This window comes from Methylophaga sp. SB9B, from assembly GCF_004832235.1.
GTDB lineage: Bacteria > Pseudomonadota > Gammaproteobacteria > Nitrosococcales > Methylophagaceae > Methylophaga > Methylophaga muralis.
The window spans coordinates 26,518-257,203 of sequence record NZ_SSXS01000002.1 but is presented as its reverse complement, the minus strand read 5'-3'; the positions used below and the strand labels follow the sequence as shown (position 1 = coordinate 257,203).

Genomic DNA, 230,686 nt, shown 5'->3' with positions numbered 1-230,686 from the left:
TGCTTAAGATTTAATCAAACCATACCAGCACAGACACTGCGCTGACAATTAAGGGAACTAATATGTTACAGACTCTACGGGTAGTTCGATGTGTGGTGCTGTCTCAGGCTCGGTCGCAAAAACTATTGATTCCAGTATCAAACTCAGTGACGCCTGCATTGGAACGCCTGATGCTAAAAAGATTGAACACATCTGCTCAGTTGTAAGAGGGTTAAAACCGATTCGTAGTTGACGTGCATCATCAATAGGCAGTACTTGCTCCTCATGCAACAAGGTGCGAGCACGAAATAAAAGGTTCAAATCGTTACTAAGGATCAGTAAATGAATTTTTGATTGGAGCGGTCTCTGTCTAGTCAATTCCGCCCTATCTACTCTAGTAGGTATTTTTTGCCAAATGGAGCTTTCAATAAGCCATGGCCAAATCACTAAGGCTTTCTCTTGAAGAATACTTTGTTGAAGAGTGATAACTAAAGAGGCATCAACTTCTAGCTTTTTGTTTAGATGATGTTGTAAGACCAGCAGATCAGAATCGATGCTCATAATGTTTCAGCCTGTGAGTAAAAGATCATGTGAATGAGTTAAACCATTATTTTGCCGAGTTTTTGACGGACGATTTAGTGGCTCACAATAATATTCACAGACTTTACTCCTGCTCATCTCGCTGCGGCAAGCGTTGGGGATATGCTTGCCGAGCGAGAAGGCCATTGAGAGTTTATTTAGCTGTCTTGTTCTAGCCCAATCGTTACCGGTGTTTCACCTGTTTTAATTGGTGGGGTGTAGTTAATCATCATTACGATACCGCTAACTGGTGAGGTTAACTCGGCAACAATATTGCCAAAATAATCTCTGACATCACCGACGATGGTGCCCTCTTCAATGACACTGCCAATTTCAACTCGGGGGGTGAACAAACCATCGGCCGGGCTGGCAACGTATTTGAGTTTGTCGTAGATAACCGGGTTGGGGTGTGGGGTGGGTTTTCCGGGCAGCATTTCCAGAAAATACAGGGCATTTCGCGACAGCGTTAGCGTGTCTTCAACTGATTCTTCATCACGTTGGCCAAGGTGACCAATTTCAGTGGTTAGGCCCGGTTTGCCACGGGTCATGGCGGTATTCGGATAGGAAATGGAATTAGCCGGATCGCGTGGGCGTTCGCCATACATCACGATATGTTGCATGCCGATGGCTTTGGCAAATGCAAAGGTCAGATCATCCAGCTCTTTATTATCAACAAACGGTGAATAAACGTGTGGCAATAATTCCTGATTCCAGCTACCGGAGTGCATATCTATCAGAAAGTCCATGCGGCTGATAAATTCACGGGTGAAAAACTCGGCCAGTTGCTCGGTTGGTGTGCCATTTTTATCACCGGGGAACTCGCGATTGAGATTTTTATTATCTAAAGGGTGTAACGCAACCCGGCGTCCATGAAAGCCGGGCAAGTTGGCCAGATGCACCAGAATCAAGGTTCCCTTTAACTGTTTGGCATCAACTTCATCACGTAAACGTTGCAACGCCAACACGGCTGGAAACTCATCCCCATGAACTCCGGCGGTCAGTAATAAAACAGGGCCTGGTTGGGTCCCATGAATGACGGTAACAGGCACTTCAATATCATTTTCTTTGGCCATATAGGAATTGGATTGCCCAGCTTCAGTGAGCACGTTAGCTAATTCAAAGGGTGCCTGAGCAAATGCAGTGCTGCTTGTTAAAAACCAGACCACCAACATCCATCGTTCTATAAAGAAATGGCTTCTCTTGTTATTTTTCATGTTTATTCAAATTTCCTAAAGTTTGAAAGTCTTTGGCTTTACAGCACAACTTAGATTTATAGCATTGTTGTCAATAGGCCCAATGGTCTTTGTCCAGCTGACATTTGTGAAATGGTGACTGGCAGTTTGTAAGTCATTTTCTATTTTGAATTAAATCACTACTCACTATACAATGTGAATCTTAATTATTATCATTTAGCATCAAACTATATTTGCACCCCGCTTTGCTCAATCCAGGTGGTGCATTTTTGTTTTATAGACAGGTCCGATTTCATGCCGAATTTTTCATCTCCCGCCTGGCCGATTGCCAGCCGAATTTTTGCCAGTCTGGTCGGTGGCTATCTGTTCACCTGGGGCTTGATTGCCATCACCATTGCCGCGTTGATTCCATTGGGTATTGAATTTCATGATGTTGAAATGGGCATGCTGATGCTGGGGCTGCTGATCTATTTAAGTTTGTTTTTGTGGGGCATGGCCACCGATAAATTAATTTGGCTGTGGCTGATTCTGTTTGGGGGTGGGGTGACAATGACCGTGCTGGCCAGTGTTTTACAACAGTCATTTTTACAAGGAATTTAAACCATGTTCAGTAGCTTTCGACAGTCTATGGCCTGGCTGCATACCTGGTTTGGCCTGACTCTGGGTTTTATTCTGATGGTGGTGTTCTTTTTTGGCAGCCTGTCAGTATTTGATCGTGAAATTGATCGCTGGTCGATTCCGGAAAGCCGCTTTGAACCACAGGTAATGCCATCATTTGATGAGATGTTGTTACCGATTCTACGTTCGGTTGAACCGGAGGTGCAGGACTACAATACCAATATGCCGCTGCTGCATGATTTGAGTCAGGGGCCAATGACACCTCGCACCGAATTACCAGCTGATGAATTCTGGGCTTACACCACACATCGTGATCCGGTTTTAATAATGGGGGTCGGCTTTCTGGTGCCGCAGCCACTCGACCCTGAAGGTCATAATCATATTCATGGCAATATCACCATTGATCCACGCACTGGTAAAGCGTTCCCCGATGATCAGCTGAAAATCGGCAGCAAGTTTTTCTATCCCATGCATTACAGCCTGAACTGGAACTGGAATCGAATCGGGATTTATATCGTCGGCATTGCAGCATTTATTATGATGGCGGCCCTGGTCAGTGGCGTGATTATTCATCGCAAGCGTTTCCGTGAGTTCTTCACTTTCCGCCCCAACAAACAAACCCAACGCAGTGTACTGGATTTGCACAATCTCACGGGTATGGTTGCATTGCCGTTTCATTTCTTTTTTACCTTTACTGGCTTACTGATTTTTGCCAGTTTTTACTTTTTCCCGGTAACCCACACTCAGCTTGAACCGTTACATGATTATCATGAAATGGTTGAGGCAAGTGAAACAGGTCTGCCGCACAAGCGTGCTGGTGTTCCAACTGAAATCGCGTCTGTTGATGCGATGGTGGCTAAGGCCAAACAGCGCTGGGCTGAGAAAGATATGGCTGGCGAAGTTGGCTTTTTGAAAATCACTCATGTTGATGATGCCAACAGCTTTGTCAGTATTTATCGGGCTGGCAGTGATCGGGTGGCGTTGGTGGGTGAAGGTATGCATTTCAATGCCAGCACTGGCGAGTTAATTCGTGAAGAACCGCCCCGCTCTGCAGTATCTGAAATCAATGAGTTTCTGACTGGTCTGCATTTACAGCATTTTGAACATTGGCTGTTGCGTTGGTTATATGTGTTTGGTGGGCTGGTTGGGGCAATCTGTATTGCTACTGGCTTTATCTTCTTTGTCGAGAAACGTAAACGTCAACACACATTACAAGGCAGCTCAGGCAGTCAGGTGGTCGATGCACTTGCCGTAACCACCGTGACAGGTATGTTGGTGGCCACCGTGAGCATGCTGGTAGCAAACCGGTTATTACCTGCTGAAATGGTTGGTAAAGGTTATTGGGAACAGGTGGTGTTCTGGGGAAGCTGGAGTGTGATGTTATTGCATGCATTCTGGCGCAGTTCTGCAGTTCGCCATATGCACATTTCACCAGCATGGCGTGAACAAAGCATTTTATTTGCTGTGCTTGCTATCGCTGCCGTGATTCTCAACTGGATTACGACCGGTGATCATCTGCTGAAAACAATGTTCAATTACTGGCCGGTTGCAGGTGTAGATTTAACCTTGTTGGTCAGCAGTGGCATCGCTATTTATACCGCTATATACCTGAAAAAGCGTGAGAATGTGGCGGTAAATAAAGCCATTGAATTTTCAGCCCAGAAACTGGAGGCTAGCCGTGGTTGAAGTCGTTTGTTGGATAGCCGCCATTTTCACCACCATGATGGGCATGGCGAGTCTTTCTCTTAGTCTGCCAAATCACTGGCGTCAGGTGACTGGTATCGAAACCAGTCAGCCCACGCCATCCCAGCAAAATGCTTTGCGTATCTTCGGTTATCTCAGTCTGCTTGTATCGTTAGTGCTTTGTCTGGCAGCTGATCATCCAACCATGGCCGTTTTAGTATGGGTAATGCTCTTGGCATTAGCGGCCAAAGGCGTCGCCATGATTCTGACATGGCGTGAGCATTGGCTGAAGCCGTTGTTGTTGATGTTCAGCCGAACCGGGCTCAATTAAGCCATCGGCTTAATCAACGTTTTCACGATTTTTCTCAAACAGATTGGTTTTACAGTAATGAATGACAATTATTGATAAACCAAGCAAGAGAATCGCTACGGTAATGCCCAGAATCCGCCAGGTATCAATGTTTTTCATATCCAAGATTAGATAGCGTGCCAGCGCAACAATCGCGATATACAAGGGAAATTTGATGGGTAACTCACCTGACTGGTAATAAACTGCCACCATGGTGAGCACTTCAAGATAGATAAACAGCAGTAATAAATCCGTCAGCAGTACGGTGCCATTTTCAAACATGAAATTGATTTCGATAACCACGGCAACCAGCGTGGCGATGGCAACAACGATCAACCCTGTATCCTGAGCAATTGCCAGACTGTGATTAACTAAATCTTTAAGCTTCTTTGCCATGAACTAACCCCAATAGATTTTGCAAAGTGGATAGTATCAGTTTTGAGAAAATGCACTTGTCTGGAATTCCAAATATTTACGTTTAATGCTGGACTAAGAGACAAGCTGTTTGGCTAGTGTCGAACCTGCCAATTCGATAATAATTGCCAACCATGGATTTCACTACCCAACTCGGTGAGCCATTGGCCAATTATCTGATTGGAATTATGCCGGACACTATAGGCCATTGGATGATGCACAAATTCGAGATCATAATCTTGTCGATAAATCTTTGAGTCTTGATTTTGAAGGTAAATGGTTTCGAGTTTGTACTGTAGAGCATCAACTGCAGAAGCTTCAGCTTCAAGTGGCACGGCCTTTATCACCGAAATCCTCACTTGTTTGTAAACATTTTCCAGTGTCGCCGGACCCGAAAGTTGTTTACGGCCTAGTGCGGCTTTGGTGGGAGCAAACACGGCTCGCAACCCAGACCAAAAACTGGTTTTTCCTTCAGCATAGTATCGCCAATCGCCATAAGAATAACGTGCCAGATTGCCATGTTTATCTTCAATGACCAGACTGGAATGCTGACCGTGGTCGAGTACAAATACAGCTCGTGGCGTTTCGGGAGTGGTTGGTGGTGTAATCCGGCCAGAACAGCCGCTTAATATCAGTGAAATACAAACCAGTAATATCAGCCAACCCGTTCTGATAGAAGTTATTTTCATAACATTATTTAATTTTGCTGATTCCAAAACAACGCAGCAGACAACGTTCGTAAAAAGATTCAGGCAGGCCACGTTTCATACGGAACAGAAAATATTTTTCAAACGCGATTTTTGCCATTTGCACCCAGCGGCCTTTTTTCATCCAGGCCAAATTACGGGGTGGAATTTGCGGCAACGCGACAAACGCGGCACCGGTGTGACCCATATCGGCCAGACAAACGGCATTTAAACTGGCTCGGGTTTCAATTGGTCGATCTTCAATGGCAGCCTGAATATTGGCAACGGCTGCTTTGGCCATGCTTTCAATCATATAGCCGGTTTTAGGCACGCCAACCGGTAAAGCTGTCGCTTCAACTGGCGGTATGGCGACACAAACACCGACACCATAAATATTTGGGTAAGCAGGATTACGCTGGAATTCATCAACTTTGAGAAAGCCGCGAGGATTGACCAAGTCATCACCAAGATTGGCAACACACTCGACTCCTTTAAACGCTGGGATCATCATGCTGTAATCAAAAGCCAGTTGATGCGTCTTGACGGTCTCGGCATTATCGTCCACCTGCTCGACCAGCATTTTGCCTTTGCTGATGGATTTGACCCGGGCATTAGTGATCCACTTGATATCATTTTTGCGAAACTCGGATTCAAACAGCCCTTTTGAATCGCCTACCCCACCTAAGCCCATATGGCCAATATAAGGTTCGGGCGTGACAAATGTCATCGGCACCCGATCCCGCACTTTAGCCTTGCGTAATGCCCGATTCATAATAAAGGCAAATTCATAGGCCGGACCAAAACAGGAAGCACCCTGTACTGCACCAACGACAATCGGCCCGGGATTTTTCAATAAATCACGCCATGCCTGATAACTATCTTCGGCATGACCTACTGTGCAGATAGAATGAGTGTGAGCTTGTGGTCCAAAACCTTCGATTTCATCAAAAGCCAATTTGGCCCCAGTGGCGATAATCAGATAATCGTAATTGAGAATCGTGTTATCGCCCAATAAAACCTGATTGGTTTCCGGTTTGATTTTGCTGGCACCGGAATCGTAGAAATCAATATTTTTACTGGATAAAACAGAGGCCAATTCAAAGCTGATATCAGCACGTTTTCGCCAGCCCACGGCTACCCAGGGATTACTGGGCACAAAGTGAAAGATTGGGGTATTTGAAACCACACTGATATGGTGCGTTTTGTCGAGAGCTGCCCGGCATTCATAAGCAGCGGGTAGACCGCCGGTACTCGCACCGATAATGACAATATGCGCCATGATTATTCCTGGTTAATGCAATGTGTCTGAATCATTCTGAATATTCAGCGGATCACTAAACAAACCTGCCACATCCACCGGATCAAACTGATAATGTGTATTGCAGAACTCACAGGCCAACTCAACCATTCCGCGTTCGGCAATAATCTCTTCAGCTTCCTGTCGCCCAAGTAGCTTGATGGTGTCAGCCACTCGTTGACGTGAACAGGTACAGGCAAATTCCAATACGGTTGTGCTCAAAAGTCTCACCATTTCTTCATGAAATAAACGATATAACAACGAGACTGCATCCAGGTTCAGCAGTTCATCATTAGTAACCGTTTCGGCAAGAAAATTGATTCGATTCCAGTTTTCATCGTGTTGTTCTGGATCTTGTTCGGGCAATTGTTGCAACATTAAACGCCGGCGGTGTGTTCATCCGTGGCTAACCAGATACGGGTTTTTAATTGCTCAGACTGAGCGAAATACATTTCCAGCATTTCAGCAATGGTTTCGCCTTGCACGCTGACGATGCCTTGATAAGGCTGTTTAGCTTCAACATTTTCAATAGTTATTGCCAGATTACCCTCGCCTAGCAATTCTTGCATAGTGGCATCATCGGCAATTTCGCCATTCCAGTTTGCCAGACCTCTTAAGGTGTGGTCACTGGTGCATTCAACCATTAATAAAGAAACCGGCCCGTTGGAACGACATTGCAATACCAAACGGCCAGACATTTTCACCGTCTCGGCCAATAACGCTGCTGCAGAGAGCATTTGTCCCAATAGAGATGCGACCGCGGGGGGATATTCGCGTTGAACCTTAACGGTCTGCCAGGTTTCTTTCAGCTGTACCCATTCACCGCGAATGGCTGCATTATCGAAAATAAAACGTTGTAAATGATCTGCCTGAATGGCGTCTTCTTGCATGATGATTCCTCATACTGCTTTTAAGCAGGAGATAATGTGGCAATTGAAATGCCAGACGATAAGCGGCATTTTAACGTATCTGTAATCAAGTGGGGTTTAAGCTTGTGAAGTTCAAGCCATAAACTTTCAGCTGCTTTTAGCAGCTAAAAATTCCCGCAGGGCTGCGGGCAAATGCGCTTGAATATTTTCACTGATTTGCTGCTCATGTTTTTGCCACAACACACCCAGATAAATCAGTCCGAGACCGATAGCCGTCAGTGCAATCGGAAACAACAGACTGTCCTTGAACACCACATTGGCCAGATGCCCAAGATAAAACGCCGAGCCCAGTGCACCAAATATCACAAATACCCGGCGGGCAATGACTACGCCGACACCAATCATTAATAAATTGATTGTGAAATAAATGAACTTCGACAGTTCACTATCCGAGTATTGGGAAGTCATGCCGCCCCAGAAGGCGATCACACCAAACAAATACAACCAGAACGCATAATCGCCCGATTTGTAGCCCCGCATATCTACCCAGAACGCAAACAGTGTAATCGCCAGACCAAAATACATCGACACCAATGCACGCAGTTCATAGTTGGCATAGCCACCCACAATCATTGCGGCGATATCCATCGACAAATACCACAACGTCACTGCAATCGGCATCAATAAAAATGGATAACGGTAGCGATAAAAAATCATTGCCCCCACAGCCAGAGTGCCCAGCTCCATAAACAGCCAATGCCACTGAATATAACGATGATAATCGCGATAAACACTATCATCAGGCCACCAGCCCATTGCCTGCTGCAAACCATAAATTGCCAAGGGTGTCAGTGCTACCACAAAGGTCGCACAAATCCCGGCAGGAATGGCCAAACCTTTTGTTTCAAAATGATTCGCCAGCTTTAGTCCAACACCGGCATAAGCCAGACTGATAAAAAAGATCCCCCAACCACCAAAGCTTTCCCAGCCCAGGGTCATAAACAAGGTCATAGCACCAATGGCAATCAAGCCACCCATGTAATAAAGCACATGGGTAAAGTCAAAACTGGGGCCGGTTGTCGGTTGAGATTTGAAGAAATCGAATAGCTTATCCGCTTGATCCTGCGAGATAAGATCTTGCTTCACTGCCAAATCAAGCTGTTTTTTTGTGATGTTCATCTGCGCTATCCCTCGCGATGGTTATTGTATTTATATCGAGGAGTTAGATTGTGATTTGCTGGAGTTTATTTATCAAGTGAAAGGGAATTCGAAGTAAACCAATGTGACGCTGTATATGGCTCAGGAAGAGTTGAAATTGGATGGTTGGGTTTCATGCTTCAACCCAACCTACCATGGGCAAATGTGCTCTGGATCCAAGATTTTGGGGTTACGATTAACTGGTCAAGATAATAAAGAGAATAAAATTGTCCATGACTCCGGCAAATGGAGTCATGGACTGGTTTTTAATTAAGCGCGTTGCAATAGCATTGCGTTAAGTTTTTTCACGAAGCTGGCAGGATCTTCCAGTTGTCCACCTTCGGCCAATAAGGCCTGGTCAAACAAGATGGATGTCCAGTCACCGAATTGTTCATCGTTCTGTTCGTCTTTCAGTTTGGCGACCATTGGATGTTCCGGATTGAGTTCCAGAATCGGCTTGCTGGCTGAAACCTGTTGGCCTGCAGCTTTAAGCATACGTTCCAGATTACCGCTCATATCGTAATTGTCCGCCACCAGACAGGCTGGGGAATCGGTCAGTCGATGTGTAATACGTACATCTTTTACTTTGTCGTCCAGCGTTTTCTTGACGCGCTCAATCAGATCTTCGAAGTTTTTCTCAACTTCTTCGTGCGCTTTTTTCTCTGCTTCGTCTTCCAGCTCACCCAGATCCAAATCGCCTTTGGCTACTGATTGCAGATGTTTACCATCAAAGTCAGTCAGTGAGTTGACCAGCCATTCATCGACGCGGTCAGTAAGTAGCAGGACTTCAATGCCTTTCTTACGGAACACTTCCAGATGCGGGCTGTTCTTCGCAGCCGCAAAGCTCTCGGCAGTGATGTAATAGATTTTGTCCTGCTTGTCTTTCATCCGGCTGACATAGTCTTCCAGTGAAACAGTTTGATCAGCATTCCCGGTTTCGGTGCTGGCAAAGCGCAGTAGTTTGGCCAACGCTTCTTTGTTGGCAAAGTCTTCGCCCGGACCTTCTTTGATGACCTGACCAAATTCTTTCCAGAACTCAGCATATTGTTCAGGTTCGTTGTTAGCCATTTTGTTCAGTTCAGAGATGATTTTCTTTACTGAAGCAGCACGGATGGTATCAATGACTTTACTGCTTTGCAGAATTTCACGCGATACGTTTAATGGCAGATCGTTGGTATCAATCACCCCGCGAATAAAGCGCAGGTAACGTGGCATCAGCTGTTCGCTGTCTTCCATGATGAATACACGTTTCACATACAGCTTAATGCCATGCATGCGATCGCGATCCCACAGATCAAATGGCGCTTTAGAAGGGATATACAGCAGAGATGTGTATTCGGTATTACCTTCGACTTTGTTGTGGCTCCAGGTCAATGGATCCTGGAAGTCATGAGCGATTTGTTTATAAAATTCTTTGTATTGTTCTTCAGTAATGTCGTTTTTAGACAGTGTCCATAATGCAGTGGCTTTGTTGACTGTCTCGTCTTCGATGATGCTTTCATCGATTTTGCCTTCTTCGTCAGGCACTGGCTCTTTTTGCATGACGATTGGCATATTGATGTGATCCGAGTATTTACGGATGACATTACGCAGACGCCAGCTATTTAAAAATTCATCTTCACCTTCACGCAGATGCAGGGTGACTTCAGTACCGCGAGTAGCTTTTTCAATGGTTTCAATATTGAACTCGCCTTCACCAGCCGATTCCCATAACACGCCATGCTCTTTGGTGGTGCCGGCACGACGGGTTTTCAGCGTGACTTTATCGGCTACGATAAATGCTGAATAAAAGCCCACACCGAATTGACCGATAAGTTGTGAATCTTTGGCTTGATCGCCAGTTAACTGACCAAAAAATGCTTTAGTGCCACTGCGTGCAATCGTACCGATATTGTCGATAACTTCCTGACGGGTCATGCCAATACCGTTATCACTAATGGTGATGGTACGGGCATCTTTATCAAAGGTGACACGGATATTCAGATCACCATCTTCTTCGTATAACGCATCATCTGAGAGCGCTTCAAAACGCAATTTGTCAGCGGCATCGGCCGCGTTAGAAATCAGCTCACGCAGAAAAATTTCTTTGTTGCTGTACAGCGAATGAATCATCAAATTAAGAAGTTGTTTAACTTCTGTCTGGAAACCCATGGTTTCTTTATGTGCATCAACGCCCATTTCTGTATTGCCTCCATCTGGCTGTTTTAACGATAGCTCACAGATGGGGTCATGCTGATAAATATCAATAGTGTTGTGCCATAAAAAAACTATAAATCTTTAAAATCAACTATTTGTAACAATTTCAGGTTAGATTCATCTTTGTCGTGTTAGCCTGTTCCCGGCCATGATGCCCACCCAATTCCAAAAAAAATGAAAAGGATAGACAGCATGCGTAAATTAACTTTGAGCCTTTTATTGGCGTTTAGCCTGACCGCTCATGCCGAAGAAAATAAAATAGATCTTGAAGAGCAATCTGTGCTCGGTCATCAAGAAATCGTTACGTTATTTCCCGGTGAAATCAAAACCAATGCACGTATTGATACCGGTGCAGCGACAAATTCCATGTATGCCATCGACACTAAAGTGTTTGAGGAAAATGGTGAAAAACAGATTCGTTTTAAATTCGTTGATCACGAAGACAATGAACATGAAATCACTCGTCCATTGGTTGATACGGTCACCGTAACTCAAGCCAGTGGTGAACAAACTCGCTATGTGGTCGAAATGGGTTTGTGTGTTGGTGATTATTATGAAGAAACGCGTTTTACACTGGCTGATCGCAGCAATATGACCTTCCCAATTTTGGTAGGCCGTAACTTTTTAGAAAATTCATTACTAGTCAGTTCAGCTGAAAAAATGATCGCTTCACCAGAATGTGAAGTAAAACTGGCTAAGAAAGATCCGGAAGAACTTCCCGTTGTACAACACTGATCAGCTGTAACTTTAGTATAAGAGCCACATTAGAAAGCGCTGCTCGTCTTTGAGCAGGCGTTTTTTTTTGATTTAACGGGATAGTTTTAACCTCAATAATATTTCCTTCACAAAAGAGATGTTATGGTATGGCTTTAGCTAATTTTCAGAGATGGAATGTCAAAACAATCACTTAGAATCCTGACTTACAACCTGCATAAAGGCTTTAATACCGGCAATCGGCAGTTCATCCTGCATGAAATGCGTGAAGCATTACGCGAAGCCGATGCAGATATTATGTTGTTGCAGGAAATTCAAGGTGAACATACTGGTCATGAGCTGAAGCAGCAGCTTTGGCCTGGTCCGCATTGTGATTTTATTGCTGAAGATATCTGGCCACATTTTGCCTATGCCAAAAATGCGGTGTACAGCGTCGGCCATCACGGCAACGCCATTCTCAGCAAATATGCTTTGCAAAGTTGGGAAAATATTAATGTTTCACCCTACACCTGGGCCAGCCGCAGTTTGTTACACGGCGTCATCCATATCCCCGATACCCAACAAGAACTGCATATTGTCTGTCTGCATCTTGGCCTGACAGGAACCGAACGCAAACGTCAGTTACAAACGTTATGTGAGCGTATTGATGAGCATGTACCGCACGGTGTACCACTTATAGTTGCCGGTGATTTTAATGACTGGAACGGCCAGGCAGAAAAACATTTCACTCAACGATTAGATTTGAAAGAAGCCTTTCGTACCTTGCATAAAACCCATGCACGAACCTGGCCTTCGTGGATGCCGATTTTCAAGATGGATCGTATTTACTATCGCGGGCTTGAACCAACGTCTTGTGAGTGTCCGCCCCACTCTTCTTGGAAAACGCTTTCTGATCACGCGCCATTGATTGCTGCCTTTGAGTTTTAGAACCCGTTTATTTAACGAAACCTGCTGAAATACTTCAGCGCTCCGCTAACTTCAATAAAGGAAATGATTATGTTGAAAACATTATCCACCGTAATGCTTGCGACGTTTATGTCTACCAGCTTTGCTAACGACGAAAGCCAAATGCATGGTGCATGGAAACTGGTGTCTTATGAAGTCGAAGTGCAGGAAACGGGAGAAATGTTTCATCCTATGGGTAAGAAGCCCACTGGCTATGTGGTGTTTACCCCTGAACAACGGGTTTGGTTTGTGTTAACCGGTGAAGGTCGTAAACCAGCGAAAACCGTTGAAGATAAAGCAGCTTTATTAGATACCATTATTTCGTACACTGGCGGATATCGAATTGAAGACAACATGTGGATTACCAGCGTGGAAGTCGCCTGGAACCCAGAATGGGTCGATACAGAACAAGCGCGTGAATTCAAAATTGATGGTGAACGTCTGCAAGTTTTCACCCCATGGCGAGTGATGCCAAATTGGCCGGAAAAAGACATGACCCGCAGTATCGTGACTTTTGAACGCTCAGAGTAGGAAATAAACTCAAATTGAATTAAAGTGCGCGGCATATAAGTTAAAGGAGTAAATATGCCTGACATCGTGGTCATGTTTTTTCTACTGGGTTTAGTGGGTGGACTGGTTAAGTCTGATTTGGCTATTCCTAAAGCAGCTTACGATGTTTTAAGTCTGTTATTGATGCTGACTATCGGCCTCAAAGGCGGTATGGCATTACATGGCAATATGGGTTGGAGTCTGCTACCTGAGCTAATGTCAGTGGCATTATTAGGCTTTTTAATCCCGCTAATTCTATTTCCGCTATTGTGGAAAGTGGTTCGATTGAATTTGGCTGATAGTGCCAGTTTCGCTGCCCACTACGGTTCAGTCAGCGCCGGTACTTTTGCTGTGGCACTGGCCTACGCCGAAAGCAATGAAATGCTGGTTGGCGGTCAGGTAACTCTTTACTTGGTACTACTGGAATTACCCGCAATTGTTATCGGCTTGATGTTATATCGGCATTTTAGTGGAGTAAAAAATGCCGCATCGGGTGGCATGATGAGTATCTTGCACGAGTCATTAACTAACCGAGGCGTGATTCTGCTGGTTGGCGGGGTGTTAATTGGTTGGATGTACGGTCCACGGCAAGGTGCCGGAGTTACCGACTTATACACCGGTGCATTTATGGGTGTGCTCGCTTTATTCCTGTTAGAGATGGGTATTGTTGCTGCCGAAGCATTAAGTAAATTATCTCGCGATAAAATTCCAGTGGTGATATTTGCCATTGTTGCGCCGACCGTGTTGGCGTTAGCCGGATTATTTACCGGTAAATTGCTGGGGCTACCGGACGGTTCGGTATTAATCCTGGCAAGTTTAACCGCCAGTGCTTCCTATATCGCAGCACCGGTTGCAGTTCGATCAGCTATTCCACAAGCCGATATTGGCTTAGCCATGTTGGCGGCTTTGGGGCTGACCTTCCCATTTAATGTGATTGTCGGTATTCCGCTGTATCACAGCCTGATTGGTTAATCAGTGGCTTTTATTTCTAACCAATTGGATGGAACCCTGACAGACGAACTCAGTCGCACTAATAACCTAGCCTGAAACATGGAGTTATTAATGTCTGTATTTCGTCAACTATCACTTTTTGGTTTGCTCAGTTTATTGCTTCTTTCTACTGTACGAGCTGACTCCAACTCCACAATCGCCATTGACTCTGCAAGGTTATTTGATGGTGAACAAGTCATTGAACAGGCCCGAATGGTGATTGAAAATGACACTATTGTGGCTGTTGGCTCACAACAAGAAATTGCTATTCCCGCTCAAGCTCGTCATCTCACCTATGCAAATCGTTTCATCATGCCTGGTTTGATTGCAGCACATTCTCATGTCGGAACCGTTTCAGGATTAGAACATGGCGGTGACTTCTACAGTCGCGAAACTGTGATGCGTGATCTAGCCCAGTTTCAACGATATGGTGTGGTTGCCGTTAATGCATTAGGGCTTAATCGTCCGTTATTCCATGAGTTACGAAATGAAATGCGTGGCAGCCATCATCGAGGTGCTGATTTATATGGTGCTGGTGCCGGGGTAGGAGCTGTTGATGGTGCACCACCAGAAGATCGAATGGGTTTAACGGAAGATCAGGCAGAACGTCCAGCCACTCTCGCAGCAGCACGTTTAGCCGTCAGACAAATGCATGATGCAGGTATTGATATGGTGAAAGTCTGGGTCGATGGAATGGGAGGTGACGTTCCCACCATGCCAGCCGAAATTTATCAGGCAGCTTTTGAAGAAGCACAGTCTCTGGGACTGCCATCCGCCGCCCATATTCATTATCTGGATGATGCCAAAGGCGTGGTGGCTGCAGGTGTGAATGTTGTTGCTCACGGGGTACGTGATACCGATGTGGATCAGGAATTTATTGATTTGATGCTGGCTGGAGATGTCTGGTATGTACCCACTATCAATATCAACGAAGCAGAATATATCTATGCTCAACATCCTGAATGGCTGCATGATCCATTTTTTACTGACAGCCTGAGTCCAGAACTGCAGCAGCAATTGAGTGACGATTCCTGGCGTGAAGCAGTCTTGGCGAAAAGTGAAAAAAACCGTCAGTCGGTTAACTACAACATTAAAAACCTGACAAAACTGCACAATGCCGGAGTCAAAATTGCTTTGGGTACGGATTCCGGAGCAACGGCCTTGAGGATTCCTGGATTTGCTGAGCACCGTGAACTGGAATTGATGGTGCAGGCAGGCATGTCACCCACCGCTGTTTTACAGGCCGCGACAGCTAATGCAGCAGCGATGATGCAATTGCCTAATCGGGGGCGATTGGCTGCCGGTTATCAAGCTGACTTTCTGGTTCTGTCCGCCGATCCGACCTTTAATATTCTTGCCAGCAGACAGATTGTCGAAGTCTGGCGTTACGGAATTCAACAAGAAAAATTCTGAAGCTGATAACTTCGGTTCAACTATTGCATAGTTTTGCTGAAGGTTGATATCACGCTACTGAAATTTATTAGGTTTGATCGCTCAGATTACGATACAGCGCCAGTCTCTTAGGGTTGGCGTATTTCTTAACAACGCTTAATCTGGTTTCATCATGCTTTATTGTGGTGCGATTAAACCATTGCAGGTCGTCATTTAGACTCATTTCGGAGTTATTAAACAGATAAAACTAATTGTTTGAGCATTGAAGGAGCAATGGATGCATTCGTTAGCACTGCTAAAACCTATTCAATCAATATTGTTTAGCGTGGCGCTATTGTTGCTGGGCAATGGATTGATTAGTACCCTGCTCACTTTACGTGGCACCAGTGAAGGATTTTCCAGTGCCGTCATGGGCATGATCATGTCGGCCTATTTTGTCGGATTTATCTGTGGTACCTGGGTAAGCGGTCGTTTAATCCGCCGGATGGGCCATATCCGCACTTTTGCTTTCTGCGCCTCGGTCTGCGCCACCACCACACTCTTGCACGTACTCTTTATCGATCAGTGGGCCTGGATGGGCTTTCGTTTCTTTTATGGTTTGGCTTACATCACCTTAATGACAGTGATTGAAAGCTGGCTCAATAGCCAAGCTGCCAGCCATGAGCGTGGAAAGATCTTCGCGTTTTACATGGTGGTTAACTTAGGTGCGCTTGCCATTGCTCAACAAATGCTCAATCTTGATTCACCGGAAGGCTTTTTGTTATTTGCCTTGGTATCCATTCTAGTCAGTTGGGCGATTTTGCCTTTGACATTGACCCGTCGTAACCAACCGAATATTGCGACAGAAAGACCTAAAAGCAGTCTAAAAAGCTTATTGAAAATTGCTCCATTAGCAGTTGCCGGAGCAGCCTTGTCCGGGTTGGCAATGGGCGCTTTCTGGTCCATGACACCGATTTATGCCACACAACTCGGTTATGACATCAGCGGCATCGCGATGATCATGAGCTTAACCATTATCGGTGGTGCTGTTTTGCAGATCCCCATTGGTCGCTATTCCGATAAACATGATCGCCCCAAAGTTATGACCTGGGTGGTCATGCTGGCTGCTGCCATATCGATAATAATGATCATCGTGCCCACGCAAAAACTGCTGCTCAGTATGTTTTTTATTTGGGGCGGCCTGGCGTTTTCCATTTATCCATTATCCGTTGCCCAGTTAATCGATCAGCTGCATCCGGATGAAATCGTTTCGGGTTCCTCCGATATGCTGGTACTGCATGGTGCGGGCTGTGCGTTTGCTCCAGTGCTATCCGGTTCATTAATGACCGTACTGGGGCCGCATGGATTACCAATCTATATTGGTTTGGTATTGTTATTACTTGGTGGCTACACCATTTACCGTCGGCGTCGTGTGGTCGATCTGGTGAGTGGTCAAAACGCCCATTTTGAACCAATGGTACAAACCAGTGCTCAAGCATTGAATATGATGTTTGATCAACAACAACGTGATTTGTTTGATGATCCGAGTTTTTACGGGGAAGAAGAACAAAACCGCATTATCAATGCCTTGCGGCAAAGTGGTTCTTAAATACTAACGTTTTTCTAGACATTCACTTTAATAAACGTGATCCTTGCCAGGCTGAAAGCTCTGCCGGCTTGAACTCAATATTTAGGCTGGCAAAAGCTTTGCTATCACTTGATCACGGAAGCAAAATGGAACATCACCACCCTCACCATCACGAAGTCGCTAACTATAACCGCGCTTTTGCCATCGGTATCAGCTTAAATGTGGTGTTTGTCATTGTTGAAGCCAGCTATGGCATTTTAGCTGGTTCGATGGCGCTATTAGCGGATGCCGGACATAACTTAAGTGATGTGGTGAGTTTGATACTCGCATGGGGTGCCAGCATTCTGGCGAAAAAAGCCGCCACAGCGAAACGCACTTATGGTTTTCGCAAAGCCACTGTGATGGCGGCCCTAATAAGCTCCATCATGTTGTTTATTGCTTTAGGCGCTATCGCCTGGGAATCGATCAATAGAATGTTAAATCCCCAGCCGGTTGAAGGCATGACCGTAATTGTTGTTGCCAGCATCGGTGTAGTAATCAACACCATCACTGCGCTGTTGTTTTTTAAGGGTCAAAAACAGGATTTAAATATTCGCGGTGCCTTTCTACATATGGCTGCCGATGCGGCTGTATCGCTAGGGGTTGTAATTGCCGGATTGTTTATTCTGTTCAAAGGTTGGTTATGGATTGACCCACTCGTCAGCCTGTTGATTGTGGCGATTATTTTGGTGGGTACCTGGCGCTTATTTCGTGAATCGTTCAATTATGCAATGGACGCTGTACCGGAAAATATTGATCTGCAAAAAATTCAGCAGTATTTACTGGATTTGGAACAGGTCGACTCACTGCATGATTTACATGTCTGGCCATTAAGCACCAGTGAAACGGCATTAACCGCGCATTTAGTGGTGAAAAATAATCCATTGGACAACGCATTTTTAGCCCAACTGCAACATGATCTGCATGATCATTTTGATATTGAGCATGTAACAATTCAGCTGGAATCCATTGAGCAAGCCAGTTTATGTTTGCTCGGTAGCAACAATGAGTGTCATCGTTAAGCCATTTAATCAAAGATGATTTACCCTTCCTCACTCACAGCAACTCTGTTATGGTGCCTCACTTATCACTGACTGGCGCTAAGTAATCAAGATGCATGGAAAGTTAATTAAGTGGAAAGATGACAGAGGTTTTGGCTTTATCCTCTGCGAGCATAATCAACAGGAAGTCTTTGTACATATTTCCGCCTTTCCAAGCGGCAGCCCGCGCCCCAAAGTCGGTGAAATGCTGGATTTTGAAATTGAAACCACAAAAGATGGTAAAACCCGAGCCATAAATATCATTCGTGCAGATTCAAAAACTAAGGCTTCGCCAATGAAGCTCAGTAAAACACCTGGTAAAACCACCAAATCAATCAGTATCATAATCGCATTGATAGTGGTTGTTTTGATTGCGGTAAGCGTTTCTCAAACATTCAGCTTCTAACACGCTCTTTTAGAGCGCACATCAAAATAGCCATAGGCAGCGACCACCAGAAAACAGGCTGCAGGAACAATATAGGAAATCGCCGTATTAAATACGTCGATCAACGCTCCCTGAAACAACGGCATAATCGCACCGCCGAGAATCGCCATCACCAGTCCAGCCGCACCAAATTTGGTATCTTCGCCCAAGCCTTTTAATGCCACTCCGTAGATAGTCGGGAACATCAGCGACAAACAGGCCGAAATAGAAACGATGGCCCAAACTCCGGAAATAGTTGGACTCAACATGGCAAATAAACATAAAGCGCTGCCAGTTAAGGCGAGTATGGTCATCAACACCGTTGGCCGGACATAGCCCATCAACCAGGTCATCGCAAAACGGGACACCAAAAACACCAGCAAACTGTATTGCAAATAAATACTGGCATCGGCTGCGGTACCGCCCATCGCCTGCTGCACATACTGAATGGTGAAGGTCCAGACGCAGACTTGTGCCGCTACATTAAAAAATTGAGCAATAACGCCAAATCGGTAATGGGTATTGGCCATCAAGCGTTTAAATATCTGTGCGAAATGTAATTCACCGATGCTCGACACCACCGCTTCACGTGGTTTTGGCACTTTGGAAAACAAAATCATCAGCCAAATCAACAACAAAGCCGCCGCCATGCTCACATAAGGCAACATCACGGCTTTAAGTTCCGCGGCTTGTACCAGCTTTAATTCTTCAACCGTCATTAACGCCCGATCAGCAGCTTCGGCAATATGCAAATTGGGCAGGATTAATGTAGCGGCTAGAAAAACGCCTAGATTAGTCCCAACCGGATTAAAGGCTTGCGCCAGATTGAGTCTGCGTGTGGCATTTTCTAATGGGCCCATCGCCATCACAAAGGGATTGGCCGAAGTTTCCAGAATCGATAATCCAGAGGCCAGAATAAATAACGCCGCGAGAAAATAATGATAATTCATTGCCAGACTGGCAGGATAAAACGCTAAGGCACCGATTACCGCCAACCCTAAACCGCATAAAACACCAGTTTTATAGGAATATCGGCGGTTAATAAAAGCGGCGGGTATTGCCAGACAAAAGTATGCCCCGTAATAAGCAAATTGCACTAAGGCAGATTGCAAGGTGCTCATGGCAAAGATTTGACTGAACACTTTGACCAATGGATCGGTCATATTCGCTGCCACACCCCAGGCAGCAAAACAGGTGATCAATAAAATAAACACCAGTCGCATTTCTGGGTAGACAAAGGGCTTTTTGACCGACATAACGTTCAGGCTCCGTACTGCTCGCAGGCTTTTTACCTGAGTGTAACAGTAATTTAATGGAACCCGAGATAGCTGAGATTATTTACTTATCGCCAAATAACGCTACAAAATCACCTGAGAATTTGCCTGCCATTTTTTGATCGCTATATAAACTGGCCACCACACTTATCCGTGCTTTGCCTTTGCGTCGTAATGTGGTGAGAAATGTCGGCCAATCCTCTTCATCTACCAATACCGCAGTGGCCGTAAACTCTTGCGTCATGGGTTTCAGATAAGCCATTTCATTGCGTTGAATCACCAAACGCGAGGCTATCCCCTCTTCTGCCAAACGGGTATGCAATAACGACCAGGCCGACAAAATAGCTAATGTCGAAGCACTGCCACCAAATACCGTTTCCTGATGATTAATATTGGGGGCTAATGGTGCAGCCAAAGTTAGTGTCTGCTGATTTATATCCAGCACTGACACCTGCATTGCAGCTGACAATGGGATATGTTGGTGCAGATACCGTTGTAATTGTTGAGTTTTGCTCATAACAGTCATTAGTTTTTAAGCTCATGTTGTGCAGTATGTAAATACTGCAGCACTGCATTCATTAGTTGATTAATAGCGTGATAATTGTGTACATCAACTGACAGAATCTCAGTCGCAGATTGCACGTAGAGTGCTGGTTGTAGCTCATCAGCACAGTGTTCAACCAGAGCTTGAACAGAGTCCGGTGTTGTTTCCAGATGAAACTGCAGACCGATCACGGAGTTTCCCAACTGAAAAGCCTGGTTTCGACAACCATAACTTTCGGCGATCCGTTCAGCGCCTTCGGGTAAATCAAAGGTTTCACCATGCCAGTGAAATACGCTGGCTGTTTCAGGAAACTGGAATGCCAATGCATTATTGTTTGACACTGCTTGAATCGGCCACCAGCCGATTTCTTTTTCTTTATTTGGATATACTCTGCCGCCCATGGCATTTGCGATCAACTGGGCTCCTAAACAAATTCCCAGTAGCGGTTTACCAGTCGCTATAAATTGCTGAATAAACTGCTTCTCTGCTGCCAGCCAAGGATATTGAGCTTCGTCGTTGACACTCATTGGTCCGCCCATCACTACCAGAAAATCCACAGCCCCAACTTCAGGCAAATCAGTTTGCTGATAAAACTGCGTTGAACTTATCTGATAACCATTACTTTTTAACCAGACATCAATACTGCCCAGCCCTTCAAAGGCAACATGCTGAAAATAATGTGCTTGCATCATTTATCCTGACTTATTTTGCTTATCGCGTAATGATATCCGTCTAATATTTAAGCATTGTGAATTTTAATAGTCTAACAGGTGATTTTTTACCAGCAATCAGTGGGAGCATTTCCTCGGCGTGGTAAAAAGTGATACGGTAAAAACCATCCTGACCAACGAAAAATAGTCAGCGAAAGTTATTCTGCTGATGGTACAGGCCTATCATTCAATGGAGGACAGACAATGACTCAGTACGTTTCTTCACCCCAATTTAGACTGAAATTGATTTTACCACTGATTTTTGGCCTAACCCTTACGGCTTGTGCACCAGAACCTGAGGTACATGCCGCTCAAATCAGCGAAGACGAAATTCAAAACTTATTTGAACGTTGGAATCAGTCACTGCAAACCGGTGACCCGGCAGCGGTTACTGCCAATTACGCTTCTAACGCTGTGTTATTGCCAACGGTTTCCAATAAGGTTCGTACTAATCACACTGAAATTGAAGACTATTTCGTGCATTTTCTGGAACTGAGTCCGTATGGCCGCATCGACGAAAGACATATCGCAGTAAATGATGGCATCGCGATAGATACCGGGATCTATACTTTTGATGTCACTAAAGATGGTGAACAAAAGCAGGTTCAGGCGCGTTATAACTTTGTCTACGAACGTCAGAATGATGGTGAATGGCTGATCGTCAATCATCACTCATCTGCGATGCCTGAAGTCATCGTCGATGAGCCAGAGTTGTTAGAAGACATGCTGATTGAGGGATAATGAGGCGAAATTTGCTGCCTGATGTTGTTCTACAAGACATTCAGGCATACTTTGTGGGTAACAATAAAAACAACATCTACAGCGAGGAAATAAAATGACAATTGCACTCACGCCCCTGATTTCATTGATTGCCGGTATTCTGATTTTGCTGGTACCACGATTACTGAACTATATCGTAGCCATTTATCTAATCATTATCGGTTTGGTTGGCATCTTTGGCGGTAATTTAAACTTTACCCCCTGATCCACCAGTAAAACTGACAAAAAAGAAGGCGGTGTTCCAATAGGAACCCGCCTTTTTTATTACCAAATAATCAGATAGCCACAGTGTAACCGCTTAGAAAATGAGGTTAATCATCGCGTCTGCTGATAATTTCACCTTCGATGATATTGCTCTCATTTTGCGATTGCTGTTTTTGCTGTCGATGAAATTGCTGATGTTGCTGACCAGCTTCAGTTGCTTTTCGCATTTGTCTGCGTGCCCGATACAACATCAAGGGGATAAGGATCCAGCTTAACAACACTACAAACACCAGCAGTGTCAGAGTCAGCATCATCACTAGCCCTAAAATAATCCAGGCAAAAATCCGCTGCAGTAAACCTGCTGATTGCAGCTGCCTGAATTGTTGTTGCCAAGCTTGAGTTTGCTGGCGAAAAGCATCTGAACGAAACATAGAACCTCTTTTTTCAAGCTTTTAAAGCGCTTGTTTGAATAACCTAAAGCCAGTAGCAAAACCTAATGGCACAAAGTACTTATGGATTGAGATAGTCACCCGAGGTGATAAGTTTCAATCCTGTTGTTGGCCGATTATAAAGATAAACCCATGCGTTAAGCTGACCACCATCGGCAAGTGTAATATTTTGCCGGCTGCGAACGTATTCGTGCGGTTCGCAAAAGCTGGCAGAACATTCTTCATAATCATCCAGCTCAGCTAACAGCAGTTCATTATTTTTGATCAGATAAAGCTCACCGATAACTTGCTGCCGTGAGTCATCGCTTAAAATTACACCCGGATAATGACTGACTTGATACAAGCTGCCTTGCAATCGGCCCAACGCAATAAACTCACAATATCGATGCAGCAAATCATGACGGGCGGTGTCTTTACGTAAGGTGCCATAAACAAATAGATAGTCTTCAGTCATACTCTCAGGGCTGTGAAATAGATAAATTGCTTGTTACATTCTACGTGGTGAATTATCTCAACTAAATATGAATTCAGACTTAACAGCTCATCATTACATCGGACGTTTCGCTCCCTCACCCACCGGACCATTGCATTTTGGTTCTCTGGTGACCGCTACTGCCAGCTTTCTGGATGCTCGTTCAAATGGTGGCAAATGGCTGGTGCGGATGGAAGATCTGGATAAACCACGAGAAGTCGTGGGTGCTGCAAAGGATATTCTCGATACCCTAGAGAGCTTTGGTTTTCATTGGGATGATGAAGTACTGTTTCAAAGCCAGCGCACTCAGCTTTATCAAAACACACTGGAGCAGTTGCAATCATTAAATCTGGCTTATACCTGCGGCTGTAGTCGAAAGGAAATTAATGCCAGTGCTGTTTTGGGAATTGACGGTCCGGTGTATCCGGGGTTTTGTCGACAGGGATTAGCTACTGGAAAACGAGCACGAACCTGGCGGCTTAGGGTTAATGATCAACCGATATCGTTTGAGGATTTGATTCAGGGTGAACAATCGCAGCTCTTATCACAGCAGGTAGGGGATTTTGTGATCCGTCGTGGGGATGGTTTATTTGCCTATCAGTTAGCAGTGGTTGTCGATGATGCTTTGCAAGGTATAACACATATTGTTCGAGGAGCCGATCTGCTGGATTCAACCCCAAGACAACTGTTTTTGCAGCAGCAACTGGGTTTCACCACTCCGGCCTATGCTCATGTTCCAATCGCGACCAATCTGCAAGGTGAAAAACTCAGCAAACAAACTCGCGCTCAACCCGTCAAGCTACGAGATAGCGGCGTTGTATTATGTCGAGTATTACGATTTCTTGGTCTGCAGCCACCGATAGAACTGGCACATGTTCCACTTGATGAATTATGGAAGTGGGCAATACAGCATTGGCAGGTGCAAAACGTACCCAAACTACGCCGACAAGTCACGTTGATTCCGACAGCAAGCGATATTGAGCGACATTTAGGTCTATGAGCGACTTTATTGCCTGCGCAATTCACTGCTATTTTTAGTTTTTGTTACCCTCGACTTTTTATTCATTCTGCAGCTGTACATTAAATAAGATACAAGTCGCATTGATACATTATTTTTCTGCTGTGTTTTTACGGCTTTTCTTGCACAGTCGGCCGCTGTCGACTATGCTCACAGGCAACTTTTCCCACTCTTAGTTGACTGAAGTCACAGCTAAAGAATGACAAATTCACGTTTTTTATAATGGAATTGTCAGCTCGGTTGTGAGCTGAATTCAGGAGATATTGGATACGATGTTATTTGCCGTTTTATCAGGCTTTATTTTGGCAATGTTTACGCCGCTGCTGCAGCCTGTTGCCCAGAATAAAACTGGCTGGATTTTGGCGATATTGCCCCTATCCTTGACGCTGTACTTTGCCAGCTTTGTCCCTGCGGTAAGTCAGGGTGAGGTTATCTATCAAGAGTGGCAATGGCTGCCGGGGATGGACATCAATCTGAGCTTTATGCTCGATGGCTTGTCTTTACTTTTTGCGTTGCTGATTAGTTTTATCGGCATATTCATTTTCATCTACGCTGGCAGCTATCTACACGGGCACAAATCAATAGCTCGCTTTTTTGTCATTATGCTGGCCTTTATGGCGTCAATGCTGGGTTTGGTGCTTTCCGATAATCTGATCAGCCTGTTTGTGTTCTGGGAATTAACCAGCATTACCTCGTATCTGCTGATTGGCTTTGATCACGAAGACGAATCAGCACGCCGTTCAGCATTACAAGGTTTGTTTGTTGCCGTCGGCGGTGGTTTGGCTCTGATGGCCGGGCTGATTATGCTGGCCACTGTCGGTGGCAGTTATCAGCTTTCAGAGATATTAACAGCGTCTGACAGCGTGCTGGAAAGTTCGCTGGCCGTTGGCATGATTATCTGTATTTTACTGGGTACATTTACCAAGTCTGCACAATTCCCCTTTCATTTCTGGTTGCCCAATGCGATGGCGGCACCTACACCGGTATCGGCATATCTGCATTCAGCAACCATGGTCAAAGCCGGGATTTATTTAATGGCACGGCTGAACCCGGCCTTTACCGAGCATGCATTGTGGACAGTTTCACTCAGCCTGTTTGGGGCTATCACTATGTTTGTCGGGGCTTACCTGGCCTACAGCGCGACCGATATCAAGAAAGTGTTGGCTTATTCCACGGTAATGGCGCTGGGCACGTTAACCATGTTGCTCGGTATAGGCACCGAATATGCGTTGATTGCTTTTACCTGTTTCCTGCTGGCCCACTCGTTATACAAGGCAGCACTGTTTATGCTGGCAGGCGCGATTGATCACGAGATTGGCACTAAAGATTTAACCTTGATGGGCGGTTTGCGAAGCAAAATGCCACGTACTGCAGTGATTACTGCTATCGCTGCATTATCGCTTGCCGGGATGCCGCCATTATTTGGTTTTATCGCCAAAGAAGCCATGTTTGAGGCGGTACTTGGCAATGATAGCTATCAAGCATTGATACTCATATTAGCCCTGGCTGCAGCAATGCTGGTAATGGCTATTGCAGCAGTGGTTGCTATCAAACCTTTTTATGGGGAATTACGTTCTACCCCGAAAAAACCTCATGAAGCGCCTTTGGCAATGTTGATTGGCCCGGCGATTCTGGCGGTATTGTCGCTTATGTTTGGTTTGCTGCCGTGGGTTCCCCAAAACTCCATTCTGAGCGCGACTGTCAATGCGGTGTCAGTGACTCCAGCCAGTTTTTCATTGGCCTTATGGCATGGTTTTAATCTGCCATTGCTGTTGTCGGTTATTGCCTTAATTGGCGGTATTTTACTGTTTGTGTTTTGGCAAAAAACACGGCCAGCCATAGGGCATTTAACAACACAAGCCAGTCGTTTCGGACCGGAAGCTGGCTATTTCAGCATGATGAATGGCATCACCTATATCGCCAGTTGGCAAACCAGGCTACTGCAAAATGGCAAGCTGGGTAATTACATGATTGTGATGATCCTGACCACAGTCATTCTGGTCGGTTACACCTTGTTGAGTCAGTATGGGTTGAACGTGTATCTCAATGTAGAAGGCATCGCTTTTTACGAATTTTTCATTGTGTTATTGATGCTGCTCGCCACCATATATGCCATTTCAACCCGTTCACGCTTAGGAGCAGTAGCTAGTATGGGTGTGCTGGGCTTTACCGTGGCTTTAGTGTTTATACATTTCAGTGCCCCGGATTTAGGTATTACTCAGGTGCTGGTAGAAACGCTTACCGTAATTTTGCTGGTATTGGTGCTATTCAAATTGCCGGGCTTCTCCCGTTATTCAAGTCGCTACGAAGTAATTCGTGATGCCAGCGTGGCGGTGTTGATGGGTGTGTTAATGACCTTACTGACACTGGCTGCAATTGACGTACAGTTTTTTGAAACCATTTCAGGATTCTTTGTTGAATCCAGTTACCCGCTGGCTAAAGGTCGCAATATCGTCAATGTGATTCTGGTCGATTTTCGGGCACTGGATACGCTGGGTGAAATATTTGTGCTGGCCATTGCCGCCTTGGGGGTTTTCTCGATGCTCAAACTGCGTGCTGAGGAAAAATAATGGACGATAACAAACCCAAAATAATGACATTCAATACACTGATCCTGCATACGGCGGCGTTATTTTTATTGCCATTGCAGTTAATTTTTTCAGTGTTTTTATTATTACGCGGCCATGATGAACCAGGTGGTGGCTTTATTGCTGGACTGGTCGCTTCAGGGGCATTTGTGTTGTATCTGTTTGCCCATGGTGTGGCCTCGACCCGTGAAATTATGCGGGTGGAACCGCGCGATTTGCTGGCATTAGGTTTGTTGCTGGGTTTATCCGCGATGTTTCCGGGCATGCTCAATGGCGAAGCTTTTCTTACTGCGCAATGGTGGGAATTTTCACTGGGCGATACCCAAGTCAAATTATCGACTGTGTTGATATTCGATATCGGTGTTTATTTTGCGGTATTGGGGACGATTCTGACCATCGTGATGTCACTGACGGAGTCTGAAGAGTGAACAATAAACTGAATTTTCAACAGGAGGTTTCAGCATGGAATCGCTGATGGCCTATGTGATCGGCATTCTGTTTGCTGCGGCGATTTATATGATGCTGCGGCGTTCAATTGTAAAACTGGTTATTGGTTTAATCATTCTTAGCAATGCTGCCAACTTATTGATTTTTGCCGTTTCCGGTATGACCCGTGGCGCCCCGCCATTAATACCCGAAGGTGCAGCAGCACCGCTGGGAATCATTGCCGATCCTTTGCCTCAGGCATTGATCTTGACCGCCATTGTTATTGCCTTTGGGGTATTGGCCTTTGCCGTGGTTTTAATTCACCGCGCCTATGAAGTGGTAGGCAATGATGATCTGGACCAAATGAAGGACACTGACACTTGAGCCCGGAAGTAGTATTACCAATAATTATCCCGTTATTTGCCGGAGCGCTGACATTAGCCTTTTGGCGCTCCACGTTTTATCAACGTTGGATCAGTCTATTTGCAACTTTCGCTTTGCTTGGCGCAGGTGTCTGGTTATTAGAAAGTACCCGTGAAGCGGGCTTTGTGGTGATGCAGATGGGCGGTTGGGCAGCCCCGTTTGGCATCACTATCGTGGCTGATTTACTTAGCGCCATTATGATCGTGTTAACCGGCATTATCGGCGTGGCAATCGCTATTTATTCAATGGCCGACACACCGGATAAACATCAAAAGTTCGGCTATTTCCCGTTAATGCATTTGCTGCTGGCCGGTGTTTCCGGTTCATTTTTGGCGGGTGATATTTTCAATCTGTTTGTCTGGTTTGAGGTGATGTTGCTGGCCTCCTTCGCCCTGTTGACCTTGGGCGGTGAACGATCCCAGATGGAAGGGGCAATTAAATACGTCACACTGAATCTGTTTTCATCTGCGATATTCCTCTCCGCCATCGGTTTGTTATACGGCATGGTAGGCACGCTCAACATGGCGGATATTGGTGACAAACTGAGCCAGGTTGAACATACCGGCATGGTCAATGTTTTGGCGATGATGTTTTTGATTTCGTTTGGTATTAAAGCCGCCGCATTCCCGTTATTTTTCTGGTTGCCTGCGTCATATCACACGCCTTTAGTTGGGGTATCAGCCTTATTTGCTGGCCTGCTGACCAAGGTCGGTGTATATGCTTTATATCGAATTTTTACCCTGATATTTATTGGTGATACCGAATTTACCCATACCATTTTGTTATGGATTGCCGTGCTCACCATGTTAACCGGTGTTTTGGGTGCGGCAGCCCAATTCGAATTCCGCCGTATTCTGTCGTTTCATATTGTCAGCCAGATTGGCTATATGTTGCTGGGACTGGCGTTATTCACCCCGTTAGCCATTATCGGCGGGGTGTTTTACATCATGCATCACATCATTGTGAAGACTAATCTGTTCCTGATAAGTGGTGTGGTGTATCGACTGCTGGGCAGTTATGACTTGAAAAAGCTGGGCGGGGTTTATAAACATCGTCCGGGACTGGCCATTTTATTTCTGGTCCCTGCCCTGTCGCTTGCCGGGCTACCACCGTTATCAGGTTTTTTCGCCAAGTTTCTGGTGATCCGCGCTGGCCTGGAAGTGGAAGCCTGGGTGGCAACAGCTATTGCCTTACTGGTCGGCCTGCTGACTTTATATTCAATGATTAAAATCTGGGCGGAAGTGTTCTGGAAAAAACTTCCGGAAGGTATTGATGACTCACGATTGACGGGCAAGAAAACCGACAAACAGCTTTGGGTGATGTTGATACCGGTGGTCGGCTTAACTGTATGCACGTTGTATATTGGCCTTAACGGTGAGCCCATTTATCAATTAGCCAGTGAGGCAGCCGATCAGTTGCTCAATCCTGCAGGTTACATTGAAGCGGTGTTAGGAGAGAGACCATGATTGGGTTTTTCTTAAATATTGTATTAGCTCTTTGCTGGGTGGCGTTGACGGGGAGTTTTGGCGGTCTGAATTTTATCTTCGGTTTTGCGTTGGGCTACATAGTGCTCGCCATCGTACAACATCAGTTACCTTCAATGAGTGGCTATGCTCAACGGCTGCCACTGTTATTACGTTTTTCCGGTTTCTTTATCAAAGAACTGGTCAAAGCTAACTACAAAGTCGGTTTTGATATTTTGACTCCGCCGTGGCATATGCAGCCAGGTGTAATCGCTTTTCCACTGGAAGCTAAATCGGATTTTGAAATCACCATGGTGGCAAACTTTATTTCATTAACTCCGGGGACATTAACGCTGGATATTTCGGATGATCGTCGCGTGCTGTTTATTCATGCGATGTTTTTGCAAGATGAAAAAGCGTTGTTAACCGAACTCCATGAAGTCGAACGGCGTTTGCTGGAAATTTTGCGCTGAGGAGCCTTATGTGAATACGTTTGTGATTAATCTCGTTTATCTGATGTTATCTACTGCATTACTACTCAGCTTCGTCAGAATGGCCAAAGGCCCTTCGTTGCCTGATCGTGTTGTGGCACTGGAGCTTATTGCTTCTATCGTCGCCGGTATTGTCGGTGTGCATGCCATTGATACCGGTGTCAGTAGTTTTCTTGATGTGGCCATCGTTTTGGCGTTAACAGCATTTTTGGCGGCCATTGGTTTTGCTCGCTTTCTGGAACGTGGAGGCCCACGTGATGACTGATTTATTTGTCGGTTTTTTTCTGATTTTTGGTGCAGCGTTAATGCTGCTCGCCGCTATCGGTATTATCCGTTTGCCTGACTTACCGACACGGATGCATGCCACTACAAAATCCGGCGCTTTGGGAACAAGCTTGATTATGATTGGTGTGGCAGTTTATTTTGCCGACATTACTGTTGTTACCAGGGTGATTGCCATTATTGCGTTTATTATTCTCACCGCACCGGTAGCGGCACATGTAATTGGACGGGCGGGATATTTTGTTGGTGTGCCGTTATGGGAAGGCACGGTAAAAGACGATCTGCAAAAAAACTATGATCCTGAGACCCATTCACTGAGCAGCGGTTTGGAAAAGCCGGCTCCAAGCAAAAAATCGGCAAAACCAAATAAACGTCAAAAATAACTTTCTTCTGCTGGATATAACTGCATGACACCACTGCGGCCTTTAGCATCGCCAAGCAGCCAGATTTGTTCAAAAGGATGCGCCTGAGGTAGGACAATCTGCTGCCGATGCTTCTCAAAATCGCTTTGTTGCCATAATGAATTCATATTGCGTAACACCAGCCATACTCTCTGAGTATGGTAGTTTTTCTGTGCTTTACTACTGAGCACAGCATTGAGCGCTGCAATTAAACGACTATTGACGGGTAATTGGGTCAGGCGATGTAAAGCCGCCAACATTTTTTCATCTGCTTCTCTGCCCAAAATCAGCTTAGCCTCAGCTTCACTGCCATAAATATGCGCGATTTCCAAATCCAGTTTGCTGTCATTGAGATAACAGGAAACATCAGGTTTGCGAGGCAGGTTATGCCAGATATGCCGCATCGGCGTGCCAAACTGCTTTTCATAAAGTCGCATAAACAGTTTTGCCGCTTCATGCTCTAAATGTATTTTTTCCTGGGTACTGTTGTGCAGCGGAATGATTTCAGAATCGCTCACTTGGTATCTATTTTCGGCTCAGGTAACAGTGGTGGCGTGCTATCCATGTATGTCAGATAACTGTGCCAGATTTGATGGGTGCGTAATTGTGTCATGCGAATAGAACAACCCAGGCCCATGATGCTGCGTATGGTGCCGTCACGCCAAATATCGTAAATTGAGCTACATTGGTCCAAACGATAGACCAGCCAGCTTTGCTGGGCCTTTTCAATAGATTCCACGATTAATTCATTCTCTTTGTATCGGGCCAGGGCTTCTGCAAGGTAATGCTGTAACTCCACCTCATGCTGCTCCAGTTGCTCTGCCAGGCAAACTCCTATTTCATAGGTATTGTTGGCATCCGGACATTTATCAGCAGCCATCAGTTGGCTCGACACAAATAACAGAAAAAAACCAATTGCTCTCATAACCATTCCCAAAGACACGTTTTACAAGGGTTAAAGTTAACTATTTGTTTTATAAAGTTCCGCCTGTCATTGAAACAACTTTATAAAACGTCATAACAGTTAAGCTTGTAGTTCTTCTTGAATACAAATATTACGGCCTTGTTTTTTTGCCTTGAACATGGCGGTATCGGCGCGTTTAAACACATCTTCGGTATTATCGCCTTTATGAAAAGTGGCGATACCTGCGGAAACGCTAATCGGCACAGGTTTGCCATCGTATAAAAATCGGGTACTGCCAATTTCTTCGCGAATTTTATTGGCCAACACCATAGTTTCAGTTAACGCGGTACCCGGAAAAATCCCGACAAATTCCTCACCACCAAACCGGGCAACAAAATCAATTTCACGAGTCGAAGTCGATAAAATCTCAGCAATACGAATTAATATCTTATCTCCTGCCAAATGCCCGAGGCTGTCATTAATTTGTTTGAAACTATCGATATCCCACACCACTAAACTCAATGGTTGTTTGTAACGCTGCCAACGAATGTATTCGGTTTCTAACGCATCCATCAGCGCCTGCCGATTGCCAATACCGGTTAACGGATCTTTGCGCACCATTTCATGTGCTTTGCGAATACCATCTTGCAAAGATTTGGTTTCATTTTCCAGTTCCTGTAAACGGTCAGTCAGTTTTTTGATTTCCAGTTGTGATTGTAAATAGCGACTCTGATCGATGTTTCGATATTCATCTACAGCGCCAGATAATGCGGACAATCTCTCCCGAATTATTGATTTGAGTTCTCTGGGTTCGCTGGTGACATCAATCTGCTTACGAATATCATCCAAACCAGCATCAACACGTTCACCGATCATCTGGCGCTGGTTAAATGCTTCTGCATCATCTTTTACGGTAATCCGCAACAGATCGTCCAGCTCATTAATGCGCTCACTTAAGGTAGAGAGAAAAGCTCGGTATTCGAGCTGTTGCAGCTGTGCCTGAGCACCCAATGAATTAATCAAATTCACGAGTGCATCAATGACTTGCGGTAAGTTCTTTTTATTGGTTTGAGACTGCAGTTGGTCGCGTATTGCCCGCAGCTGTTCATTGAACATCTCTGGTAATTGCAGGTTATCAATAAGACCACATAACAACTGTGATACTTCAGTATTTAGTTTGCTCAACCCCAGTTTCTGCAAAATGCCTGAACGAGGTTTGTCAGTATTAACCAGAGGGACTAACTTATTGGAAAACATATCTTCCAGTAAATTTATAAACTCAGGTAACAACTCACGGGCTTGTTCATTGGAAGCATCTTTCAATTGGATCAGCAAATTGTCTACTCCCGGCTGTGAATCAGCCGGAATGCTCAGCGATAACAGAAGATGGCGTAATAACTCGGAAGCATCCGTTCCCTGCGGCCTTTCATCCATTATGCTGATATATTGCTGAATTTTTTCCAGAATATCGCTGATCCGCTCAGCATCTTTTTTACTGCGTAATTCCTGTCGAAGCGAATGTAAGTGTTTGTCTAAAGCGGGATCAATACCTTCTGAAACCAATGCAAGCCGTCCAAGACTGCGTTCCAGAATTTGTATGTAGACGGTTTGATTCTCGTCGCGTGCAAGCAGCTCAAGATACTTTTGCTTCCATTGCTCAAGTTTATTTTCCAGTTCTTCTGCTGCCATTGTTCAACCTTCTTTAAGGCAAATTAGACTTACTTCTACTATGGATACTACAACAGCTACGAAGGAATCTGAACTCAAAAATTAAGTGTGGTGTGATACAAATCCAAAATGCTTAATCAAAGATTTTGTAATGTGAAATAGTCTAATTTCGAGAACATTAATAAACCTCAATTAGTACAACGTGTTATCGAATATTCAATATTTAGTGAATATGTTTTACACGCTGCAACCTTAGGGCATTTAACACGACAGAGATAGAGCTAAATGCCATTGCTGCTCCAGCCAGCCAGGGTGCCAACAAACCTGCGGCCGCAATTGGAATGCCCAGAGAGTTGTAAGCAAAAGCCCAAAACAGATTCTGCCGGATATTGCGAACCGTCAGATGACTTAATTGAATGGCATCAACTACGGCATTCAAATCGGCTCGCATCAACGCAATATCCGCCGTTTCAATAGCCACATCGCTGCCACTGCCCATAGCAACTCCAATATCCGCCTCTGCTAAAGCTGGAGCATCATTAATACCATCACCCACCATTGCCACTACCTGGCCTTGCTGGCGTAACTCGCGGATCTTATCGGCTTTGTGTTCGGGCAACACCTCGGCAATGACCTTATCAATGCCTAACTCATTGGCGATTGCCTGGGCAGTAATATGATTATCTCCAGTCAACATAATGACTTGCAGCCCACGTTTTTTTAATGCGCTAACGGCTGATTTTGCTGTATCTCGAATCGTATCAGCTACCGCCAGCAGACCAATGACCTTTTGATCGACTGCAATCAATATGGCCGTTTTGCCCTGCTGTTCCAGGCTTTGTTGCTGCGCTAACCAGTCACCAACTTCAATCTGATAATCTTGCATCAATTTTTTGGTGCCAATCACAATCTGAGAGCTTTTTCCTGCTAATTCGGTACTTGCCACCACGCCATGACCACTGAGTGATTGAAAATTCTCAATATCGGTTATTGGGTTGTCGGATTGCTGCAGTCCGTTAACGATGGCTTGGGCCAGTGGATGCTCTGATTTGGCTTCAATTGCACTAACCACACTGGCAATAAAGGATTGATCAACATTCTCTGCCACCACAAAATCGGTTAACGCTGGTTTACCTTGAGTCAACGTACCAGTCTTATCAAACACCACCGTGGTCAGTGACTGTGTCAGTTCAAGCGTATCAGCCTGTTTAAACAATATGCCCGCCTCTGCAGCCCGACCTGAACCCGCCATGATAGAGGTAGGCGTGGCCAAACCCAGTGCACAGGGACAGGCAATCACCAATACGGCCACCATGGTTTCCAATGCTTTTCCAATATCACCAGGGCTAAACCAGAACCACCATAGTATAAAAGTAGTGATGGCAATCGCCACCACGACTGGCACAAAAATGCCCGAGACTTTATCTGCCAGACGTTGGATAGGCGCTTTAGAACCCTGAGCCTGCTCTACGACTCGGACAATTCGAGCTAATGCAGCCTCTTCGCCCAGGTGAGTTGCACGAACCCGCAGAAAACCATTTTTGTTAAAGGTAGCGCCAACCACTTTGTCGTTCAGGCTTTTTTCTACCGGCATGCTTTCGCCGGTCAGCATGGATTCATCGACAGCAGATTGGCCTTCAATGATCACACCATCCACCGGAATCTGCTGACCAGGTTTAATCTGCACAATATCGCCGTGTTGCAGCTCTTTAACCGAAACCAATTCGGTCTGACCGTCAGCAAATTCACGTAGTGCCTGCTGTGGCTGCAGCTTTAACAGTTTTTTGATTGCGTCAGATGTATGGCCTTTGGCGCGTGCCTCAAACCATTTACCCAGCAGAATCAAGGTAATTAATACCGCGCTGGTTTCAAAATAAAGGCCATCATGTGCTGCCATCGCACCAAATTTAAAGGTCAGCCATACACTGTAAAAATAGGCAGCTGAAGTGCCCAATGCCACCAGCACATCCATATTGGCACTACGATTTTTTAACGCGAAATAACTACCGCGATAAAACTGCCAGCCAATAATAAACTGCACTGGCGTGGCTAATGCCATTTGAAACCAGGCATTCATCAACAAATCTGGAACTGGTATACCGCTGGTCCAGTTGAAATGGCCGACCATGCTGTAAAGCAAAGGCAACGACAGTATCGCTGCAGCGATAAACTTATAAAACTGCTTTTGCTGTAATTGCTGGTTGGTATCTGTTTGAGGCTGTTCGATATCAATCAAAACCGCAGCATAACCGGCTTTTTCGACCACTTTTACTAGACTTGCTGCATCCAGATTGTCACCGCGAAGAGTGGCTTTTTCATTAGCATAGTTCACCTGAACCGATTTAACCGATGGTGTTTTTTTTAATGCTTTTTCAATGGTGTTGGCACAGGCGGCGCAGCGCATTCCACTAAGTTGCAGTTGAACAATTTGCTGAGCCATTTTATGTCCTGTTTATTAATTTCAGTGAGCCACTCATCTATAGATTGGGGCACAACTGTTCAACCACAAGCTTACAAAGGCCATACCCACAAAATTACTGGTAAGGCTGTCAAAATCACCAAAATGGATAAAGGCAAACCCAGCTTCCAATAATCATTAAAACTATAACCGCCCGGCTCCATCACCAAAGTATTTGATTGATGGGCAATCGGTGTGAGAAACGCACATGAAGCGCCAATGGCCACTGCCATCAGTAACGGATCAGCCGAAACATCCATGCCACTGGCAACACTGATCGCAATCGGGGCCGCCAATATCGCCGCGGCAGCATTGTTGATGATGTTAGACAATAACATTGTCGCGATCATCAGAATCACCACGGTCATCGCAGGAGGCGAAGACTCTGCCATATTGAGCAGCAAATTAGCGATTAATTCCGAACCGCCGGTCGCCTCTAAGGCCTGACCTACCGGCAACATCGCGGCCAACAACACAATCACTGGTAAATCGAGACTTTTGTACAATTTAGCCACGGGTAATAAACCAGCAAAAAACATTGCCACTACACCGGTGACCATTGCCGTTGCAGTAGAAACTGCATCAAACATGATAAGTCCTATCACCGCGATAAAGATTGCTGAAGCGATAGCGACTTTACGTGGCTGCCCCAACTGTAAACCTCTTGAAGCCAATGGCAGACAGCCCAACTCACTCATTACTGACTTGAGTACATCATCGCTACCTTGCATCAACAGAATGTCGCCGGCGACAAAACGGATTTTATGTAATCGTTGTTTAAGCTGATGGCCGCGGCGTGCCACAGCAAGAATATTGATTCCATAACGCTGGCGAATCGACAGGCTGCTTAGGGTATTACCAACCAAAATCGAGTCATGTGCCAGAATGGCTTCAACGACATCCAAATCCTGAGGTTTTTTCGGTTTTTCTGCTTCCTCATCCTGCTCGGTTTGCTGATCGGTTTTATCCCCTGCCAGTTTTAACTTCGTTACATCGGTCAGCGCTTTCAAACTATCAGAATCGGCTTCAATCAACAGTACATCATCTTGATGCAAAACTTTATACATTGATGGCGTGTTGAAGTGGTCATCACCACGCAGTAAAGCCACAACGGTTATATCAGCTTCGTCTTCGACAGCCGAAACCAGATCCATCAAACTTCGGCCCTTATAGTCGGAATCCTCAGGCACATTTAATTCAGTAAGATAACTGCTGATTTCAAATAACTCATCGCCACTGTTTGAAGCCTGACGTTGTGGTGTAAGAAAACGGCCTAAACACACCAGAAAAATCACACCAACCACAGTAATCGCTATGCCAACCGGTAAAAAGTCAAACATGCCAAATGCCGGCAAATCTGTTTGAGTACGATAACTGGCAATAATGATATTCGGCGGAGTACCGATTAATGTTAGACAACCACCGAGTAATGAACCAAAAGCTAACGGCATCAGAAACATTGATGGCGAATGACCGCTCTGCCGAGACATCCAGATTGCCACAGGCATTAATAAAGCTAAGGCGCCAACGTTATTCATAAAGCCTGAACAAATCGCTACGGTCACCGTCAGCGCGGCCATTTGCAAAGTAGGATTATCTCCGGCTTTGGTCAGCTGGCGAGCGATAGCATCGACCACTCCGGCGTTGACCAGTGCTTGTCCGATAATTAATACCGCCGCTACCGTTATTACTGCTGGATGGCCTAGTCCTGAAAACGCTTCATCGGCAGGAATCAAACCAGTTAAGGCAACGGTTAATAACGCTAATACAGCGACGATGTCATAACGCAATTTATCCCAGATAAATAAACCAAGTGTTGCCGCTAGCACAGCAAAAATAATCATTTGATCAGTGGTCATAACATCCCTTTTTTGGCAGGCAATATAGCAGTTTGTCTTGGACGAAGCTTTAGTCAGGGTTAATCCACAGAATTAATGCTTATGCGCTGAACATGCTGGCTAGCATCTGCTAGACTCAATGCGATATTTCTGATTAATCACGGAGCAAGTATGGCCCACGAAGAGCTGCATCTGAATTTACGTAATCTCACTTTGGAGGATTACGACCAGCTCAAAAATCTGATGGACACTGTCTATGACGATATTGGTGGCGCCTGGCCCAAACCGACCATTGAAGCTTTGATTAACCAATTCCAGGATGGACAGATTTGCATCGAAGATTCAGGCGAGTTAATTGCCGTCGCATTAACTGTTATGGTCAGTTATGAACGGTTCAGCAACCCGCATACCTACGATGATTTGATTCTGAGTAACGATAAAATCTGGCATAACCCGCATGGTGACTCCTTATACGGATTGGATGTATTCATTCATCCGGAATACCGCGGTTACCGTTTAGGTCGTCGCTTGTATGAAGCTCGCAAAGAACTGTGTCGCTCAATGAATCTACGGGCCATTCTGGCTGGTGGTCGTATCCCCAATTACCATAAATACGCAGACAAGTTTTCACCTGCTGAATACATTGAACAGGTATCGCGTAAAGAGATTTATGATCCCATTCTGACTTTCCAGCTCTCCAATGATTTTCAGGTGATGCGGCTGATGCATAAATATCTGCCGGAAGACGAAAAATCATTAGGTCACGCCACATTGCTGGATTGGAACAATATTCTTTACACACCGCCATCTTCGGTATTAAACGTTCGTAAAACCCAGGTGAGACTTGGCGCTGTGCAATGGCAGATGCGTGAATTTACTTCCGTTGAAGAAGTACTGAAACAGGTCGAATATTTTGTTGATGCCTTATCCGATTACAAAAGTGATTTTGCTTTATTTCCCGAATTCTTTAATGCACCGTTAATGGGATTGACCGATCAGGTTGATCAGACTCGAGCCATTCGATTCTTAGCCAGCTATACCCAACAATTCCGTGATGCCATGTCCGATATGGCAGTCAGTTACAACATCAATATCATCACCGGTTCAATGCCGTTATTGGAAAATGACCGAGTCTATAACGTCTCGTATCTGTGCCATCGCGATGGTCGGGTTGAAGAACAACGCAAAATCCATATTACCCCGCATGAACGACGCGACTGGGTCATTGAAGGTGGCAACAAATTTCAGGTGTTTGAAACCGATGCCGGCCGCGTTGCCATCATGATTTGTTATGACATTGAATTTCCAGAATTAGGTCGTATTGCTGCCGATCAAGAAGTGGATATTATTTTCGTGCCCTTCTGGACCGATACCAAAAACAGTTATTTACGGGTACGCCATTGTGCACAGGCTCGCGCGATTGAAAACGAATGTTATGTCGCCATCACTGGCAGTGTGGGTAACCTGCCAAAAGTTGAAAACCTGGATGTGCAATATGCTCAATCGTCGGTGTTTTCGCCTTCCGACTTTGCCTTCCCGCATGATGCAATCATGGCCGAGACTACACCCAACAGCGAAATGATCATGTTCTCTGATCTGGATTTAGACAAACTCAAACTGGTGCGTAGTGAAGGTGCGGTCACCAATCTGAAAGATCGCCGTGCTGATCTCTACGAACTATTCATCAAAAATACCGACTAGCGTTTGTTCATCTCGCACCCAAGTTATTTCTTGGGTGCGATAAAGATGGTTTGATAGGTAATTTCCGACTCAGGCCCGTCAATCACATCAACATTGAATATAAGTGGGCTGATACCGGCTTGCAGCTTATCTTCAGGCACTTTAACCAATGCTGTGATGGTTAATACTTTAGCCGGTTCAATAACATAGCTTTCATGAATACCATGCAGGTTCGCCCCGTCCAGACCTTCAATCCGATATTGCACTTCGATGGGCACATTTTCTTTATTAAGTAATTTCAGCGTATAACGATTCTGAATCGAGCCATCACTCAAACGTACAAATAGCGGCTGACGATCCGGACTGACACTGAAATCCGTTGCAGACAGTGATAAAAAGCCATAAACAATACCTGCCAGAGAGGCCAACAGGATCAGCGTGTAGATAATCACTCGAGGACGTTTATACAGCGCTTGCGGTTTGCTATGACCTTGCAACTCAGCGTATGAAGCGTAACGAATCAAGCCGCGCGGGCTCATTGATTTTATCCATTACCGAATCACAGGCATCAATGCACAAACCACAAGTGATACAACCTTCCTGTTGGCCTTTACGGATATCAATACCGGTCGGGCAGACATTGACGCAAAGTTTGCAATCAATACAACTGCCTTTACTCGGATCGGTCTGACCTTTTTTAAGTTTACCGCGAGGCTCACCACGCTCGGCATCATAGGCCGGCAAAATCGTATTCTGGTCATACATAACACCTTGCAATCGTGCATACGGACATAGCCAGAAACACACCTGCTCACGCATAAACCCGGCAAATACATAGGTAAACGTAGTAAAGATTGCCATCGCTATCCACACTGCGATATGTGCCTGGAGCGTAAATACATCACCCCACAATTCAAATGCATCGGTGAACCAGGCAGAAAATGTCAGCCCGGTCAGTAAGGCAATCGCCATCCACAGACTATGTTTAGTGAATTTTTTCAAAACTTTACCGATCGACCAGGGCGCTTGTTTGAAACGTAATTGTTTTTGGGGCGTGTCACCCTCAAATTTGGTTTCGATCCAGGTATAGATATCGGTCCATACCGTCTGGAAACAAAAGTAACCACAAAATACCCGTCCAGCCACACTGGTTACTGCCGCCAGCAGAATGGCGAAAAACAATAAGGTGAGCGACAGCATCCAGATATCCTGCGGGAAGATAGTCAGTTCAAAAAAATGAAACTGACGATTGGGGATATCCAGCAAGACTGCTTGGTCGCCATTCCAGCGAATGTATGGCACCAGAAAATAGATCAGCCATACAGACATGCCAAACCATTTCAGGTTACGAAAACGGCCAGACATCCGTTTGGCGACAATTTTCTCGCCACCGGCATTCACATCCCAGTCGGCCATTTCTTCGTAGATATCGCCATTTTTTTCCATAAAGTGAATAGGTTGTTCAATCATGATTTTTCTCACTTCCCGGTTAGATGATGTGATGAGAGGTAGTGGCAGGCTGAATCAATAAGCCACGTAAAATGCTTAACGCCTGAGAGAGCGTTGCATGATCAGGGGTCAACCCGAGTGATAATCGAACTGCCTGACGTTGCCGATCACTAAAACCAAAACTGTTACAGGCCACCACGGAAACACCCAATACCGTCGCTTGTTCGGCAAATGCATTGGCCTGCCAGCAACTGGGTAATTGCAGCCAGATATGGTGGCCTGCTTCGTTACTGGAAAAATCCATTCCGGCCAATAGTTGTTTGGCAATCTGCTGGCGCTGCTGGTTTTCTTCGCGGATGGCTTCAGAGAAACGATTTATCCGGCCATCATGAATCCAGCGTGACACTAAAGCAGCCATCAACGGTGAAGCCATGACACTGATGGCTCGTAAAACATTGGCCAATCCAAGTGCATGAGAATTGCTCGGGGCAATGACATAGGCGAGGCGTAATGCAGGAGTAATACATTTGGATAAAGTGCGTATATACCAGGTGCGATCTGCCGCTAAATCAAATAGTGCTGTTTCAGGGTTTTCCAGCAATGGTGAATACGGATCATCTTCGATAATAATAATGTCGTATTCATGAGCAATAGCGATAATTTGCTGGCGTCTGGTTAACGACATGGTGGCCGTAGTCGGGTTATCCATTGTCGGTACCAGATAAATCGCTTTGATTGGATATTGTCGGCATGCTTGTTCAAAAGCATCAGGCAACACCCCTTCTTCATCCATGCTTAACGGTTGTAAAGACAGCTGAAGTTGTTCTGCCGCCGACTTCAAGCCGGGATAAACAAATTCACCACAGGCAATAATATCGCCAGCTTGAGCCATAGATTGCAGAATGGCATACAACGCGGCTTGAGCGCCCCCGGTAATCAAGGTGCGTTCTGTGGTCACGTTGTTGATTGATTGTGCCAACCAGCCAGCAGCAGCACTTCGGTCATGCGGGTTACCGGCACTGTCCTGATAATGCAATTGCAATATGCGATCAGCCCCTGAAATAAGCTGGGCAATGCCTTGTGGAATATGCTGCTGTAAACCGGCAGCCTCGGGTTGAGGGGGATTATTCATGCTCAAATCGAGTAATGGTCGAGCAGTTGAAATATGTGAAATGAGTTTGCTTTCGACATGATGCCGCACAAAACTGCCACGTCCGGTAGTGGCATCAATTAAGCCTCGACGTCTTGCTTCATTAAAAGCACGGGTGACGGTGGTTAAATCAACATTCAACGCTTCCGCCACGGCACGTTGCGGCGGTAAACGATCGCCAGCTTTAACATAACCGGAATAGATATCGGCTTCCAAGGCTTCTACGATGCCAAGATATTTGGTTTTGGCATCCGTTTCGATTCGAGCTTTCCACGAGCGCATAGGTAAATCCCTATTAACATTTAGCCTACACGCTAGGCACTTTCCCAGACAAAAACAAACTTATTTGCATACAAAATTATTAAGTGTATGGATATAAATCCGTTTAGTTATAAATTGTATGGCTTCAATGCCCATTTGAGGGATTAAGCTTGTTAAAGGCCATACAATTTTTTACAACAAACTGGCTGGGATACCAGGCTGTTGATGCAGAGTTGCGCAACAACCAGTAACTCTAAAAATAGAGATTTAGAGGTTTTTGTGTGACAGACGGACTTTGGAGATAATCTTTTGCCATTGGTCTACTGGAGCAGGTTTACCAAAATAATAGCCTTGATAAACATGGCAACCAAATTTTTCCAGTAAAGCTGCCTGCTCTGCGGTTTCCACCCCTTCAGCAATCACGGCTAAATCCAGACTTTGTCCCAGAGCAATAATAGTACTGACAATCGCTTCATCGTTTACGTCGGTCAATACATCATGGACAAACGACTGGTCTATTTTCAGTTTATTTAATGGCAGAAGCTTTAAGTAGCTCAGCGAAGCGTAACCGGTACCAAAATCATCCAAGGCAAAGCGCAAGCCACGCTGACGTAGTGCATTCATCCGCTCGATAGTGTGATCAATATCCTCAATCAATAAGCTCTCGGTGATTTCAAGTTCTAAATGATTGGGATTGACGCCCAGCTCTATTAAACAGCTGTCGATATGATCGATAAATTGCAAATGGCGGAATTGTCTGGGGCTGATATTGACCGAGAGTGTCAGGTTTTCCATGCCTGGGATAGTTGACCAGTCTGCGAGGATCTGACAGGCTTTTCTTAACACCCAGGCCCCCAGCGGGATTATCAAACCGCTGGACTCTGCTATCGGAATAAAGTCAGCCGGTGAAATAAAACCTTCCACCGGATCATTCCAGCGTAATAAGGCTTCCATCCCGACATATTGTTGGTCGCTACTGATTTGTGGTTGTACATACAATTCAAGTTGCTGATGAGAAATAGCTTCCCTCAATTTGCGTTCCAATTCACTACGCCGCTTAACTTCTTTCTGCATGGTCGGATCAAAAAATTTCAGACTGTTACGACCTGAAGCCTTGGCTCGATATAACGCCATGTCGGCATCTTGCAGTAAGCGTTCAACATCACCTTCTGCATCAGAAAATAAAGCGATGCCAACACTTGCCGAGGCAATGTATTGAGTCTGATCCAAGCTAAATGGCAAAACAAAATCCTGCAGGATTTCTTCAGCAAACTGATGAGCGATAACTTCGACCTCATGCCGAAGTAAGCCCATATTGGGTTTGACGATGACAAACTCGTCAGATCCCAGTCTGGCAGCTAAATCCTGAGGTTCGAGCCGTGATTGAAGACGTTTGGAAACCGCCTGCAGCAATAAGTCGCCGGCATGATGCCCCAAAGTATCGTTTAAAGTTTTAAAGGCATCCAGATCGACAATCAGCAAAGCACCTTCCCGGTGATTTTGATTGTCTTCTACCAGAGCGTCCTCCAGAAACTCCATTAATAACCGACGATTGGCAAGGCCAGTCAATGAGTCGTATAAAGCCAGTTTCCGCAGCTGTTTCTGGATCAACAGGTAATCGGTAATATCGGTAGAGATACCGCATAAGGCGTAGACAGTGCCATCTTCCTGTCGCAAGGGTAGTTTGACAGACAGAAAGGTTTGCGGATTTTCCGATCCGAGCACAGTATTGATTTCTTCTTCAACAATTCGCTCGCCTTTTTCAATAACTCTCAGGTCATGTTGACGTAGCGTTTTACAGGTTTCTTTATCAAACAATATGGCGTCGGTTTGACCCAAAATGTCTTTTTCTTCCAAGCCAATCAGCTTGCATACATTCTGGTTGACGTATTGGTAATTTAATTGAAGATCTTTGATATAAATGTGCGCATCAACGCTATCCAGGATGACGCTCAGATTCTGTTGAGACTGCCGTAAAGAAATCGTTTTTTCATGGACGCGCCGCCGCATCAATAAGGAAAATACCACGGCACTTACAAAGCCCAAAAGTAACGCTATTAATAACCACCATAATTCTTTTGGAATAACGGTTTTGACTGCCGGGCTGTTCCATTTTTGTAAAACCGAAAAATACGGCGAATTGGCTTCTTTTTGCCATTTTTGCAAGTAGTTATCCAGTGTCTCCAATACGTCGCCATGTTGGCCTTTGGGCGTCGCAAAATATAAACGACTTGGCTGAAAAATAATGGGGGTCGCTCTTAAGTTCAGTTCGGCAGCTTTAAGCTCGCTGATAAAATTATTGGCAGTAACGGCATCAGCAATACCATTCATTAAGGCTGCAAAAGCAGCTTGCTGTGTATCGACCAGCACAAAGGTGACATCAATATTAAAACTTTCAGCAAGTTGATTAAGATAATCGTATTGAATCGAGCCTTTCAGTAACGCCAAACGCTTTCCATCCAGTTCCAGCAAGCTAGTCAGGTTACTTTCACGACTAACATAGATCTGTGACCAACTGAGCAATGCCGGGGTAGTATGAAAGTCATATAAATCTGTACGGGCTATCGTCGTGGCGACATCCGGTAATAAATCAATCTCACCATTAGCGAGCAGTTGCAGACAGTCACTCCAATAACAAGGTACTACAATCAACTGCCAGTTTTCTTGATCCGCAATTATCTGCAGAATATCTCCCAAAATGCCACTCACTTCCCCATCAGAATTATTCAACAGTTTAGGTGGATTTTCGTATACCCCAACTCGTAAAGTCGTTGGTTCAGCCAGCACTTTTCCGCTGCTTAACAATGCTAATAACAGCACTGTTAACGAGCTTAAATTGAGTAGTCTGGCTTTGGGAATCATTGATTGCGACAGTCGTCATCAGAGAATTACAGTTATAACAGATTTACCCCGCTCTCATTGGCAAATATCGACTATCAGTTATCAGTAATAGGCCAATGCATCATCGGAAAATATTGAGGGCCTTGATCGGTTGATACCGATTTCATTAATACCAGCTCTTGAACTCTAAAACGTACTGGAGCGATAGGTATCGAGACGGCTTCACGAGCTTTACGCGCCAGAGTGATATGTGGCTGATAAGGTCTTAAATCTACGTCAATTTGAGCGTCGCTGGCGATCTGTTGCAGATTGTTCACCAGATTAAATAACTCGGCACCTGGTGCTCGGCTTGTCAGACAGTAGATCTTTGGTTCTGCCCAATAAGATAGATGATCAAATTGCATATGTATTAACGGGCAACTTAATGATTCGGTGTTGGTTAATAAAGCGTTGATTTGTTGTTGATTGAGTTGACCGAGAAATAACAGCGTTTGGTGTAAGTTGGCCGTAGTTTGTAACTTCAGAGATTGATCTTCAGGCAGACGTTTCATGATGTGTTGAATTTGCATACGCGAATTCAAATCTGGCGACAAGGCAAAAAAATACCGGCCTGGGGTTAACTCAATGTTTTGTTGTAGATTCATCTAAATCAGAGTCCGCCATTACAATCTGATTACGACCATTATTCTTAGCAAGATACAATGCGTCGTCAGCACGTTTAATCGTATCACCGATAGTTTCACCTTGCCTATACTCACTTAGACCAAAACTGGCAGTAATTTGGCGATCCACCGAGAACCCCATCGTTTGCACTTGAAGTCGCAAGTGTTCAGCCAACTGAAAAGCACCATTTTTCGAGGTTTGAGAACAAATGATTAAAAACTCCTCGCCCCCCCAGCGGCCTACTAAATCATTTTCACGCACCATCGACTGGAGTAATACGGCAAATTCTTTGATCACGTTATCGCCCACATCATGACCATACTTATCATTTATGTCTTTAAAAAAATCCAAATCTAACAAGATTAGCGAAAAAGTCTGTAGCGTTTGACTGGCAAGATCCATTTCAACATTGAAGCGTTGATGTAAGGCATAACGATTGGCGAGGCCGGTTAGGTGATCATATTGTGAAATGTGTTCAAGCCGCGTATTCAGTTGCCGTAACTTACGATTATGGTGATGAATTTTAGTATAGCGATAAATCAATACCATCATTATCAGCACTACGGCACTAAATAAGAGCCAGAATAAAGCCTTATCATCAGGTTGCTTGTAGTCTAATGATAACCAGTTTTTCAATACTCGCTGACGTTCCAGATCCGTAGTGTCCGCAATAACCTTGTTAAAAATTTCGAGCAATTGTGGTTCCCGGACGCTTACTCCTACGGACATCGCATATTGTATATCCAGTACGCCACTGATTTTCAGGTGTGATATACCCCAACGTAACATTTGGAAATTAATCGTCGGCACGGTATCAATGAACCCATAAACTTGCCCAGTTTCGACCAGTTTGAGACCCTCTCTTGACGACGTGACTGCCTCTATTTTGATATCGGGGTAACGATCACGCAGCATTTCAATGCCGGCATAGCCCTCCACCATCACAAAATCGCGATCCAGAACCTGTTCAAATTTCACTACAAATTCATGATCGGGCTGAGTAGCAATCGCCAATGGATAAAAAATATAAGGTGTGGTGACATTTAACCAATCACGACGACTTGGCACATCCATGGCGCTGGAGAGAATATCGCACTCTCCATTTCTTATTAATTGCAAAGACTGTTGCCAACTGTTGCTGTGAACCAGTTCAATTGGTGTAGTGATTTTTTCGGACCATAAAGCATAAAAATCCGACATGATGCCAGTAAATTCATGATTTTCATCAATACCTTCATAAGGCAACCAGTCAGGATCAGTACACAGTTTAATGAATTGTTTTTCAGCGAGAAAGTCTTGCTCAGCTTGACTTAACAGCACTTCAGCGCTAACAGAGTGTGTCGCCAAAAATCCCACTAATATTAGCGTGCGGAAGAAAGTTCGATTTACCATCCTTGGTTTCATTGCCGTTGTTAGCCCGACTTAATCAATCATGATCCCGGATAAACACCCAATCATTTTTTTGACTCATTTCTTCACTATATCGATAGCCTTCCGAGTCAAATTGTTTGAGTTTTTCCGGTGAGTTAATTTGCTGATCAATAATGTAACGGCTCATCAGTCCACGTGCTTTTTTTGCGTAAAAACTGATCATTTTATACTGACCGTTTTTCCAGTCTTTGAAGACCGGCGTGATAATGGTCGCTTTAAGTTTTTTGGCATTTACGGCTTTGAAGTATTCATTTGAAGCCAGATTGATCAACACGCCATCACTTAAAGCGGATTCGGCTTCCAGCGCAGTTTGAATTTGATCTCCCCAGAAACTATATAGATCTCTACCTGCAGCATTCTGAAACGGTGTGCCCATCTCTAGTCGGTAGGGCTGCATCAAATCTAATGGTCTTAAAACACCATATAAACCAGATAAAATGCGTAAATGTTGCTGAGCAAACTCCAGTCCTTTTTCATCGAGTGTTTCAGCATCCAGACCGGTATAGACATCGCCTTTAAATGCGAGGATAGCCTGTTTAGCATTTTCTTCGGTAAAAGGCGTTTGCCATTGCTGGAAGCGTGCCATATTGAGTCCGGCAAGCTTGTCACTGATCTTCATCAGATTCGCTATTTCCTGGCTCGACAACTTTTTCAATTGGTTTATCAGTTGCTGTGATTGCTCCAGAAACCGGGGTTCAGTATGTTTATCAGTATGCGAAGCTGTTTCAAAATCAAGCGTCTTCGCTGGGGAAATGACAGTCAGCATAAGAGAGTTATTATTCCTTATTGGTTATGCATATTAGGGTTTTGGTGAAGTCGGATCATCTTTGTCAGTGATGTCTTCATAGTCGGCAATATAATCGTCATTGTCATACACAGCTTCAACCTCTACATCGTCATATAAAGGGTTGAACGGGAAAGGTTTTCGTTCGTCATTATAGGTCAGGAATAACACGATTTGCTGAATAAAACGGTTAAGGTCCTTGGAAAAATTACGAATGGATGGGTTCGGACTGCCACTGAATAAGGCAAAGACAAATTGCACAATAACCACTATCGCCAGTACCGTCATGGTCAGATACAACACAAAACCATAAAGCAGCATATAAAGTAGCCGTATCAATTGCGCTTTTTCACTGCTGTATTTCAGACTTGTATTATCCATGTCATCACTCCTCATTACTTTGGTCGGTCATATCACTTTAACACTTCCTTTAATGGTTGCGGATAACTGAACAGTAAATTTCATTTTGTGGTGAATTACTGGAGCAATGGAGCGCTTTGTGGGAAACTTCGACGTTTATTTATATTGATGACCGAACACCATGGGCCGATTTTTTACATCGTTGGAAACATCGATAAACCGTTTCACCGAATTCACAGGCAAGCTCAGCAGCTGGTTGGTATTACTGCTCGTTCTACTCACCTGTTATGACGTAATGATGCGTTATTTGTTCCAACAAGGCTCAGTGGGCTTACAGGAGCTGGAATGGCATCTGTTTGCATTGATCTTTTTACTCGGCAGCGCTTATACCCTGAAACACGATGGACACGTGCGGGTAGATATCCTTTATCGTAGTCATCGGCTCTCTGATAAACATCGTGCATGGATTGATGTGATCGGCATTGTGTTATTTCTAATGCCTTTTTGTGTGCTTATTCTGATCAGCAGTTGGCCATTTGCTTACAACGCCTATTTGTATCAGGAGGGCTCCCCCGATCCCGGTGGTCTGCCCTATCGCTTTATTCTCAAATCAGCCTTGTTACTGGGATTCATTTTGTTAATGATCCAGGCCGTTGCTGAATTAATTCGTAATATCCGCATTATCCGCCAGCAGCAGGAACCAAAATAATGGAATACATGGCGTTGTTGATGTTTGGCTTGTTAATCCTGTTATTGCTCACCGGCTATCCGGTGGCCTTTGTTTTAGGTGCTATCTCATTATTATTTGGCAGCATTTATTTAGGTTTTGATTTCTTCCAGCTATTGCCGTTTCGCATCTGGGGCATCATGACCAACTTCACATTGTTGGCGGTGCCGCTGTTTGTATTTATGGGCGTGGTACTAGAAAAATCCGGTGTCGCAGAACAGCTACTCGATACCATGGGACGAGTTTTTGGCCGTATTCGCGGAGGGCTGGCGATATCTGTTGTTATGGTGGGTGCTTTGTTAGCCGCTACCACCGGGGTGGTAGGTGCGTCAGTAGTCACCATGACTGTGATTGCTTTACCGTCGATGCTGAAACGTGGCTATGCGCCATCATTAGCCAGTGGCACCATTGCTGCTTCCGGTACCTTAGGGCAAATCATTCCACCCAGCATTATTTTGATTTTATTGGGTGATGTTATTGGGGTGCCGGTGGGTGAATTATTTATCGGTGCCGTAGTACCGGGCATGATGCTGATTGTGGCTTACATACTATATATAGGTTATGTGGCATGGCGTCATCCACATTTAGCCCCGGCGGTACAAGATGATAACTCTGAACTTGCTGCATTGTGGATTAGTGTTTTAAAAAGCCTGCTGCCACCATTGCTGCTTATCATCGCGGTATTGGGTTCTATTTTTTATGGTATCGCCTCACCCACTGAGTCTGCTGCTGTTGGTGCATTGGGTGCATTGATTCTGGCTGCTCTACATCGGCGTTTGACGATGCCTAACCTGCGTGATGCCATGCAAAAAACCGCACGGCTGACCAGCATGGTGTTTTTGATCTTTATCGGTGCTACCGCGTTTGGTTTGGTATTTGTCGGTATGGGTGGTGACGGGCTGATTCTGGATATTTTTTCTGGTCTGCCCGGCGGCAAATGGACGTTTCTGATTTTCAGCATGCTGCTGATTTTTGTATTGGGCTTTTTTCTCGACTTTATCGAAATTTGTTTTATCGTCGTACCCATCATCGCACCGGTAGCAATTCACTTAGGCATTGATCCATTATGGTTTGCCTTGTTGATTGCAATTAATCTGCAAACGTCATTTCTCACGCCGCCCTTTGGCTTTTCGTTGTTCTATCTTAAAGCCAGTGCGCCGCCCACCTTAAAACTAATGGATATCTATAAAGGCATCACGCCTTTTGTAGCGATTCAACTGGTAGTGCTGGGATTGATCATAAGCTTCCCGATATTGACAATGTGGCTACCCAATCTGATGGCCTAATTTAAATATTTCTGCCTGTATGAAAATCATTTAGTGACACTGTACCAACGTACAGTTGTTATTTATGTTGGATCTCAATATTATTCAGTAAAATTTCATGACTTAAATAAAGGAATAAATCAAGTGCATGTATCTAAATTTACGCTGATCGGTCTCTTTTTTATCAGCATCAATCAGTTTGCTCAAGCCGGTCCAGTCGATGCAACCTCGCTACTTAACCAATATAATCTCATCACCTCTGGCAATGTCACAAGCACCTCAGAAGTTGAAGGCAATGCGCTTATTGGTGGCAATGTCCAAGGCGCATGTACAACATGCATCAAACTTCGAATGCTGAGGTTCCAGCGTTGACCGTAGGCGGGAATGTAAATGGCAACGTTATAACTAAAGGCAAGGGTTTGAATGTTGGCGGCAACATTGCCGGTAACGTGACCATGAATGATGGCGGAGATGCTTTTGTCGGCTCGGTTTCAGGTTCATTACAAAACAATGCCAACGGTAACGGCTCATCTTCAGTTATCGGAGATATATCAGGTTTTGTAAACACCAATGGTGGCAACACTACCTATGGCGGCAACCTGACCGGCACAGCAAATGCTAACGGCGGCGGAACATTATCCAATCAACCCGTTACCGCACCGTTCGATCCTTCCACTGAAGCTTCGAATGCGATGAATGTTTTAAGCCAGTTTTCTGATCAATTGTCTGGGGCTGACGCAAACAGCAGTTATAGCATTAACGGGGGTAAAGTCACTTTCAATGCGGTTGGCAACGATTCAGGTCTTGCCATCTTCAGTATCACTGATGCAAAAAGCTTCTTTGACAATGCCTTTGAGTTTGATTTCAGCATGACCAATACACAGAGCATTTTGTTTAATGTGTTTGGTGGCGACAATACGGTATTCGATATCAAGGCTAACTTCCTGGCCAGTGCAGCAACCATTTACGGTTCAATCTTTTTATGGAATTTTGTCGATGCTACTGTACTGAATCTTGCCAGCCAATTCGGCGGCAGCATTCTGGCTCTGAACGCAGATGTGACTAATCACAATAATATTGAAGGTACGCTGGTTGCTAAAAACCTGACTCAATACGGTGAAATTCACTCTCAACCACTAAACTTTGTGCCACCGACAGAAGTGCCTGTCCCTGCTGCACTGCCTTTGTTTTTAAGTGGTTTGATTGGCTTTTTCGCGATGCGTCGCAACCGGAAAAAATCACTTTAATTACGTTTTAAACTAAAAAGCCACCAACGACATCGTTGGTGGCTTTTTTATTTGTCTGAAACTATCTTCAGCTTTCAATAAAAGCAATGCTTTTCACCTGGCTGATATTGTTTACGCTCATATGCAACATCATTAAACGATCCAATCCTAAGGCCACACCGCTACATTGCGGTAAACCAGATTGCATAGCGGCGAGCAGATTTTCATCTATCGGCATCTGTGGTTTACCTTGTTGCTGACGCAATTGATTATCCAACTCAAAACGTTGACGTAATTCGGTTGCATCACATAATTCGTCATAACCATTAGCCAATTCCATTCCACCGGCATAAAGCTCAAAACGTCTGGCGACTGGGTGACCTTTGGTATTGATTTCAATTTTTGCTAATTGCGCCTGAGTCGCCGGAAACTCTGTAACCATTACCGGTGTATCCAATGCACTAAATTGTGGTTCTATCAGCTGACTCATCAGCATTTCCAGCCAGCCATCACGATCGGTTTGCCAGTCTGCGGTGAGCCCGGGAATCCGCTCTAGAGCAAGTTGTTTCAATGTCTCGTCGTCGGCCTGCTCAATATCCAGCTGCAGATATTCCATGAATAAATCACGATAACGAAAGATCACAGCTGCAGGCAAACCAATTACCTGTTGCATCAATGCATCCACTTCCGCCATTAAATCCGTCAGCGAAAAACCAGGCCGATACCATTCCAGCATGGAAAACTCGGGCGTATGTTGTCGACCTAACTCGCCATTACGAAATACCGTGGCTATCTGATAAATCGCACCGCTACCAGCAGCCAGTAAGCGTTTCATCGCAAATTCAGGTGAGGTATGCAGATACAGTGTTTTGGCGTTATTTCCAGCCGAAAATTGGGTGGAAAAACTGTCTAGATAAGGTGCGGTTGGTGCTGCCGAAGACAGGATGGGTGTACTGACTTCCAACACATTTCGAACCGAAAAAAACGACGGACATTCGCTAAAAGCTTTGCCCGCCGTTTTAACATGCTTTGTAATTGTTCGCCTTGCAGCATCATTTATGCTTTGCGTTTTGGCATGTCATGTTTCGACATGCCAGATAAAAGGCAAAAATTAAAGATGACTTTAATCTTTCTTAGCACGTTCGACGTAAGATGCTGAACGAGTATCAACCCGTAACACTTCACCGATTTCGATAAACAATGGTACACGTACCACAGCACCAGTTTCTAAGGTTGCAGGTTTACCACCACCACCTGAAGTATCACCACGCACACCTGGATCAGTTTCTACAACGGTCAGGTTAACAAAGTTTGGTGGCGTGACCAGAAGCGGTGTGCCGTTCCACAAGGTAACCGTGTAGGTATATTGCTCTTTCAACCAGTCTTTGCTTTCGGTAATGGCATTGGCGTCAGCAGCATATTGTTCGAAGCTGGTCGGATCCATAAAGTGCCAGAACTCACCGTCGGTATATGAAAATTCCAAATCCATTTCAACAACGTCTGCGCTTTCAACTGATTCGTTAGTTTTGAAAGTACGTTCATTAACACGACCGGTTTTCAGGTTGCGGAATTTAACGCGGTTAAATGCTTGGCCTTTACCCGGTTTAACAAATTCATTTTCGATGATGCTGCAGGGATCGCCATCCATCATGAATTTCAGTCCGGCTTTAAACTCATTTGTACTATAACTTGCCATGCTTACCTCTTTTGGGGGACGATCGTCGCCTGTTCACAAAATCAAAGCCCACTATGATACCGCAATCGCAAGCTGACGTAATCTTTGCTGATTGGCAGGATGAATTAAGTCATGCCATTAAAACCCCTGCCCTATTGCTGCAAATGCTGGGGCTGGAAGATCGATTACAAGCGATTGATGCCGAGAGCTTAAAAAACTTTCCGCTACGGGTGACGCAAAGTTATATCAATAAAATGCAGTATGGTGATGTAAGTGACCCGCTGTTGCGTCAGGTGTTTCCACTGATTGATGAAAATATCGAGGTCGAGGGTTTCTCAGCCGATCCTGTGGGTGATCATCTGGCGATTAGCTCCCCCGGAATCTTGCATAAATATCAGGGCCGGGCGTTATTACTGACAACCGGCGCTTGTGCCATTCATTGCCGTTATTGTTTTCGCCGACATTTTCCGTATAGCGAGAGCAACCCTTTGGCCAGTCAGTGGCAACAATCGATTGCTGCACTGCAAAGTGATAACAGTATTCGTGAAGTTATTTTCAGTGGCGGCGATCCACTGGCTCTAACTGATGCAAAATTAGCCGCAATGGTTGAAGACTTACAAAAAATCCCGCATATCAAACGTCTGCGAATTCATACCCGGTTGCCATTAGTGCTACCTAAAAGGGTTACCAAAAACTTACTGAGTTGGATCAGCAACTCTTCATTAAGAGTGGTAATGGTGATTCATGCTAATCATGCCAATGAAATCGATGCTGAAACCGCTGAGGCGCTTCTACAGTTACGTAATGTCGGTTGTGAGTTATTGAATCAAGCCGTTTTGTTACGTGGCGTTAATGATGATGCGGAAACTTTAATCGCGCTAAGCGAGAGGTTGAGCGAGGTTCAAGTAGTGCCTTATTACCTGCATTTACTCGATAAAGTAAAAGGTGCCAGTCATTTTGATGTGGCTGAACAGCAAGGAATAGAGCTCATTGCTGCCATGCGTCGCGAATTACCTGGCTACCTTGTGCCGCGCCTAGTGCGCGAGCAACAAGGTGAAGCCAGTAAAACTATTATTGCTTAGGCGCTTTTTTACGCTCAGACATTGGAATATATTCACGTTGTTCATGACCAACATAAATCTGTGTTGGACGATAAATACGGTTATTGGAAATCTGTTCACGCCAATGAGCCAACCAACCCGCTGAACGTGCTACTGCAAACAATGCGGTGAACTGATCTTCCGGAATACCCATTTCCGAATAAAGAATACCGGAATAGAAATCCACATTCGGATAAACGCCCTTATGCCCCAAACGATCCACACAAACTTCTTCGAGTTTCATCGCCGTGGCAAACATTTTATCCAATGAACCACCACGCTCTTCTACCAGTTTAGTTACCAGTTTATGCAGGATAGTGGCACGCGGGTCTTTGACCTTATATTCACGATGCCCCATGCCCCAGATAACTTCTTTATTGGCCAGTTTTTTATCAACCCAGGCTTCTACATTATCGGGTGATCCAATTTCTTGCAGCATGCCAACGACACGTTGATTGGCACCACCATGTAATGGACCGGAGAGTGTTCCAATCGCAGCAGAAATAACACTGTAAGGCGATGCTAGCGTTGAGCCAGCAACCAATGCTGCAAATGTGGAAGCATTCAAAGTATGTTCAGCATGCAGAATCAGACAAACGTCCATAATGCGCGCCATCAGGCTATCAGGTTCTTTACCGGTAAACATATACAACAGGTTTTCCGCGACCGATAAATCATCACGCGGATTGATCGGATCATAACCTTGGCGCATGTGTTCCCACATCGCGACTAACGGGGCCATCTGGGCGATGATGTTGACCGTCATATTGCGGACATAGTCGATATCTTTACAGCTATCGGCATCGGTCAGACATTCAGTACCCGGATAGAACATACCCAAACTGCAAACTGCGGTTTGCAACATATCCATCGGATGACCAGTATGAGGGAAATGACGCATCATTTCGCGGATATGATATTTAATACGATAACTGCTGCGCAGCTGTTTGGAAAAGCGATTTAACGCAGCTTTGGTGGGTAATTCGCCATCGAGTAACAATAGCGTAGTTTCTTCAAAAGTACTGTTGGTCGCCAGTGTTTCCAGTGGATAACCACGGTAACTAAGGATGCCCTTTTCACCATCAATAAATGAAATGGCTGATTTTGTGGCGGGCACACCTTCCAGGCCGGGTAAAAAATCGCTCATCTACTACCTCGTGTTTAAATCCAGCTGGTGGAGTTATTGAAATTGCGGGTCATTATACTGCAAAGGGAAAAGACCGAAACCCCGACCAAGCCAGTGCAGGGAAAGCTGAATCTCAGCCTAATGTATCAGCCCAGATATTTTCAGCCCAGCCTTGGGCATAAAGTCCTTCCTGTTCACTGGCAGATTCAGAAACCCCGCCGCTAGGATGTGGGAGCATATCCCGACTGTCTTTATCATAACGATAAACTGCGGCAACATGTCCAGCTTGTTGTCCATCAACAAAACTGTAACAGGTATTACTGAATACCGGTTGTTGTTCGGGTAATTCATCACGTAACAAAGCAATAACGGCTGCCGCACAAACCTTGGCTTGCTGATTGGCAATATGTGCCGATTTTGGCACTTTAGCGGAAACCGCGTCACCGATGACATGTACACGCTCAACGGCAGAAGATTCATACGTTAAATAATCAACATCACACCAGCGGTTATCCACATTGATTACGCCAGCCATTGCTGCCACTCTACCTGCTTTTTGCGGCGGGATAACATTTAACACATCCGCTTTATAACTATCAAAAAAGCTTTCTACTTCCAGGCTAGCCACATTTACTGTTTCCAGCGGATTCATTGGTTGATATTCAATCAAGCCAGCATATTGCTGTTGCCATGAATCGGTAAATAACGCTTTTTTAGAAACGATATCCGGATTGGCATCCAAAATCAGTAATTTGCCCGTAGGATTATGATTTTTGAGATATAACGCTATCTGACAGGCACGTTCATATGGGCCGGGAGGACAACGAAATGGCGCTGCAGGCACAGTCATAATGACAACGCCGCCTGAACGCATGGCTTTAAGTTGATTGGCTAATACGACTGTTTGTGGTCCCGCTTTCCACGCATGTGGTACATGCAGTTGAGCCTGGGGCGAGGCCAGAATAGGCAACTGCTCATATATAAACTCCACCCCCGGCGCTATGATCAGCCGGTCATAATCCACCCGGCTGTCATCTGCCAACCACAGTTGACGCTTATCTGTATCAACTGCCGAGACTTCCGCTTGAATAAAGCGGATCGACCTGTCAGCTTGAAAATGCTCGTATTCATGGGTCAGTTGCTGCAAACTCCGATTACCGCTGAGGATCAGATTGCTTTGCGGACAGGAAATAAATTGGCTATTTTTTCAATTAACGTGATATCAAGTTCCGGCGCCCACATCGCCAGATAACGCGCTGCAGTGGCACCAGAAAAACCGCCACCGACTATGACTACTTTTTGTTTTTGACTGCGATAACAGGCAGTGGATAAACCCAATGGCATGGCTGCCAAAGCCGATAAATAAGCTGCATTTTTTAACAATTGTCGACGCTTGATAGTCATATCAGAGCTCTCAGCTGTTAATTACTGACTTAGGATACCTTCTCGCCCTGCGCCTGTAGATCGGCATGATAGGATGAACGCACCATCGGTCCACTGGCCACATGTTCAAAGCCCATTGCCTTACCTGCTACTGCCAGCTCATCGAACTCTGCAGGGCTGACAAAACGCTCAACCGCCAGATGATGTCGGCTAGGTTGCAGGTATTGACCCAAAGTCAGCATACGGCAACCATGATCTCGTAAATCCTGCATCACCTGTTTAACTTCCTCAATCGTTTCCCCAAGCCCCAACATCAGGCCGGATTTAGTGGGTACTTCAGGATGCATTTGCTGAAAGCGCTTAATTAAATCTAATGACCATTGGTAATCCGACCCTGGACGAACGGCTTTGTAGAGTCTGGGGATACTCTCAAGATTGTGATTAAAAATATCCGGTGGATTATCCGCCAATATTTCCAGCGCCACATCCATACGGCCCCGAAAATCGGGCACCAAAACTTCAATACGGGTTTGCGGTGATTGTTGACGAATTTCACTGATGCAACGGCTGAAATGGGCGGCACCACCATCGCGTAAATCATCACGATCCACTGAGGTAACCACAACGTGTTTCAATTGCATGGCAGCAATGGTTTTTGCCAGATGATTCGGTTCATTTTCATCCAACGCATCAGGCCGGCCATGTGCCACATCACAGAAAGGGCAACGACGAGTACAGATATTGCCCATGATCAGAAACGTTGCCGTGCCATGGGCAAAACATTCACCCAGATTGGGGCAGGAAGCTTCTTCACACACAGTGTGCAGATCATGATCACGCAACATTTGTTTGATACGTTGCACTTCCGGAGCACCTTGCGATTTAGCACGGATCCACTCCGGTTTGCGTTTCGGATCGCTGGGTATGATTTTTATTGGAATGCGCGATACTTTTGAGGCACCTTTCAACGCTTTTACATCACGTTTTACCGGTTCAACTGTCTCAGTCATGTGTTGTTACCTTGTTGCATATGTGCGAGAAAAACAGAGACAAATTGCTGTTTTACTGCGGCCATATCGACCGTTGCACCTAATGTTTTCATATCGGTCATTTGCATCCCCAGATAACCGCATGGATTAATATCGGCAAATGGCTGCAGATCCATATCTACGTTCAAACTCAGGCCATGATAACAGGCGCCGCGTTTTACCCGTAATCCCAAAGAGGCAATCTTCGCCTCAGCACAATACACTCCCGGTGCATCTTTACGTGCATAGGCATCAATATTGTACTCAGCCAATAACGTAATCACGGTGTTTTCCAGACAGTTGATCATTTCGCGTACGCCCATTTTATGACGGCATAAATCAATCAGTGGATAGACAATTAATTGTCCTGGGCCGTGGTAAGTTATCTGTCCACCACGATCCGTACGCACCACCGGAATCGAATTGTGTTTGAGCAGATGATTGTCCTGACCATTAAATCCTTGGGTATAGACAGGATTATGTTCTAACAACCAAATTTCATCTTCGGTATGGTTATCTCGTTGCAACGTGAATTGCTGCATGGCTAGCCAGGTGGGCTGATAATCTCGTAAACCGAGATCCTGTATTTTCATCAGAGCACGTATTTAATGGCTTGATGACCACTGAGATCCTGATAAATCGCATCCAACTGCTTCTTACTGGTCGCTTCGATAACCACAGTAATGGAAGTAAATTTGCCTCCTGAACTTTGTTTGCTGGTGACAGCGCCTTCATCAATATCGCCAGCATGGCGGCGAATAATCTCTAGCACAATATTATCCAGTTCAGGATGACTCTCGCCCATAGCGATTACGGGATATTCGCAGGGAAATTCCAGTAAGGTTTCTTCTCCGCTTGCTTCACTCATCAAGCTACCTCTTGTTTGTATTGCTGAAACAGGGCATGCATTTGCTGCCAAATTGGTCCAGGCTTACCACTGCCAACAATTTCACCATCTAATAACGTGACCGGCACCACTTCTTTGGTAGAACTGCTGATCCAGATTTCATCAGCGTTACGCAGCGCGGATTCACTGACTGCCCTTTCATGCAATGGCATATCGGCTTTAGCCGCCAGTTCGATAATTAAATCGCGGGTGATTCCCGGCAATACTTTTTCATCTTTTGGCGCGGTGAAAATAACACCATCAATTACCGCATAGGCATTGCTGGCCGAGCCTTCTGTCAGATAATTATCACGAATCAACAACGCTTCCTGGGCACCGGCATCCTGAGCTTGTTGTTTCATCAAACTGTTCGCCAGCAAGGTTATTGCTTTGATATCACAACGCATCCAGCGAATATCTGCTGTGGTAATTGCTTTAATGCCTTCGATTTTCCAACTCTCGGCAACCGGAAGCAACGGGTTACTCATCAAAAACACGCTGGGAGTAACACCGACAGGAAAAATATGATCACGCGGCGCTACACCACGGGTGACCTGCAAATATAAGGATTGATCACCATTGTTATTTTTGGCAATTAAATCCTCGATGATTTGAGTCCACTGTTCATTAGAATGCGGATTTTCAATTCGAACGCCATGCAAGCTGTTTTGCAAACGCTGTAAATGACGCTCCAGCAAAAAGGCTTTTCCGGCATACACCGGAATCACCTCATAAACACCATCACCTAATAAATATCCGCGATCATAGACCGATACTTGTGCTTTATCGGCGGGCAGGAATTCGCCATTGAGATAGACTGTTGGCACGTTTGTTTTAACCCCAAATAAGCATCAATAAGCTGTCGATGATCCGTCTCCACCAGCTGCCTTTTTCAACATCATTTACTGCGACTAATTTTTGTTGGGCAACCACTTCATCGCCCAGGCGAATTTCAACTTCGCCCAACTCTGTTCCTTTAGTAATCGGCGCTACTACAGGTTGCTGGATGTTGGTAGACGCCTGTAAATCCTTATAACGTCCACGCGGTACGGTAATGGATAACGGTTGAGCCAAACCAAGGTTCAATTGGTTAGTTTCGCCCTTCCAGACTTTAGTTTGGGTAATTGCTTCATCTGCTGCATAAAGCTGATGAGTTTCAAAAAAGCGGAAACCGAAGTTAAACATCTTCTGGATTTCCTGTGCACGGGCATTCTCACTGGCGGTACCCATTACAACAGCCATCAAACGCATACCATCACGCTTGGCTGAAGCAGACAAACAATAACCGGCTTCTTCGGTGTGACCGGTTTTCAGGCCGTCGACCGTGTTATCGCGCCATAACAATTTGTTACGGTTATGTTGGGTAATACCGTTGTAGGTATATTCCTTCTCGGAATACCATTTGTAATGCTCGGGGAAATCACGAATCATTGCCGAAGAAAGAATGGCAATATCGTGTGCGGTGGTGTAATGCTCAGCGCCCGGTAAGCCAGTAGCATTTTCATAATTGGTGTTATACATGCCAAGTTTCTGCGCGTATTGATTCATCATCTGCGCAAACACTTCTTCACTACCAGCAACATGTTCTGCCAGAGCAACTGCAGCGTCATTACCGGATTGCACGATCATGCCGCGAAATAATGCCTCAACGGTAACTTTGGTGTTCACTTCAATAAAGCTACGTGAACCAATCATGCGCCAGGCTTTCTCGCTGATTAACACTTCATCGTCAAGACTGATATTACCGTCATAAACTTCTTGTGACACCACATAAGAGGTCATCAATTTTGTGATACTGGCAGGTGGCAGGCGCTCGTCAGCATTGTGCGACATTAAGATCTGCCCACTGTCGTAATCCTGCAGAATATAGGCTGTACCAGCAATTGAAGGTGCAGTCGGATTAGGAGTGATCATGCCGGCTGTCGTAAGTGTTGAAACACTTAACAACACACCTGCAAGACTCATTTTTAACAATTTAATCATTGGTTACTCTCATTTGTATAAGCGTTTTATTCAGTGACAATTCGGGTTTCGGAAAACCCTAAATCCATTAATCTGCTGGCAATACGTTCACCATACTCAGCACTTTCGAACGGCCCCACTCTGACGCGATACAGTGGGGACTGCGAACGTTCAACTGTAGAAATATGCACCCGTTCTTCGATCTGTTGTTGAACTTGTTGCTTGATTTGCTCCGCCCGGCTCATGGTGCTGAATGCCCCGACCTGAAGAAACAATACGACTTTACCCATGGTGCTGGTAGGTGCAGCAACAGTATTGGCAGCGGGTATCGCTTTAGCAACAGTCTGCGGCGACGCGTTATTGGCAGATGCGGTTACATTACGTTGGGTAATGGCACGAACTTCGACATTACCAGTCCCCTTCGCGACAATCCCTAGTTTGGTGGCCGCACTATATGACAAATCGATCAAGCGGTCATCATGAAAGGGACCACGGTCATTAATCTTAACCACCACCTTACGTCCGTTATCCAAATTGGTGACTTCAGCATAACTGGGTAACGGCAGCGTTTTGTGCGCAGCAGTCATCGCATACATATCATAAGGCTCGCCACTGGAAGTACGTCGACCATGAAACTTGGTGCCGTACCAGGACGCTTTACCTCGTTCTACATACCCGTCACTGCTTGCCAACGTGTAATAACGCTTGCCAAACACTTCATAAGAAGCTGGATTGCCGTATTTACTACGTGGCTCATCGCGAGGTACCGCATCCGGAATATTGGCAACATCCGGCTTGACTCTAGGCGCACCATCTTTTTGTTCGGTGACAGTTCCACAGGACCAAAGCCCTGTGAGCATCACAGATAATGTCAAATACCTAACAATACCGCGCTTCATTTTGATGACTCATAACCATCACGAATCGCTTCTGAAAGCTGAATAACCGCCATGGCATACATACGGCTGTGGTTGTAACGGGTTATCGCATAAAAATTCTGGCGACCTAACCAGAGTTCTTCACCGCCAGGTTGGGTCAGACTGAATACCGTAATGGCATCATCACCTTCCGGCAAATCGGCAGTCGATAGTCCTGATTTGCGTAATTCTTCTCGGGTAACGCTTGGTTTTAAGCCACGATCAATTAAATCCTGTGGCAGATCACTTCCTTGATACTGAGTCGGATGCACCAAAGTCTCGCCCGGCTGCCAACCATGACGTCGTAAATAATTGGCAATACTACCGATCGCATCGGTTGGATTGGTCCAGATATCACGATGACCATCACCATCAAAATCCACTGCATATTCACGGAAACTGCTCGGCATAAACTGCCCCAAGCCCATTGCGCCAGCATAGGAGCCCACCGGTTCCAGCTGCGACATTTCCTCTTCACGGGTCAGAATTAAAAAGTTTTTCAACTCTGAACGGAAAAAAGGACTGCGTGGTGGGTAACGAAATGCCAAAGTAGATAAGGCATCAACTACTCTAAAGCTGCCCATATTGCCACCAAAACGGGTTTCTACGCCTAGAATTGCCAGGATGATTTCAGCAGGTACGCCCAATTCTGCTTCGGCTCGCGCCAGAGCCTTTTCATGTTTTTTCCAATAGGCGATACCTGCGTTAATACGAGCTTGATCAAGGAAGATCTGTCGATATTCGTACCAGGGTTTGCTTTTCTCAGCGGGCCTCGAGATGGCTTTTAGAATGCTGTCCTTGACTTCAACCTGAGCAAACAGGGTTTCCAATTCTGCTCTATCAAAATCGTGCTCCTGCACCATTTCATTAATAAAAATATCCAAATCCGGTAACTCTGGATTGGCATATGCAGGTGTAAGCGCCAAGCTTAACAATGTGGCTGCAATGTGCTTCTTCACGGTGACATCATCCTCCGATGGGTGTGTATAGACATCAGGATACCGAACCCAGCCAACAAGGTCACCATTGATGTGCCTCCATAACTGATAAGTGGTAGCGGTACCCCGACAACAGGTAATAGACCAGTAACCATTCCAACATTTACAAAAACATAGACCAGAAACGTGATGGCAATACTGCCTGCCAATAATTTCATATAACTTAACTGCGCTTGAGCAGCGATATAAAGCCCTCTTGCCGTAATCAACAGATACACACTGATTAACACTATCAGCCCCACTAAACCAAATTCTTCTGCAATCACGGCAAAAATAAAATCGGTTGAACGTTCTGGTAAAAATTCCAGATGTGACTGTGTTCCCTGTAACCAGCCACGCCCATTTAAACCACCAGAACCAATGGCGATCTTTGACTGAATAATATGATAACCAGCCCCCAGTGGATCTGATTCGGGATTAAATAAGGTCAGCACTCGGCGTCGCTGGTAATCGTGCATGAAATACCATAAAACTGGCGCTGCTGAAGCAATTAGCACCCCAAACCCCATAATCAATCGCCAGGATACGCCCGATAAAAACACCACAATCAGTCCAGAACTACCAATCAGCAATGCTGTTCCCAGATCCGGCTGTTTGCCGATCAACAACACAGGAATAGCAATCATTAGCACGGCAAAAAATAATCTAGCAAAACTTGGAGGCAAAGGCCGCTCCGCCAGATAAACGGCCACCACCAAAGGCACCGCTAATTTCATAATTTCAGAGGGTTGAAAGCGGAAAAAGCCTAAATCTAGCCAGCGCTGAGCACCTTTACCAATTGTGCCAAACAATAAAACTGCAATCAGCATTAAAACGCCAACAGCATAAATCCAGAAGGCGATATCCTTCAGCCGATCAGGATGTATTTGTGCCAGGATGATCATCACCATAATGGCAACGGTCATGCGTATTCCCTGGCGGATTAATAACCCAACATCCTCGCCACCACTGCTATATAACACCACAGCACTGAACAGCATCAGGGCCATTATCCCCAATATTAAAAACCCGTCCAGATGCATACGCTGTAGCAATGAGGACCATTGGAATCTGACTACCTTACGACGATCCTGCAAGTGGCTCATCGTTCTTGGCGGATTGCGACGCTCATTCAGTAATTGGCTCATCGCTCTCTTTCTCTATCTCAGTCTCTAGTCCAAAATACACATCAATTAATTTTCGGGCGATAGGTGCGGCAACAGCACTACCACTACCACCATTTTCGACGATCACAGAAATGGCAATTTCAGGGTTCTCTGCCGGTGCAAAAGCCACAAACAAGGCATGGTCATGCAGTTTTTTGGCAAGTGTTTCTGCATCGTATTTTGCATCTTGTGCGATCCCGAATACTTGAGCGGTACCGGTTTTCCCTGCAATTTCAAATGGCAGGTTTTCTCCAATGTGGCGTGCTGTACCGCGTTTGCCATGTACTACTTCTATCATTGAATCGATGACCGCTTGCCAGTTACTGGTTTTTTGGATCGGTAAACTGTCGGCCTGTTGGGCACCTATTAATTGCATGCCTTCATCATTGTCCGATTTTGTCGCTCGCACCATTTGTGGGGTATAGACTGTTCCTAACATGCCCAAAGTTGCTGTTGCATGCGCCAATTGCACCGGGGTGGTCTGATTAAACCCCTGACCTATACCTGAAATCAAGGTTTCACCTGGGAACCACGCCTGATTCCTCTGTGCGCGCTTCCACTCTCTTGATGGCGAAAGTCCTCTGCTTTCTCCAGGCACATCAATTCCTGATAGTTTGCCAAAGCCAAAATAATCAAGATAGTTATGCAGCCGATCTATCCCTAATGCGTGAGCTAAATCATAAAAATAAACATCGCAGGATTCTGCCATTGCACTTTTCAAATCTACATGGGCATGTCCTTGTCGACGCCAGCAACGATATCGATGGTCATGTCCTGGCAAGGTATAGAAACCGGGACAAAAGGTACGGCTTTGCTGGGTAACGACGTTTAACTCCAATCCAGCCAATGCCACAAATGGCTTGAAGGTGGAACCAGGTGGATAGTGTCCGCGTAAGGCTCTGTTGTAAAGGGGTTGCTCGGGGTTGTCGCGTAATTCAGCATAATCTTTGGTGCTAATGCCGGTGACAAAAGGATTCGGATCGTAGTCAGGCTTACTGACCAAAGCCAAAACACCCCCGTTGCGGGTATCCAACACCACAACCGAACCGTTGTATTCACCCAAAGCTTCAGAAGCTGCTCGCTGTAAATTTATATCCAGATGCAGATATATATCCTGTCCTGCCGTGGCGGGTTCACTGAACAGCTCTCTGACAGTTCTGCCTTGCACATTGGTTTCAACTTGACGATAGCCTACTGTGCCGTGCAAAAGATCTTCGTATTGTTTTTCAACCCCACTCTTACCAATCTGTAAGGTGCCTTTATAATTCTGCCGATCGATAACCTGCATTTCTTGCTGATTAATGCGTCCAACATAGCCAACAGAATGTCCAAAAAGCATCCCATGAGGATAATGACGAATCAGTCGACCAACCACATCAACTCCCGGGAATCGATGTCGATTAACTGAAAACAGTGCAACCTCTTTTTGGGTAAGTTGGTTACGGACGACTATTTCTTCAAAAGCCCGATGGCGTTTACGACGTTCTTTAAATGCCTCGATATCCTCTTCAGTTAGCGCCAGTAATTCAGCCAACTCAGCAATGGTTTCATCAAGGTTTTTAACTTTTTCCGGGATCAGTTCCAAGCTGAAGGTGGGGATGTTCTCTGCCAGCAACACACCATTCCGATCATAGATAAGGCCGCGCTGTGGAGGTAAGGGTTCAATAGCGACACGATTGCGATTGGATAGCGAATCAAAATGTTCAAATTCAACAATTTGTAGCATCACTAAACGAAAAATGATGATACCAAACAAAATAATGAAGAAAAGCCCGGCAAATATAAGCCGGTTACTGACCAGTCGGCTTTCGCGAAAATGATCTTTAAGCCGGTGACGGGGATCAATCACGATCAACTCACCTGAAAACTACGACGTATTTTCCTTAATACGGCATATACCAATGGCCAAACCAACGTACTGGTTAGTAAGGTCATCCAATTAGCCCAGCTAAAGCTGATAGGCGCGTTAAACATGACAATAAAGTGCACCAGGAAAACCAACGACAATATAGTAATAGCTTGTTGCCAGAGAGGATATTGACGAATCTGCAAATGTAAACGACCCACCAGATAAATCACCAAAGAATAGGCAAATGCATGAATACCTAATACACCACCGGTTACGACATCCACCACCAATCCCGTTAACCATGCAACGCCAATACTGACGCGCTGGGGTAAAGCCATCGCCCAGTAAATCAAGGTCATCACTACCCATTCAGGCCGGGCATAACGCAAATTATCAGGTAAAGGCACCAGCATTAATAAAATGGCGATGAGCAAAGTGACGTAAATCACACTACTGTGTTGAGACTTAACCATAACCATCAGTTACTGTCCTCAACTGGTGTGTCAGCATTATTTTCGACCGGCTGATCTGGCAAACTTTGCCATCGCTGCTTTCAATCTGCAAAGGGTAGGTAATACCAAAATCGATTTTTTCACCAGGCAGAACCAGCATAACTTCTCGACTGGTCGATAATCGAGCAGCAGGGGCAACCGCTATTTCTGCAAAGGATTTACCTTGAGGAAAGTCGACTGAAATAACCGACCCAACGGGATAACCCACTGGAAATCGTCCACCCAATCCTGAGGTTACCAACAGATCACCAACTCGTACATCCGCATTATGCGGTAAGAACTCCATCTGCAGCGATTCACCAAGACCACGACCAGTGACCACAGCGCGTAATCCATTTCTGACAATTTGCACCGGAATACTGTGACTAGGATCTGTGAGTAACACAACACGGCTGGAAAACTGACTGACTTCCGCGACTTGGCCCATCACTCCTAATGAATCGAGCACCGGTTGACCATCATAAACACCAAAAGCAACGCCTTTATCGATGATGACATGCTGGTAGAAAGGATCTAAGTCGACGCTCAACAATTCAGCGACCTGAACCCGTTCCTGTAAACGGAATGACGAACCGAGCAGTTCACGTAAGCGCATATTCTCGCTTTCCAATGCCTGCATTTTTTGCATGCGGACGCTGTTGGTCAGGTTTTGTGCTTCCAACGTCATGATTTGTTCACGCAGTTGCTGGTGGCCCTGAAACAGTTCACTAAACCAACTGACGATATCATCTGGCATAGAAGCAATTTTCTGTACAGGATAAACCACCGTCGACAGGCTTGCCCTGATGGGCTTGAAATAATCCAGTCGTGTATCGAGAAAATACAGCAAAACGGACGCGACTATTGCAAGTAGCATCCGGGTATTTAACGACGGTGTTTGGGTAAATAGCGGTTTAATGGCTCAGTTCCGAAAATGAAAAGACCTTCACAAACAAACTTGCTATTTGTAAAGGTCAAATACCAACATCAATCTTACTGAAGGCTATTCAAACGTAAATACGTCGCTCCCGCGTTCATCAATAAGTTCTAACGCGCGACCACCACCTCTGGCAACACAGGTCAACGGGTCTTCTGCAACAATGGCTGGCAACCCCGTTTCTTCCATCAGTAAGCGATCTAAATCTCTTAATAAAGCACCACCACCGGTCAGCACGATACCGCGCTCAGCAACGTCAGCACCCAGTTCTGGAGGTGTTTGTTCCAATGCTGTTTTAACCGCAGCAACAATACCGGCTAATGGATCTTGTAAAGCTTCAAGTATTTCATTGCTGTTCAAAGTAAAGCTACGGGGAATACCTTCGGCCAAATTACGGCCACGTACTTCCATTTCTCTGACTTCATTACCAGGATACGCTGAGCCGATTTCTTTTTTGATTTTTTCAGCGGTCGCTTCACCAATCAGCGTGCCGTAATTACGACGTACATAATTGACAATGGCTTCGTCGAACAGGTCTCCACCAATCCGCACCGAGGCTGAATAAACAATACCGTTCAGCGAGATGATCGCGACTTCTGTGGTACCGCCACCAATATCCAAAACCATTGAACCACTGGCTTCTTCTACCGGCATGCCCGCACCAATTGCGGCAGCCATCGGCTCTTCAATTAGAAATACATCGCGTGCTCCGGCACCGGCAGCGGATTCACGAATCGCACGACGTTCGACTTGAGTAGAACCACAAGGAACACAAACTAAAACGCGCGGGCTTGGTTTTAAAAAACGTCCTTCATGCACTTTACGAATAAAATGCTGCAACATTTTTCGGTGACAGTGAAATCAGCGATAACGCCGTCTTTCAAAGGACGAATCGCGGTGATATTACCAGGCGTACGACCTAACATTCTTTTTGCTTCTGCACCTACTGCAGCAATCGAACGCGGACCGCCCGGCCCTTTATCCTGTCGAATTGCCACTACTGAGGGCTCATCCAAAACGATGCCCCGTCCTCGCACATATATCAGCGTATTAGCTGTACCCAGATCGATAGACAGATCGTTAGAGAATATCCCGCGTAAACGTTCAAACATTGAAGAAACCACATCCGGAAGAGGTAAAATGAGTACTTTAGCAATGCTCAGGTCTGTTGGGCAAGCAACTAATCATTTAAACTTCAACTTTGTGAAATCGATTAACTTACGGGACGACTGATGAGTTTAGATAAATCCGATGTAGAAAAAATCGCGCATCTTGCGCGGCTCGCCATTGATGAAAGCACCATTCCTGATTATGCCCGCGACTTGAATAATATTCTCAATCTGGTTGAACAGATGAGTGCTGTGGATACCGATGCTGTCAGTCCAATGGCGCATCCTCTGGATGCCCATCAAAGACTGCGCGAAGACGTTGTGTCCGAAACGGATCAACGTGACTTATTCCAGTCTATCGCCCCGAAAACAGAAGCAGGTGTCTATCTTGTTCCTCAGGTCATCGAATAAATTCCAACACAGGCAAGCACATGCATAACAAAACTCTATCTGAACTTTCGGCTTTGCTGCACAACGGTGACATCACCAGTGTGGAATTAACCAAACATTTTCTGAATCGTATCAAAACGCATAATGGCAACTTGAATGCCTTTATCAGCATTACTGAAGAAAGTGCGCTGGCACAGGCCGCGGCCGCTGATAAACAATTTGCCGATAAAACAGCTGGTAAATTGACCGGTATTCCAATGGCGCATAAAGATATTTTCTGCACCAAAGGTGTTCGTACAAGTTGCGCCTCGAAAATGCTCGATAAATTTGTCGCGCCATATGACGCTACCGTGGTTGAAAAAATCGCTGCCAGCGGCATGGTGATGCTAGGTAAAACCAATATGGACGAATTCGCTATGGGTTCATCTAATGAAACCAGCTTTTACGGCCCGGTTAAAAACCCTTGGGATACTGAACGCGTTCTGGTGGTTCATCTGGCGGTTCTGCTGCCGCTGTTGCCGCACGTCTTGCCCCTATTGCCACTGGAACGGATACCGGTGGCTCGATTCGTCAGCCCTCTTCTTTGTGTAATTTAACCGGTCTGAAACCAACTTATGGACGAGTTTCCCGTTACGGCATGATTGCTTTTGCATCCAGTCTTGATCAGGCGGGACCGATGGCAGCCAATGCTGAAGATGCGGCGTTATTGTTAAACGTAATGTCGGGTTTTGATGAGCGGGATTCCACCAGCGTGGAACGTGATGTTCCAGATTACACCGCCAATCTGAATGATTCTTTAGAAGGTCTGCGCATCGGTCTGCCAAAAGAGTACTTCGGCGAAGGTCTGGATGCAGATGTGGCAGCAACCATTGATGCGGCCATTAAAGAATTTGAAAAACTCGGTGCTACTGTTAAAGAAATCAGTTTGCCCAATACAGCTTTGGCGATACCAACCTATTATGTTGTCGCCCCCGCAGAATGCTCATCCAATCTGTCACGGATGGATGGTGTTCGTTTTGGTCATCGTTGTGATGATCCGAAAGATTTGCAGGACCTTTATCAGCGTTCTCGTGGCGAAGGTTTCGGTGATGAAGTTAAACGTCGCATTATGATCGGCACCTACGCATTGTCTGCCGGTTATTACGATGCCTATTATCTTAAAGCTCAGAAATGCCGCCGTTTAATCGGCGATGATTTTCAGCAAGCCTTTGAAGAAGTTGATGTCATCATGGGCCCTACTGCACCGACCACAGCCTTTAAACTGGGTGATAAAACCGATGATCCGGTTGCGATGTATCTGGCGGATATCTATACCATCAACACTAATCTTGCTGGATTGCCAGGCATGTCGATTCCGGCGGGTTTCGCTGGAGGTTTACCTGCAGGGCTGCAAATCATTGGTAATTATTTCGATGAAGCACGTTTACTCAATGTCGCCCATCGTTACCAACAAGTCACCGATTGGCACAAGCAAATACCTAAAGCATTTCAATAATAACTAAGGGGCGGAAGCCCCTTTTTTAGGGCATTTTTTTATAAAAAATCACGCGATATTTAACGGTTATTATTCACGTCAATAACAATCAAATCAGCCTCTCGCATGCCGCAAATAAAAAAGGGTATGCTTGCGCCAAGGCAATTTAACGGAGTCATCTTAATGAAAGCAGCAGAGCTATTTGTGCGCACACTGGAAAACGAGGGTGTTGAATATGTTTTCGGTATTCCGGGTGAGGAAAATCTGGATGTAATGGATGCCTTACTGGACTCGAAAATTAAATTTATCACCACCCGCCATGAACAAGGTGCTGCTTTTATGGCCGATGTGTATGGTCGATTAACTGGCCGTGCCGGAGTGTGTATGGCGACGCTGGGCCCAGGCGCGACCAATCTGATTACTGGCGTCGCGGATGCCAATATGGATCATGCCCCCTTGGTAGCGATTGCCGGACAGGCTTCCACCAATCGTCTGCATAAAGAATCGCATCAGGTACTTAACCTTGAGGCGATGTTTCTGCCGATCACCAAATACTCCACCCGCATAGTCAGTCCGGAAGTTATTCCAGAAATCGTTCGTAAGGCTTTTAAAGTAGCGCAGACCGAAAAAACCGGTGCTTGCTTTATTGAATTTCCAGAAAATATTGCCGAGATGGAAATTGATGATGCGCCGTTAAGAGTAAAACATGCCACGCCTCCCGAGCCGGCTGCAGAGCATATCGAACGCGCCGCAGAATTAATCTCTAATGCAAAAAATCCGATTATCCTGGCCGGTAATGGTGTCGTTCGTGCGAATGCATCAAAAGCCTTAACCGAGTTTGCCGAAAAACTGGGTATTCCGGTTGCCAATACCTTTATGGCGAAAGGCGTTATTCCGTTTGGTCATTCCATGTCGCTGGGCAGTGTCGGTTTGCAATCCAATGATTATGTAAGTACCGGATTCGCCAATGCCGATGTGATTATCTGTATTGGTTATGACATGGTCGAATACCATCCTTATCTTTGGCATCCATCACGCGATCGTACGCTGATCCATATTGATACAACTCATGCTGAAGTGGATGCCTATTACAGTGTAGTACTCGGTGTAGTGGGAAATATTACGCACAGTTTAAATCGTATCGCTGCATTAACAACGCCGCATGAGGGCAAAGCCATGCGTACATTGCGTGATAGTTTGATTGCTGAAATGAATCATCATCGCCGTGATACTGAATTTCCAGTTAAGCCACAGAAAATCATCTGGGATCTGCGTACCGCAATGCATCTTGAAGATATCGTGATATGTGATGTCGGTGCGCACAAAATGTGGATGTCACGTATGTTCCGCTGTGAATATCCCAACACCTGTATTATCTCCAACGGCTTTGCCAGCATGGGTATTGCAGTACCTGGCGCAATTGCCGCCAAACTGGCCTATCCTGAACGCAAGGTGGTGGCAGTAACAGGAGATGCCGGGTTCTTGATGAACTCGCAGGAAATTGAAACCGCCATGCGCTTGAATATCGCTATCGTCATTTTAATTTGGAATGACGCCAGTTACGGTTTAATCGAGTGGAAACAGCAAAACCAGTTTGGTCGTACCAGTAATGTGAAATTCGGCAATCCGGATTTTGTACAGTATGCGCAATCATTTGGTGCCACTGGTGTCAGAGTGAACAAGACCGAAGATTTGATTACAGTTTTAAAGGAAGCGTTGGACAGTAACACCGTTACCGTCATCGACTGTCCGGTAGACTACCGGGAAAACCTGAAACTGACCGAATCTCTAAGTCAATTAACCCAGCCAACCTGAGAGAAAACATGAAGTCTGGAAAACGTTTTATTACCTTTATTGCCGCCCTGTTTGCTGTTTTATTTATTGTATTTTTGTATAGAAATGCCACAGCACCCGCTTATACCGAACTGCAGTTTGAAGATGTCGATGGTGAAATACATAATTTCAGCGATTACGCTGGTAAGCCGATATTAATGATTTTTTGGGCTACGGACTGCCCCGCTTGTGTACAGGAATTGCCCGAATTAATTGCTTTGCATGAAGAATATGCTGCAAAAGGTCTGGTAATGCTTGGAGTTTCTTTGCCACATGACACACCATCGCATATCAAAGCTATGCGTGAAGCTCGGGGTTTGCCTTATACGCTGGTCTGGGACAGTGAAGGTGAAATTTCCAGCGCATTTAATAATGTCAGAGTGACCCCCACTCATTACCTGATTTCGCCAGAAGGTAAAATTGTCATGCGCAAAATTGGCGTACTTGATAAAGATAGTGTTTCAGCCCAGCTCGACAGAATGGGCCTTAGCTAATTTATAGCGGAAAACTGCTACACATCAGATAGCACATATGGTATAAAGTCCGGCTTAGTTTATTCAGAATGATGCGTTGGCAGGACGCGTCAGTCACTAAAAATGCATCAGGAGCAGGATTAACATGTCCAGAGTATGTCAGGTAACGGGCAAACGCCCTATGAGCGGAAACAATGTTTCACACGCTCACAACAAAACAAAACGCCGTTTCCTACCTAACCTTCACTCACACCGTTTTTGGGTTGAGTCTGAAAATCGTTGGGTAAAATTGCGTGTCAGCAATCATGGTCTGCGTATCATTGATAAAAGAGGTATTGATACCGTTTTATCTGATCTCCGTAGCGCGGCGAAAAATTCTAAGGAGTTAGGACATGCGCGATAAAATCAAATTAGTTTCATCAGCAGGTACAGGTCACTTTTATACTACTGATAAAAACAAACGCACCATGCCGGAAAAAATGGAGATCAAAAAGTTTGATCCTGTTATCCGTCAACATGTGATGTATAAAGAAGCAAAAATCAAATAATTTTAGTGTTAACTGCTTCTAAAAAACGCTATTTAATGCGGGTTTTTTTTTGAATCAGGTAAAATAAAAAAGGAGTTATTCCTTACATCTTCAGGAAAAAAATATGTGCGTCGTTGCACCGCGTGTGATTATTGGCCGTCAACCAATTTATGATCGTGATTTGAATGTTTATGCTTATGAACTTTTATTTCGAGCTGGTAGGAGCAATACTTCTGGGGTAACCGCTGAAAATGCTGATATGGCAACCAGTCGAGTTATTAATCATGCCTTTATGGAACTTGGCATCGAACGTGTTATTGGTGAACATATCGGTTTTATTAATCTCACACGTAACTTTTTACTCAGTGATGATCCCATTCCATTTACTCAGGAAAAAATTGTCCTTGAAGTGCTTGAGGATATCGAAATAGATCAATCCTTGCTCGATGCAGTAAAAAAACTGGTTTATCAAGGATATACATTGGCGCTGGATGATTTTATCTATAACGATAAACTTAAACCATTGGTCAAAATGGCTAAAATTATTAAAGTCGATATTCTCGATGTTGACGAAGAGAAATTAACCAGACACGTTCATGAACTGAAACACTACCCTGTTCGTTTGTTAGCCGAAAAGATCGAAACTCGTGAACAATTCAATTTATGTATGCAGCTTGGATTTGAATTGTTTCAAGGCTATTACTTCTGTCGTCCAACCATCATTGAAGACAAGCCTGTACCGGAAAACCACTTCAAATTATTTCAAATTATCGAACGGCTTCAAGATCCCAATGTTGAATTCTCAGAAATCGAAAGGTTAATTCTGCAGGAAGTGGGACTCAGTTATAAACTTCTCAGGTTATTAAATTCTGCCGCGATAGGATTGCGCAGAAAAATAGACTCTATCCAGCAGGGCTTGATTATTCTTGGTCTCAAAGCTATCAAAACCTGGACAACTTTAATTGCATTAAATGCTATTGAATCTGTGCCAGCAGAGTTAATGACCCACGCATTAATCCGCGCCAAAATGTGTGAAAAATTAGCTCCAAATTATGGCTTCTCTGATGAGACTGGATTCCTGACCGGTATGTTCTCTAATATTGATGTGATGATTGGCATGCCAATGGAACATCTAATGATTTCACTGCCTCTCAATGGTGAATTAAAGTTAGCGTTAACCCATCGCGGTGGGCCTTTGGGCAAACTACTCGATATGGTTATTGCTTATGAGCAGGGCCAGTGGGATGTCATAGATACTCAAGATATTTCATTAGAAAGCTTGAGTGATATTTATGTAGAAGCAACGGAGTGGACGATTCAGACCAAAACCGTATTATAGTGCGCTATGACTATATTGCTCGAAGCACAAAATCTGTCGCGTTTTTTTGGCCCTAATATCGCGGTTCAGAATATTGATATCACGGTAAAACGTGGAGAAATTTTGGGTTTTCTCGGTCCCAATGGCGCCGGTAAAAGCACCACGATGAAAATGCTCAGTGGCAATTTGGCTCCTGACAACGGCGAAATCCGTATCAATGGGTTTGATCTGTTAACACAACCCAAACAAGCCAAGGCTCAATTAGGCTATCTACCAGAAAACCCACCGCTATATCGTGAATTGACTGTCGGCGAATATCTCAAGCATTGCGCCAGGCTCAACCGGCTGAAAGGCAAAGCATTGAAATCGGCTGTCGATACAGTGATCGATCGTTGTGGTCTTGGAGAGGTACAACGACGTTTGATCGGTCAGTTATCCAAAGGTTATCAGCAGCGTACCGGTATTGCTCAAGCAATTGTGCATAGCCCGGCGGTCGTGATCCTTGATGAGCCAACTTCTGGTTTAGACCCTGTACAGATTCGACAGATCCGTGAATTAATCCGTGAAATTGCCAATGAACATAGCGTTATTCTGTCGACCCATATTTTGCCGGAAGTAGAAATGCTCTGCGATCGGGTACAAATTATCAGTAAAGGTCAGGTCATCTTTGCTGACAGTCTGGCTGCCCTGCACCAGCAACGATTAAGTAGTCGTCTCAGGATCAGCTTCGCTAATCCTCCCTCAATTGCCGAAATACAATCACTAGAGCATGTAGCGTCAGTTGAGGTTTTATCATCTCAACAATTCCGTATTCTTTATCACCCGGAAAACGATCCGACCGAAAGCCTGTTAACCCAAGCGGTTAGCAAACAATGGCAACTGCAAGAGCTGGTACGTGAACAGGATTCGCTGGAAGATATTTTTATGCAGTTAATCAATTTTGATACTGCTGCAGTCGAGACAATAAACTAATGTGGTGCGTGGCAAGATTGGAATTTTCACGGTTGTTTTTATCACCGTTTGCTTGGGTAATGCTGGCTTTGGTGCAGTTTTTACTGGCGTATCTGTTTCTCAGTCATATCGATTATTTTGCTCAGATCCAGGGCAGATTTCCGCTATTCCAGGCGCACCAGGCGTCACTGAACTGGTTATTGCGCCGTTATTGAATAATGCCGCTCTCGTGTTGTTGATGATCGCTCCGTTTATCACTATGCGGGCATTTGCTGATGAGCATCGCAATCATAGTTTGCCGTTACTGATCTCCGCCCCACTCTCAGCCAGTCAGATTGTTTTCGGTAAATACATTGCTTATCTCGGTTTTTTTCTGTTGCAGCTAGTGCTGATTGCATTGATGCCATTATCACTTATCGCAGGCTCTGCAATTGATCTTTACCAGCTTAGCGCTGGCATGATTGGACTGGTATTACTGGTCGCCAGCTTTGTGGCTGCCGGGATCTATTTATCCTCGCTGACCACTCAACCCATTATTGCCGCGGTCATGACCTTCTGCCTGCTGTTTTTGTTATGGATAATTGATTTTGCTGCCGCCAGTGCCAGTGCCGGAGAGGTAAACTGGTTGGGTTGGTTATCATTGCTTGGACATTTTCAACCGCTTCTGGCCGGGCAAATCAGCAGTGTTGATCTGAGCTTTTTTGTGCTGTTTTGTGTGGTTTTTCTTCTGCTGACTATTCGCCGTATTGATGCTGCGAGGTTGAGTTAATGAAGATGTCAAAACAGTTTAAATATCAGCATCGACTACAACAGATTATTTTTTACCTGTTATTACTGGTGGTCATTATCGCTGTAGCCATTTTATCCAATAGATATACTTTTGAGTCTGACTGGACAGCCAATCAACGTCACACTCTTTCAGCCAGTACCACCGAATTCTTGCGTTCACTTGATAGTCCCGTCTCAATTGAAGTGTTCATTAGCCCTGGAAATCAATACCAACAAGCGGCTGAAAACTTGTTAAACCGCTATCAGCAACATAGTTCGCTACTAAACATCACCTATATTGATCCGGTGACACAGCCGCAGCGGGTACGCGAACTTGCTATTCAACAGCAGGCTGAAATGGTGGTAACGGGTCAACAAGGTCAGCAGCACGTCTTTGATTTATCAGAACAATCCTTGAGTAATGCCATTATCAAAGTCAGCCGTAGTAATTTGCCCAAACTGGTGTTTATTACCGGCCATGGCGAACGCGATATTGTTGGCGATGCAGCATTTGATATGGCGCAGTGGCGCAACCAACTGACTATCACTGGCTTTGATGTACAGTCGTTTTCGATGAGCGAAGCCATAAAAAACATCAGCACTGATGATAATGTTGTATTGGTTATTGCCAGCTCTCAAAAGCCCTGGCCAGAAATTGATGTTGTTCTATTGAATGACTATCTACAGCAAGGTGGCAATCTGCTTTGGCTAAGCGAACCGGATACTGATATTGGTCTTAATGCTATCAGTGAACAGCTTAATCTGGGTTTTGTACCTGGCACCATGGTGGATCCGAATGCAGCCAAGTTAGGCCTTGAGGATCCGCGTTTTGTGATTGTTACAGACTATGCCAATCATCCGGTTACTGCAGCAACTTCCAGTGTCACGTTGATGCCCGGCGCCCATGCCATGCAACTATCTGAAGCAGAATCTGCCTGGCAAGTCACACAGTTAATGCAATCGCAAAGTGATAGCTGGTCTAAATTAGCGGATATTAATCCCACAGAGATGGACAGCTTGCAGTTTGACGAAGATCTGGATATCCCCGGCCCATTAATGCTGAGTGTGTTACTGGAAAAAAACCTTTCGGTTAACCAAAAGCAACGCGTGGCCGTGTTTGGTGACGGTGACTTTGTTTCCAATTTATACCTCGGCACTGCCGCCAATCTTGAACTGGCCATGGCTTTGGTCAACTGGTTGGTCGCAGAAGATGACTCTATACAAATCCCGCTAATCAGAACCCGAGACAATCAACTGGTTTTAAGTGATCGACAATCGCTAATGATCGGAATAGGTTTTTTAGTTTTATTGCCTGTTAGCTTACTGCTCATTGGCTTATGCATCTGGTGGGTTCGAAGACGTCGATGAAAAGCACTTACCTGACCAATCTACTATTGTTGGTGGTGGCGGTTCTGTTAGTTTGGTTGATGACCGAAACCAACACATCATCATCAGTTATAACGATATCTGACAGCATTGATCCAACTCAGGTAACTGAGATAGAAATTCAGCGTAGAGAACAACAAACCATTCAATTACAACAGGATCAACAGTGGCAGTTAGTGCAACCCGTCAAAGCACGAGCGAATCAAACCCGAATCAAGTTGTTATTGAGTCTGCTAGAGCAACCCGTGCAAACACCTATTCTGGTCACAGATAACACCGATCTTGCTGAATTTGGTTTGGCACAACCGAACTTAACCTTGCTGTTTAATCAACAAAAGTTTGCGTTTGGTGATACTGAATCGTTAAGTGGTCAACGTTATATTCAGCACAATCAACAGATTTATTTAATTCATGATGATATTTCGCCACTGCTCGGTGCCAGTGCCAGCAGTTTTGTCGATAACCGTTTATTGGACCCGATAAGTCAGATCCAGTCTATTCAGTTACCAGCATTACACGATGATAATGCTCAATCACAAACTTCAGCACTATCGATTTATCAGCAAGACAATAATTGGCTTGCTAGTCCAGACAATTACAACCAAGACCAGCTGATAACACTTATACAGAATTGGCAGCAAGCTTATGCTATGCAAGTGGTTATCAACGCAGATATCGACTTGGCAGACGACAAGCCGGTAGTACTGATCGAACTAGCCGATAATACTCAACGCAAATTTGTTGTCTCGCATAATAACGATAGCCTGACCTTAACTGATCCGCAGCTGCAATTGCAGTATCAATTCCCGGCTCAAATTATCAACGCCCTGTTCTCAATAAACGATTAACACATGCCAGAATTACCTGAAGTTGAAACGACCCGAAGAGGCATCGCGCCATATATCGAAAACCAGCAGGTGCAGCAGGTTATCATCCGTGATGCTCGTCTACGCTGGCCCATCACCGATAAACTTGATGAAAAACTCTGCTGCCAGATAATTCAGTCGGTCAGCCGCCGCGCCAAATATTTACTGCTCAATACTGCAGATGGCACCTTGTTTATTCATCTGGGAATGTCGGGTCGGTTACGCATTCTGACTGCGTTTCAGCCTGCCGAAAAACACGATCACGTCGACATTGTTTGTGCCAATAACATTATTCTGCGCTTTACGGATCCACGTCGTTTTGGGGCGATTTTGTGGACCAGCGAACCGCCTTTGCAACATCCATTATTAAGTCATTTAGGTCCAGAGCCGCTGGATGATGAGTTTACTGCAACCTATTTATTGCAACGTAGTCGCAAGCGTCAGGTCAGTATCAAAACCTTTATCATGAATGCTGAAATAGTGGTGGGTGTTGGGAATATCTATGCCAGTGAATCACTGTTTCTCTCCAACATTCATCCGCAACTCATCGCGGCAAACCTGACAAAAAATCAAGCTGAAAAGCTGGTCGATGCCATTAAACTGACCTTAAAAAAAGCGATTGCCGCGGGTGGAACAACATTACGGGATTTTCGGGACAGTGAAGGCAAACCGGGATATTTCGCACAGGAATTATGGGTCTATGCGCGGCAGAGTCAAGGCTGTAAACAATGCGGGCATCCAATTGAACTGATTCGCCAGTCACAGCGTGCAACCTATTTCTGCCCACAATGCCAAAAACGGTAGGTCTAGATTATTGTTCTGAAAAATATTCTGCCAAAAGACGAATTTCTTTCTCGGTATATGCCGCAGCATGATGCCGCATCACTGAAGATTCCCTCGCTCCACTGACAAAATCCTGCATTTGCTGAATAAAATAATCTTGCTGCAAACCGGCCAGTTTTGGCATCTCACCTTTGCTGTGTCCATTGGTACCATGACAGCCCGCACAGGATGATGCCAGTAAAGCTATATTTGGTTCAGCATTAACCTCGGTCCACGTCAGAAGTAATGCCAGATATATCAACAATCGTTTCATAATTTCCCTTTCGCCCATTTCACGGCGATGATTCCAGCTACGTTATAATACCCAACCCATTTTATGCAAAGCCATTGATGACTGAAATTATTAAACTAGATGCCACTATTCCCGAGTCATTAAGTGGCTTGCGTGTTGATCAAGCCCTGGCACAGCTGTTTTCTGAGTATTCACGCGGGCAGCTGACAAAATGGATCAAAGCCGGGGATGTCTTGCTGAATCAGCAAATCTGCCGTCCAAAAGATGCTGTACGTACTGGCGATCAGATTGAAATTGCCGCACAACAAGTTATTCACGACGATAACTGGAAGGCCGAACCGATCGCTCTGGATATCATTTATGAAGATGAAGAAGTATTAATCATCAATAAAGCGGCTGGCATGGTAGTGCACCCCGGCGCAGGTAATCAGAATGGCACGATGGTCAATGCTCTATTGGCTCACGCACCGCAACTAATCCATGTCCCACGTGCCGGTATTGTGCATCGTATTGATAAAGACACCACCGGATTATTGATGGTCGCCAAAACCTTGCAGGCACACCATTCTCTAATCAGTCAGTTGCAACAACGCAGTGTGATTCGTGAATATCAGGCCATTGCCTGTGGGGTGTTTACTGCTGGCGGCACTGTCGATGAACCGATCGGCCGTCATAATATTGATCGTAAACGTATGGCAGTGACACAAAACGGTAAAATTGCCGTGACACACTACCGAGTTGAAGAACGCTTTCGTGCGCACACTCATCTGCGTTGCAAACTGGAAACCGGACGTACCCATCAGATCCGTGTGCATATGGCGCATATCCGGCATCCTTTGTTGGGTGATCCTTTATACGGTGGTCGTTTCAAAATTCCTAAAGGGATGACTGAAAGCTGCCTGGCGGCGTTGCTGAATATAAGACGCCAGGCGTTGCATGCCGGGTTATTGGGTTTTGATCATCCTGCCACGGGTGAGCCCGTCAGCTGGCAGATTCCGTTACCCGCTGATATGCAGCGATTACTGGAAGTGCTGCGCGAGGATACAAACAGTCATACTGATCAATAAGGGGATCTAAGCGTGAAGGCAAACAACAATCTGAATAATGTAATCAGCGTGTTTTTCGCCTTTCTCAAATTGGGTCTGACTGCGTTTGGCGGACCAATTGCCCACATAGGCTATTACCGCACTGAATTTATCAGCAAACGTCAATGGCTTACTGAGCAACAGTTTTCTCAATTACTTGCTGTAACGCAGTTTCTGCCCGGTCCGGCCAGTAGCCAGATGGGCTTTTCTATTGGTTTATTTCGCGCCGGCTGGATGGGCGCTATTGCCGCCTTTATTGCGTTTACCCTGCCCTCTGCAATACTGCTGTTTGCTTTTGCCAGTGTCGCCCATCATATGAACAATACGATAGGAACGGCCATTATTGATGGTTTAAAACTGGTCGCTGTCGCTGTCGTCGCCCATGCTGTTATCAGTATGGCTCAGAAATTAACTCCAGACTGGCAACGTATTTTGATTGCCCTATTAAGTTTTGCACTGCTGCTGATCTTTAAATTGGCAATTATGCAAATCGCCGTAATAATCTTGGGTGGTCTGGCCGGATGGTTTTTATGTCGCCAGCAACAACTGTCAGCGGATTTTAAATTCCCGGTCAATTACGGCAAACAAACTGCCTGGATCTTATTCAGCCTGTTCATGTTGCTGCTTATTCTCAGTCTGTTTGCTGGTAGCCAGCTCAATGTGACTAATATGCTAGCTGGTTTTTATCAGGCCGGTGCTTTGGTATTTGGTGGTGGTCATGTTGTGTTGCCATTACTGGAACAGCAGACGGTTGCCACTGGCTGGCTCACTACCGATCAGTTTTTAACCGGTTATGGTGCTGCTCAGGCAGTTCCAGGCCCAATGTTTACGCTGGCAACCTATCTTGGCGCTGAAATACCAACACAGTTGCCATCCGGCTGGAATGCCCTGCTCGCCACACTGGCAATTTTTATTCCGGGATTTCTATTATTGCTGGCGATGTTACCGCTGTGGCAACAACTAGCTCATCTACCCAACGCCGGTGCGGTGGTAGCTGGAATCAACGCCGCTGTAGTGGGTTTATTAGCTGCGGCTTTGTATGATCCTATTATCACCGAAGGCGTTAATCACTGGCTGGATTTACTGATTGCCCTTGGTGGTTTTTTAATTATTTTCGTGCTGAAGCGCTCTGCATTATGGACGGTGCTGTTCTGTGTCGCTGCCTCAGTTGCAGTTGCATTAATCTAATCTGGAAAAAGAAAACAGCTCTGCCAATGGATGCTCGCGCTGTTCGATATTGGCTCTTAATAAGGCAGCGCCAATCATGCTGTAAGTAATACCATTTCCACCATAAGCCATGGCAAACTGCACGCGTTCACCATATTGCTTATGTGGACCAAAAAACGGCAATCCATCCTCGGTTTCGGCAAAAGTGCCGGCCCAGGAAAATGTCGGGTTCATTGGTAATTTTGGAAAAAGTTTTTCGACTTTCTTCGCCAGAGTTTGGGCTTTTTTATCTACCCGTTTATCCCGTTTTGCCGGAATATCGATATCATCATCTTCTCCACCGACCAGCAAACGACCATCGCCGGTAGTTCGCATATAAAGATAAGGCCTGGCGGATTCCCACATCATGGTTTTATTTAGTTCGCCCAGTAATTCGGGATTTATCGGGTCGGTAATAAAAGCATAGCTGCTACGGTTTGATGCTACATTTTGTTTAAGTAATTTCTGGCTGGCATAGCCTGTCGCCACAATCACATACTGGCAACTGATTTTATGGCCGGTTGTGGTGAGTAATTCAACCGAATCTGCTGACGGTTTCAGTTGCTTGATTTCAGTGCGGTCAAATACCTTATGGCCGCTATTGTGCAATCGGTCCAATAGTTTAGAAGCAAGCCGATAGGGATCAATTCGTGCAGCCAGTTTACTAAGAATGGCACCGGGCGATTTAAAGCCATAAGCTTTTTTTATCGCATCCGGCTCTAGCCATTCAACATCAAATCCATGTTTTTGTCGCAACAAAAATTCGTCTTTGAGCGACTGTTTATCACGGTTGCGACTGGCGTAATACAAACTTTCCTGCATTTCGAAATCAACATCACCTACTGTTTCAGCAAGTTTTTGAAGATCGGTAATGGCTTCTGCACAAGCCCGATAGGCTTTTAAGGCATCAACCTCGCCATACAAAGCTGCAAGCTCGGTCAGATGGGTATCTATTTCATATTGCAGTAATGCCGTACTGGCCGCGGTGCTGCCCCAGCCGATATCCCGCTGTTCTATAACCGCAACGGCATAGCCATTTGAACTCAGATCATCAGCAATCAATGCCCCGGTAATACCACCCCCGATAATTGCCACATCACACACAATATCCTGGTCCAGCGCCGGAAAGGTTCGCATTAATCCATTTTTAATCGCCCAGAAGGGATAACCGCTTTTAAGATCCATTTGTTGCTGTCTTTTTGTTTAACAGAGAGGATTGAGCATAGCTGAATTTATCCGACTTATAGCTAACCTTGGTTAAATCGCGGCAATTAATTGATATTTAATAATGGCAGGCTTTGGCTTCCTTTGAATTACCTTTCTAACTTTATAAAACAATTTAATCGTTTAGTAATCTGCTAAAAACAGCCTTTCATTGTTCAATTCAACTATATGCTTAAATTTTACCCCTTTACTTTTTAGGGAATTTTTAGCAGATATTGCAGATTAGCTCATTTTAAATGATAATGATAACCATTATCATTATGTGAACTTTTCTGGAGTTAAAACGCATGGCAGTTATCGGCTCATCGCTTACGGAACAAGTAGAGCAACTTTATAAGGAACACCGCAGCTGGCTATCGATTTTTATTCAGCGTCGTACAGGTTGTCCTCAGGTTACAGCTGATCTTATTCATGATACTTACTTGAAAATTTTAACCAGTGGCCGGCTTCCCAAAAAACAGGACTCAAAACGATTCCTCACGCATATCGCTAAAGGACTGTTGATTGACAATTATCGTCGCAAACAAATTGAGGAAGCTTATCAGGATTATTTACTGCAACTTCCACAAGACCATGCTCCTTCTGCAGAAACACATGTACAGATGATAGAAGCGCTCACTGAAATTGATGCTCTGCTGCAACGTTTACCCGACAATGTTCGTGAAGCGCTATTGCTCAGACAACTGGATAATCTCAGTTATAAAGAGATTGCTAAACGTATGAATGTCTCGGTTTCCTCCGTAGAAAAGTACATTGCAAAAGGCCTGCAGGCCTGTATAGAAGCCGCTATCGAAGATCGTATTTAACTTGTCATTTAAAGTGAGTAATTAATCGGTACCGTCAATGTCAGTTGCAATTCCTCAACCTCATCCGGTAAGGCTGGCAGAGGTTCTGCCCGTCGAATAAGCTCCTGAGCGGCGCGATCCAGTACATCTGTACCGCTGCTTTGCACTAACCAAACATCCATAACCTTTCCATCTCTACTCATGGTAAAAGCAATCCTCGGACTTCCTTCTCGGCCTTTCCGCCGCGCCTGACTGGGATACTGTTTGTATTGCGCCAGATGCGCGTGTAAGCGATGTTGCCAATTGTTTCTCGCCTGAACAATCTGTTCGTTTAGTTTCCCGCTGCGTTGAGCAACTGCGGTTTCAGATTTAGTCTCAACATCAACTGCCTGAGGTGCTGTCGTTTCCGGAGCAGAATGTTCGCTAACGCTATCAAAAACCACCACTGGCTCTGATTCGGATTTAAGTTCTGGCTCTGGCTCTGGCTCTGGCTCTGGCTCTGGCTCTGGCTCTGGCTCTGGCTCTGGCTCTGGCTCTGGCTCTGGCAAGGATTCTATTGTGGGTTCGCTTTGCAGATCTGCTTCTGTATCCACTTTATACGCATCGATATCTGTTCTTTCCAGCAGAGAAGAATCGGTTTTAATAGGCTCTTCTGGCTGAAGCCGGACTGCCTCAGACTGTTCGATATCATCTGGCAATTCAACCATAACGGGTTCATCAGGAGCGGCCACTAAAGGCGATACCATGGCAATTTCAATCGGAACCGCATCGGGAATAACCGGTGGTCTTGACGACGGAAACCAGAGAAATGCCCCCAGTACAATGCCATGCACCAGCAGGCTAAACAATATTCCGGTGCCGAAAAGTATCCGCCATGTAAAGCGATTAAGGATCGACACTTCAGGATCCGCTGGTTTTCTCAAGCCCAACCAAGGCAATTTTCAGATAACCGGCTGTTCCCAAAGCAGTGATAACCTGCATTAATTCTTCATAGCTCAAGCGTTTGTCTGCCCGTAGAAAAATGCGCGTTTCACGATCTGGAACAAGTTTCAAGAATTGCTGTTCCAGTGTCTCCAATGTAAGCCTGTCTTCGTCATTCACTGTCAGCGTCATATCAGCTTCTACTGAAAGATAAACCGGTTTCTGCTCTACCGAAGGTGGCTGAACAGAGGTGGTTGGCAGATCAATAGGAATACTGGCAGTTGCCAATGGCGCCGCCACCATAAATATGATCAGTAACACCAGCATTACATCAATAAATGGCGTGACATTTATGTCGTGATTTTCCGGTAGATCCTGCTCACCCGTATGGTCTGAAAATCCACCTATCACGCGCTCACCGCTGCTGCTTTTTTGATTTGTGGAAAATCAAGTGTCGTAACAGGAGAAGCAAGACTTTGCCGATCCAGATCACGACTCACCAGAATTAATAAACTGGTTGAAACATCGCCCAGTAGGGAACGATAAGCGGTAATCTTACGAGAGAAATGATTGTAGATAACTACAGCAGGAATCGCAGCGATCAGGCCCATGGCCGTTGCCAGAAGAGCTTCGGCAATCCCAGGCGCAACCACCGCCAGATTAGTTGTCTGTGAACGTGCAATGCCAATAAAGGCATTCATAATGCCCCAAACGGTCCCAAATAAACCGACAAAAGGTGCAACCGCACCCACTGTTGCCAAGATGCCCATTCCAGTCCCCATGGAACTGGCTTCAGCAATTTGAATGCGCTCCAATCTGGCAGCAATCCGTTGTTTAATGCCCTCATCTACCCAGGCGTTTTCCTGTCTGGACAAAGTAAGTTCTTGTTCGGTGACATCAATCAATGTTTGTCCGGCACTTACTGCCGGTTTTAATTCGTGAACTTCGGCAAATCGGTGTAATGCCATAACTTGGCTCAGCAGTGTTTTCACCTGCTTTCTGGCACTTGCTAGCTGCAGCCATTTTGCCAACCATATCGCCCATGTCAGCATGGATGCGGCCAGCAACACTAACATCACTGACTTAACCACCCAGTCAGCTGCATGATACATTCCCAAAGGGGAGAGATCGTGAGCCACATCTCCCATCTCTGTTTTTTCAAGAAGCTCTTCTTGTTCGAGATCTAGTGCAGCATTATTTTCCACGTTAAGTTGCACGTTTTGACTGGCTGAACCATCAACCTGTTCAGTATCAATAACTTCGGTGTTATCAGTGGTTACAGCTGGAGCCAACGTATCCTCCGCCATAACCGAAACAACCATGGTTAGCCCCAAAAACAACGGAATTATCTGTTTCAGTAATGTCATTAATTATTTCTCGTTTTCACAGCTTAACAATGGCATTTCAGGTCGACGGGCCAACCAAATCATCACTAATGCCATCGTGACTGGCACTGAGCATTTCACCCATAATGGTGCATTAGAGAAAATCAACAGCATAGTGCTCAGTAGCATGCTTAGGCCAGCGATCCACTTGGCTCGCCGAGGAATAGCTCGGTGGGTTTGCCATTGCTTAATCAGCAGCCCAAATCGCGGATGGGCTAATAACCAATCATGCAATTTAGGCCAGCCATTGGCCGAAGCCCATACCGCTAACAGCACAAACTCTGTGGTAGGAATACCGGGCAGAATGACCCCAATAAAAGCCAATGCGACAAAAAATAATGCCAGAAAACGCCACAGTGCTATTTTTAACATTAGCCAGCCACTTCTTTTTTGCCAATGACCATAATTTCATCAACTGTTTCAGTCACAAAATAAAAAGCCTGTTTGGCTGCATCCAGAGCTTGTTTTCTTTGCAAATCATTAAGCGTCAAACTATCCAGTATTGCTTTGAATTCACGCCAATGGGTGGCTCTGCCATCACTATGCGCGGCCATATGTCTGGCACCATAGGTCTCAGACAGACCCAATGAATTTTTAACGTGTTTAAGCAGCATGGCGGCGCCCAGTGTCGAACCTTCAATGGTGTACAACCAGCCTAGACCAGCATAGGGATCAGTAATTTTAAAAAGCTGACCTAGCTGCTGATCATGTTGTTGCAGTTCAATTGGAATAGCTAAATCAGCACAGTCCTGCAATACGGCATTTAATCTACTGCGTTGCTCGATTTCAGGGATAAGGTTATTGATCTGTTGATTGTGATAAACCTGCTCACCAGCTGAGTGCAAACGAAGCTGCATCCGTAAAAATCCTTGATAATGAGCGTTATCGGCAAAAGGGTTAAGCTGCATAACACATCGATCCAATTGATCATGTATCGCATGAGTGCCTTCTTTCAGATACACCGAAAGTACTCCTGAATCTGCTAATTGTGTCATTTTTATATCCATTAAATGATAGGGGTTATCTCTTATACCGAACGAGATGATGATTTCCGTAAAAATAAATACGTAAGATTCGCATTTATTTATTTTTCAATTCTCTGGCACGCTTGGAATATGCTGTGGCTTTACCCGGTTTTCCCCATGATTGATACAATGCGGCGAGATTATCCAGAGCAATCAACAGACTGTCCTTATCGGCATATGTGCTGCTATCCAGCAGCTTCAATGCTTGTAAAAATAATGGTTCAGCTTTCGCATATTGCCGTTGGTTGTAATAGATCGTTGCGCTGTAGGTGGCGATTTTTGATGCTTCAAGGGGACGCTGATTGAATCGATTATGCAGTAGCAAGCTTTGCTCGAATAAAGCCAAAGCCGCTTTATTGTCTTGCTGCTGTAGCTTGAGACTTGCCCGATTTCCCAGAATCAAAGCCTGCTCAATGGAATCACTTTTATTCAGCTCTACCAACAGGGCGAGCGCTGTTGGTAAAACCTGTCAGCCTGCTCATAGTTTTCATCAAGTTGCTGACGCAATGCCAGTTCGTTGAGGTGCATCACACTGGCCAGGCTCGGCGTGGTTTGTTGCTGGCGTATCAGTAATGCCTGCTCACGTATTGGTGTAGATTTGGCTTGCTGGTGGCTATCTTCATAAGCTGTTGCCAGTAACTCCAACACCAGCAACTGACGCTCATTCTCCGGCGATGACTGTTGCTGCAATAACTGTCTGACCTGCTCAAGTAATTCAATTGCTTGTTTATTCTGCTGCTGTGCTATTTGAATCTGTGCCAGTAACACACGCAAATCCACAGAGTCTTCGATAGATTCTGGCTGGTGATTAAACTGACTGTGTTCCGGAAAGCCAGCTAACGCTTTTTTAATCACACTTTCTGCCTCGGTAAATTGTTTTTCCTCTGTCAGAATATGAGCCTGTGCTAATACTGCCTGCCACAACTTATTATCACCGGTACTGTTTAAGGCAAGATAGTCGTTGATAGCCTGTTGATAAGAGTGTCTGGCCCGCTCGGAGTTACTGGCCTGTTCTAATAATTGCCCCTGATTGAATAACAACTGACTCAGTTGTTCATGGGGTTCTCCAAATGCCTGTCGGCTCAGTTCCACAGCCTGATTTATCGCTTGCAGCGCCTGATCGACCTGCCCTTGGGCTGAGTAAATATAGGCCAGCATATTTAAACTGCTAGCTTTATAGGCAGCACCGTTGTCTGCCTTTTCAGCAACGCGGATGGCTTGTTGAATTGTGTGTTCCGCCAACAGATAGTTTCCATCCTGATAGGCTTGTGTCGCTTGTGATTGAAACTGCTGCCAATCGGCCGTTTCAGCACGGGATTGCAGGCTAAAAGCTAATAAGCCTAGGATCAGTAAAAAAGCATGAAAAGAGCGCATAACATTCTCGATTTCGGGATTAAATTGATCAGAAACGTTTTTCCAGTTTCAGGCTGACACTGTTGCTGTCATAGGAATATAGCCAGTCCACATTGCTCTGCACTTTTCGGTGTTTAAAAGTTAGATTAGGCTCCAATCCATAAACAGCGAGGGTCGGAAAACGCAGAATAACGGTATAGTTTTGTTCGAAATCCTTACGCTGCTCATCCAATAACGCATTAAATGCATCATGTTCTCGTTCCCGTAATGACACGAAAAGCACTGCATTAATATGCTCATTAAAGTTCTTGGCAACACCCGCCCTGACACCAATTTGCTCATACGCATTTTGTTCAACTTCGGCTGTTTTACGGGTCCAATCCAGACCGCCAAATAATGTCCAGTTATTTGGCAAGCCATACCATGCTGTGGCATAGCTAGACCAGATACCACCGTCGTACTGGTCGGCAAGAATGTCTTTTCGGTATTGCTGATCCTTATAGTCTGCTTCCAGCTTGAACATCACTTTGTCGGTCAGATAATGCAGCCATTCGCCATGCAAACCCGCAGCTCCGTATAGCGAATCATTACCGTAACGAACAAACTCAAATGATGGTGCTAAAGAATACTGATTACGCATATCGTGGTAGCTATAGCCGAACTGGGTGCTCAACTGGCTTTCGTTATAAATCGAATGATCTTTATAACTTTGCCCAAACCATAACGAACGGAAAAACAGACCATGATGACCAGACAGTGCAAAACGTTTGTTTAACGTCAGCTCATAATCCACTCCATGCGATTTAACAGCTTCCGGGGTGGCACGTTCAAACAGGCAAACCGAGCCGTAGAAAAACAGACAGCTGTAACTTTCCGATGTCTGGTTTAGATTATCCGACCAGGTTGGGCCTAATGCGATAGAACCTTGCCATGCCTGACGTTTATCAACCGCTTGCAGAAAGCTGTCGACGGTAGTGAGTACACCCTGCTGGCGAGCATCTGCCGGATTAAGCGACTGAGCAATCTGCTGAAACATGGCTTCCGATTCGGCATCTTTGCGATTTTCAAACAGCACACGTGCCAGTTCCAGCTGACCGAGCATAAAATCCGGTTTAATATCAAGCAGTGTTTTAAATTCTGCTTCGGCCTGTTGCATATTGCCCTGCAGTCTGGCGAGAGAGCCCTGAGCATAGGCAATCAACATTGGATCTGCATTGGCAAAGGTCAGATATTCATCCAGAAAATAAATCACTGCGGGCCATTGTTTCTGTTGAATCGACATGTATAACGCTCGCCCAACATCATTCACATCATGTTTGATCGTGTAAGACTTACCATCAATCGTTAAGGTCGGACGCTCTCCTTTGAGGTAATCCTCATCCTTGAGGATTTGGCGTTCTTGCTCATTTGATTGCAGATCAATACTTTGATTCAGCCGCAGAGAAGTATCCTTATCATCCGCCCAGCCGTTCTGAGTGGCTAATAGACTGATAAAAAGTACTGCAATGATCGTCAATCTCCGTGAAGAAACAAACGTTAAACGTAATTCAGGCAACATAATTCGGCTTCGGTAATAAAAGAAAAAGCCAGATGCCCGAAGGCATCTGGCCATATTTCATCCATGAAACAGCAATGATTACTGAGCACCACCAAATGCGGTGTCCAGGTCACGGTTGCTGGTGAACTTGGCAATCCCTGCTAACGCAGCAGCATTGGCACCGAAGAAGTGACCTTCAGCGGTTCCACCCACACTACCATTTGCTAATGCACCACCAGAAAAGCTAGCATTCGAACTGTTAATAGCTGCATTAATAGCAATAGTAAGCCCCGTTCTACTCATAGAACCAGACAAGTTTCCTGTACCGAAATTTGCATTCAACGTGCCTGTCAGCAGGTTGCTACCGTTATAGTTATTAATACCATTTATGTTATATGACGCTATGCCTGTTGTTGGCATCGTGGTATTTTGCGATTCACCTGCATAGTAAACGACTCTGGTAGGATCGTTGGTTGTACCATTTTGTGACCATTCACCAAAATAGACTTCATTGCCCGAAATTTTGGCAAAGTCAAAATAACCAAGAGCTGCATGAGATGGTGGCATCATTGCTGGTGTAATAGTATTGATACCGTTACTGTCATCAGCGACCATACTATCCAAACCGCTAAAACTCACCATAGCACCAGAATGAAAGTCAGTGACGCCCACACCCGGAGCACCTTCTGTACCTGGATGGTCGATGCTTGTATCAGTAGTTCCACCGACGGTAATATCACCGAGATAACTCTGACCAGACACTGTTGTTGGATCAGCTTGAGTAACACTGGCCAGACCTAACATTAACGCTAAAATAGACAGTTTATTTGTGATTTTCATGGCATATTCCTTATTCATTAAAAAATAAAATTAGTTCTCGCTTTGTTTGTTAAACGTAGTTTTTTCTATATATCACCTCCCTTTGTTCAAAATTTAGCCGTCAGACTGAGTTTCACAGTCCTACCGGGTGCTGGAATAGCCGATCGGCTCATCGGATCGAGGTAATATTCGTTAGTTAAATTTGTACCTGTCAGTTCAATATTCAGATCGTCGTTTAACTGATAGCTGGCATACGCATCGAATAACAGAATTGTGTCCCAGGACAATGGTGTATTGGCGAAATAGGTAATTTCAGTGGGATCACGATAATTACTATCGAATTTGTCTTCGTGTCTGTAGTAGTAGGTCACTCGACTGCCCACCTCCAGTTTACGTTTTAGGAAACGTCCCCCTAACGTCCAACTGGCGGTGTATTCAGGCATGGCCATACTGACGAGATACCCCCCCACAAAGCCATCATCAACACAATCACTGGTAGATAGGTAATCCAACATCACAGCGGAGTGCTCATCACATACCTCATTTCTAAAGTTATAAGCCACACTGAGGTTGGTAAAAAACCGTCCTGTGTCATATCGCCCCTGGAATTCGATGCCCTCAATCGTTTGTTTTTCCAGATTGCTGAAGTTCATATTAGGATCACGTTCAATGACATTTTCGGTGCGATTGTAGAAATAGCTGAGTTTTAGATCGGCATATTCAGCATTGACCCATCTGGTCAGGTTTTGCACGTAACCCAACTCATAGCTATAGATATGCTCAGGTTTTAGTTGAAAATCCGGACTGGGTAATGACGCTGAAAAACTGATGGTGTTTTCAAATAGACTTGGGAAACGATATGCCTGACTATGACGAGCGTAAACACGGCTATCGTTGGGTAAATCAAGCGCTGCAGAGAGAACGGGAGCCCAACCATCTCCTTTAAGATGTTTAACTTTTTGTATGGTCTGCACATCACCCGTTTGTCGTATGCCATTATGACAGGCAGTTATCTCTACTTCTGCATTCAGGCACGGATGATTGTTTCGGCTATATTTTCCCTTACTGTTTTTTTCCCAAACAGCACTTTCAGTCATTGAGGTAGTGGTACCTATTTTGTCCAATTCCGTTTGAATCAGTGCATCAACATCCGCACCAAACATTTCATAAAAGGCGCGATTGGCTTCAAAATTATCTATAGCGGGCTGAACATCATCCTGAGTAAGAGTGTAGTCATATTCATAATGAATCGTTTGTCCAGTAATTGGGGTATATCTAGTGAAACTGTTATCACCTGCATCCAGTCTACTTTTACGAAAATCATCAAATGTCCAGAATGACGAGTAGCGCATCCCCGCATCAATGTTGATAACGCTGGTAGGTTTCCAGGCAAAGTTAAAATTAAAGTCTTTTTCCTGCCGTCGACCTTCTTTGGGAACCATGCGGAAAAGACGTTGTAAATCCGGATCGTCATAGTTATCGTCACTACGCAATTGTTCATGCTGATAGCGTCCACCCAGTGTCAGGTCGAGGTTATTCGAAAGTGAAAAAGTATTACTTAATGTCAGACCATTGCGTTTTTCAATTGCGTTTCGCAATGCGGTATTGATGAGCCGATGGTCACCAGAGGCTTCTCTTTCATAAGGTTCATTAGGGTAGCCACCCGCGGTATAAGTGTTACTTACTGTGTCGGTTCTCCAGACACTGGCATAGAAGTCGAGCAATTGGTTATTTTCAGGATTGAGTTGATATTCGACGTTATAAGCTTTGCTATCGACCGTGCTTAACGGCCACTGTGGCACGCCGTCATCAACTGCTTTGCTCCAAAGAATACGGGAAGGAAAAATTTCGCCGTAGGTAGTATCTGTTTCACGATATCCAAAAGTTAGATTGTGATTATCACTGAACTTAAATGTTGCCTTAGCTAGCCAGGATTCCATTTCACTGGAGGTGTTCGGTAGTTCATCACCGGGCTTATAGACATTGGCTAAATCAGGGACCAGACTTTCTTGGATATTTTCCGATCCACGTGAGTAAAAACCATCCTCATGTTTACCGGAAAAATGATTGCCTTTTTTACGGTAAGCGTACGCCCCCATTAGATCGAAAAAATCCTGACGAGTCCCTATCGCAAGTCGATAAGCGTAGTCATCCCAATAACTTTGGCCACCACTATGTGGCTCAACTAATAATGTCGGATCGTAGATATCACCAGAAGCTGTAAATCCCGGTATGTCGGTATAAGCAGTTCCAGTTGATAAGCGAGGAACGTCTGTAGTAACGGCATTATTACTTCCCTCAACTTTAAGTTCACCACCAAACTCTTCGCCGGGTTTGAGAACGTCATCAACTGTCAATGTGGAGGCTACAACCGCCCCGCCTATTCCACTATGGACATTTCGTTCCAGGTTGGGACCTTTTAAAACCTGAACACTACCAATCAGATTTGGATCAATATAACTACGATTATTTGCGCCGTTATAACCGCGCCATATCGTGATGGCTTGTTCGGTTCCGTCAATGCTGACTGGCACACGGCCTGGTCCTTGTATGCCACGAATGTTGGGGTCAAGCCCTCCACTGTTACGGGCATCCGAGCTGTATACATTGAGCATGCCACTCAGCATGTCTGCTGGAGAGGAGCCTTTAAATCGTTCAAGCTCCTGTTTTCCTGCATAAGTGCTTGAAATATTTTTGTCGAATACATCGTTATAACCCTGCTCATCACGGGTAAAGGCAAAGCTTTTACCCAGCACATCAATTGCATCAAGTTGCACAGATCCAGCGAGATTATTTTCCGGATAAATCACATCGGGTGAACCAATACGGTAAGCCCCATCGGCTTGCTGGATAGCAGTTAATCCTGTGCCTTGAAGCAATGTGCGTAAACCATCCAAGGCACTGTATTGGCCGTTCAAACCACGACTAGTTTGTCCTTGTAACAAGGAGCCATCCAGATAGAGTTCTAGTCCGGCTTCCAAGCCAAAATGATTTAACACCTGATCCAGATTGCCTGCTGGAATGTTGAACTGCTGAACCTCGGACAGAACCGTTTCAGCAACAATAGGCAATGCATAAAATGGCGCTATTCCTGCCAAGGACAGGCTAATTACGATGGGTTTTAGTCGTGAAAACGGTCGCGACGACATACGGGTTCCTTACATTTCTCATCAAGTTGTAATCTGTATACCGAATGAGAACTTTAAACCCGTAAATAAAATCTAAATGATTTGTATTTGCATATGAAATAATATGGAATGAGGTTGGTAACGTACTTTAAATCTGTTTAAAAAGAGCAATTAAACAGGAAGCATGGTGACCCAATAGGAAGTGAATGAATGTAATCTGACTGGAAGAATTTCTGTTAATTGCTTAAGTATCCGGTCCGTGTCCAGCAAGGAAAACACACCCGTAACCGTCAATGAAGCCAATTCAGGACTGACCCGTAGCATTCCCGAACGGTAACGTGACAACTCATCAATAAACTCATTCAACGGCATATTGGCTACAGCCAATTTGTGGTTAGTCCAAGCCATATTGGACGTATCAGCAACAAAGTCCTGTATAAAACTAAATCGAGTAAAATCGGCTCCAAGGCCCGATTCAATAATGCTTGTACTGTTAGATTGTGCTGGTTCTATTTGGACCCTTCCTTGATATACAGCCAATCGGGTTTGTTTATCCATTGTTCTTACGGAAAAACTCGTACCTAATGGTCGCAGCACCCCCTCTCGGGATACCACAGTCAAGGGCGCAGTATGTGAAGCGGTTTCAATATAAACCTCCCCTTCATGCAACAGGATTTCACGTTTTTTCTGATCAAAATTAATATCAACTCGGGTTGCGGTATTGAGGAACAGTCGTGTTCCATCTGCCAAAGTTAAATCTTGTATTTCACCAGTATGAGTAGCGTAATCTGTCGAATTGATAGCCGTTGAACTAAAATAACCGGTGCCGACTACCCCCAGCCCAATACCGAGCCCACCATAAGATAAGAACTGGCGACGTGAAACTGATTTATGCTGTCTTAATACTCTGCTGCCAATTTCAGGATCAGGTACCAGACGGAATCGTTGCTGTAACTGTTGCACCTGCTGCCAGGCCTGCTCATTTTCTGCGGCTGACTCACGCCAGACCTGACAGGCCAAATGATCTTTTTCTGTTGCATCATCAGCCCATAATCGAGCCATCCAAACACAGGCCTGTTTAATGGATTGTTTCGACGTTGGTTGCACGTCCAAGGTTTTATCAAACATTATTTATTTCTCGGTCTAGCTAAATACCTTGTGGCATTTTCGCTAAACTCGCCAACAAAAACAAATAATAATCATTTAGATTTGGTGGTCAGCTCACAGCTTCTGCTGAAAGACTCATCAATAAAACAGTTAAATCTGTTGTCTCATAAGCATCAGATAATAAATCACAACCACAAAAAAGGGCGATAAACGCCCCTTTCTCAATCAAGCTTTTAGCAAGCTGCTTATTTCTTCGCAGCAGCTTCACGCTCTTTAACTTGTTTAATAACTTCATCTGACACGTTACGTGGGCAAGGCAGATAGTGCAAGAACTCCATAGAGAACTGACCACGGCCTGAAGTCATCGTACGCAATGAACCGATGTAACCGAACATTTCGCTCAGTGGTACTTCAGCTTTAATACGTACGCCAGTTGCACCGGCATCTTGCGATTTGATCATGCCACGACGACGGTTCAAGTCACCGATAACATCACCAACGTTATCATCTGGGCAGAACACGTCTACTTTCATGATAGGTTCTAGCAATTGTGGACCCGCTTTTGGAATCGTTTGACGGAAAGCACCCATCGCAGCGATTTCAAAGGCCATTGCTGATGAATCCACGGCATGGAATGCACCATCAAACAAGTTAACTTTGACGTCAAGTAACGGGAAGCCAGCCAATACACCACGGCCCATCATTTTCTTGAAGCCGGCATCAACTGCAGGCCAGTATTCACGAGGAACACTACCACCGGTAACAGATGATTCAAACTGGTAACCACTGCCTGGCTCACCTGGTTCAATAATGTAGTCGATACGTCCAAACTGACCAGAACCACCTGATTGTTTCTTGTGGGTGTAACTGTCTTCGATTTTTTTCGTGATTGTTTCACGGTAGGCTACTTGTGGCTCACCAACAATAACGTCGACGTTATGGGTACGTTTCAAGATATCAACTTTGATATCCAAATGTAATTCGCCCATACCTTTCATGATGGTTTCACCGCTGTCTTCATCGGTTTCAACACGGAAAGATGGATCTTCTTTAATCATTTTACCCAGTGCGATACCCATTTTTTCAGCCGCTGCTTTATCTTTAGGCGCAATGGCGATTGAGATAACGGGATCTGGGAATACCATCGGTTCCAAGGTAGCTGGGTTTTTCGGATCACATAATGTGTGACCGGTTTGTACATCTTTCATACCGACGATAGCAATAATGTCACCCGCTTGAGCGTAATCTAATTCGTTACGGTCATTAGCATGCATTTCCACCATACGGCCAACACGTTCTGTTTTACCTGTGAACGTATTGAGGATAGTGTCGCCTTTTTTCAATTCGCCAGAGTAGATACGAACGAAAGTTAGCGCGCCAAAACGGTCATCCATGATTTTGAATGCTAAGGCACGTAATGGGCCTTTGATATCAACAATCGCGTGTTTACCAGTTTCGTTACCTTCCAAGTCAACTTCTGGTTGTGGGTCAACTTCAGTTGGATCAGGCAGGTAATCAACAACCGCATCCAGCACTAACTGCATACCTTTGTTTTTGAATGAGCTACCGCAGTAAGTCGGGAAGAAATCCAATTGCAATGTACCTTTACGGATACATCTTTTCAGATCTTCAATAGAAGGCTCTTCACCATCAAGATATTTGCCCATCAGATCATCGTCTTGCTCTACAGCAGTTTCGATCAGTTTTTCACGCCATTCTTCAATAGCATCAGCCATATCAGCTGGTGGCTCTTCGATGGTGTAATCTTCAGCGCTCTTGTCATCTTTCCAGATCCACGCTTTGCGGGTCAGCAAGTCGACAACACCGGTAAATTCATCTTCGATACCGATTGGCAGAACCATTACCAGCGGTGTTGCCGCCAGAACGTCTTCAACCTGTTTTACAACACGGAAGAAGTCAGCACCAATACGGTCTAATTTGTTGACATAGATCAGACGTGAAACTTCAGAGTCATTCGCATAACGCCAGTTGGTTTCTGATTGTGGTTCAACACCACCGCTACCACAGAAAACACCGATACCGCCGTCAAGTACTTTCAGTGAACGGTAAACTTCGATAGTGAAGTCAACGTGGCCTGGAGTATCGATAACGTTCAGACGGTGACCTTTCCATTCACAGGTAGTCGCCGCTGACTGGATAGTAATTCCGCGCTCAGCTTCCTGATCCATGAAGTCCATTGTGGATTCACCATCATGTACTTCACCAGACTTATGGATTTTGCCGGTCAGTTTAAGGATACGTTCTGTTGTGGTGGTTTTGCCCGCGTCAACGTGAGCGAAAATACCAATATTTCTGTACTTGGATAAATCGGAAGCCATAAATCCTGTCTCTATTGTGTGAATAACCGATGCTGTTTACATCATCAGGGAGTTAAACCCGCAAATTCTAAACTACTATCCATTGCGTTGCATCTTGAATTAACGTAAATAGCTGTCAGCGCGCTTGATAACAGACTTTTGAAATTTTGGATTGTGTTGCTATGTACTTAACGAGCGCATATTTGCGATTTTTAGCGGAGCTTTTTCTGTAATGGCAACCATTGGTGCCGATACACCACTCCAGGAGTGGCAAACACCAGAAACAAACTCAAAATGGTGACAAAAAACTCCCACTGTTGCGGGTAAATATTACCGGAGAATTGCTGCTCAAACCCAATCGCCACTAATAAAGCGACAAAATAATACACCGTGACTTCCATTACTCTAAGCCAGGCATTTTTGCCATTTTTTAACGGGATAAAGACAAACAAACGTGAATTTACCCACGGCAGATTTGCCAAAACAAACATACTCAACAACATTAACCAAATCGACATCTTTAAAACCTAACTAAATATTCTGGCGCAAAGCGCAAATAAAGCCCCGGGAAACAAGCCGAGGAATAACACTGCCAACACATTACCACTCAATAAATATTGCATTGAAGTTGGCGCTTCAATACGAGGCTGTACGGTTGGCGTATCAAAAAACATGACTTTGACGACGCGTAAATAATAATAAGCGCCAATAACCGACATGACTACGGCGACTATCGCAACGGCAAGTAAGTTAACATCGACGACCGCTTTAATCACGCTTAATTTGGCATAAAAACCCGCCAGCGGTGGAATACCCGCCATGGAAAACATCAGTAATAGCATCATTAGCGCATGCCAGGGATGACGTTGCCCCAAACCTTTAAAGTCCTCGATTTCTTCAGCTTCAAAGCCTTCACGACTCAGTAACAGAATCATGCCGAAACTGCCTAAGGTCATCAGTGCGTAGACTAAGGTATAAAACAACGCGGCGGCAAATCCTGCCTGACTTCCCGCTAAAACGCCTAATAACAAAAAACCGACGTGTGAAATAGTCGAATAAGCCAACATACGTTTTAGATTAGTCTGGGCTATAGCTAATAAATTACCGACCACAATCGACAACACCGCCAACATAATCAGCATATCGCGCCAAACGCTAAGCATATCGCCCATGCCTTCGGTTAATATTCGAATCAACAAGGCAAAGGCCGCTATTTTGGGGGCGCTGGCCACAAATAAGGTAATCGCAGTCGGCGCGCCCTGATACACATCCGGTAACCACATATGGAACGGCACCGCACCAAACTTAAAGCCGATACCAATCACTAGAAATACGATGCCCAGGCTCAGCACTGTCTGATTAAGATCTTCATTGGCTATAGCCGTCGCAATCGCTTCAATCCCTAACTCGCCAGTCACGCCGTAAATAATCGACATACCGTAGAGCAACATGCCCGAGGCCAATGCCCCGAGAATGAAATATTTCATCCCGGCTTCTGTTGCGGTAAACGAATCTCGATGCATTGCCACCAGGGCATATAAACAAAGTGACATCAGTTCCAGACCTAAATACAAAGTCAGAAAATTATGTGCTGATACCATCACCAACATGCCCAGAGTGGAAAATAAGGCCAACACATAAAACTCGCCCTGCAATAATTTGCGCACCTGCAGATAACGATAGGAGTAACTCAGCACCAGCATATTCACCAGACAGATCGCCAGTTTGAGCACATCACTCAACGGATCTTTGATATAGGTCTCAGAGAAGGTCAGACCGCTCTCACCCATCATCCAGAAAACCGTCAGAAAGGTAATCAACAAGCTTAATTGGCTTAACGCATGCACCAGATTAATTTGGCGATTACCGGTAAAAGCCACCACCAATAGCACGATGCAGCACATTGCCAGCAACAACATCTCTGGCAAGGCAAACAGCATATTCGGAACCTCAAACGCCATCTGGTGTTTCCTTTAAAGCTTTGACTGAGTGATTTGCAGCAGCAGATTATCTACCGAAGCGTGCATCACATTAAGTAACGGGTCGGGCCAGAGACCAATCAACAGCACAATGACCGCCAGACTCGCCAACAGCAGCATTTCACGCGAATCAATATCTTTTAACTTCGCGACTTCAGCATTGGCAACTTCACCAAAAAACACTCGTTTAACCATCCACAAGGTATAAGCTGCGCCCAGAATTAATGTTGTAGCAGCCAAAAAGGCATACCAGAAGTTGGCTTGAAACGCCGCCAGAATCACCATAAATTCGCCAACAAAACCGGACGTGCCGGGCAATCCGGCATTGGCCATTGCAAAGAATACGGCCAATGCAGCAAATTTGGGCATGCTGTTGGCAACTCCACCATAAGCACTGATTTCACGGGTATGCATCCGGTCATATAACACACCGACACTGAGGAACATCGCCGCAGCGATAAAGCCATGCGAAATCATCTGCACCATCGCGCCTTCAATGGCCAACACTTGCCCATTACCAATGCCGATAGTGATTGCCTCATTGGCGGTAATCCGAAATACGATAAACAAACCCAAGGTCACAAAGCCCATATGGCAATACTCGAATAGGCAATCAGTTTTTTCAGATCCGATTGGGCCAGCGCAACAAAACCGATATAAACAATGGCGATCAACGATAAGCCAATCACCAGCCAGTCCAGCGTCATACTGGCATCCGGGGTAATCGGCAAAGCAAACCGCAATAATCCATAGCCACCGATTTTCAGCGTGATCGCCGCCAGAATCACCGAGCCACCTGTAGGTGCTTCAACGTGTGCATCAGGCAACCAGGTATGTACCGGCCACATTGGAATCTTTACCGCAAAAGCAATTAAGAAGGCGAGGAAAATCCATATCTGTTGAGTCAGGGTCAAGCTGACATCGTGGAAGTCCAGAATCGAAAAGCTGCCCGCCTGGAATTGCAAATACAGTAATGCAATGAGTAAAAATACCGAGCCAAAAAAGGTATAGAGGAAAAACTTGATAGTGGCATAGACCCGGTTCGGCCCACCCCAGATACCAATCACCAGAAACAGCGGTATCAGCATTGCTTCGAAAAACAGATAAAACAAAATAGCATCGAGTGCTGCAAACACGCCCAGCATCAAGCCTTCCATAATCAAAAAAGCAGCCATGTATTGAGCTGCCCTATCCTGGATGACCTGCCAGCCAGCAATCACTACCAATACGGTAGATATCGTGGTCAGGATCATCAGCGGCATCGAAAAACCATCAACGCCGAGGTAATACTCGATATTAAATGTGGCAATCCATGACAATCGTTCAACAAACTGCATTTGATGAGTGGTCGAATCAAACCCGATATACAGCAAAAAAGACAGCAACATGGTGGCTACACTGATAACCAGTGCCAATTGGCGGGCCAACTGCTGATTCTGTTTGCATAACAGCAGCAAACCGCCACCAATAATCGGCAGCAAAATCAATATACTGAGCAGCGGAAAGTCCATCATTTAATCTGCTTGTTCCTAAACCACAAACCAGGTGAGCAACAGCCACACCCCGATAATCATTACAAAGGCGTAATGGTACAAATAACCGCTCTGCATTTTGCGCCCTACTCTCGATATTAAGCCCACTGTTCTCGCTGCACCGTTAACCACTAAACCATCAATTAGTACACGATCACCAACGCGGGAAAATAGCCAGCCTAATCCGCGTGATCCACCGGCAAACACTTTGTCGTTAAATGCATCAAAGCCATATTTATTTTCCAGAATTTGCCATAACCACATCATTCTTAGCTGAATTTTGGCAGGAAAATCCGGACGTTTGAGATACAGATACCAGGCGGTGATCAAACCGGCCATCGCCAGCCAGAACGGCGCTGTCAACAAACCATGAGTGATAAACCCAATCAAGCCATGATAATTTGCTGCGCTCAGCACATCATGCTGAGGCATAACGGATATCGCATCGCTAAAGAAGTTTCCATACACCAGAGTGCCAATCAAATACCCGGCTAATACCGACGGAATCGCCAGTAATATCAACGGCCAAGTAACCACAGCGGGTGATTCATGCGGCGGATGACCATGTGCATCAAACCGTTCTTTGCCATGGAACACCAGAAACAACAAACGAAAGCTATATAGGCTGGTGACAAAAACGCCGATCATCACTGCCCATAAGGCAAAGCTACTACCGGGGATGGTAGATTCATGCACCGACATGATAATGGCGTCTTTGGAGAAAAAGCCCGCCAACCCTGGAAATCCAATTAATGCCAATGTCCCAATCAAACTGGTCCAGTAAGTAATCGGCAGATATTTTTTCAGCCCACCCATTTTCCGAATATCCTGCTGATGATGCAGGGCCAGAATGACTGAGCCGGCTGCCAGAAACAGTAACGCTTTAAAAAAGGCATGGGTGAATAAATGGAATATTGCCGCAGAATAAGCTGACACCCCAAGCGCTACTGTCATATAACCAAGCTGTGATAGGGTCGAATAAGCAATAACTCGTTTGATATCGTTCTGAATTAAGCCCAAAAAGCCCATAAACAAAGCGGTAATCGCACCTATCACCAGAATAAATGACAGTGCAGTTTCAGAATATTCATATAAAGGTGACATCCTCGCCACCATAAAAATACCGGCCGTGACCATGGTTGCGGCATGAATCAAGGCTGATATCGGGGTCGGGCCTTCCATTGAATCCGGTAACCAGACATGCAGAGGAACCTGCGCTGATTTACCCATTGCGCCGATAAATAACAGAATGCCAATCACCGTCATTAGCGACCAGGCATGATTGCCAAACAAGGTAATCGTCTGACCGGCCATAACTGGTGCCTGATTAAATACTTCCAGATAATCCAGACTGCCGGAATACATTAGTACGGCAGCAATACCCAGCAGAAAACCGAAGTCACCCACACGATTGACCAGAAATGCCTTGAGATTGGCGTAAATCGCCGTGGGCTTTTTGTACCAGAAACCAATCAGCAGATAGGAAACCACGCCAACCGCTTCCCAGCCAAAAAACAGCTGCATAAAGTTATTGGCCATGACCAGCATCAGCATCGAGAAGGTAAACAGCGAGATATAACTAAAAAAACGGCTGTAGCCGTCATCGTCATGCATATAACCGATGGTGTAGATATGCACCATCAGCGACACAAATGTCACTACGGTCATCATCACTGCAGTCAGAGAATCGACCATAAAGCCGACCTCAATGCTCAGGCTGCCAACCTGCATCCATTGATATACCGCCTGATTGTAAGTAGCGCCATCAACTACTACTAATTTCAATACCCAGAGTGACAGGAAAAAGGCGACACTCACCCCGGCAGTTGCCGCTCGATGAGACCAGTTACGGCCAATTTTCCACCCAAAAAAACCGGCAATAATGCTGCCCAGTAATGGCGCTAAAACGATGGTCAGTAACAAGGATTGCGTCATGCCATCAACCTTTCAACCGGTTGAGGTCATCAACATTGATGGTGCTGAGATTACGGAATAACACCACCAGAATTGCCAGACCAATCGCCGCCTCTGCTGCAGCAACCGTCAGAATAAAAAACACAAACACCTGGCCCGCGGCATCACCGGCATAATGCGAAAAAGCGATAAAGTTAAGGTTCACCGCTAACAACATTAATTCAATGCACATCAGCAAAATAATGATGTTTTTACGATTGAGAAAAATACCCGCAACTGACAGGCTAAACAGAATAGCTGCAACAATCAGATAGTCAGATAAGGCAATCATGATGATTTCCCGTCTTGGCGTTTTTCGGAGGCCATTTTGACCAGACGTACGCGATCTTTGCTACGTACTTTGACCTGCTGCGCAGGATCTTGAGTTTTGCGTTTATGTGGTCGTAAAGTCAGCATAATCGCTGCCACAATCGCTACCGTTAAGATTACCGAAGCAATCTCAAACGGATACACATACACCGTATACAACAAACGGCCGAGCACTTTCGTATTACTTTCTGTTGAAGCTTCTGGAGCTGGAAACTGTTCCAAGCCAAAGTTTGCCGCGCCTAAAACCGCAATTAATTCCAGCACAATCAATACCGCTACAAATAAACCTAATGGCAGATAACGGCTGAATCCCTCTTTGAGTGTGCTGGTATCAATATCCAGCATCATCACCACAAACATAAACAACACCAGTACCGCACCGACATAAACCAATACCAGCGTTATTGCTAAAAACTCGGCCTCCAGCATCAACCAGATTGCCGCACTGGTAAAAAAGGCCAATACCAGAAACAATGCCGCACGCACCGGATTTCGTACCGTGATCACCATAGTGGCAGCAAATAATAAAATGGCGGCAAAACAATAAAACAGTATTTTTTCCATAAATTTCCGGCCTAACGATAAGGCGCGTCGGCCTCCCGATCAGCAGCAATTTCCGACTCATATTTATCGCCAATCGCCAGCAACTGCTGTTTGTCCATAATATTTTCGCCACGATTTTCAAAATGATAGGCAAACACCCGAGTTTCCACGATGGAATCTACCGGACAGGATTCTTCACAAAACCCACAGTAAATACATTTAAATAAATCGATGTCATAACGAGTAGTACGGCGCGTGCCATCTTCACGTGGTTCGGTATCAATGGTAATTGCCAAGGCTGGACAAACTGCTTCACACAACTTGCAGCCGATGCAGCGCTCTTCGCCATTTGGATAACGCCGCAAAGCATGTAAACCACGGAATCGCGGCGATTGTGGTGTCTGTTCTTCAGGATATTGCACTGTGACTTTGCGGGAAAATAAATGCCGGCCGGTCAACCGCAAGCCTTGAACTAATTCCCACAACAAAAAGCTTTTGAAAAAGTGACGAATGGATTGCATCATGAAGTGGATACCTCCACCACGTCGCTAAACCAAGGGCCAATATCAAACACCTGCATGGTCGAAATCACCACCAGCCATACCAGGGTTACCGGAATAAACACTTTCCAGCCGAGGCGCATCACCTGATCATATCGATAGCGAGGGAATGTCGCGCGAATCCATAAATAGATAAAGAGAAACATGCTGGTTTTCAGCAATAGCCACACCAGTCCAGGTACCCAGGCAAACATTGACTCCAGTACCGGAATACCCTCAAATGGTGATAGCCAGCCGCCCATGAACAAGGTAGCGGCAAGGATCGAAATTAAAATCATATCGGCGTATTCAGCGAGGAAGAAAATCGCAAATGCCATACCGGAATATTCGACATGAAAGCCGGCAACAATTTCGGATTCGCCTTCAGCAATATCAAACGGCGCCCGATTGGTTTCCGCTACACCAGAGATAAAATACACCACAAACAATGGTAATAACGGCAACCAATACCAGTAAAAAATACCGCCTTGCTGAGCCATAACAATCTCACTCAGATTCAAACTGCCAGCGGCAATCAATACGCCGACCAAAGCAAAACCCATGGCGATTTCATACGACACCACTTGAGCGGCGCTACGCATCGCGCCTAAAAACGCATAACGTGAATTTGAGGCCCAACCGGCAATAACAATGCCGTACACCCCCATAGAAGTGATGGCTAAAACATATAACAAACCGGCATTTATATCGGCCAATACCATGCCAGCGTCGAATGGAATAACCGCCCAGGCCGCCAAGGCTGGACCAATTGCCAATACTGGTGCCAGTACAAACAGATAAAGATTGGATCGGGTGGGCACGATGATTTCTTTCAGTAACAGCTTGAGACCATCAGCGATTGGTTGTAGCAATCCACGTGGACCGACACGATTTGGACCAATACGCATCTGGATATAGCCAATCACTTTTCGCTCAGCCAAGGTCAGATAGGCTACCGCCAACATTAATAACGCGATAATCAGCAAAATTTTGCCGATATTGGGGAGCAACTGTTGCATCACGATATCAAGCATCAATGCTCTCCATCATCGCTGATAATTCAACATTGCCAAAAGCGTTACCAAGCCGAGCACTCAGCGGAGAAGCCGCTGCCAGATGCACCATGTTTTCAGCAACCTGTTCATCAATTAATACGGTGGCAGATACTGCAAATTCATCCTGTTGAATCTGTACCGCATCCCCTTGATGCAAACCATACTTTTCCGCCAGAGCCGGAGAAATACGCATGGTATCCAGAAACTGATTTTCCGGAGTCAGTTGAAGTGCTTTGCTGTGTCTGACCAAACTATCGGTACGATAGACCGGTACTTCTGAAATAAGCTGAACGCCATTAACGTTCGTTATTTCTACTGGAATATAAATCGATTTTTTGGCTGAAGATAAACGATTTAGCTGATCCTGAAGTTCCTGACGAACACCTTCTGAGGAAACATAATCGAAACCGTTGAACTTCGAAATATTGCCAAGCACCCGCAGAATCTTCCAGCCTGGACGACTTTCACCAGGTGGAGCCACCGCTCCAGTAAAAGATTGCCATTGATGATCGAGGCCAACAAAGGTGCCTGAGGTTTCGGTAAATGCCGCCAGCGGTAGTAGTACATCGGCATAATCACGCAGGCTGTCACATTGAAAACTGTTTATTGCCACCACAAACCCAGCCCGTTGCAAGGCTAATAAAGCAGCGGCTGGATCAGCGCAATCAAACTCCGGTTCAATGTTGAATAACACATACGCACGTAACTGCTCTTCCCAGATCGCATTTGCATTCAGGCCATTTTTCAATTCTTGAGATGCATCGCAATGTGGCAATGCACCAGCCAAATGTAAGGCCTGACTGTTCGCATCCGGCAAAATAAGCAAATGCGCGCCGGTTAGTTCACTAATGAGTGCTGCTAAAGAGCGAATCGCAGATGCCTGAGGATGTTGATTAGCCAATGCGCCGACAATAATGACTGCTTGATGGGCATTCGCCAGCTGCATCGCGATATTTTGTTCTGTGGCTGACGGCGCTTTTTCACGCATCAAGTGCCGCCAAACTTTTGCCGTAGTTTCATCAACACGTTGTAATAAGGTTTTCGCAACACCACTCAATAAGACGAATAATTGTGCTGAATTTACTACCACCTGCCGATCAACTGGCATCAATAAATCGGTTTTGAAGAAATTAATATCACTGATCAATCCACCTGCATATGCTGATTGGCGGACCCGATGTGCCAACAGCGGGGCTTCACTGCGAATATTGCAGCCCAACAGCACAATCGCATCACTGCTTTCAATATCAGCCAGACTCATCGCAGAAAACTGGTCATGACCGGCGTCGCTGAAATCCTGCTGACGTAAGCGATGGTCTACATTTTGGCTGCCAAATGCTCTCAACCATTTCTGAAACAGATAGCCCTCTTCCAGAGTAGCTGTGGGTGAAATTAAACCGGCAATCTGATCGGCACCATTTTTAGTTTTAACGTGTTTAAGACCGTCTACCGCAAACTCCATCGCTGTTTGCCAGTCCGTAACCTGCCACTCACCATTTTGTTTAATCATCGGGCTTAACAGACGATCTGGATGTTTTAATCCAAGGTAACTGAAACGATCCCGATCCGAGATCCAGCTTTGATTCACCGAATCATTGTCTCTGGCAACCACTCGCATCACTTCATTTTGCCGGGTGTGAAGATCAAGATTAGATCCAACTGCATCGTGCATAGCAATGGACGGATGCGAAGTCATCTCCCATGCCCGAGCTTTGTAGCGGAATGGCTTAGAAGTCAACGCCCCAACTGGACATAAATCAATAATATTGCCAGACAGCTCAGATGCCAGACTGTGCTCAACATAGGTGCCGATTTCCATATGTTCGCCACGGCCAGTAGCGCCTAGTTCCTTAATACCGGCAATTTCCTGACCAAAGCGTACGCAGCGAGTGCAATGAATGCAGCGTGTCATATCGGTCTGTACCAACGGGCCGATATCTTTGTCTTTAACGACACGTTTCTTTTCACTGAAACGGCTGATACCACTGCCGTAACCCAACGATAGATCCTGTAATTCACACTCACCACCCTGATCGCAAATCGGGCAATCCAGTGGGTGATTAATCAGTAAAAACTCCATCACTCCGCGTTGTGCCTGCAAGGCGATTTCGGATTGAGTAAATACTTTCATGCCATTGGCGACTGGCGTGGCACAGGCGGGTAATGCTTTACGCGCTTTATCGACTTCGACCAGACACATCCGGCAGTTAGCGACTATTGACAGATTTTTGTGATAACAAAAACGTGGAATATCGATGCCTGCCTCATCAGCGGCCTGAATAATCATTTTGGCTGAATCCACTCTGAGTGGAATGCCATCTATTTCGATATTAACCATAGTTCAACTTCAATTCTGGTTCAGTAACCAGACAACATTTATGATCAATGTGATATTGGAATTCATCGCGGAAATGCTTGATAAAGCTGATAACTGGCGCAGCAGCAGCGTCGCCTAATGCACAGATGGTATTACCATTAATATTGTTAGCAACGTCGATTAATCGATCCAGATCTTCCTGACGGCCTTGACCATCTTCTATGCGTTTAATCACCCGGTATAACCAGCCTGTACCTTCACGACAAGGTGTGCACTGACCACAGGATTCTTCGTAATAAAAATAGGCGATACGTTCCAAGGCCTTGACCATGCAGGTGGTTTCATCCATCACAATGACTGATCCTGCCCCCAGCATCGATCCGGCTTTGCCGATACCGTCGTAACTCATTGCGGTTTGCATCATCACATCCGCTGGTACCACCGGGGTGGAACTGCCACCGGGAATCACTGCTTTGAGTTTATTCCCATTGCGAACACCACCAGCAAGTTCCAATAATTCTGCAAACGGCATACCTAACGGGACTTCGTAATTACCCGGTTTATTCACATGACCACTCATGCAGAATATTTTCTGTCCACCGTTATTGGGCGTTCCCAACTCATGGAACCAGTCAGCACCATGTTGCAAAATCACTGGCACCGAGGCCAGTGTTTCAGTGTTATTAACGGTTGTTGGTCGACCATATAAGCCATAACCAGCAGGGAAAGGTGGTTTGTATCTTGGCTGGCCTTTTTTGCCTTCCAGAGATTCCAATAACGCGGTTTCTTCACCGCAGATATATGCTCCTGCTCCAGGGTGGCAAAAAAGCTCAAAATTAAAGCCGCTATCGAGAATGTTTTTACCCAGATAACCAGCTTCTCGAGCTTCGATTAAGGCTTGCTCAAACCGTTCAATTGGCTCAAAAAATTCACCCCGGATGTAGTTATAACCACGTTGAGCACCGATGGTATATCCAGCGATAATCATGCCTTCAATTACTTGGTGCGGGTTGAAACGGATAATATCGCGATCTTTACAGGTACCCGGTTCGCCTTCATCTGAGTTGCAGACCATATATTTATCGCCCGGCATGCGGCGTGGCATAAAACTCCATTTCAGACCGGTTGGAAAACCGGCACCGCCACGACCACGTAAGGCTGAATTCTTAATGATCTCAATGATGGTTTCCTGGCGAGTTTTTTCACGCAGGATTTTTTCCAGCATCTGGTAACCACCAACGCTGCGATAAGATTCCATCGACCAAGGCTGGTCGAGATGCATTGTGCGAAAACAAACCTGATCCAGCTGCATCATTTTACCTCGCCCAATAAAGCATCAACTTTGTCTGGTGTCAGATGCTCATGATATTGCCGATCCAGCAACAGCATCGGCGCGCCGACACAGCGCCCAGGCACTCTACTTCTTTAAGCGTGAATTTTCCGTCAGCAGTCGTCTGGCCGAAACCAATACCAAGGCGTTTCTGTAAATGATTGGCGATCTCTTCAGAGCCACATAATAAACAAGAGATATTAGTGCAAACACTGATTTTGTGTTTACCGACTGGTTTAAGTTCAAACATTGTGTAAAACGTCGCCACTTCAAACACACTGATAGCTGGAATTTCAAGGTAGTCAGCCAAGGCGCGCATCAAGCCCTCACTCAGCCAGCCATCATGTGCATCCTGCAGGATATGCAAAGCTGGAATTACAGCAGATTGGGATTGTCCAGGAGGATATTTACTAATCCAGCTATCCAACTGCTGCCGTATAACTTGGTTAAATAATTGATCTCTATGTCCGGTGAGTTGCAATGCGGTTGTCATCGGTCAATTTCTCCGAACACAATATCCATGGTGCCAATAATCGCCACCACGTCCGCGAGTAAATGCCCTTTGGCCATTTCATTCATCGCTGCCAGATGCGGAAACCCCGGTGCTCGAATTTTGACTCGATAAGGTTTATTGGCACCATCCGACACCATGTAAATACCAAACTCGCCTTTGGGATGTTCTACCGCGCTATACACTTCGCCTTCCGGCACACAATAACCTTCGGTGAACAATTTAAAATGATGGATTAACGCTTCCATATCATCTTTCATATCAGCCCGGCTGGGAGGTGCGATTTTGACGTTATCAATAATCACCGGGCCGGGGTTGACCCGCAACCAATCAATACATTGCTGCATAATTTTATTGGACTGACGCATTTCTTCAACGCGGACCAGATAACGATCGTAACAATCGCCTTCTTTGCCTACTGGAATATCAAAAGCCAGGCGGTCATAAACTTCGTAAGGCTGTTTTCGACGCAGATCCCACTCGACTCCACTGCCTCGTAACATCGGACCGGTAAAACCAAGCTGTAATGCTCGTTCCGGTGATACCACTCCGATGCCTACCGTGCGTTGTTTCCAGATACGGTTATCGGTTAGCAACGTTTCATATTCATCGACGCATTTGGGAAAGCGCTGACAAAAATCTTCAATAAAATCCAGCAGACTGCCTTCACGGCTTTGGTTTAACTTTTTAACTTCAGCTTCAGAATGCCATTTGGACTTTTGATATTGCGGCATGCTGTTAGGTAAATCACGATAGACCCCACCCGGACGATAATAGGTTGCGTGTAAACGCGCACCAGAGACTGCTTCATAGCAGTCCATCAGATCTTCACGTTCACGGAAGCAATACAGGAATACCGTCATCGCCCCGATATCCAGACCATGCGCTCCGAGCCACATTAAGTGATTCAAAACGCGGGTCATTTCATCAAATAAAACCCGGATGTATTGCGCCCGAATCGGTGGTTCAATGCCCAACAGCTTTTCGATTGCCATAACGTATGCATGTTCGTTACACATCATCGACACATAATCCAGTCGATCCATATAACCGATGCTCTGGTTGTAGGGCTTGGATTCAGCTAGTTTTTCAGTACCTCGATGCAACAAACCAATATGCGGATCAGCGTGCACAATTACTTCGCCATCCATTTCCAAAATCAAACGCAATACGCCATGCGCCGCCGGATGCTGCGGCCCAAAATTCAAGGTGTAATTTTTAATCTCCGCCATTATTTTTTGGCCTTGCCAGCAGATTGCAAATAACGGTTATCGTCACGAATCACTCGGGGTACTAATGTTCTGGGCTCAATGCTGACCGGTTGATAAATCACCCGTTTTTGCTCTGGGTCATAAAGCATTTCCACATTACCAATTAGAGGGAAATCTTTGCGGAATGGATGGCCGACAAAACCATAGTCGGTCAAAATACGTCGCAAATCCTGATGACCTTTGAACAGAATGCCAAACAAATCAAATGCTTCACGCTCATACCAATCAGCCGAATGCCAGATAGAAGTCACTGAATCAATAATTGGTGTTTCTGCAATCAAATCTACTTTCAATCGCACTCGATTATTGTGTTGAACCGATAGCAGGTGATACACCACGGCATAACGAAAGCCCTCATCAACATCGTCTATCTGCGAAAAGGCTTCACGAGCACGACTGAAGCCATGCTCTGTCGCCTGTTTTGTTTCCCAGCCACTGTTGCCGTAGGCGGAATAATCCACTCCACACAAATCGATTAATTGGGTAAAGGCAAACTCATCACGTAATGCTTTGCATACCGGAATAATCTGTTCAGCTTCAATATGCAGTGTTAGTTCACCACGATTCAACTCGCATTCCACCAGTTGGTCGGCAAAATGCTGTTGCAGTTTCTGTTTCAGCGATTCCATGCTTCGACCTAGGCCTGAACTTGTTTAGCAATTGTGTTAGTGCGCTGAATTTTTTTCTGTAACTGAATAATTCCATACAGCAACGCTTCTGCTGTGGGTGGGCAACCCGGTACATAAATATCCACTGGCACAATACGATCGCAACCCCGCACCACCGAATAGGAATAGTGATAATAACCACCACCATTCGCGCAAGAGCCCATTGAAATCACCCAACGCGGTTCCGACATCTGGTCATACACCTTACGCAGAGCAGGTGCCATTTTGTTGACCAAGGTTCCGGCCACAATCATTACATCTGATTGACGCGGGCTTGGCCTAAATACCACACCAAAACGATCCAGATCATAGCGTGAGGCCCCGGCATGCATCATTTCCACTGCACAGCAAGCCAGGCCAAAAGTCATCGGCCATAAAGATCCTGTTCGTGCCCAGTTGATTAACTTATCCGCTGAAGTGGTGACTATACCTTCATGAAAAACGCCTTCTATTCCCATTCCAAGGCTCCTTTTTTCCATTCATAGATAAAGCCCACCACCAGAATCGCCAAAAACAGAAACATCGCCAGCAAACCAAATACACCGATGTCATCAAGCACAATGGCCCAGGGGAATAAAAAAGCGATTTCGAGATCAAAGATAATGAACAGAATAGCGACTAAGTAATAACGCACATCGAATTTGCCATGAGTGTCTTCAAAAGGTTCAAACCCACATTCATAGCTGGAGCGTTTTTCGGCATCAGGCCGGTGTGGCCCGATAATAAAGCCAGCGATTAACGGCATCACACCGAAGCCGATGCCGATAATGATAAACAACAAAATGGGGAGGTATCCCTCTAACATGACGCCCTTCCACTCTCTCGATATTTAGTGTCTGTGTGACACCTGATAGTTATTATTGTTTTGAGAAATCAAACTTATTTAAACAGCTCACGATACTACACTTTAAATCGCAGTATTTGAAGCTCAGATTATGTCCGAAAAGACTGACTGAATCATATGCGTTTAACTGAAAGATTATTCCAAGCATGACAAAAATAGCAGCAAACACTGCAATCCTGAATGAGTTGGAATAGACACGGCATTAGCTGATTGTGGACTTGATTAAACCTGAAGCTATACTCATCGCAACGACCTGTATAATCCTGCTGCATAATTTGCAGATTTTTAGCTGTCTGCATAACCTTTACATTCCTTCAAACAACGACAATGTCACTTTAATGAGGTTGTCATTTCCCTACTGTCACTACTGAGTTTTATATGTATGGTCTGATCTTCGCCATTGCCGCTTATGTTATCTGGGGCAGCTTCCCACTTTATTTCAGTTATCTGAATAGCGTTTCAGCAGTTGAAGTGTTGTCACACCGTATCCTCTGGTCATTGTTGGCAACTGTTGTAGTTGGTCTGCTGCTCGGTCGTGGACGTAAGTTAATCAAGACCTTTGCTGACAAAAAATTATTATTGTGGCTGGCATTGTCTTCATTACTGATTGCCGTTAATTGGTTAATTTTTATCTGGGCCGTTTCACAACATCGAGTATTGGAAGCCAGCCTTGGTTATTTCATTACGCCAGTGATGAGTTTGTTATTGGCAAGGTGGTTGTTAAATGAACAACTACATCCATTACAAGCCTGGGCTGGGGTGATTGCCACTGTGGCCATAATCTGGGAATGGTTCAGCCTTGGAAGCCTACCATGGGTTGGTATATCGCTGGCCCTGGCATTTGCCTTGTATGGATTAATCCGTAAAAAACATCCGGTTGATGGTGTAAATGGACTGACAATTGAAACCTTATGGCTGGCGCCTATAGCCTTAGCCTGGGTCCTCTGGCAATCAGCTAACGCTGATTACAACTTGGCGTTCGGGGACTCTACGCAACTGACATTATTATTAATAGGCTCGGGGCTGCTCACCGCTTTGCCATTGGTGCTGTTTGCCATGGCGGCCAGTCGAGTCGATTTATCGGTAGTGGGATTTATTATGTACATTAATCCGACTATTCAGTTTGTGATTGGAGTTTATGTACTCAAAGAAGCGTATCCACCTGAAAGGCTGATTACTTTTGGCCTAATCTGGATAGCATTAATTTTCTTTATTGTGGGCATGTGGAAAAAACATCGTCGGCAGGCTTAATTGCCCACCTTAAACATTAAACAACTGGCATGCCATTTATTGTGAGAGTGAATTAATTACTTCATACGATAGATAATAAAAAACCCGCCAGTGTCTAACACTGGCGGGTTTGATGTATTGGTGCGTCGGCCTCACTCGAATTTAGAGCGGAAACGCGCACTGTATCTAACTTTGTGAAATATGATTTTTCAAGATACCCTCAAAGATACCCCCAAATAGCTGATGCTTAATATCACTTCTTAAAATAATCTCAGTCAATAATTAATCAACATCTAACTACTTATGAGAGATAACTTTCATCAAATAATTCAATGGCAAGAAATTAGGTAAGCGACGTATCAGGCAGCTACTCGCTTGTCAGTCCCGCTTAAGATAGCTTTCTTCTCAAGCCCATAAAGCCAAGTAATGCTGGTGCAAATAAAAACAAGCTGGCAGGCAGTGGTGTTTCAACCGTCACTGGCGGCGTTTCATCTTTGTCAAATATAAAACTCCAATATGCTTCAGTGTCAAGAGAATTTGCGTTGATGGATATATGACTAGTAATGGATGAAAATGCATTTACCGATATTCTAGCGCTGCCTGACGGATTTTTATTGAGGTCTATTGTCAACCCAAAAACATAAATTTCGCCAGGCCCATACAGATTGGATGATTCCCACGAAACGATCCCAGAAACTGCCTCATAAGCGTAGGCTGTAAAGTTCATTGTCATATCTCTGATAACCAAGTCAATGCCGGACCAAAAGGCCTCATCAGTGTCCGGCTGAGGCTCTCCAGTATCGTTGACATCCGCGATCACCCAGGGGTCAAATATTCCAGCCCCGCATCCAGTTAAACTGCAACCACCGTACCCACCTAAAAATGGGTTGCTAAACTGCCCGGTCATTAATTCTATCGGCGCAGAATTTGCGTTAAAACTGAACAGCAGGAAAAAACCAACAAGGATAGCTTTCACGGGTCTCCCTCCATAGAAGTGTGAACTAGATCACAAAATATTCTCACTTAAGTAAGTTTGTCAAAGGTTATTTTGGAGGCTCAAGCAAATTGCCAAGATATTTGAGAAATAATAAATTTTTCTCAAACTACTCGCGCGAATTGCTCCGAAAACTCATACGGCTTATGGGTTTTTGACCAACGATGCCGAAACTTTTGATGCCATTCACGGGCAACAAACTCAAAGCTTAACTGACCAGCGTTATACAGCTTTTCAGCCTTGCGAATATTGGAAGGATCGACACCATTGGCAATCAGCTTTCTTAATTCGTCTCGTTGCTCTCTTGCTTGCTTAAGACCAACATCAGGATAGGTGTCAACAGATAATCTTTTTTGCTTTTCATCAAAACGGTATTTGAATCGCCACCACTTGCCGCCCGTTGTAGACACCTCTTTGTATAAGCCTTTTTCATCCGATACGGCGTAAAGCTTATCCTTTGGTTTTAGGGATTTTATCTTTGTATCGGTCAGCATGTAGTGCCAACTCCTTTACCACTGGGTCTGATAGCGCCATAGTTGGCACCAATAAATGGTACATGCCAAGGGATATGATGGAACGTTATGATATGACAGACATAAAAAAACCGTTATAAAACGGGCTTTTAGATACGATTTTGGACTTCGTGAAACCTATGTATGGTGCCGTCGGCCGGACTCGAACCGGCACACCCTAAAGCACTACCCCCTCAAGATAGCGTGTCTACCAATTCCACCACGACGGCAATAAACTGAGGGTTATTTTACGGAAACTCTGGAAGATCCGCTGGGCTTTCTTGTACTGGTTGTTCAATCACCACTGAGTCGGTAACGCTTTGTACTCGATCGGTGTTGCCCGCCAGATATGCCAGTGTCAGGCTGGTGATAAAAAACACTGTGGCCAGAATAGCACTGCTGCGGCTTAAAAAAGAGGCTGACCCTTGGCTACCAAATAAGCTGGCAGAAGCACCGCCACCACCACCGCCACCAAAAGCAGCACCGGCATCCGCACCTTTACCGTGCTGGATTAAGATTAAACCTACTAACAACAGTGAGATCACAACGTGAACCACCAGAATCAACGCATCCATTTAATTTCCTAATTTTGAGCTGCAGCCTGACAAATTTGAACAAATTCATCGGCATCACGTGAACCGCCACCGATTAATCCACCGTCAATATCCGGCTTGGCAAATAATGGGGCAGCATTATTACCTTTTACGCTGCCGCCGTAAAGTATTCTGAGCGATGCCGCAATTTTTGGATCATGTTTTGCGACCCGTTGACGCATGAAAGAATGCACATCCTGCGCCCATTCTGGGCTGGCTGTCTTGCCTGTGCCTATGGCCCAAACTGGCTCATAAGCCAATACCGCTTTTGACAGCAATTCGACACCTTGTTGCGCAATCAAAATATCCATCAACCGAGCAACCATCTCTTCAGTACGACCCATTGAGTGCTCTTCCGGACTTTCGCCAATACAAATTATAGGGGTGATCCCATGACGGACTGTTATCTCAGATTTCTCGGCGATAATATGGTCGAGAAAAACTTGATCAAGGTTCAATTCTGCATACAGACAACGCCGTTCAGAATGACCAATCAGTACGTATTGGCAGCCAAAGTCTCGCAACATGGTGGCCGATATTTCACCGGTATACGCACCAGAATCAAACTGCGAAACATTTTGGGTACCCCAGAATAAACCCGTATCAGTCAAAGCGGATTGAACCTGTTGTACATAAAGTGCGGGTGGAAATAAGGCGACATCAACCGATGCAAAGGAGTCTCTTTGCGCCAGAATCGCATCAAGCAACAATTTGTTGCTTGCGCTAGAGCCGTTCATTTTCCAGTTACCAGCGACCAGCGGTTTGCGCACAGACACCTACTCTTATATAAGATTGAATCATAAAGGTTACCGACTGACCGTTGATAAAGCAATGTCATAGCGGCTTATATTGTTACCAATGAGCATGATCGAATTAATTCTGTAAAATTGTCTCGATTTGTTCTGCCAGCGTTTTGGCTAAGTGGTTGGTACGCGTGGCGTCATGACCTTCTACCATCACTCGAATAACCGGCTCAGTACCAGAAGCTCTCAGCAAAACCCGACCTTCATTACCCAGTTTTTTCTCAGTGTCTTCCACTGCTGTTTGGATTTCCGGATAATCTTTTAAATTCACCAGTTTATTGAGACGCACATTAATAAGACGTTGCGGGTATTTAATTACTGCCGAACGCAGTTCATGCAGACTGCTACCGGTTTGTTGAATTTCAGCCAACACCTGTAATGCTGCCACAATGCCATCACCAGTACTGGTTTTATCAAGGCAGATAATATGCCCGGACGCTTCGCCGCCAATCAAGCCATCAACCTGCTTAAGTTTTTCCATTACATACCTATCGCCGACATTGGCACGATGTAAGGTAATATCATGTTTTTCAAGGGCATGTTGCAAACCGAGGTTCGACATTAAAGTACCGACAACATGTCCTTTACACAGCCCAGCACGCTGTCTACCACGGGCAATGATAAACAAAATATCATCACCATCGACCAGCTCACCCTTATGGTCAACCATGATCAAACGATCACCATCTCCATCCAGGGCAATGCCCAAGTCTGCTTTGTGTTCCAAAACACTGGCTTGTAACAAACGAGGTTCAGTGGAACCGCAGTTTTGATTGATATTCAGGCCGTCCGGTTCTGCGCCCATCAAAATAACGTCGGCACCCAACTCACGGAATACATTCGGTGCAATGTGATATGTCGCCCCATGAGCGCAATCAACCACCATTTTTAAATTGGATAAATCTACACCGGTCGAAATGGTACTTTTACAGAACTCGATATAACGCCCTGCTGCATCGGAAATCCGATGGGCTTTACCGAGATGAGCAGAATCCACCGTTTTGATGGGTTGATCCAGCATTGCTTCGATTGCAAGCTCGACTGAGTCAGGCAATTTGGTACCTTGATCAGAGAAGAATTTAATTCCGTTATCGTGATAAGGATTATGCGAAGCACTGATTACAATGCCTGCTTGAGCGTGGAAAGTACGGGTTAAATACGCGACTGCTGGGGTTGGCATTGGACCCATTAGATAAACGTCGACACCGGCGGCTGAAAGCCCAGCCTGTAAGGCGGATTCAAACATATAACCGGAAATACGCGTGTCTTTACCAATCAGAACTTTACTATTGCGTTCTTTGGCCAGAACACGGCCTATTGCCCAGCCAAGTTTTAATACAAAATCGGGGGTAATCGCACCATCGCCCACCCGGCCACGAATGCCATCTGTACCAAAATAACGTCTTTTTTGTTCAATCAAAATCACTAACCTGCATTACATGTTCACAAAGTCGAATCGCCTGTACGGTTTCTCGTACGTCATGGCTGCGTATAATCTTTGCGCCTTGCCATACCGCTATCGATGCTAATGCCAAACTTCCGGCCAACCGTTCTTCAACTGATACATTCAATGTGGCACCAATAATCGATTTACGCGACACACCAACTAATACTGGTAAATCAGAATCGGTAAAAACAGCTAAATGTTTCATTAATCGTAGATTATGTCGGGCCGTTTTGCCAAACCCAAATCCAGGATCAAGAATAATTTTTAAACGAGAAATACCCGCCGCTTCACAGGCAGCAATGCGTTCAGTCAGAAATGTATTTACTTCATTAACAACATCGTCGTAATGCGGCTGTTCCTGCATAGTTTGAGGTGTGCCCTGCATATGCATCAAACATATTGGAACATTGAGTTCGGCAGCGGCCTGTAATGCCCCATCTCCACGCAATGCATTAACATCATTTATCAGACTAGCCCCAGCCGCTACTGCAGCGCGCATAACTTCGGCTTTCATGGTATCGATGGAAATAACCACATCAAGTTCAGCACTGATAGCTTCTATCGCAGGCACCACACGGCGGATTTCTTCTTCAACACCAACAGGTTCTGAGCCAGGCCGTGTCGATTCACCACCAATATCAATAATGGAAGCGCCATCGGCAACCAGTTTTCGTGCTTGTTCAAGGGCTTTATCGGCTGAAAAAAAAACGCCCGCCATCCGAAAAGGAGTCGGGCGTTACATTGACGATGCCCATGACGTGTGGGGCGGACAAATCCAAAGATTTGCCCGCAAAGTCCATCATCATGATTTAACTATCTCAATTTAATTGATCTGCTGGTTTACCAGTTGGCTCTGGGCCTTTTTCATCAGGCTTTGCGGCTGGTGGTGGAGTCGATGATTTATCATCCCAACCTTTTGGCGCACCAGGCTCACGACCTTCCATAATGGCATCGATCTGATCACTGTCGATGGTTTCGTAAGTGATTAACAGTTTTGCCATGGTATGCAGTTTGTCGAGATTTTCTGTCAGTATATTTTTCGCCCGATCATAGTTACGGGTAATTAATGCACGAACATCTTCGTCAATCTGTTTGGCAGTTAAGTCTGAAACTGCTTTATGTTGGGTCACGCTACGACCAAGGAACACCTCACCTTCATCTTCACCATAAGACAGTGGTCCCATGTTGTCAGAAAGTCCCCATTTGGTAACCATGTTATGCGCCAGTTCGGTTGCCCGTTGAATATCGTTCGAGGCACCCGTAGTGACAGCTTCAGCCCCAAAAATCATTTCTTCGGCAAGTCGACCACCATACAGGCTGGAAATCTGACTTTCCAACTGCTGTTTGGTATAGCTGTATCGATCTTCAGTTGGCAGGAACATGGTGACACCTAAAGCGCGGCCACGCGGAATGATACTGACTTTATAGACTGGATCATGACCAGGGACACTACGACCCACAATCGCATGACCAGCTTCATGGTAAGCCGTCAGTTCTTTCTCTTTATCACTCATGACCATTGAACGGCGCTCGGCACCCATCATGATTTTGTCTTTTGCCAGTTCCAGGTCATTCATTGAAACCACGCGTTTATTTGTGCGAGCAGCAAATAAAGCCGCCTCGTTCACCAGATTGGCTAAATCAGCACCTGAGAAGCCCGGTGTACCACGTGCAATGACACTTGGATTAACATCTTCATCTGCTGGTACTTTACCCAAATGCACTTTGATAATTTGTTCGCGACCACGAATGTCTGGTAAAGGAACCACAACCTGTCTATCGAAACGACCCGGACGTAATAAAGCTGGATCCAGTACGTCAGGACGGTTGGTCGCAGCAATGATGATGACGCCTTCATTACCTTCAAATCCATCCATCTCAACCAACAACTGGTTTAAGGTTTGTTCACGTTCGTCATTACCGCCACCTAAACCGGCACCACGGTGACGGCCCACTGCATCGATCTCATCGATAAAGATGATGCATGGAGCGTGTTTTTTGGCTTGTTCGAACATATCGCGAACACGTGAAGCACCAACACCGACAAACATTTCGACGAAATCAGAACCTGAAATTGTGAAGAACGGGACTTTAGCTTCACCAGCAATAGCTTTTGCCAGCAAGGTTTTACCAGTACCTGGTGAACCTACCATCAAAATACCGCGTGGAATACGTCCGCCCAATTTCTGGAATTTGCCCGGATCACGTAAGAAGTCGACTAATTCGTGAACTTCTTCTTTAGCTTCTTCAACACCAGCAACATCTTTGAAGGTCACTTTTACCTGATCTTCATTCAACATGCGGGCTTTGCTTTTACCAAATGACATGGGGTTTTTGCCGCCACCGCCTTGCATCTGACGCATGAAGAAAATCCACACACCAATCAGCAATAACATCGGGAACCATGAAATAAAGATTTGCATCAATAAACCAGTTTTTTCGACTGGCTCTGCTTTGATGGCAACACCGTTATCCAGCAAATCGCCGATCAAACCTGGATCATAATCAGGACTGAAAGTAGTAAATTGGCTACCGTCGGTTAATTTGCCGGTAATAGTTCGCCCTTGAATATCGACACTGGAAACCGCACCGGTTTTCACGTTACTGATAAAGGTCGAGTAATCCATTTCGCTTTGGCTGCTTTGTTGCGGCCCAAAATTGTTAAATACCGACATCAATACCATCGCGATGACGACCCATAAAACAATGTTTTTCATCATGTCACTCAATGTTTGTTACCCCTAGTAACGTTAGTTTGTTTTGCTGTCATTTCAGTCCGCGACCTAGCAGATAAACTTCACGGCTACGTGCCCGAGAAGCATCCGGTTTGCGGGTTGTCACTTTTTTAAAATGACTCCGCATGGACTTCAAAAAATCATCAAAGCCTTCACCTTGAAAAACTTTGACCAGAAAATCGCCCTGTTTACTTAAGTTATTAATTGCAAAATCCAAGGCCAACTCAACCAGATGCATACTGCCAGGCTGATCTATTGCATCTACACCTGTCATATTGGGGGCCATATCCGATAATACAAGGTCTATCGACTGTCCGGCCAATACTTCGTTCAATTGCTCAAGAACATGATCTTCGCGAAAATCACCTTCAATGAAATAAACACCGGTCAATGGTGTCATTGGCAAGATATCCAACGCAATGACTTTACCGTTGTCACCGACACGATGCAAAGCATAATCTGACCAGCCACCGGGTGCGGCACCCAAGTCGACAACTGAGATACCTTTGCGAATTAATTTATCTTTCTGATCGATTTCTTCCAGTTTAAAAGTTGCTCTGGAGCGATAACCTTTCTGCTGAGCTTTTTTGACATAGGGATCATCAAAATGTTCTCTAAGCCAATTATTACTGGATTTACTTCGTGCCATATCAGGCCTGCTGTGCCATATGTTGTTTATCTGAGCTGAGTACCAGCAGCAAACCCGCAATACTTAACATCAGATATAAATTCTGGCTCAGCATATGTAAGCGTTCAAAACTCTGAGCAAGATCTGTATTCAGCCGCCAGTTTTCGATGGTTTTGATATTGGCCATCTCCGGCTGAACATACATACTGAATATCAAGGTAATAACCAGCATGCTAATCAATACCCAGAAGCGCCAGGAATGTAACACCCTGCCCCGCTGGATACTCAGCTTACCTAATAAGATTAATGTACCACTGATTAGGCCAATGACATTGACAGCGAAAAACAATTTAGCTGCATATTCTGCCGCAACCAGCGTTTCAAGACTGACAAAAGCAAGCGGAACGGCCAGATAACCAATAGACCATAGCGCACCGACCCACAATGTCAGTAATAAGCGTTCGCCAATGGTTTCAGAAAGACTCAACATCTAAGCCAGGTAATGGATGCCAGTAATTTCATATTCAATGGCACCACCAGGAGCCTGTACCGTTGCAATATCATCCACTTCTTTGCCAATCAATGCCCGTGCAATAGGCGATGAAATAGAAATTCTGTTCAGTTTGATATCCGATTCATAATCACCAACAATCTGATAGCGCACTTCAGCATCGGTATCTATATTGAGTAAATCAACCGTAACACCAAATACAACACGACCATCTTTAGGTAGTGCTGTTGGATCAATTACCTGACAATCCGCCAAAGTTGATTCCAGTTCCTGAATACGGCCTTCGGTGAAGCTTTGCTGCTCACGTGCAGCGTGGTATTCAGCATTTTCTTTTAAATCACCATGGGCGCGCGCTTCAGAAATCGCATTAACGATAGCTGGGCGTCTGACGGTTTTCAGTTCGTGTAATTCATCTTTCAGTGCCTGAGCACCACGTGCGGTAATAGGAACGGCCATTAAATCAATTCTCCATGTAACGACTGCAAACGATTTACTGACACACTGTCTTCACAGTTCAAGGCCAGAATCGTAGCGCGGGCAGCAGCTAACGTTGTGGTGTAGTTCACCTGATGTTGCAATGCCGCACGACGGATCTCTCTCGAATCCGCTACAGCTTGACGACCTTCCGTCGTATTTACAATCAGGGCAATTTCATCGTTTTTGATCATGTCCACAATATGCGGCTGACCTTCAGCAACTTTTTTCACCCGTTCACAAGGCACATCTGCTTCAATCAATGTTTGCTGTGTGCCGCGTGTAGCTAACAACGAGAAACCCAAGCCTAACAAATCTTTGGCAATACTGATAACCGTTTGTTTGTCAGCATCCCGCACAGAAATAAAGGCTTTACCACCGACTGGCAGACTGACAGAAGCCGCCAGTTGTGATTTGGCAAATGCTTCACCGAAGGTACGACCTACGCCCATAACTTCGCCAGTGGATTTCATTTCTGGCCCCAGAATCGGATCGACGCCCTGGAATTTAATGAATGGGAATACCGCTTCTTTAACGGAATAATAAGAAGGAATCACTTCTTTGGTGACGCCCTGCTCTGCCAAACTCATGCCAGCCATACAACGTGCGGCAACTTTCGCCAACGGTACACCGATAGATTTTGATACATAAGGAACAGTACGTGAGGCTCGTGGATTCACTTCCAGAATGAAAATACGATCACCCTGAATGGCAAACTGGGTATTCATCAGTCCCACTACGCCAAGTTCAAGTGCCATTTGTTTAACCTGAACCCGTAACTGGTTCATGATTTCCTGGCTAAGGCTATAAGGCGGTAACGCACAGGCTGAGTCACCTGAATGCACACCAGCCTGTTCAATATGTTCCATGATGCCGCCGATAAGCACTTCCTTGCCGTCACAAATCGCATCTACATCGACTTCAATCGCATCATCAAGAAAACGATCCAGCAATACCGGAGAATCATTGGAAACTGATACGGCTGTCAGCATATAACGTTGTAATTCTTCTTCGTTATAGACGATTTCCATTGCACGTCCGCCTAATACATAAGACGGACGCACCACTAATGGATAACCAATTTCGGCAGCCAGTGACACAGCGGTATCAACCGAATGCGCCAAACGATTAGGTGGTTGCAACAAGCCGAGCTTTTCAACCATTTGCTGGAAGCGTTCACGATCTTCCGCATGGTCAATCGCATCAGGTGAAGTACCAATAATCGGCACACCGGCAGCTTCTAAAGCCCGAGCCAATTTAAGTGGCGTCTGACCACCAAACTGCACAATCACGCCTTTAGGTTTTTCCAAGGCAACGATTTCGAGAACATCTTCCAGCGTCAGTGATTCAAAATACAAACGATCTGAAGTGTCGTAATCTGTGGATACAGTTTCTGGATTACAGTTGACCATAATGGTTTCATAACCATCATCGCGCAGTGCCAGTGCTGCATGAACACAGCAATAATCAAACTCGATACCTTGACCAATGCGGTTAGGGCCACCACCAAGAATCATGATCTTTTCACGATCAGTCGGATTGGCTTCGCACTCTTCGTCATAAGTCGAGTACATGTATGCAGTAGAAGTTGAAAACTCTGCAGCACAGGTATCAACACGTTTATAAACCGGACGCACTCCCATCGCATGACGATGACTGCGGAATTGTTTTTCGGTTTTATGTAGCAGTTTGGCCAGACGTGAATCAGCGAAACCTTTACGTTTCAATGCACGCATTTCCGCTTCATCGATATCGTTCAACGAACGCTCTTTAAGCTGATTTTCAATCTCAACCAGTTCCTGAATCTGTATCAGGAACCACGGATCGATATGCGTCAGTTGTTGAATTTCTTCAAAGCTCATGCCGAATCTAAAGGCATCACCAACATACCAAAGACGGTCTGAGCCTGGCAGATTTAATTCGCGGCGTAACACTTCTGCCGTATTTTCTGCTTTCAGGTCCAGAATTTCGTTAAAACCATCACGATCGATTTCCAAGCCGCGCAGTGCTTTTTGCAAAGATTCCTGGAAGTTACGACCAATGGCCATAACTTCACCGACTGATTTCATCTGAGTACTCAGACGGTTATCGGCTAACGGGAATTTCTCAAAGGTAAAACGTGGAATTTTGGTGACCACATAATCGATAGTCGGTTCAAACGACGTTGGCGTGGCGTTACCGGTAATTTCGTTTTGCAACTCATCAAGGGTATAACCAACAGCCAGTTTGGCCGCCACTTTGGCAATCGGGAAACCAGTTGCTTTCGAAGCTAAAGCAGATGAGCGTGACACCCGTGGATTCATTTCGATAATGATTAAACGGCCAGTTTCCGGGTTCACCGCAAACTGCACATTCGAACCACCGGTTTCCACACCGATCTCACGCAGAACAGCCAACGAGGCGTTACGCATGATTTGGTATTCTTTATCGGTCAATGTTTGAGCCGGTGCTACCGTAATCGAATCGCCGGTGTGTACGCCCATAGCATCAAAGTTTTCAATCGAACAGATAATGATGGCGTTATCTTTTTTGTCACGCACCACTTCCATTTCATATTCTTTCCAGCCGATGATTGATTCTTCAATCAACAACTCGGACGTCGGGCTCAGATATAGACCGCGCTGGCAGATGTCGACAAAGTCTTCACGGTTGTAGGCGATACCACCACCACTGCCGCCCATGGTAAATGACGGACGGATAATCACCGGGAAGCCAAACTTCTGTTGTACTTCCAGAGCTTCTTCAAGTGAGTGAGCAATATCCGATTGCGGCATATCCAAACCGATCTTACGCATCGCTGCACGGAACAAATCGCGGTCTTCGGCTTTGTTGATGGCTTCACTGTCAGCACCGATCATCTCAACGCCGTATTTTTTCAGTACGCCATGTTTTTCCAATGCCAGCGCACAGTTCAACGCCGTTTGTCCGCCCATAGTCGGCAGAATGGCATCAGGACGTTCGACTTCAATAACCTTGCTGACCGCTTCCCAGGTTACTGGTTCGATATATGTGGCATCGGCCATGTTTGGGTCAGTCATGATGGTCGCTGGGTTGGAATTTACCAGAATGACGCGATAACCTTCTTCCCGCAGAGCTTTACAAGCCTGTGCGCCAGAATAATCAAATTCGCAGGCCTGACCGATAACAATCGGACCAGCACCCAGAATCAGAATGCTTTGAATATCAGTACGTTTAGCCATTGTGTGTTATTTACCTGTCGCTTGTTCGAGTAGGTCGATAAAGTGATCGAATAGAGGTGATGCATCCTGCGGACCGGGACTGGCTTCCGGATGTCCCTGAAAGCTGAATGCCGGTTTGGTTTTATGATGAATACCCTGCAATGTGCCATCAAATAAAGAACGATGCGTGGTTTCAACGGTGTCAGGCAAAGTGGATTCATCTACGGCAAAGCTGTGGTTCTGACTGGTAATCATCACCAGTCCTGCCAGCAATTCCTGCACCGGATGGTTGGCACCATGATGACCGAATTTCATTTTTTCGGTTTTAGCACCACAGGCCAATGCCAGTAACTGATGTCCCAGACAGATACCAAAAATCGGCATATCTTTATCAAGGAAATACTGAATCGCCTTGATTGCATAATCACATGGTTCAGGATCCCCGGGTCCATTGGCCAGGAAAATGCCATCAGGATTCAACTTCATGACTTCTTCAGCAGGCATTTGCGCAGGCACTACCGTCAATTTGCAGCCACGTTCGGTGAGCATACGCATGATGTTTTTCTTGATGCCGTAATCATAGGCAACCACATGAAAACGCGGTTCGGCTTTACGAGACTGGTTGTCGATATGCCAGACACCTTCAGTCCATTCATAAGCCTGTTTGGTAGAAACTTCTTTGGCCAGATCCATGCCTTTTAAGCCGGCAAACGCTTTGGCTGCAGCAATGGCCGCATCCACATCAATATTGTCACCGGCAACGATACAGCCTTTTTGTGCACCTTTTTCGCGTAACAGACGTGTCAGGCGACGAGTATCAATACCAGCCAATCCCACTACATTGTGGCGTTCCAGGTATTTATCCAAAGCTTCTTCACCACGCCAGCTGGACATCACCGGTGACAATTCACGGATGATTAAGCCACTGGCATAAATCTGCTCGGATTCTTCATCGTCTTTGTTCACACCAACATTACCGATATGCGGATAGGTCAGCGTGACGATTTGGCGGCAGTAGGACGGATCAGTAATGATTTCCTGATAACCTGTCATGGCGGTGTTGAAAACCACTTCACCAACTGACTGACCCACAGCACCGATTGATTCGCCGTGAAAGACCGTGCCATCTTCAAGAGCAAGTAGCGCAGTTGTACGCAAGGGGAACCTCCACCAGATAAAAAAGGGACAGGGGACTTGACGTACACCCCAGACAAAATCTTTGCAATTTTAGCGCATCTGCAGCCTATGCGTCCACGCTAAAAACGATGACAAGTTACCTTGCCAACGGTAGTATGAAGCGCAGCTTATTGACCTGGCAGAACTTATGACCCAACAGTATTTTAATTTTTCAGGCTTTCCACAACAAAGACCGCGCCGTTTGCGCAAAGATGACTTCTCTCGACGGCTGATTCGTGAGCACCAGTTAACCGTCAATGATCTGATTTATCCCTGTTTTGTACTCGAAGGGCAAAATCAACGAGAAAAAGTCACTTCAATGCCCGGTGTGGAAAGACTGAGCATTGATCTGCTGCTTCAGGAAGCTGAAATCATCCACAAGTTGGGCATTCCAATGATGGCATTGTTTCCAGTGACGCCATTGGAGCAGAAATCTCTAGATGCTGCTGAAGCGTTTAATCCCGATGGTCTGGCGCAACGGGCTGTCAGAGCATTGAAAAAAGCCTTCCCCGATTTGGGTGTGATGACCGATGTCGCCCTGGACCCATTCACCACTCACGGTCAGGATGGTCTGATTGATGACAATGCTTACATCATTAATGATGAAACGGTTGAGGTTTTAATCAAACAGGCTTTATCTCATGCCGAAGCGGGAGCCGATGTTGTCGCCCCCTCCGATATGATGGATGGACGAATTGGTGCAATTCGTAATGCCTTAGAAAATGCCGGATATATTCATACGCGTATCATGGCTTACTCGGCAAAATACGCCTCGAGTTTTTACGGTCCATTTCGCGATGCCGTGGGCAGCGCTGGCAATTTAGCAGGTGGCAATAAATTCAGTTATCAGATGGATCCAGCCAATTCCAATGAAGCCTTGCATGAAGTGGCGCTGGATATTCAGGAAGGGGCTGATATGGTAATGGTCAAACCTGGAATGCCCTATCTTGACGTATTGTATCGGGTTAAACAGACCTTTCAGAAGCCGACCTTTGTCTATCAGGTCAGCGGTGAGTATGCGATGCTCAAAGCTGCAATACTGAATGGTTGGCTGAATGAAGAAGTGATTATGGAAAGCCTGCTGGCATTTAAACGCGCTGGCGCCGACGGTATCCTCACCTATTTCGCCAAAGATATTGCACAACAGTTACAGCGCTAAATCATGACAGATAAATACGCCGTGATCGGTAACCCGATCCACCATAGTAAATCCCCGTTGATTCATGCTGAATTTGCCAGACAAACCGGTGAGGATATTGAATACACAGCGATTGAAGTACCGTTGGACGGATTGCAGAACAGTCTTCAACAGCTTCGCGATGTGCTTAAACTAAAAGGCGTCAATGTGACGGTGCCCTTTAAGGAGCAGGTCTGGGCGATAACCAATCAAAAATCCGCTCGCGCTGAATTGGCCGGAGCGGTAAATACTGTTGTATTTAATGATGATGGCACCCTGTTCGGAGACAATACTGATGGGGTTGGCCTGTGTCGGGATTTGACAGTCAATCATCAGGTCGAACTTGCTGGTAAACGAATTTTATTGCTGGGAGCCGGTGGCGCCTCACGTGGGGTAATTGCTCCATTACTGGAATATCAACCTGCCAACCTATTTATTGCCAATCGAACAGCGGAAAAGGCCAGTCATATTGCAGAGTTATTTGCAGAACTTGGCAATATCCATGGCGGTGGGTTTGACCATATCTACGGTGAATTTGATGTGGTGATTAATGCCACTGCAGCCAGTTTGCAGGGTGAAGTCCCGCCATTACCTGATGCAGTGCTGGCAAGCGGTGCCTGCTGTTACGACATGATGTACAGCGATACCGATACGGCATTTATCCAATGGGCTAAAGCGCATAAGGCAGCCAAAACAATTGATGGTCTGGGCATGCTGGTTGAGCAGGCAGCAGAAGCTTTTTTTATCTGGCGTGGCGTGTATCCACAGACCACTTCAGTGATCTCAATGCTGCGTGATAAATCCTAAACGACACGCATAAAAAAACCTCACCCTGAGTAAAAGTCAGGATGAGGTTGGCGATAGGATTTACAGTTTTTTTCTGTCTTGCATTTTTTGTTCGTATTCAGCCATTTTTTGTTGTAATTGTTGTTGCTGTTCCGGTGTCAACAGCTTGAAAATTTGATTATTAAGTTGTGCTCTATCAGCTAAACGTTTTTCGTGTGCTGCCATTGTATCGGCAATAATCGCATCCAGTTTGGCCTGATCTACCGTTTCTGCAAAACTCAACTCAGCAAGTTGTTTGTGTGTTTGCCAATGAGATTTCATAGCTGATTTATCCTGATGCTGTGCTTCAACCAAGGTTTTGATTTCCGCTTTTTGTGCCTCCGTTAAATCAATGCCTTTGAGCATGCGTGGGATACCATCATGTTCTTTGTGATTTTTCTTCATCTCACTGTATTTGCCATCTTCACCACAACTTTTATGTTTATCGGCCATGGCGGGTGCCGTTAAAAATAAGGCTGGAACGATGCTTAACATCATTAATTTATTACGCATTTGGTTTCTCCTGAAACGGTTTATTTAAACTGCTCGCTGTCAGCTGACAGGCGTGGCTACAGTATTGTCGTAAAAACTGTAAATGACTGTTTTGATATGTAAATTCAGGTAAAAGCATAATTTACAATTAGCTGAATATTGCTCCAGACCTTATTATTAGCCTCAAACCATATGAGGATGTTTCTGTGAGCAGCGTATTAATCATTGATGACGATGTAATTCTTTCTGGATTGTTTCAGGATTATCTGGAAGAGGAAAAATTTCAGGTTCGCACAGCAGACACGGCAACAGAAGGACTACAGCTTGCCTTGCAAGGTGGATTCGATATTGTGATTCTTGATGTGATGTTGCCTGATATGAGCGGCACGGAAGTATTAAAGGGTATTCGCAAGCAAAGTCATGTACCTATTTTGATGTTTACGGCAAAAGGTGACGACGTTGATCGCATTATGGGACTGGAATCGGGTGCCGATGATTATGTTCCAAAACCTTGCACACCAAGAGAATTGATTGCCCGAATCAAAGCCATTTTACGTCGTAGCGAAATTACCCGGCAGCAACAACAGGATGAAACTGTTATTCAAATCGGTCCATTACAGTTGTGGCCACAACTACGCAAAGCTGTTTGGTTCGATCTGGCGCTTGAGCTCACCAGTACTGAATTCAGTTTGCTCGAAGCGCTGGCAAGAAATGCCGGGCAAGTCGTCAGTAAAAATGCTTTATCGGAGGCGGCTTTAGGCCGTCCATTAGCACGTTTTGATCGAAGTATTGATGTGCATATGAGCAGTATTCGTCACAAGCTCGGTCAGCAGCAGGATGGTCATTCCTACATTCAGACGGTGCGTGGCAAAGGCTATCAGTTGATTAAATAATGCGTAGTTTATTCTGGAAATTCTTTTTTGCTTTTTTACTGGCCTTATTGCTGACCAGTATCGGGGTGGCCAGCGGTATGTGGTTACGTCACAATGCAGAGCGTCAGTCTTTTGAAGCAATTCCGGTACAAGTCGGCTGGAAAGCAGCAGATTTAGTCGATAGTGCGTCAGACATAGTTCACTATGCCGGTATTGAACCACTGAAAAAATACCTAAAAGATAAGCAACGCAATGAAATTACCATTTTTGCCATTACTCAGGACAATAGTGATGTTCTGGGGCGCGATGTCGATGAAAACCTGCTGATTTCAACCCGCCAATTATTATTGGATAATCCAGAAATCCGCTCAATTCGTCAGGCAATATCCGTCGATGGCAAAGCCTTATTGCTATTTATTCCGTCACCGGAAAAGCTCAGCCAACGATTCACTCCACCAAAACGTCCCAAACCACCGCCATTTTTATTATTGTTAAGCATGTGGATCATTTCGGGTTTGTTATTTAGTGGCTTACTGGCCTGGTGGTTTACCAAACCAATCCGCATTCTACGAAAGGCATTTGATGATGTGGCGGATGGCAAATTACATACCCGTATTCGACCGGCAATGGGTAAACGGCGTGATGAATTGGCTGAGTTAGGCCAAAACTTTGACCATATGACCAGTCGTATCAGTCAATTACTCACTGCACAAAAACGCTTGTTGCATGATGTATCACACGAATTACGTTCGCCATTGGCACGCATGCAAGCAGCTATAGGACTGGCCCAGCAAAATCCAGATAAAACTGCCAAAATGCTGGATCGAGTTGAACGCGAATCAGAACGTATAGATCAGTTGATTGGAGATCTGTTGAATTTATCCAGACTGGAAACCCCGACCAGTGAAAATGATGGCAGACAAGATTTCGATTTTACTGAGATGCTGCTGGATATCATTGAAGATGCGCGCTTTGAGGCGCAAAACAAGGCAATTCAAATCGAGCATAACGATATCAAACAAATCAGCTTGTTTGGCCGTGCTGAACTTATTCACAGTGCTATCGAAAATGTATTACGCAATGCGATTAAATATTCACCTGACAATGGCGTTATTCAGTTAACTATCGAAAAATTATCTCAGCGATTGCAAATCCGTATTGAAGATCAGGGACCTGGAATTGCCCCACAGGATTTACAACTGATTTTTCAACCATTTTTCCGTAGTCGGGAAAATCAACATCAGAATGGAATTGGCTTAGGTTTGACAATTGCTCATCGTGCAATTGAAATTCATGGTGGAGAAATTTCAGCAGCAAACAGACCAGAAGGCGGACTTAGAATAACCATCTTCCTTCCAGTCTGATGCACGATTAATTTATATAGAAAATATTAGTTAGAGACGCCGCAGGCAACTCGTGCCCCGCCACCACCTAATGGCTCTGGATGATCAGAGTGATTATCTCCACCGGCATGCACCATCAACGACCGACCTTGTAAATCAGCTACCGTTAAACGCGGTGCTAAAACAGGATGAGTTGCTGTGCCGTCTTCAGCGACATACAAGGGGGGTAAATCACCTGCATGGCCACTGCCCCAAGGCGTGTCATGTTTGCCAGTGTTATAGGGATCATAATGTCCGCCTGCAGCCAACGCTGGCACCATTTGACCATCTTTCTCGGCGGCATCACAGCTCGGATTTTCATGCACATGAAAACCATGTAAACCAGGAGACAATGCTTTCAAATTTGGTGTAAAAACTAGCCCGAAAGCAGATTGATGTATCTCAACCGTACCTAAACTCTTCCCTGTTCCCTGTTTATCTACCTCAAAAATTTCTATTTGGGTGCTCGCAGCTGCAGTCGTCGCAGCCAATGCCATCATAATGCTTGTTAATAGTTTCATAATCCCTCCAAAAATAGCCGTGACACTCAATCGGACTCAGTTAAAAGCATGGAGTTCAAACTTCAAACAAGCGAATCATGCTTTAGGTGGACTGCACTTCATCGACGGTTTGTTGCTGGACACGCTTATCTCTTAATGACGCCAACCAACGGCAAAAAACATAAAACACTGGTGTAAATATCAATCCGAAAAAGGTCACTCCCAGCATACCAAAAAACACCGCTGTACCTAAGGCTTGACGCATTTCGGCACCGGCACCAGAAGCCAATACCAATGGTACCACGCCTAAGATAAAGGCAAACGAGGTCATCAGAATTGGGCGCAGACGAGTCCGTGCGGCTTCAACTGCAGCATCCAGGCGATTTAAACCACGGTCTTCAGCTTGTTTGGCAAACTCAACAATCAGAATCGCATTTTTCGAGGCAAGACCAATCAACACCACAAAACCAATCTGTACCAGAATGTTGTTATCCATGCCTCGCAAACTGACCCCAAGAATTGCCGCAAGTAAACACATCGGCACAATCAGCACCACAGCCAACGGCAATAACCAGCTTTCATAAAGAGCTGCCAGCAGCAGAAATACAAATACTACCGCTAGAGAAAAGCTAAGAAACGCCGTGTCACCAGCCAACTTTTCCTGTAATGCCAGTTCGGTCCATTCAAAACTGATTCCCTCTGGCAAGGTATCGGCCATCAGCTGCTCCACAATGGCAAGCGATTCACCACTGGAAAAACCCGGTGCAGTGCTGCCCTGCACTTCAATCGCCGGATACAAGTTGTAGTGCGGTAGACGGATTGGGCCGGTGATATTTTCAAATGTTGCAATCGTACCGATAGGCACCATTGCCCCATTATCCGAACGCGTGCGTAATTTGCCGATATCCTCAATTTCATCGCGATAAGGACCATCAGCCTGGGCAACCACACGATAGGTTCGGTTCAAAAAGTTAAAGTCATTGATATAACGAGACCCCAGATAAATTTCTAAGGTATCAATAACATTTCGCACCGGCACGTTGAGCATTTCTGCACGTGTGCGATCAATGTCGGCATAAATTCTTGGTGTGCCGGAGTTAAAGAAGGTAAATACCGCCGACAAACCGTCCGTTTGGTTGGCTGCACCTAACACTTCATTAGTCACTTCCTGCAGTCTTTCTAATCCAAGGCCACCACGATCCTGAACATAGAGTTTCCAACCACCGGAGTTGCCCATACCACGAACTGGCGGTGGTCTGATGGCAAAAGCCATTGCTGCATCTACCTGCGATAAGGCCTGCTGTGACCCTGCCACAATATCGTCAATGGTTATGCCAGCAGCAATGCGGTCTTCAAACGAATCCAGCGGCGTAAAGATAACCGCTGAGTTAGAAGCATTTGTAAAAGTCGGACCATCCAACCCAACAAATAACACCGCATGAGCAACACCCGGAACGTCTCTTAAACGCTTCGACGCTTCACGTGCAGCAGCATCAGTTCGTTCAAGCGTGGCACCCGGTGGCAACTGCAATACGTTAATTAAATAACCTTGATCCTGTTCAGGAATAAAGCCTGTCGGGACTTTATTAAATTCGTAGCCGGTCAACACAATCAAACCGACATAAATCAACAGCATGATTGACATCATTCGTAACAGCTTGCGTGTCATGGCCGAATAACGATCACCCATCCATTCAAACGCCCGGTTAAAGCCGTTGCCAAAAGCACGGAATGGATAACCGATCGTGCCCCAAACGCCGCCAGGCACATGTCCTTCAACATGAGGCTTTAATAACAGTGCCGATAAGGCCGGCGACAACGTTAGCGACACAATCAACGAAATGATCGTTGCTGTGGCGATAGTCAAGGCAAACTGCTGGTAAAACGCCCCGGAAATACCAGTAATAAACGCTGTCGGGATAAATACGGCGGTTAATACTATGGCGATGGCAACCAGGGCCCCGCCAACTTCATCCATGGTTTTATGTGCTGCTTCACGGGGGCTCAATCCCTCGCGAATGTAGCGTTCAACGTTTTCGACCACAACAATCGCATCGTCCACCACGATACCAATGGCCAGCACCAGACCGAATAATGACAAATTATTTAATGACACCCCAAGCATCGACATCACGGCAAAGGTACCGATCAAAGACACTGGAATCGCTAAAATGGGAATAAGCGACGCCCGCCAGCTTTGCAGGAACACCATCACCACCAAAATAACCAGTACGATAGCTTCTAAAATAGTGTGATAAATCTTTTCAATCGATTTGGCGATAAACTCAGTGGGGTCGTAAATTATCCGATACTCAACCCCATACGGCATGCTTTGAGCAATAGCCTCCATCTCGGCGCGAATGGCTTGAGCAGTTTCTAACGCATTGGAACCTGGGCGCTGAAAGATAACTACCGGTAAAGCGAGATGATCATCCAGATAACCAATATTGTTGTAGTCCTGCGCTGCCAGCTCAACCCTGGCCAAATCACGTAATCTGACGGTCCGTCCTTCAACACCACGTTTGACGATGATATTACTGAATTCATCTTCTTCTAAAAGTCGACCTTGCGTCTCAACACTTAATTCAAAGCCACCCTTGGTTTCGATCGGTTCTCTGTTGATGGTACCGGCTGCTATTTGGGTATTGTTTTCACGCAATGCCGCTACCACTTCGGTAGCTGTCATACCAAATGCCTGAGCCCGTTCTGGATCAATCCAGATCCGCATGGCATAAGCCCGCTCGGCCACGATTCGCGCCTCGCCTACCCCTTCAATACGTGCCAATCGATCAACTACTTGAGTTCTAGCGTAATTCGATACGTACAAATTATCGCGACTGCCATCGGATGAAAGAATATGGATAACCATCATCAAATCCGGTGAGTTTTTGCGAATATCGATACCTTGCCGGGTAACTTCTTCAGGCAGCAACGGTTCAGCTATGGCAATGCGATTTTGTACCAGAACCTGAGCAATATCGAGGTTGGTGCCAGGCTTGAAAGTTACGTTGAGAGATGTGCGACCATCCGCGGTGTTTTCAGATTTCATGTAGAGCATATTCTCTACACCATTAATCTGCTGTTCCAGCACTGTCGCTACCGTATTAGCGGCGTCTCAGCTGTTGCACCGGGATAGGTTGCTGTAACCGCAATACTGGGCGGAGCTATTTCAGGATACTGTGCAACAGGTAAATTACTATAGGCAATGGTACCTACCAGCACGATCAGGACCGAAATAACGGTCGCAAAAATAGGTCTTTCGACAAAGAAATGAGTGAACTTCATGAGTCTTGTCCGTCATTGTTAGCCTGTTCATCTGCCTGATATGGGACAGCATTAACTTCTGTTCCCGGACGAGCTCTCAATAGACCTTCAACAATAATGCGATCAGATGTTTCTAAACCGTGTCGGATAACTCTCATATTGCCCTGCAATGTGCCAAGTTCAACTGGTTTTGGAATGACTTTGCCTTCTTCATCTACAGTCATCACCACCTTGGCAGCCTGATCGGTAACAATAGCCTTATCCGGAACCAGCATGGCCTCTGCATTTTGACTGGTCGGCAAACGTAAGCGGGCAAACAGTCCCGGACGCAAAACACCATCAGCATTGTCCACCACTACACGCATTCTCAAGGTACCGGTATTTTCATCCAGTCGGTTATCAACAAAGTCGATGCGTCCGGTTCGTGTCCAGTCCTGTTCATCAATTAATTTAAGCTCAGTCGGCATGGCTCTGCCATTGGCAAGTTGATCCTGGCCTTGTGGCAGACGAATTAATTCCAGATATTCTGTTTCAGAGACATCAAACACAAAATGCAGCGGATCCAAAGAAACAATGGTTGTCAAAGCCTGGCCGGCATCGCCACTGCCAACCAGATTACCTACGTCAACCCGTCGGTTTGAGATACGTCCACTCACTGGTGCAGTAATTTTGGCGTATTGCAGATCCAGCTTGGCTGTTTTTACCGCTGCTGCCGCGGATGCCACATTGGCATTGGCTTCCTGAAAACGGGCACGGCGGGTATCCACTTCTTCCTGAGAAATAGCACTTTGGGTTAATAGACGTTCGCCACGTTTGGTGTCCAAATCGGCCAGCTTTAACTGACTATCCATTCTGGCCAGCTCTGCTTCCGCTCGTGCCACTGCTGCTTCATAAGGACGAGGATCAATTTCAAATAATAAATCGCCCTTTTCAACCATTTGTCCATCCTGGAAATGAACTTTATCCAGGTAGCCAGTTACTCTGGCCCGTAACTCAACCATTTCAACCGCTTCAAAACGACCGGTAAATTCTTTCCATTCCGTCAATTCGCGAACTTCAGGTTGCACAACTTGGACTCGCGGAAGATTTTGTTCTGCATGCGCCCCATGACTAATCAGGCTTAACGAGAATAAAGCGGTTAGTGTGAAAACCCGCAAAAATGCTGGTTTACCGGAAAGTGAATAATCTGGCATGACAGATCCTTTGTTATTCGCTGGTGAAAGCGAGGGGAATAGCTTAAGATTCTTTCTAGAAAGGTTTCTGGAAAGATTAATGCATGGTTCTTTGACGTGCAAGTTAATTATTTTGTCATAATTCTGCCACATAGGAGGGGCATCACTTGGCAGATCGCATCTTAACTATTGAAGATTCACTCGAACAAATGCGTAATTGTTGGAATGGGGATGATCTTGCTGTAGCTGAAACAATAAAACGGCTATTCCGGGCACGCGAATTATTTTTTTCTGATGCAAAAATTGTGATGGAACAATTTAATTTAAATGTTGGTGAATTCGATACGTTGGTATCTTTGCGCCTGCAAGGTCCGCCTTTTGAACAGACCCCTTCAAATATTTGCCAAGCTAATCTGGTGACATCTGGTGGTTTAACCAAAGTACTCAACAGCCTTGAAAAAGCTGACTTAATAAGTCGGCGGCAATGTGCTGATGATCAGCGTAGTCGTCTGGTCAAATTGACAGACAAAGGTAAAAAACTGATTGAGGAAGCATTAGGGATAGTCTTGGCAAGACATGAAAAACAGCTTAGTGATTCGCTAACCCGGGATGAGCGCGATATGCTCAACACGTTATTGAGGAAAATAAATCAGCTAGGAATGCGCTGATAAAATCATCAAAGTTATTTAAAGAAAGGCCCCACAGTGGCGTTACGAACGGGGTTCTTGAACCTGTTGGTTCAAGTGGGAAACCGCATGGGGATGGCAAACTTCCCGTCGGAGCGGGCTTGTTTTTCAACCCCGTAAATTTGGTTTCCTAAAGCATTTGCTTATCGGCTCAAGACAACACATGTCGCTATCGCTCACCGCAGGGTTGGTTAAATGATACGCAACTTTAATCGCCAAGTCGCCAGAATTTTATAATTCCAACTGTCTATCTTCGTTGATAAATGCACTAACCCGCTCTTTCAGCAAAGAAATTTTTTCATTCACTTTTTTTATGTCCTGGCTTTCATCTTGTTGCAAGGTCAATAGCTCATGCGCAATATTTAAAGCAGCCATTACAGCAATACGATCAACCCCAACCACTTTGCCACTGTTACGGATCTTTTCCATGTTCTGATGCACCATGCGCGCAGATGCAATTAGCGCATCTTGCTGATCTTCCGGACAGGCAACTTGATATTCTTTTCCGAGGATCGTGACGTGAACAGGTACATTCATAGTTCTTCATCCAACTGTTTCAGACGGTTGACCATATTCTCGATGCGATTACGGGCAATTTCAGTTTTTTCAACTAATTGCGCGCGCTCACTAAGCCAGGCTGCCTGTTGAGAACGAAGCAACATATTCTCTTCACGCAAGCGTCTGCTGGCCCTTAACAGCTCATCCAGCTGCTGTTCCAATTGTTGAATCGGGTTTTTATCCATTAATATGCGTCTTGGCTATGCGAGAATAATGGCTAACTATAGACGTGCGCTGTTGACCCGGTCAACAACTGCATGAAGTGTTTTTTAATTTCAGGTTGTATCTCTATGTCTCAATTATATTTTCCATCTCTGTCACCGGAAAACGTGACCGCTGATGGTCCTGCCAGCACAGCCGAACTGCAAGGCGCATTATGCGGTTTGCTTTGTATGGATTCTGAAGCTAACCGCAATACTTGGTACAGCGATTTGTTTGAAGACTATCAGCCAGGTGAAGAAGAAAGACAAAACTTGCTGGGATTGTTTGATGAAACCATTCAATCGCTCAATAGCCTGGATTTTGATTTTCAATTGGAGCTGCCAGATGACGATGCACCTATTGGTTCTCGGATTGCTGCGTTAAGTGATTGGTGTCAGGGTTTGGTCTTTGGACTGGGTGTTTCAGGTCTGACCGATGAAACTGAATTACCTGCCGATTGTCAGGAATATCTGACCGATGTATTACAGATTAGTCAGATCGATGATATCGAACTGCAAACCAGTGATGACGATGACAACAACTATGAAGAATTAGTGGAATATCTTCGAATGGGTCTGTTTTTACTTTATGGCGAATTGCATCCAGCCGCCCCTGAAGACAACAAAATTGAGCATTAATGACTAAAAAAGAATTCGCCAAACGCCGTCAAAAACTGATGGACATCATGGGGCCGGACAGTATTGCCGTTTTGCCCAATTCTTTAGTGCATCCACGTAACCGTGATGTGGATTTTCCTTACCGTAGTGATAGTAACTTTCATTACCTGAGCGGATTTGATGAACCGGAATCAGTACTGGTTTTGGTTCCTGGTCGCGAACACGGTGAATTTATTATTTTCTGTCGTGAACGCGACCTAGATAAAGAAATCTGGGACGGTTATCGTGCCGGCCAGGAAGGTGCTATTAGCATTTATGATGCCGATGATTCTTATCCCATTGCCGATCTGGACGATATTCTGCCCGGTCTGATGGAAGACAAGGAAAAAGTCTTTTACACCATGGGTAATCAGCCGGCATTTGATCAGCATATGGTCGGTTGGCTCAATCATTTACGACAAGCTTCCCGTTCAGGCAAACATTCGCCTACCGAAATTATTGAATTGGAACATTGCCTGAATGAATTAAGACTGTTTAAAAGCAGTCAGGAAATCAAAAACATGCGCTATGCAGCCGAGGCCTCGGTTAAAGCGCATATACGAGCGATGCAATTCACTCAACCCGGCAAATTTGAATATGAAGTCGAAGCTGAATTGATTCATGAGTTTATGAAACATGGCTGTCGCAGCCCGGCTTATCCTTCGATTGTGGGTGGCGGTGAAAATGGCTGCATCCTGCATTACATCGAAAACGACAGTAAATTGAAAAACAATGATCTGCTGTTGATCGACGCAGGCGCTGAATACCAATGTTATGCAGCAGATATCACTAGAACCTTTCCGGTAAATGGTAAATTTACCCCCGAGCAGCGCGAGTTGTATCAAATCGTGTTGGATGCTCAATATGCTGCTATTGATGCAGTCAGACCTGGCAATCACTGGAATCAACCCCATGAAGCTGCTGTTCGAGTTCTTACGCAAGGCTTAGTCAGACTGGGTCTGCTACAAGGTGATGTTGAACAGTTAATAGAAGATCAGGCTTATCGTGAATTCTATATGCACCGCACCGGCCACTGGCTGGGTATGGATGTACATGATGTTGGCGACTATAAGATAGGTGGAACCTGGCGTTTACTGGAACCCGGCATGGTGCTGACAGTAGAGCCCGGTTTGTACATTCGTGATCCTGAACATATCGACAAAAAATGGCACTTCACCGGTATCCGTATTGAAGATGACGTACTGGTCACCAAAGATGGCCACGAGGTATTAACCGCTGGTGCGCCGAAGGAAATCGACGAGATCGAATCGCTGATGGCAGGAGTCCACTAAACTCGTGAAAACAGATTTTGATCTGGTGATTGTCGGTGCAGGCATGGTGGGTGCAAGTCTTGCACTAGCGCTGAAAAACAGTGATTTGAATATCGCCATCGTAGAAGCTCAGGATCTGCTTGCAGATCATCAGCCGGGATTTGATGATCGCGGTATTGCGTTGTCTTACGGGTCACAACGCATTTTTGAAACCATGCAACTCTGGCCTCAATTGGCTGAGAAAGCGACACCAATTCAAGGTATACATATTTCGGATCGTGGTCACTTCGGTGTGACCGTCTGACCGCTAAAACCGAAAATGTTCCTGCATTGGGTCAGGTCATGACAGCCAAACACGTGGGAATTCAATTAAATCAAGCTTTGCAGCAACATCCGACACTCACTATCCTGACACCACTACAGGTTGATGCCATTGAACAAACGGATACATCCGTTTGCGTAAGCTTATCGGATGGTCAGCTAATCACCACAAAATTACTGGTCGGTGCTGATGGGCAATTTTCTACCATTCGCGATTTACTGGGATTATCCAGCTGGCAACGTGAATATCAGCAAACAGCTATTACCACCAATGTTATTCCGGAACGTGCACATCAGAACTGGGCCTATGAGCGATTTACCGAAAATGGTCCCTTAGCATTACTGCCGATGTCTGAAGGTCGTTGTAGTCTGGTGTGGACCGTGCAAACCGGGGAAGAAAAAGCACTTTTAGAATGTGATGAACAGCAGTTTGCTGAACAATTGCAAAATGCTTTTGGATTTCGACTAGGTCATTTCAATAAAATCGGTCAGCGCAGCAGCTATGATTTGGGATTAATGCAGACCAATCAGCCCATTCAACAACGAGCAGTATTAATTGGTAACGCGGCGCATAGCCTGCACCCGATCGCCGGTCAGGGCTTTAATCTGGGATTACGGGATGCGGCGGTACTGGCAGAATTAATAGCGGCTCATCCTGAGGACTGTGGCCACGCCAGTGTGTTACATGATTATGCCGAGTGGCAGCAACGTGACCAAAATAAAGTCGTCAATGCGACAGATTTTCTGGTGAAAACATTCAGTAACAATCATGCGCTGCTGGGTCATGGCCGTTCGCTCAGTCTGGCATTACTCAACGGTCTTCCAACAGTTAAAAGCCAGTTGGCAAAAACCAGTATGGGTCTCAGCGGCAAACAATCCAGACTCAGCCGAGGCCTGCCATTATGAAAAATGACTATGATGTGATCATTGTCGGTGGTGGCATGGTCGGCACCACGTTTGCTCTGTTACTGGCCAAACAAACTGATTTAAAGATCGCCTTAATTGAAGCATATCTTCCAGCCAAGATCGCCATTGATGATGCCCCGCTTCAACGCGTCAGTGCGATAAATCCAGCCAGCCAGCAAATCCTTAATGAAATCAATGTCTGGCAGACACTCTACCCTTCTCGACTGGGGCCTTTTGAAAAAATGCAGGTTTGGGAAACATCGGGAAGTGATTTGCAGTTTTCTGCTGCAGATATCGGTGTTGATTATCTGGGTCATATCGTTGAAAACCAGCATATTCAACAGCAGACACTGGCAGCAGCTCAAAAGCACCCGCAAATTGACGTTATCTGCCTGCTCAGCCGCAACAATATCAACCCGGTCAACTCACCTTGGATAATGGTCAAACCTTAACCGCCGAATTAATTGTTGCGCAGACGGTGCTCGTTCCATACTACGTGAGCAAGCGGGAATTGAAAGCCGTGGCTGGGCCTATAAGCAACATGGATTGGTGGCCACCATACATACTGAAAACCCGCATCAAAAAACGGCCTGGCAACGTTTTTTACCGGGCGGCCCACTGGCGTTCTTACCATTAAATGATGCGCATTTATGTTCAATCGTCTGGTCATTACCAACGGAACAGGCAGAACATTTTAAAGCGATTGATAAAACCAGCTTTGAATTACAACTTGCTGAAACATTTGAATATCGGCTGGGTAAGGTTGAACTGGTATCAGAACGTGCCAGTTTCCCGCTCGCACTGTCGCATGCCAAAGAATATGTGAAACCGGGGTTTGCCTTATTAGGTGATGCAGCTCACACCATTCATCCATTGGCCGGGCAAGGTGTGAATATTGGGTTACAGGATGCTAAAGCTTTGGCTGAAGTCATTGCATGGGCAAGCCAGAATCAACGACAGATTGGTAGTCTGCACACCTTGAAAAAATATCAGCGCCATCGACTGGCCGAAAATCTGCAAATGCAATTCACTATGGATGGATTTCATCGACTGTTTACTCAAACTGCCAGTCCAATCAGCTGGTTACGAACAACCGGCATGCAGCAGGTGAATAAATCTCAATGGTTGAAGAACCGTATTATGCGTCAAGCGATTGGAGCGAAATAAGCTCAAATTAGATCGGCAAGAACATCATTGATGCTGCCTGCACCATAACCGTTTTTACCATGCGACCATTTTTCTGCGCCATAATCGCGGCCAGATTATCCTGGGTCGCAATCATGCCACCGATAATGCGTTGAAAGCTCAAATTCCGCGACTCATCCTGCAGGCTATCGCTGAGCAATAATCGTTTACCATTGGCATCGCGTTTTTCCGCCAGCATCCAGGCGGCAATTTCGATATTTCGTGCGCTGTTGTAGAGTTTTTGCTGATCCACTGAAGACAAATAATAAAATTCAGTTTGGTCATTATACGAAGCCATCAACATCCGCCGCATACCGACAGTGAATGCCAACACCCTGTCGCCATCATAATCTTCGGTCAGCGCCAGTCGAATGATTTCTGTCGCTTCAAACCCATCCCAGTTGGCAAAACCGACATTGGCCGGATAGATAAACAATCTGGCCACACTATCTTCCAGAGTTCGCATATGACGATCATGACGCTGGCTGGGATTTCGCTGATAAAGTTTGATCGTCAGAGTTTTCAAATCTTGCATCAGCCTTTGCTGGTGCAATTCAATCACTTCATCAATCTGACTTTTAGCTAAGCTGGAAACTGTTACTGGTTTGTAGTTTGGGTCTGCCGCACAACCCGTAAAAATAAATAACACACTACCAATCAATAAAAGCTTAGGCCATCGCATCAAATAGTCTCTCCTGAGGTTTACTGTCCTTTAAGCCTTCTATTTGTAAATAGGCCTGTACGGTTGCTGGCAGTGCGGTTTGCTCAGCATTACGCTCTGTTTCACGATTGGTCAGGCTGAAGTTACGAATATACCGTGCCTGCTGACTATTGTAATTATCCGTCACTCCGATAACCGGACGACTGATAACGGGTTGACGGTTTACATTATTGAATTCAGATTGTTTATCAAACAACACCGGCAGTCGAACAGACGACTCTTCCGGCTGTCTGCTCGGGGTAAAAAGTACCGGTAAATTGCTATTGATTTGCATCCGAAGTTACCGGTTTGCTCGATCCCTTAGAAGGTTTGTTACGTCGAGGACGATTGTCTTTATTGTTATCGCCACGTGATTTATTTTGGTGACGAGGTGTCGGATTACGTTCTGCTCTGATTCTCGGTTGCGGTGTTTCCAGTTGCTCATCAGAGCTTTGCGCTACCGGTAATTTATGTTTGATGTATTGCTCAATATCTGGCAACGAAAAGGCATATTCCTCACAAGCCAGACTTATCGCGATACCACTGGCGCCCGCTCTCGCTGTCCGGCCAGTTCGATGCACATAGTCTTCCGCATCCTGCGGTAAATCAAAATTAAACACATGACTGACTTCCGGGATATGTAATCCACGAGCTGCTACATCGGTGGCGACCAGATAGGGAAATTCACCATCCTGAAAATGTTTTAACAGACTTTCGCGTTTTTTCTGTGGTACATCACCGGATAGTAATGCCGCTTTGTAACCATTGCCTTCAAGATAACCCCAGACTCGTTCGGCAACTTGTTTGGTGTTTACAAAGACAATGCTACGCAAGGGTTGAATTCGTTTAATTAACGCCAGTAATAACGGGACTTTTTCTTCGTTTGACGGGTAATAAACCCACTCTTCTATCCGATCGCCCATCATTTTTTCCGGCTCAACCTGCACTTTTTCCGGATTATTCATATGCTCGTAGGCCAGCTCGGTCACTTTGTAACTGAGGGTGGCAGAAAACAGCATGCCCAAACGTTTTTCCGGACTTGGCAGGCGACGCAGGAAAAACCGCACATCTTTAATAAAGCCCAGATCAAACATTCTGTCCGCTTCATCCAGCACCACGACTTCAATATTATTGAGATTGAAAACCCGCTGTTTATGAAAATCCAGTAGACGTCCCGGCGTACCGATTAATACATCACAACCATCAGTGATAGCATCACGCTGACGTTGATAATCTTTACCACCATGAGCGATCACAATGCGCAATCCGGCCTCGCTGTTTAGTAATTCAGCATCTTTTACAATCTGAATTGCCAATTCCCGAGTAGGTGCCAAAATCAATGCGCGAGGTTGTTTGGAAGTTGGGTTTTGCGTATCTTGGGTCGATAAAAGGCGCTGAAAAGTGGCTAATAAAAAGGCTATGGTTTTACCGGTACCGGTTTGAGCCTGACCCGCGACATCGCGGTTTGCCAGCAATAAAGGAAGTGACTGCGCCTGAATCGGCGTGCAAAATTCAAAGCCCGCTTGCTGCAAGCCTTTCTGCAAGAGCGGATGAAGTGGCAGCGATGAAAATGCCGTGTCGGTGAGGTGAGCACTCATATAAATACTTGCATTACCTTTACTGATAAGAAAAAATGTTACTCAATGTTGGCTTGCGAGTATAGCGGTCCAATACTTTAGATACCACTGGAGATAAAACATGAGCGAAAACGTCACTAATGTGACCGATGGCGACTTTGACAGCCTGGTTCTACAGTCAGATATGCCTGTACTGGTCGATTACTGGGCTGAATGGTGCGGTCCCTGCAAAATGATTGCACCGGTTCTGGAAGAGATTGGCGCGGAATACGCAGGCAAATTGAAAGTCTGCAAATTGAACATTGATGAAAATCCGGATACACCACCACGTTACGGTATTCGCGGAATCCCGACATTGATGCTGTTTAAAGACGGTGAAGTGGAAGCGACTAAAGTCGGCGCTTTAACCAAATCACAATTGGCTGCGTTTCTCGACAGCAATATCTAAATTCGTGATGCACTCCTATCCCCACACCAGTGGGGATAGTTGTATCTATAAGATGCCTCACTTCACCCCGTGCATGTTAATGCCAGCTGATGCTGCTCCGGGCAACCACTCCGAATTGTTACGAAACTGATGGATGTATCTGAACTACTCGATGATCTGAACAAACCACAACGTGAAGCTGTTGCCGCACCACTCGGGCATACGCGTATTCTGGCAGGTGCCGGCAGTGGTAAAACAAGGGTTCTGGTCCATCGTATTGCCTGGCTGATTCAGGCCGAGGGCTTATCTCCTGCCAATATCCTGGCTGTTACCTTTACGAATAAAGCTGCCGCTGAAATGCGTGGTCGTATTGAACAAATGCTTGGTTATCCAATTGGCGGAATGTGGGTTGGTACTTTCCACGGTTTAGCGCATCGGTTACTGCGGTCTCATTGGCAGGAAGCAGGATTGCCCAGGGGTTTCAAATTCTCGACAGTGATGATCAACTGCGCATGATCAAACGTATTATCCGCGGCATGTCGCTGGATGAAGCGCAGTGGCCACCCAAGCAGGCACAGTGGTATATCAACGGACAGAAAGACGAAGGTCTCAGAGCAGCCCATCTGCAAGCCGGAGAAGATCCTTATTCGCAAAATATGCTGGCAATTTATCTGGCCTATGAGCAAGCCTGTGAGCGTGCCGGTGTGGTGGATTTTGGCGAATTACTGCTGCGCAGTCATGAGTTATGGCTGAAACGCCCTGATATTCTGGCGCATTATCAACAACGTTTTTCGCAAATTCTGGTAGATGAGTTTCAGGATACCAACACCATTCAATATGCCTGGATAAGAGTATTGGCCGGTCAGACCGGACATCTGTTTATCGTGGGTGATGATGATCAGTCGATTTATGGCTGGCGCGGCGCCAAAATTGAAAATATCCAAAAATTTCATAAAGATTATCCTGATGCCAGCACGGTCAGGCTGGAACAAAACTATCGTTCTACCGGCAATATTCTTGCCGCCGCCAACGCTGTCATTGCCAACAACAGTGAACGCCTTGGTAAAGAGTTGTGGACGGAAGACGCCGATGGCGAACCGATTCAGCTTTATAACGCTTATAACGAACGTGATGAAGCCGCCTATCTGGTACAAGAAGTTCGCAACTGGATGAATCAAGGTGGCAAGCGCAGTGAAGTTGCTGTGTTATACCGCTCTAATGCCCAGTCACGGGTGATTGAAGAAGCCTTGATGCAGTCAGCCGTACCTTATCGGGTTTATGGTGGTCTGCGCTTTTTTGAACGCGCTGAAATCAAGGATGTTTTGTCATATCTGCGTTTGATAAGTAATCGGCGTGACGATGCGGCCTTTGAACGCATTGTGAACATCCCCACCCGCGGTATTGGTGCAGCAACACTGACCCAGCTGCGCCAATATGCTCGCGAAACTAATCAATCCATGTGGCAATCTTCGGTGGATTTTTTACAGCAAAAAATCTTACCCGCCAGAGCTGGCAACGCCTTGTCGGCCTTTTTAACGTTGATTGATTCGTTAACTCCGGAAGACGACAGCATGTCGTTACATGAACTCACGGCTTTGGTTATCGATGAGAGTGGGCTACGTACCCACTTTGCCAAGGATAAGACTGAAAAAGGTCAGGGCCGTATTGAAAACATGGATGAGCTGATCAATGCCACCCGCGAATTTATGCGTGCTGACGATGAAGAAGAGATGCCATTACTGGATGCTTTTCTTGCGCATGCCGCATTGGAAGCCGGTGAAAACCAAGGTGATCAATGGCAGGACTGTGTACAGTTGATGACGTTACATTCAGCTAAAGGCCTGGAATTTCCAATCGTATTTATGGTGGGTATGGAAGAAGGTCTGTTCCCAGGTCAAAAATCGTCTGATGATCCACTCAGGCTCGCTGAAGAACGCCGTCTATGCTATGTCGGCATGACACGAGCCCGCAACACGCTGTATTTGCTCTACACCGAATCACGCTATTTATATGGGCAAGAAATGCATCCTCGCCCTTCCCGCTTCCTCAGTGAAATCCCTGTCGAGCGGTTGCATCAAGTTCGTTCTCAAAAAAATATGGCGGCGGCAGGTTTAACAGCTATTGCCAGTCGCAGCCATTCGGCTGATGATACGGGTTTCAGAACCGGTCAGCAGGTGATGCATCAAAAATTCGGGCCAGGCGTCATTATTGACACCGAGGGTAATGGCAGCCACGCCAGAGTTCATGTGAATTTCAAACAAGCTGGAAGCAAATGGCTGGTATTGGCGTATGCCAATCTTGAAACCTTGTAATTCAGGAAAACGATAATGCATTTATCCGTATGTTTACGCCGTTTAACTTTGTTGTTCAGTCTCGTGTTGCTTTCAGCCTGCGGAACCGATGATGCTGGCCCATTCGATGAGGAGATTGACACCAGCAAAGTTTATCGTTGGAAGATGGTAACTGCCTGGCCTCCAGGGTTTCCTGTATTACAGGAAGGTGCCGAACGCTTTGCCGCCAACCTAGAAGCTATGTCCAATGGACGACTCAAAGTCAAAGTTTTTGCCGGCGGTGAATTGATCCCGGCTTTACAGACCTTTGATGCCGTTTCACAAGGCACGGTTGAAATGGGTCATGGCAGTGCCTATTACTGGGCAGGCAAAGTGCCTGAAGCCCAGTTTTTCTCCACTGTGCCATTTGGTATGACACCGCGCGGTATGAATGCCTGGCTATATCATGGTGGCGGGTTGGAACTGTGGCGTGAAGTCTATGAGCCATACAATATCGTGCCTTTTCCTTTAGGCAATACCGGCATTCAGATGGGCGGTTGGTTTAATAAAGAAATTAACTCGATGGCCGATTTGCAAGGGCTAAAAATGCGTATCCCCGGATTAGGCGGCAAAGTATTTGCCAAAGCCGGAGGTAACCCTATCCTGCTGGCAGGCAGCGAGGTTTACACTGCACTTGAACGCAATACCATTGATGCGACTGAGTGGATTGCACCCTACCATGATCAACGTCTGGGGCTGCATCGTGCTGCGAAATTTTATTATTATCCCGGCTGGCAGGAACCGGGAGCCGTACTGGAACTGAGCATTAATAAACGCGCCTGGAATTTATTACCACCCGATCTGCAAGCGATTGTTGAAAATGCAGCAAAAGCTGAAAATCTACTCATGGCATCTGAAATGGAACAGAAGAATGTGGTTGCTTTGGCTGAATTACGCCAGCGTGACAATATTAGTATTGTGCCTTTTCCAGCCGATGTGCTGAATACTCTCAAACAAATCACTGAACAGACTTTGGCTGATGAAGCCGCTCAAAATCCTAAATTCAAACGGGTTCACGAAGCGTATAAAAACTTCCGTGAACAAGATGAAGATTGGGCTACTATTTCTGAAAAAGCTTATTTGGATATTCCATAATCATGGTTCTTATTATTTTTACTCGTGAAGGGCTGGACGCATTTAAGGCAGAAATCAGTGATGATATCTCAGCTATCTGGCACAACCCGCAGTTGCTGACAGAAGCTGAACACGAGCAGTTTCAAAACCAAGGTATCACCTGCATCGAATTGCCGCAGTTGATTGATGTTGATAATAACAAGTCAACATTATGGGCTTTGGAATATGTTGAAAAAAACAGTGACGATCAGGAGATTATGATTGAGTGCCCTTAATTTAGCATTCAGCCTGACACTGCTGCTGAATCTGGTTTTTGCGTCCACGCTGCATGCCAGTGAATGGGATCAGGCCCGCTTACAACTTGAAACACCTCAAACCATTACCGTTTATCGCGATGCCAATTGCCAGTGCTGTCATAAATGGATTGAGCATCTAGAAAAGCATCAATTTGAAGTGATTGATCAAATCAGCAATGACATGGCCAAGATAAAAGAGAAACTGGGCGTGCCTAACAGCATGGCTTCCTGTCACACCGCTGTGATTAATGATTATGTGATCGAAGGTCATGTGCCGGCTGATGATATAAAACAATTACTGATCGATAAACCTGCCCATATCACAGGTTTGTCTGTTCCGCAGATGCCAGTGGGCACGCCGGGCATGGAAATGGGGTTACGTAAAGATCATTTTATCGTGTTCAGTTTCGATGAGGATGCCCAGTATCAACTGTTTAATGCATATCAAACCAACGCCGAAAATAATTATCTGCCATTAAACCCAACTGAGTAATGGAGTTACTGATCGTCCTTGGACGAGTATTTTCCTCCGCCGCGGCTAACGTTTTCCAGAAACAATTCACCCATAAAGGTTTGCATTCACTGTTTATCGTGATGCTTTCCTATCTGGTGCTGGTTGCTATCAGCTTGCCTTTACTCTTAATGGTTAATCATAGCGCCATTAGTCAGGGGTTCTGGATCAATATCCTGCTGGCCGCCTTGCTGGATATGGCCGGTACATTGTTTTTAGTGTTGTCATTATCAAAAACTGATTTATCCGTGTTCGGCCCACTGAATGCTTATAAAGTGGTGTTTTCAATGATCCTCGCGGTGATTTTTCTGGGCGAAGTACCAAGCCTGCAAGGCTTCAGCGGCGTGATTATCATTTTGCTCGGCAGCTTTTTATTATTTCCGCCAGCAGCCAGTTCTACCTCAAACCGATTGTGGCATTTGTTCATACAACGTGGTGTGCAATATCGGTTTTTATCGATTCTGTTATTTTCGATTGGCACCTTGCCACTTAAAAATGCCGTGCTCAGTGGTGGCGCTTTAGCAACCACACTTTACTGGTGTTTGTTTGGTTTGCCATTATCTGTGGGTCTGTATTACTGGTTTGGTGGCAAGCGCTGGCAAATGGATTGGCAAGCCGCTAAACAACACCGTAGTCATTTTATTTGGTTGGGTAGTTTTATCTTTTTGATGCAATACACCACCATGCTGGTATTTTCGCAATTACTGGTGGCTTATTCGCTGGCATTGTTTCAACTCAGCATGGTGTTACAGGTATTTCTCGGCTACCGGATTTTTCATGAGAAACACTTACTACGCCGTTTATCGGCTTGTGGCGTAATGATTGCCGGCTGTTTACTGGTACTAACCACTTGAGTGACTGCTGCCTGGTTCAGGCTTGCTAAGGATATTGTGGTATATTGCCCGCCACTTCTATGCCTGTTGTGATCCCGCAGGCGCTTTCGACTGATAAGATAAACACCATGACTTTTGACGATCTCTTTCTTGATGATGAATTGATTGCCGCCGTTCGCGACAGTGGTTTTGAAAAACCCACTGAAGTACAACAGCTGGCAATCCCGGCATTATTGGCCGGTCAGGATGTACTGGCCTGTGCCGCTACAGGTACCGGGAAAACTGCGGCATTTATCCTGCCGATTTTGCAACGTCTCAATGATGAACGGCATAAACACGATCAGGCACGAATTCTTATTCTTGCTCCTACCCGTGAACTGGCATTTCAGATCCAACATGTGTTTCACCAGTTAGGTAAAGCTTTTAAACCAACCATCGCGATGCTGACCGGTGGCGCTTCGCCTTGGGCACAAGTGCAGCATGCCAGTGCTCAATGCGACATTATTATTGCCACTCCAGGTCGATTATTAAGCTTAGTAAATGATGAATCGGTTGATTTATCCGCAGTTGAACTGGTGATAATTGACGAAGCCGATCGCATGCTGGATATGGGTCAGGGACCGGATGTGTTGATGGCGCTCGCCGCGATTAAATCCAAATTCCAAGCCGGATTATTCTCTGCAACTTTAGCGGGTAGTGGTGTCAGAATTTTTGCTGAAGAATTACTTACTGATCCGCAGGAAATTCACATTAATGCGGCCAATCAATTGGCTGAGAATGTCACTCAGCAAGTGTATCTGGCCGATAACCGCGAACATAAACAGGCTTTGTTACTGGCATTTATTAACGCACCAGCCTGCCAGCGCGCTTTAGTGTTCTGTAATAAAAAAACCCGTGCCGAAGAAGTCTGCGACTGGCTGCAATCACAGAATATTTCCGCGCAGTTATTGCACGGTGATTTTGATCAATCGGTGCGCCGTGAGCGGATTCGTAAATTCCGCGCCGGCCAGATCAAGGTCACCGTAGCCACGGATGTTGCTGCGCGCGGACTGGATGTAGCTGATATTACCCATGTCATTAACTACGATCTGCCGTTTCGCGGCGATAACTATATTCATCGCATTGGCCGCACTGGTCGGGCAGATAAACACGGCACCGCCATCAATCTGGTTGAACCACATGATCTGAAAAATCTGGAACGGATTGAGTATCACCTGGGTCATGGCTTACCAATCCGCAAATTGAAAGGATTGGCGCCTAAGGCCAAAGCCAATAAGGCGCGTTCCAAAACCAAAGAGGAAAAACCGCGTTATATTCCGAAAAAAGACCGGCCAACTGAAGACAGTTAACCGGTATTACGCATGCCCTGTGATATGGCGCTGATACTGCGTAATAGCGGATCTCGCCATTTGGCGGTTTCAGTTTCAGTATAACCACCATGCCGATAACGTCTTAATAACAGCAACTGAATGTGATTTAACGGATCCAGATAAGCCTGGCGTCGACGCAAAGACAACGCTAACAATGGATTTTCCGCCATCAACTTATCCGCCCCTGTCAGTTGTAATAACTGACTAACCGTTTGCTGGTACTCCTGACGAATCACCTCTAATACTTCTGCTGCCTGTTGTTTATCAATACACAAGTCAGCATACTCCGCGGCGATCTCCATATCGGCTTTGGACAGCGACATCTGGGTATTACTGACCATCGCCCGGAAAAACGGCCATTCAAAATACATTTTTTGCAGAATATCGCGGCGGCTTGGATCTTCAGCAACCCACAGAGCAATTGCACTGCCGATGCCATACCAACCCGGCAAAGTGTGTCTGGATTGCGCCCAGGCAAACACCCAGCCAATAGCTCTGACAGAGGATTTAGAACGATCGCCCGCTTTGCGATGTGAAGGTCGTGAACCGATATTCATCAAGCCAATTTCGCTGATCGGGCAGGCTTCATAAAAATAATCCAGAAAGCCCGGTGTCTGTTCAGTGAGCTTGCGATATTGCTGTTCACCCAACTCAGCAAGTTGTTGCATGATGCCAAGATACTCGGTTTTTTCCTGCGCCGAATCAGTAACCAATCCCCTGCTCGCCTTGATCAAAGCAGAAACGCCCATACCAAGCTCGTAGGATGCGGTTTCAGTATTACCATATTTGAATGACAAGACTTCGCCCTGCTCGGTGAATTTAATCTGCCCATGAACGGTATCTACCGGCTGGGCCAGAATTGCATCATGGGTTGGGCCACCACCACGTCCAATAGTACCGCCCCTGCCGTGAAACATCCGACAACCAATGGCATATTGTTCGGAAAGTCGGCTAACCGTTTTCTGTGCCTGATATAAATTCCACGCCGATGCCAGAATGCCGCCATCTTTACAGGAGTCGGAATAACCGAGCATCACTTCCTGCATATTGCCTGAAGCCGTTAATAAAGTTCGATACTGACTGTTATCCAACAAGGCAGACATCACCGGCTCGATATGCTCTAAATCCTCAATGGTTTCAAATAAAGGAGCTACCCGAATATGACAGAACCAACCCTGTTCGTCCTGTCCAATTAAGTCGGCAAATCTGGCCAGCAGCATCACTTCCAGAATGTGACTGGCCTGATGGGTCATTGAAATTACATAATTACCAAACGCTTTTTCGCTGACTTCTACCCGCAGACGAGCAATCAGTCTAAATACATTGAGTATTTCCAGAGAATCCGGCTGCAAATCCCCGTAGATCTCAGGCAAGCGTGGAGCTGCCAATAAATCGCTCAACAGAGTCTGTCGCTCAGTTTCATTCATTTGCAGATAATGGCGATTGAGGCCGGTTAAAGCCAATATCTCACCCACTGCATCGGTGTGCTTGGAGGATTCCTGACGAATATCCAGGTTATACAGATAAAAACCAAAGGTTTTGACCAGTCGAATTAAATCAGTCAGCTCTGCAGCGGCAATCGCAATATCACCATTTTCCACCAGTGATCTATGTATCAGATGTAAATCTGCCAGAAATTCATCTTCGTTATGATAGGCCACGCCCAGGCTTTCAATTTGCAGATCCGGTCGAAAGAATTCTTCCAGCACTGCCAGATTATCTTTCAGCCGATAACGCATCATATAAAGCTTGCGCCGATAGGGTTCATTCACAAAACGTTGTGGATTGGTGGAAAATGCCCCGGTAAAACGTTGTTCACATTGCTCCATATTGGATGCCAATGCTTCGCTGATCTGACAAAGTGGTTGCGATTGAGTCAGAATAAAACTGAGTTTGGTGACATCATCCAGATAACGGCGAATCACCGTACGTTTCTGTAGGGCAATCGCCATTTCTGTTGTTTGCGCGGTGACAAAAGGATTGCCATCGCGATCGCCGCCAATCCATGAACCGAAGCGTAAGTAATCCGGCACCACAATCGGGGTTTCTGGATCCAACTCATCGCCATACACCCGGCGCAGCGCATTTTCTAGATTGCGGTAGGTTCTGGGCACAGCATCAAATAAACTGACATTGAAATAATACAAGCCGTTTTTGATCTCATCGCGTACCGACGGTTTAACCGCTCTTACTTCGTCAGTTGACCAAAGCAACTGAATTTGGCGTTTTAACTGAGCGCGAATCTGTTGCTGATCAAAATCCGTTAACAAACCATCAGTAAGCTTTTCATCAAGCAAAAACACCCGGCGTAACATCTCCATTACAGTCCGGCGTTTGGATTCTGTTGGATGTGCGGTAAACACTGGCATATAAACCAGTTTACCCAGCAACTCCTGCAATTGCTCCAGCGAAACACCCTCATTCTTGAACTGAGTAAGGGTATCAAGAAACGAGCCATGCCAGAGGCTCCCACCATTGCGCAGCTGAATTTGCCGGTTATGATGGTGATAGGCCTCTTCAGCTGTGTTGACCAGACTGAAATACAAGTTAAAAGCGCGAATGACTTCCCGTAACGTAAATTCATCCAGCGATTCAATTTTTTCTTTGAGTGTTTGACGCAATTCGGCATCATCTTCCTTACGCAGCCGGATAAAACCTTTGCGTAATTGTTCAACCGCCTGATAGACCTCATCACCGGATTGTTCGGCGATCACCTCACCCAAAAGATTCACCAGGAATCGGACATGGGCCCGTAAATCTTTATCGGTCAGCAGCTCTAATGCTGCGACGTTGCTGAAATCAACTTGCCGTGTTGTCATGAGTTATCCACTAATTGCTGATACAAATGCAGGTACACTTGCGCGCTGTTTTTCCAACTAAAGTCCTGCACCATTGCAGTCAGCATCATCCGTCGCCACAAACGGGGATGTGAAAATAATTCATCTACTTTTAACAGAGTATCGTACAAATCTTCTACAGTGGGCTGGTCAAATTTAAACCCCGTTGCCAACATTTGCTTGCGATTGTCTTCGTTGGCATCGACAACTGTATCCGCCAAACCACCAGTGTTTCGCACCACTGGTAACGTGCCATAACACAAACTATACATTTGATTTAATCCACAAGGTTCAAATCGTGATGGCATTAAAAACGCATCGGCACCCGCCTCAATTTTATGTGCCAACGCTTCATCATAACCAAATTGAATACCGACTTTATCAGGGAATTTGGCTCGTAAAACCCGCAGATCCTGCTCGAATCCCGCTTCGCCACTCCCCAGACAGACTAGTTGTATATCTTTGCCTTCGGTCAATAAACGATTGATTGCATCAATTGTTAGATCGACACCTTTTTGTGAAACCAATCGGCTTATCATGCCAAACAACAGTGTTTCCGCGGATTCAGGCAGAAAGAAATGCTGTTGCAAGGCTTTTTTATTAAGGGTTTTCGGGCGCAGCGTTTTAATACTGAATTGATGATCGATGAATTTATCGGTTTGCGGATTCCATTCATTAGTATCAATGCCATTAACAATGCCACTGAGCCGCGATTGTTCTGCCCGTAATGTCAGCAGTCCTTCCAGACCATAACCATAATCGTAATGACAGATTTCCTGCGCATAAGTCGGGCTGACACTGGTGATATGGTCAGCAAACACTAATCCGCCTTTCATAAAGGACATCATGCCGTAAAATTCGAGGCCCTCTACCTGCCACAACTGCTCAGGTAAATTAAGCGTCTCAAACACCTGACGGGAAAATAATCCTTGATAAGCCATATTGTGAATAGTAAATACTGAGGCTGGACGATGGCTTTGCAGACTTAACAAGGCTGGAACCAGTCCGGTCTGCCAATCATTACAATGCACTACTTCAGGCTGCCAGTTTAAACCGGCCTGCTCCATGGCAACCGCAACCACAACCCTGCAAAATAATGCAAAACGCGCGGCGTTATCATCCCAATCTGCGCCATCAGCATCACAATAAGGTCCGCCGTCACGGTCAAAATGTTCTGCTGAATCCACTAACCAGACAATTAATTCACTGTCGGGTAGTTTTGCTTGCAGGATATTTATGGGGTGATGATAACCTTCCAATTTAAAGGTTGAAACCAGCGGGCAGTCGCCTAACTGATTCAATGTGGCGCGATAGGCTGGCATGATAATTCGAATATCCTGCTGCATATGTGAAAGCGCTAACGGCAGACTGGCCGAGACATCAGCGAGACCACCGGTCTTCATAAGCGGATGAACTTCACTGCTGGCAAACAGAATTTTTAGCACGAGGCACTCCCATAATTGTACAATTGCTCAATTATATACGCTCAACGGCACAGTCACAGCCTTGTAACGGGAGAAACCATGCAACCTTGTACTATTGTTATCTTCGGCGCCACCGGCGATCTATCTCAGAAAAAACTACTGCCAGCTTTGTATCATTTACAAGCTGAGAATCGTCTAACCGATGACACTCGAATTATTTGTATGGGTCGTAAAGACAGTACCCAGCAAGAATGGCAAGACTTGGTCACAGAATACGTTTCCCCTAGGGTCCGTGGTGGTGTAAATAACGACCTGCTGCAAACTTTTTTGAACAAACTGCACTATTTAAAATGCGATATCAATGAAGCATTCAGTTATCACGAACTGAAAAAACTGATCACCACACCAGAAAATGGTTTCTCACAGAATATCGTTTTTTACCTCTCAATAAGCCCTTCACTTTTCAGTGTGGTCGGCGATCAACTCTCAGCCGTTGGTTTAAATCAGGAAACAGATGGGTGGCGTCACCTGGTAGTTGAAAAACCGTTTGGCTACGATCAAAAAAGTGCTGCGGAACTGGAACGTATTCTGCGTAAGAACTTTACCGAAGAGCAAACGTATCGTATCGACCATTACCTTGGTAAAGGCACGGTACAGAATATCTTTGTATTCCGCTTTGCGAATCTCTTGTTAGAACCTTTGTGGAATCATAAATACATCGACCATGTGCAAATCACCCACGCTGAACAGCAAGGTGTTGCCGGCCGGGCAGGTTATTATGATGGTTCAGGCGCTTTACGCGACATGATTCAGAGCCATTTATTACAAGTGATGGCATTGGTTGCGATGGAACCGCCAGCCGATATGGACGATGAATCATTACGCGATGAAAAAGTAAAAGTACTCAAATCAATCCGTCCGATTACCCACGATATCGTTGATCAACATGCGTTCCGTGGTCAATATGCGGCTGGTGAAATCAACGGTAAACCAGTCAAAGGTTATCTGGAAGAAGATGATGCGCCAGCAGGCAGTGTGACGGAAACCTATGCAGCAATGAAAATCTACATTGATAACTGGCGCTGGCATGGTGTGCCTTTCTATTTACGTACCGGCAAATGCATGCCTGAATCGAAAGCGATGATTGCCATTCGCTTTAAAAAACCACCATTGGAATTATTTAAAGATACTAAAGTTGGTGAAAGTCATGCCAACTGGATTGTTATGGGTCTACAACCGGACAACACCTTGCGCATCGAATTACAGGCTAAACAACCTGGCCTCGAAATGAAAGCGCATACCGTTGGCCTGGAGACGATGGAATCAGATGACATCAAACACAAGCTTGATGCTTATGAAGCCTTGATTCTTGATGCTATTCAAGGTGACCGTTCATTGTTTTTACGTGCTGACGAAGTCAATCTGGCCTGGAAAGTCGTTGATCCAATTTTGGAAAAATGGGCTGAAGAAAAAGATTTTATTCACACATACAAAGCTGGTACCTGGGGTCCTGAAGAAGTTAAACGTCTGCAGGACAACAGCTGTCACGCATGGCGTAACAATGCATAATTGCTAAATCAAAAAAACGGACATTGTCCGGTTTTTTTTGTATTTTAATTTTGTTCCAAGTCAAGTAAGGGCCTGCCCCAACTTTATTTTCATTTCGGCTTTCCATTCTTCTGTCCAAGTCGGCGCATCAGCTGGGAGCAATAAAACCACGGTTGAGCCCATATTAAATCGGCCCATCTCCTCGCCTTTATTCAAACGGATATGGGTGTCGGTGTAATGCCAGTCCAGGATATCTTTAGTGTAAGGCGGTGTAATCTCCCCTTCATGCCAGACCGTTTCCATACTGCCGACAAAAATAGCGCCTACCAGAATCAGCGCGATGGGACCAAAATCAGTTTGAAAAATCGTTATCACCCGCTCGTTACGAGCAAAAAGTCTTGGCACACCCCGCACGGTCAATGGATTAACCGAAAATAATTTACCGGGAACATAGCGCATCCGGGTTAACTTTCCGGAAATTGGCATATGAATGCGATGATAATCACGCGGTGACAGATAAATGGTGGCAAATTGACCACCATCAAACTGCGCAGCTAACTGCTGATCGCCGCCTAAAAGCTCTAACGTCGAATAATCATGGCCTTTGGCCTGGAAAATCCTACCCTCATAAATTGAACCTAATTGACTTATACACCCATCAACTGGCGAAACCAAAACATCACTACCGTATGCTATCGGTCTGCTGTCGGTTTTAATTCTGCGAGTGAAAAAAGCATTGAAATGCTTGTAATGACTTATATCAGGCTGAACAGCCTCACTCATATCAACTTTATATTGCTTGATGATGGTCGAAATGATCCGGTTTTTAAACCAAGGTTTTTGACATCGACAAATCTTGTGCATCAATCGTGACAAGCTATGTTGCGGCAAACAGTATTGCGGCAGGGTGAGCCAAAAATCTTTTTTACTGACTTTTGAGTCCTGAGTTTGCTTTTGATTGGTATTAGACAAATTGCCCCCTTTCACGCATTACCTAAGCTTGTCATAATCAACTACTGATATCACCAGCATCTTCGGTACAGGAGTATACCAATTCATGAACATTCTGCTGAACGCATTGATAATTACATTGCTCAGTCTCAACAGCTTTGCCACTTATGCAGGAGGTGGACAGTCGACACAACCGTTGTATTACGTAATTGAAGAACCCTTTACCATCAATTTTTTGCGGCAAAGTGATGAGAAGGCACGCTATCTGCAAATCAAAGTGGCGTTGATGTCAAAAGATCAGTCTATTCTGAGCAGCGCGGACAGTAATCTGCCAATGATTCAGGACACACTTCGTGTTCTTTTCGCTGAACAAAATATGGAAACCGTAAAAAGCCTGGATGGTCGTAGCGAGCTGCAACAGAAAGCTTACGAACGTATTAAAGCCATTTTTGAAGAAGAAACAGGCAACAGCAATCTCGAAGCAGTGTATTTCACCACCTTTCTCTGGCAATGATCAGGCACGGTATTTGCTTTGAATAATTTATCGATAGGAAATAGACAACATGGCTGAAATACAAAAAGATATCGAACTCAAGCAAGGCATGAGTAAGAAAACCAAAATCATCATGATTGCTGGGATTGTTGTTCTGCTGGCAGTCATTGGTGGCGGAGTTTACTGGTGGCTGAGCAAAGATGCAGAACCAGTGGATCCAGCTACGGCTCCAAAAGCCACCCCGGTATATCACGAGATTACTGCTCCGTTTATCGTCAATTTCTCAGAGCAAAGTAATAACCAAGTTCGTTATTTACAAATTAAGATGAAAGTCATGGCTCGCGATCAAGCGACGATTAATTTGTTCGCCTTGCATGAACCGGCTCTGGTGCATGAGTTGCTGATGTTATTTTATAGTCAAAATTATGACGAACTGAGCACCACTGAAGGAACACAAGCCTTACAACAGGCATCACTGGAAACCATTAATAATTTCCTGACGCAGCAGCAGGATTCTATCGCAGGTCTTGAAGCGGTTTATTTCACCAGTCTGGTAATGCAATAGTTATGGCCGTTCACGATATATTGTCGCAAGATGAAGTTGATGCCCTGTTAAACGGGCTGGGCGGTGACGATATTCAGAAGAAAGAACCGGAATTAGACGAATTCGGCAAACCTCGCCGCTACGACTTCGGTAACGAAGAACGCATTATTCGCGGTCGCATGCCGACCCTGGAAATGATCAATGAACGCTTTGCCCGCTATTTACGGATAAATTTATTCAACATGCTGCGCCGCTCAGCTGAAATTTCAGTTGGTGGCGTGCAGGTAATGAAATTCTCCGAATATGTGCATACGCTGTTTGTCCCGACCAGTCTCAATCTGATCCAATTGCATCCATTACGTGGTACTGGACTTATCGTTTTTGAACCCAAATTGGTATTCACCATTTTGGATAATTATTTCGGTGGAGAAGGTCGTTTTCAAGCCCGTATCGAAGGCCGTGAATTTACGGCGACCGAATTACGCGTGATCCGCATGGTGTTAAACCTGTGTTTTAACGATTTAACCGAGGCCTGGTCACCAGTGATGCCAGTTAAATTTGAATTCGTTAGTCATGAGGTAAACCCTCAATTTGCCAATATCGTTAGCCCAAGTGAAGTAGTGGTTATTTCAACATTCCATATCGAATTGGATGGCGGTGGTGGCGATCTGCATATCACTTTGCCCTACTCCATGCTTGAGCCGATCCGTGAATTACTCGATACCGGCCTGCAAAGTGACCGCTCAAACGATGATGGTCGCTGGGCCAAGTCCATGCGTGAAGAGCTGATGCTGGCAGATGTCACCGTATCAGCGATATTAGCGCAAACAACAGTCACATTAGAAGACGTTCGTAAATTAAAGGTGGGTGACATTATTCCTATCAGCATGCCGAAAACCGTGACCACTATGGTGGAAAATATTCCTGTATTTCGTGCAACCTATGGCGAACATAACGACAAAGCAGCGTTAAAAATTACTTCGATTATTGAACACCCAAAAGACACTACACCAAGCTATCAGTTGGCAAAGGCTAAAAAATAATGAGTGAAGATACTAAACAATCCGATCAGGATCTGGCTGACGAATGGGCAGCGGCATTAGAAGATCAAGACGATAATGATTCAGCTGAAGATCCATGGGCGGCTGCATTGGAAGAACAGGCAGAAGCCGAATCTTCTGCTGCACAAGCCAGTCCCGCGCCAATGGACAAATTGGCTGATGAGGGCAAGCCCAGATCTGAAGTTAACATGGATATGGTGTTGGATATCCCTGTCACCATCTCGATGGAAATCGGCCGTACCCGCATTAGTATTCGGAATTTGCTGCAATTAAGTCAGGGTTCAGTTGTAGAACTGGATCGTCTAGCGGGTGAACCGATGGATGTGCTGGTCAACGATACATTGATCGCCCATGGTGAGGTGGTCGTGGTCAATGATAAATTTGGTATTCGACTGACTGACGTCATTAGTGCTGCTGAGCGGATTAAAAAACTGCGATGAAATATCGGCACGTTATTTCAGCTGCTCTGGTTTCCTTGTTGCCGGTAACAGTAAATGCAGAAACCATGAGCTCTGCTCCGGTCACTGCCAGCACGTTATTACAAACCATATTTGGTTTAATCGTAGTGCTTGCGGTCATCCTATTTCTCGGCTGGATGTTAAAACGCAGTCAATTGTTTCACGCAACACATCATGGTCAGCTCAAAGTTCTGGGCGCCATTTCATTAGGAGCCCGCGAAAAAGCGGTTTTGATACAAGTCGGTGAACAACAATTGTTACTCGGCGTAACGCCTCAGCAAATTAATACCTTGTATACCTTGCCTGAACCGTTATCGGTACGGGAAATACCCACCAAAACCGGTGACTCTTTTGCTGATCGTCTCAAACAAATGATGCAGCAGCGAGGCAACTCATAATGCGTTTTGGATTGTTGCTGATCTGTATGCTGCTGCCAGGGCTGGCATTAGCAGAACCAGGGATTCCGGCTTTGACCTTGTCTACCGGCGAAGATGGCTCTCAAAGTTATTCGTTAACCCTGCAAATCCTCGCTTTGATGACCGTGCTGACACTTTTGCCAGCCGCGCTGTTAATGATGACGTCTTTTACCCGAATCATTATTGTGCTGGCGATTCTACGTCAGGCCATGGGTGTGCAATCAACACCTTCTAATCAAATCATGATCGGTCTGGCTTTATTTTTAACTTTTTTTATCATGTCGCCGGTCTTCACTAATGCCTACGAAACCGGTGTAAAACCCTACTTGGATGGTGATATTGAAGCCACCCAAGCGATAGAACGGGTCAGTCTGCCATTTCGTGAATTCATGCTGGCACAAACCCGTGAGAGTGATATTGAATTATTTGCCGAAATTGGTGGCTATGCAGCTATTGAGAGTCCTGAAGATGTGCCGTTTAGCTTATTGCTACCGGCGTTTGTAACCAGCGAGTTGAAAACTGCTTTTCAGATTGGTTTTCTGATTTTCGTCCCCTTTTTGATCATCGATTTGGTGGTTGCGTCAGTACTGATGGCAATGGGCATGATGATGTTATCGCCAATGCTGATTTCCCTACCGTTTAAACTCATGTTATTTGTCTTGATCGATGGTTGGGCGTTATTAATGGGAACGCTGGCTTCCAGCTTTTATATCTAGCCATGACGCCTGAAACCGTTTTAACCGTGATGCAACAAACGTTGGAAGTGATTACCTTGCTTATCATCGTTATATTAATACCGGCATTAACAGTAGGCTTAATGGTAAGTATGTTTCAGGCCGCGACATCGATAAACGAACAAACCTTAAGCTTTATTCCTAAATTACTGGTAACTATTCTTGTCTTAATGGTTGCTGGGCCTTGGATGCTGAGTTTGGTGACCAACTACACCATCCGTCTTTTTGAAAATATTCCCTATCTGCTAGGTTAACGATGAACCTGTCGATCGCAGAAATCAGTGCGATACTTGGTGTATATCTACTACCCTTGTTTCGTATTGGCGGCATGGTGATGGTTGCCCCTATTTTCAGCAGTAACTTTATCAATGTCCGCACCAGGCTGATTATTGCTGTGGCCATCACCTTAGTTGTGGTTCCAACTATCAACACCCCGATACCAGTGGTCTCACCTTTAAGTGCTCAAGGCATCTTACTAATTGCCCAGGAAGTGATGATTGGCATCTGTATGGGGTTTATGTTGCAACTGTTAATCAATGCTTTCATTGTCGCAGGGCAAATTATTGCTATGCAGATGGGGCTTGGTTTTGCTTCCATGGTTGATCCGCAAAATGGCACCACCGTTCCGGTTATCAGTCAGTTTTATATGATTTTCATCACCTTGATGTTTCTCAGTATCAATGGGCATCTCGTGCTGATTCAGGTCATGGCGGAGAGTTTTATTAGCTTACCCGTTGGCGCAGGGGGCATTGCTGTTGAGAGCTTTCGGGATATCGCCAGCCTGGCCAGCTGGATGTACGCTGCAGGTGTCATAATTGCTTTACCGGCAATTGGCTCGTTGATGATGGTGAATCTGGCTTTCGGTATTTTATCCCGTGCGGCGCCACAAATCAGTCCATTTTCCATCGGTTTTCCGTTAACCATCGGCTTGGGTTTTGTGATTATTTATATCACCTTGCCTGCAGTCGGTAATCATCTGGTCAATTTTGCTGATCAGATGCTGCAAATGATTCGTCTGTTGGTGATCAACAATGGCTGAACAAGATAGCGGTCAAGAACGTAACGAAGCCCCCTCGGGCAAACGACTTCAGGATGCTCGTGAAAAAGGTCAGGTTCCCCGCTCACAGGAATTAAGTACAGTTGTGGTGTTAGTTGCCAGTGCGGTGGCAATGTTGTTTGTCGGTGGCAATTTAATCAGCAGTCTCGGCGAAGTGATGACGCAATCATTCTCGCTTAATCGCAAGCTGATCATGGACCCTCACATGATGGCCCAACAACTTATCCTTGCTTTAAAAATCATGGCCTGGGATGTCGGCAGTTTTCTTGCCATTACCCTGATAGCAGCTCTTTCCGCCCCGGCATTGATTGGTGGCTGGAATTTTTCCACACAGGCTATTGGCGTCAAACTTGAGAAGATGAGCCCTCTTCGCGGCATTAAGCGGATGTTCGGGCCCCAAGGTCTGGTTGAATTGAGCAAAGCCCTCGGTAAGTTTCTTCTGGTTGGCAGTATCGGCACGCTGATTTTGTGGAATCTGCGTGACCGATTATTGACACTGGGTCGCCAGGAAGTTCACTCAGCGATGACCGAGTTAGGTTATATCGTGTTGTGGGGATTTTTAGCCATTTGTGCCAGCCTGATTTTGATTGCATTGATTGATGTTCCATTCCAGAAATGGAATCACACTAAACAACTTCGTATGACGAAACAGGAACTTAAGGACGAAAATAAAGAAACCGAAGGTAGTCCTGAAGTGAAAGGACGGATCCGCAGAATGCAGATCCAGTTATCGCAACAGCGCATGATGCAGGATGTTCCGCAAGCCGACGTTATCATTACTAACCCCACACACTATGCCGTGGCGCTGCGTTATGACCAATCAAAATCCGGCGCGCCTGTTGTGCTGGCCAAAGGAACTGATCTGATTGCTCAACAAATCAGAATGGTCGGTGATAACCACGAAGTCCCCATTATATCTGCTCCTCCGCTGACTCGAGCCGTCTATTACAGCACGGAAATCGGTCAGGAAATTCCATCTGGTCTATATATTGCAGTAGCCCAGATATTGGCGTTTGTCTTCCAATTGAGACGTTACAAAAACACTGGCGGTAATAAGCCAAATCTCAATACTGAAGACCTGCCGATACCTGATGAATTTAAACGAGATGAGTAGTCAATGGAGAATACAAGCCTGACAAGCCGTTTAGGCGTAGCGCTAAACGGTAATGTCGCGACACCAATGTTTCTGGTGGCCTTGCTGGCCATGGTGGTCATTCCCCTACCGGCATTTATGCTGGATATGTTATTCAGTTTCAATATTGCATTATCACTGACCATCGTGCTGGCCAGTGTCTATGTCAGAAAACCTCTACAGTTCGCTGCATTCCCAACCATTCTGTTATTGGCAACCCTTTTAAGACTTGCTCTGAACGTAGCTTCCACCCGTATTGTTTTGTTGGAAGGTCATACCGGAACAGCTGCTGCAGGCGATGTTATTGAAGCGTTTGGCTCCTTTGTTATTGGTGGTAATTACGCTGTCGGTCTGGTGGTGTTTGCAATCCTGGTCATCATCAACTTTCTGGTAGTCACCAAAGGTGCTACCCGTATCGCTGAAGTTAGCGCTCGTTTTACCCTTGATTCGATGCCCGGTAAACAAATGGCGATTGATGCTGACTTGAATGCCGGATTGATTGATCAGGATGAAGCGCGTCGCCGTCGTGAAGAGATCATGCAGGAATCGGATTTTTACGGCTCAATGGATGGTGCCAGTAAATTTGTCCGTGGTGATGCGATTGCCGGGATATTGATCTTATTTATCAACATCATCGGTGGTTTTATTATCGGCGTGATGCAACATGGTTTGACTTTTTCCGAAGCAGCTCATAACTACACATTGCTCACCATTGGTGATGGCCTGGTCGCACAAATTCCTTCGTTGTTATTGGCTGCAGCTGCCGGTTTATTGGTTACCCGCTCAACCGCAGATCAAGACATTGGTGAGCAGATCTTCTCTCAGCTGCTAAAAGAGCCAAAAACACTGGCGATTACTTCCGGCATTATCGGTGGTATGGGTCTCATACCTGGTATGCCGAATGTGCCGTTTTTGCTACTGGCGGGTGCCGGAGCTGGAAGTGCCTGGTTGATTGCGCAGCGTCAAAAAGCCGCCACGCTGGCGGCAGCCCCTCCACCACAACAGGAATCCAGTCGAGAACAACGTGAACTCAGTTGGGATGATTTAAGCCCGGTTGATCCGATTGGTCTTGAAGTCGGTTATCGACTGATTCCTCTGGTCGATAAAAACCAGGGCGGACAATTGATGAATCGCATCAAAGGCATCCGCAAAAAAATCTCACAGGAAATGGGTTTTTTAATTCCACCAGTACATATTCGCGATAACTTAGATTTATCGCCTACAGCCTATCAAGTCACGTTATTTGGTGTGACATTTGGTGAGGCAGAAGTTTATCCGGATCGGATGCTGGCTATTAATCCTGGTCAGGTGTTTGCTCAGTTGGAAGGTATTCGCACCAAAGATCCTGCGTTTGGTCTGGATGCCATCTGGATTGAGCCTAGCCAAAGAGAACATGCTCAGGCTCAAGGTTACACCGTGGTAGATGTCGACACAGTGATAGCAACGCATTTAAGCAAAATTTTGCAGAATCATGCACATGATTTACTGGGCCGCGAAGAGGTACAGCACCTGCTGGATAATCTCGCCAAAATCGCGCCAAAACTGGTGGAAGGTCTGGTGCCAGACACCGTGCCTCTTGGCACCGTTCAAAAAGTGTTGCAAAACCTGTTACAGGAAAATATTCCAATCCGTGATATCCGCACTATCAGCGAAGCAATTGCTGAGCAAGCAGCGCGCAATCCGGACCCCGAAGCGATTACCGCCGCGACCCGCATGGCATTGGCACATTCTATTGTCCAGCACATCAACGGCACCCAACCCGATTTGCCAATCATCACTTTGGATCCAGAGCTGGAACAGATATTGCTAAAAACATTACAAGCTTCTGGAGAAGGTGGCGCAAGTTTGGAACCGGGACTCGCAGAAAATATGCATAAAAATTTACAAGATGTTGCACAAAGACAGGAAATGTCCGGTGAAGCTGCCATTTTGGTGGTTCAGGCAGGCTTACGAGGCTGGATTTCCCGCTTTATTCGACATGCGATACCTGGACTACATGTTTTGTCCTACAACGAGATTCCAGATGATAAACAAATACGCATTGTGGCAAATGTGGGTCGATAACAAGAAGGTGATGTGATGAAAATTAAACGTTTCCAGGCGGCAGATGTACGTCAGGCAATCCGCGAAGTACGTGAAGTACTTGGACCGGATGCCGTTATCCTCTCTAATACCCGCGTTGATGGCGGCGTGGAGATTGTGGCTGCAACAGATTATGACGAGACGCAGTTTCGTCGTCAGGCCACAGTGACTCGTCAGGTTGTCGACGAACCCAAAATTGAAATCGACCCGGTCCAACCGGCTGCACCTGCTTATGTCACACCACAACAAAATATATGGTCACAGGAACCAACGCTGGTACAGATGCGTAAGGAAATTGCCAGCCTGCGGGATATGCTGCAAAACCAGTTATCCGATTTGACCTGGAAAGACATGGCCAGACAAAGTCCGACGCAAATGCAGGTATTGCAACGGCATATGCGTATGGGAACCGATGTCGAACTCGCCAAGCAACTGGTTCAGGCCAGTCAGGGAATTGATGATTTGGAAACCGCATGGCGTCAATCACTTGGTAAATTGGCGGCGCAGATTCCGTTGTCCAATCAGGACATCATTGAAAAAGGCGGCATTATGGCGCTGGTCGGTCCGACCGGAGTTGGCAAAACCACGACCATTGCCAAACTGGCAGCGCGTTGTGCATTGAAACATGGCGCACGCCAGGTCGGCCTAATCACCACTGATTGTTATCGTATCGGTGGACAAGAACAGTTACGTAGTTATGCCCGTATTCTGGGCGTGACGTTACGCGTAGCACGAAATCATCAAGAACTCGGCGAAGCGCTTAACGATATGCTTGATCGGCGCTTTATCCTGATCGATACTGCAGGTATGAATCCACGTGATATTCAGTTAACCCAAAAAATCGCCATGTTAATGCAGCATTCGCCGCGCATCCGTCATTTCCTGACGATCTCTGCAACCACCCAAAACCCTGCTCTGAGTGATATCATTAAAGCGTTTTCGCACCTTAATTTAAGCGGCTGCATACTCACTAAAACTGATGAAAGCAGCAGCCTTGGTGGTGCGGTATCTGCAATTATTCGCCATCAACTGCCTCTGGCTTATGTCTGTGATGGTCAACAAGTGCCTGAAGATCTCGGTCTGGCACGACCTAACAGCTTAGTCAATCAAGCCAGCGAGTTGATGCAATCTGAACAACAAGCACTGGATCCTCAAACCGTATCCAGTTATGGAGGTTTTGCCGCTTATGGCTGACGCACCCCAAGATCAGGCAAGTGGTCTGCGAAAAATGACTCATGTGCCAAAACCCGTGAAAGTAATCGCGATTGCCAGTGGTAAAGGTGGCGTGGGTAAAACCAATGTGACCGTTAATATAGGCGTTGCTTTGGCAACACAGGGAAAAAAAGTTGTGTTGTTGGATGCTGATCTGGGTCTGGCTAACATTGATGTGATGCTGGGTCTGCACCCGCAATTCAACCTGCTGCATGTGCTTGAGGGTGATAAAAGCCTGAAAGATATTATGGTTGACGGCCCTTCCGGTTTACAGATTATTCCTGCCGCTTCTGGCGTTAAAAAAATGGCTGAACTCAGCCCGGCTGAACATGCCGGCATGATTCAGGCATTCAGTGAACTGGATGATCATATTGATATTCTATTGATCGACAGTGCTGCAGGCATTGCCGACAGCGTCGTCAGTTTTACCAAAGCCGCCCAGGAAGTGATCGTTGTGGTTTGTGATGAACCCGCCTCCATCACCGATGCCTATGCACTTATCAAACTATTGAGTCGCGAACATGGTGTCGAACGTTTTCATATTATTGCCAATATGGGACGCAGTATTCAGGAAGGTCGTGAATTGTTCGATAAAATATCACTTGTTTGTGACCGTTTTCTGGATGTGACCTTAAACTTTATGGGTATTGTGCCGTTTGATGAAGATCTCCGTCGGGCAGTCAAAAAGCAACGTGCTGTGGTTGAGTTTTTACCCCGCAGTAAATCTGCAATTGCCTTTCAGCATCTGGCCAAAAAAATTGATTATTGGCCTGTCGCCAAACAACCTAGGGGGAATATGGAGTTTTTTGTAGAGCGTCTTATACAGGCTAGCTTGGAAGCCGGTTAGGATGATTGGTGTAAGCATGTACCCCAACCATGTATCAGAGCTCACTCAGCATCAGCTCATTGAGCAGCATGGTGGTTTGGTAAAACGTATTGCTTATCACCTGGTGGCACGTTTGCCTCACACAGTAGATGTAAATGATTTAATTCAGGCAGGCATGATTGGTTTACTGGATGCTTCTCACCAATATAAAGCCAGTCAGGGCGCCAGCTTTGAAACCTATGCGGGAATTCGCATTCGTGGCGCGATGCTCGATGAAATTCGTCGTAATGATTGGGCACCACGTTCGGTACATCGTAAAGCTCGTGAGATTGCAGAAGTTATGCATCAACTGGAACAACAGCTTGGTCGATCGCCTCTTGATTTGGAAGTAGCCAATGCGATGGACATTACACTGGAAAGCTATCACCAGCAATTGCAGGATGCATCAGGACATCAGGTGTTCAGCCTGGATGATATGACCGATAATCAGTTAACAGATGGTGATGCATTTGGTAGCGATGAAATTGGACCGGCTGAAATAGCCGAAAATAGCAGTTTTGAAGAAGCTCTTGCCGAAGCGATTGATGCGCTGCCTGAACGTGAACGGTTATTGATGAGCCTGTACTATAATGAAGAATTGAATTTAAAAGAAATTGGTGAAGTACTCGGCGTCAGTGAGTCACGGGTCAGTCAAATCCACACGCAAACCGTGGTGAGATTGCGTAGTAAGCTTCGCGATTGGATGCAGTAATTTTGGGAGGTATACCTTGGATAAAAATATGAAAATCCTCATTGTGGATGACTTTTCTACAATGCGACGGATTATCAAAAATCTATTACGCGATCTTGGTTTCAATAACACCATTGAAGCCGATGATGGTTTAACCGCCCTGCCCATTTTAAATGCCGGTGGCATTGACTTTCTAGTGACCGATTGGAATATGCCAGGCATGCAGGGAATCGATCTGCTTAAAACCGTGCGCGCCGATCCTAAATTATCGACTTTGCCGGTACTAATGGTTACTGCCGAGACTAAGCGAGAACAAATTATTGAAGCCGCTCAGGCTGGCGTCAATGGATATATTGTCAAACCATTTACTGCCGCTACATTAAAAGAAAAAATCGAAAAAATATTTGAACGTATTAACGCCCAATAACCCGTTGGAAAGGAATTTATGGAAGCTCTGAATAAAACAGAACAACTTGAAGCCGCGCGGGCGCTGATTAATGCGATTGAACAGGATGACGATGATCGTATTAAAACAGAACTAATGGCCTTAACCAATGCTCGTGAAAGTGCGTTATTTCAGCAAATTGGCAAACTGACTCGCGAACTTCATGAAGCATTGAATAATTTCAAAGTTGATGCCCGACTAGTTGATTTGACTCACAATGATATGCCGGATACTCGGGATCGTCTGAACTACGTTATTCAAACTACCGAAGAAGCTGCACATAAAACACTGGGGTACATTGATAAAACCCTACCTTTGGCTAATGAATTGAAACAAACTGCCGCTAAGCTCAATGAAAGCTGGCAACGCTTTCGAAATCGGGAAATGTCAGCAACAGAATTCCGAGATTTGAGCCGGGAAATTGAAGCTTACTTACCTGTGGTGACTATGCATGCTGGAGAAATACACAATAACCTATCTGAAATGACCCTGGCACAGGGCTTTCAGGACTTAACTGGACAGGTTTTACGCCAGGTCATTGGACTGGTCGGAGAAGTTGAAACCAATCTGGTGAAGCTGGTTAAGGTGGCAGGACAACCTCAGCAAAGTGGAGAAACGAAGGCTGTTGATCCCTTAAAAGCAGAAGGACCGCAGATAAACGCTAAAAATAAACCGAATGTGGTCAACAATCAGGACGATGTGGATGATTTGTTATCCAGTCTTGGTTTTTAGAAGGACAGGAGCATGGCCTTAGATACAGATGATGAAATTCTGCAGGATTTTCTGGTTGAGGCAGAAGAAATTCTTGATGGATTGAATGAGCAATTAGTTGCTCTGGAAACCCAACCTCAAGATAAAGATTTACTGAACTCCATTTTTCGAGGCTTTCACACCATCAAAGGTGGTGCGGGTTTTTTAAGTCTCGAGGCCATGGTTAACCTGTGTCATAAAGGTGAAGATGTTTTTAATCTGTTACGCCAAGGTGAACGCCTGGTGGATGCAGAAATGATGGACACCTTTCTCAAGGTATTGGACAGTCTTAACAGCATGTTTGCTGAGGTAAAAGCAGGCTCCTTCCCTACTGAAGCCGATCCGGAGATTATTCAACAATTAGCAGCCTATTTATCTGGTGATGCCCCTGTGGCCGCAGCTGAACCAGAACCCATTCCTGAACCTGAACCCGTCGTTGTTGCAGCTCCAACTGATAATTCTGCAGCTGGTGATGATATTACGGATGACGAATTTGAAGCCTTGTTGGATCAACTTCATGGCAATGCCGCACCAGGCATTACTCCACCCGCAGCACCGCCCAAAGCAGAGCAGGTCAAAACAAGCGGTAATGACGAGATTTCTGAAGAAGAATTTGAAGCATTATTAGACGAATTACAAGGTAAAAAACCTGCCGCTAAAACTCCAACTCCAGCGCCAGCGCCAAAAGCAAAGGTCGAGCCGGCAAAACAGCCTATTACCCCGAAAATTGATACAACGTCATCAGACGATGATGGTGACAGCATAACCGCTGTAAAACCTGCCGCTGCAGCGCAGGCAGCAGCACCTCAGGCAAAAGCAGCAGCCGATACCAGTGTTCGGGTGGATACTGCAAGACTTGATGAAATTATGAATATGGTGGGTGAGCTGGTATTGGTACGAAACCGTATCAATACGCTCGAAGCCGCTTTTGAAAATGAAGAAATGGCTAAGGCAGTAAACAATCTGGCTGTAGTCACTGGCGATCTACAAACCGCGGTAATGAAAACCCGCATGCAGCCAATTAAAAAGGTGTTTGGCCGTTTCCCTCGCGTTGTACGTGATTTAGCTCGCAGCTTGAGAAAAGATATCAATCTTGAGTTACGTGGTGAAGAAACCGATTTAGATAAAAACCTGGTCGAAGCCTTGGCTGATCCACTAGTGCATTTGGTTCGTAATGCGGTTGATCATGGCGTTGAAATGCCGGATGCGCGTGAAGCTGCTGGTAAACCTAAACAAGGCCAAATCGTTCTCGCAGCGGCACAGGAAGGTGACCATATTCTGTTAACCATTTCAGATGATGGTGCTGGTATGAATCCTGAAGTGTTGCGTCGCAAAGCCGTTGAAAAAGGCATGATGGATGAAGAGGCAGCTTCCCGACTAACTGAATCCGAATGTTTTGCGCTGATTTTTGCTCCAGGCTTTTCTATGAAACAGGAAATCTCTGATATTTCCGGTCGTGGTGTGGGCATGGACGTGGTCAAGACCAGCATTTCCAAACTAAACGGCGTGATTGATATTCAGTCTGAAATCGGTAAAGGCACAACACTTTCAATTAAGGTGCCATTAACCCTGGCCATTATGCCCACTTTGATGGTGATGCTGGGCAATCAGATTTTTGCTTTTCCGCTAGTCAGTGTGAATGAAATTTTTAACCTCGATTTGAATAAAACCAATACCGTAGATGGTCAACAAACGGTTATCGTAAGAAACAAAGCTTTGCCACTATTTTATTTGCGTAAATGGCTCAACAAACAGAATGTTGCAGAACGTAAAGCAACGACTGAACATGTCGTTATTGTTAACGTTGGCACACGTAAAGTAGGTTTCGTTGTTGACCAACTGATAGGACAGGAAGAAGTCGTCATAAAACCTCTTGGCGCCCTTTTGCACGGCACCAAAGGTTTTGCTGGAGCAACCATTACCGGTGATGGACGTATTGCACTTATTCTCGATTTCCCAGAGTTAATGAATACCTACGCACATCGAAATTATTAAGGATATTTGTGACTGTAAAGGTACTGATTGTTGATGATTCAGCATTTTTCCGCCGGCGACTGACTGAAATCATTAACGCCGATCCGCGGCTGGAAGTTATTGCCAGTGCCGCTGATGGTTTGGAGGCGGTAGAACAGGTATCTCGTTATAGACCCGATGTGGTCACCATGGATTTGGAAATGCCTCTACTGGATGGTATTGGCGCCGTCAAGAAAATCATGCGACGACGTCCTACTCCGGTATTAATGCTGTCAACATGGACAACTGATGGTGCCAAAGCAACTCTGGATGCTTTAGATGCAGGGGCTATGGACTTTTTACCAAAACGGTTTGAAGATTTAGCCCAGGACAAGGCCAGTGCCCGCCAAAAACTCTGTGATCGCATTAATTTTCTGGCAACCCATTCCAAGCCCAATAAACATACATCCATTGTTAAAGCTCCGGAACAACCCGCCACACCCGTTATTCCTGCTGAAAAGAAGAAAATAGAATTAGTGGTGATTGGTACATCAACCGGTGGGCCAGTAGCGTTACAGAATGTTTTGTCACAATTGCCGGCTAATTTTCCATTTCCGATTATTCTCCTGCAACATATGCCAGCGACATTTACACCATCATTTGCTGAACGATTAAATTCACAATGTGATATTCAGATTAAAGAAGCTCAACAAAATGATCCTCTACGCCCGGGGGTTGCTTATTTGGCACCTGGTGGTCAGCAGTTATTACTTAAAGGTCGCCGCGGTCAGCTCTATTTGCAGGTAGACCCAGGCCCTGAAACTGCTACTTACCGACCCTGTATAGATGTCACTCTGGAATCAGTGTCACAGATTTGTCCGGCACAAACCCTGACCATTATCCTCACCGGAATGGGGGCCGATGGTTGTGAAGGTGCAATAAAAATGCATCAAAAAGGCGCGACTATATGGGCTCAGGATCAACAAAGCAGTACCATCTATGGCATGCCTATGGCCGTTGCCAAAGCAGGTATAGCAGATAAAATTTTGAGTCTGACGGAAATTGGTAAACTACTGACGGCGCTTAAATAGCCATGGATATTCTCAGCATACTGGGCTTATTGATTGGGTTTGGCGCCATCATTGTAGGCCAGTATCTGGAAGGTGGTCATCTCGACACCATTCTTAACGCCGTAGCGCTGTTAATCGTGTTGGGCGGCACGCTCGGTGCGGTAATGTTACAAACGCCGATGAATACCTTTATCCGTGCGCTTAAAATGACCGTGTGGATCTTCAAGCCTCCCCAACAATCCGCTAAACGATTATTAGAAAAAATTCTCGACTGGAACCAAATCGCCCGACGTGAGGGTTTACTCCGTTTGGAGGCAATGGCCTTGCAGGAATCAGATATCTTTACGCAGAAAGGCTTGCAGCTTATTGCCGACGGTGCCGAGCCAGAAATCATTCGGGAGATTTTGGAAACCGATCTCGATATTATGGAAAACAACGATTTACAGGCAGCTAAAGTCTATGAGGCCATGGGCGGTTACTCGCCGACCATAGGTATCATTGGCGCAGTATTAGGACTGATACATGTGATGGGAAATCTAGCAGATCCTTCATCTCTGGGCTCTGGTATCGCAGTGGCATTCGTGGCTACTATCTATGGTGTCGGCTTGGCAAATTTATTGTTTTTACCAATTGGTAACAAACTCAAAACGCTGGTGCAACGGCGCACCCAATTACAAATGATGTTGATAGATGGTTTGATCAGCGTGGCTGACGGAGATAATCCACGCAATATCGAGAGCCGTCTGCAGGCATATTTAAGTTAATTATGGCCCGCAGAAAACGCTATGAAGAACACGAAAACCACGAACGGTGGTTGGTTTCCTATGCTGATTTCATTACCTTGTTATTTGCGTTTTTTGTAGTGATGTATTCCATCTCGTCGGTCAATGAAGGTAAATACCGGGTATTGTCAGAAACCTTGGAAAGCGTTTTTTCGCAGCCAACTCGTAGCAGTGATCCGATTCAGGTTGGTGAGGTTAGCCGTGGACAAGGTGAACGTGTCGCCTCTCCCGGCAAACCGGATGTGCCTGATTTTGAAATTGAATTGCCGGAATTACCTAAAGAACGACCACCGGTTTCTGAGCAAAGTGTGCGTACTATTAATGATATTTCACAACAACTTAGCAATGCGCTTGCTGATTTAATTACTAATGAAAATGTAACAATTAAACAAACCGATGATTGGTTAGAGGTAGAGATTAACTCAAGTTTTCTGTTTGCCAGCGGCGATGCACGCCTGGCTCGGGAAGCTGTGCCTGTTATCGGTCAAATTGCAGATGTCTTGGCCCCAGTCGCAAACCCTCTTCAGGTTGAAGGCTTTACTGATGATCAACCTATCAATACAACGCGATTTCCATCTAACTGGGAATTGTCCGCCGCCAGGGCCGCGAGCGTAGTCAATTTACTGGATCGCTTTGGCATTGAACCAGGTCGGATGTCTGCTATAGGTTATGGCGAATTCAAACCCATTGCAGATAATGGAACTGAAGCTGGCAGGCAAAAAAACCGCCGCGTTGTATTAGTGATTTTAGGCAGTCAGGAAAGTCGAAGAACCCTTGAAGTATTTGATGAGCAATTAAATCAACCTGCAACAGAGGTGGAGAATATTCGTACACCTATTACAGACAGCCTGACCTCGCCGCTTTTGGCGCCCACCGATATTGGTGAAACATCACCATGACGGTCTGGGCCATTGCCAATCAAAAAGGCGGCGTCGGCAAAACCACCACGGTGGTCAGTCTGGCCAGCCATCTTGCGTTAAAAGGTCACTCCACATTACTAGTGGATATGGACCCGCATGGTTCATTGACCACTTATTTTGGTTTTGATCCTGACACGATTGAACACAGTGTCTACACTTTATTTCAGCAGTCAGACCAGCAACCTCTGAATGCAATATTCAAAACATTAAAAAAGACCAGTCAGGAGAATATTTACCTGTTACCCGCAGCAACGGCCATGGCTACCTTGGATCGTCAGTTAGGTATTCAGAGTGGTAAAGGTTTGGTTATTCACAAAACCCTACAGCAACTTCATGATCGTTTTGAATATGTATTGATAGACTGCCCACCGATGCTGGGCGTATTGATGGTAAATGCTTTGGCGGCCTGTGATGAATTATTAATACCGGTACAAACCGAATTTCTGGCGTTGAAAGGACTTGAACGCATGTTGCATACCCTGCAACTGATCAATCACTCCCGCCAGCACAAACTGCCTTATTTGATCGTGCCTACCATGTTTGATCGCCGGACTCGCGCCGGCACGCAGACTTTATTGAAAATGCAACAGGATCATGAGGAGAATCTCTGGCAGGACGCTATCCCGATTGATACTCAATTTCGTGATGCCAGCAAGTCAGGTATCCCGTTACCCGCACTGAATCTTGAAAGTCGTGGCAGTATGGCCTATGAAAGGTTAATGAAAAAACTCCTCAAAGCCACTACGACAAAGTCGGACAAAAATGTCTAAGCCAACGCAAATTAAAGAGCCTCAGCAAGCCCTGGCAAATTATCTGCAAGAGTTATTGCTGGATGAAGAACTGGATACGCTTGAGCAAAATGTAACTGAAACCATTGAAACAGATCCAATAGTTGCTGAGTTTGAACCTGACATAAGTGAATCCATCAATAGTCTACCTGGGCAAAAAGGTCAGGCATTATTGTTTGAAGTTGCCGGTATGCAATTGGCATTGTCACTCGATGAACTGGATGGCATTGAAACCTGGCCGGAAGAAGGTCTTTCGCAAATACCAGGATATGCAAGCTATGTGGTTGGCACCTTAAGCCGCCCTAAACAACATACAGAAGTGATTGATCTGACAACATTAATTACCAATCAATCAAGTAATTCAGAAGATAACCGCTACATATTACTAGTGAATAATAAACAGTTAGGATTAGCAGTCTCTGCTATACGTCATGTAGTGAAGCTTGAGGACGAAAATGTGCGTTGGCGACGTGAGCCTGGTCAAAGACCATGGCTGGCAGGTATGTTGATGTCTCCATTAAGCAGTATTATTTCATTAACTGAACTATTGAAAATATTACGATAACAGAGCAAAAAAACTGGCACAAACTGTGCTTTGATAGGATTAGATAAAGAACGTCATAAAATTGGCAGCATCACCTGAGTCAATGTTTTGTGAATAAGGAAACAAAAATGAGCGAACAAGCAAATCAGGCCGGAAATGATCCGATTCTTCAGTGGGTTTCTTACCAATTGGAGCAGGAGGTATACGGCATCAATGTGATGCAGGTGCAGGAAGTATTGCGACCTACTGAAATCGCCCCGGTACCCGGTGCGCCAGATTATGTATTGGGCATTATCAATCTGCGTGGCAATGTCGTTACTGTCATCGATACCCGTAAGCGATTTGGTCTGCCCTCTCGGGAAACAGATGAGGACTCGCGAATTATCATCGCTGAAGTGAATGGCAACGTTATTGGCATGTTGGTTGATAGTGTTGCAGAAGTGGTTTATCTACATCAATCAGAAATCGACACCGCACCGAATGTCAGCAGTGAAGACAGTTCACGCTTTATTCAGGGTGTCTGTAGTCGAGATAAAAACCTACTGATTCTGGTTGATGTGAACAAACTGCTGAATGATGATGAAATAGCTGATATCGCCAGCTTTTAATGTGATCAAATGGCCGATGAAATTCATCCTGCTCAACCACTGGTGCCCTCCACCCATGTGGATACACCGGCGGATGAGAAAAGGCGTTATAAACCGAAAAAGCCGGATGAACGAAAACCGGAAGACCATGAAGACATTCCACCTAAACGGCCGCCTAAAACCGGCATTATTGATGAATATGTGTGATTTTGGGAGCACATTATGATCTTATACAGCTTATACATACTGATCGGTTTACTGGGCCTTGTTTTGCTGATGACCAGCTATAGGTTTTTTCGATTAAGTCGGGCGCAAGCCAGTCAAATAACCTCCCTGCAACAACAACTATCAGCACTCTGCAGTGCAGCGGTGGGTTCCGACGAACGAATTGTGCGATTTGAACAAGCTCTGATGAAGATGCGTGAACAACAAAACACTATGGATTTAGGGCAACCGCAACAGCAAAGCTACGAGCATGCTATTCGCTTGGCCCGCAAAGGCGTAGATATTAACCAGCTGATTGATAATTGTAATTTAAGTGAAGAAGAAGCTTTATTGATTACCCGCCTGCATGGCGCGCAGCGTCATTCAGTAACAGACTTACACTAATGCTTCGGCGGCAATGCGCGTTGCGGCTTACCGATTAAATAGCCTTGCACAAAGTCGACACCAAAATCCTGCAGCATTTTCAGCGTATCTCTGTCTTCGACAAATTCCGCCACGGTTTTCTTGCCGAGGCTATGTGAGATATCGATCATTGATTTCACCAATAACTGATCCACCGGATCATTATGTAAATTGGTAATAAAACCACCATCAATCTTCAAAATATCCACCGGGAAGTGTTTTAAATAACTGTACGAGTTAAATCCCGCGCCAAAATCATCCAACGCAAATCGACATCCTAAATGGCGAAGCCTATCCACCATTTGTTTGGTTTGATCAAAGTTGGAAATGGCCGAGGTTTCGGTAATTTCAAAAACTAGACGTGATGGATCGACCCCGGTTTCCAGCAATTTGCGTTCAACCAACGGATATAAATTTTTATCCAGAAAAATATTGCCTGATAAATTCACTGCCAGAGCAATGTCTCCCGGGATATTTCTGAGTAGTTCAAAGGCATGGCTGACAACCCATAGATCAATCTGATGAATCAGTCCCATGGCTTCTGCTACTGGAATAAAATCCTGCGGATAATACAGTTTATCTCCCTGCCCGCGCATTCGGATCAAACATTCGTAATGATTTATTTTGTTTTCTTTCAGCGAATAGATAGGTTGAAATTCAAGAATGAAATTTTCTTGTTTTAACGCCGCACGAATCCTAGGTGCCCACTCTACACTGTGTCTTAACGCATACATTTCCCGATCTGCCGGGCTATAAACATGAACTCGATTGCGTCCACGCTTTTTAGCTGTATAGCAGGCTTGATTGGCATGAGACAGGATTTCACCCACGGTCGAGAGGTTGGCTTCAGTAATGCATTTAACACCGATACTGGCGGATAAATGATATTCATGATCATGAAAGGTGAAACTATAGCCATCAAACAAATCTCGCAACCCTTCGGCCCGAGCAACCGCTGTCTCTGGATCGATGGTGTCCACTAATACAGCGAATTCGTCTGAACCGATTCTTACCAGGGTATCGCGGACTTTAAAAAAGCCCCTTAACGAATTTGCCACCTGTACCAATAAGGTATCGCCAGCCTCATGACCTTCTGCATCATTAAGCACTTTGAAACTATCCAGATCGATATAAAATACCGCGCTACTAGTATGGAAATTTCGTACTTGGGTTAGAGTAATATCAAGAGCCTGTTCCAGGCGTCGTCGGTTGGCCAGTCCTGTTAAGTCATCGTGATTTACTGAAAATTGCAGACGTGCTTCCATAACCCGCAATTGGGCATTTTCATCTTCAATCTGTTGTTGGCGAAGATGATAGTGATCCCGCTCGCGTTTGATAGCTAAGGTGGTCATAACAGCTGGAGGTAACGCTTCTGCGGTTAAAGGCCGATATAACAAAGATGTAACACCATGGCCTAAATCGGTTAACAGCTGATTGTGATTCCATTGGGATTTTTCGGTTAAGGCAATCACCGGGATCAATCGCCACTCATCGAATTGGTCCAGCTTGAGACGCAATTCGCGGGCATTACAATCACCTAAACGACAGTCCAGAATAATTAAATCAATATCACAATGATCGTCGGTAATGGTCTGTCTCAATACCTGCATCAGCTTTTCGGGGCCATTTGCGGTGGTGATATTGGTAAAACCACTCAATGACAACATGGTTTGTAGAAAAGCCAGATCCGATAAACGCGTGCCACCAATCAAAATACGAGCAGCCAATAAATCATTAACTTCCGCAGCAGAGATCGGTGCCGTCAGGCTCTGCTCGGATGTCTTTGACATCGGTGACTCAATGGTGAGTAGCGTATTCATCTGTTTTTGTAGGCGGTTTCTTATGACCAGTTGTGAAATACATACAAATGAAAATAGCTGCTTTATATTTTAAAATCAATACTTAATACGATTTTCATAATGCTATTTATAAAGTATTAAAGAATAAACCCCACCCAAAACGGTTAAAAAATGCTTTAACACTGATTAATGCGATAGGAATTTAACTTTTTTCCTTAGGGAACTTTCCTGAAACAATATAGGCATAAGCAATCACTTCTGCGATAACGCGATACAACGCTTCGGGTATCGCTTCTCCTAATTGCATATCTTTAAGCATGTCAGCCAATGCCGCATCTTCACGTAATGGAATATTATGTTGCTTGGCAATACGGATAATTTCTGCGGCGATGTCACCTTCACCACTTGCCGTCACCGTTGGCGCATTATCCCCATCATAATGCAGTGCAATCGCACGTAATGGCTGATCCTGTTGTTTCATACAGAGATATCCAATAAAGCATCTGTCTGAGAACTCTGTGCAACCGGTGTTAACCACTCAACCGGAGCGCAATGACAACTTAATTGACGCACTTGTAAATTCAGTGCGGATAATTTCTGCTGCAGGATATCAATATTCTCTTCCAGTAAAGCCACGGCTTTTGGATCCTCAGCGGTTAAGGAAACACTGACCATGGTTGCCTGCAAACCAATAGAAGCACGCAATTTACCCAGGTTTTGAGTTTCCAGATTAAGCGTGACTTGCCACTGTTCCTCAGCATCCGAATCTTGCTTTGACCCTTTTTGTAGTTGTAATTGCATCCACTGCAGTTGTTGTTTGTCACGCAGCGGCACATCCATCAACCATACTTGCGGTTGCGCGGGATTATCTGCTTCTCTGACCATAGTCAGTTGGTTCATTTGCACCCTGGCGATAGCTGTTTCTACTTCTCGAAGTAAAATCTGCAATCTCGCTAAATCATTTACCCCAGCCTGCAATTGAGCGTTCTGAGCAATTTGCTGGGTGGTTATATTCTGCGCCGTTAGGGCTTGTTGACTGTTAGCCGCTGTACCAGTGGGTGTCTGTCCGGCGAGCAACATGGTCAATAGCTGCGCGGGAGTCTGACCACTTGCCAAAAGTGCATTGGTAATATGTGATGGAAGTTGCTGCAGTGCCGCTGGCTGATTAAGTAAATTTATCAATGCCGTACGAATTTCGACCGGAAGGTTCTGAGCATTGATTTGGCCGTTAGCTGTTTGGCGGATTTGCCCTTCCAGCGCCGCAGCCAGCTTCAGCAAGTTGGCCTTGAAATCACCGCTAACTTGAGGATTAGGCTGCAGCAATTGACGCTCCAGAAACACACCAGACTGTTGAATAGCTTGCAGCAAATTGGCTGGTTGTTGGACGGATTGTAGCTCGCGGATGTTTTGCCACATCTGGCTGACCGCATTTTGCACCGGCACCATCGATTTCAATTCCGGTAATGCATTAATCACATTTTGTAATTGCGGGGGTTGTGCTAAAACCAGCGGTAATAATCGACGCTGTTGAGAATTGATGGTTTCTGCAACATTCAGACTCGGATTCTGTAACGAGACATTTAAAGGCGAGCTGCTGAGGATTTGTACTAAAAGTTGTTGACCAGGTTTGAAACTGGAACTCAATCTGCTGACATCCAATTCCAAAGGAACAGGTAATTTTCCAGTTTGCTGCAGTGCCAGCAGGATAGATTGCTGAGGCAGCATTTTTATAACTTCGGCAAGTAACGTTTGGCCCGGCCGAAAGTCTGTTAAAACGGGTGGAATTGCAGCTACAGAGACCAATTTAAAAGCCGCTTTATCGCCAGTATCGGTTCGCTGCAATTCGATAGTCTGACCTCGCTGTAAATCGACACCAACCTGAATGGTAAAAACCTTTCCAGCCAGCTGAATATCGACATTTTCGCCAGCTTTACCTGTCGATACCACCACAGCTTGCGCAATTTGTCCGGGCGATAACGCCAACGTTGGACTTACCGAACCACTTACAGTGACCTGAGCAGCCTGTGAGGTCTGAGGTATTTGCATGAATTCACCCAGCATTAAACACAATGCTAGTATAACAACCAACTTGCTGCCAAAGACCGGCCAATGACAAAATTCAGTACAAAATGGTATACCCGCCAGAATAAGACCGTTAATGGTCCATTCACTATGGCTTTGCTGAAAAGTAATCTGCAATTGGGCAGAATTAATCCTCAAACCGAGATTAGTGCTGACCAACAGCATTGGCAACCATTAAGTGAGATTCTTGAACAGGAAGTTGTCGAGCCCATCATTCCCCCACCATTGACTATTGATGAGCGTGATGGCTTTGATCGGCGCAATGATCAGCCACTGACAGAAGCCGAACGTGAAATGCGCCGGGAACAACGACGTAAGCAGGAACCCGAATTTTTAATTCAACAACGTCAGCAACGTAGTGAATTATTGCAAAGGCTTAAACCAGAACGTCCCGCCCGTTTCTGGCCAATATTGATTATTGCTTTGATTTTAATCGGCATATTTGTCAGCGCTTTTTTATTCCCTACCCCCTCAACGCTTTCGGATGCAGATTGTGACAGTGCTCCAGCGCCAGAAGTAAATTGGGAAAATTGTCTGAAACCCGGCATGAATATTTCTTCGGTTAATATGACAAAAGCAAATCTGCGTAACAGCGCACTGGCAATGTCAAACATGATGAACAGTGATTTGCATGAAGCCGATTTGAGTTATGCCGATCTTCAGCTGACTAATCTGAGTTATGCCAATCTGCAAGGCAGCAATTTGAAAGGCGCAAATCTGCAACAAGCCGATCTGTCTTACAGCAATTTAACCTACAGTGATTTGAGCTTTGCTAATCTGCGGGATGCCAAATTAGGCGGCAGTGAATTGCAAAACGCCATATTGGATAAAGCTATCTGGATTGACGGACGGATTTGCGCGACAGGTTCCGTTGGAAAATGTTTATAACACTGCGATTATCAATGTAACTTTTGCGGTGCAGCCAGGGTAAATGCCGGTATATCAACTGCAAAACGACTGCCGTTATCATCCATCATGTTGTAATGACCTTGCATCATGCCGACAGGTGTATCCAGCATAGCTGCACTGGTATAGGTAAAAGTCTCAGTCGGAGCTAAATAAGGATGTTGTCCAACAACACCATCACCTTCCACTTCTTGCTCATGACCATCTCCACCGGTAATTTTCCAATAGCGTGACAATAGTCTTGCAGGCGTGTCGCCTTCATTGGTAATGGTGATGGTATAGGCAAAAAGATACCTTGCCTTTGCCGGATCAGATTCGTGATCCAGATAGGTGGTTTCTACATTAACCAGAATGTGATTATTTTTATCCGTCATGTTAGACATTATACAACGCTTTTTGAGCCAACAGACGTGCTCCTATCAGTCCCACCTCAGCATTATTGATGAGGTAGACTGGAATTTGCTCCAATACCTCTCTCATCCGTCCTTTTGCGAGGAAAGATTGCATAAAATGGTCTTGTTCAAATAACGCTAAATTTTTGGTTGCAATACCGCCGGCAATAAAAAGCCCGGCTCTGGGTAATGTCGTCAGCGCCAGATTACCGGCCTGAGCACCGTAAATCTCTATAAACAGTTGCATGACTTTTACCGCCAACGGTTCAGCATGCAGCATCGCCTGTTCACTTATCTGCTCAGCAGATAAGGTATTGTCACTAATTATTCCTTGCTGCTCCGCCATAAACTGATAGAGCATGACTAAACCTGATCCCGACAATACCCGCTCATACGAGACATGTTCAAATTGCGCCAACAACTTAGTCAGTAACGGTTGCTGTGCTTGATCCAGTGGAGCAAAATCAGTATGACCACCTTGAGTTGACCAGACCCGCCAGCCTTTATGGATAGGTGACATTATGGCTTGTCCCAACCCTGTGCCCGCCCCGATAACAGCTCTTAACGCTTTGGCCTGTGGCTTACCTTGCTGCAAGACAATTAAATCTTGCTCAGCCAGTTCGCCAATTCCATGACCTACCGCTGCAAAATCATTGACTAATTCAAACTCGGCAATCGGAAAATCAGCTAAAAGTTTGTCGGCATCAATTATCCAGGGAAGATTGGTTAATTGAACGCGTCGGCCAGTTATCGGTGCTGCAATGGCAAAACAGGCACTTGTTACAGGAAAAATATTAGCCGGTATTGATGATAAAAATGTTGTCAGCAGACGTTCAAAATCAGCAAAAGCATTATTGTCAAAACGTTGTTGCGCTATAACTTCGCCATCGGAATAGCTCAATTGCAATAACGTTTTGGTACCACCGATGTCAGCCGCTAACAACGTTTTCATAATTATTTCGCTGCGGCTGCTTCATCCATAAACCAGTAGTAATCACCCGTTGGCGCGAGCCGTTGTACCGGTAATCCACTTACTGATTCGGAAGTGATATCTCTGACAATTTCCGCTTTGGACTCACCGGCAATAAATACAATGACCTGCCGAGCGGAATTAATGACTGGGTAAGTCAATGTCACGCGCCAGGATTGAAATTTTTCTACAAACAAACTGGCGGTTAACGTATCGGTTACCTCAAGTGCCGGAGTTTCAGGAAACAGTGACGCAATGTGGCCATCCGGACCTAAGCCTAACAACACCAAATCAAAAGGTTTATCTTCCATAACCAATTTTATGGTCGCCTCGTAGCGACTGGCGACTTCAGCAGCATCGCCACTTTCGGTTGGCATGCGATGCACATTTTCTGCGGGGATGGGTAAATGATCGAGCATCGCCAGTCTGGCCATTTTGAAATTACTGTCATCATGCGTTGCCGGTACACAACGCTCATCGCCAAAAAAGATATGCACCCTTGCCCAGTCAATTTGCTCTACGTAAGGCGATGTTGCGAGTTTTTGATATAAACCTTTAGGAGTCGACCCACCTGCCAAAGCAACATAAAAGACGCCTCGTTTTGCAATAGCAGAGCGTGCAGTCACGACGAAATGTTCGGCAGCAGCTTCAATCAGGCGCTCTGAATCAGGCAGAATTTTTTGTACAGCTTTCATGTCTATCCTCAACGTTAAAATAATTTTGTGCGGTAATCCGCTGACAGTGTCAGTCAAATCCTGTTAATTTAGCAACCATGCTGCGCTGACAGCAAGCCAAACTCAACGATCGTTTTCTCTCACAGGAATCAAAAAGTATGAAAAACACCTTTTTTGTTATAGCACTGCTGTTGTTTTCAGCCAATGCGACGGCTGAAACTGAATTGAACTTTAACCTAATCAACCTCAATGCAACAGCGTCAACAGAAGTGGCTAATGATCAAGTAACCAGCGTGATACAGGTCATGCTCAATGGTACTGATCCGACTAAATTAGGCCAACAGGTCAATCAGCGCAGCAACCAATTGCTCGAAAAAATCAAAGCCTTTGCTTCAGTAAAATCTCAAACAACCGGTTATCAAACCCGTCCGATGTATAAAGACAGTCAGATCGTCTCCTGGCAGGTCAGCCAACAAATCCGTTTACATAGCCATGATTTCACTCAAATGAGTGAATTGCTGGGTGAGGTGCAAGCATTAGGTACGGTGCAATCGATTGAATTTTCGCTGTCCGATGCTTTAATCGAATCTACGCAAAATGAATTAATGCAGCAGGCTATCAGTAAGTTTCGTGATAAAGCATCGTTAGTGCAGCAACAGTTCAATGAACCCGGTTACCGGTTGGTGAATATGTCGGTGAACACCAGTGGTTACGCCCCGGTATATCGCATGGAAAGCCAAATGATGATGTCAGCCGATATGAGCAGCAAAAGTGCACCTGCTGCCCTTGAAGCGGGCAGCAATAAAGTCTCTGTTGATGTTCATGGTCAGATTCAATTAATCAGCGACACTACTACTGTAACCAATTAATCACTTTAAAAATAAATCATAAGCCGGGTTATCTGTCTCCAGCCAGTAGACATAGCCGAGATTATCCAGAAACGCCTGAAATTCTTCATTGAATTCAGGCGTTACCTGGATACCCACCAGCACCCTGCCATAGGCAGCACCATGATTACGGTAATGAAACAGGCTGATATTCCAGCGTTGTCCGATATGCGTCAGAAAACGTAATAAGGCGCCAGGACGTTCCGGAAACTCAAAGCGAATCAAACGCTCATTGTCAGCTTGCGGTGCATGTCCGCCAACCATATAACGAACATGTAATTTAGCCATTTCGTTATCGCTGAAATCAATCCACTGATAACCCGCCTGAGTCAGATTCTCAAACAGAATCTGCCGCTCTTCGTCACGGCCCGACATTCTCACACCAACAAACACCTGTGCTTGCTGTTTATCCGCATAACGATAATTGAATTCGGTAATACCGCGATCGGCCAAAGCTTTGCAGAACCGTTGGAAACTGCCCGGCTGTTCATCAATGGTTGCGGCAAACAACACTTCCCGACGTTCACCAATTTCCGCCCGTTCAGCCACATGACGAAGCCGATCGAAATTCATATTCGCGCCACTGTTGATAACCACCATGGTTTTGTTACGTAAACCATTTTGCTGGATATATTTTTTAGCACCGGCAATCGACAGAGCACCCGACGGTTCAGCTATCGAGCGGGTGTCGTCAAACACATCCATTATCGCGGCGCAAATTTCATCTGTTTCCACGGTGACCACATGATCGACCGTCTTTTGTGCAATACGAAACGGCTCTTCGCCAACCTGTCTGACCGCTGTACCATCGGCAAACAAACCAACCTGATCCAGTTTGACCCGCTCCCCTGCATCCAGAGCAGCCTTAAGGCTGGCCGCATCAGCTGGTTCAACAGCAATAATCTTAATTTCCGGCCATATTGCTTTGATATAAGCTGCCATTCCGGCGAGCAAGCCGCCGCCACCTACCGGAATAAATACTGCGTATACCGGATCCGGGTGCTGGCGCATGATCTCCATCGCAATGGTGCCCTGCCCGGCGATCACTAAAGGATCATCATAAGGATGAATAAACACCCGGCCTTGGTCGATAGAAACCTGCTGGGCAAAATCAAAGGCTTCGTCGTAACTGTTGCCATGCAGGGTAATATCAGCACCCAGCATGCGAACCGCTTCGACCTTAATAGGTGGAGTGGTAATCGGCATGACGATCATTGCCGAAATACCCATTTTATTGGCTGCCAATGCAACGCCTTGCGCATGATTACCTGCTGAAGCGGCGACTACGCCCTGCTTTCGCTCGGCTTCAGTCAAATGGCTCATCCGGTTATAAGCGCCACGCAACTTAAAGGAAAACACCGACTGTAAGTCTTCACGCTTAATCAGAATCTGATTATCCAGTCGCTTGGATAATCTTGGCATTAAATCCAAAGGTGTTTCGATAGCGACATCATAAACGCGCGCTTTGAGGATTTTTTCTACATAGCCTGTGAGCATGGGGTTCCAGATTCAGTCTGTTAAGTTAAACAAAGATGACTACGTTACCATTGCCGACCATTTATCTCTATAATTGGCCGGATAAATCAAGCCATTCAAATTAACAAGGAATCGCAATGACTGCTGATGAAATGAAGAAACAAGCTGCATGGTCGGCTTTGGAATACATTACCACTGACGGTGTAGTAGGTGTGGGTACGGGTTCTACTGTAAATCACTTTATCGATGCGCTAGCTACTATCAAACATCGTATTGAAGGTGCCGTATCCAGCTCAAATGCTTCAACACAGCGTTTAAAAGATTATGGCATTGAAGTCTTCGATTTAAATGATGTTAAAGAAGTTGCCGTGTATGTCGATGGTGCGGATGAGTCCAACCATAATCTGCAATTGATTAAAGGTGGCGGCGGTGCATTAACCCGCGAAAAAATTATTGCTGCCGTAGCCGATAAGTTTGTTTGTATCGCCGATGCAACCAAATTAGTGGATGTACTGGGTAAATTCCCCTTACCGGTTGAAGTTATCCCGATGGCACGTAGTTATGTCGCCCGTGAAATCGTAAAACTGGGCGGTCAGCCAGTTTATCGTGAAGGTGTTATCACTGATAACCATAATGTCATTCTGGATGTGCACGGTCTGGACATCATGGAACCAATCAAGTTGGAAAAAACCCTGAACGATATCGTAGGCGTAGTGACTAACGGCTTGTTTGCCATGCGTCCTGCAGATGTATTATTGCTGGGCACTGAAACCGGCACCCAAATCGTCAACCCTAAATAATTTGCACTTGCCCGCTGTAAAGGCGGGCTTCTTGCCAGAGCGAAAATATGTTCAGACCTCTAAGTGTCTATATTGGCGCCCGCTATACCCGGGCCAAACGGCGTAATCATTTTATTTCGTTCATTTCCATGACCTCCATGCTGGGTGTTGCACTCGGCGTGGCGGCATTGATTACCGTGTTATCGGTGATGAATGGTTTTGAAAAGGAATTACGAGAACGCATCCTGGGCATGACCTCGCATGCGTTTGTTACTGGCTCGGACGGCACATTGGCTGACTGGAAAAAAGCCGAAGCACTGGTTGAAGGCTTTCCGCGTGTGGTTAGTACGGCACCTTTTGTTGAAGGTCAGGCGATGCTCAATCAAGGCAGCCGGGTTCGAGGCACGCAAGTCCGTGGTGTGGATCCGGCTCTGGAACCCAAGGTTTCCAGCATTGGCGACAAAATCATTCAGGGTCGTTTTGACTCACTGCAACCAGGAAGTTACGGCATTATTCTGGGTAAGGATTTGGCTATCGCCATGGGTGTGGGCACCGGCGACAAGATTACTGTGATAACACCGCACGTTACACCAACACCTGCCGGCGTTATTCCAAGACTGAAACGTTTGACTGTCTCTGGTGTTTTTGAAATTGGCATGTATGAATATGACAGTGCCTTAGCCATCATGAATATTGAGGATGCCGCTAATTTATTTCGTATTCCCGGCAAAGTAACGGGCCTTCGGCTGCAACTGGATGACGTCTATCAGGCACCACGCATTACCCGTGATTTATTGCATAGTTTGCCGGCAGAATATCGTGCGGCTGACTGGACCTACCAACACGCCAACTTTTTCCGCGCATTAAAAACTGAAAAAACCGTGATGTTTGTCATCCTGATGCTGATTGTCGCCGTTGCTGCTTTCAATATCGTTTCAACATTGGTAATGATGGTGACCGATAAATACTCAGACATCGCCATTCTCCGAACATTAGGTATGTCCCCTCGCGGCATCATGGGTATCTTCATGGTACAAGGCATAGTTATTGGCCTTATAGGTACGCTACTCGGGGTGATTGGCGGCGTGATTCTGGCGCTGAATGTGTCGAATATTATCGCTTGGATAGAAACCCTACTGGGTTACCAATTCCTGCCGGCCGAAGTCTATTACATCAGTGATCTGCCATCAGAGCTAAACTGGAATGATGTGACCGTTATTGGTATTACCGCCTTTGTATTATCGATTCTGTCGACCATTTATCCTTCCTGGCGTGCAGCACAGGTGAAACCGGCTGAGGCATTACGCTATGACTAATACCAATGTAATCCGTTGCCAGAATCTGGCGAAGCGATACAAAGATGGCAATCTGGAAACCCCTGTTCTGCAGGATATCAATCTGAACGTTGTTGCAGGTGATCGCATTGCGATTGTTGGCAGCTCCGGTTCTGGTAAAAGTACCCTGCTACATCTGTTGGGAGGACTGGATAGTCCAACCAGTGGACTAATTGAAGTATTAGATCAGGATATCAGTACGCTTTCTGTTAGTGCACTGAGCAAATTACGTAATCAATCGTTGGGCTTTGTTTACCAGTTTCATCATTTGCTGCCAGAGTTTACCGCGGAAGAAAATGTCGCCATGCCATTGGTAATTGGCGGTATGCATCCAAAATCAGCTAAACAGCAGGCAACTCAGTTATTGGAACAGGTTGGTCTCGGCCATCGCGTACATCACAAACCCAGTGAATTATCCGGTGGTGAACGTCAACGTGCAGCTTTAGCCCGTGCCTTGATTACCAAACCAGCCTGCTTATTAGCCGATGAACCAACAGGAAATCTGGATCATCATACGGCTGAAGGCATTTTTGATTTGATTATGCAGCTGAATGCTGAGCTAGGTACCGCTCTGGTGATCGTGACTCATGATCGGCAATTAGCCGCCAAGATGGATCAACAATTGGTATTAATTGACGGTAAGTTACAAAACTGATTTAGGGCTGGTTACTGTCATTATCACGTCGCGCTTTTTGACGGCGATAACGCTTTAACCAGCTGTGAATAACCACCAAGCGCCAGATTAGTCGAACGACTATAACTCCCAGTACAGCAGCCAATACACCACATATTACTGAACCGAGTAAAAACGGTTGCCAGATAAAACCTAATTCTTCCCAGAGCCACTCAAGACTAAAAGCGAATTCGTGGGTTCGAAGCGGCACATCCAATATCATTGCGCCAATTTTGTAACTGAAAAAGAAAATGGGTGCCATTGTCAGCGGATTAGTGATCCAGACACTCATCACTGCGATAGGCAGATTGACGCGCAGCCAAATAGCAAAAATGGCTGCGACAAGCATTTGTGCAGGCATCGGAATAAACGCCAGAAATAAGCCAATCGCTACTGCTGCTGATACTGACTTCCTGTTCAAATGCCATAACTCAGGCGCCATGATCTTTTCACCAAAACGACGCAAGTGCTTATGCTCGCGCATGGTGACGTGATCTGGCATTATTCGTTTCAGGAACTTACGAGGCATTGCGTCTCAGTATTACGGACAAACGGCGGTCATTATAGGGATATATGGTCAAACCTGCTATTGCATTTTTGTCGGGCTGTTTGCTGGTAGCATGGTTGCCACAGCTACCGGCATGGTATTGGCTGCTCACACTTTTCCCCTTGATTATAATTGCTTGGCACAGGTCACATTGGACCGTTCTGACATTTGTTGTGGCGTTAGTTTGGACCAGCACACAAGCCCACTTAAGATTGGATAACCAACTTGATCCTTCTATTCAGGGACAAGATATCCTGGTTACTGGTTTCATTGACTCTTTGCCCCATCATAACGATCAACGGCTTCGATTTGAATTTAAACCTGAAAATCACAACATAAAATTACCTGAAAAAATTCGTCTGAGTTGGTATTACCCGCCTGAGCTCGTCCCTCAGGCCAATGAAAAATGGCAACTTCTGGTGCGCTTGAAAGTGCCTCAAGGAATGGCGAACCCTGGCGGTTTTGATTATGAATCCTGGTTATTTCAGCAAAAGATTGGGGCGACAGGTTATATACGGCAATCGGATTTAAATCAGAAACTCCAATCGGCTTCGATATTCTCGATCAACCATTGGCGGTCAGCGTTACTTACCAAAATGTCTGCTACTTTGGAACACAGTCCCCATTTGGCTTTGATTGAGGGTTTGGCTGTCGGTAACCGGGATCGAATGATTTCAGCACAATGGGAAACGTTAAGACAAACCGGAACCAGCCATCTTTTAGCGATCTCTGGGTTACATATCGGATTGGCCGCGGCATTAGGCTTTTTTGCCATCAAAACCATCTGGCGGATGCGTAGCCAACAGTTACTAAAATTAAGTGATCGGCAAGCCGGCGCGATTGGCGGCCTGTTGCTTGCCATTTTCTATGCCTTGTTAGCCGGTTTATCCATCCCAACGCAACGTGCTTTGGTGATGGTCACGGTAGTCATGCTCAGTATCTTTATTAAACGCCGCATAGAGCCCTTGCAAGTTTTAAGTCTGAGTTTGATATTGGTCCTGTTCCTCGATCCTTTTGCCGTGTTGGCAGTGGGTTTTTGGTTATCTTTTGCCGCAGTGTTAAGCATTCTGTATGTAGCACAATATCGTCAACCCGCACGAAAGTGGCTTTGGTTACATATTCATTTGTGGATAGCTGTCGCGTTAACGCCATTGTTATTGTTGTTCTTTCAGGAAACGTCTTTAATTGCCCCGCTAGCTAATTTAGTGGCTGTACCTGTGGTAAGTTTTTTGATTGTGCCGTTGTTATTAGTGACGATGGCGCTATTAAGCATTGATATACCGATAGCGGTCTGGTTGCTGGATGTTACTGAACGGTTATTATCCATTTTATGGTGGTATCTGGATTTTCTGGCCGGGTCGCCCTTGTCAGTTTGGCAAACTCCAGTGTTTTCTGTTGGACTGCTGTGCTTGTCAATAATTGGTATCTTGATACTACTTGCCCCGCGTGGCTGGCCACTACGCTGGTTAGGTGCTGTATTACTATTGCCAATTTTCTTTTACAGTCCAAATCGCCCTGGCCCTGCAGAAGTCTGGTTTACCTTACTTGATGTGGGACAGGGCCTGTCTGCTGTCATACAAACCCAACATCACACTTTGGTATTTGATACCGGTCCTGCTTTTGGCGAGTTTGATACCGGCTCAGCAGTTGTTGTTCCTTTTCTCCGTTATCACGGAGTTCAACAATTGGATATGTTGATGATAAGTCATGCTGATAATGACCATATCGGTGGTGCCGAGGCGGTTTTAGCGGCTTATCCCACCAAACAAATCTTAATGAGTGAGCCGGATAAATTATCTGGCAGCAAGCCCTGCCTGCAGGGTCAATCCTGGCAGTGGGATGACGTGCAATTTGAAATTTTTCATCCAGCTGTTAACCAATCGGGTACACGCAATGATTTATCCTGCGTACTTAAAATCACCAGTCCATACGGCACTATCTTATTAACGGGTGACATTGAACGTCGGGCAGAAATCGAGTTGGTGCGAAAATATGCTCAGCAACTCAGTGCAGATATTATCGTTGCACCTCATCATGGCAGTCGCAGCTCATCGTCTGCTGCTTTTATTGAACAGGTATCACCTAGCTTTGTTTTATTCGCCAGTGGCTTTCAAAACCGTTATAACTTTCCGGCTGCCGAAGTAGTTGCCCGTTACAATAATGCAGGTAGCCTAACCCATCAAACTGGTACACAAGGCGCATTACAGATAAAGATCGATCCTCAGATGAATTTAACTCCTGCAAGCTGGCGCGAACAACAGCGCAGAATTTGGATGCGCAACGCTACTGAATAATCGCGTTTTCACGTATCATGACAACATTTCAATAACTGGGACGGATGGAGCATGCTGGAACTATTTAAAGCAGGTGGCTGGCTGATGTTACCGCTACTTGGCTGTTCAATAATTGCGATTGCGATTATTGCAGAGCGATTTTGGAGCCTACAACAACGTCGAATCGCACCACCTGAGTTAATTACCCAAATCTGGCAATGGTTACAGTTCAAACAAATCGACCAATATCGAATCAACTCGTTACAAAAAAATTCTCCTCTTGGCCAAATTCTCGCCGCCGGACTAATTAATCGCAATAGCTCCCGTGATATCACCAAAGAGAGTATTGAAGACACCGGTCGACATGTGACCCAGCAATTGGAACGCAATCTCAATACTCTGGGCACTATTGCCGCGATTTCACCGTTGATAGGTCTTCTGGGAACCGTCATTGGCATGATCAAAGTGTTTGCGGTGATTACGCTGGAAGGTGTCGGTAATCCTGAAACACTGGCTGGCGGCATTTCAGAAGCATTACTTACCACGGCAGCGGGTTTGGTTGTGGCTATTCCCAGCGTCATTTTTTATCGCTACTTCCGCGGAAAAATTAATCAGCTGGTCGTCAGTATGGAAGAACAAGCCATGCAATTAATTGAAATGTTACATGGCGAACGTGAATTTGACCCCGATGAGGCTCGTGCGCAATGAAATTGCTGCCTCGTAACTCTGAGGAACCTGATGTCAATCTCACCCCGATGATTGATGTGGTGTTTTTGTTATTACTGTTTTTTATGGTGTCGACCAGTTTTATCCGCGAAAGCTCTTTAAAAGTCGATTTGCCCGAAGCCAGTGGTCAGGCATTAGTAGAACAGGAAGCGCCGATTGATATTATTATTCGGGCGAATGGTGAAGTGCTGGTCAACGACACCCCAATGGCAGAACTGACCCGTGATGCTTTGCGTGATTTACTCAAAGCCACGGCCGGTGACAATAACGATCCACATATTATTATCAGTGCAGATGCCAATGCTGAATACCAACATATCGTTACTGCCATGGATGCAGCCCAATTACTCGGCTTTACCCGTTTGACGCTAGCGACACGACAAAAAACAACTGAGACTCCATGAAACAAATAGCGACTGAGATGAGCGCTTTTCAGCTCTATAAGCGCCTGCTTACCTATGTCAAACCCTATTGGCTGGTATTTGCTGCTGTGATTCTGGCCATGCTGGTATATGCCGGTAGCGAAACCGCAATGGCTGCCCTGATGAAACCATTAATGGATGGCAGCTTTGTTGAGAAAGATCCTTTTATTATCAAATGGATCCCCATCGTGCTGATTGGCATTTTTCTGGTTCGAGGTGTCGCGAATTTCCTGACAACCTATGGATTAGGCTGGATCGCCCGTAATGTCATTATGACCTTGCGTACTGAGATGTTTGATCGTTTGCTGACCTTACCAGCCAGTTTTTACGACAAGAGTACCTCCGGTCAGTTAATGTCGAAATTACTCTACGACGTTGAGCAAGTGGCAGACGCAGCTACTGACGCCATACTGGTTTTGGTCAGGGATACATTGACTATCGTCGGTCTTCTGGCCTGGATGATTTATCTCAATGGCATGTTGTCATTAATTATCTTGCTGACCGTACCGTTTATAGGATTACTGGTTTATAAAATCAGTACCCGTTTCCGTCGTATCAGTAAAACCATTCAGAATTCCATGGGAGATGTGAGCCATACATCAAGTGAAGTCATTGAAGGTCATCGGGAAGTTAAAACCTTTGGCAGCCATCAATACGAAGCCAAACGGTTTGATAAGGTTAACCAACTCAATCGCCGCCAACGAATGAAAAAAATTGCGACTGAAGCAACCAGTCAGCCGATTATCGAACTGATTGCAGTGCTGGGTTTAGCTGTAGTGATTTATCTGGCGACCCTGCCGCAGGTTTTGAATCAAATTACTGTCGGTACCTTCATCTCATTTATCACCGCCATGTTCATGATTTTGACTCCGCTTAAACGGCTTACCAAACTCAACTCAAAACTGCAGGCTGGTATTGCTGCTGCAGACAGTGTGTTTACTATGCTGGATCAGCAACCTGAAGCAGATACCGGTGAGCGCGAACTTAAACAGGCTAAAGGCGATATTCGCTATCAGCAGGTGAGCTTTCAATACGACAATACTTCACGAAAAGTGTTGGACAATATCAGTTTTGAAATCAAGGCTGGTCAGACCATTGCTTTTGTTGGCCATTCTGGTAGTGGTAAAACGACCTTAGTCAGCCTGTTACCACGTTTTTATATGCCGACTAGCGGTCAGATCTTCATTGATGAAATAGATATTTGCAGCCTCAAACTACTTGACCTGCGAAATCAGATTTCGCTTGTCAATCAACAGGTTATTTTATTTAACGATACTATCGCCAATAATATTACCTATGGTCAGAAACAAGCCGTTGCGGAAGAACGTATTATCGAAGCGGCTAAACAGGCCCATGCCTGGGAGTTTATTCAACGGCTTCCAGAAGGATTACAAACGCAGGTGGGACAGAACGGTGTCTTACTATCAGGCGGACAACGCCAACGACTGGCGATAGCCCGAGCGTTACTACGTGATACACCGATTCTGATTCTGGATGAGGCGACCGCCTCTCTCGATTCTGAAGCTGAACGTCATATTCAGAAAGCTCTGGAAAATCTGATGCAAAGCCGGACAACATTAGTGATTGCTCATCGGCTTTCAACCATCGAAAAAGCCGATCTTATTGTTGTGATGCATGATGGCCATATTGTTGAGACCGGAACCCATCAGCAATTGCTGGATAAAGGCCACCATTATGCTGAATTACATCGATTGCAGTTTCAGCAGCACTAATGAAATTGGATTGGCTGACCAATAGTTGGTATCGCCCCTCTCTGTTAACGTGGCTGTTATTGCCTTTAAGCTGGCTCTATCGATTAATTATCATGCTACGTCGCAGGCATATCGAACTGGCATTTTTAAACAATTAGCCTTGCCAGTCCCAGTGATTGTGGTTGGCAATATCAGTGTCGGCGGCAGTGGCAAAACGCCTTTTGTTATCTGGCTGGCCCTGTTTTTACAAAAACAGGGTTGGCGACCGGGTATTATCAGTCGTGGTTATGGCGGTAAAGCTGATTATTATCCTTGTAGTGTTCATCATGACAGTCTGGCAGCACAGGTTGGGGATGAACCGCTGTTGATTCATAGACGGACTCAATGTCCGGTGGTAGTGGCTGCTGATCGGATTGCAGCCGGTCAACAACTATTAGCAGAAAATAACTGCAACATCATTATTACCGATGATGGTTTACAACATTACCGACTACAACGTGACCTGGAAATTGTCATTATTGACAGTAAACGCGGTCTTGGAAATCAGGCCTGTTTACCTGCCGGACCATTACGAGAGCCAATCTCACGTTTGCAAACAGTCAATTTTATTATTCAACATGGCGAGTCAGAAAATGCTGAGCTGAGCATGCAACTGCTGATCCACCAAGCCATCCAGTTACAGGATGAAATAGCTCAAAAAGCGTTAAGTGAATTTGTTACCACGCCAGTTCATGCTGTGGCAGGTATCGGTCATCCCCAACGTTTTTTTGATCAATTACAGCAGTTGGGATTAACCGTGATACCCCATGCATTTGCCGATCATCAACATTACACTGCCGCTGATTTCCAGTTCCCCGAGCCATACCCAATACTGATGACAGAAAAAGATGCGGTAAAATGTCAGCAATTTGCTAGCGAAAATATGTGGTATGTACCAGCTGAGGCCAAACTGAGTGCTTCGCTTGGCCCTGAAATCGACCAAAAACTAAGAGAACTCTAAATGGATAAAACGTTATTGGAAATACTCGCCTGCCCTGTTTGCAAAAGCAGTCTTATCTATGACAAACAATCACAGGAACTGGTTTGTAAAGCCTGTCGAGTTGCCTATCCGATTCGTGATGAAATCCCAGTAATGCTGATTGATGAGGCGCGAGAACTTGCTGCAGAAGAAATCGACTGATGCAATTTAAAATCATCATCCCAGCTCGCTTTGCTTCCACCCGGCTGCCTGGCAAACCTTTACGTGAAATCGCTGGCAAGCCGATGATTCAACATGTTTATGAACGCGCTTTAGCCAGTGAAGCCAGTGAAGTGATTATTGCCACCGATGATCAGCGGATTGCCGAAGCCGCAAAGCGTTTTGGTGCGGATGTCTGCATGACCCGTGATGATCATATTTCCGGCACCGATCGTTTGGCCGAGGTGGCGCAAATAAGAGCATTCCATGGTGATGATTTAGTGGTCAATGTGCAGGGAGATGAGCCGTGTTTACCCGCTGTATTGATTAATCAAGTTGCAGCAGATCTGGCCCATCATCGTGAGGCAGCAATCACAACGTTATACAGCCCGTTAGAAGATGCTAAGCAGGTGTTTGATCCTAATATCGTTAAAGTGGTGGTGGATGCTAAAGGTTATGCGATGTATTTTAGTCGCGCCCCTATCCCCTGGCTACGCGAACAGTTTAATAACAGACAGGCTATTGATAACATCACAATGCCGCATTTAAAACATGTTGGCATGTACGCTTATCGAGCGGATTTTTTGCATCGTTATCACGAATTACCACCTGCGCCACCGGAACAATTTGAATCATTGGAACAGTTACGGGCGCTTTACCATGGAAACCGGATACATTTAACTGAAGCCCAGGTTGATCCTGGTCATGGTGTAGATACCGAACAGGATTTACTGACCGTAGAGGCCTTGCTCTCTCAATAATTGATCGAGGCCAGCAGCGACAAGTTCGGTGTGTAATTCACCTTCACCATCAAAGACCGGTAACACATGGGTGACCGGCACCGGGCGATGCCCTTCTCCATATTGTGTCGGCTGAATATTGCTACCTTGATTGAGCTCTTGTAACACCAACTCACAACCATCCAGCAGCTCGATGATCTCACAACGTTGATGGTGATATACGACTTGCTGACCAATAAGGTTCAGCAAGTCGTCACAGCTAAATTTATGATTCCTTGGCATCTGCTTTAGGACTCTCTTCAGTTGGTTTTGGTTTTTCAACTGGCTTAGGTTTTTCAACCTTCTGAGTCTCATTATCAGCCGAAGCAGAATTTTTTTCTACCTCATTTGCTTCACGGTTTTCTTTATCTTTCGGTGGTGCACCGCGACGGCGACGATTATTAGTACTGGCACTGGTGCTGGTACGCGAACGACGTGGCGCAGATTTTTCCGGTATTTTATTTCCATCAATCTCCGGCTCTGTCGAAACTGGAATCGCATTACCGTTTATTTCAGGTTCCGGCGCAGGAATGGCATTACCATTCACTTCTGGCGGCGGTGTCGGAATAGCATTACCTCTTTCGACACGTTCCACTTTTTCAACTGTTTCATTAGCGGTGTTAACCGTGGTATCCGTCGCAGTTGCTACGTCACCTTCACCGCGTCCACGACGACGGCGACCACCACGACGCGAGCGTTTAGCATTCGGATTACGTGATTTTTCTTCGCCGTTAGCATCGACTGCAGGTTTATTTTCAGCTTCAACAACGTTAGCAGCACTAGGTGCAGCCGCTTTAGCAGTAGTCAGCTCTTCACCTGCAACACCTTCCGGCCGACGTGGCCGATTGTTATTGCGTCGATTACTATTGTTGCGTCCACGACTACGACGGTTCTGATTACGAGCTTCCCTCTCGGCATCGCTCTCTTTTTCTGCAGTGCGCGGCTTGGATGCTTCCACAGGCTCTTCCACAGGCGAACCTGTTAAAACTCCTAACAAACGTTTTAACAGACTTGGTTTACGTTCCGGTTGTACGGCTGCGGTCGGCTTGATAATTGGTGCTGGAGCAATAGGAGCTATTCCGGTAACTGCAGGCTGCTCCATCACGGGTTTTTCTTTCAATACTACTGCCGCTTCGATTTCAGGCGTGCTAATTAATTGATGGCTGCTGGTTTGTTTTTCATTGCCATCTTTGATGCGTTCGATATCGTAATGCGGTGTTTCCAAGTGTGGATTAGGAATCAGCAACAAACGCACACCATGACGTTTCTCAATCGCATCAATCTGTGCACGTTTTTCGTTTAACATAAACGTCGCGACTGAGACCGGCAACTGTACTACCAATTGGCTGACATTATCTTTAGTGGCTTCTTCTTCCACCAGTCGTAACACCGCTAAACCTAAGGATTCAACCCCACGTACATGGCCTAAACCAGCACAACGTGGACAAACTTCCTGATGTGCATCACCTAATGCCGGACGCAAACGTTGACGTGACATTTCCAGCAAACCAAAACGAGAAATACGGCCAATTTGCACCCGTGCCCGATCCGACTTCAAATGGTCACGCAGACGGTTTTCAACTTCACGTTGATTGCGCGTTGGGCCCATATCAATAAAGTCGATAACCACCAGACCACCCAAATCACGCAAGCGTAATTGACGGGCAATTTCTTCAGCCGCTTCGAGATTGGTGTTCAGTGCCGTTTCTTCGATATCACCGCCTTTATTAGCACGGGCCGAGTTAACGTCAATTGAAATCAACGCTTCAGTCGGGTCAATGACCAAAGCACCACCGGAAGGCAGGCGCACTTCATGACGGAAGGCACTCTCAATCTGGCTTTCCAGTTGGTAACGGGTAAATAACGGTACTTTGTCTTGGTATAACTTGAATTTATTCAATTCATGCGGCATAACCATGCGCATGAAGTCATAACCGGTTTGATAGACTTCTGGGGAATCGACCAGTATTTCACCAATATCCTTACGTAAATAATCACGTAAAGCACGAATGATGATGTTGCTTTCCTGATAAACCAGAAACGGCGCGCTGCGGTCTTTGGTAGCTAAATCAATCGCTGTCCACAACTGGACCAGATATTCCAGATCCCATTGCAGCTCTTCAGTTTGTTTGCCAACCCCAGCGGTGCGGACGATCATGCCCATGCCTTCAGGGATTTCCAGCTCGCGTAAGGCTTCTTGCAATTCAGCGCGATCATCACCTTCAATGCGGCGTGAAATACCACCGGCACGTGGACTGTTTGGCATTAATACCAGATAACGACCCGCAAGGCTGATAAAGGTAGTCAGTGCTGCGCCTTTATTTCCACGCTCTTCTTTCTCAATCTGAACGACTAATTCCTGACCGACAGAAAGTACGTCCTGCACGTTGATGCGGCCATTACCTTCGCCATCATCTTTGTGTTGTCTGAAATAGGTTTTGCTGATTTCTTTTAGTGGCAGAAAGCCTTGGCGCTCAGAACCGTATTCAACAAAAACAGCCTCAAGACTGGGTTCTACGCGAGTGATTTTACCTTTGTAAATATTGCCTTTCTTTTGTTCTCTGGAAGGGGTGTCGATATCTAAATCGAACAAGCGTTGGCCATCGACCATCGCAACACGCAACTCTTCCTCGTGCGTTGCGTTAATTAAAATTCGTTTCATTCATAAACCTCAGTTAGAGGTTCACGCGTCGGTACAGTCAGTAAGCCGGGCGGCATCAGCCTGCCCAGAGCATCCAGAACGGCGTTTTAACAGCAATATAATCAACTAATCGGGCACTGCCAGCATCGAATTCTCAGATTACTGGTCATTAATACAATGTCATCACATTGTGGCTGCAATAGGGTTCTGCAACGCTACATAACGTTTGCGACTCTCTTTAGTCACAGTACGTTTGATTATTTACTTCGTCGCCCTGTCTTGTACATTTTTTGCTATTTGTTTTGCTGTAGCCAGACGTGGGAACCATTTATTCTCAAAAACAAGCTCCGTTTTAGGGAGCCCTGCATCACTGAACCCCTGTTCAGCGTATTCAAATTCGTTTCGTGTCCTTAGCCGCATCAACCCCATTCCTAGGGGGCGCGACGTTTGCTTAAGTCTGATTAATAGAAAGTCGGTATACTGACCTCATTTTACGTACAGACCAACGGCGAAATATATCAGTCTGCAACCACATCAGCAAGAAATAACCTAACAATAATTTATGGCGAATTCCTCACAAGCAACTCCAGCAGTTCAATTTATCGATATTCGGGCCGATCAGGCTGGGCAGCGGATCGATAATTTTTTGATTACATTGGAAAAAGGTGTTCCCAAAAGCCGGATTTATCGTGCTCTGCGCAAAGGTGAGGTTCGGGTCAATAAAGGTCGCATCAAACAGACCTACAGACTGCAGGCCGGTGACCAAGTGCGAATTCCCCCGCTTCGCGTCAGTGAAAAAGTCATCATCACAGATTTATCAGATTCGCTTACCGAGGCGCTTGAGCAGTCTATTCTAATGGAAGATGATGCTCTGCTGGTGATTAACAAGCCTTCCGGCCTTGCAGTCCATGCAGGCAGCCAAATCCAGCTAGGCGTTATTGAAGCCATGCGCATTATCCGCCCGGATAATCGCTTTGTAGAATTGGTACATCGTCTGGATCGGGATACGTCAGGATGTCTGGTGATAGCAAAAAGTCGCGAAGCACTGCTCAATCTACAAGAACAGATGAAAAATTCTGAAACTGATAAACGTTATCTAACGTTAACCAAGGGCCACTGGCCGGCTAATGAAAATATTGTTGATCTGGCATTGCAGAAGAATACCTTGAGCTCAGGTGAGCGCATGGTTGCACCGGATATTAACGGTAAAAAATCCAAAACCTTGTTTGAGGTAAAACAGAATTTTGCTGATTGTCAGCTGGTTGCCGCCAAACTTTATACCGGTAGAACGCACCAGATTCGGGTACACAGTGCCAGCCAGTCACATCCCGTTGCCGGTGACGAAAAATACGGTGATCGCGAATTTAATAAACGTCTGAAACAATTTGGCTTAAAACGTATGTTTTTGCATGCCTGGCAGCTTTCCATCAAACATCCAATCACTCATGAGCCAGTGACCTTTCATGCTGAATTACCTGATTCATTAAATGATGTTTTAAAAAAATTGGAAGCACAGTCATGAGTCACTATCAGCTGATCGTCTTTGATTGGGATGGCACACTGATGGATTCCACCAGTCATATTGTGTTTTGCATGCGCGAAGCAATCCACAAACTGCAATTATCACCCTTAACCGATACGGCGATCAGACAGATTATTGGTTTAGGCCTCTCTGAAGCTGTTCGTACACTTTATCCTCATAGTACCGATGCAGATATTCAAAGGCTGGCAATGGCTTATCGCGATATCTGGCTGGATCATCCACATGAATCACCGATGTTTGATAATGCCGTTGAGTTATTGCATAAACTGGCAAATCAGAATATTTTCCTCGGCGTGGCAACCGGTAAGGGCCGGCGAGGTCTGGATAAAGTGCTAGCGGAAACCGGTTTGGCTGATTTATTTACAGCAACACGTTGTGCGGATGAATGTCATTCCAAACCACATCCGCAAATGCTGGAACAATTAATCGAATTCTGCGGTGTAAAAGCTGAAGATACGATTATGATTGGTGACACCGAATTTGATTTGCTGATGGCTCACAATGCAAAGGCGAAAAGTGTTGCTATCACTCACGGTGCACATGCATTGGACAGGCTTGAAGCATGCGATCCGCTGCATATCGTTAATGACTTGTTTGCATTGGATGATTGGTTGCATGGTAACAACGTGCGCTTTTGATTATGATGTGACCCACTCACTTTATTGTTCAGGATGAAACACAATGGCAACTTTTGGCGACTTCCCACCGGAACATACGCAACCACCGCAAAATGATGCAGCGCAAAATGACAAATGGGAACGCAAACTTTTACAAGATCTCGCATTTGCTGCCATTAAAGAACAACGTGCATCACGCCGTTGGGGTTATCTATTTAAATTTTTAATCCTGCTTTATCTGGTTGCCGTATTTTTAGTTACCAGACCATTCGGCGGTTCCTCATTACCATCAGGACCCCATACCGCTTTAGTTGAAGTAAGCGGCGTGATCGCGCCAAACACTGAAGCTAGTGCAGATCGTATTGTGACCGGTATTCGCGATGCATTTGAAAATCCACAGGCCCAAGGCTTGATCATTCGAATGAACACCCCAGGTGGCAGCCCGGTTCAATCAGGTGTTATCAATGATGAAATAACACGCCTGCGTGCCACTCGTCCTGACTTCCGGGTCTATGCCGTTATTCAGGATGTATGTGCATCCGGTGGCTATTACATCGCAGTAGCTGCTGATGAAATTTATGCAGATAAAGCCAGTATTGTCGGTTCGATTGGCGTACGTATGGATAGTTTTGGCTTCACTGAAGCAATGGATAAACTAGGAGTAGAACGACGTTCATTGACTGCTGGCGAAAATAAAGCTTTTCTGGATCCCTTTATGCCGTTACAACAGGATGATGTGGAGCATGCACACAAAATGCTTGATAACATTCATCAGCAATTCATTGATGTGGTCAAAACAGGTCGTGGTGATCGCTTGAAAAATAATGATGAGATTTTCTCTGGCCTGTTCTGGTCAGGTGAACAGGCACTTGAGCTCGGCTTGGTTGATGGACTTGCGAATAGCAGCACAGTTGCCAGAGACATTGTTGGTGCAGAAGACATTGTCGATTACACGCCTCGCCCAAGCTATCTGGATCGATTTGCCGGCAGTCTCGGCGTCAAAATCAGCGAAACATTAATCAGCAGTCAATATTGGAATCTGCGCTAATGACAACCGGGCATCATGATGAACTTGCAGCAAAGGCGCTGGCTGAACGTCAGGAATTGTTCCGCTATGCTGATTTGAACCACCCATTGATTGCCTTGTTATTTAATGAAGCATCGCTGGAAAAATTAACACCCGATGAACCGGATGCAGCATGGCTTTAACAGCGCAATCACTGGTTAATAAATCACTCGAATTGGTCTCACCGCCCAGTACCTATGCGCGGCTGGATGAATTGATTAATGATCCAGATAGTGCAATTGACGATATCAGTAAAATCATTAATACCGATCCCGCGCTGACAACACGCTTATTGAAGATCGTTAATAGTCCGTTTTACGGTTTTCCTTCTCAAATCAACACTATTTCCAGAGCTATTACCGTTATCGGGATCCGTGAACTGACCCATTTGGTATTGGCAACCTCTGTAGTCAATGCATTCACTGGCATTCCAAAAACACTGATCGAGATGAACACCTTCTGGCGACACAGTCTGGCTTGCGCTATCTGCGCCAAATTGTTGGCTGAAGCCGCCGGTCATAAACAAAGTGAGCAATATCTGATTGGCGGGCTGTTGCACAATATCGGCAGTCTGGTGCTGTATCAGTCAATGCCTGAGCTTGCCGCTGAATCGATTAAAAGTGCCCGTTTCGGCCATGAGGTTTTACATTTAGCTGAAAAAAGGGTGATCGGTTTTGATCATACCGAAGTCGGTGAAGCCTTAATTCAGGCATGGCGTTTACCCGAATCGTTAGGATTTGTTGCCAGACATCATCATCAGCCTGTGGCTTCAGGTTACGCAGTAGAAGTCTGCATCGTGCACGTGGCCGATGTGATGGTAAGCGCAGTTCCTTTCGGCCATAGTGGGGATATGCATGTACCGCCATTAGATCCCGTCGCTTGGGAAAGATTAGGCTTGTCCCCAGAGATAATTCCACCGTTATTGCGTAAAGTTGCCATACAATTAGAGCATTTGGCAGCAAACTTATTATAAGAATCTAACTTTAAACGAACAGCAAACTAGTAAGAGGCAAACATGAGAACAGTATTACTTGGCGCGCCGGGTTCCGGTAAAGGCACTCAGGGTGTTTTTCTATCGAAAAAATTCGATATCCCGCAAATTTCCACTGGCGATTTGTTACGTGCCGCCGTCACCGCAGGTTCTGATCTGGGTAAACAGGCTAAATCCGCGATGGATGCTGGCGCCCTGGTATCTGATGAAATCGTGATTGGCCTTATTCGTGAACGTTTAACCCATGATGATGCCAAGAATGGTTATATCCTCGATGGCTTCCCACGTAATATTGCTCAAGCGGAAGCATTGGATCAGATGCTTGTTGATCTGGGACAACCGTTACAAGGTGTTGTGTTGCTGGATGTACCATTCAATGAATTGATGCAACGTTTAACCGGACGTCGTACCTGTAAAGATTGTGGTGCTATCTTTAACGTGCATTTATCACCACCGGCTGAAGAAGGTGTCTGTGATAACTGTGGCGGCGAGTTATTCCAGCGTCAGGATGATAACGAAGCCACCATCGAAAATCGTTTGAAAGTATACGAAGAACAAACCGCGCCACTGGTGGGTTTTTATCAGCAGCAAAACAAACTACACACCATTAAAGGTACCGGTGATATTGATGCGATTACTGATGCAGTCGGTGCTATTTTCGACGACATCTGATTTGATTAACTGATGGCAGCTATTCTGGCCACCGGCATTGCCACACTGGATATTATCAATGAAGTTGCCAGTTTTCCGGCAGAAGACGATGAAGTTCGTGCAATAACACAGCGCATCAGCCGTGGTGGTAATGCCAGCAACACACTTTGTGTACTAAGTCAGCTGGGCCATCAAAGTTTTTTGGCGGCAACCTTGATTGATGAGGCTGATGTTCAGCTTATCGAAGCCGATCTAAATCACTATCAGATCAATACGCAGTTTTGCCTCGTCTTAACGAGGGCAAAATGCCGACTTCCTATATCACTCTGAACCGCCAGAATGGCAGTCGAACCATTGTGCATCACCGTGATTGCCCGGAATTATCTTTTGACGCATTCCGACAAATCGATTTAACTCAGTTCGACTGGTTACATTTTGAAGGCCGCAACATTACAGAGTTAGCAAAAATACTCAAACATTGTCGGCAAAATTCACCAAATGTGCCGATATCCCTTGAAATTGAAAAACCTCGTGACAGCATCGAAAGTTTATTCGACATGGCAGACTGGCTGTTTTTCTCCAGAGCATATGCAGAAGCAAAAGGTTATCGTCTTGCTGAGGATTTGTTTGATGCTGTTTGTCATGCACATTCAGCAACCTGCACCTGGGGTGCAGAGGGAGCGTATGGCTTGCACAATGCACAGATGATTTTTTGCCCCGCGACCAAAATTCCAAAGGCAGTCGACAGTCTGGGAGCTGGTGACACCTTTAATGCCGGCATGATCCATAGTCTGTTGGCAAAAAAGTCGCTTAATGACAGTCTGCAATTTGCCAGTCAGTTGGCTGCCCGCAAATGCCAACAATATGGTTTTGAGAATCTTGTTAAATCATTATGAAAAAATTTGTATGTCATATCAAAGACCTGAAAGACCATCAAAGCTATGGATTTCAAATCCCATTAGAACAAGGTGAACTGGATATTGTCGTGCTTCGCCAAGGCAAGCAAATCCGCGCCTATCTAAATCATTGCCCGCATTTGGGCATTCCTTTGAACTGGCAGCCGGACAAGTTTTTATCGCTGGAAGAAACCCATATTCAATGTTCAACCCATGGCGCATTATTTACCTTGGAAGAAGGCTATTGTATTTCCGGTCCCTGCCGTGGACAAAGCCTGACCGCCTTACAAACAGAAATTAATGATGGTGAGCTGTATCTGGTCTCACAACAATAAGATCCGCACCGCTTCACGCAACTGCTGAAGCAGATCCTGCTTACCTTTTAAATTAAGTTGTCGGCAGACTGCCGCTATCGGTTGCTGCTGTAATACAAATCGTAAACAAATCAATTGCATTAATGTTGGTAGTGATAAAAATCGCTGCTGTGCCACGCAATTCAACACAAATTTCCGAATGGCAACCTGACAGGCATCGTAATGCCGCTTTTGGAAAGCATAAGCTGTAATCTCTTCTTCATCTATCGCACTGAGTGGCAATTCGGATTCCGGCAGCATTTGGGTCAACAACGGGATCAGCCCGCTTTCCAGATGGCATAGCTGGCTATGTAATAATTCCGGCCACTGCTGAATGAGTCGTTGCTGGGTTTGCTTCACCAGTCCTTCACCAGCCTGACTAATTGGCTTTGCCAGAATTACTGCGTGCCGCCCGCTGACATGATCACTGTGTGCCCCCACTCGCAGCAATCGATAATCGCTGTTTTGCCAGAACCTTAGCAAAGCTTCACTGGCAGCAAAACTGCAGCCTAATATGTCGGTGTTTGCCGGTAAATGACTGGTCACGGCGCTTAATAAATACTTGCCGATCCCGCGATTCTGCAACGCCGGATGGACAGCAATCCTTACAATTCTTTGATAATGATATTCACCGGCAATACTGATCCCCGAATGAGCCAGCAGAGTTTGTGGTAACAGATGACCATGTAATCGGCGTTCACCGGCAAACACTGCTGCAGCTAATCGTGGGTTAATCGGACCTTCTTTAACCAGCCAGACACTGGCGACCAGTTGCTGCTGATTAAACACACCCAACAGCCACATATCTTCACGATCCAGCAGCATTTGCAAATCGGATGGTCGAGTCCGGTAGTGTGCAGTCACCATCAAGCCAAAACATTGCCTTAATAAGGCTTCATCCTGTAATAATTCTGTTGCAGTCAGTTTTTTAACCTGCAGCCGTTGTATCCCAAGATCGACGATCAATTCTTCAGCAACCGGCTCAGCATCCAGTAAACATAGTTCAAAGCTGAATTGCTCCAAAACATCGCCGAGATTCCAGCGTACCGGCTCGATTAATTCAATCTGCCTCCACCCCGGTGCTTGTTGTTCAAGAATTTGCTGGAACTGCAATTTAAACCCACGACCACTGCCCTCGTACCCATGCAGAGTCGTTGCAAAAATGATACGCGAATAACGTTGTAACATTAGTGTCAACATCGGCAAAGTTAATGCTGCCGCTTCATCAACCAATAAAACATCCGCTTCCAGTTCATTTTCCAGCAATGCATCTGGTGCAACAAACTGAATCTCGCCATCATTCCAAAATAACTGTCCATGACCTAATTGAGCGTCAGCCAATTGTTTGGCAGCATGTGTAAACAAGGTGTCGACGCTGGCATAACTTGGCGCCGTAACCACGATTTTCTGTTTGCCCTGTTTGAGCAATTCAGCAGCAGCCACGCCCAACAAAGCTGTTTTGCCACGACCTCTGTCAGAAGTAATAACTAAAGGTCGACGCCGGTGACCAAATGCCGTTTTATGTAACAGGCTTAAGGCATTTTGTTGATCAACTGTGAGCTTAAACGCACTGGTTTTCGTGTGTTTTTCTGGTCGAAAATCACTGGGTAAAATCTGACCCGGCAGCCAATGGTGGAATTCAGCGAAATCCATCAGATAGCGTTCGATAATCAGTGAAAATCGTTGATACCAGTTAGATCCAGGATTGGTTTCTGGCAGCAAAATAACCAGAATGCCACCAGCACGAATGGTGCCGATAATGGCTGCAAAGCTATCTGCGTTGAACTCCTGCAATGCATCAAAAACCACCACATCAAATTCACGGCCAAGAAATTGGCGGGCTTGTTTTTGGCTATATTTACCGGCAGTAGCCTGAGACGAATCAGTCAGCCAGATATGGTCTGTTGTTTGCCAGACGGCCAATAATGCTTCAACAGTTTGATGACAAAGTTGCAAATCACCTTTTACCAACAAGCAGCGGCGTAATGGCAAGCTCAATGTCATCAACTTCTGAAGTTTAATAATGCGGTGGTGGCGGTTCGTCCGCCTGCTGAACTAATTGGTCGGCTTGCAGCGCTTCAACCTGGCCAAGCAGTTTTTCCATCCGGCGTTCCAACCTGTCAATCTGCTGTTGCTGATCGGTCACCACTTGATTCAGTTGTTCAATAACGCCATCCTGAAATGCCATGCGGGTTTGTAAATCTACGATATCTTCATGCATAGCAAACTCCCCATTTTGTTATAGATAGTTGACTACAAGTTGCATCAAACATGACTGTCTGTGTGACATCAATCATCGCCATCATAGGATAATGCTGGCGCCAACCAACGCTCGGCGTAATCAAGTGTCCAGTTTTTACGTTTTGCATAATCCTTGACCTGATCTTCACTGATTTTACCCAAACCAAAATAACGGGATTCCGGATGAGCAAAATAGAAACCGCTGACTGCTGCAGTCGGCAACATGGCAAAGCTTTCTGTCAAAGTCATGCCGATACGTTTTTCAACGTCCAGCAAATCCCATAACAGACCTTTTTCGGTATGATCCGGACAAGCCGGATAACCCGGCGCTGGACGAATACCCTGATATTTCTCATCAATCAGATCTTCGTTATCCAGCTGCTCGTCTTTTTTGTAACCCCAGAATTCCTTACGCACCCGTTCATGCATACGTTCGGCAAACGCTTCCGCCAAACGATCAGCCAGTGCTTTGAGCATAATGCTGTGATAGTCATCATGATCGGCTTCAAAACGTTCGATATGCTCATCAATGCCGATTCCTGCGGTGACCGCAAATGCACCGATATAGTCTTCGACGCCAGTTTCTTTCGGTGCCAGAAAATCAGCCAAAGCTGCATTTGGCCGGCCAGGTGGTTTCTCGGCTTGCTGACGCAGCGAATGTAATTTCATCAATACCTGCTGACGGCTGTCATCGGTATAAATTTCGATATCATCATCACCGACACTGTTGGCCGGGAATAAACCAATTACTGCACGTGCTTTAAGCCATTTTTCATCAACGATCTGTTTGAGCATTTTTTTCGCATCTTCAAATAAATGCGTAGCATGCTCACCGACAATTTCATCAGTCAGGATACGTGGGTATCTGCCCGCTAATTCCCATGACTGGAAAAACGGTGTCCAGTCGATGCGATCTACCAGTTCCTGCAATGGATAATCATCAAACACCTGAATTCCCGTCTGTGCAGGTTTCACCGCTTGATAAGTAGGCCAATCAATTTTGGTTTTATTGGCGCGTGCCTGTTTTAAGGTCAATAAACGGCGAGTAGATTTGCGGCCTTTATGCTGCTCACGTTTGGTCTGATAATCGGTTTTGATTTTGCCAACAAAGTCGTCACGAGTGATTTTACTGACCAGATTCTGTGCCACGCCGACCGCACGTGACGCATCTTTAACGTAAATCACCGGGCCATGATAATTCGGATCAATTTTGACTGCGGTATGGATAAGTGAAGTCGTTGCACCGCCAATCATCAACGGAATCTCAAAGCCAAGTCGTTCCATTTCCTTGGCCATATGCGCCATTTCTTCCAGAGAAGGCGTAATCAATCCAGACAAGCCGATAATATCGACATTGTGCTCACGTGCGGCGTCCAAAATCTTCTGTGCCGGTACCATCACGCCCAGATCAATGATTTCAAAGTTATTACATTGCAATACCACGCCGACAATGTTCTTGCCGATATCGTGAACATCGCCTTTTACCGTCGCCATCAAGATCTTACCGTTACTACTACTGACGGTGCTGTCGTCTTTTTCCAATTCGATATACGGCATCAGATAGGCAACGGCTTTTTTCATTACCCGGGCGGACTTAACCACCTGTGGTAAAAACATTTTGCCTTCACCGAATAAATCGCCGACCACATTCATGCCATCCATCAACGGGCCTTCGATGACCTCCAATGGTTTGGCATATTCCTGACGCGCCAGCTCAGTATCTTCTTCAACAAAATCCGCGATACCTTTGACTAACGCATATTCCAGCCGTTTAACTACCGGCAGACTGCGCCATTCCAGATCTTCTTTTTTCTCGACACTGCCATCGCCTTTATATTTATCAGCGATTTCCAGCAAACGATCAGTGGCATCATTGCGGCGGTTTAAGATGACGTCTTCGACCCGCTCACGTAGTTCTTCCGGTAAATCATCATAAATCGCCAGCTGTCCGGCATTAACGATACCCATATCCATACCGGCTTTGATGGTGTGATACAGAAACACTGCATGAATTGCTTCACGCACTGGGTTGTTACCGCGGAAAGAAAACGACACGTTGGAGACGCCACCGCTGATCATCGCATGTGGCAGGCTTTGCTTGATATCGCGGGTGGCCTCAATAAAGTCGACGGCATAATTGTTATGCTCATCAATACCGGTCGCCACGGCAAAAATATTCGGATCAAAAATAATATCTTCAGGCGGGAAATGTACTTTTTCAGTGAGGATCTCGTAACTGCGGGTACAAATTTCGCGTTTGCGTTCACGGGTATCGGCCTGACCATCTTCATCAAACGCCATCACGATAACGGCTGCACCATAACGCCGCACCAGTTTAGCCTGTTCAATAAACTTGGCTTCGCCCTCTTTCAGGCTGATGGAGTTAACAATGCCTTTACCCTGAATACATTTCAGACCGGCCTCAATGATTTCCCATTTGGATGAGTCAATCATAATCGGCACGCGGCTGATATCGGGTTCGGCAGCGACCAGATTGAGGAAGGTCACCATTGCATCCTGCGAATCCAGCATGCCTTCATCCATATTAATATCGATGATTTGCGCGCCGTTTTCGACCTGCTGTCTGGCAACCTCTAAAGCGGTATCGTAATCGCCTTCCTTGATTAGTTTGGCAAAGCGGATTGAACCGGTCACATTGGTACGTTCACCAATATTCACAAACAGACTTTCTGGTGTAATGGTCAGCGGTTCCAGACCACTTAAACGGCAATAATGTTTATTTTCAACGCGCTGGCGTGGTTTGACACCTTCGACGGCTTCAGCAATTGCTTTGATATGTGCCGGCGTGGTGCCACAGCAACCACCGATAATATTCAGAAAACCGGATTCAGCCCATTCCTTGATCTGAACCGCCATCACTTCCGGTGATTCATCATATTCGCCAAACTCATTTGGCAGTCCGGCATTGGGATGCGCACTGACATAACTGGTGGCAATATTTGACAGATCTTCAACATACTGACGCAGTTGATCGGCACCTAAAGCACAGTTCAAACCAATGGAGATCGGCTGTACATGTGACAGCGAATTCCAGAAAGCCTCTGCAGTTTGGCCAGAAAGTGTGCGGCCACTGGCATCAGTAATGGTGCCAGAAATCATCACCGGCAAATGCACATCGTGTTGTTCAAAATACTGCTCGATCGCAAATACAGCGGCTTTGGCATTCAAGGTATCAAATACCGTTTCTACCAACAGTAAATCACTACCACCGTCGACCAAACCGCGAATGGCTTCCAGATAGGCCTCAACTAACTGGTCGAAACTTACATTACGGAAACCAGGATTGTTTACATCAGGAGAGATACTGGCGGTACGATTGGTAGGACCTAATACGCCGGTGACAAAGCGCGGTTTGTCAGGATTACTGGCAGTAAATTCATCGGCGACTTCACGCGCCAGTTGCGCCGAGACTTTGTTCAATTCATAAACCAGATCTTCCATCTGGTAGTCTGCCATTGCAATCGAAGTGCCATTAAAGGTATTGGTTTCGACTATATCGGCACCGGCTTCAAAATAAGCCCGATGAATATCCCGAATGATCTGCGGCTGAGTCAGCGACAGTAAATCGTTGTTACCTTTAACATCACAAGGATGATTGGCAAAACGTTCACCGCGGAAATCCGCTTCACTCAATTTGTAACTTTGCAGCATGGTGCCCATGCCGCCATCGAGGATCAGGATCTTTTGTTCAAGCAGGCTGCGGATTTGATGAGAAGCTGTGGTCAAAACGGTTTTCCTGTCAGGCAGTTAGAGTATGGAAAAAACGCTTGATTATAACAGAAACTCTTTGGTATTCGGCCACGCCAACTGCTTTTACCAGGAAGATTAAACAACTGAACATGAGCAGTACTTGTAGTCGTTCACAACCTATTTTTAGTTAAGTTTTAATGAAAAAAAAGGAAGCTGATGCTTCCCCTTTGGATTTTGTCGCAGTTTCAGAAATTGCTTTAAACGTGTGATAGTTGATATATCCAACGAGAAAGCATTTCCAATTGCCGGCTGTCTTCTTCTAGCGCCTGGTTAAATTCATCAGCTAAATCTTGCAATCCCATATTGGTAAACAGTTCATGCAGTGTGTGCCATTCGGCATTATCGTTGGTAGCAAAAATCTGCACCGATTCCAGACATTGCAAAAGACTGGTGTTTTTCTGACTGAAGACTTTAGGTATTTGCAAAGTTGCAAGCAGCGTGGAGTCCATATCTGGAATCCAGTCATCTGAATCAAAACCTAATGTTTCAATCGCTTTTTTAAGCAATAAACTGTGCTCGACTTCTTCATCACGAAATTGTCTTAACAGATCCAATGAAACAACTTTCTTTTTGCCTTTTTGTGCAGCGAGGCATTTAAAAATAAGCGCTTCATAAAGCCTGACACTGGCGCGTTCAAAAGCGAGTCGCTGGCCCAATTTGTGTAATAACAATTCGGTATTGTGCTGGTGGACTTCGGTAATGGTACCAACCGTCCCATCAGGAACAGCTTTACTCAATGCCTTGAAATCCATTTCATCAATAATAAATTCAGGATGAAGTTGGCTTTTTACACGTTTTTTTTCAGAAGTGTCGGCGGTGGTTAAATGGTCACTGGCGACAGTTTTAGGAAACCGGTTTTGCTGGCTCGGAATAGACTGACTATCTAACTTTCTGGCATGTGGCATGGCAACGTCCTTTATCTATTTGAACTTGCTTAAGCGTTTTTAAATCAAAGCGGCGTCATGAATGTCGACTTTTTAACGCCGCAGGCTCATCCAAATTGAGCAGTGAAATTATCGTTGATAAATGTTTCATACTGATTTCAACGATAAGGTGTGGTGGTGTCGTCTGGGTAAGTTGTATCAGGCACAACTGGCGTATTCCCCGCTGGAGCTCCGGTATTGGGTAAAGCAGGATCGGTAGTTTGCGGGGTTTGCGGATTAACCCGAGTTGGAGGTGGTGGTGGCTCAGGTGTCATAACGGATCGTGAAGGAGGAGTTGCAGGCAGAGGTTGTGTTGTTTGTGGAGTAATTGGAGTGTTGGATTGATTCTGTCTAATCTCACTATCAATACGGTTATCAATTGGCTGACCAACTTGATTGCTCTGCTGTTGATTTATCGTTGATCGGTGGTCCTGAGGCTGATTCAAATCCTCAGCCATTACTGGAGTTGCAAAATAAATGGCCGAAACCGCTGCTGAAACAAATAACTTTTTAAACATTTCTTTAATCCTTTATGGAAAGGTAACTAGCAAAATGACAGTTCTATATAACCTAATGTTTCAATCAAAATTCTATTTCTACACATCTTTTAATTAGTGTTGCTCAATGGCTGACTCAATCCAGACTCTATGATGACGTACGTCACCCAAAGCTTGCTTTAACATAAGTTGAATATAGCCTGGAAATATTTCTTCATTCGCACTTTCATAAAGTTTGTTGGTTAAGCTCTCGTTTAACAACATGGCATGCAGAATGGCTTTATCTCCACCAATTCCAGCAATAACAACCGGACCTTTGGTCAGAAACTGTTTGTAATTTGCCCCTTCCGGTGGTGTGCCACCTTCTTGAATAATGGCATCACATAATTGCATTAAATGACGTTCATGTTCTCCGAGGAACTCGGTCATCTTTGCTCGATAATCAAGATTCTCAAGACGTTCTATTGCTGCTTCATAGGTCTCAATGGCATTGAATTCCAATGCCACTAAGTCCCCTAACTTGGAAATTACGTTTTCCGAATTCATCACATCAATATTTCTAAAATCGTTGTCGTTCATTGTGTCCATCATATGCTTATCGCTTTTATGGGTGCTGTTGTTTTATATAAATAGTCACGCTGTTTATATTTAACGTTGACCAGACTGACTAGCAATGTGGCAAGCTCTATGCCAGACAGCAGTTTTTAAGATGCAGCAAAGCTATAGCATCACTTTAAGAAAAAGGCAGTGAGGCATCCACCCAGAAAAAACGCTATTTTCTATATAAAAAATTCCTATGATCGGTAATTTTTACTCGGCCAATATCTTATTAGTGTTTTTAGCGAACTAACTTCCTCACGATAACCACAGTTTCACTCACTTCTAATGGACGGAATAGCTTTTGCATCGTTGATAGCAGCAATTCTGATTGTTCACTGTAAAGGGGTTAACAAGTGACACAAGCATCTGCGAATAGATCCTCCGATCCGAGAAATCGTTACCCTCGTCCAGAGTTTGAGATCCAGCCGCAAAAACTGCCCGGGGAAGAAAACAAAATGCAGCCGAGAGCTGATCATGGTGAAAATAGTTATCAAGGCCACGATAGACTTGCCGGTCAAGTAGCTTTAATTACTGGAGGTGACAGTGGTATCGGCATGGCCGTGGCACTAGCTTATGCACGAGAAGGCGCCGATATTGTATTTACCTATCTCAGTGAACAAGAAGATGCGCTTGAAACTGAACGTTTGGTGAGAGAAGCTGGCCGAAAAGTAATTTCAATAAAGATGGATCAATCCAATAATCGCCCAGCTTGTGATAAAGCTGTAGAAATGTGTATCGAAAAATTCGGCCGATTGGATATTCTGGTCAATAACGCTGCGTTCCAACAAACCTATGAATCAATTCAAGACATTCCGGATGATGAAATCAGCTATGCGTTTCAAACCAATATCGAAGCTTTTTTTCATTTTTCCCGAGCAGCGTTGAAACATATTCCGCCAGGCGGCACGATTATTAATACCACTTCCATTCAGGCTTTTGAGCCAAGCAGCAATCTTGCACCGTATGCCGCCACTAAGGCAGCCATTGCTAATTTCACTATTTCACTGGCATCTGAAGCGATAAATCAGGGAGTACGAGTAAATGGTGTAGCGCCAGGACCGGTGTGGACGCCCTTAATACCGACTACTATGCCAGATGAAAAAGTAAAAAACTTTGGTGCCAACACCTTATTTGGTCGTCCAGCCCAACCAGCTGAACTGGCTCCGGTTTATGTCTTTTTAGCCTCAGCGGATGCCAGTTATGTGACTGGTGAAATTTACGGTGTCACAGGAGGCCGAATGCAGATGTAAAATGCTGTGCCCCCACCATTCAAACTTTGAATGAGCCCAACTGATACTTCAAACTGTTGGCTGCTTCATCCAGTTGGTTACCCACCTGATTCAGCTGGCGAGCACCTTCTGTTGTATGCTCGACCAGTTGCGAAATCTTATTAAGATTCATGCTGACATCCTCACATACTGCGCTTTGTTCTTCGGTCGCCGAAGCAATCTGGAATGTCATTTCCGTAACTTCAATGATTGCTTGTTGAATATCTTGCAATGCCGTCTCCGCTGCGCGGGCCAGATCAACAGTTTCCGTTACTTGCTGCCCGCTTTGCTGCATTTTTGCTGCGGCCTGACGACTGCCTTTTTGCAACACGCTTAGTTTGTCTTTGATATCCACCGTGGCCACCTGAGTTCTGCTAGCTACGCTCGCACTTCATCTGCGACCACAGCAAAACCTCGGCCTTTTTCCCCGGCTCGGGCAGCTTCAATTGCAGCATTGAGTGCCAGCAGGTTGGTTTGTTCAGCAATGCCTTGAATCACTGACAATATGCTGACAATCGCCTCACTATTTTTCTCCAGTTCTAACATGGCAGTTTGGGATTCCTGCACACTGTTACTGACCTCGTGAATGGACTCTGAAGTACGTTTTACCAGCCCTGCACCAGATTGAGATGACTCATTGGCTTTGCTGACAAATTGTGATGTGCGATCAGCATTTCCGGCAATTTGTTGAGCGGAAGCCGCCATTTCAGTTACCGCAGAAACCATTTCTTCGAGCAACTGTTGTTGCTGATCCATCTCTACTCGTGTCTGTTCACTGATTTGACGACCTTCAGCAGATAACTTACTGACATTTTCACCCAATGGGATTAACTGCTGAATCAACTTGCGGAGTTTGCCAATAAAGATATTCAGGAAACCCGATAATTTACCGGTCTCATCCTGACGTTGAATATCAAGCTTCTGGGTCAGGTCACCTTCTCCTTCAGCAATTGACGCAACCAAAGTGGTCATATCTGATAGTGGCTGGATACTACTGCGGGCCACCAGCCACACCACACCCACGCCAATCAGAGCCAAAATCAGACCTAGCAAGCTAGTACTGCTGATAAAGGTAGTTTGAGCACGATCAAGAAATTGTTCCTGTTCGGCTACGGCTGCTAATACTTTGGCTTCTGGAACCGCAAGATAAGTCACCCAGGCCTGCTCACTTCCCGGCATTTTAAATGGACTGAGCACAACAAATTGTCCTTGTTGTTGCAAAATCTGGCTTTGTCCAGCTTCACTAACAGCGAGTAATGCTTCTCTGAGCTCACTATCTAATGCATAAAGGTTCTGACCAATCAGCTCGGGTTGCTGACTATGTCCGACAATTACTCCACGTGGACTAACTAACAAAGTTTGGCCAATTCCCTGATACAGCTGGGCAGCCACATCAATAATCACTGATTGTAAAAATGCGGCCGAAATATCAATGCCCGTATTACCAATAAAGCGGCCTTTATCCATTACTGGCGCAACCAGAGTGGTCAATAACACTTGCTCACCACCAACAGGATAAAGATAAGGATCAATGACACAACTGCTTTTACTGTCTTTGGAACAAAGATAATACTCACCGGCTCTTACGCCATTTTCGTCCATGGTAGCGTCTTCAAGACCTTCCAGATTTTCCACAACAAAGCCATTATTATCGGAACGCACGACATAGGGCATAAAGCGACCTCGGGCATCACTGCCCAAGCTGTCAAGATAAAGGAAATCACTTCCGTCCATTTCGTTTGGCTCAAAAGCAACATAAACACCTAGGAAATCATCGTTAAGCATCAAAGTCTGTTCCAACATTTTGAGTGCAAAACTGCGCTTTTCAGTGATGTTCGTATCCGCTACAACAGCCTGCATAACTGCAGCATTCGCCTGAGCTGTATGCAAAGCTCTTTCGAGGGGTATTCGTAATTGCGCCGCAGTATCCTGGGCCAATAATTGTAAATAATCTTGTGCTTGCTGCTCAGTGATCTCGCGGCTTTGCTCGGCAAGCGTCTGTTTGATCGAACCAAATTGCCAGACACTAATCAGTGCAGTGACTACCACGACGGTCAATAGACTCAGTCCGGCCCAAATACTAAAACGCTGTTGAATGGAAAGGTGCATCTATAACTCCGATATCAGGGAACTGGTACAGACGGTATACCACTTAATTTGCAGTCTGATTGCAGACCGTAACAATCTCATTCACTGATCGGCAGAAATAATGCCCACGATGGCAATGTATTTCGATTTTAGCCCTTGTCAGGTGATTGAATCTCAATTTAGCTGCTTCGCTGTTAGGCTTGAGATAAGCCTGAAGGATTTGTCATTGCGACAAACCACACTGACTTTGCCAGATTATTTATGTATGTGCAATTGAGTTGTCAGTAATCTGCCTAGCAGTTCGCATAAACTAATTTGCTGCTGTGTTCGATAAGTTGAAAAGGCCGTTTTCTTCTATGTTCACAAAAGGCACTAACCTTCCCATATCGAGTTTTGCCTTGAAGCTGTACTCAAGACTTTTGTTCTGACCGGCTAATAGTTGGTTGATTAGTCGAGCACTGCCCAGTAAATCCGGGCTGGCCTCGATAGTGAAATCAGCCATGCCATATCCCGGAATTCTGGGTAAATCTGACGTTGCACCGCTTAATACGTTGTTATTTTCTACCGCGATGGAATAACTCATGCCCTTTAACGGCAAAGCATTACGATTGGGATTAATGATCTGCAAACCGATAATAAATCTTGGTGCCAGACCATTGGATTCCGGCGCTAAAGAAAAAGAAGTGATATTAACCTGCGGTTTTTCATAGCTGGGTGACCAGCTGGCACAGGCTGATATTAAAGCCATCAGCACTACTAGAAGCAGTTTTTTGCAAAATTCATGACATTCCTAATACGCTAAATGGCAATCAGTCTAGCTGATACGGCTGAGTAATATATTAATCCGTGTTTAACCATTGAGTGTTCTTCGATATCAGTAACCGAATCGCCAGCGGCAAACAGGCACGCTGGCGATCGGGATTCTCAGGCTGCCTGAAGTATTAACCGGTTTACGCCATTGATTAATGCTTTGATTGCAGCAGTAGTAATATTTTCATCCTGCCCCACCCCAAATATCGGCTGACTTTCACCGATTTTAATTTCCACATAACACACCGCTGCCACATCTGAACCGGCTCCCAAACCATGTTCGTGGTAATCCACTACCGTAATAGTTTTCCCAGTATGTTGTGCCAAGGCTTTAGCTGCGGCATCAATCGGCCCATTGCCCTGTCCGCTCAAAGCGATCTGCTGCCCCTCAAAGATACTGTTGATATGCGCTTCGACAGCATGCTCTTCACCACTGATCTTGCTGCTGTGGAACTGATAAGGCGAATTCACCTGTAAATATTCCTGATCAAACAAGCTGAAGATATCGGCGCTATTCACTTCTTTGCCGCTGGCATCACTGACTTTCTGTACTGTTTTACTGAATTCAATCTGCAAACGACGTGGTAACTCAAAACCGGCACGCTGTTGTAACAAAAAGCTCACCCCACCCTTGCCCGATTGGCTGTTTACCCGCACCACCGCATCATAACTGCGATTTAAATCTGCCGGATCAATTGGCAAGTAAGGTACTTCCCATAAGCCCTCGGGATCTTGTTTGGCAAAACCTTTTTTAATCGCATCCTGATGTGATCCGGAAAACGCAGTAAACACCAATTCACCAGCATAGGGATGACGTGGATGCACAGGTAATTGTGTGCATTCTTCTGCCAATTGGCGGATCTGATCAATTTGACTGAAATCCAAGCCAGGATTGATACCCTGCGAATATAAATTCAATGCCAATGTCACCAAATCAACATTACCGGTACGTTCACCATTACCAAACAAACATCCCTCTACCCGATCAGCACCAGCCATCACCGCCAATTCCGCTGCTGCGACTGCAGTGCCACGATCATTATGTGGATGCACACTCAAAATAATGCTGTCTCGATTGTTTAAATTGCGATGCATCCATTCGATTTGATCAGCATAAGTATTAGGCGTCGACATCTCCACCGTGGCTGGCAAATTGAAAATCATCTTGCGTTGTGGTGTTGGCTGCCAGATGGCGGACACTGCATCACAAACCTCTTTGGCAAATTCCACTTCAGTACTGGAAAACACTTCAGGAGAATATTGATAAACCCATTCGGTTTCCGGATGTTGTTCAGTTAACGCTTTGACCCAGCGTGTGCTTGTTCAGCAATTTCTTTCACACCGGCTTTATCGGTGTTGTAAACGATTTTGCGAAACGCTGGAGCAATCGGATTGTACATATGCAAAATGGCACGACGAGCGCCTTTCAGTGACTCAACAGTACGTTCAATCAAATCCTGACGGGCCTGAGTTAATACTTCAATCGTTACATCATCCGGGATCACATTTTCTTCGATCAAACGGCGTACCAAATTAAAGTCGGTTTCTGAGGCTGACGGAAATCCCACTTCAATTTCCTTAAAGCCCATTTCCACCAAAGCTTTGAAATAACGCATTTTGGTTTCGACAGACATCGGATCAATCAACGCCTGATTGCCATCACGCAGATCAGTGCTCATCCAGATTGGCGGCTTTTCAATCACCTGATTCGGCCATTGGCGATCCGGCAATTGAATAGGCTCAAAGCAGCGATACTTTTGAGCGGGATTGGCAATCATCTTCTAACTCCTGAGTCTGGATAAGCAAAATAGAGTTGCCTGATGACGTGTATTTAAGAACGCTTCCGGTAGGTTTATTTAACATGGATTGGAGGGTAACCAATCATTTTTCAGTTTCCGCCATTCACTTGTGGTGAACTTGAGATCACTGCGTTAAACAAAGCTTGTGGCTCATAACGCTACCGGTTCAGGCATGTGAAATAGTATAGAGAGTCTGCTGCAGAATTAAATTGCTAAAGTTGCCTCAAATCACCTTCATAACAAATATAATTGCTGATAAATCAATTTTTAAAGCATAAAATGCTTTTAATATAAATTATTGGAGTAAATCATGACTGAAAAATGTGGATCGTTATGACCAGATGATTCTCGAGATCCTGCAAAAGCAGGGACGAATTTCCAATCAGGAATTGGCTGAAGCGATCAACCTCTCGCCCTCGCCAACGCTGCGACGCGTTAAGCAAATGGAAGAAAACGGTTTGATTGATGGCTATGTGGCGTTATTGAATGCCCGCAAACTCGGTTTAACGTTGATGGCCTTTATCGGCATCAGCATGGATAAACACACGCCTGAACGTTTCAGTGGCCTGGAAGAAAAACTTGCCAGCTATCCGGAGGTGTTGGAATGTCATTTAATTACCGGACAGACAGCTGATTATTTGTTGAAAGTGATCGTCAAAGATATGGATGCCTATCAACAATTTCTATTGCAGAAACTCACCCGCATCGAAGGCGTGACCGGCGTACATACTTCGTTTGTGATGAAGTCACCGATTAAATCTACGGCGTTACCGCTAACTTGACCGCTTTGGTAAACGTTGTGTTTTCAGGTTTTTTCTAAATGCTCACGAATAGACTGTAATTCCTGTCTATGTGCATCGGTCGCTTGAGGATAAGCCAATGGTAAATCGCTCAGTGTTTTTAAGAATATCTCCGAAATAATCAGCCGGGCATTCTGTTTATCATCGGCTGGCACGATGTACCACGGAGCTTCTTTGCTAGTTGAAGCATTGATGCAGTCTTCATAGGCTTTGGCGTAATCATCCCAGTATTCGCGTTGTTCGATATCGGCTGTAGTGAGTTTCCAGTTTTTATCGGGATCATCAATTCGTTGCATAAAACGTCTGGCCTGCTCATCTTTGGACTGATGCAAAAAGAACTTGATAATTCTTGTACCGTTGCGATGTAAATGTGCTTCGTGCTCAACGATTGAACGATAGCGCTCACGCCAAAAGGCTTGCTTGGGGGGTAACTTTTCCGCTAAGCGTTGATTTACCAGAAACTCAGGATGCACTTTTACAATCAGCACTTCTTCATAATAAGAGCGATTAAAAATTCCGATGCGGCCTCGTTCCGGCAGACAACGGGAGGTACGCCATAAAAAATCATGATCCAGCTCATTGTCACTGGGCTGTTTAAAACTGAATACCTGAAATCCCTGCGGATTAATTCCGGACATCACATGTCTTATCGCCCCATCCTTGCCAGCAGCGTCCATGCCCTGAAAAATCAGTAACACTGAAAAACGATTATCAGCGTAAAGCTTATGTTGCAAGTCACTTAATGCCTCGACATTTTTTTGCAGCAATTTTTGGTAGTTTTTCTTTGAGCTGTATAACGGATCAACCGTAGTTGGCCATTTCTTTAGTATCACCTTGCTGTGCGGCAGAGCCTGAAAATCACTGATATTAAGCTTCATCGTTTTTGCCTTTGAAGGTTTAGAATGGCGTTTTTTGCCTGAATTATTTGCTTATTAAACGCTTGAAACTATCAAAGAACAAATTTCAAATACGCTAATATTCCAATCCTGAAAAATCTTTTTCAGGGAAATCTTTATTGACTTGCCAGAGCCCATCAGCAAAATAATTTTGCGAATCCTGCCAGTTTTTTAATACGCTAAAGCCGGTCTGATCGGCCAGATGCTGCATATCGGATAACAGGTATTTATGAGAAAGCTCAAGATGGATCGCTTCATGGGCATTAAATTCAAAGGTTTTTTCCAATGCACCGATATGCACTTCCTGATGCTCAAGTGAGACCAGATAACTTTCCATGGCACCATGCCGCGGATTGTACATTCCATGATGGGTAAATCGTTGGATATCAAACTCACCATCCAGCTCGGTGTTTATCCGTGTCAGCACATTTAAATTGAAATCCCGAGTAATGCCATGTTTATCGTTATAAGCTCGGGTTAATACTTCAATATCTTTTTTCAGATCAAAGCCCATCAATAATAAATCATTGTGATTCAAACACTTCCAGATACTGTGTAAAAACCGTTTGGCGCTTGGAAAATCAAAATTTCCGATATTTGATCCCAACAACAGCACCAGTTTTCGGCGGTCAGAAGTATTTTCCAGATGACGGATACTGGCGAAATAATCACCGACAATGCCATGCGTGGTCAGCGACGGATGGGATTGCTTCAAGGAATCATCCAGATCGGCCATGGCGCTTTCCGAAATATCAATCGGAATGTATGAAAATTGATCCGTAAGTTTTAACAGCTGGCTAAGCAAAACCTTGGTTTTACGCCCATCCCCAGCTCCCAGCTCGACTATTTCAAAAGGCTTGCCCTGCATAAATTCAGCAATCTCACCGCCAACCTTGTTGAGGATCTCAAACTCACACCGAGTTGGATAATATTCTTCCAACTCGGTGATCTGTTCAAAGAGCCGACTACCCGTAGCGTCATAGAAATATTTACTCGGCAGAAATTTCGATGGCGCGGAAAAGCCCATTAATACATCAAAGGCAAACTGCTCTTTCAGGACGTCTTGCGTTTGATGTCGTAACGAATCTAAAACCAGATAACTCATTAAAGATCCTTTGCTAACCTAATACCAGTGAATGCCCAACGATCTGAAGGACGGTAAAAATTACGATAACTAGCGCGTAGATGATTTTTGGGTGTCGCCACACAACCACCCTTCAAAACATATTGGTTGGCCATGAACTTGCCATTGTATTCACCTAACGCTGTATTGATTGTTTTATAACCGGGATAAGGCGAATAGGCACTGCTGGTCCATTGCCAGAGTAACCCGGTATCAAATTCATCGCATGCCCGATCAGGAGCTGGATATACCATTTCACTGGGGTCCCAAAAAGCCTTTTCATACTTAAAGAGTTCTTTATCACGAGAGCTATATGCCTCAAGCTCAAACTCAGTGGGTAACCTTGCTCCCATCCATCTCGCGTAGGCATCTGCTTCATACAAACTGATATGGCTGACGGGTAAATTGGTATTTAATGGGCCTAAACCACAGAGGTGGTATTCATCCCAATTTTGATTTTTTTTACGCCAGTACAAGGGATGGGTGATTTGTTTTTCCTGTATCCAGTCCCATCCATCACTAAGCCATAGCTCAGGTCGTCTATATCCGCCATCAGTCATAAAATCGAGATATTCACCATTGTTAATAAGCCGATCAGATAATTGAAAACCGCTAATCCAGCGGCGATGGCGTGGTCGTTCATTGTCGAAAGAGAAATCATCTATCCGTGCACCGAACAACGAAATATTTTCTGTCGATTCCAGCCAACCTAATGCTCTTGCTGGCAGTAAGAACTTATCGGTATCAGCTATTTGTTGATAAGCATCCGGCCAAGGATGATTTCCAAGAATGAATTTAATATCCATCAACAACAATTCTTGATGTTGCTGTTCATGCTGAATGCCAGTGGCAATAACCTCTAATTGTTTCAGAGAGAGCGAGTTTGACTCAAAAAGCTCAATAACTGCCTCAGTTATACCTTGTCGATAGCTCATGATTTCCTTCACCGAAGGACGAGACAATTGCCCCCGGTTGGTCTGCAACCAATGTGCTCCCTGACTCTTGTAGTAGGAATTGAATAAATAATGGTATTGCGAGGATTTTTTGGTTTGAGCAATATTGAGCGGCTCTAAAATAAAACAATCAAAAAACCATGATGTATGGGCCAAATGCCATTTGGGTGGGCTGACAAAGCTGGCGGGTTGAACCACGAAATCTTCAGTGAGCAAATTGGCACAAATCTGTTCCGTTTGCTGGCGGACATCGGCAAATACCTGCTGAAGAGATCTGTCGATTTCCTGGTCAATTTGTCCGTTAAAATTCTGTCCTGTTACTCCATTTTTTTTTGTCATTGATTCAACTCCATATTGGGTTTTATCAACCACCTGACCTTTAAAATGTCGCGATTAGCTGGTTAAATTGAGAACTGAAGTCCTCAACTGCAAACACATTGCTCGCTGGGTTGAGATGACCACCATTTACTTGAGATAGCGGAGTCGTGAACGACCCCGCACACCTTTTTCCAGATAACTACAACAAGATGGCCAACAGAATAATGATTGGAATTGGCACACCTAAAAACCATAAAAGAATAGATCGCATAATATTTCTCCTTAAAAGATGCTTAATGTCATCAATGGATTAATGAATAACTGAATCACGTTGACGACCGCCAACCGTAGCCATAAAGCTGGCGATATATGCACCAATCAATAAAGCGATAAACAACCATAACGAGGCAAAAGTAGCACTGGTCAATGCAGCATCAGCCGCTTCACGAGCAGCAAGTTCAGCGTCAGTGGCTGCTTGTTGAGCTCGGGCAATCACTTCATCAATACGTTGCTCTGCTTCAGCTTCATTCAGTTCGGTGTAGTTTGCTACCAAGCCGACAACATATTGTTTGTCGTCTTCGTTCAGCTCACCATCACGCAATGCCTGCACCACAATTGTGGAGAGTTCATCACGAACATCCCTATCAGCACGTTGTTCAATTTCTGCACCTGGGGCTGTACGTAAAAGCGCATTGGTAACGTAATCCGATGACTCGGATACGGCATCACTGATCATTGGTGCGGCTGAAGTTGCACCACCGGCTAAAGAAGCTCCTGCTTTGGCCGAGCCACTGATGACTGCACCAATACTTGAGAGTATTAATGTTGCGACCAGAAGCGTGGCTACTGCCCAGCTGATAAGGCCATGGGCCGTGTCACGGAAATAAATTTCATCAATATTGATATCCGTCCAGCGAGTTCTAAGACGACCGGCCATATAACCACCGAGTCCTGCTGAAACGATTTGGGTGAAGGTTAACCAGATAACGGTTGACCAACCAATGGCTTCCATACTCACACCTTCATTCTGCCAAGGTGAAATAACGGAAAAACCTAATCCAAAACCGAGGATTAACATTATCAATGTCATGGCTGCGGCGCTAACCGCCCCGGCAAAAATCGCTGCCCATGACACACTACTGTTGTTGCTTGCTGAGAGAGTTTCCATATCGCTTTCCTTTTAATTTGCTTTCAAATCCGGATTTGCTTTTTCTGAGGAAAATCACCTAGGCAGTTATGCCCAGAAATTAACTTTTTAAACGCCTGAAATGCCATTCAGACAATTGAATAAAACAGAATTACAACGAATACTTTTCGACATTTGTGAGCTGAGGAAAAGTATCGTAGTGTCAGTGCTGAAAGAGTTTTCAAAGACACTACGAAGTTCAAGGTAGCAACCAAAGCAGTCGGCTGATATTACATAGGTTAAAGTTCACGAAAAATAATCATCTCGCGACGTTTCGATGATTCTTGTGGGACAGATAAAGGTCAGTAATGAACCAGCAACAGATGGCTGAACAGAGCCAGACAAAAGCCGAACACAGCTCCCAAAGGTGGTGCCCAGTGTCTGGCGAGTTTTGATTGAGGGGCAATGTCCTGAAACACCAGATACAGAATGCCTCCTGAGGCAAACAGCATAATTGCCCCAAGTATGGCGGGATGTTCAGATAAAAAGAAATAGCCCGCCAATCCGGCTATCGGACCAAGCGCAACAAACAATGTCATCTTGCTAAGCACATTACTGTGCCTGTTGTGCTGTTTTAGCTCGCGATAGGCGTTAAAACCCTCGGGTAGATTCTGTAATCCTATCAGCAATGCCAGTAAAGGTCCTGAAGCCGGGTTCAGTGCCATCAAACCGCCTAAGGCGATAGCTTCCGGCACATAATCCAATATCATGCCCATGAGCTGGGGAGATTCATTTTTGTGCAAACCGAGCAATCGTTCTATGTAGAAAAAAGCCAGGCCACCAGCGACAATAAACAAAATATTCCAAACAGAATCCCCCATATTCTCCAGGCCTTCGGGAACCAGCACCAGCATTACCGCACCCAGCAAAATGCCGCCCCCTAAAGCGATAATGAAGTGCCTTAATTCTTTTTCCAGCCATTGTGAATGTACCCGCTCAAAGCTGGCCACAAAACCACCGACAGGAATGCAGATACCGGCGGCCATTGTGAGTAATACAATCTGCAGAACGGTTGTGTTGTCCATTGTTTGCCTTCATCACTTGCTGAGAATGCTGTTTATTAATACATTCGATATTAGCCAGATTTGCTACACCATACCAAGCTGGCTTTGAATATTTAAATCATTAATTAATCAGCACTTTTATCACATACACATGTCAATCATTGAAACTCATCACCCCAAAAGTATGGAGAACAAAGATGACAACACTTAAACAGGCAGCTCAATTTCATCGCTTTATGGCCTATTTTCTGACGACACTAACAGGGCTTATTATCAGTAGCTTGGTTATGGCTGATTCACCCAATGATAAAAATATCGTAAATGAAGCTGACAGGGTTTCTCTGGATTTCTACGAGTGGAATGTTGAATGGCAGAATACCCGGCCTCGAGATCCCTATGTCAGCCCGGATGGCAGTGTGTGGTTTGTTGGTCAGGTTGGTGATTATGTCGCTAGATTGGATCCGGTCTCAGGCGAAATGCAACGCTACGAAATTCCCAAAGCAGGCCCACATACAGTCATTGTCGATAAGCAGGGTTATCCTTGGTATGCCGGCAATAAAGATAAACATATCGGTCGATTGGATCCTGCCAGCGGTGAGGTGACTCGTTATGAGATGCCGGAAGGTGTCAACGATCCACATACGATGGACTGGACCTCCGACGGCAATATCTGGTTTACCGTTCAGCGCTCAGGCATAGCTGGTTTTATCGGTACCTTAAACACTGAATCGGGTGAGGTCGACATCATTGAAGTGCCCGGTAACAATATGCGTCCTTATGGCCTGGTGGTGGATAAGCAAGATCGTCCATGGATTGCCTTTATGGGCAGTAATGCCATTGGTACTGTAGATCCACAAACCATGCAACTGGAAATCATTAACACTCCCAATGAAGAGAGCATTATTCGTCGAATCGGTTTAACCTCGGACGGACGTGTCTGGTGGGTGGATGCCGATGTTGGTTATGTCGGAGTCTACAATCCGCGGGATAAATCCATGCAGCAATGGCAGACACCCGGTGGTGAATCAGCAGGCTTATATGCGATGACCGTCGATAATCAGGATCGTATTTGGTATGTCGAAACCGGTTTACAACCCAACAGGTTTATCGGTTTTGATAGCAAAACTGAACAATTTATTGCGATTGATGAGGTGCCTTCAGGCGGGCAAACGGTAAGACATATGATGTTTGATAAAGAAAGCAATGCCATTTGGTTCGGCACCGATGCACATACTATTGGTCGAGCGGTAGTGCCGGATTGACTGACACTGTCAGAGATAAGGGTCGTTCAAAACGGTATTAAAATAAATTACTGATTATTAGCCACGCAGTTAAACCGGTAAGAATAAACGACAGCAGTGCCAGTAATCCGTCTTTGGCAATCAAGGCCAGACCAAATGCCACTAAGGCAAGACCTCCGGCGTTGGCACTAAACGGGACGACCTCCATAAACGGCAGCATCAACGCAATCAGAATACAGACGACTGCAATAATATATTTGGCTGTGCCGTTTACAAAAACCAGTAAACGCGGACGAATAAGTTTATCGATATAACCTGCCGGTTTTCGTAACCATTTGACGGCAGTAGCCAGCTTTTCGCTGGAAATAGCCCGTTGCAACAGCCAATGGGGTAACCAGAAATGTTCTTGTCCGATTAAAAGCTGAACGGCGATTAAAAACACAAACATGCCCATAATGCTCGGCACACCCGGAATATCACCAATTACCGGAGCTAATATAACCAAGCCTGCCACCAGCAACATGGGGCCAAAAGAACGGCGACCAATCATATCCATAATCAAATCGATGGAAACCTTTTCGCCGTTTTTTTGCTCGGCAGCCTCACCTATGCAATCGAATAATTGTTCGAGATCACTTACCTTTTGTTCCTTACCCATTTAGCTAAAGCCTGTCATCAGGGAAAAAGATGTTTCGGCACCCACCATAGAAATATCAACATACCAAGCAACTCGACTAATGATTGAAATACGATGACTACCGCTGCCAACTCATACCCGACGGGCAAAGCTAACGCCAGGGGCAACATCACAAATGAATTTCTGCTGCCGAAACTGAATGCTAATACCCTACCCTGTGTTGATGACAGTTGTAATAACCTGGATAAAAGCTTGGCAATTAAAGCTGCAATGGCTAAGAACAATATAAAAATGAGTAGCAGGTTCGCCAATAAACTCACTGAGCCCCTGACGACATTCACCTGAGTTGCTGAAATGATAAACAGCACTGTTGCCAGTAATATCACCGGAAACCAAGCTAATTTATGGATGATTTTTTCACCGAGAGCATGACTGTCGGCCCACTTCTGTGTGAACCATGCCAGCAATAAAGGAAAAATAATCAATCCGACGAAAGCCCATAACATATTCCGATGCGCCAAACTGATTGTTATCTCATGGCCTAAAAACAACCATAAATAAAACGGCAACAAAATAATTTGTAACAACAAACTGATGGGAGAAAACGCTATTGCAAGATTGGAGTCACCGCGCCCCAGTTGTGTGAACGTGATAAACCAGTCGGTACACGGAACTAATAACACCAATAAAATTCCTAAACGCACCGCAGGATTATCTGGGGCAACCAACATCAGTCCCCCCACAATAAGAGGAATGAATACAAAATTTCCTGTTATCGCTGCCAATAGAAATTTTGGTTGGTAGAACGCTTGCTGCAAATGAATTAATGGCACCTGAGTAAACGTTGCATAAAGCAAAAGCCCAAGCAACGGCCACAACATAACTCCCAACAAACTACTGGTTTGCGGTGCATTAATACCCAAAATTACGCCTAACAATATTGCCAGCAGATAAATAAACAGCTGATTTTTTTCCAAGGTTAAGCGGGTCAACGTATTAATCCTTCCTGAACAAACTGAAATTTATGTGTGTCACAATCGTGCCAAAGGCTTTTCAAGCCGATTAACTAAAGTTAACGCACTTAAACACATTATGATTTAAAAGTTACTTGGCAGTAGATAACCCTAATGAATTTTCGTATGGAGCCAACTTATGCAAACCACTTTCAATAAAGCACTTCTCGCCACTCTGTTTTCTCTGTGTTTTCTGAGTCCGACATTTGCCGGAGATGATGTCGAAGGCAAACAAATTGAAATCGACAGTGAACAGGGAAAGAAAACGGTGACCATAGAAGAGTCTCAAACAGGTGATCAGTCTGGAGCCGGTACAGCGGTTACCGATCATACCGTTGATGATGATAAAACTACCGACGAAGATGACAATACCGATAAGCCTAAATATCAAGAGTAAATGTTTAAGTCGTCAGACTATTTAACTAACTCAGGCCAGCCGGCATTGTTCTCTAAAAATTCCAACAGATTTTTAGGCCGGTAATCTTTATCGTTATCCCAACGTTGTTTCACCGATTGGTGAATCAGGATATCGCCTTTGTTGTGATTAATAGGCCGGTATAAGGGACTTTTAGACCGGTAAATATGTTTGCGAGAATTATGTAAAGTCGCATCATATCGACAATTTAAACTAGTTTTAAGATGGGGTTCCAGCACCAGTCCGGCTTGTGCAGCTTGTTGCATCATCCATTGCAGTGGGATGTCGGATAACAAACCCCCGGTTTGTTTATCCGGCGCATAACTGCCACCAATATTGCTATGCACGCCAGCGAACCAGACCTGTTTAAGATCCAGCTTTTCACGAGGGTCCCAAATAGTCGGTTCAAAATCCGAACGCACCTCATCTATTGCCATTGCATGACGAGCAATATCGACATTGGGGCCAATCTTGGTATCGTAAAATTCGTCTTTTTTATCTAATAAACCCAGAAACGAAATGGGAATGCCCAATGCCCCGACGGTATCCCATACACCTACAAATTTAATATTCCGACTTTTATGTGAATGCGCATCCCGAAAGGCAATGGATTTTTCGCCATCTGGTGCGTAGCTGTAGCCAGGTTTTTTGTAATGCTCAAATGCCTCTTCAATCAGTTTGGCATCGGGCCGTTTGAGAATGCCACAGTTGTAAATCAAACCACTTAAACTGCGAACAGTGTAGGCGCCGCGGCTAAAGCCAAACAGAAAGATCTCATCACCTGGCTGATAGTTCTGAACGATATAACGGTAATCGTCCATGATGTTTTTATTCAGGCCCTTGCCAGTCGCACCACCCAGCACCTGTTCATAATAAGAGCCAATACCCCAATCGTAGAAGACTTGCTGAGTGATGCCATCAGAGCCTCGTGGATCGATTGCTCGTGCCATTCGTAGAACATTGGTTGGGAAATCTTTGGCCAGGTCTTTTTCCGGTCGATTCCAGGTACCGTCTGCACAAACCACTATCCGCTTTGTCATCAGCGCACTCCGTCGGTCGTTTTATCGAGCAGAAAAGCGTTAGGTTAAACAGTTTCATCACGCTAACTGCGCATGCCACCATTTGCGACATTAAACCTGAACCACTTTTAAATCAACATCTTAAACACCAATCTGACAGAACCTTTGTTAGGCTTTTTCTTCTTCCTCTTCTGCTTCTTCCTCAGTACTTTTTCCTTTACCCGAAAAATCTTCGGTGAACACCTCAGAGAGAATCAGTTGTTCAATATAACTGCGTTGAGAAGCCCTTACCGGAAAACGCACCACCAAATGAATTTCAGCGGCGGTTGGGACCTGAATGGTGACACGGGGATCAACCGAACTGGCATCCAAACCTCTTTCATCACTGAGTCTTTGCATGTACAGCCGGGCGTTTTCCAGATAGGGCTGACAATGCTTGGCTGCCGCTGCCAGCAAAGCTTGTTGAGCTGCCTGCCATTTATCAGTACGTTTAAAAGGCACGGTGAACACATGCAAAACATATTGCCGGGTATAGCTTTCATTAATCACCGGTTCTGAGACAAATAAAGCATTGGGAATCACTGCCATACGACCGGTTCGTTGATGCGTCAGTTTGCCAGGCCCGACTTCCAGAATAGTGGTCGCCAGTAAGGTCTGATCAATAACATCACCTCGAAAATCCCTGATTTGAATTCGGTCACCGATATCAAAAGAACCAGCACCGGTTTTCAGCAATGAACCCGTTACACACAAAATCAGTTCTTTAGTTGCCACGACAAAAGCCACAGCAATAGCCACAACTGATAAGGCTAAAGTTCTAAGCTCTTCACCCCAGATTAAAATGAGCCCAAGTATGAACAACAGAATAATGCCGTTACGGGTCTGTACCAGCCATTTACGACGTAATTCGGTGGCATCAACAGTGCGGCGAATGAACCGAGAAGCTAATGAATTCAATACCAATACCACTATCAGCAGGATAAAAGTACTGCCAAATAAGCTGATGATCGGCAGAAAAAACGCCCAGGTTTCCTGTGAAAGTCCAAGTTTTTCGTTCATTTAAACAGCCTGTTTTCTTAAAAGATTTGCCAATTAATGTGCAATATTACACCCAATCATAAACCAGCACCTTTACGCCGCCCAACAGAATACTGATCACGAATTAAAGCCCGGAATGTCTTTATCAAAGCTTATCTTTCCAACAAAATTCGTCTGAAACAGATCCGTGATTGGAATTATTTATATCCGATTCAATGACCTATTTGATTTACTCTAATAAAACCCGTCAGCACCCTTTGCAGACGCCGGTTCTTCGATCATAATCAGTCACAGGCACGTCAATCCAACAAGAGGATCTACTCCGAATGATTAAACGACCCGACGCGACAAAACGTCTGTTTGTGCTTGATACCAATGTGCTGATGCACGACCCCACCGCTCTCTTCCGCTTTGATGAACACGATATTTTCCTGCCAATGGTGGTTCTGGAAGAACTCG

229 protein-coding genes, 1 tRNA gene, 1 other RNA gene and 9 pseudogenes are annotated in these 230,686 nt (G+C 45.4%); 112 read left to right on the top strand and 128 right to left on the bottom strand.

Annotated features, from left to right (window positions below):
* Positions 1-57: 57 nt before the first annotated feature.
* Positions 58-540, bottom strand: a complete 483-nt coding sequence (locus E8Q33_RS03335) for a hypothetical protein (RefSeq protein ID WP_136552760.1) — start codon at positions 538-540, stop codon at positions 58-60.
* A gap of 176 nt (positions 541-716) precedes the next feature.
* The gene (locus tag E8Q33_RS03330; protein ID WP_211116069.1) at positions 717-1,772 is read right to left on the bottom strand and encodes a succinylglutamate desuccinylase/aspartoacylase family protein; all 1,056 of its coding nucleotides are present in this window, start codon (positions 1,770-1,772) and stop codon (positions 717-719) included.
* Between the two features lie 273 nt (positions 1,773-2,045).
* On the opposite strand from E8Q33_RS03330, the gene E8Q33_RS03325 reads away from it, so the two are divergent.
* From E8Q33_RS03325 to E8Q33_RS03315, 3 genes are read left to right on the top strand one after another with little or no spacing between them, the layout of a single operon-like run.
* Entirely contained in the window at positions 2,046-2,351 is a 306-nt protein-coding gene (locus tag E8Q33_RS03325) for an iron uptake protein (RefSeq protein ID WP_069295509.1), read from the top strand.
* Between the two features lie 3 nt (positions 2,352-2,354).
* Complete coding sequence (locus tag E8Q33_RS03320; RefSeq protein ID WP_136552759.1) at positions 2,355-4,055, top strand: PepSY domain-containing protein; 1,701 nt, start codon at positions 2,355-2,357, stop codon at positions 4,053-4,055.
* A complete protein-coding gene (locus E8Q33_RS03315) occupies positions 4,048-4,383 on the top strand; it encodes a DUF3325 domain-containing protein (protein ID WP_211116068.1) in 336 nt (111 codons plus the stop codon). The genes E8Q33_RS03320 and E8Q33_RS03315 overlap by 8 nt, the downstream gene beginning before the upstream one ends.
* A gap of 9 nt (positions 4,384-4,392) precedes the next feature.
* Here the strand turns inward: E8Q33_RS03315 and E8Q33_RS03310 are convergent, their stop codons facing one another.
* The 7 genes from E8Q33_RS03310 to htpG form a co-directional block, all read right to left on the bottom strand.
* The gene (locus tag E8Q33_RS03310) at positions 4,393-4,797 is read right to left on the bottom strand and encodes a phosphate-starvation-inducible PsiE family protein (protein WP_069295511.1); all 405 of its coding nucleotides are present in this window, start codon (positions 4,795-4,797) and stop codon (positions 4,393-4,395) included.
* 113 nt (positions 4,798-4,910) lie between these two features.
* A complete protein-coding gene (locus tag E8Q33_RS03305) occupies positions 4,911-5,504 on the bottom strand; it encodes a hypothetical protein (protein WP_136552757.1) in 594 nt (197 codons plus the stop codon).
* Between the two features lie 4 nt (positions 5,505-5,508).
* Entirely contained in the window at positions 5,509-6,780 is a 1,272-nt protein-coding gene (locus E8Q33_RS03300) for an NAD(P)/FAD-dependent oxidoreductase (RefSeq protein WP_136552755.1), read from the bottom strand.
* Positions 6,781-6,792: 12 nt separating this feature from the next.
* Entirely contained in the window at positions 6,793-7,176 is a 384-nt protein-coding gene (locus tag E8Q33_RS16380; protein WP_256369433.1) for an Hsp33 family molecular chaperone HslO, read from the bottom strand.
* The gene (locus E8Q33_RS16375; RefSeq protein ID WP_256369432.1) at positions 7,176-7,688 is read right to left on the bottom strand and encodes an Hsp33 family molecular chaperone HslO; all 513 of its coding nucleotides are present in this window, start codon (positions 7,686-7,688) and stop codon (positions 7,176-7,178) included. Before E8Q33_RS16375 ends, E8Q33_RS16380 begins: the two co-directional genes overlap by 1 nt.
* A gap of 126 nt (positions 7,689-7,814) precedes the next feature.
* Positions 7,815-8,846: a DUF2157 domain-containing protein gene (locus E8Q33_RS03290; protein WP_136552753.1), complete on the bottom strand. Its 1,032-nt coding sequence runs from the start codon at positions 8,844-8,846 to the stop codon at positions 7,815-7,817.
* A 288-nt stretch (positions 8,847-9,134) separates the two neighbouring features.
* A complete protein-coding gene (gene htpG / locus E8Q33_RS03285; protein WP_136552751.1) occupies positions 9,135-11,042 on the bottom strand; it encodes a molecular chaperone HtpG in 1,908 nt (635 codons plus the stop codon).
* A gap of 210 nt (positions 11,043-11,252) precedes the next feature.
* Between htpG and E8Q33_RS03280 the strand changes: the two genes are divergently transcribed.
* From E8Q33_RS03280 to E8Q33_RS03245, 8 genes are all read left to right on the top strand, one after another.
* The gene (locus tag E8Q33_RS03280) at positions 11,253-11,795 is read left to right on the top strand and encodes a RimK/LysX family protein (RefSeq protein WP_136552749.1); all 543 of its coding nucleotides are present in this window, start codon (positions 11,253-11,255) and stop codon (positions 11,793-11,795) included.
* A gap of 156 nt (positions 11,796-11,951) precedes the next feature.
* Positions 11,952-12,701 carry an endonuclease/exonuclease/phosphatase family protein gene (locus E8Q33_RS03275; RefSeq protein WP_136552748.1) on the top strand — a complete coding sequence of 250 codons (750 nt, stop codon included), beginning with the start codon at positions 11,952-11,954 and terminating at the stop codon, positions 12,699-12,701.
* 69 nt (positions 12,702-12,770) lie between these two features.
* A complete protein-coding gene (locus tag E8Q33_RS03270; RefSeq protein WP_069295518.1) occupies positions 12,771-13,250 on the top strand; it encodes a lipocalin-like domain-containing protein in 480 nt (159 codons plus the stop codon).
* 54 nt (positions 13,251-13,304) lie between these two features.
* The gene (locus E8Q33_RS03265) at positions 13,305-14,240 is read left to right on the top strand and encodes a sodium-dependent bicarbonate transport family permease (protein WP_136552744.1); all 936 of its coding nucleotides are present in this window, start codon (positions 13,305-13,307) and stop codon (positions 14,238-14,240) included.
* Between the two features lie 90 nt (positions 14,241-14,330).
* Complete coding sequence (locus tag E8Q33_RS03260) at positions 14,331-15,671, top strand: amidohydrolase family protein (protein WP_168800128.1); 1,341 nt, start codon at positions 14,331-14,333, stop codon at positions 15,669-15,671.
* Positions 15,672-15,927: 256 nt separating this feature from the next.
* Positions 15,928-17,238, top strand: coding sequence for an MFS transporter (locus E8Q33_RS03255; protein WP_136552740.1), 1,311 nt, complete (start codon positions 15,928-15,930; stop codon positions 17,236-17,238).
* Positions 17,239-17,363: 125 nt separating this feature from the next.
* Positions 17,364-18,278, top strand: coding sequence for a cation diffusion facilitator family transporter (locus E8Q33_RS03250; protein ID WP_136552738.1), 915 nt, complete (start codon positions 17,364-17,366; stop codon positions 18,276-18,278).
* Between the two features lie 91 nt (positions 18,279-18,369).
* Positions 18,370-18,702 (top strand): cold shock domain-containing protein, encoded by a 333-nt coding sequence (locus E8Q33_RS03245; protein WP_136552736.1) that lies wholly within the window; start codon positions 18,370-18,372, stop codon positions 18,700-18,702.
* Here the strand turns inward: E8Q33_RS03245 and fucP are convergent.
* The 3 genes from fucP to E8Q33_RS03230 all read right to left on the bottom strand — a co-directional run bounded on the left by fucP (position 18,699) and on the right by E8Q33_RS03230 (position 21,230).
* Positions 18,699-19,976, bottom strand: a complete 1,278-nt coding sequence (gene fucP, locus E8Q33_RS03240) for an L-fucose:H+ symporter permease (RefSeq protein ID WP_069295523.1) — start codon at positions 19,974-19,976, stop codon at positions 18,699-18,701. The genes E8Q33_RS03245 and fucP overlap by 4 nt on opposite strands.
* 82 nt (positions 19,977-20,058) lie before the next feature.
* Positions 20,059-20,520, bottom strand: a complete 462-nt coding sequence (locus tag E8Q33_RS03235; RefSeq protein ID WP_245652052.1) for a thioesterase domain-containing protein — start codon at positions 20,518-20,520, stop codon at positions 20,059-20,061.
* The gene (locus E8Q33_RS03230) at positions 20,520-21,230 is read right to left on the bottom strand and encodes a type 1 glutamine amidotransferase (protein WP_247869898.1); all 711 of its coding nucleotides are present in this window, start codon (positions 21,228-21,230) and stop codon (positions 20,520-20,522) included. Before E8Q33_RS03230 ends, E8Q33_RS03235 begins: the two co-directional genes overlap by 1 nt.
* A gap of 222 nt (positions 21,231-21,452) precedes the next feature.
* Between E8Q33_RS03230 and E8Q33_RS03225 the strand changes: the two genes are divergently transcribed.
* Both E8Q33_RS03225 and E8Q33_RS03220 read left to right on the top strand, forming a co-directional pair.
* On the top strand, positions 21,453-21,989 hold the full coding sequence (locus tag E8Q33_RS03225; RefSeq protein ID WP_136552734.1) for an SgcJ/EcaC family oxidoreductase: 537 nt from the start codon (positions 21,453-21,455) through the stop codon (positions 21,987-21,989).
* Between the two features lie 94 nt (positions 21,990-22,083).
* The gene (locus E8Q33_RS03220) at positions 22,084-22,233 is read left to right on the top strand and encodes a DUF3096 domain-containing protein (RefSeq protein WP_084002930.1); all 150 of its coding nucleotides are present in this window, start codon (positions 22,084-22,086) and stop codon (positions 22,231-22,233) included.
* A 106-nt stretch (positions 22,234-22,339) separates the two neighbouring features.
* Here the strand turns inward: E8Q33_RS03220 and E8Q33_RS03215 are convergent, their stop codons facing one another.
* Both E8Q33_RS03215 and E8Q33_RS03210 read right to left on the bottom strand, forming a co-directional pair.
* On the bottom strand, positions 22,340-22,663 hold the full coding sequence (locus E8Q33_RS03215) for a hypothetical protein (protein ID WP_069295526.1): 324 nt from the start codon (positions 22,661-22,663) through the stop codon (positions 22,340-22,342).
* Between the two features lie 79 nt (positions 22,664-22,742).
* The gene (locus tag E8Q33_RS03210; protein ID WP_136552732.1) at positions 22,743-23,135 is read right to left on the bottom strand and encodes a gamma-glutamylcyclotransferase; all 393 of its coding nucleotides are present in this window, start codon (positions 23,133-23,135) and stop codon (positions 22,743-22,745) included.
* Between the two features lie 67 nt (positions 23,136-23,202).
* On the opposite strand from E8Q33_RS03210, the gene gluQRS reads away from it, so the two are divergent.
* From gluQRS to mnhG, 8 genes are all read left to right on the top strand, one after another.
* Positions 23,203-24,153, top strand: a complete 951-nt coding sequence (gluQRS, locus tag E8Q33_RS03205; RefSeq protein ID WP_069295528.1) for a tRNA glutamyl-Q(34) synthetase GluQRS — start codon at positions 23,203-23,205, stop codon at positions 24,151-24,153.
* Between the two features lie 290 nt (positions 24,154-24,443).
* Positions 24,444-26,741, top strand: a complete 2,298-nt coding sequence (locus E8Q33_RS03200; RefSeq protein WP_136552970.1) for a putative monovalent cation/H+ antiporter subunit A — start codon at positions 24,444-24,446, stop codon at positions 26,739-26,741.
* Positions 26,741-27,187, top strand: a complete 447-nt coding sequence (locus tag E8Q33_RS03195) for a Na+/H+ antiporter subunit B (protein ID WP_247869897.1) — start codon at positions 26,741-26,743, stop codon at positions 27,185-27,187. The genes E8Q33_RS03200 and E8Q33_RS03195 overlap by 1 nt, the downstream gene beginning before the upstream one ends.
* Before the next feature lie 34 nt (positions 27,188-27,221).
* Positions 27,222-27,569: a Na+/H+ antiporter subunit C gene (locus E8Q33_RS03190; RefSeq protein ID WP_069295530.1), complete on the top strand. Its 348-nt coding sequence runs from the start codon at positions 27,222-27,224 to the stop codon at positions 27,567-27,569.
* Positions 27,566-29,074 carry a Na+/H+ antiporter subunit D gene (locus tag E8Q33_RS03185; protein WP_069295531.1) on the top strand — a complete coding sequence of 503 codons (1,509 nt, stop codon included), beginning with the start codon at positions 27,566-27,568 and terminating at the stop codon, positions 29,072-29,074. Before E8Q33_RS03190 ends, E8Q33_RS03185 begins: the two co-directional genes overlap by 4 nt.
* Positions 29,071-29,544, top strand: coding sequence for a Na+/H+ antiporter subunit E (locus tag E8Q33_RS03180; protein ID WP_069295532.1), 474 nt, complete (start codon positions 29,071-29,073; stop codon positions 29,542-29,544). Before E8Q33_RS03185 ends, E8Q33_RS03180 begins: the two co-directional genes overlap by 4 nt.
* 10 nt (positions 29,545-29,554) lie before the next feature.
* Positions 29,555-29,827 carry a monovalent cation/H+ antiporter complex subunit F gene (locus E8Q33_RS03175; RefSeq protein WP_136552730.1) on the top strand — a complete coding sequence of 91 codons (273 nt, stop codon included), beginning with the start codon at positions 29,555-29,557 and terminating at the stop codon, positions 29,825-29,827.
* Positions 29,820-30,227, top strand: a complete 408-nt coding sequence (mnhG, locus tag E8Q33_RS03170; protein ID WP_069295534.1) for a monovalent cation/H(+) antiporter subunit G — start codon at positions 29,820-29,822, stop codon at positions 30,225-30,227. Before E8Q33_RS03175 ends, mnhG begins: the two co-directional genes overlap by 8 nt.
* Here the strand turns inward: mnhG and E8Q33_RS03165 are convergent.
* From E8Q33_RS03165 to E8Q33_RS03145, 5 genes are all read right to left on the bottom strand, one after another.
* Complete coding sequence (locus tag E8Q33_RS03165) at positions 30,218-30,763, bottom strand: hypothetical protein (protein ID WP_245652055.1); 546 nt, start codon at positions 30,761-30,763, stop codon at positions 30,218-30,220. The genes mnhG and E8Q33_RS03165 overlap by 10 nt on opposite strands.
* Positions 30,760-31,125: a lysozyme inhibitor LprI family protein gene (locus E8Q33_RS03160; RefSeq protein ID WP_136552966.1), complete on the bottom strand. Its 366-nt coding sequence runs from the start codon at positions 31,123-31,125 to the stop codon at positions 30,760-30,762. The genes E8Q33_RS03165 and E8Q33_RS03160 overlap by 4 nt, the downstream gene beginning before the upstream one ends.
* A gap of 144 nt (positions 31,126-31,269) precedes the next feature.
* A complete protein-coding gene (locus E8Q33_RS03155; protein ID WP_069295536.1) occupies positions 31,270-32,838 on the bottom strand; it encodes a GGDEF domain-containing protein in 1,569 nt (522 codons plus the stop codon).
* Positions 32,839-33,040: 202 nt separating this feature from the next.
* Entirely contained in the window at positions 33,041-35,257 is a 2,217-nt protein-coding gene (locus E8Q33_RS03150; protein WP_136552728.1) for a cation-translocating P-type ATPase, read from the bottom strand.
* Between the two features lie 71 nt (positions 35,258-35,328).
* Positions 35,329-37,134, bottom strand: a complete 1,806-nt coding sequence (locus tag E8Q33_RS03145) for an SLC13 family permease (protein WP_136552727.1) — start codon at positions 37,132-37,134, stop codon at positions 35,329-35,331.
* Positions 37,135-37,284: 150 nt separating this feature from the next.
* On the opposite strand from E8Q33_RS03145, the gene E8Q33_RS03140 reads away from it, so the two are divergent.
* On the top strand, positions 37,285-38,814 hold the full coding sequence (locus tag E8Q33_RS03140; protein ID WP_136552725.1) for a bifunctional GNAT family N-acetyltransferase/carbon-nitrogen hydrolase family protein: 1,530 nt from the start codon (positions 37,285-37,287) through the stop codon (positions 38,812-38,814).
* A gap of 23 nt (positions 38,815-38,837) precedes the next feature.
* Here E8Q33_RS03140 and ccoG read toward each other — a convergent pair.
* The 7 genes and pseudogenes from ccoG to E8Q33_RS03105 form a co-directional block, all read right to left on the bottom strand.
* A pseudogene (gene ccoG, locus E8Q33_RS03135) lies at positions 38,838-40,263 on the bottom strand (cytochrome c oxidase accessory protein CcoG).
* Between the two features lie 19 nt (positions 40,264-40,282).
* Positions 40,283-41,674: a PLP-dependent aminotransferase family protein gene (locus tag E8Q33_RS03130; protein WP_136552723.1), complete on the bottom strand. Its 1,392-nt coding sequence runs from the start codon at positions 41,672-41,674 to the stop codon at positions 40,283-40,285.
* 246 nt (positions 41,675-41,920) lie between these two features.
* A complete protein-coding gene (locus E8Q33_RS03125) occupies positions 41,921-44,440 on the bottom strand; it encodes an EAL domain-containing protein (protein ID WP_168800127.1) in 2,520 nt (839 codons plus the stop codon).
* Positions 44,441-44,589: 149 nt separating this feature from the next.
* Positions 44,590-45,138, bottom strand: coding sequence for an RNA 2',3'-cyclic phosphodiesterase (gene thpR / locus E8Q33_RS03120; protein ID WP_136552719.1), 549 nt, complete (start codon positions 45,136-45,138; stop codon positions 44,590-44,592).
* Entirely contained in the window at positions 45,116-46,549 is a 1,434-nt protein-coding gene (locus E8Q33_RS03115; protein WP_247869896.1) for a diguanylate cyclase, read from the bottom strand. The genes thpR and E8Q33_RS03115 overlap by 23 nt, the downstream gene beginning before the upstream one ends.
* Positions 46,550-46,583: 34 nt before the next feature.
* Positions 46,584-47,354 (bottom strand): peroxide stress protein YaaA, encoded by a 771-nt coding sequence (yaaA, locus tag E8Q33_RS03110; protein WP_069295546.1) that lies wholly within the window; start codon positions 47,352-47,354, stop codon positions 46,584-46,586.
* Positions 47,355-47,387: 33 nt separating this feature from the next.
* The gene (locus E8Q33_RS03105) at positions 47,388-47,753 is read right to left on the bottom strand and encodes a DUF4389 domain-containing protein (protein WP_069295547.1); all 366 of its coding nucleotides are present in this window, start codon (positions 47,751-47,753) and stop codon (positions 47,388-47,390) included.
* Positions 47,754-47,913: 160 nt separating this feature from the next.
* Between E8Q33_RS03105 and E8Q33_RS03100 the strand changes: the two genes are divergently transcribed.
* The 4 genes from E8Q33_RS03100 to E8Q33_RS03090 are packed head-to-tail and all read left to right on the top strand — an operon-like array spanning position 47,914 to position 50,971.
* Positions 47,914-48,441: a TRAP transporter small permease subunit gene (locus tag E8Q33_RS03100; protein WP_136552717.1), complete on the top strand. Its 528-nt coding sequence runs from the start codon at positions 47,914-47,916 to the stop codon at positions 48,439-48,441.
* Positions 48,441-49,745: a TRAP transporter large permease subunit gene (locus E8Q33_RS03095; RefSeq protein ID WP_069295549.1), complete on the top strand. Its 1,305-nt coding sequence runs from the start codon at positions 48,441-48,443 to the stop codon at positions 49,743-49,745. Before E8Q33_RS03100 ends, E8Q33_RS03095 begins: the two co-directional genes overlap by 1 nt.
* Before the next feature lie 33 nt (positions 49,746-49,778).
* Entirely contained in the window at positions 49,779-50,096 is a 318-nt protein-coding gene (locus E8Q33_RS15425; RefSeq protein ID WP_141696763.1) for a collagen-binding domain-containing protein, read from the top strand.
* Positions 50,060-50,971 carry a choice-of-anchor A family protein gene (locus tag E8Q33_RS03090; RefSeq protein ID WP_069295550.1) on the top strand — a complete coding sequence of 304 codons (912 nt, stop codon included), beginning with the start codon at positions 50,060-50,062 and terminating at the stop codon, positions 50,969-50,971. The genes E8Q33_RS15425 and E8Q33_RS03090 overlap by 37 nt, the downstream gene beginning before the upstream one ends.
* A 67-nt stretch (positions 50,972-51,038) precedes the next feature.
* Here E8Q33_RS03090 and epmA read toward each other — a convergent pair whose 3' ends face one another.
* Both epmA and efp read right to left on the bottom strand, forming a co-directional pair.
* A complete protein-coding gene (gene epmA / locus E8Q33_RS03085; protein WP_247869912.1) occupies positions 51,039-51,986 on the bottom strand; it encodes an EF-P lysine aminoacylase EpmA in 948 nt (315 codons plus the stop codon).
* An 87-nt stretch (positions 51,987-52,073) separates the two neighbouring features.
* Positions 52,074-52,646: an elongation factor P gene (gene efp, locus E8Q33_RS03080; protein WP_069295552.1), complete on the bottom strand. Its 573-nt coding sequence runs from the start codon at positions 52,644-52,646 to the stop codon at positions 52,074-52,076.
* 53 nt (positions 52,647-52,699) lie between these two features.
* Here efp and epmB point away from each other — a divergent pair, with 53 nt between their 5' ends.
* Positions 52,700-53,707, top strand: a complete 1,008-nt coding sequence (gene epmB / locus E8Q33_RS03075) for an EF-P beta-lysylation protein EpmB (RefSeq protein ID WP_136552714.1) — start codon at positions 52,700-52,702, stop codon at positions 53,705-53,707.
* On the opposite strand, the gene E8Q33_RS03070 is transcribed toward epmB, so the two are convergent.
* The 15 genes and pseudogenes from E8Q33_RS03070 to E8Q33_RS03005 form a co-directional block, all read right to left on the bottom strand.
* Entirely contained in the window at positions 53,697-54,872 is a 1,176-nt protein-coding gene (locus E8Q33_RS03070) for a citrate synthase (protein ID WP_069295554.1), read from the bottom strand. The genes epmB and E8Q33_RS03070 overlap by 11 nt on opposite strands.
* Before the next feature lie 112 nt (positions 54,873-54,984).
* Complete coding sequence (locus E8Q33_RS03065; protein ID WP_247869895.1) at positions 54,985-55,998, bottom strand: NAD(P)/FAD-dependent oxidoreductase; 1,014 nt, start codon at positions 55,996-55,998, stop codon at positions 54,985-54,987.
* A 20-nt stretch (positions 55,999-56,018) separates the two neighbouring features.
* Positions 56,019-56,255, bottom strand: a complete 237-nt coding sequence (locus tag E8Q33_RS15895) for an NAD(P)-binding protein (protein ID WP_247869894.1) — start codon at positions 56,253-56,255, stop codon at positions 56,019-56,021.
* Positions 56,256-56,284: 29 nt separating this feature from the next.
* Positions 56,285-57,244, bottom strand: coding sequence for a lipoyl synthase (gene lipA, locus E8Q33_RS03060; RefSeq protein WP_136552712.1), 960 nt, complete (start codon positions 57,242-57,244; stop codon positions 56,285-56,287).
* Positions 57,241-57,855, bottom strand: a complete 615-nt coding sequence (gene lipB / locus E8Q33_RS03055) for a lipoyl(octanoyl) transferase LipB (RefSeq protein WP_136552710.1) — start codon at positions 57,853-57,855, stop codon at positions 57,241-57,243. Before lipB ends, lipA begins: the two co-directional genes overlap by 4 nt.
* Positions 57,855-58,130 (bottom strand): YbeD family protein, encoded by a 276-nt coding sequence (locus tag E8Q33_RS03050; RefSeq protein ID WP_136552708.1) that lies wholly within the window; start codon positions 58,128-58,130, stop codon positions 57,855-57,857. Before E8Q33_RS03050 ends, lipB begins: the two co-directional genes overlap by 1 nt.
* Positions 58,130-58,975: a D-amino-acid transaminase gene (gene dat / locus E8Q33_RS03045; protein ID WP_136552706.1), complete on the bottom strand. Its 846-nt coding sequence runs from the start codon at positions 58,973-58,975 to the stop codon at positions 58,130-58,132. The genes E8Q33_RS03050 and dat overlap by 1 nt, the downstream gene beginning before the upstream one ends.
* Before the next feature lie 7 nt (positions 58,976-58,982).
* Entirely contained in the window at positions 58,983-60,131 is a 1,149-nt protein-coding gene (locus E8Q33_RS03040) for a D-alanyl-D-alanine carboxypeptidase family protein (protein WP_069295560.1), read from the bottom strand.
* A gap of 26 nt (positions 60,132-60,157) precedes the next feature.
* The gene (locus tag E8Q33_RS03035) at positions 60,158-61,009 is read right to left on the bottom strand and encodes a septal ring lytic transglycosylase RlpA family protein (protein WP_069295561.1); all 852 of its coding nucleotides are present in this window, start codon (positions 61,007-61,009) and stop codon (positions 60,158-60,160) included.
* Positions 61,006-61,986 (bottom strand): lytic murein transglycosylase B, encoded by a 981-nt coding sequence (gene mltB, locus E8Q33_RS03030; protein WP_211116067.1) that lies wholly within the window; start codon positions 61,984-61,986, stop codon positions 61,006-61,008. Before mltB ends, E8Q33_RS03035 begins: the two co-directional genes overlap by 4 nt.
* The gene (gene rodA, locus E8Q33_RS03025) at positions 61,983-63,110 is read right to left on the bottom strand and encodes a rod shape-determining protein RodA (RefSeq protein WP_136552962.1); all 1,128 of its coding nucleotides are present in this window, start codon (positions 63,108-63,110) and stop codon (positions 61,983-61,985) included. Before rodA ends, mltB begins: the two co-directional genes overlap by 4 nt.
* 22 nt (positions 63,111-63,132) lie before the next feature.
* Positions 63,133-65,019 (bottom strand): penicillin-binding protein 2, encoded by a 1,887-nt coding sequence (mrdA, locus tag E8Q33_RS03020; RefSeq protein ID WP_069295563.1) that lies wholly within the window; start codon positions 65,017-65,019, stop codon positions 63,133-63,135.
* 2 nt (positions 65,020-65,021) lie between these two features.
* On the bottom strand, positions 65,022-65,498 hold the full coding sequence (gene mreD / locus E8Q33_RS03015; RefSeq protein ID WP_136552704.1) for a rod shape-determining protein MreD: 477 nt from the start codon (positions 65,496-65,498) through the stop codon (positions 65,022-65,024).
* Complete coding sequence (gene mreC, locus E8Q33_RS03010) at positions 65,485-66,387, bottom strand: rod shape-determining protein MreC (RefSeq protein ID WP_136552702.1); 903 nt, start codon at positions 66,385-66,387, stop codon at positions 65,485-65,487. The genes mreD and mreC overlap by 14 nt, the downstream gene beginning before the upstream one ends.
* 126 nt (positions 66,388-66,513) lie before the next feature.
* Positions 66,514-67,559 (bottom strand): annotated as a pseudogene (locus E8Q33_RS03005) (rod shape-determining protein).
* Between the two features lie 120 nt (positions 67,560-67,679).
* On the opposite strand from E8Q33_RS03005, the gene gatC reads away from it, so the two are divergent.
* From gatC to mutM, 12 genes and pseudogenes are all read left to right on the top strand, one after another.
* Positions 67,680-67,967, top strand: coding sequence for an Asp-tRNA(Asn)/Glu-tRNA(Gln) amidotransferase subunit GatC (gatC, locus tag E8Q33_RS03000; RefSeq protein WP_136552700.1), 288 nt, complete (start codon positions 67,680-67,682; stop codon positions 67,965-67,967).
* A gap of 20 nt (positions 67,968-67,987) precedes the next feature.
* Positions 67,988-69,441, top strand: a pseudogene (gene gatA, locus E8Q33_RS02995) (Asp-tRNA(Asn)/Glu-tRNA(Gln) amidotransferase subunit GatA).
* A 162-nt stretch (positions 69,442-69,603) separates the two neighbouring features.
* Positions 69,604-71,235 carry an acetolactate synthase large subunit gene (locus tag E8Q33_RS02990; protein ID WP_136552698.1) on the top strand — a complete coding sequence of 544 codons (1,632 nt, stop codon included), beginning with the start codon at positions 69,604-69,606 and terminating at the stop codon, positions 71,233-71,235.
* Between the two features lie 8 nt (positions 71,236-71,243).
* On the top strand, positions 71,244-71,747 hold the full coding sequence (locus E8Q33_RS02985; RefSeq protein WP_136552696.1) for a peroxiredoxin: 504 nt from the start codon (positions 71,244-71,246) through the stop codon (positions 71,745-71,747).
* A 124-nt stretch (positions 71,748-71,871) separates the two neighbouring features.
* Positions 71,872-72,129: a 50S ribosomal protein L28 gene (rpmB, locus tag E8Q33_RS02980; RefSeq protein ID WP_136552694.1), complete on the top strand. Its 258-nt coding sequence runs from the start codon at positions 71,872-71,874 to the stop codon at positions 72,127-72,129.
* Positions 72,119-72,274, top strand: a complete 156-nt coding sequence (gene rpmG, locus E8Q33_RS02975) for a 50S ribosomal protein L33 (RefSeq protein ID WP_069295571.1) — start codon at positions 72,119-72,121, stop codon at positions 72,272-72,274. The genes rpmB and rpmG overlap by 11 nt, the downstream gene beginning before the upstream one ends.
* Before the next feature lie 103 nt (positions 72,275-72,377).
* A complete protein-coding gene (locus E8Q33_RS02970) occupies positions 72,378-73,592 on the top strand; it encodes an EAL and HDOD domain-containing protein (RefSeq protein WP_136552692.1) in 1,215 nt (404 codons plus the stop codon).
* 6 nt (positions 73,593-73,598) lie between these two features.
* The gene (locus E8Q33_RS02965) at positions 73,599-74,543 is read left to right on the top strand and encodes an ABC transporter ATP-binding protein (protein WP_136552690.1); all 945 of its coding nucleotides are present in this window, start codon (positions 73,599-73,601) and stop codon (positions 74,541-74,543) included.
* A 4-nt stretch (positions 74,544-74,547) separates the two neighbouring features.
* Positions 74,548-75,291, top strand: coding sequence for an ABC transporter permease (locus tag E8Q33_RS02960; RefSeq protein WP_247869893.1), 744 nt, complete (start codon positions 74,548-74,550; stop codon positions 75,289-75,291).
* The gene (locus E8Q33_RS02955; RefSeq protein ID WP_136552688.1) at positions 75,291-76,658 is read left to right on the top strand and encodes a GldG family protein; all 1,368 of its coding nucleotides are present in this window, start codon (positions 75,291-75,293) and stop codon (positions 76,656-76,658) included. Before E8Q33_RS02960 ends, E8Q33_RS02955 begins: the two co-directional genes overlap by 1 nt.
* Entirely contained in the window at positions 76,655-77,524 is an 870-nt protein-coding gene (locus E8Q33_RS02950) for a DUF4340 domain-containing protein (RefSeq protein ID WP_168800126.1), read from the top strand. Before E8Q33_RS02955 ends, E8Q33_RS02950 begins: the two co-directional genes overlap by 4 nt.
* A gap of 3 nt (positions 77,525-77,527) precedes the next feature.
* Positions 77,528-78,346, top strand: coding sequence for a bifunctional DNA-formamidopyrimidine glycosylase/DNA-(apurinic or apyrimidinic site) lyase (gene mutM, locus E8Q33_RS02945; protein ID WP_136552685.1), 819 nt, complete (start codon positions 77,528-77,530; stop codon positions 78,344-78,346).
* A 7-nt stretch (positions 78,347-78,353) separates the two neighbouring features.
* Here the strand turns inward: mutM and E8Q33_RS02940 are convergent, their stop codons facing one another.
* Positions 78,354-78,638, bottom strand: coding sequence for a c-type cytochrome (locus tag E8Q33_RS02940; RefSeq protein WP_069295578.1), 285 nt, complete (start codon positions 78,636-78,638; stop codon positions 78,354-78,356).
* Between the two features lie 77 nt (positions 78,639-78,715).
* Between E8Q33_RS02940 and rluD the strand changes: the two genes are divergently transcribed.
* Positions 78,716-79,684, top strand: coding sequence for a 23S rRNA pseudouridine(1911/1915/1917) synthase RluD (rluD, locus tag E8Q33_RS02935; RefSeq protein WP_136552683.1), 969 nt, complete (start codon positions 78,716-78,718; stop codon positions 79,682-79,684).
* A gap of 12 nt (positions 79,685-79,696) precedes the next feature.
* Entirely contained in the window at positions 79,697-80,890 is a 1,194-nt protein-coding gene (gene chrA / locus E8Q33_RS02930) for a chromate efflux transporter (RefSeq protein ID WP_136552681.1), read from the top strand.
* Here the strand turns inward: chrA and E8Q33_RS02925 are convergent.
* Complete coding sequence (locus E8Q33_RS02925; protein WP_069295581.1) at positions 80,882-82,093, bottom strand: FAD-binding oxidoreductase; 1,212 nt, start codon at positions 82,091-82,093, stop codon at positions 80,882-80,884. The genes chrA and E8Q33_RS02925 overlap by 9 nt on opposite strands.
* A gap of 326 nt (positions 82,094-82,419) precedes the next feature.
* Here E8Q33_RS02925 and E8Q33_RS02920 point away from each other — a divergent pair, with 326 nt between their 5' ends.
* Positions 82,420-82,938, top strand: a complete 519-nt coding sequence (locus E8Q33_RS02920) for a sigma-70 family RNA polymerase sigma factor (RefSeq protein ID WP_136552679.1) — start codon at positions 82,420-82,422, stop codon at positions 82,936-82,938.
* An 8-nt stretch (positions 82,939-82,946) separates the two neighbouring features.
* On the opposite strand, the gene E8Q33_RS02915 is transcribed toward E8Q33_RS02920, so the two are convergent.
* From E8Q33_RS02915 to ndhC, 28 genes and pseudogenes are all read right to left on the bottom strand, one after another.
* Positions 82,947-83,816, bottom strand: coding sequence for an energy transducer TonB (locus tag E8Q33_RS02915; protein ID WP_247869892.1), 870 nt, complete (start codon positions 83,814-83,816; stop codon positions 82,947-82,949).
* A 1-nt stretch (position 83,817) separates the two neighbouring features.
* Positions 83,818-84,249, bottom strand: coding sequence for a biopolymer transporter ExbD (locus tag E8Q33_RS02910; RefSeq protein ID WP_136552677.1), 432 nt, complete (start codon positions 84,247-84,249; stop codon positions 83,818-83,820).
* The gene (exbB, locus tag E8Q33_RS02905) at positions 84,246-85,205 is read right to left on the bottom strand and encodes a tonB-system energizer ExbB (RefSeq protein WP_247869891.1); all 960 of its coding nucleotides are present in this window, start codon (positions 85,203-85,205) and stop codon (positions 84,246-84,248) included. The genes E8Q33_RS02910 and exbB overlap by 4 nt, the downstream gene beginning before the upstream one ends.
* Positions 85,206-85,208: 3 nt before the next feature.
* Positions 85,209-85,595, bottom strand: a complete 387-nt coding sequence (locus tag E8Q33_RS02900; RefSeq protein ID WP_136552675.1) for a YbaN family protein — start codon at positions 85,593-85,595, stop codon at positions 85,209-85,211.
* On the bottom strand, positions 85,595-86,218 hold the full coding sequence (locus E8Q33_RS02895; RefSeq protein WP_136552673.1) for a biliverdin-producing heme oxygenase: 624 nt from the start codon (positions 86,216-86,218) through the stop codon (positions 85,595-85,597). Before E8Q33_RS02895 ends, E8Q33_RS02900 begins: the two co-directional genes overlap by 1 nt.
* Positions 86,219-86,303: 85 nt before the next feature.
* Complete coding sequence (locus E8Q33_RS15890) at positions 86,304-86,690, bottom strand: tetratricopeptide repeat protein (protein ID WP_247869890.1); 387 nt, start codon at positions 86,688-86,690, stop codon at positions 86,304-86,306.
* Positions 86,684-87,622: a tetratricopeptide repeat protein gene (locus E8Q33_RS02890; protein ID WP_247869888.1), complete on the bottom strand. Its 939-nt coding sequence runs from the start codon at positions 87,620-87,622 to the stop codon at positions 86,684-86,686. The genes E8Q33_RS15890 and E8Q33_RS02890 overlap by 7 nt, the downstream gene beginning before the upstream one ends.
* Positions 87,623-87,650: 28 nt before the next feature.
* Entirely contained in the window at positions 87,651-89,159 is a 1,509-nt protein-coding gene (locus E8Q33_RS02885; RefSeq protein WP_247869887.1) for a porin family protein, read from the bottom strand.
* A gap of 78 nt (positions 89,160-89,237) precedes the next feature.
* Positions 89,238-89,978 carry a Slam-dependent surface lipoprotein gene (locus E8Q33_RS02880; RefSeq protein WP_069296545.1) on the bottom strand — a complete coding sequence of 247 codons (741 nt, stop codon included), beginning with the start codon at positions 89,976-89,978 and terminating at the stop codon, positions 89,238-89,240.
* An 86-nt stretch (positions 89,979-90,064) separates the two neighbouring features.
* A complete protein-coding gene (locus E8Q33_RS02875; RefSeq protein ID WP_136552671.1) occupies positions 90,065-93,106 on the bottom strand; it encodes a TonB-dependent receptor in 3,042 nt (1,013 codons plus the stop codon).
* A 150-nt stretch (positions 93,107-93,256) separates the two neighbouring features.
* On the bottom strand, positions 93,257-94,213 hold the full coding sequence (locus tag E8Q33_RS02870) for a FecR domain-containing protein (RefSeq protein ID WP_136552669.1): 957 nt from the start codon (positions 94,211-94,213) through the stop codon (positions 93,257-93,259).
* A gap of 88 nt (positions 94,214-94,301) precedes the next feature.
* Positions 94,302-94,460: a hypothetical protein gene (locus E8Q33_RS15420; RefSeq protein ID WP_168800125.1), complete on the bottom strand. Its 159-nt coding sequence runs from the start codon at positions 94,458-94,460 to the stop codon at positions 94,302-94,304.
* Complete coding sequence (gene fusA / locus E8Q33_RS02865) at positions 94,438-96,531, bottom strand: elongation factor G (RefSeq protein WP_069296547.1); 2,094 nt, start codon at positions 96,529-96,531, stop codon at positions 94,438-94,440. Before fusA ends, E8Q33_RS15420 begins: the two co-directional genes overlap by 23 nt.
* A gap of 191 nt (positions 96,532-96,722) precedes the next feature.
* The gene (locus E8Q33_RS02860; protein WP_136552668.1) at positions 96,723-97,028 is read right to left on the bottom strand and encodes a DUF2818 family protein; all 306 of its coding nucleotides are present in this window, start codon (positions 97,026-97,028) and stop codon (positions 96,723-96,725) included.
* A gap of 9 nt (positions 97,029-97,037) precedes the next feature.
* Entirely contained in the window at positions 97,038-98,471 is a 1,434-nt protein-coding gene (nuoN, locus tag E8Q33_RS02855) for an NADH-quinone oxidoreductase subunit NuoN (RefSeq protein WP_136552666.1), read from the bottom strand.
* 12 nt (positions 98,472-98,483) lie between these two features.
* Positions 98,484-100,003: pseudogene (locus E8Q33_RS02850) on the bottom strand (NADH-quinone oxidoreductase subunit M).
* A 15-nt stretch (positions 100,004-100,018) separates the two neighbouring features.
* Positions 100,019-101,956 carry an NADH-quinone oxidoreductase subunit L gene (nuoL, locus tag E8Q33_RS02845; RefSeq protein WP_136552665.1) on the bottom strand — a complete coding sequence of 646 codons (1,938 nt, stop codon included), beginning with the start codon at positions 101,954-101,956 and terminating at the stop codon, positions 100,019-100,021.
* Between the two features lie 4 nt (positions 101,957-101,960).
* A complete protein-coding gene (gene nuoK / locus E8Q33_RS02840) occupies positions 101,961-102,266 on the bottom strand; it encodes an NADH-quinone oxidoreductase subunit NuoK (protein ID WP_069296551.1) in 306 nt (101 codons plus the stop codon).
* Positions 102,263-102,868 carry an NADH-quinone oxidoreductase subunit J gene (locus tag E8Q33_RS02835; protein ID WP_136552663.1) on the bottom strand — a complete coding sequence of 202 codons (606 nt, stop codon included), beginning with the start codon at positions 102,866-102,868 and terminating at the stop codon, positions 102,263-102,265. The genes nuoK and E8Q33_RS02835 overlap by 4 nt, the downstream gene beginning before the upstream one ends.
* Positions 102,869-102,879: 11 nt before the next feature.
* Complete coding sequence (gene nuoI, locus E8Q33_RS02830; RefSeq protein ID WP_069296570.1) at positions 102,880-103,368, bottom strand: NADH-quinone oxidoreductase subunit NuoI; 489 nt, start codon at positions 103,366-103,368, stop codon at positions 102,880-102,882.
* Positions 103,368-104,420: an NADH-quinone oxidoreductase subunit NuoH gene (gene nuoH / locus E8Q33_RS02825; RefSeq protein ID WP_136552661.1), complete on the bottom strand. Its 1,053-nt coding sequence runs from the start codon at positions 104,418-104,420 to the stop codon at positions 103,368-103,370. The genes nuoI and nuoH overlap by 1 nt, the downstream gene beginning before the upstream one ends.
* A complete protein-coding gene (gene nuoG, locus E8Q33_RS02820; RefSeq protein ID WP_136552659.1) occupies positions 104,413-106,779 on the bottom strand; it encodes an NADH-quinone oxidoreductase subunit NuoG in 2,367 nt (788 codons plus the stop codon). Before nuoG ends, nuoH begins: the two co-directional genes overlap by 8 nt.
* Positions 106,772-108,070, bottom strand: coding sequence for an NADH-quinone oxidoreductase subunit NuoF (gene nuoF / locus E8Q33_RS02815; RefSeq protein WP_211116087.1), 1,299 nt, complete (start codon positions 108,068-108,070; stop codon positions 106,772-106,774). The genes nuoG and nuoF overlap by 8 nt, the downstream gene beginning before the upstream one ends.
* A pseudogene (nuoE, locus tag E8Q33_RS02810) lies at positions 108,070-108,581 on the bottom strand (NADH-quinone oxidoreductase subunit NuoE). The gene nuoF and the pseudogene nuoE overlap by 1 nt, the downstream one beginning before the upstream one ends.
* A complete protein-coding gene (locus tag E8Q33_RS02805; protein WP_136552656.1) occupies positions 108,578-109,831 on the bottom strand; it encodes an NADH-quinone oxidoreductase subunit D in 1,254 nt (417 codons plus the stop codon). Before E8Q33_RS02805 ends, nuoE begins: the two are co-directional and overlap by 4 nt.
* Complete coding sequence (locus E8Q33_RS02800; RefSeq protein WP_136552654.1) at positions 109,831-110,499, bottom strand: NADH-quinone oxidoreductase subunit C; 669 nt, start codon at positions 110,497-110,499, stop codon at positions 109,831-109,833. Before E8Q33_RS02800 ends, E8Q33_RS02805 begins: the two co-directional genes overlap by 1 nt.
* An 8-nt stretch (positions 110,500-110,507) precedes the next feature.
* Positions 110,508-110,996 carry an NADH-quinone oxidoreductase subunit B family protein gene (locus E8Q33_RS02795; RefSeq protein ID WP_069296558.1) on the bottom strand — a complete coding sequence of 163 codons (489 nt, stop codon included), beginning with the start codon at positions 110,994-110,996 and terminating at the stop codon, positions 110,508-110,510.
* The gene (gene ndhC / locus E8Q33_RS02790) at positions 110,987-111,343 is read right to left on the bottom strand and encodes an NADH-quinone oxidoreductase subunit A (RefSeq protein ID WP_069296559.1); all 357 of its coding nucleotides are present in this window, start codon (positions 111,341-111,343) and stop codon (positions 110,987-110,989) included. The genes E8Q33_RS02795 and ndhC overlap by 10 nt, the downstream gene beginning before the upstream one ends.
* A gap of 417 nt (positions 111,344-111,760) precedes the next feature.
* Here ndhC and rarD point away from each other — a divergent pair, with 417 nt between their 5' ends.
* Positions 111,761-112,633 carry an EamA family transporter RarD gene (gene rarD / locus E8Q33_RS02785; protein ID WP_136552652.1) on the top strand — a complete coding sequence of 291 codons (873 nt, stop codon included), beginning with the start codon at positions 111,761-111,763 and terminating at the stop codon, positions 112,631-112,633.
* Positions 112,634-113,000: 367 nt separating this feature from the next.
* On the opposite strand, the gene E8Q33_RS02780 is transcribed toward rarD, so the two are convergent.
* The 13 genes and pseudogenes from E8Q33_RS02780 to carA form a co-directional block, all read right to left on the bottom strand.
* Positions 113,001-113,588, bottom strand: coding sequence for a hypothetical protein (locus E8Q33_RS02780; protein ID WP_136552650.1), 588 nt, complete (start codon positions 113,586-113,588; stop codon positions 113,001-113,003).
* 122 nt (positions 113,589-113,710) lie between these two features.
* Positions 113,711-114,100: an Arm DNA-binding domain-containing protein gene (locus E8Q33_RS02775; protein WP_247869886.1), complete on the bottom strand. Its 390-nt coding sequence runs from the start codon at positions 114,098-114,100 to the stop codon at positions 113,711-113,713.
* A gap of 163 nt (positions 114,101-114,263) precedes the next feature.
* Positions 114,264-114,348 (bottom strand) — tRNA-Leu (locus tag E8Q33_RS02770).
* A gap of 18 nt (positions 114,349-114,366) precedes the next feature.
* A complete protein-coding gene (gene secG / locus E8Q33_RS02765; protein WP_069294941.1) occupies positions 114,367-114,693 on the bottom strand; it encodes a preprotein translocase subunit SecG in 327 nt (108 codons plus the stop codon).
* A gap of 8 nt (positions 114,694-114,701) precedes the next feature.
* Entirely contained in the window at positions 114,702-115,481 is a 780-nt protein-coding gene (gene tpiA / locus E8Q33_RS02760; protein ID WP_069294942.1) for a triose-phosphate isomerase, read from the bottom strand.
* A 103-nt stretch (positions 115,482-115,584) separates the two neighbouring features.
* The gene (gene glmM, locus E8Q33_RS02755) at positions 115,585-116,934 is read right to left on the bottom strand and encodes a phosphoglucosamine mutase (protein WP_136552649.1); all 1,350 of its coding nucleotides are present in this window, start codon (positions 116,932-116,934) and stop codon (positions 115,585-115,587) included.
* Positions 116,927-117,716, bottom strand: a pseudogene (gene folP, locus E8Q33_RS02750) (dihydropteroate synthase). The gene glmM and the pseudogene folP overlap by 8 nt, the downstream one beginning before the upstream one ends.
* A gap of 63 nt (positions 117,717-117,779) precedes the next feature.
* Positions 117,780-119,681, bottom strand: a complete 1,902-nt coding sequence (gene ftsH / locus E8Q33_RS02745; protein ID WP_069294944.1) for an ATP-dependent zinc metalloprotease FtsH — start codon at positions 119,679-119,681, stop codon at positions 117,780-117,782.
* A gap of 46 nt (positions 119,682-119,727) precedes the next feature.
* Positions 119,728-120,345 carry a 23S rRNA (uridine(2552)-2'-O)-methyltransferase RlmE gene (rlmE, locus tag E8Q33_RS02740; protein WP_136552647.1) on the bottom strand — a complete coding sequence of 206 codons (618 nt, stop codon included), beginning with the start codon at positions 120,343-120,345 and terminating at the stop codon, positions 119,728-119,730.
* 1 nt (position 120,346) lies between these two features.
* Entirely contained in the window at positions 120,347-120,814 is a 468-nt protein-coding gene (locus E8Q33_RS02735; protein WP_069294946.1) for a DUF4149 domain-containing protein, read from the bottom strand.
* Positions 120,815-121,291: a transcription elongation factor GreA gene (gene greA, locus E8Q33_RS02730; RefSeq protein WP_069294947.1), complete on the bottom strand. Its 477-nt coding sequence runs from the start codon at positions 121,289-121,291 to the stop codon at positions 120,815-120,817.
* The gene (gene carB / locus E8Q33_RS02725) at positions 121,291-124,509 is read right to left on the bottom strand and encodes a carbamoyl-phosphate synthase large subunit (RefSeq protein WP_136552645.1); all 3,219 of its coding nucleotides are present in this window, start codon (positions 124,507-124,509) and stop codon (positions 121,291-121,293) included. Before carB ends, greA begins: the two co-directional genes overlap by 1 nt.
* A 6-nt stretch (positions 124,510-124,515) precedes the next feature.
* The gene (carA, locus tag E8Q33_RS02720) at positions 124,516-125,646 is read right to left on the bottom strand and encodes a glutamine-hydrolyzing carbamoyl-phosphate synthase small subunit (protein ID WP_136552643.1); all 1,131 of its coding nucleotides are present in this window, start codon (positions 125,644-125,646) and stop codon (positions 124,516-124,518) included.
* A gap of 166 nt (positions 125,647-125,812) precedes the next feature.
* Here carA and hemB point away from each other — a divergent pair, with 166 nt between their 5' ends.
* Together hemB and aroE are read left to right on the top strand one after the other, a co-directional pair.
* On the top strand, positions 125,813-126,823 hold the full coding sequence (hemB, locus tag E8Q33_RS02715; protein ID WP_136552641.1) for a porphobilinogen synthase: 1,011 nt from the start codon (positions 125,813-125,815) through the stop codon (positions 126,821-126,823).
* A gap of 3 nt (positions 126,824-126,826) precedes the next feature.
* The gene (gene aroE, locus E8Q33_RS02710) at positions 126,827-127,648 is read left to right on the top strand and encodes a shikimate dehydrogenase (protein WP_136552639.1); all 822 of its coding nucleotides are present in this window, start codon (positions 126,827-126,829) and stop codon (positions 127,646-127,648) included.
* Positions 127,649-127,708: 60 nt separating this feature from the next.
* Here aroE and E8Q33_RS02705 read toward each other — a convergent pair whose 3' ends face one another.
* A complete protein-coding gene (locus E8Q33_RS02705) occupies positions 127,709-128,179 on the bottom strand; it encodes a Spy/CpxP family protein refolding chaperone (protein WP_136552637.1) in 471 nt (156 codons plus the stop codon).
* A 185-nt stretch (positions 128,180-128,364) separates the two neighbouring features.
* Between E8Q33_RS02705 and E8Q33_RS02700 the strand changes: the two genes are divergently transcribed.
* Positions 128,365-129,051, top strand: coding sequence for a response regulator transcription factor (locus E8Q33_RS02700; RefSeq protein ID WP_136552635.1), 687 nt, complete (start codon positions 128,365-128,367; stop codon positions 129,049-129,051).
* Complete coding sequence (locus E8Q33_RS02695) at positions 129,051-130,394, top strand: ATP-binding protein (protein ID WP_136552633.1); 1,344 nt, start codon at positions 129,051-129,053, stop codon at positions 130,392-130,394. Before E8Q33_RS02700 ends, E8Q33_RS02695 begins: the two co-directional genes overlap by 1 nt.
* Before the next feature lie 26 nt (positions 130,395-130,420).
* Here E8Q33_RS02695 and sodC read toward each other — a convergent pair whose 3' ends face one another.
* The 3 genes and pseudogenes from sodC to E8Q33_RS02680 form a co-directional block, all read right to left on the bottom strand.
* A complete protein-coding gene (gene sodC / locus E8Q33_RS02690; protein ID WP_069294955.1) occupies positions 130,421-130,933 on the bottom strand; it encodes a superoxide dismutase family protein in 513 nt (170 codons plus the stop codon).
* A gap of 82 nt (positions 130,934-131,015) precedes the next feature.
* A pseudogene (locus E8Q33_RS02685) lies at positions 131,016-134,197 on the bottom strand (efflux RND transporter permease subunit).
* Positions 134,194-135,369: an efflux RND transporter periplasmic adaptor subunit gene (locus E8Q33_RS02680; protein ID WP_136552631.1), complete on the bottom strand. Its 1,176-nt coding sequence runs from the start codon at positions 135,367-135,369 to the stop codon at positions 134,194-134,196. The pseudogene E8Q33_RS02685 and the gene E8Q33_RS02680 overlap by 4 nt, the downstream one beginning before the upstream one ends.
* Before the next feature lie 146 nt (positions 135,370-135,515).
* Between E8Q33_RS02680 and E8Q33_RS02675 the strand changes: the two genes are divergently transcribed.
* Positions 135,516-136,016 (top strand): MarR family winged helix-turn-helix transcriptional regulator, encoded by a 501-nt coding sequence (locus tag E8Q33_RS02675; RefSeq protein WP_069294958.1) that lies wholly within the window; start codon positions 135,516-135,518, stop codon positions 136,014-136,016.
* Between the two features lie 24 nt (positions 136,017-136,040).
* Here E8Q33_RS02675 and ssrS read toward each other — a convergent pair.
* The 3 genes from ssrS to E8Q33_RS02660 form a co-directional block, all read right to left on the bottom strand.
* Positions 136,041-136,225: non-coding RNA, 6S RNA (ssrS, locus tag E8Q33_RS02670), on the bottom strand.
* 40 nt (positions 136,226-136,265) lie between these two features.
* Positions 136,266-136,571 (bottom strand): cell division protein ZapA, encoded by a 306-nt coding sequence (locus E8Q33_RS02665; RefSeq protein ID WP_069294959.1) that lies wholly within the window; start codon positions 136,569-136,571, stop codon positions 136,266-136,268.
* Positions 136,568-136,777, bottom strand: a complete 210-nt coding sequence (locus E8Q33_RS02660; RefSeq protein ID WP_069294960.1) for a TIGR02449 family protein — start codon at positions 136,775-136,777, stop codon at positions 136,568-136,570. The genes E8Q33_RS02665 and E8Q33_RS02660 overlap by 4 nt, the downstream gene beginning before the upstream one ends.
* A 105-nt stretch (positions 136,778-136,882) precedes the next feature.
* On the opposite strand from E8Q33_RS02660, the gene E8Q33_RS02655 reads away from it, so the two are divergent.
* From E8Q33_RS02655 to E8Q33_RS15875, 6 genes are read left to right on the top strand one after another with little or no spacing between them, the layout of a single operon-like run.
* Positions 136,883-137,431, top strand: a complete 549-nt coding sequence (locus E8Q33_RS02655) for a UPF0149 family protein (RefSeq protein WP_136552629.1) — start codon at positions 136,883-136,885, stop codon at positions 137,429-137,431.
* Positions 137,431-138,741 (top strand): Xaa-Pro aminopeptidase, encoded by a 1,311-nt coding sequence (gene pepP / locus E8Q33_RS02650; protein ID WP_136552627.1) that lies wholly within the window; start codon positions 137,431-137,433, stop codon positions 138,739-138,741. Before E8Q33_RS02655 ends, pepP begins: the two co-directional genes overlap by 1 nt.
* Positions 138,742-138,745: 4 nt before the next feature.
* The gene (locus tag E8Q33_RS15885) at positions 138,746-139,024 is read left to right on the top strand and encodes an FAD-dependent oxidoreductase (protein ID WP_247869885.1); all 279 of its coding nucleotides are present in this window, start codon (positions 138,746-138,748) and stop codon (positions 139,022-139,024) included.
* A gap of 38 nt (positions 139,025-139,062) precedes the next feature.
* Positions 139,063-139,947, top strand: coding sequence for an FAD-dependent monooxygenase (locus E8Q33_RS02645; protein WP_247869884.1), 885 nt, complete (start codon positions 139,063-139,065; stop codon positions 139,945-139,947).
* The gene (locus E8Q33_RS15880; protein ID WP_247869883.1) at positions 139,944-140,399 is read left to right on the top strand and encodes a hypothetical protein; all 456 of its coding nucleotides are present in this window, start codon (positions 139,944-139,946) and stop codon (positions 140,397-140,399) included. Before E8Q33_RS02645 ends, E8Q33_RS15880 begins: the two co-directional genes overlap by 4 nt.
* A gap of 7 nt (positions 140,400-140,406) precedes the next feature.
* A complete protein-coding gene (locus tag E8Q33_RS15875; protein ID WP_371413261.1) occupies positions 140,407-141,114 on the top strand; it encodes an FAD-dependent monooxygenase in 708 nt (235 codons plus the stop codon).
* 7 nt (positions 141,115-141,121) lie between these two features.
* Here the strand turns inward: E8Q33_RS15875 and E8Q33_RS02635 are convergent, their stop codons facing one another.
* Genes E8Q33_RS02635 through rhlB form a run of 3 tightly spaced genes read right to left on the bottom strand, consistent with a single transcriptional unit; the run spans position 141,122 to position 143,430 of the window.
* Entirely contained in the window at positions 141,122-141,814 is a 693-nt protein-coding gene (locus E8Q33_RS02635; protein WP_136552625.1) for a hypothetical protein, read from the bottom strand.
* Positions 141,801-142,127 carry a hypothetical protein gene (locus E8Q33_RS02630; RefSeq protein WP_136552623.1) on the bottom strand — a complete coding sequence of 109 codons (327 nt, stop codon included), beginning with the start codon at positions 142,125-142,127 and terminating at the stop codon, positions 141,801-141,803. Before E8Q33_RS02630 ends, E8Q33_RS02635 begins: the two co-directional genes overlap by 14 nt.
* Positions 142,114-143,430 carry an ATP-dependent RNA helicase RhlB gene (rhlB, locus tag E8Q33_RS02625; RefSeq protein WP_136552621.1) on the bottom strand — a complete coding sequence of 439 codons (1,317 nt, stop codon included), beginning with the start codon at positions 143,428-143,430 and terminating at the stop codon, positions 142,114-142,116. Before rhlB ends, E8Q33_RS02630 begins: the two co-directional genes overlap by 14 nt.
* Before the next feature lie 100 nt (positions 143,431-143,530).
* Here rhlB and trxA point away from each other — a divergent pair, with 100 nt between their 5' ends.
* The 7 genes and pseudogenes from trxA (at position 143,531) to E8Q33_RS02590 (ending at position 150,229) form a co-directional block, all read left to right on the top strand.
* Entirely contained in the window at positions 143,531-143,857 is a 327-nt protein-coding gene (gene trxA / locus E8Q33_RS02620; protein WP_014708059.1) for a thioredoxin TrxA, read from the top strand.
* Positions 143,858-143,986: 129 nt separating this feature from the next.
* A pseudogene (uvrD, locus tag E8Q33_RS02615) lies at positions 143,987-146,148 on the top strand (DNA helicase II).
* Positions 146,149-146,163: 15 nt separating this feature from the next.
* Positions 146,164-147,261 carry a TRAP transporter substrate-binding protein gene (locus tag E8Q33_RS02610; protein ID WP_069294966.1) on the top strand — a complete coding sequence of 366 codons (1,098 nt, stop codon included), beginning with the start codon at positions 146,164-146,166 and terminating at the stop codon, positions 147,259-147,261.
* 2 nt (positions 147,262-147,263) lie between these two features.
* A complete protein-coding gene (locus E8Q33_RS02605) occupies positions 147,264-147,515 on the top strand; it encodes a hypothetical protein (RefSeq protein ID WP_069294967.1) in 252 nt (83 codons plus the stop codon).
* On the top strand, positions 147,502-148,029 hold the full coding sequence (locus tag E8Q33_RS02600; RefSeq protein WP_136552619.1) for a DUF411 domain-containing protein: 528 nt from the start codon (positions 147,502-147,504) through the stop codon (positions 148,027-148,029). The genes E8Q33_RS02605 and E8Q33_RS02600 overlap by 14 nt, the downstream gene beginning before the upstream one ends.
* Entirely contained in the window at positions 148,029-148,901 is an 873-nt protein-coding gene (locus E8Q33_RS02595; protein ID WP_136552617.1) for an EamA family transporter, read from the top strand. The genes E8Q33_RS02600 and E8Q33_RS02595 overlap by 1 nt, the downstream gene beginning before the upstream one ends.
* Positions 148,902-149,008: 107 nt before the next feature.
* Complete coding sequence (locus tag E8Q33_RS02590) at positions 149,009-150,229, top strand: DEAD/DEAH box helicase (protein ID WP_069295077.1); 1,221 nt, start codon at positions 149,009-149,011, stop codon at positions 150,227-150,229.
* On the opposite strand, the gene ppc is transcribed toward E8Q33_RS02590, so the two are convergent.
* Together ppc and glgA are read right to left on the bottom strand one after the other, a co-directional pair.
* Positions 150,226-153,069: a phosphoenolpyruvate carboxylase gene (gene ppc / locus E8Q33_RS02585; RefSeq protein ID WP_136552615.1), complete on the bottom strand. Its 2,844-nt coding sequence runs from the start codon at positions 153,067-153,069 to the stop codon at positions 150,226-150,228. The genes E8Q33_RS02590 and ppc overlap by 4 nt on opposite strands.
* Positions 153,066-154,532: a glycogen synthase GlgA gene (glgA, locus tag E8Q33_RS02580; protein ID WP_136552613.1), complete on the bottom strand. Its 1,467-nt coding sequence runs from the start codon at positions 154,530-154,532 to the stop codon at positions 153,066-153,068. Before glgA ends, ppc begins: the two co-directional genes overlap by 4 nt.
* Positions 154,533-154,610: 78 nt before the next feature.
* Here glgA and zwf point away from each other — a divergent pair, with 78 nt between their 5' ends.
* Positions 154,611-156,080 (top strand): glucose-6-phosphate dehydrogenase, encoded by a 1,470-nt coding sequence (zwf, locus tag E8Q33_RS02575; RefSeq protein WP_136552611.1) that lies wholly within the window; start codon positions 154,611-154,613, stop codon positions 156,078-156,080.
* Between the two features lie 60 nt (positions 156,081-156,140).
* Here zwf and asd read toward each other — a convergent pair whose 3' ends face one another.
* Complete coding sequence (gene asd, locus E8Q33_RS02570; RefSeq protein WP_247869882.1) at positions 156,141-157,031, bottom strand: archaetidylserine decarboxylase; 891 nt, start codon at positions 157,029-157,031, stop codon at positions 156,141-156,143.
* An 85-nt stretch (positions 157,032-157,116) separates the two neighbouring features.
* On the opposite strand from asd, the gene E8Q33_RS02565 reads away from it, so the two are divergent.
* The 24 genes from E8Q33_RS02565 (at position 157,117) to E8Q33_RS02455 (ending at position 176,203) form a co-directional block, all read left to right on the top strand.
* Positions 157,117-157,524 (top strand): flagellar basal body-associated FliL family protein, encoded by a 408-nt coding sequence (locus E8Q33_RS02565; RefSeq protein ID WP_069294972.1) that lies wholly within the window; start codon positions 157,117-157,119, stop codon positions 157,522-157,524.
* Between the two features lie 49 nt (positions 157,525-157,573).
* Positions 157,574-158,068, top strand: coding sequence for a flagellar basal body-associated protein FliL (fliL, locus tag E8Q33_RS02560; protein ID WP_136552609.1), 495 nt, complete (start codon positions 157,574-157,576; stop codon positions 158,066-158,068).
* A 2-nt stretch (positions 158,069-158,070) separates the two neighbouring features.
* Complete coding sequence (fliM, locus tag E8Q33_RS02555) at positions 158,071-159,090, top strand: flagellar motor switch protein FliM (protein ID WP_069294974.1); 1,020 nt, start codon at positions 158,071-158,073, stop codon at positions 159,088-159,090.
* Positions 159,090-159,548 carry a flagellar motor switch protein FliN gene (fliN, locus tag E8Q33_RS02550; protein ID WP_136552607.1) on the top strand — a complete coding sequence of 153 codons (459 nt, stop codon included), beginning with the start codon at positions 159,090-159,092 and terminating at the stop codon, positions 159,546-159,548. Before fliM ends, fliN begins: the two co-directional genes overlap by 1 nt.
* Positions 159,545-159,964, top strand: a complete 420-nt coding sequence (gene fliO, locus E8Q33_RS02545) for a flagellar biosynthetic protein FliO (protein ID WP_069294976.1) — start codon at positions 159,545-159,547, stop codon at positions 159,962-159,964. Before fliN ends, fliO begins: the two co-directional genes overlap by 4 nt.
* Entirely contained in the window at positions 159,964-160,698 is a 735-nt protein-coding gene (fliP, locus tag E8Q33_RS02540; RefSeq protein ID WP_168800124.1) for a flagellar type III secretion system pore protein FliP, read from the top strand. The genes fliO and fliP overlap by 1 nt, the downstream gene beginning before the upstream one ends.
* A 2-nt stretch (positions 160,699-160,700) precedes the next feature.
* Entirely contained in the window at positions 160,701-160,970 is a 270-nt protein-coding gene (fliQ, locus tag E8Q33_RS02535) for a flagellar biosynthesis protein FliQ (protein WP_069294978.1), read from the top strand.
* Positions 160,971-160,972: 2 nt separating this feature from the next.
* A complete protein-coding gene (fliR, locus tag E8Q33_RS02530; RefSeq protein ID WP_069294979.1) occupies positions 160,973-161,755 on the top strand; it encodes a flagellar biosynthetic protein FliR in 783 nt (260 codons plus the stop codon).
* Positions 161,748-162,887 carry a flagellar biosynthesis protein FlhB gene (gene flhB, locus E8Q33_RS02525; RefSeq protein ID WP_136552603.1) on the top strand — a complete coding sequence of 380 codons (1,140 nt, stop codon included), beginning with the start codon at positions 161,748-161,750 and terminating at the stop codon, positions 162,885-162,887. The genes fliR and flhB overlap by 8 nt, the downstream gene beginning before the upstream one ends.
* 3 nt (positions 162,888-162,890) lie before the next feature.
* Positions 162,891-164,969 carry a flagellar biosynthesis protein FlhA gene (flhA, locus tag E8Q33_RS02520; protein WP_136552601.1) on the top strand — a complete coding sequence of 693 codons (2,079 nt, stop codon included), beginning with the start codon at positions 162,891-162,893 and terminating at the stop codon, positions 164,967-164,969.
* Between the two features lie 15 nt (positions 164,970-164,984).
* Positions 164,985-166,181 (top strand): flagellar biosynthesis protein FlhF, encoded by a 1,197-nt coding sequence (gene flhF / locus E8Q33_RS02515; RefSeq protein ID WP_136552600.1) that lies wholly within the window; start codon positions 164,985-164,987, stop codon positions 166,179-166,181.
* Positions 166,174-167,046 (top strand): MinD/ParA family protein, encoded by an 873-nt coding sequence (locus E8Q33_RS02510; protein ID WP_136552598.1) that lies wholly within the window; start codon positions 166,174-166,176, stop codon positions 167,044-167,046. Before flhF ends, E8Q33_RS02510 begins: the two co-directional genes overlap by 8 nt.
* Before the next feature lies 1 nt (position 167,047).
* Positions 167,048-167,776, top strand: a complete 729-nt coding sequence (locus tag E8Q33_RS02505; RefSeq protein ID WP_069294982.1) for an RNA polymerase sigma factor FliA — start codon at positions 167,048-167,050, stop codon at positions 167,774-167,776.
* Positions 167,777-167,792: 16 nt separating this feature from the next.
* Positions 167,793-168,182: a chemotaxis response regulator CheY gene (gene cheY / locus E8Q33_RS02500; RefSeq protein WP_176718893.1), complete on the top strand. Its 390-nt coding sequence runs from the start codon at positions 167,793-167,795 to the stop codon at positions 168,180-168,182.
* Between the two features lie 18 nt (positions 168,183-168,200).
* On the top strand, positions 168,201-168,932 hold the full coding sequence (locus tag E8Q33_RS02495; protein ID WP_069294984.1) for a protein phosphatase CheZ: 732 nt from the start codon (positions 168,201-168,203) through the stop codon (positions 168,930-168,932).
* Between the two features lie 12 nt (positions 168,933-168,944).
* On the top strand, positions 168,945-170,945 hold the full coding sequence (locus E8Q33_RS02490; RefSeq protein ID WP_136552594.1) for a chemotaxis protein CheA: 2,001 nt from the start codon (positions 168,945-168,947) through the stop codon (positions 170,943-170,945).
* Positions 170,946-170,953: 8 nt separating this feature from the next.
* Entirely contained in the window at positions 170,954-171,994 is a 1,041-nt protein-coding gene (locus E8Q33_RS02485; protein ID WP_069294985.1) for a chemotaxis response regulator protein-glutamate methylesterase, read from the top strand.
* Positions 171,995-171,996: 2 nt separating this feature from the next.
* Positions 171,997-172,737 carry a flagellar motor protein gene (locus E8Q33_RS02480; protein WP_069294986.1) on the top strand — a complete coding sequence of 247 codons (741 nt, stop codon included), beginning with the start codon at positions 171,997-171,999 and terminating at the stop codon, positions 172,735-172,737.
* Positions 172,738-172,739: 2 nt separating this feature from the next.
* The gene (gene motD, locus E8Q33_RS02475) at positions 172,740-173,654 is read left to right on the top strand and encodes a flagellar motor protein MotD (RefSeq protein ID WP_136552592.1); all 915 of its coding nucleotides are present in this window, start codon (positions 172,740-172,742) and stop codon (positions 173,652-173,654) included.
* Entirely contained in the window at positions 173,651-174,445 is a 795-nt protein-coding gene (locus tag E8Q33_RS02470; protein WP_136552591.1) for a ParA family protein, read from the top strand. The genes motD and E8Q33_RS02470 overlap by 4 nt, the downstream gene beginning before the upstream one ends.
* The gene (locus E8Q33_RS02465) at positions 174,438-175,028 is read left to right on the top strand and encodes a chemotaxis protein CheW (protein WP_136552589.1); all 591 of its coding nucleotides are present in this window, start codon (positions 174,438-174,440) and stop codon (positions 175,026-175,028) included. Before E8Q33_RS02470 ends, E8Q33_RS02465 begins: the two co-directional genes overlap by 8 nt.
* Before the next feature lie 107 nt (positions 175,029-175,135).
* Positions 175,136-175,615 carry a chemotaxis protein CheW gene (locus E8Q33_RS02460; protein ID WP_084002825.1) on the top strand — a complete coding sequence of 160 codons (480 nt, stop codon included), beginning with the start codon at positions 175,136-175,138 and terminating at the stop codon, positions 175,613-175,615.
* A gap of 9 nt (positions 175,616-175,624) precedes the next feature.
* Positions 175,625-175,801 (top strand): hypothetical protein, encoded by a 177-nt coding sequence (locus E8Q33_RS15415; RefSeq protein WP_168800123.1) that lies wholly within the window; start codon positions 175,625-175,627, stop codon positions 175,799-175,801.
* A gap of 15 nt (positions 175,802-175,816) precedes the next feature.
* A complete protein-coding gene (locus E8Q33_RS02455) occupies positions 175,817-176,203 on the top strand; it encodes a DUF2802 domain-containing protein (RefSeq protein WP_136552587.1) in 387 nt (128 codons plus the stop codon).
* Here E8Q33_RS02455 and E8Q33_RS02450 read toward each other — a convergent pair.
* The 3 genes from E8Q33_RS02450 to E8Q33_RS02440 form a co-directional block, all read right to left on the bottom strand.
* On the bottom strand, positions 176,200-178,011 hold the full coding sequence (locus tag E8Q33_RS02450) for a bifunctional diguanylate cyclase/phosphodiesterase (RefSeq protein ID WP_136552585.1): 1,812 nt from the start codon (positions 178,009-178,011) through the stop codon (positions 176,200-176,202). The two genes, E8Q33_RS02455 and E8Q33_RS02450, sit on opposite strands and share 4 nt — an antisense overlap.
* A gap of 211 nt (positions 178,012-178,222) precedes the next feature.
* The gene (locus tag E8Q33_RS02445; protein WP_069294992.1) at positions 178,223-178,501 is read right to left on the bottom strand and encodes an EscU/YscU/HrcU family type III secretion system export apparatus switch protein; all 279 of its coding nucleotides are present in this window, start codon (positions 178,499-178,501) and stop codon (positions 178,223-178,225) included.
* A complete protein-coding gene (locus E8Q33_RS02440; RefSeq protein ID WP_168800122.1) occupies positions 178,498-180,066 on the bottom strand; it encodes a flagellar hook-length control protein FliK in 1,569 nt (522 codons plus the stop codon). Before E8Q33_RS02440 ends, E8Q33_RS02445 begins: the two co-directional genes overlap by 4 nt.
* Before the next feature lie 63 nt (positions 180,067-180,129).
* On the opposite strand from E8Q33_RS02440, the gene E8Q33_RS02435 reads away from it, so the two are divergent.
* A complete protein-coding gene (locus E8Q33_RS02435) occupies positions 180,130-180,990 on the top strand; it encodes a pentapeptide repeat-containing protein (protein WP_136552581.1) in 861 nt (286 codons plus the stop codon).
* Positions 180,991-181,001: 11 nt separating this feature from the next.
* Here E8Q33_RS02435 and apaG read toward each other — a convergent pair whose 3' ends face one another.
* Genes apaG through pgl form a run of 3 tightly spaced genes read right to left on the bottom strand, consistent with a single transcriptional unit; the run spans position 181,002 to position 183,065 of the window.
* The gene (gene apaG / locus E8Q33_RS02430; RefSeq protein WP_069295080.1) at positions 181,002-181,382 is read right to left on the bottom strand and encodes a Co2+/Mg2+ efflux protein ApaG; all 381 of its coding nucleotides are present in this window, start codon (positions 181,380-181,382) and stop codon (positions 181,002-181,004) included.
* 1 nt (position 181,383) lies between these two features.
* On the bottom strand, positions 181,384-182,352 hold the full coding sequence (gene glk, locus E8Q33_RS02425; protein WP_136552579.1) for a glucokinase: 969 nt from the start codon (positions 182,350-182,352) through the stop codon (positions 181,384-181,386).
* Positions 182,353-182,354: 2 nt separating this feature from the next.
* Entirely contained in the window at positions 182,355-183,065 is a 711-nt protein-coding gene (gene pgl / locus E8Q33_RS02420; protein ID WP_136552577.1) for a 6-phosphogluconolactonase, read from the bottom strand.
* Between the two features lie 137 nt (positions 183,066-183,202).
* Between pgl and E8Q33_RS02415 the strand changes: the two genes are divergently transcribed.
* The gene (locus tag E8Q33_RS02415) at positions 183,203-183,913 is read left to right on the top strand and encodes an SIMPL domain-containing protein (RefSeq protein ID WP_069294996.1); all 711 of its coding nucleotides are present in this window, start codon (positions 183,203-183,205) and stop codon (positions 183,911-183,913) included.
* Here the strand turns inward: E8Q33_RS02415 and ilvA are convergent, their stop codons facing one another.
* Positions 183,914-185,428, bottom strand: a complete 1,515-nt coding sequence (gene ilvA / locus E8Q33_RS02410; RefSeq protein ID WP_136552575.1) for a threonine ammonia-lyase, biosynthetic — start codon at positions 185,426-185,428, stop codon at positions 183,914-183,916.
* Positions 185,429-185,544: 116 nt separating this feature from the next.
* Here ilvA and rpiA point away from each other — a divergent pair, with 116 nt between their 5' ends.
* From rpiA to lolD, 3 genes are read left to right on the top strand one after another with little or no spacing between them, the layout of a single operon-like run.
* The gene (rpiA, locus tag E8Q33_RS02405) at positions 185,545-186,207 is read left to right on the top strand and encodes a ribose-5-phosphate isomerase RpiA (protein ID WP_069294998.1); all 663 of its coding nucleotides are present in this window, start codon (positions 185,545-185,547) and stop codon (positions 186,205-186,207) included.
* Positions 186,208-186,254: 47 nt separating this feature from the next.
* Positions 186,255-187,502 (top strand): lipoprotein-releasing ABC transporter permease subunit, encoded by a 1,248-nt coding sequence (locus E8Q33_RS02400; protein WP_069294999.1) that lies wholly within the window; start codon positions 186,255-186,257, stop codon positions 187,500-187,502.
* On the top strand, positions 187,495-188,175 hold the full coding sequence (gene lolD, locus E8Q33_RS02395; protein ID WP_069295000.1) for a lipoprotein-releasing ABC transporter ATP-binding protein LolD: 681 nt from the start codon (positions 187,495-187,497) through the stop codon (positions 188,173-188,175). Before E8Q33_RS02400 ends, lolD begins: the two co-directional genes overlap by 8 nt.
* A gap of 1 nt (position 188,176) precedes the next feature.
* Here the strand turns inward: lolD and E8Q33_RS02390 are convergent, their stop codons facing one another.
* A complete protein-coding gene (locus E8Q33_RS02390) occupies positions 188,177-188,695 on the bottom strand; it encodes a DUF2062 domain-containing protein (RefSeq protein ID WP_084002829.1) in 519 nt (172 codons plus the stop codon).
* 71 nt (positions 188,696-188,766) lie between these two features.
* On the opposite strand from E8Q33_RS02390, the gene E8Q33_RS02385 reads away from it, so the two are divergent.
* From E8Q33_RS02385 to kdsB, 7 genes are read left to right on the top strand one after another with little or no spacing between them, the layout of a single operon-like run.
* Positions 188,767-191,034, top strand: coding sequence for a DNA internalization-related competence protein ComEC/Rec2 (locus E8Q33_RS02385; protein ID WP_136552573.1), 2,268 nt, complete (start codon positions 188,767-188,769; stop codon positions 191,032-191,034).
* Positions 191,035-191,085: 51 nt separating this feature from the next.
* Positions 191,086-191,721 (top strand): MotA/TolQ/ExbB proton channel family protein, encoded by a 636-nt coding sequence (locus tag E8Q33_RS02380; protein WP_069295002.1) that lies wholly within the window; start codon positions 191,086-191,088, stop codon positions 191,719-191,721.
* Entirely contained in the window at positions 191,718-192,143 is a 426-nt protein-coding gene (locus tag E8Q33_RS02375; RefSeq protein ID WP_136552570.1) for a biopolymer transporter ExbD, read from the top strand. Before E8Q33_RS02380 ends, E8Q33_RS02375 begins: the two co-directional genes overlap by 4 nt.
* Positions 192,140-193,894 carry a lipid A export permease/ATP-binding protein MsbA gene (gene msbA, locus E8Q33_RS02370; RefSeq protein ID WP_136552568.1) on the top strand — a complete coding sequence of 585 codons (1,755 nt, stop codon included), beginning with the start codon at positions 192,140-192,142 and terminating at the stop codon, positions 193,892-193,894. The genes E8Q33_RS02375 and msbA overlap by 4 nt, the downstream gene beginning before the upstream one ends.
* A 25-nt stretch (positions 193,895-193,919) precedes the next feature.
* Entirely contained in the window at positions 193,920-194,873 is a 954-nt protein-coding gene (gene lpxK / locus E8Q33_RS02365) for a tetraacyldisaccharide 4'-kinase (protein ID WP_247869881.1), read from the top strand.
* Positions 194,874-195,053: a Trm112 family protein gene (locus E8Q33_RS02360; RefSeq protein ID WP_136552566.1), complete on the top strand. Its 180-nt coding sequence runs from the start codon at positions 194,874-194,876 to the stop codon at positions 195,051-195,053.
* On the top strand, positions 195,053-195,811 hold the full coding sequence (gene kdsB / locus E8Q33_RS02355) for a 3-deoxy-manno-octulosonate cytidylyltransferase (protein WP_136552565.1): 759 nt from the start codon (positions 195,053-195,055) through the stop codon (positions 195,809-195,811). Before E8Q33_RS02360 ends, kdsB begins: the two co-directional genes overlap by 1 nt.
* Here kdsB and E8Q33_RS02350 read toward each other — a convergent pair.
* Together E8Q33_RS02350 and E8Q33_RS02345 are read right to left on the bottom strand one after the other, a co-directional pair.
* Positions 195,779-196,039, bottom strand: a complete 261-nt coding sequence (locus E8Q33_RS02350; RefSeq protein ID WP_084002831.1) for a hypothetical protein — start codon at positions 196,037-196,039, stop codon at positions 195,779-195,781. The genes kdsB and E8Q33_RS02350 overlap by 33 nt on opposite strands.
* A 16-nt stretch (positions 196,040-196,055) precedes the next feature.
* Positions 196,056-198,491, bottom strand: coding sequence for an Rne/Rng family ribonuclease (locus E8Q33_RS02345; RefSeq protein ID WP_136552563.1), 2,436 nt, complete (start codon positions 198,489-198,491; stop codon positions 196,056-196,058).
* 541 nt (positions 198,492-199,032) lie between these two features.
* Between E8Q33_RS02345 and rluC the strand changes: the two genes are divergently transcribed.
* From rluC to E8Q33_RS02310, 9 genes are read left to right on the top strand one after another with little or no spacing between them, the layout of a single operon-like run.
* A complete protein-coding gene (rluC, locus tag E8Q33_RS02340) occupies positions 199,033-199,992 on the top strand; it encodes a 23S rRNA pseudouridine(955/2504/2580) synthase RluC (protein WP_136552561.1) in 960 nt (319 codons plus the stop codon).
* The gene (locus E8Q33_RS02335) at positions 199,989-200,651 is read left to right on the top strand and encodes an HAD-IA family hydrolase (protein WP_069295010.1); all 663 of its coding nucleotides are present in this window, start codon (positions 199,989-199,991) and stop codon (positions 200,649-200,651) included. The genes rluC and E8Q33_RS02335 overlap by 4 nt, the downstream gene beginning before the upstream one ends.
* Before the next feature lie 43 nt (positions 200,652-200,694).
* On the top strand, positions 200,695-201,678 hold the full coding sequence (locus E8Q33_RS02330; RefSeq protein WP_069295011.1) for a S49 family peptidase: 984 nt from the start codon (positions 200,695-200,697) through the stop codon (positions 201,676-201,678).
* Positions 201,678-201,839, top strand: a complete 162-nt coding sequence (locus tag E8Q33_RS15410; protein WP_168800121.1) for a hypothetical protein — start codon at positions 201,678-201,680, stop codon at positions 201,837-201,839. The genes E8Q33_RS02330 and E8Q33_RS15410 overlap by 1 nt, the downstream gene beginning before the upstream one ends.
* On the top strand, positions 201,830-202,669 hold the full coding sequence (locus tag E8Q33_RS02325; RefSeq protein ID WP_069295012.1) for an HDOD domain-containing protein: 840 nt from the start codon (positions 201,830-201,832) through the stop codon (positions 202,667-202,669). Before E8Q33_RS15410 ends, E8Q33_RS02325 begins: the two co-directional genes overlap by 10 nt.
* Positions 202,670-202,711: 42 nt before the next feature.
* On the top strand, positions 202,712-203,359 hold the full coding sequence (locus E8Q33_RS02320; RefSeq protein WP_069295013.1) for an adenylate kinase: 648 nt from the start codon (positions 202,712-202,714) through the stop codon (positions 203,357-203,359).
* A 12-nt stretch (positions 203,360-203,371) separates the two neighbouring features.
* Positions 203,372-203,668 carry a PfkB family carbohydrate kinase gene (locus tag E8Q33_RS15870; RefSeq protein WP_247869880.1) on the top strand — a complete coding sequence of 99 codons (297 nt, stop codon included), beginning with the start codon at positions 203,372-203,374 and terminating at the stop codon, positions 203,666-203,668.
* Complete coding sequence (locus E8Q33_RS02315) at positions 203,644-204,234, top strand: PfkB family carbohydrate kinase (RefSeq protein ID WP_247869879.1); 591 nt, start codon at positions 203,644-203,646, stop codon at positions 204,232-204,234. Before E8Q33_RS15870 ends, E8Q33_RS02315 begins: the two co-directional genes overlap by 25 nt.
* Entirely contained in the window at positions 204,231-204,569 is a 339-nt protein-coding gene (locus E8Q33_RS02310) for a Rieske 2Fe-2S domain-containing protein (RefSeq protein WP_247869878.1), read from the top strand. The genes E8Q33_RS02315 and E8Q33_RS02310 overlap by 4 nt, the downstream gene beginning before the upstream one ends.
* Here E8Q33_RS02310 and E8Q33_RS02305 read toward each other — a convergent pair.
* The 6 genes from E8Q33_RS02305 to E8Q33_RS02280 form a co-directional block, all read right to left on the bottom strand.
* On the bottom strand, positions 204,558-206,591 hold the full coding sequence (locus E8Q33_RS02305; RefSeq protein ID WP_136552557.1) for a tRNA(Met) cytidine acetyltransferase TmcA: 2,034 nt from the start codon (positions 206,589-206,591) through the stop codon (positions 204,558-204,560). The genes E8Q33_RS02310 and E8Q33_RS02305 overlap by 12 nt on opposite strands.
* Before the next feature lie 13 nt (positions 206,592-206,604).
* Positions 206,605-206,808 (bottom strand): SlyX family protein, encoded by a 204-nt coding sequence (locus tag E8Q33_RS02300; RefSeq protein WP_069295017.1) that lies wholly within the window; start codon positions 206,806-206,808, stop codon positions 206,605-206,607.
* A 68-nt stretch (positions 206,809-206,876) separates the two neighbouring features.
* Complete coding sequence (gene metH, locus E8Q33_RS02295) at positions 206,877-210,575, bottom strand: methionine synthase (protein ID WP_136552555.1); 3,699 nt, start codon at positions 210,573-210,575, stop codon at positions 206,877-206,879.
* Positions 210,576-210,796: 221 nt separating this feature from the next.
* Positions 210,797-211,504: a hypothetical protein gene (locus tag E8Q33_RS02290; RefSeq protein WP_136552553.1), complete on the bottom strand. Its 708-nt coding sequence runs from the start codon at positions 211,502-211,504 to the stop codon at positions 210,797-210,799.
* Positions 211,505-211,641: 137 nt separating this feature from the next.
* Positions 211,642-212,040, bottom strand: a complete 399-nt coding sequence (locus tag E8Q33_RS02285; RefSeq protein WP_136552551.1) for a hypothetical protein — start codon at positions 212,038-212,040, stop codon at positions 211,642-211,644.
* A gap of 93 nt (positions 212,041-212,133) precedes the next feature.
* Positions 212,134-212,598 carry a DUF2383 domain-containing protein gene (locus E8Q33_RS02280; RefSeq protein ID WP_168800120.1) on the bottom strand — a complete coding sequence of 155 codons (465 nt, stop codon included), beginning with the start codon at positions 212,596-212,598 and terminating at the stop codon, positions 212,134-212,136.
* 374 nt (positions 212,599-212,972) lie between these two features.
* On the opposite strand from E8Q33_RS02280, the gene E8Q33_RS02275 reads away from it, so the two are divergent.
* Positions 212,973-213,869, top strand: a complete 897-nt coding sequence (locus E8Q33_RS02275) for an SDR family oxidoreductase (protein ID WP_136552549.1) — start codon at positions 212,973-212,975, stop codon at positions 213,867-213,869.
* A 19-nt stretch (positions 213,870-213,888) separates the two neighbouring features.
* On the opposite strand, the gene E8Q33_RS16370 is transcribed toward E8Q33_RS02275, so the two are convergent.
* The 4 genes and pseudogenes from E8Q33_RS16370 to leuA form a co-directional block, all read right to left on the bottom strand.
* Complete coding sequence (locus E8Q33_RS16370; protein WP_256369431.1) at positions 213,889-214,242, bottom strand: methyl-accepting chemotaxis protein; 354 nt, start codon at positions 214,240-214,242, stop codon at positions 213,889-213,891.
* 23 nt (positions 214,243-214,265) lie between these two features.
* On the bottom strand, positions 214,266-215,996 hold the full coding sequence (locus E8Q33_RS16365; RefSeq protein WP_256369430.1) for a methyl-accepting chemotaxis protein: 1,731 nt from the start codon (positions 215,994-215,996) through the stop codon (positions 214,266-214,268).
* A gap of 289 nt (positions 215,997-216,285) precedes the next feature.
* Positions 216,286-216,723: an LEA type 2 family protein gene (locus tag E8Q33_RS02265; RefSeq protein ID WP_136552547.1), complete on the bottom strand. Its 438-nt coding sequence runs from the start codon at positions 216,721-216,723 to the stop codon at positions 216,286-216,288.
* Between the two features lie 176 nt (positions 216,724-216,899).
* Positions 216,900-218,563: pseudogene (gene leuA / locus E8Q33_RS02260) on the bottom strand (2-isopropylmalate synthase).
* A 335-nt stretch (positions 218,564-218,898) separates the two neighbouring features.
* On the opposite strand from leuA, the gene E8Q33_RS02255 reads away from it, so the two are divergent.
* The gene (locus tag E8Q33_RS02255) at positions 218,899-219,366 is read left to right on the top strand and encodes an Lrp/AsnC family transcriptional regulator (protein ID WP_211116085.1); all 468 of its coding nucleotides are present in this window, start codon (positions 218,899-218,901) and stop codon (positions 219,364-219,366) included.
* Positions 219,367-219,389: 23 nt separating this feature from the next.
* Here E8Q33_RS02255 and E8Q33_RS02250 read toward each other — a convergent pair whose 3' ends face one another.
* The 5 genes from E8Q33_RS02250 to E8Q33_RS02230 all read right to left on the bottom strand — a co-directional run bounded on the left by E8Q33_RS02250 (position 219,390) and on the right by E8Q33_RS02230 (position 224,885).
* Positions 219,390-220,262: an ADP-polyphosphate phosphotransferase gene (locus E8Q33_RS02250; protein WP_136552545.1), complete on the bottom strand. Its 873-nt coding sequence runs from the start codon at positions 220,260-220,262 to the stop codon at positions 219,390-219,392.
* Between the two features lie 94 nt (positions 220,263-220,356).
* Positions 220,357-221,385: an L-histidine N(alpha)-methyltransferase gene (gene egtD, locus E8Q33_RS02245; protein ID WP_136552543.1), complete on the bottom strand. Its 1,029-nt coding sequence runs from the start codon at positions 221,383-221,385 to the stop codon at positions 220,357-220,359.
* A complete protein-coding gene (gene egtB / locus E8Q33_RS02240) occupies positions 221,385-222,695 on the bottom strand; it encodes an ergothioneine biosynthesis protein EgtB (RefSeq protein WP_136552541.1) in 1,311 nt (436 codons plus the stop codon). The genes egtD and egtB overlap by 1 nt, the downstream gene beginning before the upstream one ends.
* A gap of 289 nt (positions 222,696-222,984) precedes the next feature.
* On the bottom strand, positions 222,985-223,842 hold the full coding sequence (locus tag E8Q33_RS02235) for a hypothetical protein (protein WP_136552539.1): 858 nt from the start codon (positions 223,840-223,842) through the stop codon (positions 222,985-222,987).
* Between the two features lie 320 nt (positions 223,843-224,162).
* Entirely contained in the window at positions 224,163-224,885 is a 723-nt protein-coding gene (locus tag E8Q33_RS02230) for a ZIP family metal transporter (protein WP_136552537.1), read from the bottom strand.
* Between the two features lie 176 nt (positions 224,886-225,061).
* Here E8Q33_RS02230 and E8Q33_RS02225 point away from each other — a divergent pair, with 176 nt between their 5' ends.
* Positions 225,062-226,126: a lyase gene (locus tag E8Q33_RS02225; RefSeq protein ID WP_247869877.1), complete on the top strand. Its 1,065-nt coding sequence runs from the start codon at positions 225,062-225,064 to the stop codon at positions 226,124-226,126.
* Positions 226,127-226,163: 37 nt separating this feature from the next.
* Here E8Q33_RS02225 and E8Q33_RS02220 read toward each other — a convergent pair whose 3' ends face one another.
* Both E8Q33_RS02220 and E8Q33_RS02215 read right to left on the bottom strand, forming a co-directional pair.
* Positions 226,164-226,763, bottom strand: coding sequence for an exopolysaccharide biosynthesis protein (locus E8Q33_RS02220; RefSeq protein WP_136552535.1), 600 nt, complete (start codon positions 226,761-226,763; stop codon positions 226,164-226,166).
* A 17-nt stretch (positions 226,764-226,780) separates the two neighbouring features.
* Positions 226,781-227,734 carry an arsenic resistance protein gene (locus E8Q33_RS02215; protein WP_136552533.1) on the bottom strand — a complete coding sequence of 318 codons (954 nt, stop codon included), beginning with the start codon at positions 227,732-227,734 and terminating at the stop codon, positions 226,781-226,783.
* A gap of 160 nt (positions 227,735-227,894) precedes the next feature.
* Between E8Q33_RS02215 and E8Q33_RS02210 the strand changes: the two genes are divergently transcribed.
* Positions 227,895-228,152 carry a hypothetical protein gene (locus tag E8Q33_RS02210; protein WP_069295030.1) on the top strand — a complete coding sequence of 86 codons (258 nt, stop codon included), beginning with the start codon at positions 227,895-227,897 and terminating at the stop codon, positions 228,150-228,152.
* Positions 228,153-228,169: 17 nt separating this feature from the next.
* Here the strand turns inward: E8Q33_RS02210 and E8Q33_RS02205 are convergent, their stop codons facing one another.
* Both E8Q33_RS02205 and E8Q33_RS02200 read right to left on the bottom strand, forming a co-directional pair.
* Positions 228,170-229,210: a DUF2235 domain-containing protein gene (locus tag E8Q33_RS02205; RefSeq protein WP_136552531.1), complete on the bottom strand. Its 1,041-nt coding sequence runs from the start codon at positions 229,208-229,210 to the stop codon at positions 228,170-228,172.
* Positions 229,211-229,357: 147 nt separating this feature from the next.
* On the bottom strand, positions 229,358-230,248 hold the full coding sequence (locus E8Q33_RS02200; RefSeq protein ID WP_069295032.1) for a mechanosensitive ion channel domain-containing protein: 891 nt from the start codon (positions 230,246-230,248) through the stop codon (positions 229,358-229,360).
* 305 nt (positions 230,249-230,553) lie between these two features.
* On the opposite strand from E8Q33_RS02200, the gene E8Q33_RS16645 reads away from it, so the two are divergent.
* On the top strand, positions 230,554-230,686 hold a 133-nt coding region (locus tag E8Q33_RS16645), incomplete at its 3' end, for a PIN domain-containing protein (RefSeq protein WP_136552948.1).

Coding starts and splice junctions, on each gene's coding strand:
- E8Q33_RS03335 (WP_136552760.1), bottom strand. CDS start 540: ATGAGCATCGATTCTGATCTGCTGGTCTTACAACATCATCTAAACAAA.
- E8Q33_RS03330 (WP_211116069.1), bottom strand. CDS start 1,772: ATGAAAAATAACAAGAGAAGCCATTTCTTTATAGAACGATGGATGTTG.
- E8Q33_RS03325 (WP_069295509.1), top strand. CDS start 2,046: ATGCCGAATTTTTCATCTCCCGCCTGGCCGATTGCCAGCCGAATTTTT.
- E8Q33_RS03320 (WP_136552759.1), top strand. CDS start 2,355: ATGTTCAGTAGCTTTCGACAGTCTATGGCCTGGCTGCATACCTGGTTT.
- E8Q33_RS03310 (WP_069295511.1), bottom strand. CDS start 4,797: ATGGCAAAGAAGCTTAAAGATTTAGTTAATCACAGTCTGGCAATTGCT.
- E8Q33_RS03305 (WP_136552757.1), bottom strand. CDS start 5,504: ATGAAAATAACTTCTATCAGAACGGGTTGGCTGATATTACTGGTTTGT.
- E8Q33_RS03300 (WP_136552755.1), bottom strand. CDS start 6,780: ATGGCGCATATTGTCATTATCGGTGCGAGTACCGGCGGTCTACCCGCT.
- E8Q33_RS16380 (WP_256369433.1), bottom strand. CDS start 7,176: ATGTTGCAACAATTGCCCGAACAAGATCCAGAACAACACGATGAAAAC.
- E8Q33_RS16375 (WP_256369432.1), bottom strand. CDS start 7,688: ATGCAAGAAGACGCCATTCAGGCAGATCATTTACAACGTTTTATTTTC.
- E8Q33_RS03290 (WP_136552753.1), bottom strand. CDS start 8,846: ATGAACATCACAAAAAAACAGCTTGATTTGGCAGTGAAGCAAGATCTT.
- htpG (WP_136552751.1), bottom strand. CDS start 11,042: ATGGGCGTTGATGCACATAAAGAAACCATGGGTTTCCAGACAGAAGTT.
- E8Q33_RS03280 (WP_136552749.1), top strand. CDS start 11,253: ATGCGTAAATTAACTTTGAGCCTTTTATTGGCGTTTAGCCTGACCGCT.
- E8Q33_RS03275 (WP_136552748.1), top strand. CDS start 11,952: ATGTCAAAACAATCACTTAGAATCCTGACTTACAACCTGCATAAAGGC.
- E8Q33_RS03270 (WP_069295518.1), top strand. CDS start 12,771: ATGTTGAAAACATTATCCACCGTAATGCTTGCGACGTTTATGTCTACC.
- E8Q33_RS03265 (WP_136552744.1), top strand. CDS start 13,305: ATGCCTGACATCGTGGTCATGTTTTTTCTACTGGGTTTAGTGGGTGGA.
- E8Q33_RS03260 (WP_168800128.1), top strand. CDS start 14,331: ATGTCTGTATTTCGTCAACTATCACTTTTTGGTTTGCTCAGTTTATTG.
- E8Q33_RS03255 (WP_136552740.1), top strand. CDS start 15,928: ATGCATTCGTTAGCACTGCTAAAACCTATTCAATCAATATTGTTTAGC.
- E8Q33_RS03250 (WP_136552738.1), top strand. CDS start 17,364: ATGGAACATCACCACCCTCACCATCACGAAGTCGCTAACTATAACCGC.
- E8Q33_RS03245 (WP_136552736.1), top strand. CDS start 18,370: ATGCATGGAAAGTTAATTAAGTGGAAAGATGACAGAGGTTTTGGCTTT.
- fucP (WP_069295523.1), bottom strand. CDS start 19,976: ATGTCGGTCAAAAAGCCCTTTGTCTACCCAGAAATGCGACTGGTGTTT.
- E8Q33_RS03235 (WP_245652052.1), bottom strand. CDS start 20,520: ATGACTGTTATGAGCAAAACTCAACAATTACAACGGTATCTGCACCAA.
- E8Q33_RS03230 (WP_247869898.1), bottom strand. CDS start 21,230: ATGATGCAAGCACATTATTTTCAGCATGTTGCCTTTGAAGGGCTGGGC.
- E8Q33_RS03225 (WP_136552734.1), top strand. CDS start 21,453: ATGACTCAGTACGTTTCTTCACCCCAATTTAGACTGAAATTGATTTTA.
- E8Q33_RS03220 (WP_084002930.1), top strand. CDS start 22,084: ATGACAATTGCACTCACGCCCCTGATTTCATTGATTGCCGGTATTCTG.
- E8Q33_RS03215 (WP_069295526.1), bottom strand. CDS start 22,663: ATGTTTCGTTCAGATGCTTTTCGCCAGCAAACTCAAGCTTGGCAACAA.
- E8Q33_RS03210 (WP_136552732.1), bottom strand. CDS start 23,135: ATGACTGAAGACTATCTATTTGTTTATGGCACCTTACGTAAAGACACC.
- gluQRS (WP_069295528.1), top strand. CDS start 23,203: ATGAATTCAGACTTAACAGCTCATCATTACATCGGACGTTTCGCTCCC.
- E8Q33_RS03200 (WP_136552970.1), top strand. CDS start 24,444: ATGTTATTTGCCGTTTTATCAGGCTTTATTTTGGCAATGTTTACGCCG.
- E8Q33_RS03195 (WP_247869897.1), top strand. CDS start 26,741: ATGGACGATAACAAACCCAAAATAATGACATTCAATACACTGATCCTG.
- E8Q33_RS03190 (WP_069295530.1), top strand. CDS start 27,222: ATGGAATCGCTGATGGCCTATGTGATCGGCATTCTGTTTGCTGCGGCG.
- E8Q33_RS03180 (WP_069295532.1), top strand. CDS start 29,071: ATGATTGGGTTTTTCTTAAATATTGTATTAGCTCTTTGCTGGGTGGCG.
- mnhG (WP_069295534.1), top strand. CDS start 29,820: ATGACTGATTTATTTGTCGGTTTTTTTCTGATTTTTGGTGCAGCGTTA.
- E8Q33_RS03160 (WP_136552966.1), bottom strand. CDS start 31,125: ATGGCTGCTGATAAATGTCCGGATGCCAACAATACCTATGAAATAGGA.
- E8Q33_RS03155 (WP_069295536.1), bottom strand. CDS start 32,838: ATGGCAGCAGAAGAACTGGAAAATAAACTTGAGCAATGGAAGCAAAAG.
- E8Q33_RS03150 (WP_136552728.1), bottom strand. CDS start 35,257: ATGGCTCAGCAAATTGTTCAACTGCAACTTAGTGGAATGCGCTGCGCC.
- E8Q33_RS03145 (WP_136552727.1), bottom strand. CDS start 37,134: ATGACCACTGATCAAATGATTATTTTTGCTGTGCTAGCGGCAACACTT.
- E8Q33_RS03140 (WP_136552725.1), top strand. CDS start 37,285: ATGGCCCACGAAGAGCTGCATCTGAATTTACGTAATCTCACTTTGGAG.
- E8Q33_RS03130 (WP_136552723.1), bottom strand. CDS start 41,674: ATGCGCTCGTGGAAAGCTCGAATCGAAACGGATGCCAAAACCAAATAT.
- thpR (WP_136552719.1), bottom strand. CDS start 45,138: ATGAATCTACAACAAAACATTGAGTTAACCCCAGGCCGGTATTTTTTT.
- E8Q33_RS03115 (WP_247869896.1), bottom strand. CDS start 46,549: ATGGTAAATCGAACTTTCTTCCGCACGCTAATATTAGTGGGATTTTTG.
- yaaA (WP_069295546.1), bottom strand. CDS start 47,354: ATGCTGACTGTCATTTCCCCAGCGAAGACGCTTGATTTTGAAACAGCT.
- E8Q33_RS03105 (WP_069295547.1), bottom strand. CDS start 47,753: ATGGATAATACAAGTCTGAAATACAGCAGTGAAAAAGCGCAATTGATA.
- E8Q33_RS03100 (WP_136552717.1), top strand. CDS start 47,914: ATGGGCCGATTTTTTACATCGTTGGAAACATCGATAAACCGTTTCACC.
- E8Q33_RS03095 (WP_069295549.1), top strand. CDS start 48,441: ATGGAATACATGGCGTTGTTGATGTTTGGCTTGTTAATCCTGTTATTG.
- E8Q33_RS03090 (WP_069295550.1), top strand. CDS start 50,060: ATGCATCAAACTTCGAATGCTGAGGTTCCAGCGTTGACCGTAGGCGGG.
- efp (WP_069295552.1), bottom strand. CDS start 52,646: ATGGCAAGTTATAGTACAAATGAGTTTAAAGCCGGACTGAAATTCATG.
- epmB (WP_136552714.1), top strand. CDS start 52,700: ATGATACCGCAATCGCAAGCTGACGTAATCTTTGCTGATTGGCAGGAT.
- E8Q33_RS03070 (WP_069295554.1), bottom strand. CDS start 54,872: ATGAGCGATTTTTTACCCGGCCTGGAAGGTGTGCCCGCCACAAAATCA.
- E8Q33_RS15895 (WP_247869894.1), bottom strand. CDS start 56,255: ATGACTATCAAGCGTCGACAATTGTTAAAAAATGCAGCTTATTTATCG.
- lipA (WP_136552712.1), bottom strand. CDS start 57,244: ATGACTGAGACAGTTGAACCGGTAAAACGTGATGTAAAAGCGTTGAAA.
- lipB (WP_136552710.1), bottom strand. CDS start 57,855: ATGAAAATACAGGATCTCGGTTTACGAGATTATCAGCCCACCTGGCTA.
- E8Q33_RS03050 (WP_136552708.1), bottom strand. CDS start 58,130: ATGAGTGAAGCAAGCGGAGAAGAAACCTTACTGGAATTTCCCTGCGAA.
- E8Q33_RS03040 (WP_069295560.1), bottom strand. CDS start 60,131: ATGATTAAATTGTTAAAAATGAGTCTTGCAGGTGTGTTGTTAAGTGTT.
- E8Q33_RS03035 (WP_069295561.1), bottom strand. CDS start 61,009: ATGAAGCGCGGTATTGTTAGGTATTTGACATTATCTGTGATGCTCACA.
- rodA (WP_136552962.1), bottom strand. CDS start 63,110: ATGAGCCACTTGCAGGATCGTCGTAAGGTAGTCAGATTCCAATGGTCC.
- mreD (WP_136552704.1), bottom strand. CDS start 65,498: ATGGTTATGGTTAAGTCTCAACACAGTAGTGTGATTTACGTCACTTTG.
- mreC (WP_136552702.1), bottom strand. CDS start 66,387: ATGCTACTTGCAATAGTCGCGTCCGTTTTGCTGTATTTTCTCGATACA.
- gatC (WP_136552700.1), top strand. CDS start 67,680: ATGAGTTTAGATAAATCCGATGTAGAAAAAATCGCGCATCTTGCGCGG.
- E8Q33_RS02990 (WP_136552698.1), top strand. CDS start 69,604: ATGAAAGCAGCAGAGCTATTTGTGCGCACACTGGAAAACGAGGGTGTT.
- E8Q33_RS02985 (WP_136552696.1), top strand. CDS start 71,244: ATGAAGTCTGGAAAACGTTTTATTACCTTTATTGCCGCCCTGTTTGCT.
- rpmB (WP_136552694.1), top strand. CDS start 71,872: ATGTCCAGAGTATGTCAGGTAACGGGCAAACGCCCTATGAGCGGAAAC.
- rpmG (WP_069295571.1), top strand. CDS start 72,119: ATGCGCGATAAAATCAAATTAGTTTCATCAGCAGGTACAGGTCACTTT.
- E8Q33_RS02970 (WP_136552692.1), top strand. CDS start 72,378: ATGTGCGTCGTTGCACCGCGTGTGATTATTGGCCGTCAACCAATTTAT.
- E8Q33_RS02965 (WP_136552690.1), top strand. CDS start 73,599: ATGACTATATTGCTCGAAGCACAAAATCTGTCGCGTTTTTTTGGCCCT.
- E8Q33_RS02955 (WP_136552688.1), top strand. CDS start 75,291: ATGAAGATGTCAAAACAGTTTAAATATCAGCATCGACTACAACAGATT.
- E8Q33_RS02950 (WP_168800126.1), top strand. CDS start 76,655: ATGAAAAGCACTTACCTGACCAATCTACTATTGTTGGTGGTGGCGGTT.
- mutM (WP_136552685.1), top strand. CDS start 77,528: ATGCCAGAATTACCTGAAGTTGAAACGACCCGAAGAGGCATCGCGCCA.
- E8Q33_RS02940 (WP_069295578.1), bottom strand. CDS start 78,638: ATGAAACGATTGTTGATATATCTGGCATTACTTCTGACGTGGACCGAG.
- rluD (WP_136552683.1), top strand. CDS start 78,716: ATGACTGAAATTATTAAACTAGATGCCACTATTCCCGAGTCATTAAGT.
- E8Q33_RS02925 (WP_069295581.1), bottom strand. CDS start 82,093: ATGGATCTTAAAAGCGGTTATCCCTTCTGGGCGATTAAAAATGGATTA.
- E8Q33_RS02920 (WP_136552679.1), top strand. CDS start 82,420: ATGGCAGTTATCGGCTCATCGCTTACGGAACAAGTAGAGCAACTTTAT.
- exbB (WP_247869891.1), bottom strand. CDS start 85,205: ATGACATTACTGAAACAGATAATTCCGTTGTTTTTGGGGCTAACCATG.
- E8Q33_RS02900 (WP_136552675.1), bottom strand. CDS start 85,595: ATGTTAAAAATAGCACTGTGGCGTTTTCTGGCATTATTTTTTGTCGCA.
- E8Q33_RS02895 (WP_136552673.1), bottom strand. CDS start 86,218: ATGACACAATTAGCAGATTCAGGAGTACTTTCGGTGTATCTGAAAGAA.
- E8Q33_RS02890 (WP_247869888.1), bottom strand. CDS start 87,622: ATGCGCTCTTTTCATGCTTTTTTACTGATCCTAGGCTTATTAGCTTTT.
- E8Q33_RS02885 (WP_247869887.1), bottom strand. CDS start 89,159: ATGTTGCCTGAATTACGTTTAACGTTTGTTTCTTCACGGAGATTGACG.
- E8Q33_RS02880 (WP_069296545.1), bottom strand. CDS start 89,978: ATGAAAATCACAAATAAACTGTCTATTTTAGCGTTAATGTTAGGTCTG.
- E8Q33_RS02875 (WP_136552671.1), bottom strand. CDS start 93,106: ATGTCGTCGCGACCGTTTTCACGACTAAAACCCATCGTAATTAGCCTG.
- E8Q33_RS02870 (WP_136552669.1), bottom strand. CDS start 94,213: ATGTTTGATAAAACCTTGGACGTGCAACCAACGTCGAAACAATCCATT.
- fusA (WP_069296547.1), bottom strand. CDS start 96,531: ATGGCTTCCGATTTATCCAAGTACAGAAATATTGGTATTTTCGCTCAC.
- E8Q33_RS02860 (WP_136552668.1), bottom strand. CDS start 97,028: ATGTCGATTTGGTTAATGTTGTTGAGTATGTTTGTTTTGGCAAATCTG.
- nuoN (WP_136552666.1), bottom strand. CDS start 98,471: ATGGCGTTTGAGGTTCCGAATATGCTGTTTGCCTTGCCAGAGATGTTG.
- nuoL (WP_136552665.1), bottom strand. CDS start 101,956: ATGACGCAATCCTTGTTACTGACCATCGTTTTAGCGCCATTACTGGGC.
- nuoK (WP_069296551.1), bottom strand. CDS start 102,266: ATGATTGCCTTATCTGACTATCTGATTGTTGCAGCTATTCTGTTTAGC.
- E8Q33_RS02835 (WP_136552663.1), bottom strand. CDS start 102,868: ATGGAAAAAATACTGTTTTATTGTTTTGCCGCCATTTTATTATTTGCT.
- nuoI (WP_069296570.1), bottom strand. CDS start 103,368: ATGCAATCCATTCGTCACTTTTTCAAAAGCTTTTTGTTGTGGGAATTA.
- nuoH (WP_136552661.1), bottom strand. CDS start 104,420: ATGCTTGATATCGTGATGCAACAGTTGCTCCCCAATATCGGCAAAATT.
- nuoG (WP_136552659.1), bottom strand. CDS start 106,779: ATGGTTAATATCGAAATAGATGGCATTCCACTCAGAGTGGATTCAGCC.
- nuoF (WP_211116087.1), bottom strand. CDS start 108,070: ATGCAGCTGGATCAGGTTTGTTTTCGCACAATGCATCTCGACCAGCCT.
- E8Q33_RS02805 (WP_136552656.1), bottom strand. CDS start 109,831: ATGGCGGAGATTAAAAATTACACCTTGAATTTTGGGCCGCAGCATCCG.
- E8Q33_RS02800 (WP_136552654.1), bottom strand. CDS start 110,499: ATGGAATCGCTGAAACAGAAACTGCAACAGCATTTTGCCGACCAACTG.
- E8Q33_RS02795 (WP_069296558.1), bottom strand. CDS start 110,996: ATGGGAATAGAAGGCGTTTTTCATGAAGGTATAGTCACCACTTCAGCG.
- ndhC (WP_069296559.1), bottom strand. CDS start 111,343: ATGTTAGAGGGATACCTCCCCATTTTGTTGTTTATCATTATCGGCATC.
- rarD (WP_136552652.1), top strand. CDS start 111,761: ATGTATGGTCTGATCTTCGCCATTGCCGCTTATGTTATCTGGGGCAGC.
- E8Q33_RS02775 (WP_247869886.1), bottom strand. CDS start 114,100: ATGCTGACCGATACAAAGATAAAATCCCTAAAACCAAAGGATAAGCTT.
- secG (WP_069294941.1), bottom strand. CDS start 114,693: ATGGATGCGTTGATTCTGGTGGTTCACGTTGTGATCTCACTGTTGTTA.
- ftsH (WP_069294944.1), bottom strand. CDS start 119,681: ATGATGAAAAACATTGTTTTATGGGTCGTCATCGCGATGGTATTGATG.
- rlmE (WP_136552647.1), bottom strand. CDS start 120,345: ATGGCACGAAGTAAATCCAGTAATAATTGGCTTAGAGAACATTTTGAT.
- E8Q33_RS02735 (WP_069294946.1), bottom strand. CDS start 120,814: ATGTTGAGTCTTTCTGAAACCATTGGCGAACGCTTATTACTGACATTG.
- greA (WP_069294947.1), bottom strand. CDS start 121,291: ATGGCCGTTCCTATTACCGCACGTGGTGCTCAGGCACTGAAAGATGAA.
- carB (WP_136552645.1), bottom strand. CDS start 124,509: ATGGCTAAACGTACTGATATTCAAAGCATTCTGATTCTGGGTGCTGGT.
- hemB (WP_136552641.1), top strand. CDS start 125,813: ATGACCCAACAGTATTTTAATTTTTCAGGCTTTCCACAACAAAGACCG.
- aroE (WP_136552639.1), top strand. CDS start 126,827: ATGACAGATAAATACGCCGTGATCGGTAACCCGATCCACCATAGTAAA.
- E8Q33_RS02705 (WP_136552637.1), bottom strand. CDS start 128,179: ATGCGTAATAAATTAATGATGTTAAGCATCGTTCCAGCCTTATTTTTA.
- E8Q33_RS02695 (WP_136552633.1), top strand. CDS start 129,051: ATGCGTAGTTTATTCTGGAAATTCTTTTTTGCTTTTTTACTGGCCTTA.
- sodC (WP_069294955.1), bottom strand. CDS start 130,933: ATGAAACTATTAACAAGCATTATGATGGCATTGGCTGCGACGACTGCA.
- E8Q33_RS02680 (WP_136552631.1), bottom strand. CDS start 135,369: ATGCCAGATTATTCACTTTCCGGTAAACCAGCATTTTTGCGGGTTTTC.
- E8Q33_RS02665 (WP_069294959.1), bottom strand. CDS start 136,571: ATGAATGTACCTGTTCACGTCACGATCCTCGGAAAAGAATATCAAGTT.
- E8Q33_RS02660 (WP_069294960.1), bottom strand. CDS start 136,777: ATGGATAAAAACCCGATTCAACAATTGGAACAGCAGCTGGATGAGCTG.
- E8Q33_RS02655 (WP_136552629.1), top strand. CDS start 136,883: ATGTCTCAATTATATTTTCCATCTCTGTCACCGGAAAACGTGACCGCT.
- pepP (WP_136552627.1), top strand. CDS start 137,431: ATGACTAAAAAAGAATTCGCCAAACGCCGTCAAAAACTGATGGACATC.
- E8Q33_RS02645 (WP_247869884.1), top strand. CDS start 139,063: ATGACAGCCAAACACGTGGGAATTCAATTAAATCAAGCTTTGCAGCAA.
- E8Q33_RS15880 (WP_247869883.1), top strand. CDS start 139,944: ATGAAAAATGACTATGATGTGATCATTGTCGGTGGTGGCATGGTCGGC.
- E8Q33_RS02635 (WP_136552625.1), bottom strand. CDS start 141,814: ATGCGATGGCCTAAGCTTTTATTGATTGGTAGTGTGTTATTTATTTTT.
- E8Q33_RS02630 (WP_136552623.1), bottom strand. CDS start 142,127: ATGCAAATCAATAGCAATTTACCGGTACTTTTTACCCCGAGCAGACAG.
- rhlB (WP_136552621.1), bottom strand. CDS start 143,430: ATGAGTGCTCACCTCACCGACACGGCATTTTCATCGCTGCCACTTCAT.
- trxA (WP_014708059.1), top strand. CDS start 143,531: ATGAGCGAAAACGTCACTAATGTGACCGATGGCGACTTTGACAGCCTG.
- E8Q33_RS02610 (WP_069294966.1), top strand. CDS start 146,164: ATGCATTTATCCGTATGTTTACGCCGTTTAACTTTGTTGTTCAGTCTC.
- E8Q33_RS02605 (WP_069294967.1), top strand. CDS start 147,264: ATGGTTCTTATTATTTTTACTCGTGAAGGGCTGGACGCATTTAAGGCA.
- E8Q33_RS02595 (WP_136552617.1), top strand. CDS start 148,029: ATGGAGTTACTGATCGTCCTTGGACGAGTATTTTCCTCCGCCGCGGCT.
- E8Q33_RS02590 (WP_069295077.1), top strand. CDS start 149,009: ATGACTTTTGACGATCTCTTTCTTGATGATGAATTGATTGCCGCCGTT.
- ppc (WP_136552615.1), bottom strand. CDS start 153,069: ATGACAACACGGCAAGTTGATTTCAGCAACGTCGCAGCATTAGAGCTG.
- zwf (WP_136552611.1), top strand. CDS start 154,611: ATGCAACCTTGTACTATTGTTATCTTCGGCGCCACCGGCGATCTATCT.
- E8Q33_RS02565 (WP_069294972.1), top strand. CDS start 157,117: ATGAACATTCTGCTGAACGCATTGATAATTACATTGCTCAGTCTCAAC.
- fliL (WP_136552609.1), top strand. CDS start 157,574: ATGGCTGAAATACAAAAAGATATCGAACTCAAGCAAGGCATGAGTAAG.
- fliM (WP_069294974.1), top strand. CDS start 158,071: ATGGCCGTTCACGATATATTGTCGCAAGATGAAGTTGATGCCCTGTTA.
- fliN (WP_136552607.1), top strand. CDS start 159,090: ATGAGTGAAGATACTAAACAATCCGATCAGGATCTGGCTGACGAATGG.
- fliO (WP_069294976.1), top strand. CDS start 159,545: ATGAAATATCGGCACGTTATTTCAGCTGCTCTGGTTTCCTTGTTGCCG.
- fliP (WP_168800124.1), top strand. CDS start 159,964: ATGCGTTTTGGATTGTTGCTGATCTGTATGCTGCTGCCAGGGCTGGCA.
- fliQ (WP_069294978.1), top strand. CDS start 160,701: ATGACGCCTGAAACCGTTTTAACCGTGATGCAACAAACGTTGGAAGTG.
- fliR (WP_069294979.1), top strand. CDS start 160,973: ATGAACCTGTCGATCGCAGAAATCAGTGCGATACTTGGTGTATATCTA.
- flhB (WP_136552603.1), top strand. CDS start 161,748: ATGGCTGAACAAGATAGCGGTCAAGAACGTAACGAAGCCCCCTCGGGC.
- flhA (WP_136552601.1), top strand. CDS start 162,891: ATGGAGAATACAAGCCTGACAAGCCGTTTAGGCGTAGCGCTAAACGGT.
- flhF (WP_136552600.1), top strand. CDS start 164,985: ATGAAAATTAAACGTTTCCAGGCGGCAGATGTACGTCAGGCAATCCGC.
- E8Q33_RS02510 (WP_136552598.1), top strand. CDS start 166,174: ATGGCTGACGCACCCCAAGATCAGGCAAGTGGTCTGCGAAAAATGACT.
- E8Q33_RS02505 (WP_069294982.1), top strand. CDS start 167,048: ATGATTGGTGTAAGCATGTACCCCAACCATGTATCAGAGCTCACTCAG.
- E8Q33_RS02495 (WP_069294984.1), top strand. CDS start 168,201: ATGGAAGCTCTGAATAAAACAGAACAACTTGAAGCCGCGCGGGCGCTG.
- E8Q33_RS02490 (WP_136552594.1), top strand. CDS start 168,945: ATGGCCTTAGATACAGATGATGAAATTCTGCAGGATTTTCTGGTTGAG.
- E8Q33_RS02480 (WP_069294986.1), top strand. CDS start 171,997: ATGGATATTCTCAGCATACTGGGCTTATTGATTGGGTTTGGCGCCATC.
- motD (WP_136552592.1), top strand. CDS start 172,740: ATGGCCCGCAGAAAACGCTATGAAGAACACGAAAACCACGAACGGTGG.
- E8Q33_RS02470 (WP_136552591.1), top strand. CDS start 173,651: ATGACGGTCTGGGCCATTGCCAATCAAAAAGGCGGCGTCGGCAAAACC.
- E8Q33_RS02465 (WP_136552589.1), top strand. CDS start 174,438: ATGTCTAAGCCAACGCAAATTAAAGAGCCTCAGCAAGCCCTGGCAAAT.
- E8Q33_RS02460 (WP_084002825.1), top strand. CDS start 175,136: ATGAGCGAACAAGCAAATCAGGCCGGAAATGATCCGATTCTTCAGTGG.
- E8Q33_RS15415 (WP_168800123.1), top strand. CDS start 175,625: ATGGCCGATGAAATTCATCCTGCTCAACCACTGGTGCCCTCCACCCAT.
- E8Q33_RS02455 (WP_136552587.1), top strand. CDS start 175,817: ATGATCTTATACAGCTTATACATACTGATCGGTTTACTGGGCCTTGTT.
- E8Q33_RS02450 (WP_136552585.1), bottom strand. CDS start 178,011: ATGTCAAAGACATCCGAGCAGAGCCTGACGGCACCGATCTCTGCTGCG.
- E8Q33_RS02445 (WP_069294992.1), bottom strand. CDS start 178,501: ATGAAACAACAGGATCAGCCATTACGTGCGATTGCACTGCATTATGAT.
- E8Q33_RS02440 (WP_168800122.1), bottom strand. CDS start 180,066: ATGCAAATACCTCAGACCTCACAGGCTGCTCAGGTCACTGTAAGTGGT.
- E8Q33_RS02435 (WP_136552581.1), top strand. CDS start 180,130: ATGACAAAATTCAGTACAAAATGGTATACCCGCCAGAATAAGACCGTT.
- apaG (WP_069295080.1), bottom strand. CDS start 181,382: ATGACGGATAAAAATAATCACATTCTGGTTAATGTAGAAACCACCTAT.
- glk (WP_136552579.1), bottom strand. CDS start 182,352: ATGAAAACGTTGTTAGCGGCTGACATCGGTGGTACCAAAACGTTATTG.
- pgl (WP_136552577.1), bottom strand. CDS start 183,065: ATGAAAGCTGTACAAAAAATTCTGCCTGATTCAGAGCGCCTGATTGAA.
- E8Q33_RS02415 (WP_069294996.1), top strand. CDS start 183,203: ATGAAAAACACCTTTTTTGTTATAGCACTGCTGTTGTTTTCAGCCAAT.
- ilvA (WP_136552575.1), bottom strand. CDS start 185,428: ATGCTCACAGGCTATGTAGAAAAAATCCTCAAAGCGCGCGTTTATGAT.
- rpiA (WP_069294998.1), top strand. CDS start 185,545: ATGACTGCTGATGAAATGAAGAAACAAGCTGCATGGTCGGCTTTGGAA.
- E8Q33_RS02400 (WP_069294999.1), top strand. CDS start 186,255: ATGTTCAGACCTCTAAGTGTCTATATTGGCGCCCGCTATACCCGGGCC.
- lolD (WP_069295000.1), top strand. CDS start 187,495: ATGACTAATACCAATGTAATCCGTTGCCAGAATCTGGCGAAGCGATAC.
- E8Q33_RS02390 (WP_084002829.1), bottom strand. CDS start 188,695: ATGCCAGATCACGTCACCATGCGCGAGCATAAGCACTTGCGTCGTTTT.
- E8Q33_RS02385 (WP_136552573.1), top strand. CDS start 188,767: ATGGTCAAACCTGCTATTGCATTTTTGTCGGGCTGTTTGCTGGTAGCA.
- E8Q33_RS02380 (WP_069295002.1), top strand. CDS start 191,086: ATGCTGGAACTATTTAAAGCAGGTGGCTGGCTGATGTTACCGCTACTT.
- E8Q33_RS02375 (WP_136552570.1), top strand. CDS start 191,718: ATGAAATTGCTGCCTCGTAACTCTGAGGAACCTGATGTCAATCTCACC.
- msbA (WP_136552568.1), top strand. CDS start 192,140: ATGAAACAAATAGCGACTGAGATGAGCGCTTTTCAGCTCTATAAGCGC.
- E8Q33_RS02360 (WP_136552566.1), top strand. CDS start 194,874: ATGGATAAAACGTTATTGGAAATACTCGCCTGCCCTGTTTGCAAAAGC.
- kdsB (WP_136552565.1), top strand. CDS start 195,053: ATGCAATTTAAAATCATCATCCCAGCTCGCTTTGCTTCCACCCGGCTG.
- E8Q33_RS02345 (WP_136552563.1), bottom strand. CDS start 198,491: ATGAAACGAATTTTAATTAACGCAACGCACGAGGAAGAGTTGCGTGTT.
- rluC (WP_136552561.1), top strand. CDS start 199,033: ATGGCGAATTCCTCACAAGCAACTCCAGCAGTTCAATTTATCGATATT.
- E8Q33_RS02335 (WP_069295010.1), top strand. CDS start 199,989: ATGAGTCACTATCAGCTGATCGTCTTTGATTGGGATGGCACACTGATG.
- E8Q33_RS02330 (WP_069295011.1), top strand. CDS start 200,695: ATGGCAACTTTTGGCGACTTCCCACCGGAACATACGCAACCACCGCAA.
- E8Q33_RS15410 (WP_168800121.1), top strand. CDS start 201,678: ATGACAACCGGGCATCATGATGAACTTGCAGCAAAGGCGCTGGCTGAA.
- E8Q33_RS02325 (WP_069295012.1), top strand. CDS start 201,830: ATGGCTTTAACAGCGCAATCACTGGTTAATAAATCACTCGAATTGGTC.
- E8Q33_RS02320 (WP_069295013.1), top strand. CDS start 202,712: ATGAGAACAGTATTACTTGGCGCGCCGGGTTCCGGTAAAGGCACTCAG.
- E8Q33_RS15870 (WP_247869880.1), top strand. CDS start 203,372: ATGGCAGCTATTCTGGCCACCGGCATTGCCACACTGGATATTATCAAT.
- E8Q33_RS02315 (WP_247869879.1), top strand. CDS start 203,644: ATGCCGACTTCCTATATCACTCTGAACCGCCAGAATGGCAGTCGAACC.
- E8Q33_RS02310 (WP_247869878.1), top strand. CDS start 204,231: ATGAAAAAATTTGTATGTCATATCAAAGACCTGAAAGACCATCAAAGC.
- E8Q33_RS02305 (WP_136552557.1), bottom strand. CDS start 206,591: ATGACATTGAGCTTGCCATTACGCCGCTGCTTGTTGGTAAAAGGTGAT.
- E8Q33_RS02300 (WP_069295017.1), bottom strand. CDS start 206,808: ATGCATGAAGATATCGTAGATTTACAAACCCGCATGGCATTTCAGGAT.
- E8Q33_RS02290 (WP_136552553.1), bottom strand. CDS start 211,504: ATGCCACATGCCAGAAAGTTAGATAGTCAGTCTATTCCGAGCCAGCAA.
- E8Q33_RS02285 (WP_136552551.1), bottom strand. CDS start 212,040: ATGTTTAAAAAGTTATTTGTTTCAGCAGCGGTTTCGGCCATTTATTTT.
- E8Q33_RS02280 (WP_168800120.1), bottom strand. CDS start 212,598: ATGAACGACAACGATTTTAGAAATATTGATGTGATGAATTCGGAAAAC.
- E8Q33_RS16365 (WP_256369430.1), bottom strand. CDS start 215,996: ATGCACCTTTCCATTCAACAGCGTTTTAGTATTTGGGCCGGACTGAGT.
- E8Q33_RS02265 (WP_136552547.1), bottom strand. CDS start 216,723: ATGGCTTTAATATCAGCCTGTGCCAGCTGGTCACCCAGCTATGAAAAA.
- E8Q33_RS02250 (WP_136552545.1), bottom strand. CDS start 220,262: ATGAAGCTTAATATCAGTGATTTTCAGGCTCTGCCGCACAGCAAGGTG.
- egtD (WP_136552543.1), bottom strand. CDS start 221,385: ATGAGTTATCTGGTTTTAGATTCGTTACGACATCAAACGCAAGACGTC.
- egtB (WP_136552541.1), bottom strand. CDS start 222,695: ATGACAAAAAAAAATGGAGTAACAGGACAGAATTTTAACGGACAAATT.
- E8Q33_RS02235 (WP_136552539.1), bottom strand. CDS start 223,842: ATGGAAACTCTCTCAGCAAGCAACAACAGTAGTGTGTCATGGGCAGCG.
- E8Q33_RS02230 (WP_136552537.1), bottom strand. CDS start 224,885: ATGGACAACACAACCGTTCTGCAGATTGTATTACTCACAATGGCCGCC.
- E8Q33_RS02225 (WP_247869877.1), top strand. CDS start 225,062: ATGACAACACTTAAACAGGCAGCTCAATTTCATCGCTTTATGGCCTAT.
- E8Q33_RS02220 (WP_136552535.1), bottom strand. CDS start 226,763: ATGGGTAAGGAACAAAAGGTAAGTGATCTCGAACAATTATTCGATTGC.
- E8Q33_RS02210 (WP_069295030.1), top strand. CDS start 227,895: ATGCAAACCACTTTCAATAAAGCACTTCTCGCCACTCTGTTTTCTCTG.
- E8Q33_RS02205 (WP_136552531.1), bottom strand. CDS start 229,210: ATGACAAAGCGGATAGTGGTTTGTGCAGACGGTACCTGGAATCGACCG.
- E8Q33_RS02200 (WP_069295032.1), bottom strand. CDS start 230,248: ATGAACGAAAAACTTGGACTTTCACAGGAAACCTGGGCGTTTTTTCTG.